The 230,686-nt window shown below is 37.3% G+C and carries 173 protein-coding genes and 1 other RNA gene (1 of these 174 cut by a window edge); 75 read left to right on the top strand and 99 right to left on the bottom strand.

The window, feature by feature from the left end; translation table 11 throughout:
- From E1750_RS04080 to E1750_RS04020, 13 genes are all read left to right on the top strand, one after another.
- Positions 1 to 138 carry the 3' end of a sulfite exporter TauE/SafE family protein gene (locus E1750_RS04080; protein WP_133275545.1) on the top strand. It extends 594 nt beyond the left edge of the window, so only the last 138 of its 732 coding nucleotides appear in the window; its start codon lies off the left edge, out of view; the stop codon is at positions 136 to 138.
- Complete coding sequence (locus tag E1750_RS04075) at positions 138 to 728, top strand: molybdenum cofactor guanylyltransferase (protein ID WP_133275544.1); 591 nt, start codon at positions 138 to 140, stop codon at positions 726 to 728. The genes E1750_RS04080 and E1750_RS04075 overlap by 1 nt, the downstream gene beginning before the upstream one ends.
- Position 729: 1 nt before the next feature.
- Positions 730 to 963: a MoaD/ThiS family protein gene (locus E1750_RS04070; protein ID WP_133275543.1), complete on the top strand. Its 234-nt coding sequence runs from the start codon at positions 730 to 732 to the stop codon at positions 961 to 963.
- Between the two features lie 81 nt (positions 964 to 1,044).
- A complete protein-coding gene (moeB, locus tag E1750_RS04065) occupies positions 1,045 to 2,160 on the top strand; it encodes a molybdopterin-synthase adenylyltransferase MoeB (protein ID WP_133275542.1) in 1,116 nt (371 codons plus the stop codon).
- 3 nt (positions 2,161 to 2,163) lie between these two features.
- Positions 2,164 to 2,610 carry a molybdenum cofactor biosynthesis protein MoaE gene (locus E1750_RS04060; RefSeq protein WP_133275541.1) on the top strand — a complete coding sequence of 149 codons (447 nt, stop codon included), beginning with the start codon at positions 2,164 to 2,166 and terminating at the stop codon, positions 2,608 to 2,610.
- Positions 2,611 to 2,764: 154 nt separating this feature from the next.
- Positions 2,765 to 3,676, top strand: coding sequence for a bifunctional molybdenum cofactor biosynthesis protein MoaC/MoaB (gene moaCB, locus E1750_RS04055; RefSeq protein WP_133275540.1), 912 nt, complete (start codon positions 2,765 to 2,767; stop codon positions 3,674 to 3,676).
- Positions 3,677 to 3,996: 320 nt separating this feature from the next.
- On the top strand, positions 3,997 to 5,346 hold the full coding sequence (locus E1750_RS04050; RefSeq protein ID WP_133275539.1) for an ammonia-forming cytochrome c nitrite reductase subunit c552: 1,350 nt from the start codon (positions 3,997 to 3,999) through the stop codon (positions 5,344 to 5,346).
- Between the two features lie 303 nt (positions 5,347 to 5,649).
- Entirely contained in the window at positions 5,650 to 5,988 is a 339-nt protein-coding gene (locus E1750_RS04045; RefSeq protein ID WP_133275538.1) for a hypothetical protein, read from the top strand.
- A 16-nt stretch (positions 5,989 to 6,004) separates the two neighbouring features.
- Positions 6,005 to 6,868, top strand: a complete 864-nt coding sequence (locus tag E1750_RS04040) for a DUF5777 family beta-barrel protein (protein ID WP_227873956.1) — start codon at positions 6,005 to 6,007, stop codon at positions 6,866 to 6,868.
- Positions 6,869 to 7,185: 317 nt separating this feature from the next.
- Positions 7,186 to 8,121, top strand: a complete 936-nt coding sequence (locus E1750_RS04035; RefSeq protein WP_133275537.1) for a 4Fe-4S dicluster domain-containing protein — start codon at positions 7,186 to 7,188, stop codon at positions 8,119 to 8,121.
- Positions 8,122 to 8,142: 21 nt separating this feature from the next.
- On the top strand, positions 8,143 to 9,504 hold the full coding sequence (gene nrfD / locus E1750_RS04030) for an NrfD/PsrC family molybdoenzyme membrane anchor subunit (RefSeq protein ID WP_133275536.1): 1,362 nt from the start codon (positions 8,143 to 8,145) through the stop codon (positions 9,502 to 9,504).
- A gap of 7 nt (positions 9,505 to 9,511) precedes the next feature.
- The gene (locus tag E1750_RS04025) at positions 9,512 to 10,069 is read left to right on the top strand and encodes a hypothetical protein (protein ID WP_133275535.1); all 558 of its coding nucleotides are present in this window, start codon (positions 9,512 to 9,514) and stop codon (positions 10,067 to 10,069) included.
- A 38-nt stretch (positions 10,070 to 10,107) separates the two neighbouring features.
- Positions 10,108 to 10,503 (top strand): c-type cytochrome, encoded by a 396-nt coding sequence (locus E1750_RS04020; protein WP_133275534.1) that lies wholly within the window; start codon positions 10,108 to 10,110, stop codon positions 10,501 to 10,503.
- Positions 10,504 to 10,651: 148 nt separating this feature from the next.
- Here E1750_RS04020 and E1750_RS04015 read toward each other — a convergent pair whose 3' ends face one another.
- From E1750_RS04015 to E1750_RS04000, 4 genes are all read right to left on the bottom strand, one after another.
- Positions 10,652 to 11,494 (bottom strand): DUF2911 domain-containing protein, encoded by an 843-nt coding sequence (locus tag E1750_RS04015; protein ID WP_133275533.1) that lies wholly within the window; start codon positions 11,492 to 11,494, stop codon positions 10,652 to 10,654.
- Positions 11,495 to 11,560: 66 nt separating this feature from the next.
- Positions 11,561 to 12,214, bottom strand: a complete 654-nt coding sequence (locus tag E1750_RS04010) for an HAD family hydrolase (protein WP_133275532.1) — start codon at positions 12,212 to 12,214, stop codon at positions 11,561 to 11,563.
- Positions 12,215 to 12,309: 95 nt separating this feature from the next.
- The gene (locus E1750_RS04005; RefSeq protein WP_133275531.1) at positions 12,310 to 12,837 is read right to left on the bottom strand and encodes a KdsC family phosphatase; all 528 of its coding nucleotides are present in this window, start codon (positions 12,835 to 12,837) and stop codon (positions 12,310 to 12,312) included.
- Positions 12,821 to 13,582, bottom strand: a complete 762-nt coding sequence (locus tag E1750_RS04000) for a Rossmann-like and DUF2520 domain-containing protein (protein ID WP_133275530.1) — start codon at positions 13,580 to 13,582, stop codon at positions 12,821 to 12,823. The genes E1750_RS04005 and E1750_RS04000 overlap by 17 nt, the downstream gene beginning before the upstream one ends.
- Before the next feature lie 196 nt (positions 13,583 to 13,778).
- Here E1750_RS04000 and ccsA point away from each other — a divergent pair, with 196 nt between their 5' ends.
- A complete protein-coding gene (ccsA, locus tag E1750_RS03995; RefSeq protein ID WP_133275529.1) occupies positions 13,779 to 16,922 on the top strand; it encodes a cytochrome c biogenesis protein in 3,144 nt (1,047 codons plus the stop codon).
- 99 nt (positions 16,923 to 17,021) lie between these two features.
- Here ccsA and E1750_RS03990 read toward each other — a convergent pair whose 3' ends face one another.
- Positions 17,022 to 17,810, bottom strand: a complete 789-nt coding sequence (locus E1750_RS03990) for an anti-sigma factor (protein WP_133275528.1) — start codon at positions 17,808 to 17,810, stop codon at positions 17,022 to 17,024.
- Positions 17,810 to 18,340 (bottom strand): RNA polymerase sigma factor, encoded by a 531-nt coding sequence (locus tag E1750_RS03985; RefSeq protein WP_133275527.1) that lies wholly within the window; start codon positions 18,338 to 18,340, stop codon positions 17,810 to 17,812. The genes E1750_RS03990 and E1750_RS03985 overlap by 1 nt, the downstream gene beginning before the upstream one ends.
- A gap of 240 nt (positions 18,341 to 18,580) precedes the next feature.
- Here E1750_RS03985 and E1750_RS18000 point away from each other — a divergent pair, with 240 nt between their 5' ends.
- The 4 genes from E1750_RS18000 to E1750_RS03960 all read left to right on the top strand — a co-directional run bounded on the left by E1750_RS18000 (position 18,581) and on the right by E1750_RS03960 (position 22,171).
- Positions 18,581 to 19,228, top strand: coding sequence for a DUF4331 family protein (locus E1750_RS18000; protein WP_133275526.1), 648 nt, complete (start codon positions 18,581 to 18,583; stop codon positions 19,226 to 19,228).
- A 27-nt stretch (positions 19,229 to 19,255) separates the two neighbouring features.
- On the top strand, positions 19,256 to 19,804 hold the full coding sequence (locus E1750_RS17995) for a DUF4331 family protein (RefSeq protein WP_133275525.1): 549 nt from the start codon (positions 19,256 to 19,258) through the stop codon (positions 19,802 to 19,804).
- A 70-nt stretch (positions 19,805 to 19,874) separates the two neighbouring features.
- Complete coding sequence (locus E1750_RS03970) at positions 19,875 to 21,170, top strand: tetratricopeptide repeat protein (RefSeq protein WP_133275524.1); 1,296 nt, start codon at positions 19,875 to 19,877, stop codon at positions 21,168 to 21,170.
- 419 nt (positions 21,171 to 21,589) lie between these two features.
- Positions 21,590 to 22,171 (top strand): glutathione peroxidase, encoded by a 582-nt coding sequence (locus tag E1750_RS03960; protein ID WP_133275522.1) that lies wholly within the window; start codon positions 21,590 to 21,592, stop codon positions 22,169 to 22,171.
- A gap of 50 nt (positions 22,172 to 22,221) precedes the next feature.
- Here E1750_RS03960 and E1750_RS03955 read toward each other — a convergent pair whose 3' ends face one another.
- Entirely contained in the window at positions 22,222 to 22,716 is a 495-nt protein-coding gene (locus E1750_RS03955) for a GNAT family N-acetyltransferase (RefSeq protein WP_133275521.1), read from the bottom strand.
- A 173-nt stretch (positions 22,717 to 22,889) separates the two neighbouring features.
- On the opposite strand from E1750_RS03955, the gene menD reads away from it, so the two are divergent.
- Positions 22,890 to 24,551 (top strand): 2-succinyl-5-enolpyruvyl-6-hydroxy-3-cyclohexene-1-carboxylic-acid synthase, encoded by a 1,662-nt coding sequence (menD, locus tag E1750_RS03950; protein WP_133275520.1) that lies wholly within the window; start codon positions 22,890 to 22,892, stop codon positions 24,549 to 24,551.
- Positions 24,552 to 24,630: 79 nt separating this feature from the next.
- On the opposite strand, the gene ssrA is transcribed toward menD, so the two are convergent.
- Positions 24,631 to 25,027: a transfer-messenger RNA gene (gene ssrA / locus E1750_RS03945) on the bottom strand.
- Positions 25,028 to 25,214: 187 nt separating this feature from the next.
- The gene (locus tag E1750_RS03940; RefSeq protein ID WP_133275519.1) at positions 25,215 to 26,420 is read right to left on the bottom strand and encodes a serine hydrolase domain-containing protein; all 1,206 of its coding nucleotides are present in this window, start codon (positions 26,418 to 26,420) and stop codon (positions 25,215 to 25,217) included.
- 234 nt (positions 26,421 to 26,654) lie between these two features.
- Here E1750_RS03940 and E1750_RS03935 point away from each other — a divergent pair, with 234 nt between their 5' ends.
- From E1750_RS03935 to E1750_RS03925, 3 genes are all read left to right on the top strand, one after another.
- Positions 26,655 to 27,857 carry an NAD(P)-dependent oxidoreductase gene (locus tag E1750_RS03935; RefSeq protein WP_133275518.1) on the top strand — a complete coding sequence of 401 codons (1,203 nt, stop codon included), beginning with the start codon at positions 26,655 to 26,657 and terminating at the stop codon, positions 27,855 to 27,857.
- 132 nt (positions 27,858 to 27,989) lie between these two features.
- Positions 27,990 to 30,089: a glycoside hydrolase family 97 protein gene (locus tag E1750_RS03930; RefSeq protein WP_133275517.1), complete on the top strand. Its 2,100-nt coding sequence runs from the start codon at positions 27,990 to 27,992 to the stop codon at positions 30,087 to 30,089.
- Positions 30,090 to 30,229: 140 nt separating this feature from the next.
- Positions 30,230 to 31,615: a M28 family peptidase gene (locus E1750_RS03925; protein WP_133275516.1), complete on the top strand. Its 1,386-nt coding sequence runs from the start codon at positions 30,230 to 30,232 to the stop codon at positions 31,613 to 31,615.
- 157 nt (positions 31,616 to 31,772) lie between these two features.
- Here the strand turns inward: E1750_RS03925 and E1750_RS03920 are convergent, their stop codons facing one another.
- From E1750_RS03920 to E1750_RS03855, 14 genes are all read right to left on the bottom strand, one after another.
- Complete coding sequence (locus E1750_RS03920; protein ID WP_133275515.1) at positions 31,773 to 33,095, bottom strand: amidohydrolase; 1,323 nt, start codon at positions 33,093 to 33,095, stop codon at positions 31,773 to 31,775.
- A gap of 53 nt (positions 33,096 to 33,148) precedes the next feature.
- Complete coding sequence (locus E1750_RS03915) at positions 33,149 to 34,612, bottom strand: amidohydrolase (RefSeq protein WP_133275514.1); 1,464 nt, start codon at positions 34,610 to 34,612, stop codon at positions 33,149 to 33,151.
- Between the two features lie 208 nt (positions 34,613 to 34,820).
- The gene (locus E1750_RS03910) at positions 34,821 to 35,342 is read right to left on the bottom strand and encodes a GNAT family N-acetyltransferase (protein WP_133275513.1); all 522 of its coding nucleotides are present in this window, start codon (positions 35,340 to 35,342) and stop codon (positions 34,821 to 34,823) included.
- A 31-nt stretch (positions 35,343 to 35,373) separates the two neighbouring features.
- Complete coding sequence (locus E1750_RS03905) at positions 35,374 to 36,567, bottom strand: DUF1624 domain-containing protein (protein WP_133275512.1); 1,194 nt, start codon at positions 36,565 to 36,567, stop codon at positions 35,374 to 35,376.
- A gap of 80 nt (positions 36,568 to 36,647) precedes the next feature.
- Positions 36,648 to 37,583: a nuclear transport factor 2 family protein gene (locus E1750_RS03900; protein ID WP_133275511.1), complete on the bottom strand. Its 936-nt coding sequence runs from the start codon at positions 37,581 to 37,583 to the stop codon at positions 36,648 to 36,650.
- A gap of 84 nt (positions 37,584 to 37,667) precedes the next feature.
- Positions 37,668 to 38,117: a VOC family protein gene (locus tag E1750_RS03895; RefSeq protein WP_133275510.1), complete on the bottom strand. Its 450-nt coding sequence runs from the start codon at positions 38,115 to 38,117 to the stop codon at positions 37,668 to 37,670.
- A gap of 110 nt (positions 38,118 to 38,227) precedes the next feature.
- Positions 38,228 to 38,530, bottom strand: a complete 303-nt coding sequence (locus E1750_RS03890; protein ID WP_133275509.1) for an EthD family reductase — start codon at positions 38,528 to 38,530, stop codon at positions 38,228 to 38,230.
- Complete coding sequence (locus tag E1750_RS03885) at positions 38,527 to 39,483, bottom strand: NAD-dependent epimerase/dehydratase family protein (RefSeq protein ID WP_133275508.1); 957 nt, start codon at positions 39,481 to 39,483, stop codon at positions 38,527 to 38,529. Before E1750_RS03885 ends, E1750_RS03890 begins: the two co-directional genes overlap by 4 nt.
- A gap of 61 nt (positions 39,484 to 39,544) precedes the next feature.
- A complete protein-coding gene (locus E1750_RS03880) occupies positions 39,545 to 40,303 on the bottom strand; it encodes a hypothetical protein (protein WP_133275507.1) in 759 nt (252 codons plus the stop codon).
- A 27-nt stretch (positions 40,304 to 40,330) separates the two neighbouring features.
- On the bottom strand, positions 40,331 to 41,068 hold the full coding sequence (locus E1750_RS03875) for a hypothetical protein (protein ID WP_133275506.1): 738 nt from the start codon (positions 41,066 to 41,068) through the stop codon (positions 40,331 to 40,333).
- A 165-nt stretch (positions 41,069 to 41,233) separates the two neighbouring features.
- A complete protein-coding gene (locus E1750_RS03870) occupies positions 41,234 to 43,183 on the bottom strand; it encodes a histidine kinase dimerization/phosphoacceptor domain -containing protein (protein WP_133275505.1) in 1,950 nt (649 codons plus the stop codon).
- Between the two features lie 17 nt (positions 43,184 to 43,200).
- Positions 43,201 to 43,944, bottom strand: a complete 744-nt coding sequence (locus tag E1750_RS03865; RefSeq protein ID WP_133275504.1) for a response regulator — start codon at positions 43,942 to 43,944, stop codon at positions 43,201 to 43,203.
- Positions 43,945 to 44,127: 183 nt separating this feature from the next.
- Positions 44,128 to 45,297 carry a dipeptidase gene (locus E1750_RS03860; protein ID WP_133275503.1) on the bottom strand — a complete coding sequence of 390 codons (1,170 nt, stop codon included), beginning with the start codon at positions 45,295 to 45,297 and terminating at the stop codon, positions 44,128 to 44,130.
- A gap of 174 nt (positions 45,298 to 45,471) precedes the next feature.
- Positions 45,472 to 46,056, bottom strand: coding sequence for a hypothetical protein (locus E1750_RS03855; protein WP_133275502.1), 585 nt, complete (start codon positions 46,054 to 46,056; stop codon positions 45,472 to 45,474).
- A 342-nt stretch (positions 46,057 to 46,398) separates the two neighbouring features.
- Between E1750_RS03855 and nadC the strand changes: the two genes are divergently transcribed.
- The 4 genes from nadC to priA all read left to right on the top strand — a co-directional run bounded on the left by nadC (position 46,399) and on the right by priA (position 51,183).
- Positions 46,399 to 47,256: a carboxylating nicotinate-nucleotide diphosphorylase gene (nadC, locus tag E1750_RS03850; protein WP_133275501.1), complete on the top strand. Its 858-nt coding sequence runs from the start codon at positions 46,399 to 46,401 to the stop codon at positions 47,254 to 47,256.
- Positions 47,257 to 47,345: 89 nt separating this feature from the next.
- Positions 47,346 to 47,705 carry a four helix bundle protein gene (locus E1750_RS03845; RefSeq protein WP_133275500.1) on the top strand — a complete coding sequence of 120 codons (360 nt, stop codon included), beginning with the start codon at positions 47,346 to 47,348 and terminating at the stop codon, positions 47,703 to 47,705.
- 58 nt (positions 47,706 to 47,763) lie between these two features.
- On the top strand, positions 47,764 to 48,732 hold the full coding sequence (locus E1750_RS03840) for a YihY/virulence factor BrkB family protein (protein ID WP_133275499.1): 969 nt from the start codon (positions 47,764 to 47,766) through the stop codon (positions 48,730 to 48,732).
- Entirely contained in the window at positions 48,733 to 51,183 is a 2,451-nt protein-coding gene (gene priA / locus E1750_RS03835) for a replication restart helicase PriA (RefSeq protein ID WP_133275498.1), read from the top strand. It abuts the gene before it with no gap.
- On the opposite strand, the gene E1750_RS03830 is transcribed toward priA, so the two are convergent.
- Entirely contained in the window at positions 51,180 to 51,875 is a 696-nt protein-coding gene (locus E1750_RS03830) for a LytR/AlgR family response regulator transcription factor (RefSeq protein WP_133275497.1), read from the bottom strand. The two genes, priA and E1750_RS03830, sit on opposite strands and share 4 nt — an antisense overlap.
- 166 nt (positions 51,876 to 52,041) lie before the next feature.
- Between E1750_RS03830 and rpsF the strand changes: the two genes are divergently transcribed.
- From rpsF to E1750_RS03795, 7 genes are all read left to right on the top strand, one after another.
- A complete protein-coding gene (gene rpsF / locus E1750_RS03825; protein WP_116761249.1) occupies positions 52,042 to 52,383 on the top strand; it encodes a 30S ribosomal protein S6 in 342 nt (113 codons plus the stop codon).
- A gap of 5 nt (positions 52,384 to 52,388) precedes the next feature.
- Positions 52,389 to 52,685, top strand: coding sequence for a 30S ribosomal protein S18 (gene rpsR / locus E1750_RS03820; protein ID WP_007138295.1), 297 nt, complete (start codon positions 52,389 to 52,391; stop codon positions 52,683 to 52,685).
- Between the two features lie 64 nt (positions 52,686 to 52,749).
- Entirely contained in the window at positions 52,750 to 53,193 is a 444-nt protein-coding gene (rplI, locus tag E1750_RS03815; RefSeq protein WP_133275496.1) for a 50S ribosomal protein L9, read from the top strand.
- A gap of 99 nt (positions 53,194 to 53,292) precedes the next feature.
- The gene (locus E1750_RS03810) at positions 53,293 to 53,766 is read left to right on the top strand and encodes a DUF6495 family protein (RefSeq protein WP_133275495.1); all 474 of its coding nucleotides are present in this window, start codon (positions 53,293 to 53,295) and stop codon (positions 53,764 to 53,766) included.
- A gap of 74 nt (positions 53,767 to 53,840) precedes the next feature.
- The gene (ligA, locus tag E1750_RS03805) at positions 53,841 to 55,844 is read left to right on the top strand and encodes an NAD-dependent DNA ligase LigA (protein ID WP_133275494.1); all 2,004 of its coding nucleotides are present in this window, start codon (positions 53,841 to 53,843) and stop codon (positions 55,842 to 55,844) included.
- Positions 55,834 to 56,538 (top strand): lysoplasmalogenase family protein, encoded by a 705-nt coding sequence (locus E1750_RS03800; RefSeq protein ID WP_133275493.1) that lies wholly within the window; start codon positions 55,834 to 55,836, stop codon positions 56,536 to 56,538. Before ligA ends, E1750_RS03800 begins: the two co-directional genes overlap by 11 nt.
- A 472-nt stretch (positions 56,539 to 57,010) precedes the next feature.
- Positions 57,011 to 57,217, top strand: a complete 207-nt coding sequence (locus E1750_RS03795; RefSeq protein WP_133275492.1) for a hypothetical protein — start codon at positions 57,011 to 57,013, stop codon at positions 57,215 to 57,217.
- Here E1750_RS03795 and E1750_RS03790 read toward each other — a convergent pair.
- Positions 57,203 to 58,144 (bottom strand): bifunctional metallophosphatase/5'-nucleotidase, encoded by a 942-nt coding sequence (locus E1750_RS03790; protein ID WP_133275491.1) that lies wholly within the window; start codon positions 58,142 to 58,144, stop codon positions 57,203 to 57,205. The genes E1750_RS03795 and E1750_RS03790 overlap by 15 nt on opposite strands.
- 22 nt (positions 58,145 to 58,166) lie before the next feature.
- Positions 58,167 to 58,946 (bottom strand): 5'-nucleotidase C-terminal domain-containing protein, encoded by a 780-nt coding sequence (locus E1750_RS03785; protein WP_133275490.1) that lies wholly within the window; start codon positions 58,944 to 58,946, stop codon positions 58,167 to 58,169.
- A 47-nt stretch (positions 58,947 to 58,993) separates the two neighbouring features.
- Here E1750_RS03785 and E1750_RS03780 point away from each other — a divergent pair, with 47 nt between their 5' ends.
- The 12 genes from E1750_RS03780 to E1750_RS03725 all read left to right on the top strand — a co-directional run bounded on the left by E1750_RS03780 (position 58,994) and on the right by E1750_RS03725 (position 70,960).
- Positions 58,994 to 59,512, top strand: coding sequence for a DUF6913 domain-containing protein (locus E1750_RS03780; protein WP_133275489.1), 519 nt, complete (start codon positions 58,994 to 58,996; stop codon positions 59,510 to 59,512).
- Positions 59,513 to 59,520: 8 nt separating this feature from the next.
- Positions 59,521 to 60,408 (top strand): 4-hydroxy-tetrahydrodipicolinate synthase, encoded by an 888-nt coding sequence (dapA, locus tag E1750_RS03775; protein ID WP_133275488.1) that lies wholly within the window; start codon positions 59,521 to 59,523, stop codon positions 60,406 to 60,408.
- 207 nt (positions 60,409 to 60,615) lie between these two features.
- Positions 60,616 to 61,413: an outer membrane protein assembly factor BamD gene (locus E1750_RS03770; protein WP_133275487.1), complete on the top strand. Its 798-nt coding sequence runs from the start codon at positions 60,616 to 60,618 to the stop codon at positions 61,411 to 61,413.
- Between the two features lie 11 nt (positions 61,414 to 61,424).
- Positions 61,425 to 61,742: a DNA-directed RNA polymerase subunit omega gene (locus E1750_RS03765; protein ID WP_133275486.1), complete on the top strand. Its 318-nt coding sequence runs from the start codon at positions 61,425 to 61,427 to the stop codon at positions 61,740 to 61,742.
- Between the two features lie 9 nt (positions 61,743 to 61,751).
- Positions 61,752 to 62,963, top strand: coding sequence for a bifunctional phosphopantothenoylcysteine decarboxylase/phosphopantothenate--cysteine ligase CoaBC (gene coaBC, locus E1750_RS03760; RefSeq protein ID WP_133275485.1), 1,212 nt, complete (start codon positions 61,752 to 61,754; stop codon positions 62,961 to 62,963).
- A complete protein-coding gene (gene porD, locus E1750_RS03755) occupies positions 62,956 to 63,840 on the top strand; it encodes a type IX secretion system protein PorD (protein ID WP_133275484.1) in 885 nt (294 codons plus the stop codon). The genes coaBC and porD overlap by 8 nt, the downstream gene beginning before the upstream one ends.
- 50 nt (positions 63,841 to 63,890) lie before the next feature.
- Positions 63,891 to 65,543 (top strand): DNA repair protein RecN, encoded by a 1,653-nt coding sequence (gene recN, locus E1750_RS03750; protein WP_133275483.1) that lies wholly within the window; start codon positions 63,891 to 63,893, stop codon positions 65,541 to 65,543.
- 58 nt (positions 65,544 to 65,601) lie between these two features.
- The gene (gene fabV, locus E1750_RS03745) at positions 65,602 to 66,792 is read left to right on the top strand and encodes an enoyl-ACP reductase FabV (RefSeq protein WP_133275482.1); all 1,191 of its coding nucleotides are present in this window, start codon (positions 65,602 to 65,604) and stop codon (positions 66,790 to 66,792) included.
- A 125-nt stretch (positions 66,793 to 66,917) separates the two neighbouring features.
- Positions 66,918 to 67,916, top strand: coding sequence for a glycosyltransferase (locus E1750_RS03740; RefSeq protein WP_133275481.1), 999 nt, complete (start codon positions 66,918 to 66,920; stop codon positions 67,914 to 67,916).
- Positions 67,917 to 68,012: 96 nt separating this feature from the next.
- Positions 68,013 to 68,597 (top strand): dephospho-CoA kinase, encoded by a 585-nt coding sequence (coaE, locus tag E1750_RS03735; protein ID WP_133275480.1) that lies wholly within the window; start codon positions 68,013 to 68,015, stop codon positions 68,595 to 68,597.
- Positions 68,598 to 68,668: 71 nt separating this feature from the next.
- Complete coding sequence (locus E1750_RS03730) at positions 68,669 to 70,252, top strand: sensor histidine kinase (protein WP_133275479.1); 1,584 nt, start codon at positions 68,669 to 68,671, stop codon at positions 70,250 to 70,252.
- A gap of 3 nt (positions 70,253 to 70,255) precedes the next feature.
- Positions 70,256 to 70,960 (top strand): response regulator transcription factor, encoded by a 705-nt coding sequence (locus E1750_RS03725; RefSeq protein WP_133275478.1) that lies wholly within the window; start codon positions 70,256 to 70,258, stop codon positions 70,958 to 70,960.
- Between the two features lie 65 nt (positions 70,961 to 71,025).
- On the opposite strand, the gene E1750_RS03720 is transcribed toward E1750_RS03725, so the two are convergent.
- Together E1750_RS03720 and E1750_RS03715 are read right to left on the bottom strand one after the other, a co-directional pair.
- Positions 71,026 to 71,766, bottom strand: a complete 741-nt coding sequence (locus E1750_RS03720) for an acyl-[acyl-carrier-protein] thioesterase (RefSeq protein ID WP_133275477.1) — start codon at positions 71,764 to 71,766, stop codon at positions 71,026 to 71,028.
- 24 nt (positions 71,767 to 71,790) lie between these two features.
- Positions 71,791 to 72,741, bottom strand: coding sequence for an isopenicillin N synthase family dioxygenase (locus E1750_RS03715; protein WP_133275476.1), 951 nt, complete (start codon positions 72,739 to 72,741; stop codon positions 71,791 to 71,793).
- A 333-nt stretch (positions 72,742 to 73,074) separates the two neighbouring features.
- Here E1750_RS03715 and E1750_RS03710 point away from each other — a divergent pair, with 333 nt between their 5' ends.
- A complete protein-coding gene (locus E1750_RS03710; protein WP_133275475.1) occupies positions 73,075 to 73,380 on the top strand; it encodes a hypothetical protein in 306 nt (101 codons plus the stop codon).
- A 223-nt stretch (positions 73,381 to 73,603) separates the two neighbouring features.
- Here the strand turns inward: E1750_RS03710 and E1750_RS03705 are convergent, their stop codons facing one another.
- The 6 genes from E1750_RS03705 to truA form a co-directional block, all read right to left on the bottom strand.
- Entirely contained in the window at positions 73,604 to 74,044 is a 441-nt protein-coding gene (locus E1750_RS03705; RefSeq protein ID WP_227873955.1) for a pyridoxamine 5'-phosphate oxidase family protein, read from the bottom strand.
- A 154-nt stretch (positions 74,045 to 74,198) separates the two neighbouring features.
- Positions 74,199 to 75,155, bottom strand: coding sequence for an APC family permease (locus tag E1750_RS03700; RefSeq protein WP_133275474.1), 957 nt, complete (start codon positions 75,153 to 75,155; stop codon positions 74,199 to 74,201).
- A gap of 254 nt (positions 75,156 to 75,409) precedes the next feature.
- Positions 75,410 to 76,798: a dihydrolipoyl dehydrogenase gene (gene lpdA, locus E1750_RS03695; protein ID WP_133275473.1), complete on the bottom strand. Its 1,389-nt coding sequence runs from the start codon at positions 76,796 to 76,798 to the stop codon at positions 75,410 to 75,412.
- 216 nt (positions 76,799 to 77,014) lie between these two features.
- Positions 77,015 to 77,656: a DUF2238 domain-containing protein gene (locus tag E1750_RS03690; RefSeq protein ID WP_133275472.1), complete on the bottom strand. Its 642-nt coding sequence runs from the start codon at positions 77,654 to 77,656 to the stop codon at positions 77,015 to 77,017.
- Between the two features lie 15 nt (positions 77,657 to 77,671).
- A complete protein-coding gene (locus tag E1750_RS03685) occupies positions 77,672 to 79,444 on the bottom strand; it encodes an ABC transporter ATP-binding protein (RefSeq protein ID WP_133275471.1) in 1,773 nt (590 codons plus the stop codon).
- Between the two features lie 193 nt (positions 79,445 to 79,637).
- A complete protein-coding gene (gene truA, locus E1750_RS03680) occupies positions 79,638 to 80,372 on the bottom strand; it encodes a tRNA pseudouridine(38-40) synthase TruA (RefSeq protein WP_133275470.1) in 735 nt (244 codons plus the stop codon).
- Positions 80,373 to 80,559: 187 nt separating this feature from the next.
- Here truA and E1750_RS03675 point away from each other — a divergent pair, with 187 nt between their 5' ends.
- Entirely contained in the window at positions 80,560 to 81,054 is a 495-nt protein-coding gene (locus tag E1750_RS03675) for a metallophosphoesterase family protein (RefSeq protein WP_133275469.1), read from the top strand.
- A 188-nt stretch (positions 81,055 to 81,242) separates the two neighbouring features.
- On the opposite strand, the gene E1750_RS03670 is transcribed toward E1750_RS03675, so the two are convergent.
- Positions 81,243 to 81,656: a DUF4293 domain-containing protein gene (locus E1750_RS03670; protein ID WP_133275468.1), complete on the bottom strand. Its 414-nt coding sequence runs from the start codon at positions 81,654 to 81,656 to the stop codon at positions 81,243 to 81,245.
- Positions 81,657 to 81,836: 180 nt separating this feature from the next.
- On the opposite strand from E1750_RS03670, the gene rho reads away from it, so the two are divergent.
- Positions 81,837 to 83,624 (top strand): transcription termination factor Rho, encoded by a 1,788-nt coding sequence (gene rho / locus E1750_RS03665; protein WP_133275467.1) that lies wholly within the window; start codon positions 81,837 to 81,839, stop codon positions 83,622 to 83,624.
- Positions 83,625 to 83,752: 128 nt separating this feature from the next.
- Here rho and E1750_RS03660 read toward each other — a convergent pair whose 3' ends face one another.
- From E1750_RS03660 to E1750_RS03630, 7 genes are all read right to left on the bottom strand, one after another.
- Positions 83,753 to 84,967, bottom strand: coding sequence for an RsmB/NOP family class I SAM-dependent RNA methyltransferase (locus E1750_RS03660; protein ID WP_133275466.1), 1,215 nt, complete (start codon positions 84,965 to 84,967; stop codon positions 83,753 to 83,755).
- A 220-nt stretch (positions 84,968 to 85,187) separates the two neighbouring features.
- Entirely contained in the window at positions 85,188 to 87,149 is a 1,962-nt protein-coding gene (locus E1750_RS03655; RefSeq protein ID WP_133275465.1) for a KUP/HAK/KT family potassium transporter, read from the bottom strand.
- Between the two features lie 121 nt (positions 87,150 to 87,270).
- Entirely contained in the window at positions 87,271 to 88,557 is a 1,287-nt protein-coding gene (locus tag E1750_RS03650) for a hypothetical protein (RefSeq protein WP_133275464.1), read from the bottom strand.
- 191 nt (positions 88,558 to 88,748) lie between these two features.
- Entirely contained in the window at positions 88,749 to 89,201 is a 453-nt protein-coding gene (locus E1750_RS03645) for a sensor of ECF-type sigma factor (RefSeq protein ID WP_133275463.1), read from the bottom strand.
- Between the two features lie 6 nt (positions 89,202 to 89,207).
- Positions 89,208 to 89,621, bottom strand: a complete 414-nt coding sequence (locus E1750_RS03640; protein WP_133275462.1) for a hypothetical protein — start codon at positions 89,619 to 89,621, stop codon at positions 89,208 to 89,210.
- A gap of 33 nt (positions 89,622 to 89,654) precedes the next feature.
- Positions 89,655 to 90,197, bottom strand: a complete 543-nt coding sequence (locus tag E1750_RS03635) for an RNA polymerase sigma factor (protein ID WP_133275461.1) — start codon at positions 90,195 to 90,197, stop codon at positions 89,655 to 89,657.
- 63 nt (positions 90,198 to 90,260) lie between these two features.
- Entirely contained in the window at positions 90,261 to 91,370 is a 1,110-nt protein-coding gene (locus E1750_RS03630) for a GyrI-like domain-containing protein (RefSeq protein WP_133275460.1), read from the bottom strand.
- A 243-nt stretch (positions 91,371 to 91,613) separates the two neighbouring features.
- Here E1750_RS03630 and E1750_RS03625 point away from each other — a divergent pair, with 243 nt between their 5' ends.
- The 4 genes from E1750_RS03625 (at position 91,614) to E1750_RS03605 (ending at position 95,500) form a co-directional block, all read left to right on the top strand.
- On the top strand, positions 91,614 to 93,650 hold the full coding sequence (locus E1750_RS03625) for a dipeptidyl-peptidase 3 family protein (RefSeq protein WP_133275459.1): 2,037 nt from the start codon (positions 91,614 to 91,616) through the stop codon (positions 93,648 to 93,650).
- Between the two features lie 229 nt (positions 93,651 to 93,879).
- Positions 93,880 to 94,263 (top strand): hypothetical protein, encoded by a 384-nt coding sequence (locus E1750_RS03620; RefSeq protein ID WP_133275458.1) that lies wholly within the window; start codon positions 93,880 to 93,882, stop codon positions 94,261 to 94,263.
- A gap of 18 nt (positions 94,264 to 94,281) precedes the next feature.
- A complete protein-coding gene (locus E1750_RS03615; RefSeq protein ID WP_133275457.1) occupies positions 94,282 to 94,752 on the top strand; it encodes a PEGA domain-containing protein in 471 nt (156 codons plus the stop codon).
- A gap of 358 nt (positions 94,753 to 95,110) precedes the next feature.
- Entirely contained in the window at positions 95,111 to 95,500 is a 390-nt protein-coding gene (locus tag E1750_RS03605) for a pyrophosphohydrolase domain-containing protein (RefSeq protein WP_133275455.1), read from the top strand.
- Positions 95,501 to 95,735: 235 nt separating this feature from the next.
- Here E1750_RS03605 and E1750_RS03600 read toward each other — a convergent pair whose 3' ends face one another.
- Positions 95,736 to 96,803 (bottom strand): branched-chain amino acid aminotransferase, encoded by a 1,068-nt coding sequence (locus E1750_RS03600; RefSeq protein WP_133275454.1) that lies wholly within the window; start codon positions 96,801 to 96,803, stop codon positions 95,736 to 95,738.
- A gap of 275 nt (positions 96,804 to 97,078) precedes the next feature.
- On the opposite strand from E1750_RS03600, the gene mnmD reads away from it, so the two are divergent.
- Together mnmD and E1750_RS03590 are read left to right on the top strand one after the other, a co-directional pair.
- A complete protein-coding gene (gene mnmD / locus E1750_RS03595) occupies positions 97,079 to 97,750 on the top strand; it encodes a tRNA (5-methylaminomethyl-2-thiouridine)(34)-methyltransferase MnmD (protein ID WP_133275453.1) in 672 nt (223 codons plus the stop codon).
- A 129-nt stretch (positions 97,751 to 97,879) separates the two neighbouring features.
- Entirely contained in the window at positions 97,880 to 98,077 is a 198-nt protein-coding gene (locus E1750_RS03590; protein WP_133275452.1) for a hypothetical protein, read from the top strand.
- Positions 98,078 to 98,113: 36 nt separating this feature from the next.
- Here E1750_RS03590 and E1750_RS03585 read toward each other — a convergent pair whose 3' ends face one another.
- Positions 98,114 to 99,055: a LysR substrate-binding domain-containing protein gene (locus E1750_RS03585; RefSeq protein WP_133275451.1), complete on the bottom strand. Its 942-nt coding sequence runs from the start codon at positions 99,053 to 99,055 to the stop codon at positions 98,114 to 98,116.
- 104 nt (positions 99,056 to 99,159) lie between these two features.
- Between E1750_RS03585 and E1750_RS03580 the strand changes: the two genes are divergently transcribed.
- Positions 99,160 to 99,633 carry a Dps family protein gene (locus E1750_RS03580; RefSeq protein ID WP_133275450.1) on the top strand — a complete coding sequence of 158 codons (474 nt, stop codon included), beginning with the start codon at positions 99,160 to 99,162 and terminating at the stop codon, positions 99,631 to 99,633.
- Positions 99,634 to 99,713: 80 nt separating this feature from the next.
- On the top strand, positions 99,714 to 100,349 hold the full coding sequence (gene can, locus E1750_RS03575) for a carbonate dehydratase (RefSeq protein WP_133275449.1): 636 nt from the start codon (positions 99,714 to 99,716) through the stop codon (positions 100,347 to 100,349).
- Positions 100,350 to 100,430: 81 nt separating this feature from the next.
- On the opposite strand, the gene E1750_RS03570 is transcribed toward can, so the two are convergent.
- The 5 genes from E1750_RS03570 to E1750_RS03550 form a co-directional block, all read right to left on the bottom strand.
- Complete coding sequence (locus tag E1750_RS03570) at positions 100,431 to 101,645, bottom strand: LETM1-related biofilm-associated protein (protein WP_133275448.1); 1,215 nt, start codon at positions 101,643 to 101,645, stop codon at positions 100,431 to 100,433.
- A gap of 51 nt (positions 101,646 to 101,696) precedes the next feature.
- The gene (locus E1750_RS03565) at positions 101,697 to 102,266 is read right to left on the bottom strand and encodes a YdeI/OmpD-associated family protein (protein ID WP_133275447.1); all 570 of its coding nucleotides are present in this window, start codon (positions 102,264 to 102,266) and stop codon (positions 101,697 to 101,699) included.
- Positions 102,267 to 102,386: 120 nt separating this feature from the next.
- Complete coding sequence (locus tag E1750_RS03560; RefSeq protein WP_133275446.1) at positions 102,387 to 102,911, bottom strand: superoxide dismutase family protein; 525 nt, start codon at positions 102,909 to 102,911, stop codon at positions 102,387 to 102,389.
- 334 nt (positions 102,912 to 103,245) lie between these two features.
- The gene (locus tag E1750_RS03555) at positions 103,246 to 104,010 is read right to left on the bottom strand and encodes a hypothetical protein (protein WP_133275445.1); all 765 of its coding nucleotides are present in this window, start codon (positions 104,008 to 104,010) and stop codon (positions 103,246 to 103,248) included.
- A gap of 5 nt (positions 104,011 to 104,015) precedes the next feature.
- Entirely contained in the window at positions 104,016 to 107,798 is a 3,783-nt protein-coding gene (locus E1750_RS03550; protein WP_165698006.1) for a type ISP restriction/modification enzyme, read from the bottom strand.
- A 306-nt stretch (positions 107,799 to 108,104) separates the two neighbouring features.
- Here E1750_RS03550 and E1750_RS03545 point away from each other — a divergent pair, with 306 nt between their 5' ends.
- The 3 genes from E1750_RS03545 (at position 108,105) to E1750_RS03535 (ending at position 113,348) form a co-directional block, all read left to right on the top strand.
- A complete protein-coding gene (locus tag E1750_RS03545; RefSeq protein WP_133275444.1) occupies positions 108,105 to 110,495 on the top strand; it encodes an arylsulfatase in 2,391 nt (796 codons plus the stop codon).
- A gap of 221 nt (positions 110,496 to 110,716) precedes the next feature.
- Complete coding sequence (locus E1750_RS03540; RefSeq protein WP_165698005.1) at positions 110,717 to 111,457, top strand: DUF2490 domain-containing protein; 741 nt, start codon at positions 110,717 to 110,719, stop codon at positions 111,455 to 111,457.
- Between the two features lie 250 nt (positions 111,458 to 111,707).
- Positions 111,708 to 113,348 carry an NAD-dependent malic enzyme gene (locus E1750_RS03535; protein WP_133275442.1) on the top strand — a complete coding sequence of 547 codons (1,641 nt, stop codon included), beginning with the start codon at positions 111,708 to 111,710 and terminating at the stop codon, positions 113,346 to 113,348.
- Between the two features lie 740 nt (positions 113,349 to 114,088).
- Here E1750_RS03535 and E1750_RS03530 read toward each other — a convergent pair.
- From E1750_RS03530 to E1750_RS03520, 3 genes are all read right to left on the bottom strand, one after another.
- Positions 114,089 to 115,237, bottom strand: coding sequence for an efflux RND transporter periplasmic adaptor subunit (locus E1750_RS03530; protein WP_133275441.1), 1,149 nt, complete (start codon positions 115,235 to 115,237; stop codon positions 114,089 to 114,091).
- Positions 115,238 to 115,247: 10 nt separating this feature from the next.
- A complete protein-coding gene (locus tag E1750_RS03525) occupies positions 115,248 to 119,549 on the bottom strand; it encodes a CusA/CzcA family heavy metal efflux RND transporter (protein WP_133275440.1) in 4,302 nt (1,433 codons plus the stop codon).
- Positions 119,550 to 119,643: 94 nt separating this feature from the next.
- A complete protein-coding gene (locus E1750_RS03520) occupies positions 119,644 to 119,970 on the bottom strand; it encodes a DUF6660 family protein (protein WP_133275439.1) in 327 nt (108 codons plus the stop codon).
- A gap of 271 nt (positions 119,971 to 120,241) precedes the next feature.
- On the opposite strand from E1750_RS03520, the gene E1750_RS03515 reads away from it, so the two are divergent.
- Both E1750_RS03515 and E1750_RS03510 read left to right on the top strand, forming a co-directional pair.
- Positions 120,242 to 120,916, top strand: a complete 675-nt coding sequence (locus E1750_RS03515; protein ID WP_133275438.1) for a DUF481 domain-containing protein — start codon at positions 120,242 to 120,244, stop codon at positions 120,914 to 120,916.
- Positions 120,917 to 120,925: 9 nt separating this feature from the next.
- Positions 120,926 to 121,264, top strand: coding sequence for a DUF481 domain-containing protein (locus E1750_RS03510; RefSeq protein ID WP_317126141.1), 339 nt, complete (start codon positions 120,926 to 120,928; stop codon positions 121,262 to 121,264).
- A gap of 202 nt (positions 121,265 to 121,466) precedes the next feature.
- Here the strand turns inward: E1750_RS03510 and E1750_RS03505 are convergent, their stop codons facing one another.
- From E1750_RS03505 to E1750_RS03470, 8 genes are all read right to left on the bottom strand, one after another.
- Complete coding sequence (locus tag E1750_RS03505) at positions 121,467 to 123,062, bottom strand: sulfatase-like hydrolase/transferase (protein ID WP_133275436.1); 1,596 nt, start codon at positions 123,060 to 123,062, stop codon at positions 121,467 to 121,469.
- Between the two features lie 213 nt (positions 123,063 to 123,275).
- The gene (locus tag E1750_RS03500; RefSeq protein WP_133275435.1) at positions 123,276 to 125,900 is read right to left on the bottom strand and encodes a T9SS type A sorting domain-containing protein; all 2,625 of its coding nucleotides are present in this window, start codon (positions 125,898 to 125,900) and stop codon (positions 123,276 to 123,278) included.
- A gap of 10 nt (positions 125,901 to 125,910) precedes the next feature.
- On the bottom strand, positions 125,911 to 127,800 hold the full coding sequence (locus E1750_RS03495) for a sulfatase-like hydrolase/transferase (RefSeq protein WP_133275434.1): 1,890 nt from the start codon (positions 127,798 to 127,800) through the stop codon (positions 125,911 to 125,913).
- A 32-nt stretch (positions 127,801 to 127,832) separates the two neighbouring features.
- Positions 127,833 to 129,233: a sulfatase-like hydrolase/transferase gene (locus tag E1750_RS03490; RefSeq protein ID WP_133275433.1), complete on the bottom strand. Its 1,401-nt coding sequence runs from the start codon at positions 129,231 to 129,233 to the stop codon at positions 127,833 to 127,835.
- 788 nt (positions 129,234 to 130,021) lie between these two features.
- Positions 130,022 to 131,611, bottom strand: coding sequence for a sulfatase family protein (locus tag E1750_RS03485; RefSeq protein ID WP_133275432.1), 1,590 nt, complete (start codon positions 131,609 to 131,611; stop codon positions 130,022 to 130,024).
- A gap of 8 nt (positions 131,612 to 131,619) precedes the next feature.
- Positions 131,620 to 132,945: a sulfatase gene (locus E1750_RS03480; RefSeq protein WP_165698004.1), complete on the bottom strand. Its 1,326-nt coding sequence runs from the start codon at positions 132,943 to 132,945 to the stop codon at positions 131,620 to 131,622.
- Positions 132,946 to 132,990: 45 nt separating this feature from the next.
- Positions 132,991 to 134,604, bottom strand: a complete 1,614-nt coding sequence (locus E1750_RS03475) for a sulfatase family protein (protein ID WP_133275430.1) — start codon at positions 134,602 to 134,604, stop codon at positions 132,991 to 132,993.
- A 23-nt stretch (positions 134,605 to 134,627) separates the two neighbouring features.
- On the bottom strand, positions 134,628 to 135,560 hold the full coding sequence (locus E1750_RS03470; RefSeq protein ID WP_133275429.1) for a family 43 glycosylhydrolase: 933 nt from the start codon (positions 135,558 to 135,560) through the stop codon (positions 134,628 to 134,630).
- A 168-nt stretch (positions 135,561 to 135,728) separates the two neighbouring features.
- Between E1750_RS03470 and E1750_RS03465 the strand changes: the two genes are divergently transcribed.
- Positions 135,729 to 135,947 carry a hypothetical protein gene (locus E1750_RS03465; RefSeq protein WP_133275428.1) on the top strand — a complete coding sequence of 73 codons (219 nt, stop codon included), beginning with the start codon at positions 135,729 to 135,731 and terminating at the stop codon, positions 135,945 to 135,947.
- 110 nt (positions 135,948 to 136,057) lie between these two features.
- Here E1750_RS03465 and E1750_RS03460 read toward each other — a convergent pair whose 3' ends face one another.
- The 25 genes from E1750_RS03460 to E1750_RS03340 all read right to left on the bottom strand — a co-directional run bounded on the left by E1750_RS03460 (position 136,058) and on the right by E1750_RS03340 (position 182,577).
- Positions 136,058 to 138,307: a GH92 family glycosyl hydrolase gene (locus tag E1750_RS03460; RefSeq protein WP_133275427.1), complete on the bottom strand. Its 2,250-nt coding sequence runs from the start codon at positions 138,305 to 138,307 to the stop codon at positions 136,058 to 136,060.
- A 32-nt stretch (positions 138,308 to 138,339) separates the two neighbouring features.
- Entirely contained in the window at positions 138,340 to 139,227 is an 888-nt protein-coding gene (locus E1750_RS03455) for a sugar phosphate isomerase/epimerase family protein (RefSeq protein ID WP_133275426.1), read from the bottom strand.
- Between the two features lie 12 nt (positions 139,228 to 139,239).
- Complete coding sequence (locus E1750_RS03450; RefSeq protein ID WP_133275425.1) at positions 139,240 to 140,121, bottom strand: SMP-30/gluconolactonase/LRE family protein; 882 nt, start codon at positions 140,119 to 140,121, stop codon at positions 139,240 to 139,242.
- Positions 140,122 to 140,155: 34 nt separating this feature from the next.
- Positions 140,156 to 141,328, bottom strand: a complete 1,173-nt coding sequence (locus tag E1750_RS03445; protein ID WP_133275424.1) for an alkaline phosphatase — start codon at positions 141,326 to 141,328, stop codon at positions 140,156 to 140,158.
- 13 nt (positions 141,329 to 141,341) lie between these two features.
- Entirely contained in the window at positions 141,342 to 144,962 is a 3,621-nt protein-coding gene (locus tag E1750_RS03440; RefSeq protein WP_133275423.1) for a glycoside hydrolase family 2 protein, read from the bottom strand.
- A gap of 70 nt (positions 144,963 to 145,032) precedes the next feature.
- On the bottom strand, positions 145,033 to 146,496 hold the full coding sequence (locus E1750_RS03435) for a sialate O-acetylesterase (protein WP_227873953.1): 1,464 nt from the start codon (positions 146,494 to 146,496) through the stop codon (positions 145,033 to 145,035).
- A 94-nt stretch (positions 146,497 to 146,590) separates the two neighbouring features.
- Complete coding sequence (locus E1750_RS03430) at positions 146,591 to 147,703, bottom strand: ROK family protein (protein ID WP_227873952.1); 1,113 nt, start codon at positions 147,701 to 147,703, stop codon at positions 146,591 to 146,593.
- A gap of 61 nt (positions 147,704 to 147,764) precedes the next feature.
- The gene (locus E1750_RS03425; protein ID WP_165698003.1) at positions 147,765 to 150,230 is read right to left on the bottom strand and encodes an Ig-like domain-containing protein; all 2,466 of its coding nucleotides are present in this window, start codon (positions 150,228 to 150,230) and stop codon (positions 147,765 to 147,767) included.
- Between the two features lie 22 nt (positions 150,231 to 150,252).
- Positions 150,253 to 152,718, bottom strand: a complete 2,466-nt coding sequence (locus E1750_RS03420) for an Ig-like domain-containing protein (RefSeq protein ID WP_133275421.1) — start codon at positions 152,716 to 152,718, stop codon at positions 150,253 to 150,255.
- 31 nt (positions 152,719 to 152,749) lie between these two features.
- Positions 152,750 to 155,161 (bottom strand): Ig-like domain-containing protein, encoded by a 2,412-nt coding sequence (locus tag E1750_RS03415; RefSeq protein WP_165698002.1) that lies wholly within the window; start codon positions 155,159 to 155,161, stop codon positions 152,750 to 152,752.
- A gap of 700 nt (positions 155,162 to 155,861) precedes the next feature.
- A complete protein-coding gene (locus E1750_RS03410) occupies positions 155,862 to 157,271 on the bottom strand; it encodes a sulfatase family protein (RefSeq protein ID WP_133275419.1) in 1,410 nt (469 codons plus the stop codon).
- A gap of 35 nt (positions 157,272 to 157,306) precedes the next feature.
- Entirely contained in the window at positions 157,307 to 159,694 is a 2,388-nt protein-coding gene (locus tag E1750_RS03405) for a glycoside hydrolase family 95 protein (protein ID WP_165698001.1), read from the bottom strand.
- 145 nt (positions 159,695 to 159,839) lie between these two features.
- Positions 159,840 to 162,152 (bottom strand): glycoside hydrolase family 31 protein, encoded by a 2,313-nt coding sequence (locus E1750_RS03400; RefSeq protein WP_133275417.1) that lies wholly within the window; start codon positions 162,150 to 162,152, stop codon positions 159,840 to 159,842.
- A 22-nt stretch (positions 162,153 to 162,174) separates the two neighbouring features.
- Positions 162,175 to 163,182 (bottom strand): hypothetical protein, encoded by a 1,008-nt coding sequence (locus tag E1750_RS03395; protein WP_133275416.1) that lies wholly within the window; start codon positions 163,180 to 163,182, stop codon positions 162,175 to 162,177.
- A gap of 36 nt (positions 163,183 to 163,218) precedes the next feature.
- Complete coding sequence (locus tag E1750_RS03390; protein WP_165698000.1) at positions 163,219 to 164,616, bottom strand: alpha-L-fucosidase; 1,398 nt, start codon at positions 164,614 to 164,616, stop codon at positions 163,219 to 163,221.
- Position 164,617: 1 nt separating this feature from the next.
- The gene (locus E1750_RS03385; protein WP_133275414.1) at positions 164,618 to 166,204 is read right to left on the bottom strand and encodes a GH39 family glycosyl hydrolase; all 1,587 of its coding nucleotides are present in this window, start codon (positions 166,202 to 166,204) and stop codon (positions 164,618 to 164,620) included.
- Positions 166,205 to 166,215: 11 nt separating this feature from the next.
- Positions 166,216 to 168,075 carry a heparinase II/III domain-containing protein gene (locus tag E1750_RS03380; RefSeq protein ID WP_133275413.1) on the bottom strand — a complete coding sequence of 620 codons (1,860 nt, stop codon included), beginning with the start codon at positions 168,073 to 168,075 and terminating at the stop codon, positions 166,216 to 166,218.
- Between the two features lie 84 nt (positions 168,076 to 168,159).
- A complete protein-coding gene (locus E1750_RS03375) occupies positions 168,160 to 168,951 on the bottom strand; it encodes a gluconate 5-dehydrogenase (RefSeq protein WP_133275412.1) in 792 nt (263 codons plus the stop codon).
- Between the two features lie 25 nt (positions 168,952 to 168,976).
- On the bottom strand, positions 168,977 to 170,107 hold the full coding sequence (locus E1750_RS03370; protein WP_133275411.1) for a DUF4861 family protein: 1,131 nt from the start codon (positions 170,105 to 170,107) through the stop codon (positions 168,977 to 168,979).
- Between the two features lie 89 nt (positions 170,108 to 170,196).
- Positions 170,197 to 171,663: a sialate O-acetylesterase gene (locus E1750_RS03365; protein ID WP_133275410.1), complete on the bottom strand. Its 1,467-nt coding sequence runs from the start codon at positions 171,661 to 171,663 to the stop codon at positions 170,197 to 170,199.
- Between the two features lie 64 nt (positions 171,664 to 171,727).
- The gene (locus E1750_RS03360) at positions 171,728 to 173,287 is read right to left on the bottom strand and encodes a sulfatase family protein (protein WP_133278069.1); all 1,560 of its coding nucleotides are present in this window, start codon (positions 173,285 to 173,287) and stop codon (positions 171,728 to 171,730) included.
- 161 nt (positions 173,288 to 173,448) lie between these two features.
- Positions 173,449 to 176,025, bottom strand: coding sequence for a heparinase II/III domain-containing protein (locus tag E1750_RS03355; RefSeq protein WP_133275409.1), 2,577 nt, complete (start codon positions 176,023 to 176,025; stop codon positions 173,449 to 173,451).
- A 29-nt stretch (positions 176,026 to 176,054) separates the two neighbouring features.
- Positions 176,055 to 177,749 carry a RagB/SusD family nutrient uptake outer membrane protein gene (locus tag E1750_RS03350; RefSeq protein ID WP_133275408.1) on the bottom strand — a complete coding sequence of 565 codons (1,695 nt, stop codon included), beginning with the start codon at positions 177,747 to 177,749 and terminating at the stop codon, positions 176,055 to 176,057.
- A 31-nt stretch (positions 177,750 to 177,780) separates the two neighbouring features.
- The gene (locus tag E1750_RS03345; protein WP_133275407.1) at positions 177,781 to 180,948 is read right to left on the bottom strand and encodes a SusC/RagA family TonB-linked outer membrane protein; all 3,168 of its coding nucleotides are present in this window, start codon (positions 180,946 to 180,948) and stop codon (positions 177,781 to 177,783) included.
- Positions 180,949 to 181,005: 57 nt separating this feature from the next.
- Entirely contained in the window at positions 181,006 to 182,577 is a 1,572-nt protein-coding gene (locus E1750_RS03340; RefSeq protein WP_133275406.1) for a hypothetical protein, read from the bottom strand.
- Positions 182,578 to 182,935: 358 nt separating this feature from the next.
- Between E1750_RS03340 and E1750_RS03335 the strand changes: the two genes are divergently transcribed.
- From E1750_RS03335 to E1750_RS03275, 13 genes are all read left to right on the top strand, one after another.
- On the top strand, positions 182,936 to 185,260 hold the full coding sequence (locus E1750_RS03335; RefSeq protein ID WP_133275405.1) for a T9SS sorting signal type C domain-containing protein: 2,325 nt from the start codon (positions 182,936 to 182,938) through the stop codon (positions 185,258 to 185,260).
- A 31-nt stretch (positions 185,261 to 185,291) separates the two neighbouring features.
- The gene (locus E1750_RS03330; protein WP_133275404.1) at positions 185,292 to 185,534 is read left to right on the top strand and encodes a hypothetical protein; all 243 of its coding nucleotides are present in this window, start codon (positions 185,292 to 185,294) and stop codon (positions 185,532 to 185,534) included.
- A 130-nt stretch (positions 185,535 to 185,664) separates the two neighbouring features.
- Complete coding sequence (locus tag E1750_RS03325) at positions 185,665 to 186,177, top strand: hypothetical protein (protein ID WP_133275403.1); 513 nt, start codon at positions 185,665 to 185,667, stop codon at positions 186,175 to 186,177.
- Between the two features lie 624 nt (positions 186,178 to 186,801).
- Entirely contained in the window at positions 186,802 to 188,466 is a 1,665-nt protein-coding gene (locus tag E1750_RS03320) for a hypothetical protein (RefSeq protein WP_133275402.1), read from the top strand.
- 34 nt (positions 188,467 to 188,500) lie between these two features.
- Complete coding sequence (locus E1750_RS03315) at positions 188,501 to 188,686, top strand: OmpH family outer membrane protein (protein ID WP_133275401.1); 186 nt, start codon at positions 188,501 to 188,503, stop codon at positions 188,684 to 188,686.
- A 130-nt stretch (positions 188,687 to 188,816) separates the two neighbouring features.
- Positions 188,817 to 190,679 (top strand): T9SS type A sorting domain-containing protein, encoded by a 1,863-nt coding sequence (locus E1750_RS03310; protein WP_133275400.1) that lies wholly within the window; start codon positions 188,817 to 188,819, stop codon positions 190,677 to 190,679.
- A 235-nt stretch (positions 190,680 to 190,914) separates the two neighbouring features.
- Positions 190,915 to 195,747, top strand: a complete 4,833-nt coding sequence (locus tag E1750_RS03305) for a heparinase II/III family protein (RefSeq protein ID WP_133275399.1) — start codon at positions 190,915 to 190,917, stop codon at positions 195,745 to 195,747.
- Between the two features lie 299 nt (positions 195,748 to 196,046).
- Positions 196,047 to 199,559 carry a T9SS type A sorting domain-containing protein gene (locus E1750_RS03300; RefSeq protein ID WP_133275398.1) on the top strand — a complete coding sequence of 1,171 codons (3,513 nt, stop codon included), beginning with the start codon at positions 196,047 to 196,049 and terminating at the stop codon, positions 199,557 to 199,559.
- Positions 199,560 to 199,585: 26 nt separating this feature from the next.
- A complete protein-coding gene (locus E1750_RS03295) occupies positions 199,586 to 201,337 on the top strand; it encodes a T9SS type A sorting domain-containing protein (RefSeq protein WP_133275397.1) in 1,752 nt (583 codons plus the stop codon).
- Positions 201,338 to 201,475: 138 nt separating this feature from the next.
- A complete protein-coding gene (locus E1750_RS03290) occupies positions 201,476 to 202,660 on the top strand; it encodes a glycoside hydrolase family 88 protein (RefSeq protein WP_133275396.1) in 1,185 nt (394 codons plus the stop codon).
- Between the two features lie 23 nt (positions 202,661 to 202,683).
- The gene (locus E1750_RS03285) at positions 202,684 to 203,823 is read left to right on the top strand and encodes an aldose epimerase family protein (RefSeq protein WP_133275395.1); all 1,140 of its coding nucleotides are present in this window, start codon (positions 202,684 to 202,686) and stop codon (positions 203,821 to 203,823) included.
- A 271-nt stretch (positions 203,824 to 204,094) separates the two neighbouring features.
- Positions 204,095 to 208,198 (top strand): hybrid sensor histidine kinase/response regulator transcription factor, encoded by a 4,104-nt coding sequence (locus E1750_RS03280; protein ID WP_133275394.1) that lies wholly within the window; start codon positions 204,095 to 204,097, stop codon positions 208,196 to 208,198.
- Positions 208,199 to 208,262: 64 nt separating this feature from the next.
- The gene (locus E1750_RS03275; RefSeq protein ID WP_133275393.1) at positions 208,263 to 210,230 is read left to right on the top strand and encodes a sulfatase-like hydrolase/transferase; all 1,968 of its coding nucleotides are present in this window, start codon (positions 208,263 to 208,265) and stop codon (positions 210,228 to 210,230) included.
- A 24-nt stretch (positions 210,231 to 210,254) separates the two neighbouring features.
- Here the strand turns inward: E1750_RS03275 and E1750_RS03270 are convergent, their stop codons facing one another.
- From E1750_RS03270 to E1750_RS03205, 14 genes are all read right to left on the bottom strand, one after another.
- Positions 210,255 to 211,352 carry a type I phosphomannose isomerase catalytic subunit gene (locus tag E1750_RS03270; RefSeq protein ID WP_133275392.1) on the bottom strand — a complete coding sequence of 366 codons (1,098 nt, stop codon included), beginning with the start codon at positions 211,350 to 211,352 and terminating at the stop codon, positions 210,255 to 210,257.
- Positions 211,342 to 212,691, bottom strand: coding sequence for an MFS transporter (locus tag E1750_RS03265; RefSeq protein WP_133275391.1), 1,350 nt, complete (start codon positions 212,689 to 212,691; stop codon positions 211,342 to 211,344). Before E1750_RS03265 ends, E1750_RS03270 begins: the two co-directional genes overlap by 11 nt.
- 328 nt (positions 212,692 to 213,019) lie before the next feature.
- Complete coding sequence (locus E1750_RS03260) at positions 213,020 to 214,372, bottom strand: 3-keto-disaccharide hydrolase (protein ID WP_133275390.1); 1,353 nt, start codon at positions 214,370 to 214,372, stop codon at positions 213,020 to 213,022.
- Between the two features lie 35 nt (positions 214,373 to 214,407).
- Entirely contained in the window at positions 214,408 to 215,211 is an 804-nt protein-coding gene (locus E1750_RS03255; protein ID WP_133275389.1) for an FAD:protein FMN transferase, read from the bottom strand.
- Positions 215,212 to 215,249: 38 nt separating this feature from the next.
- On the bottom strand, positions 215,250 to 215,510 hold the full coding sequence (locus tag E1750_RS03250; RefSeq protein WP_176582351.1) for a hypothetical protein: 261 nt from the start codon (positions 215,508 to 215,510) through the stop codon (positions 215,250 to 215,252).
- Between the two features lies 1 nt (position 215,511).
- Complete coding sequence (locus E1750_RS03245; protein ID WP_133275388.1) at positions 215,512 to 216,783, bottom strand: Gfo/Idh/MocA family protein; 1,272 nt, start codon at positions 216,781 to 216,783, stop codon at positions 215,512 to 215,514.
- Positions 216,784 to 216,836: 53 nt separating this feature from the next.
- The gene (locus tag E1750_RS03240; protein ID WP_133275387.1) at positions 216,837 to 218,276 is read right to left on the bottom strand and encodes a Gfo/Idh/MocA family oxidoreductase; all 1,440 of its coding nucleotides are present in this window, start codon (positions 218,274 to 218,276) and stop codon (positions 216,837 to 216,839) included.
- Between the two features lie 229 nt (positions 218,277 to 218,505).
- Entirely contained in the window at positions 218,506 to 219,420 is a 915-nt protein-coding gene (locus E1750_RS03235; RefSeq protein WP_133275386.1) for a glycyl-radical enzyme activating protein, read from the bottom strand.
- 212 nt (positions 219,421 to 219,632) lie between these two features.
- Positions 219,633 to 221,894: a pyruvate formate lyase family protein gene (locus E1750_RS03230; RefSeq protein WP_133275385.1), complete on the bottom strand. Its 2,262-nt coding sequence runs from the start codon at positions 221,892 to 221,894 to the stop codon at positions 219,633 to 219,635.
- A gap of 19 nt (positions 221,895 to 221,913) precedes the next feature.
- A complete protein-coding gene (locus E1750_RS03225; RefSeq protein WP_133275384.1) occupies positions 221,914 to 223,848 on the bottom strand; it encodes a sulfatase family protein in 1,935 nt (644 codons plus the stop codon).
- Between the two features lie 30 nt (positions 223,849 to 223,878).
- Positions 223,879 to 224,892 carry a glycoside hydrolase family 130 protein gene (locus E1750_RS03220; protein ID WP_133275383.1) on the bottom strand — a complete coding sequence of 338 codons (1,014 nt, stop codon included), beginning with the start codon at positions 224,890 to 224,892 and terminating at the stop codon, positions 223,879 to 223,881.
- A gap of 376 nt (positions 224,893 to 225,268) precedes the next feature.
- Positions 225,269 to 226,216, bottom strand: coding sequence for a family 43 glycosylhydrolase (locus tag E1750_RS03215; protein WP_133275382.1), 948 nt, complete (start codon positions 226,214 to 226,216; stop codon positions 225,269 to 225,271).
- A 217-nt stretch (positions 226,217 to 226,433) separates the two neighbouring features.
- Positions 226,434 to 228,635 carry a sodium:solute symporter family protein gene (locus tag E1750_RS03210; RefSeq protein WP_133275381.1) on the bottom strand — a complete coding sequence of 734 codons (2,202 nt, stop codon included), beginning with the start codon at positions 228,633 to 228,635 and terminating at the stop codon, positions 226,434 to 226,436.
- 13 nt (positions 228,636 to 228,648) lie between these two features.
- Positions 228,649 to 230,682, bottom strand: coding sequence for a T9SS type A sorting domain-containing protein (locus E1750_RS03205; protein WP_133275380.1), 2,034 nt, complete (start codon positions 230,680 to 230,682; stop codon positions 228,649 to 228,651).
- Positions 230,683 to 230,686 lie beyond the last annotated feature (4 nt).

Raw genomic sequence — 230,686 nt, 5'->3', positions numbered from 1 at the left:
GGATGGATGGTGGTCCTGGCATTAATAGGCGGAATTACGGGTTCTTATTTTGGTGCCAATAGATTTAAAAATGCCTTTTTGAATAAAATATTGGCAATGGTATTGCTGCTCGCTTCCATAAAATTAATTTTCACCTGATGATGAAAACCAATCTAAAAGACATAACCGGCTATATTCTGGCTGGTGGCAAAAGCTCCCGAATGGGAACCGATAAAGGCTTACTGCTCTTTGAAGGAAAACCAATGATTCAATATGTCATCGAGCAAATGCAGCCTATTTTTAGTAAAGTAGTTATTGTTTCTAATAATCCTGAATACGAAAAATTTGGATTCGAAGTGATTCCAGATTTGATAAAAGATAGTGGCCCGGCAGGCGGAATTTATACAGCTTTGAATCATTCTGATACGAAATTGAATTTTATGGTGAGTTGCGATATGCCTTTTGTAACTGCAGCAGCGATAGAATTTGTAATTAAAAATAGCGAAGAATCACAAATTGTTTTGCTTGAAAATAAAGCTAGAATCGAACCTTTATTTGGAATTTATGCCAAAGATTGTGAGCCAATTTGGTTGGAACTTATGGAACAAAAAGTGATTAAATTGCAGGAAATGGTGTTGCGCTTCCAGTTGAAGACCATTCCGGTTGAAAACAATGAGATTTTTGCAACCTCTTTTTTTAAAAACATCAATACAAAAGAGGATTTAAACAACGCATTAAACCGAATTTAAAATGGAAATAAACCTACTTGCCTTTGGACAAATTGCCGAGATTACAGGCAAATCGACCTGGAAAATTTCAGAAGTGGAGGATACAAATGCTTTGATACAAAAATTAGAGGAAGAGTTTCCCGCTTTGGTCAAAATGAAATATTCAATAGCGGTAAATAAAAAAGTAGTTCAAACGAATACTATAATCAGTGATAAAGATACGATAGCTTTACTTCCGCCATTTTCAGGAGGGTAAAAATTTCTTATTAACCATTAAGGAAAATAAGGTTTATTAAGCAAAAAACTTAATTTTCTTAATGGTTTAAAAATAAATAAAATGAACAAAGCAAGCAGTCATAACAGATACCAAAGACAAATTCAACTCAAGGAAATTGGGCAAGCAGGTCAGGACAAAATTACTAAGGCAAAAGTACTGGTAATTGGCGCAGGCGGTTTGGGTTGCCCTGCCTTGCAATACCTTGCTGCCGCTGGTGTGGGAACGATTGGTATTGTCGATTTTGATGTGGTCGAAATGTCAAACCTGCAACGTCAAATTCTGTACACAGTGGTTGATATTGGTCAATCAAAAGCAAGTACAGCGGCGAAAAAAATTGAAGCGCTCAATCCGCAAATTAAAATTGAAACTTATACTGTACAAATTACCAATAAAAATGCACTTGAAATTTTACAAAACTATGATATTATAATCGATGGTTCCGATAATTTTGCCACTAGATATCTTGTCAATGACGCTTGTATACTTCTCGAAAAACCTTTAGTTTACGGAGCTGTTTTGCGTTTTGAAGGGCAAATTGGGGTTTTTAATTTTTTGGATAATGAAGGTAATTGTAAAACCAATTACCGTGATTTATTTCCAAAACCTCCCGATTCGGCAACAGCCATTTCTTGTAACGAAGTAGGGGTTTTGGGCGTGATTCCCGGCATTATTGGAACAATGCAAGCCGCTGAAGCGCTGAAAATCATTACTGGTGTTGGCAAACCATTGACCAATAAAATAATTTCATACAACGCTTTGGAAAATTCTTTTTACGATTTTGAAATTGCCGCAAATTCAAACCCATCTATTGATTTTCCAAAAAGCAAAGACCATTTTTTAGCCTTTAATTATGAATGGTTTTGCAACTCCAATTCCGATGTTGAAAGTCTTTCTGTCGAAGAATTTGATATTCTTAGGAAAAACGAAAGAATCACCATAATCGATGTTCGTGAAAAAGGAGAACTTCCTGAAGTGGACGAATTTCCTTTTACCTTAATTCCATTGAGTGCATTTGAAAATTTAATAGCAACAATTCCAATCGAAAATAAAATAGTAGTCTTTTGTAAATCAGGCCAACGAAGTGCAAAAGCGATTAAAATAATGAAAGAAAAATATCCAAATTGTCAAGCCTTTAATTTAAAAGGAGGTATCGATGAATGGAAAATTAAAAATTAAAAAATGAAAGAGAAAAAAAAACACAACGTATTCATCAATGGACCCATAACACCGGAGTTTATTGCCAATAGCATTTCCAAACACAGCACAAAAACCGACATTGGAGCCCACGATATCTTTTTAGGACAAGTCCGAAGCGATGTAATTGAGGATAAAACAGTGGTTGCTATCCACTATGAAGCCTATCAGGAAATGGCCGATGAACTTATGCACGAAATCAGAGAGGCTGCGTTTGCCAAATACAATTTAGTGTGTATGCATATTTATCACAGCCTTGGTGTGGTAAAAGCGGGTGAAATTTGCCTGTTTGTATTTGTTTCATCCAAACACCGCAAAGTAGCCTTCGAAGCCTGTCAGGATATTGTAGAGCAAATAAAAGCGATGACACCCATCTGGGGAAAAGAAATTTTCGAAGATGATTCTTTTGTTTGGAAAGAAAATCAGCTTTAATTGATTTTTAACAACCAACCAACCAATCAACCAACGGTTGAAACCGTTGGCTATGGCTTAATCTTCTAACTTTCAATTACTAACGTAAACATAAACATAAACTTAACCACAAACCACAAACCACAAACCACAAACCACAAACTACAAAGTTCCTATGGTCAATATAACATTCAAATCAAGCACGCTTCGCGTTGCAAAGGCGCAAGCCATTCTAAAAGTCAGTAAAAAAGAAACCATTGATGCCATTGTCAATAAAACGGTTCCCAAAGGAGATGTTCTGGAAATGGCTAAAACCGCCGGACTCTTTGCTGTAAAACGCACTAGTGATATGATTCCGGATTGTCATCCCATTCCTGTTGAATTTACGGCTGTAAATTACACGATTGCGGACTTAGAAATTACAATCGAAGTCGAAGTGCATACTATATATAAGACAGGAGTAGAAGTAGAGGCAATGCACGGCGCATCGGTGGTGGCGCTCACAATGTACGATATGTTGAAACCTATCGATAAAGGCATCGAAATTCACGCCATTAAATTATTGGAGAAAAAAGGGGGCAAATCCGATTTTACCGATAAATACCGCACCGATTTGATGGCGGCAGTGATTGTTTGTTCCGATAGTATTTCAGCCGGAAAAAAATTCGATCGAGCCGGTAAAGCCATCATTCAAAAATTAGAATCCTGCAATGTTGGTATTAGCGATTATTCGATCATTTCGGATGATACAGAAGGGATTCAGAACAAAGTTTTGGATTTATACGCTCAAAAAGTAGACCTTATAATATTGACAGGAGGAACAGGGCTTTCGCCAAGAGATAATTCGCCTGAGGCCATAAAACCGCTTTTAGATCGAGAAATTCCGGGAATTATGGAAGCCGCACGCAATTATGGTCAAGATCGCACTCCTTTTTCGATGTTATCCAGAGGTGTTGCCGGAATGAAAGGTAAAACACTGATTTTGACTTTGCCTGGTTCGACCAAGGGCGCTCAGGAATCTATGGACGCTTTATTTCCGTCCTTACTGCACATTTTTAGAGTAGCTGATGGAAAACAACACGATTAGTAGGTATTGCTGCATAGTTCAAAAAAACTGCCTTTTACGGCAGTTTTTTTTTGTTTAAATGTTTTAACATTTTATTTTGAATGTGGTTTTTTAAAAGCGAGTTTAACTACTATTTTTCTAAATCGTTTTCGTTTTTGATATATTTTAATTTAACTAATTGTTTTTCAATCAGTTATTGAAAATAGATAAAATTGTATTTTTTATTGAAATATGATAAATATCATTTTTTTACAAGTATTTAACTGATAAATTTACTTCATCAAATATCTTAATATTATGTTAAGTTTAAGAAAAATGAATTAAATTAAACAATCAAAATTATGAAAACAGTTACACAAACTTGGTTAGTTGTTTTAGGGCTTCTTTTTTTCGCCTTACAAGGATGTTCCCACGATGACTACATTCCTGTTCCGGGACAAGATGGTGCCGATGGTGCGCCTGGAGTTTCTGGTACCGCTTCTTGTGAAGCATGCCACTCGGTAGAGCACAAACAACCTATTGTTGATGCTTATAATTTGTCCGTTCATGGTCGGGGAATTCAAAATGCGGATGGTTCATTTACAAAACATATTTATGGCACCAATACAGTCCTTCCAGATGGCTCACTAAACAGTGATAGGGCTTTTTGTGCAGAATGTCACTCTCAAGAGGGATATATCGACGTGAAAAAATATGGCAAACCGAATCCAACTGGATATGCTAATTTTGGTTCTATTTCCTGCGAAGGTTGCCACGGTGTAACTCACCGTTCCTTTAATTTTGCAAAAGATGGTAATGATTACGGTTTAAGAAACATTGCCGCGGTACCACAAAAAATCAATCCAGCCTTTACTTTGAATGCTTCCCCTACTGGTGGTGTAAGTTCAGCTAATACTTGTATCGGATGTCACCAAACAAGACCTGATTCTAATGGGTATTACAAAAGACCTGTTATAGAAAGTGGTGAAAAAGATGCTTCTGGAGTTGTGGTGATAACTAACGACCCAGTTAAAGGACCTTTGTACAGATTCTGGTCTCAAAGGAAATTGGCCGATGCAGTTAAAGGTTATCCAGCAGGAACAACTTATTACAAAAATTACTCTAATTCATTAGATCGAGCCGTACACGTTTCAGAACAAGGTGATTTATGGATGGGAATTACGGGTATTGATATCGAAGGCACCGCAACACGATTACCAGCTGCCAAAACTGCTAAACATTATACAAATGCTTCTTGTGTTCAATGTCATATGGACAAACCTAAAGCAGGAACAGTAGATAACGGTTCGCATACTATGAAACTTTCTTATCAAACTTGCGTTTCTTGTCACCCGGCGCCAGAAACTTTATTGACTAGTTTCCACGCAAAATTCGATACTGAGGTAGCAAAATTAATAGCTGCATTTGAAGCAAAACCAACATATTTTACTGTAACTGTAAGCAGTACGACAGGAGTTAAAAGTGTAACTATTAAAACTTTTGATAGCACCACAGGTACACCGTTCCCAACAAGTCCAGCTTCTGGAACAAATACTCCAACAACTTGGTACCAATCAAGAACTGATTTCCCTCTAAAATATGTACAAGCCTATTGGAATTATAAATTAATTGTTGGTGATGAAGGTAAAGGAGTGCACAACCCACCGTACACAATGGCTTTGATTCAAAACTCAATTGAAGCATTAAAATAATAGTGAATTACCTCTGGGATTCGGTCTCAGAGGTAATCATTTTAATGACCTAAAGAAATGAAATTTAGTTTTTCATTCTTTAGCAATTGCTCACAGCATTTTAAATCCTTTGGCAATGAAAATTGTTGCCTAAGACTTTATAGCAATTATTCAATTAAAAAATAAAAGATGAAATGAGCATAACCAATACTTGGTTGCTAAAACCAAATAGGATTTGCAAATTACATATGACCATTAAAAAACAATAAATAGGAACATATGAAAAAAATATTTCAATACGTATTGATGCTAACAGCGAGTTTAATGGCTACATCCTGTTACTATGACGAAATGCCTGTAGAGGCGGAGATTCCGATTCCAGATGTAGTGTCTTACTCTAAAGATATTCAGCCCTTATGGGATCAAGATTGTATTAGTTGTCATAAACCAACTGCGACATCACCTGATTTAACCGCTGCTAACTCATATCTAGCGTTAACCAAAAACAATAAATATGTAATTCCAGGAAATGCTGCTGCTAGTAGTCTTCATAAATCACTTCTAGGTGAAGGTGCTGCATTAATGCCACCTGCTCAAAAATGGAGTGATTCCAAAATTGCATTGGTCGACAAGTGGATAAACGCTGGCGCGCCTAATAACTAACTATAAATTGAAAATCATGAAATTATTAAAAACATTATTTATAGTTGTATTTGCTTTACCAACATTGATGTTGGCACAAGAGCAAAAAGATACTGCTGCTGTTGCAAAAACAGATAGTATTGCACCTGAAGTGGAAGTGGAATACGAGCGTGCAGCTTTCGAAAGTACTTCATTGATCGAAAACCAAACCGATCGTGTCTATTCAAAAGGGACTATCGAGATGATTATGAATCACCGTTTTGGTCTGGTTACTGGAACCAATGATTTGATTGGAATTTGGGCTCCCGCCAATATTCGTTTAGCGGTTACCTATTCTATCACAGATCGAATTGCTGTAGGATACGGAACCACGAAAGATTTTAGATTGCAAGATTTCAATCTTAAAGGAGCTATCTTAAAACAAACGGTCAATGGCAAAATGCCTGTCAGTGTTACCTATTACGGAAACGCTTCGCTCAGTGCATTACCTAAAGAAAATTTCTATCACACTTCCGATCGATGGTCCTTTTTCAACCAAATTATTATTGCTAAGCGTTTGAACAAAATGTTCTCATTACAAATTGCACCAAGTTATTCGCACTACAATGTTGTCGAAGCACCGATGAGTAATGATTTATTTGCTATCGAATTTGGAGGTCGTGCCAAAGTTACTTCTGGAATTTCGATTGTATTAGATGTGAATCAACCCATTAGTTCTCAGGAAGTTCTACCTAAATCCGGTTTTGCTGTGGGAACAGAATTCTCGACCGTTGGACACACCTTTCAGATATTCATTAGTAATTACAGAGGAATCATAAATCAAACCAGCAATATGTTCAATCAAAATAATTTCTTTGAAGGTGACTTCGCCATCGGATTTAATATTGGAAGAACTTGGTAATTGTTTAATAAACTGATTGTGTAAATAACTACAATTGGTATCAATTAAATTTGAAAAAGAGGATGCTTTTTTCCATTAGGACGAGTTATCCTCTTTTTTGTAATCTAAAAAAGAGATTTTGGTCTTGTTTTGAATTTATTATGATATTTAATTGGTATTGAGCGCTTTATATTAGATTGTTAAAATTTAAAACTATGATAATTATCATTAAAAATTTGATGAAATAGGTGGAAATTTACATAAGAATTCAAATGTGAATGCTACGCATAACGATAGTTTATTGTTCAATGAATTTCTAAAAAGTAATATACAATAATATGGAAAATGAAAATAACAATTCATCCAGAAGGAATTTTCTAAAGCTAGGCGCTTTAGGAGGAATTGCACTAGCAGGTACTGCTATTGCTAGCGCTGTTACTGATGAAACGCCAAAAGCCACAGGAAAAAAAGTAAAAGTGCTTACTGCCGATGGAAAATTAGTAGAAATTGATAGTTCTCTAGTAGATCACCACGCCGCCAATGATGATTTTTCCAAGGCGGAACTTCGTCAAGGAGTGGCTGGAAAGAAATTCATTCGAGTTATCGATTTGGGCAAATGTGCCAATGAGCGAAAATGTATTACCGGATGTCAAAAAGCGCATAATGTTTTGGCTCCCATTGAGTATATAAAGGTGAAAAAGATGCAAAATTCACCGCTAGAATCTCCGTATTGGTTTCCGACGATGTGTTACCATTGCGATAACCCTCCGTGCACAAAAGTGTGTCCTGTTGATGCTACTTTCAAACGTTCCGATGGAATTGTGGCTATGGATTATGAACGCTGTATCGGTTGTAAATTCTGTATGGCGGCTTGTCCTTATTCAGCTAGGACCTTTAATTTTGGTAGACCTGAACAAGTAAAATATAGCGAAGAGCATAAAAACGATACTTCCGATCCCAATCATTGTACAACGCCTTACGCTCAGGAGGGTACGGTTGCGAAATGTGATTTTTGTACGGATCGTTCCGAGCAAGGATTATTGCCTGCTTGTGTAATTGAATGCCCTAATGGAGCCATTTATCACGGTGACGAACTGGAAGATGTGGTCACAAATGGAGAAGATACGGTTAGGCTAAAAAAATTATTGCAAGACCGAGCTGGATATCGCCAATTTGAAGAATTAGGCACAAAACCAAGGGTGTATTATTTACCGCCTGTGAAACGTGATTTCCCATTTGAAGATGCCACCGAAGTTCAAAACACCAAGGAATAATCATTTTAAAAAGTATATAAAATGTCAGCAAATATAAATAAACACGAAACCTTTACACAAGCGGAGTACATGGTGATGAAGAATGATCTGCTTCGACCCATTGAAAAGATTGGGAAAGCGGGCAAATTATGGATTGCATTTTTGGTCGCTGTTTTCATGGCAGGAGTTGTAGCCTATATCATTCAGGAAACCAAAAGTAAATATGTTACCACCAGTTTAAGAGACTACACGATGTGGGGAATTTACATTTCCAATTTTCTCTTTATGGTTGCCATTGGATTGGTAGGTGTGCTAATGTCAGCGATATTGAAACTTACCAATTTTGAATGGTACCGACCCCTTTCCAGAATTGCCGAAGTTATTGCTATTGGTGCCATAATGTTTGGCGGAATAAGTATTGTCGTAGCAATGGGACGACCGGATCGATTAATCAATTTACTCCTGTATGGTCGCATTCAGTCGCCAATTATTTGGGATGTAATCGGTATCACAACCGATTTGACTGCCTGCATAATTTTACTTTTTATACCCCTAATTCCTTCATTGGTCACCTGTAAAAACCATTTGGAGAACTTGCCAAAATGGCAATTAAAAATGTACAATATGCTCTCATTCGGTTGGCAAGGCACTCCAGAACAATGGGCCATTTTGAAAAAAACTATGAAAACTTTGACTGCTTTGGTTATTCCGTTAGGAGTTATTATTTGTACTATAACCGCTTGGCTGTTTGCTACCACGCTAAGGGCAGAATGGGATAGTACTAATTTTGGTGCCTATTTTGTATCCAATGCTTTTTTGCTAAGTGTTGCCGTAATGACTTTGGCTACTTTTATTTTTAGGAAAGCCTATAAATTAGAAAAATATTTAACCGAAATGCATTTCGATAAATTAGGTCAAGCAATGGTTTTAATGGCTTTGATTCACGGCTACTTCAATGTAAACGAATATTTGATTCCAGCCTATAAAATGTCAGGCTTGCACGAGAACACCCTTTTAAACCTATTTGTTGGAAAAGAAGCTGGATTTTATTGGTCAGTGGTATTTTTTGGAATTATTATTCCGTTCTTATTGCCTTTATTTCCAAAAATGAGAAAGCCAATTCCGTTGACTATAATTTCCTTAGCGGTATTGATCGCTGGCTGGTTCAGACTTTATTTGATTGTGATTCCGGGCTTATTGCATCCTTATTTGCCGATTCAAGATGTTCCTAAGTCTTGGACACATTATTTCCCGAGTGCAGTTGAAATGACTGTAGTTGCAGCAACATTTGCCGGACTGCTTCTTGTGGTGACTTTGTTTTCTAGATTTTTCCCTATCATTTCAGTTTGGGAAGTAGCCGAAGGAGAATTAGAAGGAAAAGAAGAAATATTTAATTATAAATAATGTACAGATGAAAAAGTATAACTATTTCTTAGCAGTCATTTTGATGATTTTGTTTTCGATAACAACTTCATTCGCTCAAGATAAGGAAGCAAAAATTACTTTGACTTTTGAAAAGGTGGATTCACTGCTTGTGTGCAAAGCATCGGTTATTTCAGAAGGTCAGCCGGTCGTCGATGTGCCTGTGGTATTATCTGTAAAAAGATTGTATTCTAAGTTACCTATTGGCGATGCAGTTGCAACAGATTCTACCGGGGTTGCCAGCTTCGAATTTCCTGCTGATATACCGTCAACTAACGGAAAATTAACTATATTTGCTAGTATAGTCGATGACGAAAACTATAAGAATACGGAGACTAGCGGACTAGTAAATTGGGGGGTTATTGTAAGTAGTGACAACTCTAATATCGAAGAGCGTTCCTTTTCAGCCGGAAGAGATAAGGCTCCAATTTATTTTATAGCGATTTCACTTTTAATTATTGGTTTGATTTGGGGGACTTTATTATATGCTGTTCTGCAAGTTTTCAAAATAAAACGATTGGGAAAAATTCAAGAAATAAAAGAGTAACATTTAAAAACTAGTATTAACATTAAAATTGAAAAAACATGAAAAAAATCTTTTTTGGCTTGGCACTAATTGCAGCCTTTATGTTCACACAAACGTCTAACGCTCAAGCAAAACCAAAAGGTAAAGAGTGGAAAGTTCCTGCCGCCGATGCTGGCAAAAAAATGCCCTCGGGTACAGATTCTGCCGCTGGTAAAGGTTTATGGGGCACAAATTGTAAATCTTGTCACGGGGTGAAAGGTTTAGGAGATGGTCCTAAAGCTGAAAAAATTGATATATCTTGTGGTGATTTTTCTTCTAAAGAATTTCAATCTAAATCAGATGGTGAATTGTTTTATTACACTAAAGTTGGTAGAAAACCTATGCCATCTTACAAAGAAAAATTAAGTGATGCCGAAATATGGCAATTAGTCGCTTATATGAGAACGATGAAATAGTCGTTTATTTGTTTTACAATAAAAATAGGGTTTGAGTAATCGAACCCTTTTTTATGACCGTATTTGAGCAAATGTTGCCAGATTTCAAATTATAAAAAACCCTGTTTGGTCTTTCCAAACAGGGTTTATAACAGAGTTTTAAAGATAATTATTTACTCCATTCGGCAATACTGTCCTTGTTCATTTTTACATAATCTTGATTCTTGGCAGCTTCTGCGGAAGCGAGTGAAATTTTAGCGGTTTCGATAGCTCCTTTTTTATCCCCAAGTTTGGCTTGAATCAACGATTTCAATCGGGTGTACCAAAAAGGTTTATCGGTGTTCATTTCTAACGCTTTGTTGATGTAAGCAAGGGCTTTTGTCATATCGCCGTTAGACTGCTGCAAATACTGCGCCGATGAAAAATAGTCTCCAGCGGTTGGCCCGGCCAAAGTCTTGTCAATACTTGCCATTGCTGCTTTTGCCGTTGGAACTTCGAATTTTACGGCAACAATTGTTTTTTCCCAAGAGATTTCTAAATGTGCAAAATTGTTGTCTAAATTATTAATCCCTATGGTAAAACTCTCGACCATTCTATCGATATGTTCCGATTTCACGCTCGTTTTCAGGGCTACTTTTGTTTCGTCCCAATTTTCTGGATTTCCCCAATTGTCTGTTTTTGTATAGAAAATGATTTCCCAGTTGTCCGCTCTTGGAGTAGTATAAAGTGCATATTTTCCTTTGGGTAGGGTTTTGCCATCAATAACAACATCTTCACTAAAGGATATAGTTGTGTTTTCGTTGGCTCCTGTTCTCCATAATTTTCCGAAAGGAACTAAATTATTGAAAACATCTCTGCCTTTGGCACTCGGCCTTGAATATACAATTTCAACATTTGTTAAACCTACAACCTGATTCAAAGTACACTTTGGGCTGGGTTGAGGTGTTTTTATCTGGGCTTCAGATACATAATTGGCAATAATCATTGCTAAAACAAAAATAATTTTTTTCATACTGTTTAATTTAGATTTATTCAAAATTACAAATTCAATCTACTAAAATTGTTAATTATTTCATAATTAGTAATTCGAGATTGTTTCAAAACTCAATTCGCTTAAACTTTGTACGACTACATCGGCAAGAGACAAATCTTGAAGTTTTGAGTTTTCGCTATCGTAGCCCACACAAAAAAGTTCCGCTGCTTTGGCTGCTCGAATGCCATTGGTGCTGTCTTCAATGACGATACAATTTTCTTTTTCAGCGGTTGACAAACTTGCGGCATATTCAAAAATGGCGGGATGCGGTTTAGAATGCGGAAAATCTTCACCACTGACAATATGTGCGAAATATTGATGCAAATCAAAACGCTTAAAAACACGGTCTATGGTCACTTTTGCAGCCGATGAGGCTAAAATTAACTGCATGCCGTTTTGGTGTAAATCTCGAATTAACTTTTCGACTCCTTCTATCAAATACAAATCTTCTTTGTTATCGAAGGCGTCATTAAAAAGGGTCCGTTTTCGTTGAATTAGCTCTTCTACTTCGCCATCAATAGGGAATAATTCTTTCAGTTTCTGAAACGTATTTCGAGTTGAGTTCCCCATAAAGGAGGTAAACATATCCTTGGAAACATCGATATTTAATTCGGCAAAGTGCTGAAAATAAGCGTAGCTATGAACGGGTTCCGTGTCGACGATTACGCCGTCCATATCGAAAATTACTGTTTTTATCATATAAAGTTAGAAGTTAGAGCCTGCCCCTGGATTAGCTCAGGGTGGCATTTAGAAGTTTAAGATTTATTGCTAATTCCCCTTTTGGGGCTAGCAGCTTAATCCAGTTTTCCGTCAAAATATAAGGTCCATTTATCCTGAACTTTCATCACTTGTTCGATGACTTCACGCGCCGCACCTTTTCCACCTTTTTTATGTGAAATATACTTTGAAATGGCTTTAATTTCTGGACTTGCATCTTGCGGGCAAACAGGCAGTCCAACCAATTGCATTACGTGATAATCAGGAATATCATCACCCATATACATCACTTGTTCGGGTTGGATATTGTACAGTTCGATATATTCTTTATAGGTTTCTACCTTATCTGGTGTGCCAAGGTGTATGTCGGTGATGCCTAAATTTCGCAATCGCACACGCACGCCTTCGTTGCTGCCACCAGAAATGACGCATACATTGTAACCGCTTTCTACAGCAGCTTTTAAGGCATATCCATCTCTAATGTTCATCGTTCTTAGAATTTCACCTTCATTGGTAACAAATACAGAACCGTCAGTAAGGACACCATCGATATCAAAGATGAAAGTGGTGATGTCGTTCATTATTTCTTTATAACTTCGTGCCATTATTTTGTATAGATTGGGTTAGTATTGTATAAATTTTTTTTTGATTCTCGTCAGTGAGAGCAGCCAGATGCGCTTGAATAGTTTGATTATCATTGCGTTTTGCAGGACCAGTTTGTGCCTCTTCAGGTGAAAGACTCATCACCTTGTTGGCTGTTTCCAAAATCAAGGGTTTTAAAATAGCAAAGGGAAGATCGTTTTCGATACAAATTTCTTGCCCTTTTTGGTACAGATGATTGACAAAATTATTGACAAAAACTGCCGAAATATGCAATGATTTTCGCTGTATAGAATTGATTTTGTATACCTTATCCGAAACGTTTTTCGCCAATTTTTCTAAGATTTCGTAATCGGTTTGAATTTCACTTTCAATACAAATCGGAATTTGACTAAAATCCACCGCTTTGTTTTTCGAAAAAGTCTGTAAAGGATAAAAAATCCCTTTTCTGTTTTTAGGGTCTAGTGCATCTAGTGAAACCGTTCCTGAGGTATGTACAACGAGTCGATTTTCAAAAGGCAATTGAGCCGAAACTTTGGCAATCGCATCGTCTGAAACTGCAATAATGTACACATCTGCTCGAGCCAAATCAGCCAAATTGTCTGTAACTTTATTAGAATCAAAAGGTGCAGTGATAGTTTCTTTTTGTCGAGCAAAGACTTGAATTATGGATGCTTTTTTACTTTTGGCGAAAGCCGCAATCAAATGATGAGCCACATTTCCAGAACCAATTAGTACAATTTTAATCATTTGCCAAAATTAAGGAAAAAAAATAAAATGCGACACAAACTCTCTCAATTGATTTTTTAATAAAAGCTGTTAAATATCATATTTAGTAAAGGAACTATAGCGTAAATTTGGATTAAATTAACAAATGCTCAACGGGATAAGTTCAACTATTATTACTACTTTTGACACGGTTTTATAATAACATAATTTCTTACAGATGGATAAAAAAATAATTTCATTTTTGTTTTCAACTCGATTAATGGCGGTCCTTTTTTTAGGTTTTGCTATTGCGATGGGAGTAGGAACTTTTATCGAAAGCAAATACAATACCGACACCGCTAGAATTTGGGTTTATAACGCTTGGTGGTTCGAAGGAATTATGTTGGTTTTTATGATTAATTTCATCGGAAATATCAAAAGATATAATTTGTTGCGAAAGGAAAAATGGGCCACTTTGATGCTCCATTTGGCTTTTATTTTTATCATAGCAGGCGCATTTATCACGCGCTACATAAGTTACGAAGGGATGATGCCGATTCGTGAAGGGGCCACCGAAAATATTTTTTATTCGGATAAAATGTACCTCACGCTTTTCGTTGATGGCGAGTACCAAGGCGGAATGAAACGCAGAGTATTCGAAAAACCATTGTTGCTTTCGCCCGTTACCAATAATAATTTTTCGATTTCGGACCAATTTGCAGAAACTGAATTTGAGGTTCAATACGAAAACTTTTTGCTTGGAGCCAAAGAAGTAATTAAACCCGATCCGAAAGGCAATTTGTATTTCAAACTTGTTGAAGCGGGCGAAGGCGGTCGTGAAGAACATTTCTTGAAAGAAGGCGAAGTTCAAAACATTCACAATACACTATTTTCGTTAAATAAACCTACCAAAGGCGCTATTAATATTGTTGTCAATGACAGTATTTCTACGATTCAAACTCCATTTGAAGGACAGTTTATGCGAATGGCCGACAAACTGCAAGGGAATGTGGCCAAGGATATCGTGCAACCGCTTATGATGCGTTCGCTATATTCTATAGGAGATATGAGAATTGTTTTCCCAGAACCTGCAACCAAAGGCAGCATTGGTTACGAAGCAGATAATGATTATAAGGCCAAACAACACAACGATGCGTTGATGGTAAAACTTAAAGCTGAGGGTCAGGAAAAAGTTATTACATTGATTGGTACCAAAGGGCTTGTAGGCCAACCACAAACGGTAAAAATTGGCAAATTAGATTATACTTTTACCTACGGAAACAAAGTCAATCATTTGCCTTTTAGTATTAAATTGAATGATTTTATAGCTCAAAAATATCCCGGAACGGAAAAGAGTTTTTCCTCTTTCGAAAGTCAGGTTACTGTTCGCAATAAAGCGGAAGTTTTTGATGCAAGAATATTTATGAATAATATCCTGGATTATGAAGGCTATCGCTTCTTTCAATCCTCATTCGATCCTGATGAAATGGGAACAGTATTGTCTGTAAGCCACGATTATTGGGGATCGATGATTACGTACTTCGGTTATTTTATGCTCTATTTTGCTCTGATGGCGATTATGTTTACCAAACATTCCCGTTTTGCCGATTTAAAAAGAAAACTAGAAGTAGTGAAAACTAAAAAAGCCAAAATTTTAACTTTTATTGTGCTTCTTTTTAGTTTTGGAGCTTTTGCCCAAGATCATAATAATGCTCGATTTTTATCCGAAAAACAATTGGACTCCATTATCCAAAAGCGAAAAGTGACTGAGGACCATGCTGCTAAATTCGGCCGACTGATTATTCAAGATGCTGGTGGTAGAATGAAACCAATCAATACTTTTTCTTCGGAATTACTGCGAAAAGTAAGTCATAGCGATACCTACAACGGAATGAATTCTGACCAAGTATTTTTGTCGATGACACAAGGAGGAAACATTTGGATTCAAGTGCCACTGATTTATATGAAGGCGGGCAATGATAGTATTCGTAAGATTATTGGCATTGATGCTGACAAGAAATATGCTTCTTTTATTGACTTTTTTGACAATAAAGGGAATTATAAACTGATGCCTTATTTGGAAGAGGCATACAAAACTGCAAATCCAAATCAGTTTGAAAAAGATTTTATCGAAACCGATAAGAAAGTAAATCTGATGGAATCGGCATTAAGCGGCAGTATTCTCAAAATTTTCCCAATTCCGAATGATCCGAATAACAAATGGGTTTCTTTTCCTGAATTGGCTAATTCGGGTATCAAAGGTATGGCTGCCACCTATACTCAAAACATACTTCAAATGTATTTTAATGAATTGGAAACAGCGGCCGTTTCTACTGACTACAGTAAAGCAAATGGATTATTAGAAAGTATCAATGGATTTCAGCACAAATACGGTGGTAAAGTATTGCCAACCGATCAAAAAGTTACATCTGAAATCCTGTATAATAAATACGACATATTCCAGAAATTGCCTTATTGGTATTTGTATGCTTCTATTTTGATGCTTTTATTTACCATTTTAAAAATATTTAAAGAACGAAAATTTCTCAATTATGCAGTCAATACAATGCATGTTGTGATTGGTTTACTTTTTGGTTTGCATACTGTGGCTTTGATTGCGCGTTGGTATATTTCGGGGCACGCACCTTGGAGTAATGCCTATGAATCTATTATTTATGTAGCTTGGGCGACAATGTTTTTTGGATTGGCTTTCGATCGAAAATCGAAACTTACAGTAGCATCCTCTGCCTTTGTGGCAGCAATGATTTTGACCGCTGCTTATATGAACTGGATTGATCCAGAAATTGGCAATTTACAACCCGTACTGAATTCGTATTGGTTGATGATTCACGTAGCTATCATCGTGGCAAGTTACGGACCATTTGCCTTGGGAATGATTTTAGGAGTAGTTTCTTTGATTCTGATTTTGTTTACCACTGAAAAAAATAAGGAAAAAATGAAACTCAATATCAAAGAAATCACCTATATCAACGAAATGGCTTTGACTATTGGCTTGATAATGCTTACTATTGGAAACTTCCTAGGTGGACAATGGGCCAACGAAAGTTGGGGACGTTATTGGGGATGGGACCCCAAAGAAACCTGGGCATTGATTAGTATTATGGTATATGCTTTTGTGATTCACGCGCGATTTGTTCCTGCATTACGAGGAAAATGGATATTCAACTTGATGAGTGTATTCGCTTTCTTGTCTATTTTATTTACGTATTTCGGAGTCAATTTCCATCTAGTAGGATTGCATTCCTACGCCAGTGGTGAAGCGAAATCTTTAAGTTGGATTTGGCAATCTTTGACGGCTATTGCGATTTTAGGCGCAATTACCTATCCAAAAGCTAGAAAGTATTATAGGACTGGTAAATAGAATTTAAATTAATAAAAAAAGCTTCCAGCCTTCAACAAGCTGGAAGCTTTACTTTTATATAATACCGTTTTAATGCTAGAAGCTTCTATTAAATACTATTTACACTTTCCCTAAAGTATACAATTGCTCCATTGTAGGCGATTTGCTGCCGCCAGCCGGTTCGAGTGTGATTCCAAAAGCTTCGGCATCGCCTGTTTTTTCTACAGCAAATATTTTTTCTTCGTTTCCAGAAAAATCAGATAATAATCCAATGCTTGTTGGGGTCAATTGCGGTGCTAATTTTAAAGACCAAATTTGATACACCATTCCCTTTGGCGGTTCTGGTAATCCTGAAGCATCTACATAAACCACTTCCGTTTCTTTGTTCCAATAAATTTTGGCATACGATTTAGGAGAAACCGCTTGACCGCCGAGATTAATAACGGTGTTTTTAGTGTCACGAATGACTGCCAAAGCCGTCAGTGTTTGTTGGTTTTTTAGTTTTAAATTTACTAAGGTGTCTTGCAAATTCGTTTTTTCTTTTTCGATAGTTGCCACTTGATTTTGCGTTTCATTCCATTGTGTGTATTGGTATCCAACACCAAGAAAAAGCACAACAGCCGCTGCCCAACCTACATATTGCGACCAATTATTCCGCGGTTTGATTTCAATCACTTTTGAATATTTCAAATCCAATTTGGCTTTGATTTTCTCAAAATTATCGGCAGATAAAAACGGAGAAAAACTTGTAGATAAATTCACAATTGCTTTTTCAATTGAAATGATTTCGGCCTCGATTTCCTGATGTTCTTTCGCCATTTGGGCCACTTCCATATTTTCGGATTCAGAGAGCAAACCATAAACATAGAGTTCTAAAATTCCGCTTTCGATATATTCTTTTGTATCCATTATACTTTTAAATAAGTTCTTAAATCATTGATGCAATTTCTATTTTGTGTTTTGACAGTTCCAAGCGGTATCGCCAGTTCGTCCGAAGCTTCTTGTTGGGTGTAACCTTGAAAGAACAGCAATTCGATAATTTGAATACACTTGGGTTTTAACTTCTTTACAAATTCTTGAATCCCAATGGTATCGATTCTACTGGTCAGTTTATTGCTGTCGTCTAATAGATGTACGAAATTATCGGCTGATAGGTTTTTTTGACTGTTGTTAAATCCTTTCGATCGCAATTTGTCTATTGCTGTGTTTCTAGCAATGTTTAACATCCAAGTGTACAATCGCCCCTTACTATCGGAATAGCTATCGATGCTTTTCCAGATTTTTACAAATACTTCCTGTAAAGTGTCTTCTGCATCTTCCGTTTCTTTCAAAAGATTTGAAATAACCGAAAATAAACTTTTCGAATACATATCATACATAATCGTAAACGCTCGCTCATCCTTCTTAAGGATTAACGGAATTAATTCTTCTTGTGTCATTGTTTTTTTGTTTTTGTTATGAACATATACGATAGAATTCAATGTTTGGTTTTATAAAAGTAATTTATTTTTCAAACGGTTTTATCTACTCTTTTCAAATTAAAAAAAAGAAAAATAATTATTTTTTAAATTATTACTAATCAATGTTTTAAAAATTATTTTCATTTTTTTTAACCTTTTTTAAATCCAAAACAAATCCATTCTCGTAAATCTATTTTTAACCAATTAAAATTAATAACAATGAAAAAAACAAAAATTGTATTAGGTCTGTCGCTGGTAGCGATTGCAGGTCTAGTTTTTATGGCAGCGGATCACGCAGATGCTCCAGCTGTAACAGGTAATGCTAATGACATTACAGATGTGTATGCTTTTCAAGGGCAAGATACAAACAATATGGTATTTGTAGTAAATACGCAAGGTTTGTTATCGCCAACTGCAACGGCAGCGGCGACGTTCAATGAAAATGTAATGGTAGAAATCAATATCGACAACACTGGCGACAATGTCGAAGATTTGGTAATCCAAGCCATTAAAAGAGGCAACAAAATGTATTTCTTTGGCCCAGTTGCTCCAGGAAATACAGGAGCTAGCAGTATGGTAAAAACAGCTGCAATGGCTGGAAGTGTCAACATTACACCTTATGGAAGTGCCCCTATAATGGCAACGGCAAACGGAATGAAATTTTTTGCTGGTCCAAGAGACGACCCATTTTTCTTTGATTTAGGACAATTCAAAGCGATTTTAGGAGGTACTGCAACAGGTTTTAATAATCCAGGAACAGACACTTTTGCTGGTACAAACGTACTTGCTACTATAATTGAAGTTCCAAAATCTTTGTTAGGTTCTTCTTCTACAATAAATGTTTGGGCAGAAACCAAGAAAAAATAATAATTTAATTTTTAAAATAAAAATAATATGAAAACAACTAAATATAAAATAGTAACAATGTCACTAATTTTTGCAGCGACATTTTTGGTAAGCTGTGATAATGATGGAGATTCTCCAGCAGCAAGCCTTGACTTTTCTGGGACTTATGTAATGCAAGACCAAATGGCAAGACCAGCAATAAATACCGTTTTTATTGCAGCTGGCGCACCAAAAGATGCATTCAACACTACAATTCCATCCGCAATGGGAGCTGCGTATCAATCGGTTTTTCAATCTAGATTATTGGCTTTAAACGCAGGATATACAACAAATGCTTTAGGTCAAACGGCGTCTCAATTAACAGGATTGTTGGCAACCGATGTTTTGGGAGTAGATAAAACAAAGAAAACTACTTTTTTTGACGGAACTAATGTTTTGACAGGTCGTGCACTTGCCGATGATGTTATTGATGTAGAATTGTTGCTCATTTTCGGCGGGCCAACAGGCGCTTCAAACCCTGGTTTGACAAAAGATAATGTGGGTGCCAATGACAAAGCGTTCGGGACTTCATTCCCGTACTTGGCTGCAGCTTGGTAGTATAAATGTAGAATTCAGGGTGCGTTATTTTATGCGCCCTGATTTTTAACCAACAAAAAAAAACAAAAAAATGAGAACTATACAAAAACTATCAATTTTACTACTGAGCGCTTTGGTGTTGCTGAGTTGTAATCAAAAATCAAATACAATTACTTCGCAAAAGGAGTACAATAAATATTTGGAGATTAAAGACAATAAGTCGAAAGCATTTGTGGAAGACGAAATTGTATTTTGGCAAAAAAAATTTGATGCTGCGCCCAATCAAATCAGCTATTTAAGTATTCTCGCATCTAATTATTCTAAACTATTTGAAAATACTGGAAACGTAAAATACTTATATAAAGCCGAGGATTTACTATTGCAATCTAATGAAGCATACAATTATAGTGCAGTAGGAACGATTCGTTCGTTGGCGCGAAATTATATTTCCCAACATCGTTTTAAGGAAGCTTTAGTATTGGCAAATAAAGCAGCTGTCATTGGCGAAGGAGGAAAAGAAACTCAAAAATTGCTTTTTGATGTGAACATGGAATTAGGGAATTACACTCAAGCGGAGCAAAATTTAAAAGCGATAAATAACAGCTCTGATTTTGATTATCTCGTTCGTATTTCGAAATGGAATGACCATCTGGGAGATTTGAAAACAGCAATTTCTTTAATGGAAAAGGCCAAGAATATTGCGATTTTAAACGAAAATAAATACTTACAAGTTTGGACTTATTCTAATCTGGGCGACTTGAATGGTCACGCTGGAGATATTCAAAAATCGTATGATTATTATTTAAAAGCTTTAGAACTAGAACCTAATCATTCTTACTCGTTGAAAGGAATTGCTTGGATTGCATTTTCGCACGAGAGAAACACTGTTGAGGCAAAAAGAATTATTGATGCTATTTCGAAAAAGCATAATACACCTGATTTTTATTTGCTTAAAGCGCAAATTGCAGAATTTGAAAATAATACGATGGCTAAAAATGAAAATCTAAACGCTTATTTTCAAATGCTGAACACGATTAATTATGGTGAGATGTACAACAAATACAATGCTTTAATTTATGCTGACGATAAAAATACGGCTGTAAAAGCATTAGAAATTGCCAAAATTGAAGTTCAACATCGTCCAACTCCAGATTCTTATGATTTGTTGGCATGGTCGTACTATAATTTGGGCGATGCTGAAAAAGCATTAGAAATCGCAGAAAAATATGTGGTTGGAAAATCATTTGAACCTAAGTTGAATTATCACCTAGCAACAATTTACAAAGCCAACAAAGAAACAGTAAAAATAGCCCCAATCAAAGCTGAATTGTTAAATAGTATTTATGAATTAGGTCCAAATTTGGAACAGAAAATTAGCAATTTGTAATGAAAAATACCCACATTATTTGCATTTAATGGATTGCGTTTTATGGATAATTTATGACTATGAAAACAAATGGTATAGCACCCGAAAATATTTTAATTTAGAATGCAACAAAACCCGATTTGCCACCGAATCGAGATTGCAAAACTTAACAAATAGCGTCAAAGAAATTCATTTCACATCCGGAACTTCTATCTTTTTAATGGAAAGTCGAGTTATAAGTATTGATTTATTTAGTTGGTTTTTTGTTTGATAGTAGCCAGACTTTTTGATAGTTGAGCTAGCTATTGTTTTTGTTGGAAAGCCCGATATAGTATTGTCGGGCTTCTTTTTTGGTGACTGCTTAATATTAATAAAACTTTAGGAATTGTATTAGCCGAGTAAAAATCATTTTTACTAATTTTAACAAAAATTAATTTATTATGAAAAATTTATTTATTGTTGCCTTAGGCCTTTTCTTTTTTACGAGTTGTCAGGGACAAAACAAACCAATCACACCCAACAAACCCGAAGTTGCTATGGAAAAACAAACAATTTATCAATTCAAGGTAAAAGATTTATCTGGAAAACCATTTGATTTTGCTTCTTTGAAAGGAAAAAAAATAATGATTGTCAACACGGCATCCAAATGTGGATTAACGCCGCAATACAAAGAATTAGAAGCGTTGTATAAAGAATATTCCGCAAAGGGTTTTGTGATTGTGGGCTTTCCAGCCAATAATTTTGCAGGTCAAGAACCGGGAACCAATGAAGAAATTGCGACTTTCTGTCAACTGAATTATGGTGTTACGTTCCCGATGATGGACAAAGTTTCAGTAAAAGGAAGTGATATGTGTGCGGTGTATCAGTTTCTAACTCAAAAATCAAAAAATGGATTAGAGGATTCTGAAGTGGGCTGGAATTTCCAAAAATACCTTTTGAATGAAAAAGGAGAATTGGTTAAAGTAATTTCTCCAAGAACCGTTCCGACCGATCCTGAAATTGTAAATTGGGTGAAGGGGTAGTTTTAATGAAGCCCACGGTTTCAACCGTGGGATTTTTGTATAAAACCTATTTAAAGAATAAGCTGCATAAAGACGGAATCCAACCAGCGGTCAAATTTGTAACCGGATTCTTTGATGATTCCTACGGTTTTGAAACCAAAGTTTTCGTGAAATTCCACACTAGCTTGATTTTCGGAATCGATGACCGCAATCATAGTGTGGAGTTTTTGGTTTTTTGCCAATGAAATCAATTCTTGCAGAAGTAGTTTGCCAATGCCTTGACCGTGAAAATCTTCGTTGACATAAACCGAATGTTCCACTGTAAATTTGTACGCTTCTCTGAAACGAAATTCGCTGTACATACCGAAACCCGTTACTAGGCCATTGTATTCGGCAACAATAACTGGGAAGTTTTTGTTTATTTTTTCTTCTAAAATGGTTTTTTGCTGTTCGTAATTTCGAATTTTGTAATCGTATAATGCAGTCGAATGTAAAATATTATGGTTGATAATATCCAAAATTGCTTGAGTATCATCTGTTTTATAAGGTCTAATCTGAATTTTCATTGCAATAACTATTTCTCATCAAAAGTATGAAAAACTTATTCCAATTGAAGGAATTCGGTTGTCAAGTTTGTAACTTTGCTTTTTATGTTACGGTTTTAAAACCTGAACTTTCAAATTTATAACAACTAACTGTCACCCTGAGCCTGCCGAAGGGTAACTTCTAACTTTCAACAATGGTTTATCCAAAAATACCTTTAGCACAGAGCATCATTCAGATTTGTCTTGCCAAAGGAATTAAAAACATAATTATTTCACCAGGTTCAAGAAATGCACCTTTGACGATAGGTTTTGTCAACAATCCTGCCTTCAATTGTTATAGTGTTGTCGATGAGCGCTGCGCAGCATTTTTTGCATTGGGAATTGCACAACAAACCAAATTGCCCACTGTTGTAGTGTGCACTTCGGGTTCAGCCTTACTCAATTATTATCCCGCTGTGGCCGAGGCTTTTTACAGCCAAATACCATTGATTGTAATTTCGGCGGATAGACCGCAATCCAAGATCGATATTGGTGACGGACAAACCATTCGACAAGAAAAAGTTTTTAAAAACCATTCCTTGTACAATGCCAATTTATCCGAGGAGACTTCCGTTGAAAATGATGTAAAAATCAATCACGCCATCAATAAGGCCTTTGCCAAAAAAGGACCAGTGCACATCAATGCGCCGTTTGAAGAGCCTTTATACCAGACGGTTAGCAAGCAGTTAGTCGATTCTACTATTTTAGCTTTGGCCAGGAAACATAAAAAGTTATCGATAGGTGAAATTATCGAATTTACCAATATTTGGAATAAATCTAAAAAGAAATTAATCCTCATTGGTGAGCTGAAGCCTAACGAAATCGAGACTGAATTTATTGATTTTTTTGCCAAAGATGCATCGGTTGTAGTGATGACAGAAACCACTTCCAATGTGCATCACCCCAATTTTTTGAACACGATTGACACCATCATTACGCCTTTTTCTAAAAGGGAATTCAATCAACTGCAACCTGATATCTTAATCACATTTGGTGGTATGGTGGTGTCAAAAAGAGTTAAAACTTTTTTGCGGAATTACAAGCCCAAGCACCATTGGCATATCGATCATTTGAGAGCTTACGATACCTACGGCGGTTTGACTCAACATTTCAAGGTGAGTCCAAACCAGTTTTTCAAACAGTTTTTGCCTTTCACCATTCCGCTTAAAAGCACGTATTTTTCGACTTTTGATAGGATCGCAAAATTAAGGGCACAAAAACATCAAGACTATTTATCCAAAATTCCTTTTTCTGATTTCAAAGCTTTCGAAAAAATAATTCCTTCTTTGCCTTTGAATTCTATGTTGCAAATCAGTAATAGTTCTGCCATTCGATACGCACAGTTATTTCAGTTAGATGCCTCAATTCAGGTGTTTTGCAATCGAGGCACTAGTGGTATCGACGGTAGCACATCGACGGCAATAGGAGCGGCTGTTGCCAATGAAAAACAAACGGTTTTGATAGCTGGCGATATAGGTTTTTTCTATGATAGCAACGCTTTGTGGAATAATTACGTACCGAAAAACTTCAAGATTATTCTAATCAACAATGGAGGAGGAGGGATTTTTAGGATTTTACCAGGACACGAAGAAACGGCTGTTTTTAATCAATTTTTTGAAACATTTCATTGTTTGACAGCTGAACAATTGGCAAAAATGTACGGTTTTCAGTACTCTATTGCCAGTGATGAAGAAAGTTTGGAACGAAGTTTGTCGCAATTATTTGCACAAAACGACCAACCTAGTATTTTGGAAGTTTTCACCCCCACATTGCAAAATGATAAAATTTTACTCCAATATTTTCGGGAGTTGAAGTAAATTTATAAAAAACTATCGTACATAAAAACGCCCATAAATCCTAAGATTTACGGGCGTTTACTTCTATTTGATAATAGATTTGTGGAGTCGGGGAGAGTCGAACTCCCGTCCAAACAAGCAACTAAAAAACTTTCTACACGCTTATTTCCTGATTGAATTTTCGACTTTGTGCTAGGCCAGAAACAGCCACACATCGCTTAGCTTCTTTAGTTTCGAAATCCACCCGAAGCTTATGGAAATCTAGGTTTAAATTTACGATTCATCTTTATCGACCGCTATAAACCAGAGCTTTCGAGATGAATCCTGCTTTCCCACCTTGTGGGACGAGGCTAATCTTACTATGATTCAGATTATGCAGCAAGAGCGTAGTTTCCTTCGCCGTGTAAAGTGTTTGAGACCTTTTATTTACGAGAATTATCCCAGTTCTCGACGTGCTTACTTTTCAATTCGACTTGCTGTCAAAACCAGTCGACCCCTTTTTTATTTCAGATTTCAGATTTCAGATTTCAGATTTCAGATTGCAAAGATACAATAATACAGAATCATTTGCAATGAAAATGGCAATATCAATTTTTATGCCAAGACCATTAACTATTACTGAAGTGAATAATCTATAGAATAAAAACTTCCCACTTCGTACTTCCCACTTCGTATATCGTTCTTTTACTCGTCTTCTACCTTGAAAGGATAATCTCCGAATAGTGGGGCTATTTTTCGGACTGCGTAGGTACTTTTAGTGAATTTGTTAGAGAGTGCGATTATGGTTGTATTTTCATCTTTTAAGGGAATATAAGACGAGGTGAACCCGTGCCACCAACCATTGTGAAAGTAAAAATTCTTGCCATTTGGCCAATTCACCATTCGAATGCCCAAGCCATAATTTTTAGTGCCGGGATGCTCGTTACTGTAGCCAACATAAACTTGTTTTAGCAGCTCTGGCTCTAAAAAATTTGGAGAATTTCGAGCACGATCAAATTTCAATAAATCTCGGGGTGTAGAATAAATGTTTTTATCTCCATAGATTTTGTCTAGATAATCAATGCCAATTTCCACACGATTACCTTTATAAGACGGAGCCACCTTCTTTTTGTCTTTGTCAAAATCTAAAACAAAAGTGTTCGTCATTGCCAATGGTTTGAAAATCATTTCGCTCATCGCTTTGCCAAACGACATTTTGGTTACTTTCTCAACAATCAAAGCCAACATAGCATAATTGGTATTGCAGTAAGCAAATCGAGTCCCCGTTCTTTGCTCTAGCCCTATGTTTTTAGTTGCCATGATGGTTAAGATATCCTGATTGGTGAGCGTATTGTGTCGGTCCCAAACGCTTTTGTCTCGGTCCGTAAAATAGGCGTAACTGCGCATTCCGCTGCGGTGACTCAATAGCATTCGAACGGTAACTTTCGGATATGGAAACTCTTTTAAATAAACCGTTACGAGATCGTCTAAACCTATTCTTTTAGCATTAACTAGTTTTAAAACTGCCGTGGCGGTCAGAACTTTACTCACCGAGGCAATGTGGATGGGCGTGTTGCTGGTAATATAGGTTTTATCTCTAAAATTGGCGTATCCTTCGTATTTTTCATAAATAATTTGACCATTTTTAGCCACCAAAAATCCCCCATTCATAGAGTTACTAGGCCAGTTTCTCCTATAAAAGACATCTATTTCTGCTTTTTTAGAATTGATATAATCTGCAGTAAGTTTTGGAGTCTCATTGGTAAGAGGTCGCATTTTTGGCAATGAGTCTTTTGGAAGTTCCGCATCTTTAATTGCTGTAATCGGTATGTTTTTCTCTTTAGTACAAGAGCTTAAAACGAAAAGTAAAAGGAGGAATTGTAGTATATTTGTGCGTTTGATGTACTTCATAAGGGATTTGCTAGAACCGCAAATATATAGAATCAATCTAATTAGGCACCTAGTGCACTTAAAAGTTAACACTTTTTTTATTAACATATTTTGAAATTTGTTAGTGTATTAAAAATCAGTGCTTACCATTTTTATTCAGAAAACAGTTTCCTTAAAATCTTGCGCATTCAATATTATTGTTATTTTTGTAACAATACTGCTCTATAAAGTTATATTAATTACAATCTAAAATATATGAAATTCGGAATTATCAGAGAAAGAAAAAATACACCCGACAGAAGAGTGGTTTTTACACCCGATGAATTGGCTAGATTGAAGCAACAGCATCAAGGGATTGTCGTAAAAGTAGAAAGTTCCGATATTAGAGCTTTTTCAGATGAAGAATATCGAAATATGAATATTCAGGTTACCGAGGATATCGGCGATTGCGATCTTTTTTTTGGTGTAAAAGAGGTACCTGTTGACTATTTAATTCCCAACAAATCATATTTCTTTTTTTCTCACACCATCAAAAAGCAACCCCATAACCGCAAATTACTTCAAGCGTTATTGGCAAAGAATATCGATTTTTATGACCACGAAACGATTGTCGATGCACATAATCATCGGCTTATTGGTTTCGGAAAATATGCCGGATTCGTAGGGGCGTACAATAGTTTTCGTGCTTTTGGCATCAAATTCGAATTGTTCAAACTGCCCAAAGCAGCCACACTTTCCGGAAAGCAAGATATGATTGCTCATTTGAAACGCTTGGTTTTGCCTCCGATTAAGATTGTAAATACTGGAACCGGAAAAGTAGGCACCGGCGTCAAAGAAATTTTGGATGCGATGAAAATCAAAGAAGTTTCGGTCGAAAATTATTTGACAAAAAACTATACTCAAGCGGTTTATGTGCAGATTGATGTTTTGGATTATAATGTTCGAAAGGATGGAAAAGTGATAGATTTTAACGATTTTTTTCAGCATCCGCAAGAATATGTTTCTAATTTTGAACGGTTTACCAAGGTTTCTGATATTTACATCACGGGACATTTTCATTCCAATGAAGCTCCCGATATTCTCACTGCTGAGATGTTGAAATCCAAAGATTGCAAAATAAAAGTGGTTGGAGATATTTCCTGCGATGTCAATAGTTCGATTGCTTGTACGCTCAGAGCCTCGACCATCGAAGAGCCTATTTACGGCTATCTTCCTATCGAAAATAAAGAAGTCGATGTTTTTCATCCAGCAGCAATTGTGGTGATGGCGGTCGATAATTTACCCTGCGAGATGCCAAGAGACGCTAGTGAAGGTTTTGGCGAAATGTTTATGGAACATGTGATTCCTGCGTTTTTCAACGGCGATAAAGACGGAGTTTTGCAGCGAGCCAAAGTCACGGAAAACGGAAAACTGACAGCACGATTTAGTTATTTGCAAGAGTATGTCGATGGAAAATAATGCAAACGTCCCTTTTTTGGGACGTTTTTTTTTGATGCAAATTCGAGGAGTAAGCCATCATAAATTTTTTGCCAATCTCCTTTAATTATAAGGCTACAGTTGCTATATTTGACGGTTCTAAAATGAACTAAAATGAAATATTTCTTATCAACTATTCTATTTCTCCTCTTGAATATGCTGTATGCTCAAAACACCAAATCGCCATCAGGTACAATCGCCCTAGATTTCAAACTGACTCCTTCTGGACAGCCTTCTTATGTCGTCAAGTACAAAAACAAAGTTATAATTTCCGAAAGTACTTTGGGCATTAAACTAAAGGACAAACCTGCCTTGAATGTTAACTTTGAAATAGATAACCTCAAAAATTCCAGTTTTAATGAGTCTTGGCAACCCGTTTTAGGCGAACAAGCAACTATTACAAATCATTACAATGAACTTGTTGTCGCGCTTTCGCAAAAGGATACTCATATAAAAATGAATATCATTTTCAGAGTTTTCGATGAGGGCGTTGCCTTTAGATATGATTTTCCAAAGCAAAAAGACTTGAATTATTTCATCATTTCGGATGAGGTTTCTCAGTTTAATTTGACTGAAGACCACAAGACTTTCTGGATTCCAGGCGATTTTGATAGTCAGGAATATGTGTACAACGAAACGCTGTTTTCAGCTATCGACACCCAAAAAATAGATTTAAATAATGGAATAGGAGTGAAGTCTATTTCCGGAAAAACCACGATTCAATCCCCATTGATGATGAAGTCGCCCTCGGGTTTGTACCTCAATATTTTTGAAGCTGCTGTGGTCAATTATCCGATCATGCACCTCGATGCCGATGTGAAAAATTATAAATTAACTTCACATTTAGTTCCCAATGCCATTGGCGACAAAGCTTATTTACAAGCGCCTTGTGTTTCCCCTTGGAGAACTGTTATGATGAGCGACGACGCCAGAGATATTGTGGGTTCTAAGATGATTTTGAATCTGAACGAACCTTGTAAAATTGATGATACCTCTTATATTAAACCAATGAAATACGTGGGAATTTGGTGGGAAATGCACGTCGGGAAATCGACTTGGGATTATGCCGGTTCGCAAAATGCACAAAATGCCGCCGATGGACAATTAAAACCCACTGGAAAGCACGGAGCAACGACCGAAAACACCAAAAGGTATATTGATTTTGCTGCTAAAAATGGTTTCGATGGCGTTCTAGTCGAAGGTTGGAATGTTGGTTGGGAAGATTGGTTTGGCAATTGGAAAGAAGATGTTTTCGACTTTGTAACTCCTTATCCGGACTTTAATCTTGATGAAGTTAGGGCTTACGCCAAAGCCAAAAATATCAAAATGATTATGCATCACGAAACTTCGGCTTCGGTTGCCAATTACGAAAGACATTTGGATCGTGCTTTCGATTTGATGAAAAAATACGATTATCCTGCTGTTAAATCAGGTTATGTGGGCAAAATTATTCCGCGTGGCGAATTTCACGACGGACAAACGATGGTCAACCATTTTAATTTTGTAGCCCGTCGCGCCGCCGATTATAAATTGATGTTGAATTCACACGAAAGTTCACGGCCCACAGGCTACAGCCGAACTTATCCCAATTATATCGCTGCCGAAGCGGCTCGTGGCAATGAATTCAATGCTTGGAGTAACGGAAATCCTCCGATGCACGAAACGATTTTGCCTTTTACAAGATTGCTTGGAGGCCCGATGGATTATACCCCGGGAATTTTCGAAATCAAAATGAGTTATTACGACAAATCGAAAACCGAACAGGTTCATACAACTTTGGTCAAACAATTAGCATTGTATGTAACCATGTATTCGCCTTTGCAAATGGCCGCTGATTTGCCAGAAAATTACGAAAAATATCCCGATGCTTTTCAGTTTATCAAAGATGTGGCGCTAGATTGGCAAGATTCTAAATATTTAGAAGCAGAACCCGGAGATTATTTGACCGTGGTTCGGAAAGCTAAAAATTCGGAGCAATGGTTTCTAGGCGCCATCACTGATGAAAATGCACGACAATCTGAAATTAAATTGGATTTCCTAACCAAAGGAAAAAAATACAAAGCCATTATTTATGAAGATGCCAAAGATGCCGATTGGAAAAAAAATCCAATTGCCTATAAAATAAGCACCGTCGAAGTTACTTCTAACTCAAAAATCAAATTGAATTTGGCTCCGGGTGGCGGAACAGCGATTAGTTTTGAACCAATTAAATAAAGACTTTTTAATTTAATCAAGACCTCAAAGGTTGTAAAAACCTTTGAGGTCTGTTCTATATAAATTAAATGTTGATAAAGTTCAACTTTAAATCCAAATCAAAGATTAAAAAAATCAAATTAATTACGAGTAACTTATACATGAAAAAATCAGCTTTATTAATTGTTCTATTTCTAAATGGAATTCTGTTATTTTCCCAAACTAAAGAAGAACAAACCATCAAAGAAATTTACAAATCATCCTTAACCAATTCTAAATGTTATTCTTGGTTGGACTATTTGTCTAATTCAATTGGTGCTCGCTTATCAGGTTCAGCCAATGCCGAAAAAGCCGTTCAATATACCAAATCGCAACTAGAAACTTTGGGTTTTGATCGTGTCTATCTTCAGGAGATGATGGTTCCCAAGTGGGTTCGAGGCGAAAAAGAATCGGCTTATATTTTAGACAATAAATCTAAAATTAATGTCCCAGTTTGTGCGCTTGGTGGTTCCATTGCTACTCCCAAAAATGGTCTTACTGCGGAAGTAATCGAGGTGAAAAGCATTAAAGAATTAGAAACTTTGGGCGGCAAATTAAAAGGGAAAATAGTTTTTTATAATCGGCCAATGGAACCCGAAAATATAGAAACATTTTTGTCCTACAGAGGTTGTGTTGATCAAAGATCTTCTGGTGCAAAAGAGGCCGCTAAATATGGAGCAGTGGCTACTATTGTACGCTCGATGAATTTGCGTTTAGACGATTTTCCGCATACAGGTAATCAAAATTACGGTGATCTTCCAAAGTCGCAATACATTCCTGCAGCGGCGATAAGCACAAATGCGGCTGAATTATTGAGTAAAACTTTAAAAAATAATCCAAAACTAAAATTCTACTTGAAGCAATCTTGCCAGCAAATGGATGATGTGGTGTCTTATAATGTTGTTGGGGAACTCAAAGGCAGCGAACATCCTGAAAATATAATGGTTGTGGGCGGGCATCTCGATTCTTGGGATCTTGCCGATGGCTCACACGATGATGGAGCAGGCGTAGTGCAAAGTATGGAAGTGATGAATATCTTCAAAAACATTGGCTATAAGCCAAAAAATACGCTTCGGGTGGTACTTTTTATGAATGAAGAAAATGGGGGAAGAGGCGGAAAAAAATACGAAGAATTGGCTCAAGCCAACAAGGAAAAGCACATTTTTGCCTTAGAAAGTGACTCGGGTGGTTTTTCGCCAAGAGGTTTTTCGATTGAAAGTAGCGATGCGGTTTTCGATAAAATACTGACTTGGAAACCTGTATTCGAACCGTATTTAATTCATAGTTTTGTAAAGGGACATGGTGGCTCAGATATTGAACCATTAACCTCGAAATCCATTATAAAAGCAGGATTGAAACCCGATTCACAGCGTTATTTCGATTATCATCACGCGGCAAACGACAAATTTGGTGCCATCAACAAAAGAGAACTGGAATTAGGCGCGGCAACTATGGCGGCGATGCTGTATTTGATGGATCAAAATTATTCTTTATTCGAACCAAAATGATTTTCCAATCGGTTCGAGTTTGATTTTTTTTTAGATTACCAGTATCAGACCTCAAAGGTTTTTAAAACCTTTGAGGTCTATTCGAAGTACCTTAGCGCCAGATTTCAATCCTGGATTCAGCTGATTTAAACTTTTTTGATTTAATGACTGAATTGTTTTATTTCTTAGTCATTGCTGCATAATCAAAAACCAAATTACTGAGCGCAATCACTCCTAATTTGAATGAATCATCCTCAATAATAAACTCAGGGGTATGATGTGGGCCAACGGTTTTAATGTCTTTCCCCTTTGCCGTTCCTCCCAAGCGAATGTACAATCCAGGTACTTTTTGAGCGAAAAACGAAAAATCTTCTGCACCAGTAGTCGCGGGAACCAGCAGCACGTTTTCAACTCCAGCCGATTTTTGTAAAGATGGTAACATCGCTTTAGTTAAATCAACATTATTAAAAGTAACGGGGTAATGCGTTTGATAAGGCATCTCTACAACTGCGGTTGCTCCTGCGGCTTCGGCAGTTTTTTCGGCTATTTGTTTGATGCGGTTCACTATTAGCGTTTCATCTTCATTTGTAAATGTTCTGATATCTCCAATCATTTCCACTTCTTTCGGAATAATATTAGAACGATTACCGCCTTGAATAGAACCTACTGTGACTACAGCGGCGTTATCGGTAAGTTTTATATTTCTACTTACGATAGTTTGAAGGCTAGTAATAATTTGAGCAGCAACTACTATAGGATCTACGGAATTCCAAGGTTGGGAACCGTGACTTGGTTTGCCTTTTACAGTAATTTTAAAATCTTCGATACCAGCAAATGTTCCAGCTGGGCGATACGAAAGTTTATTGACTTCGAGTTGTGAATTTAAGTGTAATCCGAAAATCACATCTACTTTTGGGTTTTCCATTACGCCTTCTTTTATCATTAATGCGGCTCCTCCTTCTTCGCCTTTTGGTGCCCCTTCTTCCGCTGGTTGAAAAATAAATTTTACGGTACCGCGCAATTCTTTTTTCATACTTGCCAAAACTTCGGCAACGCCCATCAAAATGGCGGTATGTCCGTCGTGTCCGCAAGCGTGCATGACACTAGTTTCTTTTCCGTTGTACATCGTTTTCACTTTGGAAGCATAAGGCAAATTATTTACTTCTTCGACTGGCAAAGCATCCATATCCGCTCGTAAAGCGATCACTGGTCCGGGTTTATCGCCTTTCAAAATGCCTACGACTCCCGTATGAGCTACATTCGTTTTTACATCAATACCAAGCGATTGCAAATGTTTAGCTACAACAGCTGCAGTGCGTGTTTCTCGGTTACCCAATTCCGGGTTTTGATGAAAATCGTGTCGCCAAGCAATCACTTTTTGGTCAATGGCATTGGCTTTTTTTACAATGGCTTCGCTGTAGGTACTTTTTTGAGCCATTAATGGAAAATATAGTATGTTTATCAATGCGAAAAATAGGAGAGAGGATTGCTTTAATTTCATTTTATTAAATTTGTTTTTGGTGTTTTTATAATTGATTGACAGTAATGTAAAACTTAATCCCTATAATTCAGTGCTGGTTTTATGTCTCCAAGAAGAGCCTTGTATTTGTAATCGCCTTTTGTTCGAATAAATTCTTCTTTTGCGGTTTTTATTAATTCTGGGTTTGTGAATAAATCGATTGCTGTAAAAGCCATTGTTTTTGCAGCGACCATCATTCCTTTTATTCCAATATCGGTGCCGCCACAAGCAACTGCCTGCCAGCTATGTGCACTCGTTCCGGATACCCAAGTTGCAGTTTCTACGCCCACTGTTGGGACTGTATAGCTTACATCACCAACATCGGTAGAGCCTAAATTTTTATCAATGTGCAATGGTTTTACTTTTGCTGCAAAATCTATTGACTCTGATTTACCTAAAAAACTCGCTTGAATTTTTTTAGCATAAATAGTTTCATCAGCTGTGTATTGCACACCACCTACTTTTTCTAGGTTAGTTTGCATATTTTGGGCAAGTGTTTTATTGATGAGTAAGTCGTGCGTGCCACCAATTATTTCGTAATCCATTTTAGTTTCTGTTCCTAGGGCAGCGCCTTCTGCTGCTTTTGCAATTCTATCAAAAATAGAAACGGCAGTTTCTTTATCGGGGTGTCGAACATAATAATACACTTCTGCAAATTCAGGAACCACATTAGGCGCTTTGCCGCCATTGGTAATTACATAATGAATTCGAGTTTCTTGTGGGATATGTTCTCGCATCATATTAACCATTGCATCCATAGCCTCTACACCATCCAATGCCGAACGACCTTTTTCTGGCGACCCAGCCGCGTGTGATGCAATACCATAAAATCTAAACTTCGCAGATTTATTTGCCAATGCGCCAGAATACGTTACTGAATTGTCATTGCTTGGATGCCAATGAATCGCAATATCGACAGTAGTAAACAATCCTTCTCTAACCATAAACACCTTTCCGCTTCCCCCTTCCTCTGCTGGGCAACCAAAAACCTTGATTGTGCCTTTTATTTTTCCTGTTTCTAATAATTTTTTGATGGCAATACCAGCAGCTACAGAGCCAGTACCAAATAAATGATGGCCACAAGCGTGTCCGCTAGTTTTATTTGCTATAGGTGTTTTTACAGAAGAATTGTCCTGTGAAATGCCGGGCAAAGCGTCAAATTCTGCCAATATTCCAATAACAGGTGAACCGCTACCATAAGTGGCTACAAAGGCGGTTGGCATTCCAGCAACACCAGATTGAACTGTAAAACCATTATCTTTTAATGTAGTCTGCAACAAGGCGGTACTTTTATTTTCTTTGTATCCCAATTCGGCAAAATCCCAAATATTTAATGCGATTTTTTTATAGGCATCATAACCGGATTGTATGCTTGCCGCTGCTTGATTTTTCAGAGCATCATTTGCTTTGGTGTTACTTTTATTTTGCGCTAGTAGCTGAAAAGAAAATATATTTATCAATGCGATAAATAGGAGGGTGGTTTGTTTTGTCTTACACATGACTTTTTTATTGTTTTAGGGATTGGTTACGCGCAAATAACAGGCGCATTGATGCAGTAATCTTTGATTTCCATTTTACAATATCCTTTAATTTTTAAAGAATATTTAGCTTTGTATTGTGAAAGGGATTTCGGTTTTAAAAGTACAAATAATTAGTTATCATTTTTTTAAATTGTTTTAAATAGTGAACTGTTTGAATCATTGCTTTCTACAATTCAATCTCCATAAACAATAAATACTGTCTAAACTCTGCTGGAATTTCCACTTCGGGATATGCGGAAATGGGTTGAAAACCGAAACTTCGGTAGAGCGAATGTGCGGCTTCCATAAATTTTGGACTGTCCAACCGTACTTTTTTGTAACCGGTTTCTTTAGCTGCATTTAATAAAGCATTAAGAATAGCTCGTCCTGCGCCAATTTTTCTAAAAGAAGGATCTACATACATTCGTTTGATTTCGCCTATTTCATCATTGATACTTTTTAGACATCCTATTCCACAAGCATTTCCATCGATAAAAGCTAGGATAAGTCTCCCGTTTGGTGGCAGAAATTTAGCAATCATTTCAATATCTTTTTCGACCTGTGGCTTCGGATTATGCGGATGCACTCCATAATTTAGTTGCATATTGTCGTTACCCCAAGTGAGATAATCCGTCCATAATTTTTTGATATGTTCTAGGTCTTCTGGCAGAATGGCATCCCGAATTTCGATAGAAGAATTTGTATTCATTGGTATTTAATTTTATTATAATTTATTTGTTTTACAAATAACTCAACCACCATTTTTCTTTGTGCTTGGTTTTATAGGTATCATACCATTTGCAAAGCGGATACAAGCAAACAATGACAAAAATCCAAATTAGATAAACCCCAAGTAGTCCAAATCCTTCTCCCGGAACCACAAACTTCCACTTAAAAACACTTTCTCCTTCGGCTATTTTTTCTAAAGTATGGCCGTGAATATAAAAACTGATCGCAGCTAATATATGAATTAAATACAAATGTAAGATGTAGTAAAAAAATGCTGTTCGACCGAAAACGACCATTATTTTGGTAAATCGATTTTCTAATTTTTCTAAATGAGGCAAAACGACTAGGGCACAACCAATGGTTACACACATATACAACAGCGAAGGCGGGTATTTGTGGATATTCATAAAGGAAAAGAAAGTGTATAATCCGTTGCGTTGTGGTGACCAGGCTACAGGATCGCCATAAACGTTGATGCTCCGCAAAATCACAAATAAAACCAGTAATCCAATACCCATTTGGGTTAAAAGTTTTTTCCTTCGCAAAATGTCAAATTGGGGTGAAAAGAGTCGTCCCGTGCAATAGCCCACCATCATCAAACCAAGCCAAGGTAAGAATGGATAAGCAATAATCAAATTCCGATTATCCATAATTTCATACGAAGTCCATTTACTACTATGCAATAAATCCAGCCAAAAACCTCCTTGAAAACCAGTTGTGGCTTCGGGAAAATCTAATACATTGTGGCCAAAAACGATCACTAATCCCAAGCCTAAAATTAGTTTATAGGGTAATCGGATGAGAAAGCCGAGCAGGAACATACTCACTCCAATGGACCATATCACTCCAAGTGGAAATCGCTCGAAGGCAGGATTGAACGACCAGGCAAAAGCAACAATCACCAATTCAACAAAAATGAGCCACAAGCCGCGTTTTAGTAGAAAAGCGCTCAATTCTGGTGTTGTTTTTCGCAAACTTTGTAAATAGATGGATACTCCCGATAGAAAAACAAAGGTGGGTGCACAAAAATGGGTGATATATCTTGTAAAGTATAGCTCTGGAGTGGTTGTTTCCAGATTTAATGGGTCGTCTGTCCAAGCATAAATGTGAAAATAGTCTCTCACGTGGTCAAGTGCCATAATGACCATTACTATACCTCTTAGGATATCAATGGATTGAATTCGTTGTTGGATTGTTGTTGTCATAAATTGGGTGAATGGGTTCCTATTTTGCAAAAAAGGAGAAGCAACTTTTTAGGGTTGCTTCTCCATTACTAATTCAATTTTTATTTCAATGATGCCCCATTGTAATAAACAGTTTCTGAAGTGATTTTTCCATTAGCGTCAAAATCATCGGATAGATGAACAGGGAGTATAAATGCTTTTTTGTCTGATTTTCGAATTAAATTGTAACTCCACCAAGACATAACCACACGTGCATCGCCTAATTCATAATGTAAATAATCGGGATAGCCAACCATATCGATACTCGTTATCTCAAAGTTTTTCAAAAACTCTTGATCGGCTGCTTTCAGTTCGTCTAATGACATTGTTTTGTCGTCTTTCGAATTGATATCTCGAAAAGTGGCTTTTTGATCATAAAAGCTATAGCATTTTTCGAAATCTTTATTTTCAAAGGCATAAATCATTTTTCGAATCGTATTGATGTTTTCGTGGTGGTTGTAGATAGTTCCATTGGTTCTGTCGGCATAACTATCCTGAACTTCTGCACTTATGCTAGAATTTTGATAATTGATGATGGTTACAATTTTATTGTCTTTGTTTACAATAAAAAGACGGTGCATAGGCATATTTATTTTCACTCCCGTTTTTTTATGGACTCCTTTCAAATCTTCCCAAGTTTGCACCCAAACCATGTCTTTTTGATTTTCATCTTTATATTCTAAGGCATCAGGATAAGCTCCTTTTGAGCGTGAAATTGATAAATAATCGATGGCATCATGCCAACCTTTTACTTTTTTTGAAAAAGCGGTTTTGTCCATTCCTTTGTCGTTTGTTCTAGTGCTATTGCCATCATATTCTTTGAAATCAGCTGCCAAATAGCTCGATACTTTATCTGCATCACCACTCACAAAAGCTTTGGTCATAGCTTCAACAGTAGTAATTGCGGGATGTTCTACATAAATGGTTCCATTTGTTTTTTTCTGCGAAAATGCGATGAGGGAAATCATCACCATTACCATTGTTGTAATTTTTTTCATTGTGGATTTGTCAGAGTTTAGGGTGCTGACGCCGCACTTTTTTTGCTTACTCTTATCAGTTTTCGGCTACGCTGTTTGTTTTTTTTATTGCTTTACACTATTCACCTCTATCCAATATCCATTTGGATCTTGAAAATAAACCTGCTGAATGCCATCAGCTCTCATAGTTACTTTATTCATAACACCAAGCCAATCTGAATAGGGGATATGTTTTTTATCCAACTTTTTTATAAAGTCATCAAAGTCAGAAGTAGACAAAGCAAAGTGAACCGCTTTATTGATAACTACAGGTTCATTCAAAATAGAAATCAAATGCAATTCTTTTCCTTCTGATATAGAAAACCAGCGTATCCCTTTAATCTTAGTTTTATTGGTTATTTCTTTTAAGCCTAAAACTTCATTGTAAAAGTTGGCCGACGTATCCAAATTTTTTACAGATAAAGCCAAATGATTAAAGGCAAAAGAATACTTTTCTTGTGCTTGAACTATTCCTAAAAAGGAAAAACTGATAAGGAGGAAAGTAATTTTTTTCATAATTTATTTTAATAGATGTACCGTTTACATTGTTCTAGAGATAAATTTTGTTGTTGTAATCAAATTAACCGGTATTAAATTATTTTGACGATTCATTAATTAACATAGTATTACACAACTTCGCCCACTAAAAGAGTAACTCCTCCGGTGGCAAAATTGCTAAGATCTGCCGTAGTGGTTTGTCCTTCGGGAGAACCCATCGCTCGCTGCATGATTTCTATGTTGGAATACCAGAATTCTGCCATTCGATAGTATAATGGTTTTTCACCATCTGCACCATCTAAAAATTTGGTAAATTCTACTTTTTCGTGCCCTGTCATTTTTGAGGCCAGTGGTAAATGAATATTGGCATAATAACTTTCGAACGCTTCGCTATCCGTAGGTTGCCCATAGAGTACAGTTAATTTAATCATGATGGTTGTATTGAGTTGTTTGAATAATTATTCAGGGTTTCTTTTGCGGGTCTAAAGTGCATTCCCAAATCGGTTGTAGCTAAATCATTTTTATAAATGATGCGTGCATTTTCGAGTGGTTCTTTTTGATTCAACATCAAATGGATATCAGAGATTTTATAGGTTTCACTGCTCAATAAATAGTCTTTGCCGTGCAATCCTTTGGTGGTGGCTGCTTTAAAAACTGCCAATGCAACATCTTCTACATCGACTATGGCAAAAGGAACATCATTGTCATAAAGCGCTTGAATAAATGCGTCAGGAGCTATCTTATTTTTGATTAAAAACTGTAATCCCGTTGAGGTAGAATCTTCGCGATTGGACATGGCTTTTCCCATAACGGCAACCGGCGATACAGAACTAATTTCGAAAGATAGATTGGGATTGTCTTTGATGAATTTTTCAACCTCCTGATTGGCCAGAAATTTGGCTTGAGCATAAGGGTGACTTTCGGAGCTGGTAAATCGACGGTCATTTTCATCGAAAGTATCGGTAAAACTTTTACCTTCAGCGGGCATAGGAAAGTTGGTATTGTAGGCGGCAACCGAGGCAATAAAAATTACTTTTTCGATTCCGGGCGTCTGATGGATTAGTTTTAAAAAATTTTGGGTTCCCTTAATCGTAGGTTCGAACAATTGGGATTGTGCATCTTGGAAATTCAAAATAAAAGGGGTTCCACAATGAATTAAAATATCACAATCGAAAATAAAATCCTTTAGAATTGCTATATTCAAAACGTCTAATTCGCTGATGTGCAGATTGTCGGCATTGGATAAGGTTACTAAATGCTGAAATTTATCTTCTCTAGTGATGTCTGTGGCCGAAACTTTCACCAGAAAATCGTTGTCCAAAAACATTTTGGTGATATAGCTTCCAATGAAACCAGAGCCACCAATGATGCCTACTTTTTTCATGATTTTTGGAATATAAACCCTGTTTGCTGTTTAGTAAAAAACAAACAAACAGAGTTGGTTACTATTTTTTTGCGATATAGTTCAGATCAGGTTGGATATAACCGCTAACGGGTTCATATCGAGCAATGTTTTTGAATAAATCGTCCAATAATTTTTTACCTTCAGCTCCAATTAGAGTTTCATTTTCTGCCGATTGTTTAGCATAAGATTGCTCATCTTTCGCCGAGATGGCTACCAGAAAATATTCGTTTATAGTTCCAAAGTCGCTGTGATATACACGATAATATTCTTTAGATCCTTTTTTGGTGTAAAGTTCTTTGATGGCTTTCATTTTTTCGCCCACCATTTTGGCTGTCGATGGGGTGACATATAAATAATGGTATTTTCTGTAGTTTTGACCTTCCTGAGCTGCCAATGCTCCTTCTGGCATATAAGTTAGGCTTTCGATTCGAGTGAGTAGGTAATTACCGTGTCGGTCGTAGCATTTGTTGAAACGATCAAAAAGGGCTTGAAAATTTTCTTTTCCCATTTTGTCAGCCAAAGGAGCAAATGCATCAACATCCAGTGCTGCCATGTTGGGTATTGATTCGAAATACATGTAGGTTCCGTTATCCAATCGCATAGTGGTCCAACCAGTGTTTTGTAGATTGTGTTTTTTGCATTCGGCTACAAAATCTTTTGCAACGGCTACATAATCGGACTCCATCGATGGCTTTACATAATCAGCGTGAATCGAAAAGGTTTGATTTTGAGCTTGTAAGTTCAAGTTAGCAGTTAGCAATAGGGCTCCAAAAAGCAGTGTGGTTTTTATATTTTTCATGATTTTTTGTTTTAAAATAGTAAATGTTTATTTAGAACTCAAATCTGCTCGAAAAGAAATCAATTCACTCCAATTGCCATCGGTATATTCGCGAATATTATCATTGAAAATAGCCCATGAACCAGAACCAAATTTCTTTTCGTAAGTGCCTATAAATGATTTGCGAAATCCTGAAGCTCTTTCTTTTAGACCTTGTTTGTATCTTGTGGCGATGGCATATTGTGTTGGTCCAGAAGAGCTAGAAGAATATACCGCAACTGTATAACCATCTGCAGCCCAAACCTCTTTCAAGTTGTCGATCATACTGATTACTTTCGCACCGCAACCTGGTTTTGGATAGAGATGTTGTATTTGAACTTTATCTGAATAATCGCCAATAGCAACAGTACTTAACGAATCGATGTAAACAGAATAACCAGTTGATGATTTATCTGTTAAGAAAGGAGTTACACCTTTATGCCAATCGGTGTTGTGCGCCACACTAATATCGCCTCTACTATCTTCTGATTCCCAAGACTTAGGTCCTTCAACTATATGATATCCACCAGCATCTGGTCCTGATTGAATGTCGAATACACGCCATTTCACATCGCCCGTGTGATACTTTTGTGCATGATTTGCTAAAGCTTTTTCAAATTCTAGTACTTTGTCCACTTTTGGAAATACACGATTTGTGGAAATCACGTTTTTGGTTTGGCTCATCCCTACAAAGGGCATTAGCATTAGTAGTAGCATGCTCACGTTCAAATTGAAATAGTTTTTCATAATGTTACAGATTAAAATGTTAGTAGAATAATTTGTTAAATCAAGTCTAAATAACAGATAATCAATTGTAAAAAACTTTGCACTAGGACGAATGTGTCTAAATAATGTCCGAATAGTATTTTTTATTTATCGGGAGTGAAGTAGTTTTGGGATTCTAGTTGCCTTTTATAATTTAAAATCAAAACTGATGGTGGTTCCGTTTTGTATGACTTCCTTCATCCTGCCATTGAGCTGATTGGTCAGTAAAGCAATTAATTGTCCGCCAAAACCGGTGCCTTGAATCGCATCAGATTTTCCGATGCCATTATCGGCAACTTGCAGATGGAGCAGAGCATTATTTTGTCTGACAAGTTTGATAATAATTGTTCCTTTTTCTCCGGGTCGGAACGCGTATTTAAGAGCATTGGTCAATAATTCATTAATTATTAACCCTACTGGAATAGCAGTGTCAATTTCTAAATCGAATTTTTCTACTTGCAATTCTAAATTGATGAGTCCTTCTGTGCCAAAACCGCCGAGAATACTTTCGCTTAGGCTCATCACATATTCTTTCATATCGATAAAGCCTACATTGTCATACTGATATAATTTTCGGTGTACAATTCCTATCGAATTCACGCGATTTTGTCCATCCTTGATGGCTTCTTTGATCTTAGGGTCATCAATTTGTTCGGACTGCAATTCGAGCAAACTCGAAATTACCAGTAGATTATTTTTTACCCGATGATGTATTTCTTTGAGGAGCAACTCATTTTCTGCATTTTTTTTGTCCAGCAAATTATTTTTATTGGCCAGGTCATTATTGAGTGCAGCCAATTGTTGATTGCTTTTTTGTTTTAGTTGGTAATTTCTATAAAACCAGATAAGCAGTATGACAATGGTAAGTAAGGCGATGATATAAATTGTTTGTTGCTTTTGTTTTTGAATCAGTTTTTTTTCCTGCTGCAATAGATTTATTTGTAATTCATTTTCGCGCAAACCTCTTTCATTTTTCTCTTTTTGAAAAATAGAAGACAACAAATAATATTGCTTAAAATAGATCAACGCATTGGCCAAATCTCCCTTTAATTGATAGGCTTGACCAATGTATTGCGTCATCGATTCGGCTGCCGAAAGATTTTTCAATCGCAAATAGTCATTTCTACTCTTGACATAATAGCCGATAGCCAAATCGTATTGCTTGTTGTGTAAATATAGATCAGCCAAGAGTCCGTAGCCGTAGGCTGTGATGCTGCTGGTTTTAATTTTATAGTGCTCCAGAATGTTTAGCGCTTTGATGATGTTTTTTTTACCTTCATCATATTGCTTTTGGCTAATGGTTTTTTGCCCTGCAACTGGCGATGTAATGAGTTCTCTTCCCAAACAAACGTAGTACCAGGCTGGAACAATAGGATTTTTCGAGTACTTCAAAACGCGTTTCATTTTATCGAAATAGTAATAGACCGAGTCGCTATTTTTATCGGTATGATAACTTATTATTGATCTATAAATGCTAAAAAGCGCTGTTGGTTTTTTTGATTCGCCCCATTTTTGATAATACGAAAGACTTTTATAGAGATTTTCTAAAGATAATTTTTCTTCTTCTACCAATTGATATCGTTCATAATAAACCCCTTTATTCATTAAGATTTTCGCCACTAATTCAGGGCTTTTGAAATCTTCGGCTAGTCTAAGCGCGTTCGAAAAAAGCAGTAATGACTTTTTATGTTCGCCCAATTCAAGTTTAATCGATGCCCAATTGATTAAGAAGTCATATTCCAAAAGTTTATTTTGTTGGACCGGGATTTTTTTCAAATAGTACCATCCAATTCTGGACAAGGAATCCAATTGCGATAATGTATAATTGCAGGTTAGTACATCGGCTTTTTGTAAATAAATAGTAGCCAATTGCTCATAATGTGCTTCAGAATTGCTTTGGACTAATTTTGTAGCTTTTTCAAAATAATAGGCAGAACTATCTCGGTTGTACTGCGGGATTTTCAGAAAATATAAAGCTTTGTTTTGGTACTTTTTGCTCCATTGTAGGGACGAGTCGGATGTTGCCTCTTCCGAATAGTGCTGAGCGTAACCATTACAAATAATAGTAAGCAGAAGATAAACTAAAATTTTATTCATAAATGACCATCAATAGCTTATACTTTTTGAATATGCAGTAGTAATTTTTTCTTCAAATCGGCACTTAGGGGGATGGCTTTTTTGGCAATTACAACATGATTTGTAGCTATTTCGTCTATGTGCGAAAGGTTAACAATAAAGGATCTGTGAATGCGTAAAAGAGTATTCGACATCAGTTTTTCTTCAATATCCTTGAGCGTCATAACCAAAAGATGTTCTTTGTCTTTGCAATGAATTTTGCAATAATTTCGTTCGGCTTCGATGTATAAAATATTGCTGATGCAAACTTTTACCATTTTGTCGTGACTGCGAACAAAAATACAGTCACTTAATATAAATGGTTCTTCTGTAAGCAAGTTCAGGCTTTTGTCAGTATTTCGTTCGTCTTGAATTCGAACTAAGGTCAATTCTATAGCCCGTTGCAAATCTAATTTTTTGAAAGGTTTAGAAACAAAAGCATACGGATTTGTTTCCTTTGCCCGGTTGAAATGCGCCTCGTTCGAGTTTGCGGTCAAATAAATAATGGGAATTTTATATTCTTTCTGAATGAGATGCACCACTTCAATTCCGTCTAAATCTCCTTTTAGATTGATGTCCATCAGAATAATATCGGGGATTTGCTTCGAAATTTGCTGCAAAACTTCTTCGGCTCGAGGAACAATTCCTGTGACTTCATAGCCCAAATGAGTGAGCTGCAACGAAATATTAGCAGCGATTATCATTTCATCCTCTACGATCAAAATGGTATTGTTTTTAGTCATATAAGTTGGTTTAACTTACTAATAAAAAAAAAATAAAGCGATGAACAGTAGATAATTTGGGACAGTATTATTTGATTTTATGTAAATATAATAAAAACTATTTGATTGTAAATTAGAAGTTTAGATATTTTAATTTCGAGCTATTGTTATGAATTGATTTAGGACTTTGTATTTGTAATTTTTCTACTGTTTTTCGTTGGCTTTCAAAACTCTCAAAAAATTGCCGCCGAGTATTTTATGGATATCTTTTTCACTATATCCTTTTTCGACCAAGGCTTTTGTGATCAGGGGATAGGTAGATACATCGTCAAGTTGATCCGGGGTCGAATTGGTTCCGTCAAAATCAGAGCCCAAACCTACATAATCCACTCCAACTAATCGAATAATGTATTCTATATGCTCCATAAGCATAGCAAATGGTGCCCGAAAAGCATCCGTTTCTTTTTTGTATTTTAGGAAAAGTTCCGCCTCAATATCGTGTTCATTTTTGCCACTGCGAAGAAGTGCGTCAACTTCTTCTTGATGGTTTTCCATAAAAATAGTTTTATTTTTAAAAAAATTGGGGTCCACAAAACCAGAATAAAAATTTACCTGAATGACACCGCCATTTTTCGCAATAGCCTGAATTTGGTAGTCTTTTAAATTGCGTTGATGTGCGCATAGAGCATAGACACAACTATGGCTTGCGATAATTGGTTTAGTGCTCGTATTGATCACATCTTTAAACGTTTCTTCACCTACATGACTCACATCAACTAGCATTCCTAAGGCGTTCATTCGCTGAACTACTTGTTTGCCAAAATCCGTCAACCCCTTATGAGTTATTTCTTTATTGAAGGTTTCGTCGTAAGCACTTGTGGCCCAATCGGTAGAATTATTCCAAGTTAAAGTCATATATCGTGTGCCACGGCGGTAGAGATAATCGAGATTGTCTAAATTATTTTCAATCATGTGCCCACCTTCGACCCCAATCATTGCTGCCAATTTATTTTGGCGCACTGCTTTAAGTAACTCTTTACTATTGGCTACTTTCGCAATTTGATTTGGATTGCGTTGCACCACTTCGTCCAAGGAATCAATTTGTTTTTTGGCAAAAGCAAAAGGATTTTCTTGCGTACCATCACAAAAAACAGAAAATAATTGCACATCAAGTCCGCCTTCTTTCCAACGTGCCAAATCGCTTTGGGCTAGTCCTTTTAGGTTGTTGTCAAATACATAGCCTTTATCTGCGGTTAACATCAGAATATCATTGTGTGTATCGACCACAATAGCTTTTTCGTGAATTTTTTGATACGATTGCGACATCATTTGCTGACTAATTAAAAGGCTGATAAGTAGAATTTTGATTTTCATATTCATTTGAAGTTGAGTAAGAGGTACTTTCAATAGTCAAATGTAATGAAAAGCGCTTAAAAAGCAAGTTTTGTCTATTTTTGGGAAATGAATTTGTAAATGTTATGGTTTGTATTTAAGTGGAGTTCTATTGCTGGTGTTTTTATATAGGTAAAATCTTACATTTAGTAGTAGTTATTTTATAAATTTTTCGTTTATTTCGTCTACCACAACATTGAATTCATTTTCTGTAATAATATTTTCAGATTTTAACCATTTAATTTTATCTAATTCTGATTGTTTTTCATTTTCATAATCAATTTTAAAATAGTTATCTCTGTAATATTTTTTTCTGCGTTTAAATATTTCGTCAATAAACTCTTCTGCTTTTTCAATAGTCGGTTTATCATAAAGAATTCTAGTTATTTTACCATCTTCAAGTCCAACAGAATAATATTTCATTTTTGTTAGATGATAATAAATATAAGTTCCAACTCCGATAGCTAATGAAAGTGATATTACTATCAATGTTGTTTGTAAATCTGTTTTTGCAGTTAAAAAACCTCTTATTAAAGTTAATAGCGCAATTATTAACCCATATTTTAAAACATTCGTTTTTCTTTTTGTATGAATTCGAACATTTTCTCTTGGAGAAATATTATCAAAGTTTATGAAAAATGAAAAATCTCCATCTTTGTCAGTAAACTCAATTTCTAGACCTTTTTCTTTGAAAGTATATTTCTTTTTTAGTCCAAATGTTTTTTGAGTAAAAGAATTCATATTTTATTATAAAATGTTGTTATTTAGTATTTTGCGTTATAATTACTGCTAACTTGTATTAAATATATCACATCCAACGTATCCACCCAAAATAGGTTTGCTTTGTCTGACAAATGTTGCCTTTATATTAGTTATCAAATATATGTAAAATTTACTACAAACCATCGTTGCGATTTTTATTTTTCATACTAATTTGTGCTTTATCGATTTTGCAGATTTCCGCAACATAATGCAAGAAGACAAGTAAAAAACAATACTATAATTTTCTGAATTTCCAAATCCTCAAATTTTCTATTCACCAAATAAAATCATACTTTAGCATTCTGTAAATTTTATAGTAAAATGATTAGCGAAAAACAATTCAACAACGAATTACAACTTATTATTCACAACGCCATTCGTGAGGATGTAGGCGATGGCGATCACAGTTCTTTGGCTTGTATTCCGGCTTCCGCGACAGGAAAAGCAAAACTTATAGTCAAAGAAGATGGTATTATTGCTGGCGTGGCTTTCGCCAAAATGATTTTCGAATATGTCGATAGCAATCTCAAAGTAGAAACCTTCATCACCGATGGAACTCCTGTAAAAAAAGGCGATGTTGTGTTTCATGTTTCGGGAAGTTCTCAAGCGATCCTAAAATCCGAAAGACTCGTACTCAATTCGATGCAACGAATGAGTGCCATTGCTACAAAAACCAAAAGCTATGTCGATTTGCTGGAAGGAACAAAAACACAAATTTTGGATACGCGCAAAACCACACCTGGTTTCCGTGCTTGCGAAAAATGGGCAGTGAAGATTGGCGGAGGCGAAAACCACCGTTTTGCCTTGTATGATATGATTATGCTCAAGGACAACCACATCGATTTTGCAGGCGGAATAACCTTGGCAATCAACAAAACCAAAGCCTATCTCAAAGAAAATAATCTCGATTTGAAAATTATTGTCGAGGCTCGTGACCTTGACGAAATCAAGGAAATTCTTGAAAGTGAAGGCATCTACAGAATCTTAATCGACAATCTCAATTTTGAAGATACTAAAAAAGCAGTAGCCCTAATCGGTGATCAATGCCAAACAGAATCCTCCGGAAATATCAACGAAAATACCATTCGCAGTTATGCTGAATGCGGTGTTGACTTTATTTCGTCAGGTGCATTGACGCATTCCATTTATAACATGGATTTGAGCTTAAAGGCTTTTTAAATTGAGATAGCAGGTGGCAGATTTCAGTTGACAGGCAGACCGCAGTTTACAGACGCAAGATAATTAGATCAATTTTTTAATTAAAAAGTATGAGATTTCAAGATTTATTAGCCTACAAGAAATCATTTGAATTGGCAATGGATATTTTTTCTATTTCAATACATTTTCCACCTGAAGAAAAATATTCGTTAACGGATCAGATTAGACGTTCCTCTAGAAGTGTCTCTGCTAATATTGCGGAAGCAACTAGGAAAAGAAGATATGAGAAGCATTTTATTTCAAAATTAACGGATAGTGATGCAGAAAATTCTGAAACTCAGGTTTGGCTTGAATATTCGCATGCTTGTAATTACATTGATACTATTAAGTTTGAAAATTTAACTTCAAAAAGTCTTGAAGTTGGAAAGTTATTAAACTATATGATGAATAATCCAGATAAATTTTTATAAATGTTTCAACTGCAATCTGAAATCTGAAATCTGCAACCTTAAATCTGTAATCTAAACAATGAGCAAAGAAATTGAAGCAAGCATAGAAAAGATACCAGTGCTACGTAATTTAATTCGTCCCCTAAAACGGATTAAGTTGCACAGTATGGAGGGGTTGCCTTTGTATGATTTGTTAGAGTTGTATGTTATTGGTATTATCGATGGCGGTTTAAGCTATCACGCTAGTTCCATTGCATTTAGCTTTTTTATGGCTTTATTTCCTTTTGCGTTGTTTATACTCAATCTTATTCCTTTCATCCCTATTGAAGGATTTCAACTCGATTTCCTTCGATTTGTCAAGGAAGGAGTGCCGCCAAATACCTATGATGCGATTTATAAAATCATCAGCGATATTTTGAATAATAGTGATTCAGGATTGTTGTCAACAGGATTTATATTGTCCATATTTTTGATGGCAAATGGATTGAATGGTATTTTGGGTGGATTTGAATCTTCAAAACATGTTCTTGTAAAAAGGAAATTTTGGCATCAGTATTTAGTCGCCTTAGGAATGTCTTTGATATTGTCCTTTTTGTTATTGGCAACAATCGCCATTATTGTTGTTTTTGAAGTTGCAATCCAACATTCCATTATCCAAGATGTAGTTAGCGACCGAATTCCGCTCATAATTTTAGGGCGGTATGCTTTTATTATTCTAATGATATTGCTGATTACTTCCATACTTTTCAAATTCGGAACTACTCACGATCAAAAAAGAGTTTTTATTTCGGTAGGTTCTGTTTTTACAACTCTTTTGATAATAATAGATTCTTATGTATTTGGGATTTGGGTTATAAAATTTTCAAAATACAATGAACTCTACGGTTCTATCGGAACCTTATTGATTATGATGTTTTATATTTGGATCAACTGTATGATTCTACTGCTGGGCTTCGAATTGAATGCCTCTATAAATAAATTGAAACGGCAGCATGCGAAGAAAAAACTACATCAAAAAGCTGCGGATGACGCTAATAACCCAATATAAATGCATTTCGTAGAAGTAATTTTACCGCTTTCTCTCGCCAAAACGTTTACTTACAGCGTGTCTGAAGCGGAGCATAATTATATTCAAAAAGGAATGAGGGTAGCTGTGCCTTTCGGCAAAAGTAAAATCTACACCGCACTGGTTATTGAAATTCACGAAAACAAACCTAGTTTATATGAAGCCAGGGAAATCCATCAAATTCTCGACGAAAAACCCATAGTCAACGAAATTCAAATCGCTCATTGGCAGTGGATTGCTTCTTATTATATGTGCGCTATTGGTGATGTGTATCGCGGTGCCATGCCATCGGCACTTTTGCTGGAAAGCGAAACGATTATTTCTCAAAAACAAGACGGTTTTGTAGATGAAAGCTTGCTTTCGGATGATGAATTCCTTATTTATCAAGCCTTACAGCAACAAAGTTCTTTGAAAGTTCAGGATATTGTGAATATTTTGAACAAGAAGAATATTTTTCCCGTGATCCAAAAATTGATGGACAAAAATATTCTCGTTCTTCAGGAAGAAATGTTGGAAACTTATACTCCAAAACTCATTCGATACGTAAAATTGCATGCCAAATATGAAACGAATGAAGGCTTGGGTGAATTATTGGAAGTGCTTAAAAATGCCAATAAACAAAAGGAAATTGTCCTGAGTTATTTTCAATTGAGTGCTTCAGAGAAAAAGCCAATTACCGTAAAAAAGTTAATTGAATCGGCAAAATCCACATCGACAATAGTTAAAGCATTAATCGACAAAGAAATTTTCGAAGAATATTACATACAAACGGATCGTGTTCACTTTTCTGGGAAAACCAAGGAAGAACAACTGCAATTAAGCTCGGCACAACAATCGACTTTGGAGGAAATCAAACAAAGTTTTGTTCAAAAAGACGTCTGTCTTTTGCACGGAGTAACCTCGAGCGGAAAAACCGAAATCTATATTAAACTCATTGAACAATATATTAAGGAAGAAAAACAAATCCTGTATTTACTTCCCGAAATTGCGCTAACCACCCAATTAGTGGGACGATTGCGCGATTATTTTGGGAATAAAGTGGCCGTTTTTCATTCAAAGTACAGCAATAACGAAAGGGTAGAAGTCTGGAAACAAGTTTTGGAACAATCACCAAAAGCCCAAATTGTAATAGGTGCAAGATCGGCTTTGTTTTTGCCTTTTTCCAATTTAGGATTGGTAGTTGTCGATGAGGAACACGAACAAACCTTCAAGCAAGTAGATCCTTCACCACGCTATCACGCTCGTGATGCTTCAATTGTTTTGGCAAATATTCATCAAGCTAAAGTGGTTTTGGGTTCGGCTACGCCAAGTATTGAAACCTATTTTAATGCGCAATCTGGCAAATACGGTTTGGTCGAAATTACTAAAAGATACGGCAATGTCAAGATGCCCGAAATCGAATTGGTGGACTTGAAAGACAAATATTTCCGAAAGAAAATGTCGGGACATTTTAGCGATACATTGATTGAAGAAATCGCAAATGCGTTGTCTTTGGGCGAACAAGTTATTTTATTTCAAAATCGCAGAGGATATTCGCCCATCATCGAATGTTTGACTTGCGGCCACGTGCCGCAATGTCCGCAATGCGATGTGAGTTTGACCTTTCACAAACACAAGAATCAGTTGCGATGTCATTATTGTGGCTATTCGATGGCAAAACCAACGAATTGTCACGCATGTACCAGCGTTCATCTGACCACCAAAGGGTTTGGAACGGAGCAGATCCAACAGGAATTAATAGAATTATTTCCAAATGCCAAAATTGGTCGAATGGATCAGGACACCACTCGCGGGAAATTTGGTTTCGAAAAAATCATTGATAGTTTCAAGAATCGAGAAGTCGAAATTCTAGTAGGAACTCAGATGCTGGCTAAAGGTTTGGATTTTGATAATGTGAGTTTAGTGGGTATTATGAATGCCGATAATATGCTGTATCATCCCGATTTTAGAGCTTTCGAACGAAGTTACCAAATGATGACGCAAGTTTCGGGTCGGTCCGGACGTTCTGAAAAACAAGGAAAAGTAATTATTCAAACCTATAATCCAGAACATAACACGATTCAACAGGTGGTTCACAATAATTATATAGGTATGTATAAGGAGCAATTGTATGAAAGGCAAATCTATAAATATCCTCCTTATTTTAAACTGATAAAGCTAACCTTGAAGCACCGAGACTTCGACAAACTCAAAGAAGGTTCGATGTGGTTGTATCAAGTGATGCAACAAAATTTCACTATTCCGGTACTAGGCCCGGAAGAACCACCAATTTCTCGAATTCGAAATGAATACATTCGAACTATAATGGTGAAAATCCCGACCAACCAATCTTTGCAAGGCACAAAAAAAACTATCCAGAAAATACTGAATAGTTTTGATCTTGTTTCACAGTACAGAGCGATAAAGGTATCTGTGAATGTGGATTTTTATTAGTTGATCGCCAAAGCTTTCACTAAATCTTCTTTTTTATGTCTGCTTAACGGAATTTTGGTAACTCCAATTTCGGCAAATCGACTGTTGAAGCGCTCTACTTTATCAATGTTGATAATGTACGATTTGTGCACTCTGACGAATTTGTCTTTCGATAAATCTTTTTCGAATGATTTCATGGTCGAAAGTACCAAATTACTATCGTCTTCGGTAACTACCTTTACATAGTCACCAAAAGCTTCAATCCATTTAATTCTTGCAGTAAAGATTTTTAATTTTTTGAGATTGCTTTTAATAAAAATGTGCTCACCATCTTCTTCGTGAGTTTCAGATTTAAGTAAATGCAAATCCATGGCTCTTTTTACGGATGCATTAAATCGATCTACAGCTATAGGTTTTTGTAGATAATCGGTTGCATCATAATCAAATGCCTTCATAGCATATTCAGCCTTTGAAGTGATAAAAATAATTTGGGGTTTTGTTTTTAAACCATCCAAAAAATCGAAACCACTAATAACTGGCATTTCAATGTCTAAAAAGATGAGATCCACATTGTGGATGGTCATACAACCTTTTGCTTCAATTGCGTTAGAAAAATCACCAATTAAATGTAGATTTGGATGATTATTTACTAACTTTGTGATGATCATTCTTTGAATGGAACTATCATCTACTACGACACAGTTTAGTTTCATAATTGTCTATTATTTTAGATTCGGGATAGTAAAAGTAATACAATAGTTTTAATAAACCTAATTTTATCGGCTTTTTTTACCTTATGACGATAAAAAATTGTTTTTTATTGTTTATTCGAAAAAAAAGATTACTTTTGCAGCCAATTTAACAAATACATACATATTTATGAATCATTATGAAACTGTTTTCATTTTAAATCCCGTTTTATCTGAAGTTCAGGTAAAGGAAACAGTAAGCAAATTTGAAGATTTTCTTACAAGTAGAGGAGCTGAAATGGTATCGAAAGAGGATTGGGGTCTTAAAAAAATGGCCTACGAAATCCAAAACAAAAAAAGTGGCTTCTACCACTTATTTGAATTCAAAGTAGCAGGAGAAGTCCTAATTGCTTTTGAAACTGAATTTAGACGTGACGAAAGAGTGATGCGTTTTTTAACGGTAAGTCTTGACAAACACGCTATCTCTTGGGCTGAAAGAAGAAGAGCCAAACTTAAATCTACAAAAGCTTAATCATTATGGCAACATTACAACAATCTGCTTCAGGAAAAAAAGACGGAGATATCAGATATCTTACTCCTTTAAACATAGAAACAAACAAAACTAAAAAGTATTGTCGTTTCAAAAAATCAGGTATCAAATATATCGATTATAAAGATGCTGATTTCTTATTGAAATTCGTTAATGAGCAAGGAAAAATTCTTCCTCGTCGTTTGACAGGAACTTCATTGAAATACCAAAGAAAAGTGTCAGTAGCTGTAAAAAGAGCACGTCACTTAGCTTTAATGCCATACGTGGCCGATTTACTTAAATAATACTAAACTCAGTTGTTGGTTTTCATTAGCCTGAAACCTAACTTCTATAAATAAGGACAACAACATGGAATTGATTTTAAAAAAAGACGTTCAAAACTTAGGTTTTAAAGACGATGTGGTAAATGTAAAAAATGGTTACGGTCGTAACTTTTTAATTCCACAAGGTTTTGCACAATTGGCTACACCTTCTGCAAAGAAAGTTTTGGCTGAAAACTTAAAACAAAGAGCGCACAAAGAAGAGAAAATGGTGAATGATGCTAAAGCTTTGGCTGAAACATTGAAAGCCCTTGAAATTAAATTGTACGCAAAAGCGGGTGGTGAGAAACTTTTTGGTTCTATCACTAATATTGATATCGCTGAAGCTTTGGAAAAAGCAGGGCATTCAATCGACAGAAAATTTATTACAAGCGGTATCGTAAAACGTACTGGAAAATATGCTGCTAGCATCAGATTACACAGAGATGTAGTAGTAGAATTAGCCTACGAAATTATTGCTGAAAAAGCGTAATTCTAAAAGCATTTTAGAAATCCCAACTCTTAGGAGATTGGGATTTTTTTTTGATTTTTTTTAACTTCCAACTTCCAACTTCCAATTTCTCAACTTTCTATGAAATACGCAAGACTTACCAAAGAACAATTCGAAGAATTACACCAAGAATTTATTAATTTTCTCGCAGCCCAAAGCATAGACAAAGCGGAATGGGATCAATTGAAAGCTGAAAAACCAGCAGTCGCCGAGCAAGAATTGGATGTTTTCTCGGATTTGGTTTGGGAAGGTGTGCTTGGAAGAGCTGAATATTTAGAGCATTTTTCTAAAAATCATATTTTCCTTTTTCAGTGTTTTGAAACCCATGTACAATCCATAGTGATGAAATCATTAGTGCCTGAAATCAATTTTTTAACTAAAGAAGGTTTGCAATGGTTTAGTGACAATATGTTTACCGATACCATCGAAATCAAAACAGGTAAAAAAGTTTTTACACAAGAACGCAACAGTTCGATTTTCGATTTGATTCAACAAGGAGCTATTTTGAGTGATGGGCATCTCTATCAACAAATTATTTCGATTATTGAATCCTAATTGTATCGTTTTTTCTATTAAATTGGTTATTTTAGTCTTTTATTTCAAAAGCTACGATAGCCAATTTTTATTTTATGGACATTCAAAACACAATTCAGACTTTACGAGAGGAATTAAATCGGCACAATCACAATTATTATGTGCTGGACACACCTACAATTTCTGATTTTGAATTTGATCAAAAACTCAAGCAACTTCAAGACTTAGAAAATACCCATCCCGAATATTTTGATGAAAACTCTCCAACTCAACGGGTGGGAGGGGCGATCACTAAAAATTTTGAAACGGTTAAACACGAGCATAGAATGTATTCGTTGGATAATTCGTATTCAAAAGAGGATTTACTTGATTGGGAAAATAGGATTCAAAAAGTGCTCGGTGAAGTTGATTTAGAATATACTTGTGAATTGAAATACGATGGAGCATCAATTAGTATTACTTACGAAAATGGAAAACTAGTTCGGGCTGTCACCCGTGGTGATGGGGTTCAGGGTGATGATGTAACGAATAATATTAAAACGATTAAATCGGTTCCTCTACAGTTAAATGGGAATTTTCCAGCCAAATTTGATATTCGAGGGGAGATTATTTTGCCTTTTGCCGGTTTCGAGAAAATGAACCAAGAATTGATTGAAATTGGTGAAACACCTTATTCTAATCCCAGAAATACAGCTTCGGGAAGTTTGAAATTGCAGGATAGTGCGGAAGTGGCAAAACGACCACTTGATTGTTTGTTGTATTTTCTAATTGGCAACAAACTGCCTTTTCAGTCTCAATTTGAAGGTTTAGAAACGGCGAGAAATTGGGGGTTCAAAGTGCCCAAAGAATCTGGTTTGGCACGCAATATGGAAGAAGTGTTCCAGTTTATAGCCTATTGGGATGTTCACAGACATCAACTTCCTTATGAAACCGATGGTGTGGTGATCAAAGTGAATCGTTTTCAACACCAAGAAGAATTGGGATTTACGGCCAAATCGCCTCGCTGGGCAATTGCTTACAAATTCAAATCCGAACAAGTTTCAACGCGATTGAACTCGATTTCCTATCAAGTGGGAAGAACGGGAGCTATAACGCCTGTTGCCAATTTAGAACCTGTACAATTGGCTGGAACAATAGTAAAAAGGGCTTCTTTGCACAATGCAGACCAAATCGAAAAGTTGGATATTCGCATTGGCGATACCGTTTTTGTGGAAAAGGGAGGAGAGATCATTCCAAAAATCATAGCTGTTGATTTCAGTAAACGATCTGAAAATTCAGAGCAAACAAAATACATTACTCATTGTCCCGAATGCCAAACTCAATTGATTCGTGGCGAAAGTGAAGCCAATCATTATTGTCCCAATTTTTATGGTTGTCCACCCCAGATTATAGGTAGAATTCAGCATTTTATTTCTAGAAAAGCGATGGATATCGAAGGTCTTGGCGGCGAAACGGTGGCGTTATTATTCCACAACGGATTGGTTCAAAATTACGCCGATTTGTACCTATTGACGGTAGAGCAAATTTTGCCATTAGAAAGAATGGCACAAAAATCGGCTGAAAATTTAGTCCGTGGAGTCGAAAATTCAAAAAATATTCCTTTCGAACGTGTTTTGTATGCCCTTGGGATTCGTTTCGTGGGAGAAACTGTAGCCAAAAAATTGGCTAAACATTATAAAAGCATAGACTCGTTGCGTGAAGCCAGCTTGATGGATTTAGTTTTGGTTGATGAAATTGGAGAAAGAATTGCGCAAAGTGTTCTTGATTTCTTTGAAAATCAAGAAAATAGCGTTATAATAGAGCGATTAAAGCGCTACGGCATTCAATGTGAAACCGTTGAAATTATAAATCCCAATGCGACAGAGAAACTTTCAGGCAAAACCTTTGTAGTCTCTGGTGTCTTTGAAGAATTTTCGAGAGACGATTTGAAGAAAGCCATCGAAGATAATGGAGGAAAAGTAGGCAGTTCGATTTCAGCCAAGACCGATTATGTAGTGGCTGGGGCCAATATGGGGCCTGCAAAATTAGAAAAGGCAGTCAAATTAAATGTTCCAATTATTTCGGAAATCGATTTTAAAAAAATGCTTCATGAGGGCTAACAAACCATCGTTATATTTGTATTTTGCGGCTTGTTCTCTAGTGGTCATTTTTAAATTGCTGGGGATGAATTCGTCTGTTCTATATGCGAAATCGGCGATAATCCCTTTGCTATTTGTTTATTACTTCATAACCAATAATTACAAGATATCATTTGTGAAAGCGCTGATTTTTTTGTTTTGCTTTATTGGAGATATTTTCAATTTATTGCAATTCGAAACTTCGCCTTTAATTGCCCTAATGTCCTTTTTATTGGTCAATTTGCTGCTTTTGAAACTTGCTTTGGGCGATTTAAATTCCCTAAAATTTAATAAGCAAGACCGGATTCCTATTGTGTTAACCTTGCTTTTTGTGCTTTCTATATGTATTTCGGTTTTGAATCTTCAATTCGAAAATATTGTATTTGATTTTTCCTTGTACATACTTTATGGTGTAGCTTCGGCTATTTTGAATTTTGTGGCGATTAATAATTACCTCAAAAAAGCGAATTTCGCCTTTTTGAATTTAATGGTTTACGGGGTTTCCTCGATGATTTCGGATGTGTTTTTTATGATCAACAAATTTTATTTACCTTTATTTGCTTTTGAGTTTATTCAGGTTTTTGTTCAGGTTTTTTCCTATTTTTTTATGGTGACCTATTTTATATCCAATGATGAGTATAAGCTGAAAATAAAAGAAAATGAAATTAGTCAATAGAGCGATGGAATCCAGCAGGATATTGGTATGGGGCTATTTCAGTATAGCAATCCTCGAGGCTAGTATGGAATTATTTTCGTATAAACCGCTATTAATTGTTTTTAAACCCCTAGTTTCTATAATTTTAATGTTATTGTATTGGACTACCTCTCCGAAAAAAAATCCGATTTTTTTCGTAATAGTAGTTTTTTTATTGATTACCAGCTTGTTCTTTATTTATAATACAGAAATAATGTTATTTCCGGGTTTAGTTAGTTTTTTTATCCATCGATTACTGATCATTTATTATATTCTCAAACTTTTAAAACTCAAAGATTATATTCCTTTGTCCATCGCGACGATACCTTTTTTGTTTCTATTCTTTTATTTGTTATCGATTTCAGATAACATCAGTTCTAGAAGTTATGTGATAATAATTTTTCAAAATATATTAATTTCGATAATTGCCGGGATCACTTTTTCAAATTATATAATGCATTCCGATCATAAGCAGGCCACGTGGCTATTTATTTTTGGTTTATTGTCCATCGCACAGTATTTTATTGTGTTTATTGAAAAATACTATCTCTCAGAATTATCGCCAATCAGTTTTAGACCCTTGGCGATGATTTTGAACGCTGCCGTTTATTTTGCTTTTTACAAATGGGTCATTAGTGTCGAAAGATTAAACGACGATTGATTTTCCTTGGGCCGATTTAGATTTATCATTGTCAAAAAAGAAATCAATTCGCCCTAAATTGATGCCATAACAGCCCACTTGATTGACCAAAACTTCTTTGCCCTCCAGATTTTTTACAATAGTTGGTTTATCCAGAAATGTATGCGTATGACCGCCAATAATTAAGTCTATGTCCTTAGTTTGCTCGGCAAGTTTTAAATCGGATATTTTATTGGCATCATCCTTAGCATATTTGTAGCCCAGATGCGAAAGACAAATAATCAAATCACATTTATTTTCTTTTTTTAGAATGCGAACCATATCTTGTGCCGATTCCAGAGGATTGTTGTAGACCGTTTCTTTCGACATTCGTTTATCTACCAGGCCTTGCAGCTCGATTCCAAGACCAAAAACGCCAATTTTTATGCCATTTTTATTGAAAATTTTGAATGGTTTTACGAATCCATTCATCGAAGTATTCTTGAAATCATAGTTTGCCGAAACAAATTCGAAGGTGGCATGCGGCATTTGCGCAGCTAATCCATCAACGCCATTATCGAAATCGTGGTTGCCAATAGTAGATAAATCATATTGCATCATACTCATTAGTTTGAATTCGAGTTCGCCACCGTAATAATTAAAATAAGGTGTTCCCTGAAAAATATCGCCGGCGTCCAGCAACAAAACATTTGGGTTTTCTTGACGAATAGTTTCTATCAAACTTGCTCGCCTGGCCACTCCGCCCATATTCGGATTTCGGGGATCATCTATTGGAAATGGATCAATATGGCTGTGAACATCATTCGTATGGAGGATGGTTATGTGTTTGATATCGGATTTAAAACTGCTTGCTGACACCTGAGCCGCAGTCGAATAAAGCGGAGCCAAACCTAAACCTATTAGCGCGGTACTCGCTGTTGTTTTTTCTATAAATTCTCTTCTTTTCATTGCTTTTTTTTCTAAAACCTATTTATTCTACGCTAACTCTCTGGTCTTTTAGGACGGGAATCGTATCCACTTCTTTGAAATAATCGATTAATACGTTTCTTAATTTATAGTCCAAATCATATTTTTGAATTCCTTTCAAAAAGAAAGTCATATTATCTCCTCCGTTCGATAAATAATCATTCGTTGCTACATAATAAAGGCTATTGGCATTTAATGGTTTTCCTTGTATTAAAATGTTTTTTGCGGTTTTATCCTTGCCAATTGTAAATGTTATTCCCGCCAGCGGATGGGGTTTTTGTGTGGCAATAAAATAATTAACCAGCTCTAAAACCTGCTCTCCTTTGAGCGCAATAACCACCAAACTATTTTCGAAAGGCATAATTTCGAACGCAGTTCGAGCCCTAACATTTCCTTTTGGCAGAATCGCTCGGATTCCTCCACTATTTAAAATGCACAGGTCGATTTCCTTTTTTTCGCGAGTTTTGAAAACAATATTACCTCTGTTCAAGGTCGCATCAGCCATTAAATTTCCAATCGTGGACTGCCATTTTCCATCATTTTTATCCAAAGTGGCAGGGCAATACGCCAATATACTATCCAAATCTTTGTTGATATGTTCGCGATAGGGCTTTACGTAGTTTTCAATTTGTTGATTTTGTGATTCTTTATCGGTTAGAGTGAATTTTTTAGCTTCAATTTTTGTGACGTAATAGGGTTGTTTTCCACAAGAAGCAAGGATTAAAAATGTTAAGAATATAACAAAAAGTTTCAAAACACCATTATACTTTTTTAGCTTTGCCATCTGAAATGCGACTTTATTAATTAATTTTGTAACCAAGTAAAAGTACTATGTTTTTAAATTATATCAAGAATTATTTTTTATTAAAAATCATAAAGAATAATTTGAATAATGTCAAGAGCAGTAAGGAGTTAGTCGCGATTCAAACTATTGGTTTACTGATTGATGAGAGCTATTTTGGCGATAAAGAACTTTTGGTGCAAGAGCTAATTGCAAATGGAATTGCCGAAACTAACATCAAAATTATAGTTTTTCGGGACAAATGGAAAAAAAATGAGTCGTACTTGCTGCCTACATTCGGGACAAAACATCTGAATTGGAATGCACAAATCACAGAACCTCTTTTGAGAGAGTTTATGAAAGAGCGATTCGATTTGTTAATCAATTATTATGATGTCGAAAAAGCTTTTTTGCTTAAAGTTACTAATAATTCGAAAGCCAAATTTAAAGTGGGATTTTCATCCGTCGATAAACGATTAAATCATCTGATGATCAATACAAATGCCGAGAATCATACCGTTTTTGTCCACGAATTGTTTCGGTACTTAAAAATATTAAATAAAATATAAAATAAATTATGCAATCATTAATAGGAACGGGTGTGGCACTTGCAACTCCCTTTAAAAAAGATTTATCCATCGATACCGAAGCATTAATACGAATAGTAAATCTTTCTATTGATGGTGGTGTCGAATACCTTGTTATATTAGGAACCACAGCAGAAAATGCGACAATGACGCAAGCCGAAAGAGAGTTTGTGATTCAAACCGTGGTCGATACAAACAAGGGACGATTGCCGATGGTACTTGGTGTAGGAGGCAACAATACCGCAGAAGTTGTTGCAGAGTTAAAAACAAGAGATTTATCACCATTTGATGCCATTCTTTCTATTTCGCCTTATTACAATAAACCCACTCAAGAAGGCATTTACCAACATTTCAAAGCTATTGCACAAGCTTCTTCTGTTCCCGTGATTTTGTACAATGTGCCAAGTCGAACCGGAAGTAATATGTTGCCCTCAACAGTGCTGCGATTAGCCAATGATTTCGAAAATATTGTGGCAATTAAAGAAGCTGCCGGCGATATGATTCAAGCCTTGCGATTGATAAAAGACAAACCAAAAGATTTTCTGGTACTTTCTGGCGATGATATGATTGCTTTACCAATGGTATTAGCCGGTGGTTCTGGAGTCATTTCAGTGATAGCACAAGGGTTTCCAATGGAATTTTCTGAAATGATCCGATTGGGGTTGAATAGAAAAGTAGACGATGCCTTCAAATTGCAATATCAATTTTCAGATGGTATCGATATGATTTTCGAACAAGGAAATCCGGCAGGAATCAAGCAAGTTTTTCAATCCTTAGGTATCGCGGAGAACACACTGCGTTTGCCTTTAGTACCGGTTGATGAATCTCTCGCGAATCGAATTGATGGTTTTGTAAAGAATATCATTCAATTATCGTAAAATATCAACTTTTTATAACAAAAAAAATATATTTTGTAGTGGCTAAATTTATGCCTAAATTTGCCACCGAAACTTTTATACTAGTTGTAGCCTCCATTATTTTCTGATTCCAAAGAGAAAAATAGAAAGATCATCGCAATCAATACTGGTTTCATCATCATGCCCGAAAGGTATACATTTCAAATTTTTAAATAAAACATCATAATAGTGGGTAAAAAAATTGTATCGTTGGTACTTCTTGTCGTTCTTTTCGCTTCTTGTAGTGAATATCAAAAAGCTTTAAAAACGGAAGATGTGGCTGTAAAATTCGAAATGGCTACTAAATTATATGAGGCAGAAAAATATAACGATGCCATTCGTCTGATAGAACAAATTGCTCCTGCTTACAGAGGAAAACCTCAGGCCGAGAAACTGTTTTATATGTTTTCAATGTCCTATTATAAAACCAAGCAGTATTATCTTGCGGCATATCAATTTGAGAGTTTTGCTTCTGGCTATCCGAAAAGTGAAAAAATTGAAGAAGCAGCCTATTTAGGAGCAAAGTGCTTTTCGAAACTGTCTCCAGTATATAGTTTAGATCAAACAGATACGTTCAAAGCCATCGAAAAATTGCAAGGATTTATAGATACTTATCCCAATTCGACCTATATTCCCGAAGCCAATAAGTCCCTTCGAGAGTTGAATGACAAATTGGAGAAAAAAGTGTTTGAAAATGCAAAGCAATACAATACCATTATGGATTATAAATCGGCAATGGTAGCCCTTGACAATTTTGTGTCGGATTATCCCGGTACGCCCTATAAAGAAGATGCTCTTTTTTATAAATACGATTCCGCTTATAAATTGGCAATAAATAGTGTATCTGACAAAATGGTTGAAAGATTGAATGTCGCTAAAACCGCTTACGGCAATTTAATTAAATTTAAACCCGATACAAAATACAAAAAAGTGGCCGATGAAATGTTGGCTAAAATTGAAACAGATTTAAAAAATTTCACTAAATAATAAACAAAGTCATGGATTTAAGAAAGACAAATGCTCCGGTAAACACAATAACGTACAACAAAAATGTTATTGAAGAGCCTACAGGAAATGTGTACGAGGCTATAACTATTATGGCCAAAAGAGCAAATCAAATCAATTCTGAAATCAAAAAAGAATTGACCGAAAAATTGGAAGAGTTTGCTACTTACAATGACAGTCTAGAAGAAGTTTTTGAAAACAAAGAACAAATCGAAGTGTCTAAGTTTTACGAAAAATTACCTAAACCACATGCCTTAGCTGTTCAAGAATGGTTGGATGGAAAAATCTACCACAGAGACGGAAACAAATAAATATCAAAAATGTCAGTTTTAAGCGGAAAGAAAATTTTACTAGGAATTTCTGGTGGAATTGCAGCTTATAAAACAGCTACATTAGTTCGACTTTTTATAAAAGCAGGTGCACATGTCCAAGTGATAATGACACCTGCTTCTAAGGATTTTATAACGCCACTTACTTTATCCACATTATCCAAAAACCCAGTTTATTCCAGCTTTTATAATCAAGAAGAGGATAACGAGAAATGGAATAGTCATGTCGAATTGGGGCTTTGGGCCGATCTTATGATTGTGGCGCCGGCTACGGCCAATACTTTGTCTAAAATGGCCAACGGCGTTTGCGACAACCTCTTAATTGCAACCTATTTATCGGCAAAATGTCCTGTGTATTTTGCGCCTGCAATGGATTTGGATATGTATATTCATCCTTCTACATTGGAGAGTTTTCACAAACTGAAATTGTTCGGAAATACAATGATTCCTGCCGAAAAAGGAGAACTTGCTTCTGGCTTATCTGGCGAAGGAAGAATGGCGGAACCGGAACATATTGTTGCGTTTTTAGCAGCCGATTTAGAAAGTAAATTGCCTCTCAAAGGAAAAAAAATATTAATTACTGCTGGTCCAACATACGAAGCCATAGATCCTGTTCGTTTTATAGGAAATCATTCAACAGGTAAAATGGGGTATGATATCGCTCAAAGTGCGGCAAATCTTGGCGCATCCGTAATTTTGGTTTCTGGACCATCGCATCAAAAGATTGAAAATAGCTTGGTGCAAATCGTGCCTGTGGTTTCTGCTCAGGAAATGTATGACGCTTGCCATACCTATTTTTCTGATGTAGATGTGGTTATCGCAGCCGCTGCCGTAGCCGATTATAAACCGAAAAACAGTGCGTCCCACAAAATAAAAAAAGAAGTTGATGAGTTTGTTTTAGAACTCGAAAAAACAAAAGACATCTTGTCCTCTTTAGGTGAAATGAAAGAAAAACAGTTTTTGATTGGTTTTGCATTAGAAACCGAAAACGAAATTGAGAATGCCAAGTTGAAAATTCAGAAAAAAAACTTAGATTTGATTGTTCTTAATTCGTTGCAAGACGAAGGAGCAGGTTTTGGTAAACCGACCAATAAAGTTACTTTTATCGATAGGGATTTCAAAGTTGAACCTATGGAATTAAAATCGAAAGAAGCCGTTGCTGATGATATTGTAAACAAAGTAATAGCACATTTTTATGAATAAAATAATTGTTTTTTTCTTTTTACTAGTTTGCGGAATGGCTCATGCTCAAGAGTTAAACTGTACTATTAATGTCAATACCCAAAAGTTGCCAAATGCAAATCAACAGGTTTTTAGAACTTTGCAAACTTCATTGAGCGAATTTGTCAATAAAACGCAATGGACAGAAAGGGTTTTTAAACCAAGTGAGAGAATCCAATGTTCTATGGATATAGTTTTATCTTCTTATGATTCAGATCGATATACGGCTACTATTACCGTTCAATCATCAAGATTAGTCTTTAATTCCACTTATTCCACGCCAGTTTTAAACTATAATGACAAAGATTTTAGTTTCAATTATACTGAATTTCAGCAGCTGGTATTCAATCCATCTGAATTTGAATCGAATTTGGTTTCGGTTATTTCTTTTTACTGCAATCTCATTATTGGATTAGATGGCGATACATTTACCCCATCAGGAGGCACTACTTTTCTAGAAATTGCGCAAAACATTGCCAATGTAGCGCAACAAAGCGGCTATAAAGGCTGGAGCCAATCCGATGGACTTACAAGCAGGTATTTTTTGGTAAATGATTTATTAGCATCGGCTTACACAGACCTTCGGCAATCCTCATTTTTATATCATTCTGGTTTAGATATGATGTCTCAGGATCTGAAAGCGGCCAAAGAAAAAGTTAAATTGTCCTTGATGAACTTGGGTAAATTCAGTGCTACAAAACCTAACGCCTTCTTGACTCGGGTATTTTTTGATGCCAAATCCGATGAGATTGTGTCCATTTTTTCAGGTGGTCCAAGCATACCAATTGGTGATTTGGTCGATAGCTTAAATCGTTCTTCACCATTGAACTCTAGTAAATGGGTGAATATTAAAAATTAATACACTTCTCGAATTTTTAGTTTTGGGTTACTCTTTCAAAAAAACAATTCATGATAACTTCTCTATCGATAAAAAACTATGCGCTAATTGAAAAACTGTCGATCGACTTTTCGAAGGGATTTTCGATTATTACCGGAGAAACAGGCGCAGGAAAATCGATTATTTTAGGAGCTTTGGGACTGGTTTTAGGCAAAAGAGCCGATTTGACTTCACTTAAAAATAAGGAGGAAAAATGCATTATCGAAGCGCATTTTGAAATTTCGAAATACAATCTACAGCCATTTTTTGAATCCAATGATTTAGATTATGAAGCGGATACAATCATTCGTCGCGAAATTCTCCCCTCGGGAAAATCGAGGGCTTTTGTCAATGACAGTCCAGTGAATCTGCAGGAATTGCAGGAGTTGAGTTTGTTATTGATAGACATTCACTCGCAACATCAAACCCAAGAACTTTCAGAAGAAAAAGTGCAATTCGAGATTATTGATGCTATTGCCAATAATATAGACAGTATTTTGGAGTATCAATCCCTTTTGAAAAGCTATAAATCGGATAAATCAAAGTTGAATTTGCTGCTTAAAAAACAAGCTGAATCATATAAAGAACAGGAATACAATACTTTTTTGTTAAACGAATTGGTAGAATCCAATTTGAAATCGGGAGAACAAGAAGTTCTTGAATCCGATTATGAAAAGCTAAACAATGTCGAAATAATTAAAGAATCTATCGATAAATCTTTGGCTATTGCCAATGAAGAACAAATAGGAGTGATGCCTAACTTGAAAGAAATAAAAGTTTCTTTGCAAAAAATTGCTACCTATTCAACCGAATATTCTTCGTTATTAGAGCGAATTACAAGCCTTACAATTGAATTTGATGATATTTCGGACGAATTGAATCGTTGCGCAGACAAGCTTTTCAATGATCCGGAACAATTGGAATTGATTAGTCAAAAATTGCAACTAATCTATAATTTACAAAAAAAACACCAAGTTTCGACAGTAGATGAGTTGCTAGAAATTCAAACCAAATTGGAGAATTCTGTTTTAGAATTAGGAAATTTAGAACAAGAAATAGCTTCTTTGACCAATTCAATTCAGGAAAAAACGGCTACTTTAGATAATTTGTCCAAAGAGATTCATGATAAACGAGTAAAAGCAGTTCCAGTTTTATCGGATCAACTAGTTTCAATTTTAGAGACTTTAGGAATGCCAAATGTTCGTTTCAAAATGGATATCAATCCGACTATGACCTATTTCGAAAACGGAAAAGATGAACTTCAATTTTTGTTTTCTGCCAATAAAGGAACCGATTTTGGCTTGCTAAAAAAAGTAGCCTCAGGTGGCGAAATGTCAAGGATTATGCTGGCTGTCAAAGCAATATTGGCCCAATATTCAAAATTACCAACCTTGATTTTTGATGAAATTGACTCTGGCGTTTCAGGCGAAATAGCTAACGGAATGGGAGAAATTATGAAAGAAATGAGTCAGACAATGCAGATATTCGCCATTACCCATTTACCTCAAATTGCGGCAAAAGGAACAGCACATTTCAAGGTTTCAAAGGCGACCGTTGGCGAAGATACCCTGTCAGAATTGCGATTATTATCAAACGAAGAACGTGTTGTTGAAATTGCTCAAATGTTATCCGGAACTGTGGTTTCGGATTCCGCATTAAACCACGCAAAAGCCTTGTTGAATTAAAGAAATGACTTATATTTGTCCACTTAAAAATAGCGATTAATAGAATAATTTTTGCATTATGATTATAGAACCAAGAATGAGAGGATTTATTTGCGTGACTTCACACCCTGATGGTTGTGCGCAAAGCGTAAGAAATCAAATTGAATATGTCCAATCAAAAGGAGAAATTGATGGTCCCAAAAAAGTTTTAGTTATTGGAGCTTCAACCGGATTTGGTTTGGCTTCGCGGATTGCTGCTGCTTTTGGTTCAGATGCTGCAACAATTGGTGTGTTTTTCGAAAAACCCCCAGTAGAAGGAAAACCAGGTTCTCCAGGTTGGTATAATTCTGCTGCTTTTGAAGCTGAGGCTTATCAAGCAGGATTGTATGCCAAAAGCGTCAATGGGGACGCTTTTTCTAATGAAATTAAAAGACAAACTTTAGATTTGATCAAAGCAGATTTAGGTCAGGTAGATTTAGTAATTTATAGTTTGGCTTCTCCTGTTCGTTTGCATCCTGTTACAGGCGTTTTGCATCGTTCGGTTTTGAAACCAATTGGAGCCACTTACACCAATAAAACAGTTGATTTTCATACAGGAGTTGTCACTGATATTAGTATTGCTCCTTGTCAGGATGATGATATTGCTAATACCGTTGCTGTGATGGGTGGCGAGGATTGGGCTATGTGGATTGATGCGCTGAAAGCTGAAAATTTGCTTGCTCCGGGAGTTAAAACTGTTGCTTATTCCTATATTGGACCATCTTTGACCGAAGCGGTGTACAGAAAAGGAACTATTGGTCGTGCAAAAGATCATCTGGAAGCGTCTGCTTTTTCGATTTCGGATAGTTTGAAATCTATCGACGGACAAGCATTGGTATCGGTGAATAAAGCTTTGGTAACTCAAGCCAGTTCTGCTATTCCGGTGATTCCGTTGTATATTTCTTTGTTGTATAAAATAATGAAAGAGAAAGGCATTCACGAAGGTTGTATTGAGCAAATCCAGCGTTTATACCAAGACAGATTGTATACCGGCGAGGCAATTCCAACCGATGATAAAGGGAGAATTAGGATTGACGATTGGGAAATGCGTGACGATGTTCAAGAACAAGTAGCCGCTTTATGGCAACAAGCTACCACTGAAAGTTTAGCAGAAATAGGTGATTTAGAAGGTTATAGAAAAGATTTCTTGAACCTGTTTGGTTTCGATTTCGCAGGTGTGGATTATAAAGCCGATTCTGATGAAATGATTGACATTCCAAGTATTTCATAGCCATATCTATTTAGTTTTAAATACAAAAAGTCAAACCATCACAGATTATGTGGTGGTTTTTTTGTGGATAAAAGTTTATCTTTGTTAAAATTTTTAAGTCAAACGATTCACTTTATTTTTAGTTTATGTTGTTTTCTTTAATCATACCCGTTTACAATCGTCCGGAGGAAGTGGATGAACTGTTAGAAAGTTTGTCACAACAAGATTATGCGGATAATTTTGAAGTGATAATTGTCGAAGACGGTTCTAGCTTGAGATGTGATGATGTGGTGCGCAAATATGCTGGTAAACTGCACTTATCCTATTCATTTAAAGAAAATTCAGGCCCCGGCGATTCTCGAAATTACGGAATGAAAAAAGCAAATGGCGATTATTTTATCATTTTCGATTCGGATTGTATTATTCCAAAAAGCTATTTAACTGAAGTTGCTAAAGCATTAAAAGAAAATTATGTGGATTGTTTTGGAGGACCTGATGCGGCTCTAGATAGTTTTTCGGATATTCAAAAAGCCATCAATTTTGCAATGACTTCTTTCCTTACCACAGGCGGAATTCGTGGTGGTTCGGAGAAAATCGATAAATTTCAACCTCGAAGTTTCAATATGGGATTGTCCCGAAAAGCGTTTGAGGCTTCCAAGGGTTTTGGAAATATTCATCCTGGCGAAGATCCCGATTTATCCATTCGATTGTGGAATTTAGGTTTTGATACGAAACTTTTTCCAAAAGCTTACGTGTATCATAAACGAAGAATTGATTGGAATAAATTTTCAATTCAGGTGAATAAATTTGGTAAAGCCAGACCCATCCTCAATAGTTGGTATCCTCAATACAGTAAGCTCACCTTTTTCTTTCCATCGGTTTTTATAATTGGTTTATTTTTTGCTGTGATATTATTGGTTTTTACCTACGATATTTTACTGCAATTGTATTTTGTTTATTTTTTAATGATTTTCTTGGTGTCAACGTATAAAAACAAAAGTTTTAAAGTAGGTTTGTTATCCATCAAAGCGGTTTGGAAACAGTTTTTTGGCTACGGATTGGGATTTATCGAATCATTTTTGAAGGTCATCATTCTCAACCAAAAACCACAGGAAGCTTTCCCAGAGTTGTTTTTTAAAAAATAATTATTATTCAATTGTGTTTTAAAAAACGGTACAAATTGAATCCAAATAGGTTTTAAGGTTGTTTTCACACAAAATGCAGCAGAACCAAAATATAAAATGACAAAAATAATTGGTTTAACGGGAGGTATCGGAAGTGGAAAAACCACAGTAGCACATCATTTTGAGGCAGCAGGAATCCCTGTTTACATTGCCGATGATGAAGCTAGAAAGTTGATGCAATCTCCTGAAATTATTGCAGAGATAAGACATACTTTTGGTAATTCTGTTTTTGATGATGCCGTTTTAAACCGACAAAAACTTTCTCAAATTGTATTCAACAATCCCGAACAATTGCAGCGACTCAATGCTATAATTCATCCAGCGGTTCGAAACCACTTCGAGAATTGGGTTTCCCGCCAAAAAGAAATTCCATTTGTAATTTATGAAGCGGCTATTTTATTCGAAAGTGGTAATTATAAAAAATGCGATTTAATTATTGCTGTCACTGCGCCGGTCGAACTAAGGATTCAACGTGTTATTGAGCGTGATAAAACCACTCGAGAGCAGGTTTTACAGCGTATGCAAGCGCAATGGAATGATGAAAAACGCAATTCAAAAAGTGATTTTGTAATAGAAAACCTGGACCCTGCGGCTACAAAAAAACAAATAGATGGAATTCTTAAAATTTTGAAGAATTCATAGTTTGAATCTATTTTGTTAATCTTGGGTTAATTTATTATTATTTATACTGTTAAAATACTAATTTTGCTTCGATGAATAAATTATTTTTCAAAATATTGGTTTTATTGATGAGTTTATCCTTGATCGGGATCATTTTAGTACAGGTGTATTGGTTCAATACCTCCTTAGAAAATAATGACGAACAGTTTAAATTCCACGTAAAATCCGTGATCGGAAATGTCGCAGGAAAGATTCAAAAGCAAGAGGAATATACCTATTACGATAGATTCAATAAGTACAAAGACAGTACAGGAAAGCTACCTAAGAAAAATGATTTATTAGAGTTTTATTACGTTCAGAAAGATCACAAGAATAATAAAACGATAGTTTTTACCAACAGTATTTCATCTGATGATTATACTATGTCCTCTTCGTTCTTTGACAAAAAATCGGATAGCTTAAAATTGAAAAGTTTTAATTCGAAGCGGGTTACAGAGGTTTATGAAAACAATAGATTTGACAATACCAAGGTGCAAAGTGATTTGATTCCGGATGTCAAAATTGAGAAATCGGGTAACTTAGATGTTTTAGACGATGTAGCTTATGAAATAAATTATAAAGAAATAGCTTCGGCTATGCCCTTACAGGAAAGGGTTTCTAAAGAGACTATTCAGAAGCTATTAAAGAAAGAATTAGAAGAATATGGTGTCAATACCAAATTTGAATTTGGGATATTCAGCAGTGGATTGGCTACTAAAGTAAAATCGGATGGCTTTGTATATAATGCCGATAATACCTATTCTATTCCTATATTTTCGGATAATGATGGAAATAATAAATATCAATTATTAGTTTCCTTTCCAAATAAAAAGAAATTTTTATTGTCAGATCTTGTTGGAATCACGCTATTATCGATCATTTTTACGCTGATTATAATTATTGCTTATACCAGTGCTCTGAATCAGCTGATTCGTCAGCGTCATATATCTGAAATTAAATCTGATTTCATCAATAATATGACTCACGAATTCAAAACACCGATTGCCACCATAAATTTGGCTTTGGATGCGATTAAAAATCCAAAAATCATAGGTGATAAAGAGATGATTCTCAAGTATCTTCAGATGATAAAAGATGAAAATAAACGCATGCATGCTCAAGTTGAAAATGTATTGCGTATTTCTAAATTAGAAAAGAAAGAATTAGATATTAGCAAGGAATCTGTTAATATTCAGGAGGTTATTGAAGATGCTTGCGAACACGTTAATTTGATTTTAGAAGACAGAGAAGGTACAATAGTAAAAAATTTCAATGCCGAACGCAACACAGTATTATTGAATGAAGTTCATTTTATAAATGTGATTGTAAATATTCTGGAAAACGCGATAAAATATTCGCCAGAGGTTCCTAAAATTGATATTTTAACAGAAAATGTTAAAGAGTTTCTGATTATTAAAATCAAAGATAACGGAATAGGAATGAGTAAAATAGCTCAAAAAAGAGTTTTCGAAAAATTTTATCGAGAGCACACGGGCGATTTACACGATGTCAAAGGACACGGTTTGGGCTTAGCCTATGTCAAAAAAATAATTGACGAACACAACGGTCAAATTTTTGTAGAGAGTGAAAAGGGTAAAGGAAGTACCTTTATAATAAAATTACCATTAATAAATTAAGATATGGAAAATGTAAACAAAAGAATTCTTTTGGTTGAAGATGACCTCAATTTTGGGGCTGTCCTAAAAGACTATTTGATGCTAAATGATTTTGATGTCACTTTGGCCAAGAACGGAATGGAGGGTTTTGAGAAATTCAAAAAAGATAATTATGATTTATGTATTTTGGATGTTATGATGCCTTACAAAGATGGTTATACTTTAGCCAAAGAAATCAGAGAGAAAAATCAAGAAGTGCCAATCATCTTTTTAACTGCAAAATCTATGAAAGAAGATGTGTTGAAAGGCTACAAAGCCGGCGCTGACGATTACTTGAACAAACCTTTTGATTCAGAGGTTTTGCTGATGAAAATTAAAGCGATTATTCAAAGAAAATCCTCTACGACCCAATCTGAACCCGTTCAATTTGAGTTTAATGTAGGTAAATTTCATTTGAATTCGAAACTTCGTTTTTTATCCATTGGTGATGAAGAACCGGTTAAATTATCGCCTAAAGAAAATGAATTGCTAAAAATGTTGATTCTTCACGAGAATGATTTGATGCCAAGAGAATTGGCATTGACCAAAATCTGGAGAGACGATAATTATTTTACTTCTAGAAGTATGGATGTGTACATTGCTAAATTAAGAAAATATCTGAAGTTAGATCCTAATGTGGAAATCCTAAACATTCACGGAGAAGGTTTTAGATTGGTTGTAAAAAAATAAATCGTGCCTAAAATAATTCAAAGTTATATTTCTTCCAGCACTCCTATAGAGGCTGGAAGTTTTTTTTATAGGATATTAAGTCGTAAAGCAAAACAAGTTTTTTCGCTTTTGTTGATGTTAAAAATGATGGAATCGGCGGTTTTGTTTTTATAAATGCCGACTTTATCCTGGAGTGATAATTCCTTCAAGAAATTCATTTCAAAACTTTCTATTTTTTGATTTAGAATCAAATTTTCATCAACAAGATCCAAGCACCACTCCAGATATTTTACATTATTGACGTGATTGACAATATCTATGTCCGATATAGCAACAGACTTTTCAAAAATCAACTCGGAATCGTTGTTGAAATTAATTTTGGAGATTGATTTTTTTGTCGCAATTCTTTCGGGGTACAATTCAAAATGTTCGTAGGGTAAAGCCAAAGCTTCGGGCCTTCTAATTTTGGTATTAAACACCGCCCAAAAGGTAACGCATCCTACCATTTTTTTACCGTTTACATATAGTTCCAAGGCACGAACGGAGCGTGAATTTTCCAAAGTATTGATCCAAGTTCGCACCGTTACAGTATCTTTCCACTTGGGCAATTCAGTGATTTCTACTCGAATTCTGCTCAAAACCCAAGCCTGATTGAATGCCTGCATATCCGAAAAACTGATACCGCCCACTTCGGCATGAGCAGCGGCCGTCAATTGCAAAATATTACATAAATCGGTGTGTTTTAAATACCCATTGGGCAAACATTGAGTAAAATTAATTTCCCAATTTTTGATAAAAATAGAACTAAAGTTAGGTGAAATAGGCATAAAAAATAAATTATGAGGTGGGAACTATTTTTTGATTAAGCCCAGATCAACTAATCTTTCATATAGAAATTCTCCGGCTGTAATGGCATCGAATTGTTTTGGATTTTCGGCGTCGATACAATTTTCTAAACAATCTAATTTCATTTCACTGACCGGATGCATAAAAAACGGTATTGAATAGCGTGAAGTTCCCCATAATTCTCGCGGCGGATTGACCACTTGGTGAATGGTAGATTTTAATTTATTATTAGTGTGCCGGGATAACATATCGCCCACATTAATCACCAATTCGTCGGGCTGTGCAATGGCATCAATCCATTGTCCATCGTGATTTTGCACTTGCAGTCCACGACCTTGCGCACCCATCAAAAGGGTAATTAAATTGATATCACCGTGCGCTGCGGCGCGGATTGCATTTTCGGGTTCCGCCGTTATCGGTGGATAATGAATGGGACGCAAAATGGAGTTTCCTTCTTTGGCATATTCATCAAAATAAAATTCGTCCAAGCCGAGATGCAAAGCTAAAGCTCTTAATACATAAATGCCTGTTTTCTCGAGCATTTGGTAGGCTTCTTTTCCAACGATATTGAAGCGTGGCAATTCTTTAACAATTACATTTTCTGGATATTCAGAGGCGTATTTAGAGTCTTTATCCACATATTGTCCAAAGTGCCAAAATTCTTTCAAATCACCTTCTTTTCGGCCTTTGGCGTGTTCTTTACCAAAAGAAACATAGCCTCTTTGCCCCCCGATGCCTGGTATTTCGTAACTATTTTTGATTTCTATTGGCAAAGCAAAAAAGTTTCTGATTTCGCCGTACAATTCTTCGACTAATTGGTTGTCTAAAAAATGTCCTTTTAAGGCAACAAAACCAATTTCTTCAAAAGCATTTCCGATTTCATTTACAAATTTTTGTTTACGTTTCGGATCATCCGAAAGGAAATCACGCAAGTCAACACTAGGAATGTTTTGCATATAGTATAATTTAATTGTTGAATAACCCTTTGTTAATCAAGGCAAATGTAGAAAATATTTTATAGAAAATAACTTCAAACGTTGAAATTGCCCTGATTGTTTCCGCTTCTAAAATCGATTTAAACGCATTTAGAATTTGTAAAGTCAATTTTATGAAAGATTTATTAGGCTCTCGGTGCTTCATTACTAGTAAATTTACTAGCTTTGTTATAATGATAATTTATAGGTTTGTTTTTGCTAATACGGTATTAAAACGAACTAATAATTAGAATTAGGTAATTTTTTAATTCAAAAACATAAAAAATAATTTAACAACCTTTAACTTTAATATTTATGGTAGTACAATATCAAGGCAAACAGCACGGAATTCCGACCAGATTTACATTGCGAATTATTGGTAACAATCTCTCTAAAAGCAGTTCCAATTATCAAATCGATTTATTGGTAGGAGACAAACAAATTCCAACTTTCACGACTTCTATTCATCAGAGTTTGTCTAATTGTTTGAAAGAAATTTATTTGTTTCGAAAATACAACGGAATCACATTCGATGCCGATTCTGAAGCCATTGCGCCAAAATTAGTTCCTTATGATTTGGTATTGTTTAACTTTCAAAAGAAAGCCTTGTTTATGGCTTAATTCATTTTCCTGTTGAAGTTAAAAAACCGATTTGAATGTTATTCCAAATCGGTTTTTTGGTTATTCATTTTTAGGAATTAATGGTCATACAAAGAACAACAAGTTAAAATAAAATCTAATTATTCTTCTAGAATTTTCGTTTCATACCCATCAATACTTAAGGTATTTTTACTTTTCCAATAGTCTACAATCTTATCCTCACCTTGTTTTTCTGCCCAATCATTTAATGTGGTGCGTTCGGCTTTGAAATCCAAAAAAGGGACAGCATAGCACAAGAAGTTTGAACTAATTCTAAATTCATTTCGATTATTTGTTTGGCACCTGCATTAACTGGGAATAAACTGGAATAATTGTGAAAACTACTATCTCTTTTATGGTATATTTTTGCTTTTCCATATAGTCTCAAAATCATTGGCTTTCCTTCGAAGGCACAAAACATGATAGTCATTCTATTATTTTTTAATACATGGGCTGCAGTTTCATTTCCACTACCTGTTAGATTCAACCAAACAATTGTTGTACTATCAATTATTCTAAAGGAGTCAGTACCTTTTGGAGATACGTTGATTGTTCCTTCAGCGCAAGCGGTTCCAACAAAAAATACTTTTTGCTTTTCAATGAACTCTTGTAATTCTGTTGTAATTTGATCTAATTGCTTTCCCATATTTATAAAAAAAATAAATTGTTTTGGTACTAGAGCGGGTTTGAGACTAAATTAAGCCAATTTTTCGGATTTGATAAATCTTCTATAACAGAACCATTTTCAATTTAGGACTAATGCCCAAATCCGTTGTATTAGTGGCAGTTAACCACTTATTTTATTCTTCTGCCCTTTTTTTTTCAATTCTTAAAATATTATTCTGAATATCCTGCATAATGATTTTTCCCCACCAACCAGCATAAAAATTAAAGGTTGTATTCATTTTAAACTTACTGTATAAATGTAAACGATATTTGTTTTTTTCTAGTTTTTCAAGTTCGTAAGTTCCGTCTAAAACATCAAAATATTTGCCACCTATTAAAATATGCTCATCCAAAGTAGTGGATGGTATTTCATATGTGTTTGCTCTAATAGAAAACACCATTTTTTTATTTTCTTGATATTCTGTAACGGTTTCTCTAAAGATTAAGCCATTTGTAAAAATAGCCTCTCTGTAAGCGCCAATTCCTTTGAAATTTAATTCAGCTTTTAAAGGTCTTGGAAACCCTAAAAATTCTGTTAAATATCCAGTATCATCTTCTTTTTCTATAGTTTTTACTCGAGTTACATTATTCCAAATTTTGTATGCGTTAGAATTAATATCAATATATGTATATGCATCATATGTTCCCGGTATTTTTTCAATTAATTGTTCAATAGGTGATATTAATAAAGGGAGAAAAATTAATATAGAAACATTTAATCTGTCATTTATTTTATTAAGTTTCAAATAACCACCTACTAGACCTCCGATAGAAGCTGCAATCAGAAAAACAGGAAGAATCATCAACCAACAAGCCCAACCTTCAATTGCGAGTAAAAGGGTGATTGCTAAAAAAAGAAATATAGGAATCCAAGGGGCAAAAATTCTATAACTTATTTTTTTGACTTTATCTTTGTCTGATAAATAAATGGTTAACGCCCCAATTATTGAAGGAAGAAAAAACAGAAAAGTGGTCGACATTACTGAAAATATACCATTCCAATCCTTGATGCCAAATAATAATCTTAAGACTACTGCATAAATTGTTGGAATTCCAAAAGCAATTAATGTGTTTTTTAAATTTCTGTTCATTTTTTTAAAATATTACTAACTCGTTTATAATCATTACAATCTAGCTGCAATAAATCCAAAATTGGATAGATTGACAAAGTTTTGTTTCGGATATACATTTCATCAAATATATTACTTTTTTCGTACAAATCAATTGATAACCTACTATTTTGTAAATACTATTTTGTATTGCTGTAATTTGAAAATAATAAAACAAAAAAAATCCGCTTTGCTTTCACAAAACGGATTTCTATACTTCTAATCTACTTTCTAACCTACAAATGAATCACTTCACCATAAGCATCAGCAACAGCTTCCATAACCGCTTCACTCATTGTAGGGTGAGGGTGAATAGCTTTTAGGATTTCGTGACCTGTAGTTTCAAGTTTACGAGCTACAACAGCTTCGGCAATCATATCGGTAACACCAGCACCAATCATATGACAACCCAACCATTCACCGTATTTGGCATCGAATATTACTTTTACAAAACCATCTGAATTTCCAGAAGCTTGCGCTTTTCCAGAAGCCGAGAATGGGAATTTACCCACTTTAATTTCGTATCCTAATTCTAAAGCTTTCTTTTCAGTCAATCCAACAGAAGCAATTTCAGGAGTTGCATAAGTACAACCCGGAACGTTCCCATAATCGATAGGCTCCACGTGCATTCCTGCAATTTTCTCTACACAGTTAATTCCTTCAGCTGAAGCAACGTGCGCCAATGCCTGACCCGGCGTAATGTCACCAATAGCATAGTATCCAGGAATATTGGTTTGGTTGTATTCATTGACCAATACTTTATCTCTATCGGTAGCAATTCCTACTTCTTCCAATCCTATGTTTTCGATGTTGGTTTTGATTCCAACGGCAGATAATAAAATATCAGCTTCCAAGATTTCTTCTCCTTTGGCTGTTTTTACAAATGCTTTAACTCCGGCACCAGTAGTATCAATGCGCTCTACAGAAGAATTTGTCATCACTTTGATTCCTGATTTTTTCAATGATTTTTCAAATTGTTTTGAAATATCTTCGTCCTCAACAGGTACTACATTGGGCATAAATTCTACAATAGTCACTTCTGTTCCCATTGAGTTGTAGAAATGTGCAAATTCCACACCTATAGCTCCAGAACCAACAACAATCATCTTTTTAGGTTGTGTAGGTAATGTCATCGCTTGACGGTATCCAATTACTTTTACGCCATCTTGAGGCAAGTTGGGCAACTCACGAGAACGAGCACCAGTAGCAATGATAATATGGTCTGCTGAATATTCCGTAATTTTTCCCGCTTCATCAGTAACATCTATTTTTTTTCCGGCTTTTAGTTTTCCGAAACCAAAAATAACGTCGATTTTATTTTTTTTCATCAAGAAAGTGACTCCTTTGCTCATTCCTTGCGCCACATTTCGGCTACGTTGAACAACCGCTGGGAAATCTTTATCGAAGGAAGAAACAGTCAATCCATAATCGGAGGCGTGTTTTAAGTAGTCAAAAACCTGAGCCGATTTTAATAAAGCTTTCGTAGGGATACAACCCCAATTCAAGCAGATTCCGCCAAGGCTTTCTTTTTCGATTACGGCCACTTTAAAGCCTAATTGTGATGCTCTGATAGCCGTTACATATCCGCCTGGGCCACTTCCTAAAACTATAATATCGTATTTCATTTCTTGTTGTTTATTTGTTATTTGTACAAAATGCAGTCGGCCGAGCCTCGTGTCATTTTTTTTCTATTTATTTAAATTTGGTAAAAATGCAGTAGCAAAACCTCCAGTCATTTGCTCGTGATATTCAAAATAAATTCAGTTGGCAAATTTAAGAAAATATTTTATAAAAAAGTGAAGATATCAAATAGATTCTAAAGCTTTAATTCTGTTTAATGACTATCGTATATTCAACGCTTTTTTTACAAAAGATACAATTGTTGTAGCGATTATCGCGCCCATAAATGCCAAGAAAATATCTTTTTGTGCATCCCAGATATCGCCTTGCGTCCCCAAATACGCGTCTCCTTGAGCTTTGAAAAACACATCGGCAACAGCCCATTCGATCAATTCATAAAATGCACTAATTGAAAGTGTGATTTCTATGGGTAAGGTCCAAGCGACCCAAGCGGGGAATTTTAACCATTTCAAAAACATTTCACGCATTGGGTAAGCCAATAAAAATCCAAAACTAAAATGTACAATTCTGTCGTAATGATTTCGGGATAAATCGAGTGCGTCTTTTAACCAATAACCAAATGGATTTTCGGCATAAGTATATTTTGAACCATACACGTGCAGGCATAAATAAACACAAATTAACAAATAGCTCAGGTCACTAAATTGGAATTTTTTGTAGTTAAACCCTAAAAAGCCTAGGAATAAAAATACTAAGGTGTTTTCTAAGATCCAATTGGCGGTATCTGTATTTCCGATATAGGAATTCGCCCAGTTTATCAGAAAAAAAACAATGAAAATTTGAAGCCAAATGTTCTTTTTTAGTGGTGTACGATCTTTGGAAATTGCAATGGTAAATGCCATAAAGAATAAATTAAATTAATTAATGTTGTAGTCGTCAATTTCTACAGCAAACTGAGAGTCGTATAGTTTTTTGTAATATCCATTTTCCAGTAGGACTAATTCCTGATGTGTTCCTTGCTCGACAATTAAACCTTTGTCCATAACAACAATTTTACTTGCTTTTAATATGGTGGCGAGTCGGTGAGCAATTACTATTGAGGTTCTGTCTTTGGTAATGGTTTCGGTCGCTTTTTGAATCAATTCTTCGGAATAGGTATCGATTGAAGAAGTTGCTTCGTCTAGAATAAGAATACTCGGATTGCTAACATAAGCTCTTAAAAAAGCTATCAATTGACGTTGTCCCGAAGACAGCATTACACCGCGTTCCTTAACATCAAAATCATAATTATCGGGTAAACTCATAATGAATTTATGAACGCCAATTTTTTTGGCTGCAGCCAAAACTTGGTCCCGAGAAACATCCGGGTTGTTCAGGGTAATATTATTGAAAATGGTATCGGCAAAAAGGAAAACGTCTTGCAAAACCACTGCAATTTGTTTGCGCAACGAACTCAAAGTATAGTTTTCGATGTTGTGGTCATCGATGCAAATGGTTCCGCTATTGATTTCGTAAAAACGATTTAATAAATTGATAATGGTCGATTTTCCAGCACCAGTCGATCCAACAATCGCGATCGTTTTGCCAGCTTTGACATCCAAATCGATTCCTTTGATCACTTCTTCATTGGCAATGTAGCCAAAATGCACCTGTTTGAATTGTATACTTCCTTTGAAAATTGGCGCTTCAATAGTTCCGGTATCTTGAATTTGGTCTTGAGTGTCCAGAATATCGAAAACACGATTGGCAGCAATCATACCGAGTTGCATTTCGTTGAATTTATCCGCAATTTGGCGCAACGGATTGAACAACATTCCGATAAACATAGTGTAGGAAAACAAATCGCCAAAGGTGGTGAAATTGTCCCCATTTAATATTTTGATTCCACCATAAAGTACAACAAAACCAAGCGTTAAAGACGAAATTATATCGGCAATAGGAAAGAAGATGGAGTTGTACAAAATGGTTTTTATCCAAGCTTTTTTATGTTTTTCGTTGATGGATTTGAATTTTTCGAATTCAATGTCTTCCCGATGAAATAATTGAACGATTTTCATTCCCGTCACACGTTCTTGAACAAAGGAATTCAAATTGGCAATCTGTGTTCGGACTTCCTCGAAGGCAATTTGCATTTTCTTTTGAAAAATTCTGGTAAAAAACACCAAAACCGGCATCGCTACAAGCACAATCCAAGTGAGTTTCCAATTCATATAAAACATAAAAATGAGCACTACAATCATTTTCATCAAATCACTTATGATCATAAACAATCCTTGACTAAAAATGCGTGCAATGGCTTCGATATCCGAAACCGAACGGGTTACCAATTGACCTACAGGCACATTGTCGAAATACTTCATTTTGAAACTTAGAATGTGTTTGAACATTTTATTTCGAATGTCTTTCACGATATCTTGTCCGAGCCAATTGGCCCAAAAAACAAAGAAAAATTGTGAAAAAACTTCCAATAATAAAACAAAACCCATTAGACTGACGTACACTAAAAGGCCAAATTTGTCTTGTGTTTTTATGTATTCATCGACGGTCTGTTTCAATAAATAGGGACGCAAAGCTGCAAAAATCGATAACGAAATGGCAAAAACAATCACACCGTTGAACCTCATTTTGTAGGGCTTGGTGTATTGCAGTATTCTTTTGAAAAGTCGAGTGTCGAATGCTTTTGCTTTCATAATTTTAGAGGGCAGATTTCAGGTTGCAGATTTCAGATTTCAGAATCAGAATTCTAAATTTGTAAACAAATACCTTTTGCTGCTTTATATACTAATTTTTTTAATGTATTTTTTTTATAAAATTTTCAATCTCATTATCTATTTCAACCTGCTACCTGCCGTCTGCAACCTGAAATCTGAAATCTGCCACCTTTTATAAGTATTCATATTCAATTTTTGTCAAATACAAGCCGTGTGCTGGAACTGAAAATCCTGCTTCGCTGCGGTTTTTACTCGCTATAATGTTTTTGAAATCTTCCAATGTAATTTTATGCAAACCTACATAAACTAAAGTTCCCACAATAGCTCGCACCATATTTCTCAAAAATCGATTGGCCGAAATGGTAAATACCAATTTACTGTTCGCTTGTTGCCAATGGGCTTCAAAAATAGTACAATCAAATGTATTTACATCGGTATTGACTTTAGAAAAACATTGAAAATCGGTATAATTGAATAATAATTTTGAAGCTTGATTCATGAGCTCAAGGTCTAATTCTTTGTGATAATACCAACTTCCGTCTTGCGAAAAAGCGTCTTTAAAAGTACTAATATGATATTCATAGGTTCTTTTTGTGGCGTCAAATCTAGCGTGAGCCTCTTCGTGTACTGGAAAAATATCAAAAATAACGATGTCTTTTGGCAAATAGGAATTGAGTTTGTGTATTGTATTTTCTGCGTCAAAAGGACTTTCGAAATCAAAATGCGCATACATTTCTTTGGCGTGTACACCGGTGTCGGTGCGCCCAGCTCCCATAAGATTGATTTCAGAATTCATAATTACCGAAAAAGCTTTGTTCAATGTTTCTTGTACAGAAGGGGCATTGGGTTGGTATTGCCATCCGTGATAATTGCTTCCGTTGTATGCCAGTTTTATAAAATACCTCAAGGTCAGATTTCAGATTTTAGATTTCAAATTTTATTAGAAATTGAAACCAATATTAAAAACGCAAATCTACAAAGATTGTCCATCTTATTGGTTATGTTTTATTTCAAAGTTTTGCCAATTCTGAAATCTAAAATCGTTAATCTTTAATCTTAAATAATAACTTTGCAACTTTGAGTTAAAATTTTCTATGAAAAAAATCCTCCTACTTTCCGATACGCACAGTCATATTGATGATACAATTTTAAAATATGTATCTCAGGCTGACGAAGTTTGGCACGCAGGCGATATTGGTGATTTGGTTGTTACGGATGCTATTAAAAAAATAAAGCCATTACGGTGTGTTTACGGTAATATAGATAATGATAAAGCCCGAATGGAATTTCCGTTGCACAACCGATTTTTGTGTGAAAGTGTCGACGTTTGGATCACTCACATTGGCGGTTATCCCGGAAAATACAATCCTGCAATCAAAGCGGAGATGACTGCAAATCCTCCAAAATTATTTATTTGTGGACATTCACATATTTTAAAAGTGATGTTTGATAAAAAGCACAATCTCTTGCATATGAACCCTGGAGCTGCCGGAAAAAGCGGTTTTCATCTAGTGAGAACGATGCTGCGTTTTGTAATTGATGGCGACAAAATAAAAGATTTGGAAATCATAGAAATAGGGAAGAGGTAGTGTTCAGATTTCAGATTGAAGATTGCAGTTGTCATAATAATGATTTGTAGTTTTCCAATTTGGACTTCTTTTCCTTAGCCTCTCCAGTTTCGGTTCCCTCTCCTTGGTAGAGAGTTGGGGTGAGGAACAAAAAAACCCGAACTGTTACATTCGGGTTTCCTTCGCACTAATAAACTAAGTTTATAGGATTATCTCAAACGGTCCACAGATTTTACAAGATCTTCGTCCTTTTTGATGGCCTTGTTAGCTAAGACTAACAACACGATAGCAACAACAGGTAGAAACATCCCAATACCTTTCTCAGAAACCGCGGGGGTTTCTCCAGATAAATTTAGCGAACGATATACAAATAAGCCTAATAAAATTAAATTTAAAATTATATTCAATCTGCCCATCACAAATTGATTTTGTCTTTTATTATATGAAATGATACTCAAAATGGAAAGCGTAGTACTAAGTCCAAACAAAACAACATACACTTGGTTGTGCATAAACAAATAGGCCTTAGCATCTGCCATTGTCCATAATGGAATGAAAAAAGGCAAAATACCTGTCGCAGCAAAAGCTAGAAATAAATATATGGTTTGAACTCTTTGTAACATAGTCGCAATTTCTTGCACAAAAATATATTTTCTTTTTAATAAATACTATTGTAAATTAAAATTTATTCGTAATATTGCATGACAAATCCGTAAGTACTTCATTCTTCGGTCAATTCAAAATCAAAATTTTACTACACACTTTTATAGTATTCCCAAATTATTTAAATTCATAAAACATTTATGTTTGACATTTCTGTATTAAAAGAAATGAAGCTTTCTGAGCTTCAAGAAATAGCAAAAGCTGCTAAAACCATAAAATTTAACGGGGTAAAAAAAGAAACTTTAATTAGTCAAATTCTAAAGCTTCAAGAGGAAAGTATGGTTGAAAAACCTGCCGCTAAGCCAGCAGACCAAGGAGAAGCGGATAAGCCCAAAAGAGCTAGGATTATAGCACCTAAAAAAGCAGCTATTCAAAAAAACGCGCCCAACTCTTTGTTCGCTGAGGAAGAAATTGTTGCTGAACCAATTGTTGCTGAAGTAAAAAACGATCAGCCAATTGAAGAAGTTGCAACTGAAAAGAAAGTGGGTAAAGTAATTAAATTCAATAAATCGGCCTACGAGAAGAAAATGGCTTTGCAAAAGCAAAAAGAAGATGCCAAAGTAGCCAATGAAGATACTGATTCATTAGAAACAACGGACTCTAGCACGGATGTTGTTGCTGAAAAAACTGAAGTTCCAGAAAATGAAGCTGTTGCCAAGAAGTTAAATCCAAATCAATTACGGAAACAGAACCAAAACCAAAACCAAAATCAAAACCAAAACCAAAATCAAAATGGCAACGTTAACGGTAATGGAAATGTAAATCCCAATTTCAAAAACAAGAAAAACAACTTTAGAGATTCTGATTTTGAATTTGACGGTATCATAGAAAGCGAAGGCGTTCTAGAAATGATGCCTGATGGTTATGGTTTTTTGCGTTCTTCCGATTATAATTATTTGGCTTCGCCCGACGATATTTATTTATCGACTTCACAAATCAGATTGTTTGGTCTTAAAACGGGCGACACTGTAAAAGGAGTAGTTCGTCCGCCAAAAGAAGGTGAGAAATTCTTCCCTTTAGTACGAGTTCTGAAAATCAACGGACACGATCCACAAGTCGTTCGCGATAGAGTTTCATTCGAACATTTAACTCCTATTTTTCCATCTGAAAAATTCAAAATAGCCGAAAGACAAAGTACGATTTCAACCCGAATTATCGATTTGTTTTCACCAATAGGAAAAGGGCAACGTGGAATGATTGTCGCTCAACCGAAAACGGGTAAAACAATGTTGCTAAAAGACATTGCCAATGCCATTGCAGCCAATCATCCTGAAGTCTATTTGATTGTTTTATTGATTGATGAACGACCCGAGGAGGTTACGGATATGATTCGAAGTGTTCGTGGCGAAGTAATCGCTTCCACTTTCGATAGAGAGCCACAAGAGCACGTGAAAATTGCGAATATCGTTCTCGAAAAAGCAAAACGTTTGGTAGAATGTGGTCACGATGTGGTAATTCTTTTGGATTCGATTACGCGTTTAGCAAGAGCTTATAATACCGTGCAACCCGCATCTGGTAAGGTTTTGAGTGGTGGTGTGGATGCCAATGCATTACAAAAACCAAAACGATTCTTTGGTGCTGCCAGAAATGTCGAAGGAGGAGGTTCCTTAAGTATTATTGCCACAGCATTGACCGAAACGGGTTCGAAAATGGATGAAGTTATCTTTGAAGAATTTAAAGGAACCGGTAATATGGAATTGCAATTGGACAGAAAAATTGCCAACAAACGTATTTTCCCTGCGATTGATTTAACTTCTTCAAGTACCAGACGCGATGATTTATTGTTAGATGCCAAAACATTACAAAGAATGTGGATTATGAGAAAGTATCTTTCGGATATGAACCCAGTAGAAGCAATGGATTTCATCAACGATCGTTTCAAGAAAACAAAGAATAATGAAGAGTTTTTGATTTCGATGAATGATTAGTAAAAAATTCCAATTAAAAAATTCCAAATTCCAAAAAAAAACTCCAATTTCAAATTTGAAAATTGGAGTTTTTTATGAAATTTAATTATTGGAATTTGGGATTTAATTTATTGGAATTTTTTAAAAACTTACTCTTTTCTTTCCAACAAAGCCATATAAAATCCATCAAAACCAGACTCGTGAGCCAATATTTTGCGGTCTTTTATGAAGTTGAATTGTTTTCCGATATCAGTTTTCAAGAATTTTTCAACTTGTTCCTGATTTTCAGAAGGTAAAACGGAGCAAGTAGCATAGACTAATTTTCCACCTGGTTTTACAATTTTGGAATAACTTTCTAAAACTTCAGCTTGAACTTTACGAATGTTATCTATGAATTCAGGTTGTAATTTCCATTTGGCATCTGGATTTCTTTTCAAAACTCCCAAACCGCTACAAGGTGCGTCAATCAATACTCTATCGGCTTTTTCGTGTAGTTTCTTGATGACTTTAGTCGATTCAATGATGCGGTATTCGATATTGAAAGCACCGTCTCTTTTGGCTCTCAATTTCAATTGCTTCAATTTACTTTCGTACAAATCCATAGCAATCAATTGTCCTTTGTTTTCCATCAAAGCGGCGATATGCAGGGTTTTTCCACCAGCACCGGCACACGTATCCACTACGCGCATTCCCGGTTTTACATCAAGAAACTCGGCAACGAGTTGCGAGTTGGCATCCTGAACTTCAAAAAGACCTTGCTTAAAAGCATCTGTCAAGAAAACATTAGCTCTTTCTTTCAAAACCAAAGCATCGGGTTGATCTTTCAGGTAGTCAGTTTCAATATTCAAGTCCATTAAAATGGCTCTTAATTGCTCCTTGTTCGTTTTTAGCGTATTGGTTCTAAGAATTACTTTGGCAGGTTGGTTTTGAGCTGCAATTTCTTTTGCCCAAACTTTTTCGCCTAATTCTTTCACTCCCAATTCGTCCATCCAATCGGGGATAGATTCTTTGAGGGATCTAATTTTTGAAAGTTCATCAAAACGTCCTTTTATTTTTCTTTCTGGAGTTCCTTCCAATTGGCGCCAATCGGGGATAGGGTAGCCTCTCAAGACAGCCCAAACGGAGAACATTCTCCAAAGATTATCTCGGTCGAAGGGTTCTTTCACCTCGGCGATTTCAGCATATAAACGTTTCCAACGTACAATTTCATAGATGGTTTCGGCAACAAATTTTCGATCGGAGCTGCCCCAACGTTTGTCTTTTTTAAGGGATCTTGCTACAACTTTATCGGCATATTCGCCTTCGTTGAAGATGGCGTTTAGCGCGTCGATGGTGGTGTAGACTAAATTTCTGTGTAATCTCATTTTGAATAATTGAGGTGCAAAGGTACAATTTTATCCCGAAGCATCGGGAGAAGATTTCAGATTTACTTCATTTGTTCGCTATCACTGATCTAAGATTTAAGACTTTAATCTTTAGAAATTTGATTCAAAAATAGTGTTTTTGGTCAAAACCTGTCTAAGCTGTGAGCATAAAAAAAACACTGTTGGACAGTGCTTTTTTTTGGATTGAAACTCAATTTCTTTATTTTATTCGGGTTAAACCGATATTCTCCGGAGCGTGAAGCACCATCGGGAATTTCTCGACTTTTACAGATCCTATGTCTAAGTTAAAGGCACTTTCTTCGGATAAACTCATTTTTTTGATGAAGAAATACGAGTTCATAATAATTTTTTCAAAGAATGTCAAATCGCTGTCGTTCGATAAATATTTTTCAGAAAGAACAAATTTGAAATCGCCAATAATATTGTTTTTATTCAAGGATTCGTATCTACTTGTGACATCCACTTCGCCTTTTTTGACCATATCAGTGATTACTTCCTTGAACATTAAGTTGATTTTTGTCGGCTCTCTGAATCCCAAATTAAAATCGATTCTAAAAATAGTTTTGTCCGCAATTTCAGTAACTTTATATTCTGTTTTGTAGGGTTCATTTAGGATATTTACGTGTACAAACCAATATATATCGGCTCTTTTCGGCCTTTTTCGTAAAATTGAAAACATTACTTTTTCTTCGATTTCGTTGGCCGTGCCTGCGTTTGTCATGTAGATCAGGTGGGTCGTGTATTTTGGAATCGATAGATCATCACTTAATTCCAACAGTACCTTAGTATAGTCATTGATATTGACAATAGTGGTGTAACTCTTGTTGATTTTTTTGGCAAAATACCAAATGGTCATAATCGAAATCAAGACGAAAGCAATCATTAAGGTAACATAACCTCCTTCGGCAAATTTTGTAATATTAGCAATAAAGAAACCGGACTCAATAGCTAAATATATTGTAATTATGGGCACCATAAAATACAGTTTCACTCTTTTTAAAATCATATAATAATTGAGCAAAATGGTCGTCATAATCATACACAAAATAATAGCCAAACCATAGGCGTGCTCCATATTACTAGATTTTTCGAAATGCAGTACGACACCAACGCAACCCAAGAACAATAACCAGTTTATCGAAGGAATATACAATTGTCCTTTCAATTCAGATGGATATTTAATTTTTACTTTTGGCCAAAAATTCAAACGCATGGCCTCATTAATTAATGTAAATGAACCACTGATAAGGGCTTGAGAAGCTATTACTGCGGCTAGCGTTGCGATAACAATTCCAAAGGGTTGAAACCAATCGGCCATGATTAAATAAAATGGATTTCCATTTTCGCCTCCTAGGCCCATAAGCGTTTCTCCTTCGTGATGAATGAGGTAAGCCCCTTGACCAAAATAGTTTGCTATTAATGTTGTTTTGACAAAAATCCAACTGATTCTGATGTTTTTTCGCCCACAATGTCCCATATCTGAATACAATGCTTCGGCACCGGTTGTACAAAGAAAAACAAAGCCTAAAACAAAAAAACCTTCGGGATGAATACTCAATAAGTGATAAGCATAATACGGGTTAATTGCCTTTAAAACTTCAAAATGTTGAATGATTTGAAGTAAACCCAAAATGCCCAACATTCCGAACCAAATTAGCATTAATGGAGCAAAAAAGCGTCCCACTAATTTAGATCCAAATTGCTGAATGGTAAATAAAATGAACAATATTCCAATGACAATAGGGACGGTATCTATCTTTGGGTAAATGTTCTTAATTCCTTCGACAGCCGATGAAACCGAGATTGGAGGGGTGATTATTCCGTCGGCGAGAAGCGCACTTCCCCCGATGATAGCAGGAATTATCAACCATTGAATTTTAGTTTTTTTGACTAAAGCGTATAAGGCAAATATTCCACCCTCTCCGTGGTTGTCTGCGCTAAGGGTCATCAAAACGTATTTAAGGGTAGTTTGTAAGGTAAGGGTCCAAAAAACAGCCGAAATACCACCTAAAACAATATCTGCATTGATGACATGTTGCCCAATAATGGCTTTCATTACATACAAAGGAGAAGTTCCAATATCACCGTAAATGATTCCTAATGAAACTAATAGACCACCTAATGTGAGCTTACTGTGTAAGTCTTTGTGCGAAGTACTCATGAATATTTATATAAAAAAACGTCACAAATTTACTGTTTTAAAATAAATAAATTAATGATAATGAATAAAATAAAAAATCACGGCAGTTACTACCGTGATTTTTGGACCTTTTTATTAAAAATTATGCTCTTCTGTTGCCATTTCTAGAATAACCCGAACTTCCATCTGCGGATGAATTTCTTGAATTAGTATTTTCTTTTGCAGCTTCACTTCTTTGCGGAGCGGCTTGTCTTGGGGTTTCTGCTCGATTTTGAGAATAATCTCGTCGAGTTTCGATTCGCTGAGTATTATTTTCTCTAGGACTTTCTACTCTGTTTTGCGAATAATCTTTTTGCGAGGCAACTTGCCGCGGAGTTTCTACTCTGTTTTGAGAATAATCACGGCGGGTATCTATTCGTGGAGTATTATTTTCTCTCGGGGTTTCTACTCTGGTTTGAGTATAATCCCTTGGCGGACTGGCTTGTCTTGGAGTTTCAACTCTGTTTTGAGAATAATCACTTCGAGTTTCGATGGGTTGCACATTATTTTCTCTTGGCGTTTCCACTCTGTTTTGAGAATAATCACGTCGGGTATCAATTCGTTGAGTGCTATTTTCTCTTGGAGTTTCAGCTCTATTTGGGGAATAACCCACCGTATTTTTTACACTTGTATTTCTGTAATTTCGTACTTGGTCCAACTCATATCGATTACTGACCGCAGTATTTCTTCTGGAAAAAGACTGTTCAGGATAGAGTCGTTCGTATCCATTCGAATGATAATTTTTGTAAACGGATGAGGAATAACTGCTTCTGCGATGCTGCACATAGTTGTAATTATTATAGTCGTAATTGTTTAAACAAATATTTACGTTGTATCGGTATCTAAATGTCGGATAGGTATTCCAAGCATAATAATAATTTGGGTAATAATTCCAATACCAATTGGAGTAGTATGGACGGTAATTCGACATCCAAAAATCGGTATAAATTATTGGTGTGTAGCAATATACAGGTTCGTATATGTAGTTTGGTCCATAAAAATAGGAATTACCAACTACCTGAATATGAACTTTGTTGCTCCTCGTTTTTTCAAGTTCGATTGTAGCGACATCTTGATATAAATCACGATTGAGTACCGACTGAATGATGATGATGTGGGTTCTTTTTTCTACTGTTTCTATGACTCTCAAATAATCAACTTGACCATCATAATTCAAGTCTAAATTCGAAATTTGGAGTTTTGGATCATTCAATCTTCGTTCAAAATCTTGTAGATTTCTGGCATCACCAAAAACGGAGGCAACAAATCTTAAATCTAGATTATCGCTAATTTCTGAATTCATTGCATTGACAATCGTTTTGTTTTGTGCATCTGCAGCAAGTGTTAAAAGGAAGGTAAACACTGCGAATAATAGGAATGGAGTTTTCATAATGAATGATTTTTAGTTGTTATCTTTTATCATTCAATTACTGTGCCAATGCAAATTAGGTAGGGCTTTGATTATGTACTGAGGTTTGTGATATTGCTTAAAATCAATTATTTATGATATTTTTGTTTCAAAAAAAAACCAAGAAAAAGAGATTTCAATTTCTTGGTTTTTAAATAATGTGGAATAAAGTACTATCGTCTTGGGCCTTTATTTCGATATTGTTCTAGTAATTTTTTGTTGAAATCATCTTCTGCTTTTTTCAACTTGATTATTTTCACTGAAGGTAAAATTCCTTTCAGGCTTGTGACGAATTTTTTTCGAATTTGATACAATTCATCCTCGTTGCTTTCCATTTGTGCCAATAGCGCTGCAGCTTCTTTTTCGCTCATTTTGTCTAAATCAGCTTCCATTCGGCCTTTGAAAGCTTTCATTTTTTGATGTCTTAATTCAAATTGTTTGTCATCATAGGCGTTATAAAGAGGCCAAAACTTAGTAGCTTCATCAGCGGTCAATTTCAATTCATTGGTGATAAAACCCACTTTTAAGGCTCTAATTTGCTCTTTTTTTTCCTCCATTTTGGGTTGTGCAAAAGAATGAACCGAAAATATAAGGCAAAATATAAGTATAAGTTTGTTTGTTTTCATGTGCTATTAATTTAAGATGTATTGTTCTAAATTTCTATTGTGTGAAAGTTCATTTTCGAGTGTTTTATCTTCAATATTCATATCGATGTTCATATTCTGAATGTCATCGGAATCCAGTAGATTGACTAAATCAACATCGGAAACTCTGGCGTGATAGGTGAGGTAGTTTTCCATAGTTTCGTCATCAATTTCAGATGAATGTGTATTGAAAGTGAGGTACATTGGAATGGCCAATGCCAAAATTAGAATTGCAGCAGCGGCATACAACCAAGTCTTTCTTCTTGCAAAAATAGAAATTATTTTGGGTTCTTTCTCTGGCAATTGTTGCATTATTTTTGCCGAAAAATCCTCAAAGTAAGTATCGGGAGTTGTAAATCCAGATTTAATTTTTGAATCGGTGTCGAGTTTAAATGTTTTCATACTATTCATAAGACTTTTTCAAAGTCATAAGGTTTAATTGGTGGTCACAAAGGCTTCTATTTTTTTAACTGCAATATGGTAGGATGCTTTCAAAGCTCCCACCGAGGTTCCAAGAATCTCTGAGATTTCTTCGTATTTTAATTCTTCAAAATATTTCATTTTGAAAATGAGTTGTTGTTTTTCGGGTAATAATACAATCGCTTTTTGCAATTGGATTTGAATGTCGTTACCTTCAAAATAGACATCAGCTTGTAGGTTATCGATGGCTTTGTTTTGTAATGCTTCGGATGAAATGCCACTTTTTTTTGCCTTTTGCTTCAAAAAAGTTAGAGCTTCATTAGTTGCAATGCGGTACATCCACGAAAAGAGTTTACTTTCTCCCTTGAATTTTTCAAGATTTTGAAATACTTTTATAAAAGTGTTTTGCAATACATCATCGGCATCATCGTGGTTCAATACGATGTTTCGGATGTGATGGTACAAGGGCTTTTGATATTCCCTCAAGAGTTTTTCAAACGCTGTATTTCGCGTTTTGGGGTGCAATAACTCTTGAATAAAATCTTTTTCCTCTTGCAAAACCGTTGTTTATGGGTTTAGATTATATTTTTTTGAATAGGTTTAATTAGCAAGCTAAAAAAATTAAAATTCCGAAGGCATTTCTTTTTCTTCAACAGGTTTCGGAACCGTTTCTTCAATCGCAGTAGGCGTTATCACTGCGGGTTTATAAATGGGTTTTGGTCTCGTCGGGAAATAAATTTCTGTTTGCCATTTGGATGGGTTATTGCTTTCATTTTTTCCGACAGCATAGATTTCTATTCTAGAAAATTTTGTATCGGTTCTTAAATTATTGGCTTTCAAATAGTCCGATGTTTTCTTCAAGGCTTTACTAAGGTGTGTATAATCCCCTTTCAGGGTTGTTTTTACAGCATCGAACGCTTGTAAAGTGTCTGACATAATTTCGCTGCCTTCTGTAGTAAATATCGGTTCTTTGATGGGGATACAAATGGAAATTTTGGTCAATTCATTGGCGGTATCGTAAGTGTGAAAAATGACGAAGGGTTTGCCAAATACGGTGATATTATTTTTTTTGCAAAAGGTATTGATTTTAGAAAATACTATGTTTTTATTTTTATTCACTTTCGAAAATTCACTTGTAAAAGTTTGTGAAAGATAGAAAGCTTGCAGTTTTCGGACCACTCCATTGACCTTTACATCGTAGGTATTGATTTCGTAAACTAGCCTTTTATCTAGATTTGCTAAACTATTTTCGAAAATAGTGCCAAAAAAATTGGAGCCACCCCCATTGAAAACGTTCAATACTTTTGAAGTAAAACTCATTTTCCCCTTCGCTTTATAGGTCACTTTGGTTTTGCCTAAAGTGTCTTTGAAACTCAACACAAGATCGGCCGAATTTCCGTCAAGTAGCATCGTTTGCATGATACTATCATTTTCTTTCAAATTGATGGTTTTCAGTTCACCAGCCCCTTTTTTCCCGTCCCAGCTACAGAAACCACCTGTTCCGACCGTAGTATTTGAATAATTTATAGTCATGAGCGAATCTTCAACAGCAATGGAGTTCCAATCTTCCCAATTTTTCAAATCATTGGCATAGCTAAAAACGGCAGCTCTCTGAGAATTGATAATCCTACTTCTTTCCACTGTAAATGCCCCCTTTTGGGTCGCTATAAATATCGATAGTGTAACGAGACTAAGCAAAAGTAATAGAAAGAGGTATTTAATAATTCTCATAATCGTTCGGTTAAATTCAGTGGTAAAGTTAGCCATTTTATCATTAAGTTCAACGATAAAAAAAGTAATAAATACGCTCTTGAGGATTCAATTTTTTCACAAAAAGACACAATAGCTGTTACTTTTAGTCAGAAAACATTTTTAATCCTAATTGAAATGAATTTGAGGCGCTTTTTTTTATTAATTATGTAATAAAACGTACATTTGCTAATCGTTTTTTATAAATTAATTAAATTAGTACTGATGAAATTACTTAAAATTGCCTCTGTTTTGATCACGGTTGGCGCGAGTTTTGTTTGCAGTGGGCAAACGGGAAAAACTAAGGATTCAAGCACTTCTGCTGCAACTCCTTTTGAATATGTTGTCGAACAATTTGCCGACATCAAAGTGTTGCGTTACCAAATTCCGGGTTGGGAAAATCTAACCTTAAAAGAACAAAAATTAGTATATTATCTCACGCAGGCTGGATATGCTGGGCGCGATATGGGTTGGGATCAACATTATAAGCACAATTTAAAAATCAGAAAAGCGCTCGAGAATATTTATGTAAATTACAAAGGAGATAAAACCTCGAACGATTGGAAAAATTTTGAAATTTACATCAAAAGAGTTTGGTTTGCCAATGGTATTCACCATCATTATTCGAATGATAAAATCAAACCAGCATTTTCCGCAGCCTATTTTGATGGTTTACTGAAAGCCACAAAAACCAGCTTATCACCCGCAATTGTTGCCATACTTTTCAACGATACCGATGCCAAAAAAGTAAATCTGGATGAATCCAAAGGCTTATTAGAAGGTTCAGCCATCAATTTTTATGACAAAGGGATAACAGCTAAAGAGGTTGAAGCTTTTTATGCTAAAAAAACCAGCCCAGAGCCTAAAAGACCCTATTCTTTTGGTTTGAATTCAAAATTGGTGCGCAATTCGAAAGCGGAATTAGAAGAAAAAATTTGGAAAAGTGGCGGAATGTATGGTACTGCTATTGACAAAATTGTGTATTGGTTAGAGAAAGCGCAAGCTGTGGCTGAAAACAAAAAACAAGGTGACGCCATTGGATTGCTTATCAGCTATTACAAAACAGGAAGCCTAAAAACTTGGGACGATTATAACATCGCTTGGTCACAAGCAACTGAGGGAAATATAGATTACATCAACAGTTTTATCGAAGTTTATAACGATCCTTTGGGATATCGTGGTTCGTATGAAAGCATTGTCCAAATCAAGGATTTCGATATGTCTAAAAAGATGGAAGTAATTTCGAAAAATGCACAATGGTTCGAAGACAATTCGCCTTTGCTTCCTGAAAACAAAAAGAAAAATGTGGTTGGCGTATCTTATAAAACCGTTGTGGTAGCTGGCGAATCTGGCGATTCTTCTCCTGCAACGCCAATCGGTGTAAACCTTCCGAATGCTGACTGGATTCGTGCTGAACACGGTTCAAAATCGGTTTCGCTTGGAAATATTATCGATTCCTATAACAAAGCCGGTGGAAAAGGAAGATTGCAAGAATTTGCGAATGATGCCGAAGAAATTGCATTGGCTGAAAAATACGCCGAATTAGGAGATAAAATGCACACCGCTTTGCACGAAGTAATCGGTCACGCGTCAGGGCAAATCAATCCTGGAGTAGGAACACCAAAAGAAACGTTGAAAAGTTATGCATCGGCGCTTGAAGAAGGTAGAGCTGATTTAGTTGGATTGTACTATGTCTATAATTCAAAAATACAAGAATTGGGTTTGGTCGATGATTGGAAAAAACTGGGAATGGAATCCTATGACAGCTACATTCGAAACGGATTGATGACGCAGCTCATTCGATTAGAACCCGGAGCCAATATCGAAGAAGCCCATATGAGAAACCGTCAGTTTGTGAGTGCTTGGGTGTTTGAAAAAGGAAAAAAAGACAATGTAATCGAGAAGTTGACTCGCAACGGAAAAACCTATTTCAACATTACGGATTATGACAAATTACACGAATTATTTGGACAATTGTTGCGCGAAATTCAACGCATCAAATCCGAAGGCGATTACGAAGCAGGAAAAGCTTTGGTTGAAAATTATGGAGTGAAAGTAGATCAAAAACTACACGCAGAAGTTCTCGAAAGAAACAAACAATTTACCTCGGCGCCTTATAGTGGTTTTGTAAATCCAGTTTTGGTTCCAAAAATGGATGCGAAAGGTGACATTATTTCGATTGAAGTGCAACAACCAAAATCTTTTGCAGAGCAAATGTTGTATTACTCTAAAATGTATGGATTCTTGCCTTTAGAAAACTAGAAACAACAGTTGATTTATAATAAAAGGATGTCTTGATGGCATCCTTTTTTTTTGTAAATTTTCGTAATAAAATTTGCAAATCAACATAACATATTTATATATTTGTTGGATAAAGATTACAAAATATTAATACAAAGTACTGGTCTAATTTTCAATAGATTAATAATTTTCAATAAAAAGGTTTGTATTTTTTTTTTAATTAAAGTTTTAATAAACTAAATAATATTTTATGAAAAGATTATTTATTTCGATGTTGCCCTTTTTGCTTTTGAGTTGTTCGGCAAGCATTACATCAAGTTTTACTACACAAAATAAACCTTTGACAATGGAGGATAAAGTTGCTTTTTTGGACTTATTGCATCAAGTTCCCGAAGGGGCAATAAAACTCGGAGAAGCAAAATATGGCGATAGTGGCTTTTCAACCAGTTGTGATTTTAATTCCAATTTAATTAGTGCACGAAAATTAGCTAGAACAAACGGAGCTAATATTGTTAAAGTTGTACAAAAATCTACTCCAGATTTATGGAGTAGTTGTTATAGAATGACAGTAGAATTTTATTTCTATCAAGGAAATGTTTCAAAATTACCCCAATATCAATTACAAATAAATTAACCTTAATCATTTTTTAAAATGAAAAAATCTATTTTCGCTTTTTTATTATCAACATCCTTATTTTTATCTAGTTGCGCTACAATTGTTTCTGGTTCTAAACAGAATGTAAAATTTGCTAGTAATCCATCATCGGCAACCATTTTCATTGATGAAGTCGAAGTTGGAAAAACCCCGTTTGAAATAAAACTTACAAGAAACAGTGAACATGCTGTTCAAATTAAACTTGAGGGATATCAGACGTATGAAACTACTTTAACGAAAAAATTTAATGCCTGGTACTTAGGAAATATTCTCATAGGTGGAATAATTGGGCTGATAATTGACCCTATTACCGGCGCGATATATAATTTGTCCCCTGATCAAATTAATGCTCAAATGACTGCTGGAACAGTTTTTAATACTGACAAAAAAGGAGTTTATGTCGCTGTTGCATTGCAGGCAGATCCTAATTGGAATAAAGTAGGACAATTAGAAATAGTTGGTAACTAACATTTTTAAAAACGCTAACAATAATAATGGTATTTTGAAAATAATTCTATCCCCTCAGAATATACTTTGAGGGGATTTTTGTTTAAATCTACCTCTTAAAAAATATTTTAATCACAAACAAAAGCACTATAAAAAGAGCAAATCCAATCAGAATTTTGAAATTTCCTCGATAGAATAGTTTGTGCAATTTTGCATCTTTTCTGTAAGCGTAAATCATTGCGATTATAAAAATAATAACAAAAAAACCAGCAAAAAGCATTTGACCTTGACTAAACATAGTTAAAATTTTTTCTGCAAATTTAGGGTTTTGTTTAGTAAAAGTTACTATTTTGCTCCCTCAAATATTCAATTATACAATATGCAAAAACAAATCAATGCCGTTAAGGAATTTCATACTTCATTTAAACTGGGTTACAGCGAAAATCCGATAGCCGATTTAGGAGAATCCAAAAAGAAACTTCGATACAATTTGATGAAAGAAGAAAATGAAGAATATCTAGAGGCTGTTCAGAATAATGATTTAATAGAAATCGCCGATGCTTTGGGCGATATGATGTATATTCTTTGCGGAACCATTATCGAACACGGTTTACAACATAAAATTGAAGAAGTTTTCGATGAAATTCAACGCTCTAATATGAGCAAATTAGACGAAAATGGACAGCCCATTTATCGCGAAGACGGAAAAGTAATGAAAGGCCCCAATTATTTTAAACCCGATTTTTCGAAAATACTTGGAGGAAGTTAGCAAGCGGCAGATTTCAGGTAGCAGTAAAAAAGATAGCAGGTTGCAGATAAAAGAGATAGCTGTTAGCGGGTAACAGATAAAGATAGCAGGTTGCAATAAAAAAGCAGTTAAAAAATGAAATGAATCATCTTTAAACTGCTTTATATAATTTTTATTTGTTCCGAACTGCAATCTAAATTCTGCTACCTGCTACCTGAAACCTGGAATCTGGAATCTGCAACCTGCAATCTGCCATCTAAACTTTAACAGTCCAACCGAAAGTATCTTCGGCCAATTTGTGCTGTATGTTGGTCAATTTTTCTTTAAGTTGACTGGCAACTGAATTTTCTAATTTTGGCAATTCATAATACACCTCTTGATAAGAGAATCCGATGATTGGGTTCACCACAGCAGCGGTTCCTGCTCCAAAAATTTCTTTCAAGCTGCCGTTTTTAGCTCCTTCCACAAGTTCTGAAACCAAAACAGGACGAACCTCAACATTGATACCTTCGCGTTTTGCCAAATCAATAAGACTTTTTCTGGTTACACCATCCAGGATTCTTTCGCTTGTAGGAGCGGTATATAAAGTGTCGTTTATTCTGAAAAAAACATTCATCGTTCCCGCTTCTTCTAACTTGGTATGTGTAGCATCATCGGTCCAAATTACTTGTTGGAAACCTGCTTTGTTCGCTAGATTTGTTGGGTAAAACTGTGCAGCATAATTTCCTGCGGCTTTAGCAGCACCAATTCCACCATTGGCAGCTCTACTATAATGCTCAGCAATTAGCACTTTTACCTCGCCGGAATAGTATGATTTTGCGGGCGACAAAAGAATCATAAATTTATATTCATCCGATGGATTGGCAATTACTCCAGCTCCTGTTGCGATCATAAAAGGTCGGATATACATCGTATTTCCTTTACCTTTTTGAATCCAAGCTTCGTCTAATTTCAATAATTGATTCAATCCTTCCATAAAAATTTCTTCGGGAACTTCAGGCATTGCCATTCTTGTTGCCGAATGGTTGAAACGGTGGTAATTCTCATCCGGTCGGAACAACCAAATACCGTCGTTGTCATCTTTGTAAGCTTTCATACCTTCGAAAATGGCTTGTCCATAATGAAAAACTTTAGCCGAAGGATCTAATAAAAATGGAGCATAAGGTTTGATTGTTGGGTTTTGCCACTCCCCATTTTTGAAATCGCATTCAAATAAATGATCGGTAAAAACTTCTCCAAAATGTAAATTATCAAAATCTACCTCTTTAATTTTTGAAGTTGAAGCTTTGAGTACTTCTATTTTATAGGTTTGTGTTGCGCTCATAATTGGTTATTCTATTTAAACTGTTTTTATAAAAGTCAGATAATTCTATGCTACTGCACGGTTTGCAAAATTAAATAAAAAACATCAAATTAGGTATCAAAAAAATAGTATTTATGTCATTTAACTGAGATTTATTTATTTTGGAATAATGGTGGACTATGTGGAGATGAATTTGTTGAATATCTAATAAATTAGAACCATTCGTGGTAATACCTAAATCGGATTATATTAAATTTGGCTTTTTGAAGTCAAAATAATTAAACACTACTACAATTTTGAAAAGAAATATAGTTCAAACCCGCGATGGCTCAACCACAATCCATATCGAAGACTGGGACGAATGTTACCATTCTCGATTCGGGGCCATTCAGGAAGCACAGCATGTTTTTATAAAAAAAGGACTTTCCTTGTTCGAAAACCAGTCGGTTTCTATTTTAGAAATTGGATTTGGAACGGGTTTGAATGCTTTTATTACTTTTTTGGAGTATCCTAAATTCAAACAAAAAATTACTTATGTTGGAGTCGAGGGCTATCCGGTGACGGTTGAAGAAGCCCAAGCAATGAATTATGTTTCAGAATTAAATGCGGAAACAGAACGGCCCATTTTCGAGAAGTTGCACCATAGTTCTTGGAACGAACCCCATGTTTTGCAGGAAGATTTTGTATTCACCAAACGGCAACAATTTTTTACTGACATCAATGATAGTGCTAGCTTTGATCTCATCTATTTTGATGCGTTTGGATATGATGTACAGCCTGAATTATGGACGGCAGAGATTTTCAATATTATGTATAAAGCATTGAAAAATAAAGGAGTTTTAGTGACTTATGCGGCTCGCGGAGTCATCAAAAGGAATATGATTGAAGCTGGATTTACAGTCGAAAAACTGGAAGGAGCACCCGGAAAAAGAGAAATGTTTCGAGCCATTAAAGAAATTATGGAGTAAAATGCGGTGTATTTCAATACAATAAAAATTTAATATAATTCGTTGTTAAATTTATTCCTAAATGAAAATAAAATTATAAATTTACATCGTTATAGTAATCAGTTCTAACCCCTAATCTTTATTATAATTATGTCTAAAGTAATGTTTGATTACACTAAATCGGTACTTGAAAGAGTGAGTTTTGATGTTTCACTTTTTTGTAAAGAATTAGAAAAAGCGATAAAAACGTTGTTGCCCTACGAAATGGAGTTATTACGAGAATGGTTGTTAGACTTCACCATCGAAAAACCAGAATTGAAACAATGTTTAATAATTGTAAGTAAATAAATGGAAAAGGCTACTCCCAAAAAGAGTAGCCTTTTTTTATTTCTTTTGAATAGGGCTAATAATTTGCACGTTTTGAAAAGTAATTGCGCCTTTGACTACGCCAGAAATGGTGTTACGTAGTGCGTCAATAATATGTATTTTCAATTCGCTTTGCGGATAGATCAAGCTCACCTCGCGGGCCGGTTTCGGCTCTTTAAATTGCCTTAATTTCAATTTGTCTTTTTCATTCAAATCCAAGGTGTGCAGGTAGGGAAGTAGCGTGGTGCCTAAACCCTCGTTAGCTAATTTTACCAGGGTTTCAAAGCTACCGCTTTCTAATTGAAATGAGTTTTTAACTCCCGGACCCTGATTTTTGCATAAATTCAGAATGCCGTCTCTAAAGCAATGTCCGTCTTGCAAAAGCAATATTTCATCAAGATTCAAGTCAGCAATTTCTATTTCAGATTTTTTAGAAATGCTATGATTTTCAGGAATATAAGCTACGAATGGCTCGTAATACAGAACAATTTCTTTGATTTTTTCATCTTCTAGTGGGGTTGCCGCGATGGCAGCATCGAGATGACCATTCTTCAATCGAGTGATGATTTCGCTCGTATTCAACTCTTCGATAATGAGCTTTATTTTTGGATATTTTTTGATAAAATTATTCAAAAACATAGGCAAAATGGTAGGCATAATAGTGGGGATAATACCAATTCGAAATTCTCCTCCGATGAATCCTTTTTGATATTCGACAATATCTTTGATTTTCCCCGCTTCATTGACGATGTTCTTGGCTTGTTCTACAATTTTTTGACCAATGGCTGTCAGTTGAATCGGTTTTTTACTTCTGTCAAAAATCAAGATGTTTAGTTCTTCTTCGATTTTTTGGATTTGCATACTCAAGGTGGGTTGGGTTACAAAACATTTATCGGCAGCTAGAGTGAAATTTTTATGTTCGGCTACGGCCAAAACATACTGAAGTTGAGTAATCGTCATTGTATAGTATATTATGATGCAAAGATAAAAACAATCAATTTAATTTATAGAAAATATGGCCGTCTTATTTTTAACTTTACAATATTTAACTTAAAATACATCGTATGAAACTGAATAGTATTGGGTTACCAAGTGCAGAAGCTGAAGTTTTGGCAGCTGAATTGAATGTTTTACTAGCCAATTTTCAGATCTATTATCAAAATTTAAGAGGATTGCATTGGAATATTCGCGGAAAACGTTTTTTCGATTTGCATCTTAAATTTGAGGAATTGTATAACGACAGCCAATTGAAAATCGATTTGATAGCCGAGCGCATACTGACTTTAGACGGCGTTCCGTTGCATACTTTTGAAGATTACATCAATAGTAATCAGCTCGAAGTTGGAAAAAACATTCATAACGATGAAAAAGCGATCGAATTGATAGTATCATCTTTGTCTAAATTGCTCTCGATCGAAAGAGTTATCTTGAAGAAATCAGGCGAAATCGAAGACGAAGGTACAAATTCGATGATGGGCGATTTTATTGTAGAGCAGGAAAAAATGATTTGGATGTTGAAAGCTTGGCAGCAAGAATGATAATTTTATAAAATATTTAGCTAGCCACTTGGTAAATTTAGCCTATTTTTGAAAAAATAATCAATTTTTAGTTTACCAGCATGAGCGAGTTCTATGAAAAAATATTAGAAAGAAATAAAAAATGGGTAGAGGATTCACTGGCTTTGGATCCGAATTATTTCCAAGATTTAGCCAAAGGACAATCACCACCATTACTTTGGATTGGCTGTTCGGATAGTAGGGTGCCTGCCAACGAAATTATTGGCGCCAAGCCTGGCGAAACTTTTGTTCATAGAAATATTGCCAATATGGTCATTCATTCTGATATGAATATGCTTAGCGTTTTGGATTATGCGGTCAATGTTTTGAAAGTAAGACATGTTTTGGTTTGCGGTCATTATGGGTGCGGTGGTATCAAAGCGGCAATGGGAAATGATTCAGTGGGTTTGATCGACAACTGGATTCGACATATTAAGGACGTATATCGTTTTCATCAACTAGAATTGGATGCTATCGAAAACGAAACCGATCGATTCAATCGATTTGTAGAACTGAATGTAATAGAGCAAGTTTATGATTTGGCGAAAACTTCAATAGTACAATCGGCTTGGAAAAAAGGGCAAGAATTATCCCTGCACGGCTGGGTTTACGGACTGAATTCGGGTTATGTAACCGATTTGAACGTTAATTTTAGCTCTGACAAAGACCTATCAGATGTATACCAACTCAAGTTTTAAATAGACAAACATACAAGAGTAGCCGCAAATTTGCCTCGAAAAGGGTCAATTTGTGGCTTTCTTTTGGGTTTCCAGCATATATTAGTCCTCATTTTCAAGGTTCTCATTAAAAGAGGATGGTAACAAAGTAGGGATAAATTTTATAAAAATTGGCAAAAGCAAACTTCCTCCGGGTAGCAAAAATATAGCCAATGAGGGTATCGATTTGCAAATATCTAAAAGTTGTTTTCGGACTTTTTTCTTTTCTTTTTCACTCAAGTCTCGTCGGGTAGAATAGGCGAGTAGGACCATCAATTCCTTGCTTTCGAGGATTTCTTTGACCAAACGATTTTTGTTTCGACTGATGAGTTTCAGTACAGTTTGGGTAGTTTGGTCATAAAAATGTTTGACCGGATTGGAATAGTTGAAGTACGGAATTTCTTTTTGATATTTTGTAATAAATTCATTGGTAGCATAAATGCTTTCGGATACAAATTCATCTGAAACTTCTAGTAATTCGGCCAATTTATACAGAAAATAGGCTTCATTTTTTTCGATAATTCCATCACTCCACAAGGCCATTCCCGCCATATCGATCAAATATAATTGCTCTAATTCGTAGGTGAAATAATCCAATTTCAATTCGTCCATACCGAAACTTTGAGACTGCACATCGACTTTCGAAAATTTGCTGTATCGAACGGATGATTCAAATAGTTTGATTACTAAATCATCGTATTTTGATTTATTGGTTTTAATTTTTAATGCCAATGACACGATACTCACAATCGCTTCCTCTAATTTTTTCAAATATTTATCGGGTAGGGTGCCGTGAATCAAGTATTGACGAAAAGCCAAAACATCTACAAATAGTAAAGCGTTGGTAACGATATGCGAAAAATTTTTGCTGATGATATCTACATTGGTTTGCACGCGGCTGTCTATAATTTTTTCTAAACTAAGAGAAGCTGAGCTGCCAGGCAACACCATTTTGAACCAATTAAAACTTTGCGGATTCATTTCGTTATAAAATGCTCCCGCCTTCAACACAAATTTTTCAGGATTATTTTCGTTGGTGGTCAGCCGAAACATACCGTACAAATTGTTGAGCAAGGCAAGTTTTGAAATCTCAGTTTTCAGCCAACCTTTTGTGGCTATCGCAACGGGCGTATTGAAGGAAACTATATGACCATAAATAAATCCGGTTGCTCTTATGGCCTTGTAAAATGGTATGGGATTATTCTCAACCTCAGGCAAGGCAGTGTTTTGCTTTACAAAATATTTGTCTATCCAGCCGTGGGTCGAAGGGTTAATCATTGCTTTGGTTTGAATTGCAAAGCTAGGATTTTTTGGGAGTTAGTCGAAAAATTATACTCTCGATTTTTTATTTAGGGCACAAAATTTTATGATTTCGGTGATTCTAAAGTTTCGAGTTTCTTCTCTTTTGGCCTGATTGAGCCAATATAGATAGCTTTTTCTGTAGGATGGGCTAAAATTTTGATAGTTTGCAAAAGCAATTTCATTTTGTTCAAATGCTGCTTTTAAATCTGCATGAATAATCAAGTCTTCAACAGCATCCAAGGAATTCCAAGAGCCATTTTGTTTTGCCAGTTCGATTTTTTTCAGCCCACTTTCGTGAATGAGATTCTCTTTCAGGAGTTGTTCGATATAGGTTTTGTTGAGTTTGCTCCAGACACTTTTATCTTTTCTGGGCGAAAACACTTGTTTCCTTCGTGCTTCATCTATTTTTTTTACAGTCGAATCAATCCAGCCGTAGCAAATAGCGACCTGAACGGCTTCTTCCCAACGCATGCTTTCCATTTCGCTGCTTACTTTGTAGAAAATGAGACAAATACCAGTTGATGTAGCATGGTTTTCGTGCAACCATTCGCGCCATTCTTTGGCATTTTTAAAATAGTGCAGTTGTTTTTTGTCCAAATGTTTAGAAGTTATTTGACACAGATTTGCTTCAGCAGTTCACTATGGCTCGGGTCAAAGAGTAGCAAAAATTAATCTGCGAAAATTGGTAAAATCTGTGTCGATATAATCGTTGTTGAATTACTTAATTATTGCCGAACAAGCGACTCTAGCGCCCGCATTTCCGGCAGGTTGAGAAACAAAATCATCGGCGCCTTGATGTACGATTAATCCTTTTCCAATTATGTTTTTAGTAGCATCTTCGCCGCCAATAGACCACTCCTCTGTAGTTAATGTAATAGTTCCGTTTCCTTTTTCATCGGCAGTAAAGTTGCCAATATCGCCTTTGTGGTGTTCGCCAACTCCCCATTGTCCGTGTTTTTTGAAGGTGGGATTCCAATGTCCTCCAGCCGAACTTCCGTCAGCCGCGGTGCAATCGGATTTTTCGTGAATATGAATGGCGTGAATTCCGGGTTTAAGACCCGATAGTTTGGCTACAAAAGTTACTTTGCCTTTCTTTTCGGTGAATGTGGCAGTTCCTGTGACGTTGCTGTTGCTTTTGGATTCGAAAACAAGGTTCAAAAATTTAGAATCTGTTGTGTTTTTTGTTTTGCACCCAATGACTACGGCAATAACAAGTACGATAGCGATGATTATTTTTTTCATAGTATTTGAATTAAATTGTTTTACAATATTAATAATAAAAGTGATGCAAAGAATTAATCTTATCTTAAAATCGATTTGGTTTTTTAGTGCTGTAATTTCATACTGCTGCTTGTTTCAACTTTGATAACTGCAGGCCTCTATTTTTCATACACTATTCATACACTATATAGGGCTTTGATGGGGCTTTGGCTAGGCTTTGATATGGAGCAAAAAATGACCCTGACCCGTCCTATGACTCGTCCTAAAATACAGTTTTTTAGTCATTAACATAAATCAATATGAAAATAATATTACGCTCTTTTTGATTTAATATGATTTACTTCCTATGTGTTAATTATTCCGTATTTAAGAATTTTGACTTTGCTTCAAATATTGTTTTTTTTAAAAAATTTAAATTTTCTTCACATTCTTCTATAACTTGTGAAATTGAATATTCGGAACCTTCACCTAATACTAAAGTGTATTTTTTAAACTTCATGTTTTTCATATCATCTTCTGTAAGGTTCTGCTTTCTTAAAATAACTTCTTTGTGATATTCTCTAATTGCTAAATCAATCATCCCTTTTCGAATTTCATCAAGACTAGTGTCGTTTGAATTATCATACTCTAAAGTAATATCTAAATCGTTAAAGTCTATATCTGTAATTATTTCATAACTTACAATATTATCTGGAATTCTAATATCGATTTGCTTACCTACAGAAATCACACTTTCTATCCTTTTAAAGGAAAAGTCATTATTTATTTTACTATAAGTCACTAATTGAGGATAAAAATTCCCTTCTTTTTGGTTTTTATTCCTGAGATTAAGAACTATTTTGGCAAATTTATTTGATTTTAATGTTTCTTGTATTTCTTGATACCATTCATCAAATCCTTCAAATTTGTTTTTAAATACTTTTTGAATAATGAAAGTCACACTTCTACTAGAATTTACAAAAGAATTTAATTCATATCTGAAATTCATCAGATATTTTTTTTTTGTAATATATTCTTCTTCATGTCCCTCATCAAAGAGGATTCCATATTTTTTCAATCGAAAATAATGATAATTTGCTTCATTCCATTTATCAGTAATACTATCTAATCTTTTATCCATATTAATTACATTTCAATTGTATCAATTTCTTTCATTATTCTATCCGTTTCGCTTAATGCCACGATTATTTTTTGATAGTGCAAAATGTCCTCGTAACTCAATTCTCGTTCCTTGCGGTCTTTGAGCCATTTTTGAGCAGGTTGGTAACCACCTATGTAAAAGTTCCAAGCGACTTCAGGAACGTTATCAAAATACTGGGTCTCGTTGATATACACTTTTCCGAAATTCCCCTCCTTCGGAGGGGTGCCTGCAAGGCGGGGTGGTTTACTATAATTATCTTTGATAAAATCCTCTAAATCAGTAATGGCTTTCATCATATTTTGCAAAACATCAATTACAGGTATTCTGAATATTTTTAAACCTAAAGATTTCAAATAATCTTCTCTTACTTTGTCATATTCTTCTTTAGTGTCGTGGCTTGGCCCGTCAATTTCGATGACCAATCCTAGTTTTTTCACATAAAAATCGACTATATAATTGCCTATGATGCGTTGTCTGTCAAAATCAATATTGTGAAATTTACCCTTGTGTACTTGCATCCAAAATAAAACTTCCGAAAGATTTTCGGCATAGCGAAGTTCTTTGGCACGTTGTTTTAATGCTGGATTGTAGGGTAAATCTATAATGGTGTTAAAATAGATTGGGGTATTATTTACCACCCCGCCCGTTGGGCACCCCTCCGGAGGAGGGGAATTTTCGAAACGAGGTTTTCTTACCACATTATCGCCATCTTCGGGATATTGTGTGATGTACTTTTCGACGATAGGACTTTCTAATAAATGAATTTGGCGCAGTTCGCCACCTAAAGCAACTAATTTATAAAAGACATCTCTATCAGTTGGATAGGGAACACGGGGAAAATCTATTTTCAGAAACTCTTTGTATGTCGAACGGTAGGTTGGCGAATGCAATACGGCATAGATATAGTCTAAAAGGTCTATAGGTGCAAATTCCTTATGAACCACCCCGTCCTGCGGACACCCCTCCGAGGGAGGGGAATTCAAAATAGGGGTGGTTTTTTCGTTGGTGAAAGTCAAACCCAAACCTGCTGCAATTTGTTTTACAATTTCGGGATTGAGGTTGGGCGTTCTTGTATTGGTTTCTAATAAGTTTTGTTGCGAAGTGGTTTCGGGGTAGAGGTAGAGAGGAAAAGTGTTAACGCTATCTAATGATGACGCTAGGTTTTTATCTGTAATTTTATTGCTTAAAAAATAAACATGTGAATCAATTGATCTGCCTAGTTTGCACAAATTTAATCCAATATTATCTCCTTTGAGAAAATGTTGCATAACATCATTTCTTGGATAACAATGGAATCCTTTCGATTTACCTGTGAAAAAAGTCCATTTTTCATCAAAAGGACGGTATGAAAATTTAATGAAAAAACCTTTATTGGGATAATGGGTTAGTAAATCCTTTCGGGCTAAATTTACTTGCCAATCTCTTACGTCTTTTCCTAAGTTATATTTGGTTCTCGCAGTTTCATCATCTAAATTTAAAAAATCTTCAATTGTTTTTCTTACATCTTCTTTTGTATTATGTATAGTAAAAGCATCTCTTGCCGTAACTATTCCTATATTATTTAAATTAAATAATTCATTTATTTTGAATCCCTTATTATATATTTTCTCTACATCAAAATCTTTTTTTACCATAAAATACATTGGAGATTTATTGGTTAGATGCTTGTAAGGAATTTTATAAATATCATTATCCTTCAAAAAATCATACTTATATTCTCTTTTGCCATATAAATCAAAATGAAAAGTATTGCCTAATTCTTCGTTTCCCTTTTTTCCAGTTTTTACAAATAAATTGATAGAAACACCTTGCATAATATCGAATACATTTTGATCAATAGAGCCGTCGGGAGAAACTTCTTTTTTTGTTGAATTACCGTGCAAATCTATTGTGTAGATTTTATCAAATGATTTTAATAAATTCCAACGCATCCCTCTAAAAGTTGGATTGTCTAGAAATCCGTGTGGGTTAATAAATGCTAAAATACCGCTACCATTTTTATCAATAAAATGTTGACCGAAACGAATAAACTTCACGTAGTCATCATTTATCCATTTTGAATTCTTTTCTTTTAATTTTTCTTTACCGCCGGGTTCTTTTTTATAATCTTCCATCAGGTTCATAATCCATTCGCCTTTATTGCTGCTCTCACCACTATACGGCGGATTTCCCATAACCACCATTACGGGCGCATCACGTTTTATGGCGTTGGCTTGGTCTGCTTCGTCTGAGAGCCAAGAACTAAAAAGGGTTGCCGTGTCGGGGTGTGCTTCTTCGAGGGAGTTGGTCAGGAAAATTCTAAACCGTTGGTCACCACCCCGTCCTTCGGACACCCCTCCAGAGGAGGGGAATTGTTGCGGTTTATATCCTGTTTCCGTTAAAAGCATATCTATTTTGAGGTGTGCCATTGCATAACTGGCCATTAGCAACTCAAAACCGTTCAATCGAGGGATTAAATCATTGGTTACATATTTGCTCCAAATACCTTGTTGTCCTTCGAATTTTTTGTAAATATGTCTTACCACCTCGGCAAGAAATGTTCCTGTTCCTGTTGCGGGATCCAGAATTTGTACTTTGTGTACTTCCTGTTCGTGTTCTTGTTCGCCAATAACAATAGATTTGTTTTTGGACCGGTTGTCAAATTTTTGAACTTTGGTTTTTATCTTTATTTTACTAGTGTCGGCTAAACCTTGTGGTAAATCGAATTCGGTTTTCAGGATATCATCAACGGCACGAACTATAAAATTCACCACGGGTTGCGGTGTGTACCAAACGCCACGGGCTTTTCGCAAAGCGGGATTGTATTCGCCCAAAAAAGTTTCATAAAAGTGAACCACAGGGTCTTCTTGTTTGGTGCTTTTACCAAAGTTTTTCATAATCTGCGCCACATCACTTGCAAGGAATATGGTCACTAATTCCTCTACAATCCAATCCAATCGAGTGTCTAAATCGAACCCCGCAATGTCTTGAAACAGTTTGCGTAAAAAGGGGTTACTCTTTGGGATTAATTGTGAGGCTTCCATTCGGGAAAAGGTCGGCAAAGTGGGGTCGTGATACCGTGCGGCAAACATCCCGTAAGCAATGGTTTGGGAGTAAATGTCGGCAAAGGATTTATTGTCTATATCGTGAATCAGCATTTGTTGAAACGACAACATTTGCGATTTGATACTGGAACGAATGCCTTGCTGGTCGTCATAGTTCAATGACTTTTCGATTACATCGGCCATTAATTTGGCTTTTCCTGCCATCATTTGTGCCAATTTGGTGGGTGACTTGATGGTTTGGGATACCGTTAAAGCAAAGTTTTGTATTAGGTGGGTAAACTGTTCGAAATTTTCGGGAATGGGAACGATTGTTGTTAATTCCCCTCCTTTGGAGGGGTGCCCATCGGGCGGGGTGGTTTTTTCTATTCGTGCAATGGCTATTTTGGTTATGAACTCGCCATCTTTGTAAAAATGAAAATCTAAATAATCGGTAAAAATCAAATTGGTTAACCCCGATTTGTATCGGTCAAATTGTTCCTTTAGTTTTTTGTCTTTTAAATCGACTCCAATATCTTTAGCCTCGATATAACCAATTGGTACATCTTTGCGAGTTAACACGTAATCAGGTGCGCCACAATCTACTCTTGCGGGTTCGTTAGTGACTAAAATATCGGGCAAAATGGCCATTATCAAGTTTTGCAAATCGCCTCTGTAGGAGTGTTCTCTTGCGTTACCAGTAATGTAAAGGGTGTTTATTTTGGTTAAATATTGTGGTATGGTCATTGGTTTCTTTTTGAGATTTTAAATGTAAGAATAATATTTGGAAAACAAAAAAAGGTATTGCGATATTATCAATAAAAAAATGTGCGATTTTGACTTTTTATTGGAAGAAGTATAGGGTTATTGCAGCAGTAAACCTTCATCATAGCGTAGTGCTATTGATCTAATTTTCTCGCAATAAATGTTGTCTAAACCACAAAATAGAATACTTAAGTCTTTAAAAATTAAGGTTTATATAATAGTATTTTCTCGTTTATTTTAAAACATTTTGTTACTTTAGCTTTCTAAATTCCTAAAAACAAATAACATATGAAAATCAAAATCACATCTTTGCTACTTGGGATTACGGCACTACTTTGCTTTAGTAGTCAGGCACAAACACCCGCATTCAAGGGAGACATCAAACTCGATGTAAGAGATTCTAAACCGGATTGGGCTCCGTTTGTTCGTAAAAAAGCTCCGGAAGGTTCCCCCAACATTTTATTTATTCTTTACGACGATACTGGTTTAGCAGCTTGGTCGCCTTATGGTGGAAGAATCAATATGCCCACTATGGATAAGCTGGCAGCCGATGGATTGACTTATACCCAATGGCAAACAGTTGCGTTGTGTTCGCCAACCCGTTCTTGTATCAACACTGGTCGAAACCACAACCTGAATGGAATGGGGGTTATTACTGAAGGCGCCAACGGTTATCCTGGATTCAGTTGCCAGTTGCCTGCTCAAGCGGCTACCATGGCTCAAATATTAAACGATAATGGATGGAGTACTTTTTGGTTAGGTAAAAATCATAATGTTCCTGAAACTGATTTGTCAGCAGGAGCCAACAAAAGCCAATGGCCATTACAGCAAGGATATGATCGATTTTATGGATTTATCGGTGGAGAAACCAATCAGTTTTATCCTGATTTAACCGAAGATAATCACGCCATCGAAGCTCCGTATGGTCCTGAAAAAGGCTATCATTTATCCAAAGATTTGGCGGATCAAGCTATCAAGATGATTGGGGATCAAAAATCGGCTAATCCTTCGAAACCTTGGTTTATGTGGTATTGCCCTGGAGCAAATCACGCCCCTCACCAAGCACCAAAAGACTATATTGCTAAATACAAAGGCAAATTTGATGACGGTTATGATGCCTATCGGAAATGGGTATTGCCACGTATGATTGCCAAAGGCATTTTGCCAAAAGGGACGACACTTACCGAATGGAATCCGATGCCTGCAGCTTTGGCAAATCCCGCCGATGCAGTACGTCCTTGGAATTCATTAAGTGCTGACGAAAAGAAATTATTTTCACGTTTGTGCGAAGTATACGCCGCTTTTTCCGAATATACCGATGTAGAAATTGGTCGCATTGTTGATTATTTGAAAAAAACAGGACAATATGAAAACACAGTGATTATGTATGCTTCTGATAACGGTGCTTCGGGCGAAGGTACACCAAACGGTTCTGTAAATGAAAATAAATTCTTCAATGGGTTTCCTGATGATTTAGCTGAGAATATGAAATTGATCGATGAGTTGGGAGGCCCCAATACCTACGAGCATTATCCAACTGGTTGGGCAGCTGCATTATCGACACCTTTTAAAATGTTCAAACGCTATTCCAACTATGCCGGAGGCACAGATTGTCCGTTGACGATTACCTGGCCAAAAGGAATCAAAGCTCGTGGCGAAGTACGTAATCAATACCATCACGCCGTTGATATTGTTCCAACCATTTTAGAAATCTGTGGATTGGAAATGCCAAAGGTGTATAAAGGAGTCGAACAATATCCTTTATCTGGAGTTTCGATGAAATACAGTTTTGATGCAAAACCGAATGATCCTACCCAAAAACACGTTCAATATTTTTCTATGTTAGGTACTCGCGCTGTATGGCAAGACGGTTGGAAGGCCGTTGCTGTACATGCGCCTTTGACCGATAAAGGAAAATTTGATCAAGATCAATGGGAACTGTATAATGTGGAAGCCGATCGTTCTGAGTCTAAAGATTTGGCCAAACAATATCCGGACAAATTAGAAGCTTTGAAAAAATTGTGGTTGGATGAAGCCAAGAAAAATAATGCTTTGCCCTTGGATGATAGAACTACCATGCAAATCATAACCATTCCAAGGCCAACCGAAGAAGAAGCGAAAGATAGTTATACCTATTACCCGCACACAAGTCAAGTTCCCGAAGCGGTGGCGGTTAGTGTTAGAGGAAAGTCGTACAAGATTATTGCCAATGTAGAGATTAAAGCGGATGCATCGGGTGTGATTTTTGCACACGGTTCTCGTTTTGGAGGACATAGTTTGTTTATTAAAGACCAAAAATTGTATTATGTGTATAATTTCTTGGGTATCAAAGAACAGCAATTGGTTTCAACAGAGACCATAAAACCAGGAAAATATACTTTTGGTGTGGAGTTTACCAAAGAAAAAGCAGGTGAACACGGAGAATCTATAGGTACTGCCAAATTGTATATCAACGACAAAGCTGTTGCAACAGGTGCAATGACCGCTCAAGTAGGTAAGTTTACCCTTGTGGGTGATGGACTTTGTGTAGGTTTTGATAGTGGAGATCCTGTGAGCAAACAATATGCTTCGCCCGGAGAATTTGAAGGAGGCGAAATTAGCTTTGTAACTGTGAATACTGGAAAAGAGCCATATATTGATTTAGAACGAGAAGCAGCAAGAGCTTTTAGTAAGGAATAAACATTTTGAAATGGAACGTCTTTGTTCTATAGCTTTATAATTAACGGTCATCTTCCGATTTGTAATGCGGGATGACCGTTTTTTTTGTGTACTATTTTACCTAAATAGAATAAAAATAAATTATGTTTTTTGCACTTTTTACACAAGCTAAAATTTGTAGTCGCCAAATCTATAAAGTAAATTTGCAGTCGAAATTAAAAACACAACTTAAACACACTATTTTGAAAACAAATTTATTAAAAATCCTTTTGGTACTATTCCCCGCAGTACTATTAGCCCAAACCGTCAAACCAAAAGAAATCAATGAACAGTTTCAAACCTGGGTTTCCCTGAATACAGTTACTAAATTTAGTCCACATTGGGGAATTGCTGCTGATGTTCATCTTAGAACCAATGATTTTTTTCAGGACAATAATTTTTTCTTTTTAAGAGGCGGACTTGCCTATATTCCGAATTCAAAATTTTCATTTACCGCTGGATACGCCCATATGTGGTTGGCACCAAAGAATCCTACCTGGAGTACTTTTTCGGATGAAAACAGAATCTATCAACAAGTTCAGATGATTACCAAACAAGGAAATGTTGCATTGCTTCAACGGATTCGAAATGAACAGCGCTGGCAAGAAATCATAGTCAATGACCAGGAAACAGGCGAAAATAAATTTTCGAATCGTGTACGGTATTTGTTAAGTGCCACCATTCCTGTATTCAAAAATAAAAAAGCGCCTTCGTTAGTTCTTTCAGATGAACTGTTGGTTCAATTTGGGCAGGATATCGTTCTGAATACTTTTGATCAAAATCGTTTTTTTATTGGAATTAAACAATCTATCAATCCTAAATTGAGTTTCGATTTTGGGTATATGAATGTGTATCAACAAAAGTCGAATGGGTATCAGTACGATATGAATCATACTTTGCGATTGTTCTTTTATATGAGTTCCAGTATCGCTCACGCAGATTAAAGTTTTTGGATTGAACCTAAATGGTTGTAATTATTTTCGAATAGTTACAACCTTTTTTTTTTGCAACCTTTTGAAAATAGTCAATCTTCCTCTTTTTTTATTTTATTGATTGATTGTGCAGAAAATCTTTGCTAACTTTGGTTTTTCTTCGACTGTAATTCGTTGAAGCCGAGGATGATTCTGTTTTAGATTTATTTTTAAATATAGATCCAAAGGTAGAATCTGTTACTAACCCTAAAATAGTACAACTATGAAAGATAATATAGGCTATTCGTTGATGCGAGATCCCCGATTCAATAAAGGGACTGCTTTTACATTAGAAGAAAGAGAAAAATACCATTTAGAAGGTTTGCTGCCGGATCAAATTGAAAGTATCGAAACCCAAATGCTGCGGATTGATAATCAATTGGAGCAGATTGAAGCACCGATTAACAAATACATTTATTTGTCTAATTTATTAGAAACGAACCAAACCTTGTTTTTTAATTTGGTTAGTAATGATCCTGCGAAGTTTTTGCCCTTGGTGTATACGCCAACGGTGGGTGAAGCTTGTGAAAAATTTGGCCATATCACCAGAAGAGTCAGAGGTTTGCATATTTCAATTCATCAAAAGGATAAGATCGAAAAAATTCTTAGACATTGGCACGAAGAAGACATTCGTTTTACCGTTGTCACCGATGGCGGAAGAATTTTAGGATTAGGTGATTTGGGAGTCTGCGGATTGGGTATTCCCATCGGTAAATTGGCTTTATACACGGCTTGTGCAGGGGTTCCGCCAGAGCATACACTTCCTATCATTTTGGATGTAGGCACCAATAATGAAGATTTTCTAAAAGACCCGCTCTATCCTGGTTTGAAACAAAAGCGAATCACTGGGCAGGAATATGATGAATTTATCGAGGCTTTTGTAATCGCCATCAACAAAGTTTTTCCTAAGATTTGCATCCAATGGGAGGATTTCAAAGGGGTCGATGCCATTCGAATTTTGAATAAATTCAAAAATAAAGTTTGCACCTACAATGATGATATTCAAGGTACAGCGGCAATTGCGACCGCCGGATTTATTTCGATAAGCCGGTTGATGGGGAAACCCTTCAAGGATCAAAAATTCCTATTCTTTGGCGCAGGAGCTGCTGCTTTTGGTATTGCCGATTTGTTAGTTCAAAAATTCCAGAAAGACGGTTTGAGTAGGGAAGAAGCCTTAGAGCATATTTGGATGTTTGATATCAATGGACTTTTGGTGTCGTCAAGAACCGATTTGGCCGAGTATCAAATACAATTTGCACACCAGGGCGAACCTACTAATGATTTGGCCGCTGCCGTACTTCAAGTAAAACCAACAGCTATCATTGGAGTGAGCACCGTGGGAGGGGCATTCAATCAGCAAGTGATTGAAAATATGAGTTTGGTCAACGAACGACCTATTATTTTTCCGTATTCCAACCCGACTTCACATTCTGAATGTACTGCGGAACAAGCTTATGTTTGGAGCAAAGGTAAAGCCATTTTTGCCAGCGGAAGTCCATTTGCGCCTGTTATTTATGAAGGAAAAACATTTACTCCAGGACAAGGAAATAATGTGTTTATTTTTCCAGCTATGGGATTGGCACTTTTTGCCACCGAAGCGAAACGGGTTACCGATTTGATGTTCATCACTGCGGCCGAAGCGGTTGCTGAACAAGTTACCCAAAAGGATTTTGAAATGGGCTTGATTTATCCGAGTGTGAAAAACATTTTGAATGTTTCTGTCAATGTGGCCATAAAAATTGCCGAAGTTATTTTCGAAAGCGAGCTCGCAGGAGTCGATAAACCTACTGATATTGCCGCTTTTGTGAAAACTAAAATGTATGTGCCGAATTATAAAAATATCACTTTAGATAAATTTCGATAATTATACTGTTAAACATTATTTTATATTTTTAAAAAAACTAATAAAAAACTAATTTTCAAAGCGGGCTAATTTTTCAAGAGGAGCTATTTGAATAATTTTGTGATTTGCATCGTATTAGTGGATGTATCATTCTAATAATTTTTTTAAATCCGCAAAACTGAAAGTTTTGGCTTAATCAAAAGGGGTGTTTGATTTTCTTCATAACATTTCACGGCTTGAAAACACTTGTTGAACGTATTTTTCAATGCGTTTTCAGGCTATTGTTTAATTTCCAAACCAATACATTTTAGCAGTCCATTTTATGGAAAACTGCCTAAAAGAAAATTTCAGTTGTGGTTTATTGCATTTCTAATAATGGTTTTATATGGAGTCGTCCGTTCTTTTTCTGTCAAGAAATGAAAGCGGCTTGGTCGTGCCAAAAATCGAAAGCTAATTCGGGTTTGAATTCTGTACTATCAGCAACAATCCAATGGACTAAAGGAGCGTTATTTTCCAAACGTATTTTGCTCTGTCTAACCAATTTTTAAAATGTCTAAATCCCCAATAATTTTATACTATTTGTCTGGTATGGCATCAACTAAATTACTATCACCACCACCAATATCGATAATATTGGCGGTTTTGGATAGGTTTATATTTTCTAAAGAATCAATAGCTGTTTGAGGGTATTTTTGATTCCAATTGACTTGGTTTGGTTGTTTTGTTGCAAAAACATTTTCCCATATTATTTTTATAATTTATTATTCTTCTCCGCTTCCTTTGGTTAATTCTGATAAAAGATAATACGCCCCTTTGATAACTACTTTAGCATTGGCAGGGATTTTATCGATTGCTTTTACTTCTGTATAGCCCAAATCGGATGCTCCAATATTTACTTTTATTTCCTGAAAAGTATTTTTGCCAGTTGCTACAAATATAAAATGGTCGTTCCCATTATTTACAATTGCCTCCGTTGGCAGTGCCTTTGTATTAGTATTGTCGATTTTAACTCTTGCTTCTACATACATTCCGGGCAAGACGGTTTCGGTGGTTTCGTTTATTTTGGCGTGAACTATTACAGCTTGTTCGTTCGGCTCAAAAGCTTTATTGATAGCGTAAATTTTAGCTGGGTGCGAATGTGAAACATCGTTAGCATCACTAAACGTTATTTCTTGCCCGATTTTGATTTTATGGATGTCTTTTTCAAAAACCTTTAAATCCAAATGTAAAAAACGGTTGTCAATGATTTCAAATAATGTAGCGTTAGCATCGGCAAATTTGCCCATACTTAAATTGATGTGTTGAATGTAACCGCTTATCGGTGCTGAAATGGCAATATTTGAAGCGATATTTTTAGAAGATAAATTATTGGCATTAATTCCTAATTGAGCCAATTTAGATTTTAAGGTTTCCTTTTTGGCTTGCGCAATTTGCAATTCTCTTTGCGATTGTTGATAGGTTTTCCCTGCATTGATATTATCATCACGCAACTCTTTTTGGCGTTGATATTCTTTTTCTAAATAGATAAGATTGGCGTTGTTCTCTAAATAATCCTGTTGCAATTGTATCACATCAGTATTGGCGATTGTTGCCAAAGTCTTTCCTGCATTAACAAATTCGCCCTCTTGCACGAAAATGTTTTTTACAACACCTCCAGTCAAGATACTAACTTGCGCTTGATATTGTGGTGGCAATGATAGTTTTCCGTTTATCTTTAAATTTGTCGTTAGGTTTTTATTTTCAAAATCGCCCAACTGCAAATCGATGGCTTTTATTTGTGCATCGGTAAACGTTACTACTGCTGTTGTAGTTTTTTCGGCTTCGGTTTCCTTTGGTGCTTCAGCATCGCTCTTTTTACAAGAAACTACGCCCAAAAACAAAAGGATTATGATTGCTATATTATTTTTCATCTTTAGGATTTTATTTGTTTAATAAATATTGAATGTTGATTATCGTTTGATTGTAATTGTTCATTGCAATCAAATAATCGGTTTTTATTTTATTGGCATCTTTTAGGTTTTGGGTATACTCTATATAGCCAATATCTCCCGATTTATAAAGCCGTTGTGCTGAATTTACAATGGTTTCTGCCATTGGCAAACCCTCTGTTTTGTAGAAATTGAGTTGCTCGGAATATTGTTTTTGCAATTGGAATTGTTGCAAATAAATAGTTGCTAGTTCCTGTTGGGATTTTTCTAATTCCTTTTTAGCAATTTCGGTTTCTAGTTTAGCAACTTGTGTTTTGGCTTTAATTCCGTTTCTGAATAAAGGAATATTGATACCCAAACTACCATAATAAAATGGATTCTCTTTGTCTAAACTTTGAGTATTTACGCCTAAATTGAAAGATGGATTGGCTTTTGCCTTTTCAGATTTTATTGCTAATTCTTTAGCTATAATTTGCTGTTGTAAAAACTGTAAAACAGGATGGTTTTTGACCAATGTACTATCGCTTACATTAATTTCGGGTAAAGCATCGTATTTCGTTGGTGCTTGGTATGATTCATTGGTTCGTGTCCACTTTTGTAATTCGGTCAAATAAAACAGTACTTGCGAATTAGCTTCTGCCAATTGCATTTTTAATTCTTTGCGTTGCAATGAGGCGTTTATTTTTTCCAATTTACTCGTTTCTCCTACTTGAAATTTCTTATCCGCATATTTTTCATAATCGGCAAAAATGTTATCCGTTTCTAGCAATAAATTATAGTGTTGGACATTGTAAAGCCAATTGAAATAGGCATTTGACACGTTTTTTATCAACTCATTTTTTGTAACAGCTTCAAAGGATTTTGCTACTGCTACATTTTGATTTAATAGGTTTCTATCGGCTTTGTTTGATAGTTTAAAACCTTGTGCTACGCCAATATTATAATCAAACAACTTGCTGTTTATTTGTCCTAAATTACTATTGATATTGAAAGGATCGAGAACAGTTGCCGTTTTGGTTAATGCTTGTTGTTGCTGTGTTTGCAAAGTCGCTTGTTGCAACGTTGGATAATTCTTGGTTGCCAAATCCAACGCATTTTGCAAAGTGAACGTTTGTGTTTGTGCATTGGCATTGAAAGAAAAACAACTAAAAAACAGCACAACAATAGTTGCGATTTTTGGATTTACTTTTATCTTTTTTGGTGTCATAACTAGATAATATAAAACTGGTAAAACAAATAATGTTAATAGTGTAGAAGTTAGCAAACCGCCAATAACGACAGTCGCCAATGGTTTTTGTACTTCTGCCCCTGCGCTCGTGCTTAATGCCATTGGTAAAAAGCCTAAAGAAGCGACGGTTGCTGTTGCTAAAATTGGTCTTAACCTTGCACTACTGCCTTTGTAAATACGTTTTAAAAGATTGTCTTCGCCCTCTTCTTTTAGTTGGTTGTAATAACTTATTAAAACGATTCCGTTTAAAACTGCTACTCCAAACAGCGCAATAAAGCCAACTCCTGCTGATATGCTAAAATTCATTCCACGAACCCACAAAGCAATAATTCCACCAATGGATGCCAAAGGAATTGCTGAAAAAATAATGGTAGCTTCTTTAAGTGAACGGAATGACAAAAAGAGTAAAAAGAAAATAAGCAACAGCGCAACAGGAACAGCTAATTGCAATCTTCCTTTTGCCTCTTGTAGGTTTTGAAATTGTCCACCATAAGTAATAAAATAGCCTTCAGGTAATTTTAATTTGGCATCTAATTTTTGTTGAATTTCTAAAACTACACTTTCAACATCACGACCACGAACGTTGGCTTCAATCACTATTCTACGCTCTGCATTTTCACGGCTTATTTGTGATGGTGCAGTTTTAAAAGTGATTTCTGCCACTTCGTTTAATGGAATTTGATTGCCTCTCGGTGTTGGAATTAATAATGATTTTAAAGCGTCAATATCTGTGTTTTGGTTTTTAGGAATACGAACGACCAAATCAAATTTTTTCTCTCCCTCATATACAACGCCAGTTGTTCCACCTGCATAAGCCGTGTTTAAAATTCGGTTTACATCGGCAATATTTAATCCATATTGAGCAATTTTATTTCGGTTGTATTTTACCACCAATTGAGGCATCCCCGTTACTTGTTCTACTTTTATATCAGTTAACCCCTCAATCCCTTTGATGATAGGAACCGTTTTATTGGCTTCTGAAAACAATTTATCTAAATTATCGCCAAATATTTTTATAGCAATATCCGATTTTACCCCTGCAATCAACTCATTAAAACGCATTTGAATAGGTTGCTCAAATGATAAATTACAACCAGGAATTTGACTTAATTTTTCGTTCATTTTCTCGGCTAAATCTTCTTTGTTGTGTGCCGTAGTCCATTCTTTTTTGTCTTTCATTACCATAATCAAATCAGCACTTTCAATAGGCATTGGGTCGGTTGGAATTTCGCTACTTCCAATTTTACCAACTACTTCTTTAACTTCTGGAAATGTTAGTGCTAGTTTTTCTAATTGTGTACCAACCTCGATACTTTGAGGCAAACTGCTTCCTTGTCGGATAGTGTAATTCATTGCAAAATCACCCTCATCTAATTCGGGAATAAATTCTCCTCCTAATGAATTGAATATAAATAATGATGCAATAAATAAGAATATTGCAACTCCAATAACTGCAAACTTTCTCTCTAAAGCTTTAACCAAATAAGGCTGATACCAATTGTTTAGTTTATTGATAAACCTATCGGTAAAATTGGGTTTGTCGCTAACTTTCTTATCTAAAAAAAGACTACTAGCCCAAGGCACATAAGTAAGTGAGAGTATTAATGCTCCTACGATGGCGAAACTAACAGTTTGTGCCATTGGCATAAACATTTTACCCTCAACACCGCTTAAAACAAACAACGGAATGTAAACAATTAAGATAATGATTTGCCCAAATATGGCACTACTCATAATCTTTGAAGAACTTTTGATTACTTCCTTGTCCATTTGATTTTGAGAAAGGATATTGCTTTTATAATGCTTTGAGAAAATATGCAAAGTGGCTTCGACCACAATTACAGCACCGTCAACAATAAGCCCAAAATCTAATGCTCCCATACTCATTAAATTGGCACTCAATCCAAAAATATTCATTATGATTATGGCAAAAAGCATTGCCAACGGAATGACAGAAGCCACAATTAAACCTGCTCTTAAACTTCCTAGAAATAACACAAGAACTAAAATAACGATTAATGCACCCTCTAATAAATTGGTTGAAACTGTACTAACAGTTTTCTCAATTAGTTTGGTTCTATCTACAAATACATCAATTTTTACGCCTTGTGGCAAAGATTTTTCAATGGATTTCATTTTCTCCTTTACTCGCTCAATAACTCGTACTGCATTTTCTCCTTTTTGCATTAAAACTACGCCACCAACGGTTTCGCCTTTTCCGTTTCTTGTCATTGCTCCGTATCGAGGTGCAAAACCAAATTTAACTTCGGCAATGTCTTTTATTAAAATGGGAACGCCTGAATTGTTTTTGACTACAATATTATTGATGTCTTCAAGGTTTTGAATTAGTCCTTCTCCACGAATAAAATAGATATTTGGACCTTTATCAATATAGCTTCCGCCTGTGTTTTCGTTGTTGTTTTGCAAAGCATCAAACACATCAATAAGCGTTAAATTATTAGCCGAAAGGCGTTCGGGTTTTACTGAAACTTCGTATTGTTTTAGTTTACCTCCAAAACTGCTCACATCGACCACGCCCACTGTTCCTAATAATTGACGGCGCACGATCCAATCTTGGATGGTTCTTAATTCGGATAGGTTGTATTTTTTTTCATATCCTTTTTGTGGGACTAAAACATATTGAAAGATTTCGCCAAGCCCTGTTGTTGGCGGTAATAATTCGGGTGTTCCATATTGTTTTGGAATATTATCGGTAGCCGATTTTATTTTTTCATCTACTCGTTGACGAGCAATATTAACTGGAACGTTGTCTTTGAAAACAATCGTAATTACCGACAAACCCGAACGGCTTGTACTCCGCAATTCGACCATTTCGGACAATGATTTGAACTCAGTTTCTAACGGATAGGTTATAAACTGCTCCACTTCTTGGGTAGCCAAATTAGGAGTATTTGTAACTACTTGGACTTGATTATTGGTTACATCGGGCAACGCATCGACACTTAATTGTGTGAAAGAATAAATGCCAAACAAAACAAATATCGTCAAGAAAACACCAGTAATGAGTTTGTTGTTTACGGAAAACTTAATGATTTTATTTATCATCGTAATAGTATAATGAATGAGTAATTAGACACTAATGCCCATTGAATACTGTGGAAAGTCCACAACTCTATAACCCGAAATTACTCGGGCTTCATTATGCTATTTGAGGTGGTTGCCAAATACTCCCGAAGAAATTGGAAGCCAGAATTGATTTGTAGGTAGGAATTTGAGTAGTTATTTCTGTTGGGATTTTTCTAAACTCAAATGTAATTTCTTGATTGTAATTTAAAATATGTTGCCCACAACAATTACAAACACAAAAAGGGGCACATAAATCGAAACTGTTTTGGTCCGAATGATTTTCGTGGTTTGCTGCAACTGTGGATGCAGAATGTGCCAAGCTATTCACTTCCACATCTGCACACGGCAAACACGAAAGTGCCATAAGATATAAAGATAATATGAAGGTAAAAATTTTCACGGCCGTAAAAGTATGTAATTTTTTAGTATTCTTGGCAAATTTTATAACTTTTGCCCGTACGAGTGTAGTAAAAGTGACGATAAAACTAGCCTATCTATAGTATGTGGGTGGAACTCTTGTTGATGAACTTTCATTTTGTTCGAAACCTTCAAATCACTATGTTTTTAAGGTTTGCTTCAGAATTTAGATAATTATTTTGTTAATTTACATTTTAGTATTCCAATCCCAAAAGGGGAAAAAGTGAATTTTGTAAAACTCCATCTATCTTAAAATGCACAGGAATTTATTCGTTTGTCTCGCTTTCATTTGTTGCTGCTTTCTGAGCGTTCAAGCCCAGAAAAACGACACTATTTATCTGCGTAATGGCGATAGAATCACGGGCGAGTTAAAGAAATTTCAGTATGGATTACTTGATTTCAGTACTGATGCGATGAAAACTATCAGTATTGAATTTGATAAAATAAATACCATTCATACGGCAAAATATTTTGAGATTCGGATGAATTCTGGTGAGAAGTTTTTTGGTCGTTTAAAAAAATCGGAGGTGATGTCCACCGTAAATGTGATAACTGTGACCGATACTATTCCGAAACGGCTGTGGGATATTGTATTAATTATTCCCATTAAAAGCAGCTTTTTTCAAAAAATTGATGGCTCTGTTGATTTAGGTTTGACCTTTACTAAAGCTAGTAATGTGTTTCAATATAGTTTAAATACGAAGGTAACCCATCGAACTACCTTTTATTCTACACAATTTAAACTCGAAAGTTTGGAGACTGACGATGGAAGCCTGAAGTCTAAAAATAATACGATTGGGTTGACGGTGAGTCATTTTTTACCACATAAATGGCAAAGCAATATTTCGATTCAAGTCCAACAAAATACGCAACTCGATTTGGACTATCGGGCGCAGGCCGGTTATGCAATGGGGTATGATGTGTCATGAACTAATTCTATTCGCTTCAATGTAATGGGAGGGCTTTTGGCCAATCAAGAAAAAACAATTACCGCAGCAACGACGTCTGAAAATTTAGAAGCTTTTGTGAGTGCCCAATTCAAGTGGTTTAAATACCGTAGTCCAAAAATTGATATAACCTCAGGGCTTAATGTATTTCCCTCGGTTACGAATATGGGCCGCGTCAGACTTGAATATGATTTGGCAGCCAAATATGAACTTATCAAAGATTTTTTTCTGAATGTACAATTTTATGAAAACTACGATAGTCAGCCCTCAAAAAATGCCGATCCCTTGAACGATTGGGGGATTATAACCTCGGTTGGGTTTACTTTTTGAGAGATAGGGCAATATTTGATATACGATATACGAAGTACGAAAAACGAGGTTGGTAGTTAGAAGTTGGGATTTGTGATAATAAAAAAATCTGTAAGAATCTCTTGGAAAGATAAATACAGATTTTTTTGATTTGTCAGCTTCTATGTGAATGTGCAACTCCTTAAAAGGACAAAAAGAAGAAATGTAAACTGCTGCAAAAAACTTAAATTAATTTTCTCTTTTGAACTCCTTCGATATGCGAGGATTTATTTTTAATCAACCATTCGACAAGGGTTTTGCGGAGGTCTTCGGCTTTGTCGGCATATTTTTGTTTGTCTGGATTCGAACCCAAAAGATTGTTCATTTCGTGCGGGTCGGTGTTGAGGTCGTACAAAACATTGATGACTTTGGAGGTTTCAGAATAGGGAATAATCAATTTCCAGCCGTCCTTTACAATCATATAATTGGGTTCTGTATCGCCGCGATAATCCCATTCCTGTACCACATATTTGCCGTTTTGAGTATCAGTACCTTCTATTAATCCTCGAAGGCTTGTGCCGTCAGATTTTTGTTTATCGGCTTTCAAATAATCAAAAATGGTAGCAAATAAATCTACATTCGAGACATAGCCGTTGACTAGGGTATTCTTTTTTATTTGATTTGGAAAACGGATCAGCAATGGGATATGCGCCGATTCTTCATAAAAAACATTTTTTTCGCGCATTCCGTGGGCTCCGAGCATTTCGCCGTGATCACTGGTAAAAATCACCAATGTATTATCGGCCAGACCCAACGCATCGACTTTGTCTAAAATTTTACCCACCCAGTCATCGACTTCTTTAATAAGGCCATAGTAACTCGAAATCATATATTTGATTTTTTCAGGATCGGCATATTCGGTATGTTCGTGACGACCATTTGCTTTCTGGTAAGGTGTGTTTTCCATCTTGTCCGCAATGCTGAAAGGGGCTACCATTTTACTCGCGGGATACATCGTTGAATAGGGTTTGGTAGGCAGCATCGGCGCGTGCGGAAAATGAAAGGAACACGTAATACTAAAGGTGGAATCTTTGAGTCGCTCCAGGGCATCAATGGTTTGTTTGGCTTGAAAGGCCGTAACAGTATATTCTTTGTCGATCAATAATTCACCGTGCAAATCAGGTTGGATTATTTTTCTCTTGCTTTGTTTTACATCGGCATCGGTTTTGCCGTGAAATTTATCCAAAGGATCGGTTTTATAAGGTCTATTGGTGTACGTGTCGTATAATTCTCCCGTTTTTAATGGTCTATTGGGAGACTTTTCATTTAAGAAATCTTCGTAAATCAATAAGGATCCTTCTGGTCCGAAAACTGATTTTCCTGCTGCATTTGTTTTTAAAGGGTTTTTATAAATACGGGCATTCGAGCTTTGCGTATGCCATTTTCCAAAATATTCGCAATGGTAGCCTTTTTGGGTTAGGATTTCATCGAAAGTAGGCATTGTCATCAAGCCTTCTTTCTTGTAACTATAGGCATATTCATTGGTTCTCATTCCGTTATTTTCCACAGTGGTGCCTGTGAGTATCGACGTTCTTGCCGGTGCACAAACGGCGCAAGGAGTGTAGGCATTTTTGAATCGAGCACCTTGTTTGGCCAAGCGGTCTAAATTGGGCGTTTTCAATACTTTATTTCCAGCAATGCTCATCGCATCAAAACGTTGCTGATCGGTCATAATGAACAATAAGTTCGGTTTTTTGTTTTGCTGAGACCAAAGACTCGGGGCGCTAATGAAAAATAAAATGAAAAGTAGCGAAGGCCAAAGTTGATTTTTTGTTGTCATTATTTATATAAGTTGTAATTTAGAATTAATTTTAGGTCTAATGGAAATGTTGTGAATATCCATTTTTTTTAAACCATTACGAACATTAAGTCCGCTTCGTTCGTGTCATTAAGCGTACTCAAAACCTAAGTTTCTTAATCCTCTTAATGGTTCAAAATAGTTGTAATTATAGTTTATAACTGTTTTGATTTTTACACAAAACCTGGTGAAACCTTATTTTTTAATCAATTTTTGAATATACGAATTGCCATTGTAAATCACCTGCAATAGATAGATTCCGTCCGGATTGCTTGTTAAGTCGATGGTCTCCTCGCTTTGATTCGATTTTTTGTTCATCAATAGTTGTCCCAATAAATTATAAACTGCAAAAGTACATTCTTCGCCGCTAGTATTGGCCAAAACAAATGCTCCCATCGATGGATTTTGATTTATTTCGAATGGATTTTCGACCAATTTTTCGAGCGTTGTTTGTCCAAGTGTCTTGGCTTCTTCAATTAGAAAGTCATCGAAATAGGCTTCAAAATTACCCATCGCGGTTTGTTCATAATTGATTTGAATGCCTACGATGGTTTCCCCTAAAAGAACGTCTTTGCCAAAATCACAGCTGAATTTTTCCCAACCTGCACCCACGGTTCCGTGTGCTGTTGCAGCATTCATTGGATTCCCATTTTGATCGGTATAACTGTAGGCGCTTAATTTTTTTCCGGTGTTTGTAAGTAAATCAACAAAAACATAGCGACCCAAATCGTTTTCCGTCTTTTTCCAAAAAGATAGTTTCATATCTTTTGTGACAGGAATTTTCACTTCAGCGATACGTTTGTTAAAAACTGCTGCTGCATTACTGCTGATGGTACCCGACGCTTTTACCGAATAAAGACCACTTTTGACATTGAGTTGTTGGATGTCGCAATACGGATTGACCACATTGGAATTGGCCAAGACAGTCGCTTTATAAAAACAAGGATCTACATTGAAAGTACCCGTATTTTGTGCTATTCCGCCAATATAATTGTAAGCAGTGGTTCGTTGTTCAAAACTATTGCGGTAATAAACGGGACCTAAAGAGTGGGGAATAGGCATAGTAGCCGTTAATGCTCTAGTTCCTTTTAGCATTTCGATGGATGCACCCGCAACCCGAAGCTGAAAATCGGAGGAACACCAAATTCCGTCGGCACTCGAAGTCAAGAAGTATTGATCTGTGGGAATCATAGTCCAATCCGTGGCATTTTTCATTATGGCTGTGCCCTCATCGTATTCGTCGAACATAGCAAAATACATATTCGCCACGCCCAAAGTTTTGATATTATAGGCTTGTCTCCACATAAAATCACCCGCGTTTCGAGGGGCCCAATTGACCGTTCCTTCATTCCATTGCGACCAAGCAAAACCTGGGAAAATGACTGGCATATATGATATGTTTCGGGCATTGCAATAACTTTTATCGCCTATCATCGTGCTGGTAAGTATAGCATCAGAATCCGAATTGGTTCGAATGCGACCCACCATCCAGGGCGAAATCATATCATAAGCATTATAAACGGGCTCAAAATTTTCCTGATCGCCAGGTATAGTAGAGGTTTGCGCCAAGCCTTTGGAATCCCGATTACCAGTACGCCAACCTCTGGGTGAGCCACAAATAACGTAGCAACCACGCGATTGTAAAAATTGAATCAAGGCGATTGTTTCAGCTGCCGTTCCGGGGTTTTTTCCACCAGCCATGCCGGTTCCCCAAAGTTGGACAACAGGTTTGTTTCCTACTTTGGCATAAGCCGGACTAGCCGTTAGATTATTATTTTGTTCTACATTGTACACCCAGTCAAATTTAATTGTTTCATCCCAAGTCGCCTCCATTCCGCTGGAGGATGTATCGTAACAAATGTAAAAAATTCGCCCGTTGGCTTCGGCTGCTTGTTTGATTTTTGTTGCAGCAGAATTGGGAGAGTTGATGATTGCTCCTCCGATGTTGCCAATAAAGCGTTGCACAGCAGCTCCATCGATGCCATAATCTTTCATCCATTTGAAATGGGTATCAATCACGGATTTGTTGGTCGAATTGAATAAGGTCGAGGGATTGCCATTGCCTAAATTCGCCAATGCCGTTTGAGCCAAATCGGTATCGAGGTATTCGGTTACATCGGGATAGATTTCGAAATGCGCTTTGTTGGTGGCAGGAGGTGTGTTTCCACTCCAATGCGTCCAACCTGAAGTAGCGTTACCTGTTTTGAACCAAGCTTGGTAACCCGCAACTGATTTACCAGTGAATTCAGAGTAAGAGCTTGCCGATACTACTGGAATAGGTTCAATATTTGGGTTTAAGCTTCCTTTTGCAATTTCAATTTTGCTGATATAAACATTTGTACCACCACTGATTCTAAAGTCGCTTGCGTTGTTTTGGGCATTTCTGAATGAAGCATTTGGAATAGCGATGGTAACCGTTATCCAAGTATTGGACCCCGTTTTAGTAATAACACTAGATTTATAATTTTGGTTTGAAGTAGTGCCGCTGGTATCATTAGAATTGTATTGCAAATTAAAGGTATTCGTACCTTCATCATAAAAAGTAATATAAAACAATAAATTGGTATCAGTTGAAGGTATGGTGGTGTCATCTACTCTAAAATAGGCATATTTACTGCTAGGTATTTCACGGCATTGCACACCATCCTTTGTCGTTTGAATGGTGTAGGCTTCGGCAGCGGAGTTGTTATCGGTATACTGTGTCAATTTGTTTGAAACAGCTGGATTTGATAACACTACGGAGGCTACTGGAGTCGCAGCATTGCTTACATTTAACCAAAAAATAGTAAATAGCAATCCTAATTTTTTAAAATTTTTCATCGTAGGTGCATTATTTGATAATAATTTTTTGAGGGGCAAAATAACAGTCGCTTTTCGCTTTGATAAGATAAATTCCAGGTTTTAAATCGATTTCTATTTTTTTTGAACCTGTAAACGAAGTTTTTTCGGAGTACACTAATCGTCCATTGCTATCGTATATTTCAAGCCCATCAATACGTTCGGTCTTGCTATCAATAATCAGGTACTTTGAAGTCGGATTTGGAAAAACTTTTAATTCACAAGTACGCGATTGGTGACTTTCGGTGGATAGCGTGAGTGGAGTACCAGTCAAATTTCGGTTCAGGACTCCGTCGTATTTTTTCGAATTGTTTTTCTTAAGCCAGGTAAGCAAATCGGTATGCAATTCATTTATTTTTTGGGTATAATTGCTTTTATTCGGATTGCTGCCCATCAAATTATTCATTTCATAGGGATCGTCTTTTAAATTGTACAGCGCATCGATAACGGTCGAAGTAGCGGTCGACGGAATCAACATTTTCCAATCGCCTTTTACAATCATATAACTCGGCCATTTTGTAGGATCGCTATGCCATTCGGTTACCACATATTTTCCTTGGTTGGGATTCGTGCCTTCGATAAGGCCGCGCAAACTTTTACCGTCTGATGGTTGTTCTGGGATTTGTAAATAGTCATTGATGGTCGCAAACAAATCGACATTCGAAACATAGCCATCGACAACCGTATTTGGGGCAATTTTGCCAGGGAAACTGATCAAGGTGGGAACGTGTGCGGCTTCTTCGTAAAAAACATTTTTTTCACGCATTCCGTGAGCACCCAAATTTTCGCCGTGGTCACTGGTGAAAATGATTAGCGTATTATTGGTTAATCCAAGTTGGTCAACTTTGTCCAAAATTTTACCAATCCAATCATCGACTTCGGTAACAAGAGCATAATAATCGGATATTAGGTATTTTATTTTGTTGGCATCGGCATATTCTGGCAGCGTTTCTCTAGAATTCGATTTCTTATACGGGCTATTGGTCATCGGATCCGAAATACTAACGGGCGCCGTCAAGCCGCTAATGGGATACATATCGGAATAATACTTGCTCGGCAACATTGGAGCGTGTGGAATATGAAAAGAGGCTGTAATACTAAAATTAGTGTTTTTCAAACGTTCTAGCGCTTCCATAGTTTGCCTTGCTCTGAAGGCCGTTAGGGATTGCTCATCGGGAATGGTTATTACGCCGTGCAGATCGGGTTGGGCATAAACGGTACCCGAAGCATCAACTTGTGCTTGAGTTTTTCCATAGCGTTTATCTAAAATATTTGGCACATAAGGGCGTTCGGTAAAGGTGTCGTACAATTCGTTTGGTTTTAGCGATGTTATAGCCGGTTTTGGAAAAACAAGGTCTAAATAATTGTCCTTATAAAATCGAATATCTCCATTAGAACCAAAAATCGAACGGCCACTTTTTGACACTTTTATTGGATTGGTATAGCAATTGGCAGCAAATTCAGGTGCGTGCCATTTGCCATAATATTCAGCTTTGTAGCCAAATTGTTCCGTCAATATTTGGTCGAAGGTTTTTTGCGGCATTATAGTCGCCGATTGGGGTGTTGCCGAATCGGCTTCGGTATTCGTTAAAATTCCGTGGTTTTCGACAGTACGACCGGTCAAAATGGAAGCGCGAGCCGGGCCACAAACGGCACAAGGTGTATAGGCATTTTTGAAACGTGCCCCTTGTTTGGCTAGTCGATCTAGGTTGGGGGTTTTCAAAATAGTATTGCCTGCGATACTCATTGCATCGTAGCGTTGCTGATCGGTAATAATAAATAGTAGATTGGGTTTTTGCGTGGTTTGGGCATAGTTTTTTGCTACTAAAAGTAAAAAAGTAGCCAACAGCAAAGTTTTCCAATAAGTGCGTACTGATTTCATATTTCTGGGTGTTATTATCTTTTGGTTTCTGTTTATAGTTTTGGCATTGTATTTAAAAAGGCATTGTACTTCCGAATCAAATTTTCTTTAATTTCCGGAAATTTATCGATTAGATTAGTGCTTTCGAAAGGGTCTTTTTCGAGGTCAAACAAAAGCATTTCTCCTTCCATTTGAATTGGTTTTGCTCCGGGATAATCTGTTGGAGTGGCTTGTTGAAAAGGAGCAAGGATTGTCGTTCCGTCCGGTGCTCTTTTGTCGATCCATTTTTCCGAATCAATTTCCTTAAAATAATCGGGTTTTGATAAAAACAACTTCCATTTTCCATCCCGAATCGTTCTTATTTTAGTGTCTTTCATTGAGAAAATAGGCGCGTGCGAATTGGATTTTCCTGTGGCGATGTTCAGTATATTTTGACCGTCTAATTTTATAGAAGGATTGGTTTTAGTTTGGGTTAATGCCATCAAAGTCGGAAAAATATCTAGAGACGAGCAGGCTGTGCTGATCGTTTTTCCTTGCGGTAGCGCTTTTGGATATCGCGCTATAAATGGCACTCGAATTCCGCCTTCCCAATTGTTGGCTTTCATCCCTTTGAATCCTCCTGTATTGCCGCCATACCAAGGTCCATTGTCCGACATAAAGATAAGAATTGTATTTTCTAAAATACCCAATTTAGCCAATTTATTGATGATTTCGCCGGTAGACCAATCCAATTCTCGAATGACACTTTCGTACAATTCTTTTGAATTTCCGTCTGTAAAAAACGGAGCCGAAGCAGCTAAAGGTTTATGCGGCATCGCTTGAGCCAAATACAAAAAGAAAGGCGATTTTTGATTTCGGTCGATAAACTCCAATGCTTTTGAGGTGTATTTTTGCGTAAGCTGGCGCTGATCGACTGTTTTTTCGACAATTTCATTGTTTTCAATGAGTTGCACGGGGCGCATATCGTTCGAATACAGCATACCATAATACTCGTCGAAGCCGTGTTTCAAAGGGCTGAACTCTGGTTTGTGCCCCAAATGCCATTTGCCGATGCATTTGGTTTTGTAATCCGCTTCTTGAAAAGCTTCTCCCAAAGTAACTTCCGTCGAATTCAATCCGATGTCGTTGATGTTGGCATCGGGAGCTGGGTTTTCGACCATACCGTGTCGCAGCGGAAATCTGCCGGTAAGTAAACTGGCTCTCGACGGCGCGCAATACGGTGTAGGAACGTAAAAATCAGTAAATCGAACGCCTTCGTTGGCGAGACGATCAATATTGGGAGTTTGTATTTGATTTTTATTATAACAAGAGATTTCGCCATAGCCCATATCATCGGTTAGGATGATGATGACATTTGGTTTTTTATGTCCTGCTGCTATTTGAGCACGCCCATTTTGCAAGCCAACAAATGCAGCAAGAATAATGGCTATACTCAAAATTTTGGTTGACTTCATTTCGTATTCTCTTTTTTTTTAGTCGATTGTGTTTTGCTTTTCTATCGCTATATTTTTAAAATGATTTAATCAGGCTTTCGATTTGCTTCACTTAACTTTTTTCAATTTTATTTATGGACACTATTTCCATCGAAATCACAAGTTTTTATGCCCTTTCATATTGTGCCAAGATAGGTCCTTAAAAACCGCTGGGACATAGGATTGGTTTAGTATTTCGAGTCCTATTTTCTTTTTCATTATTCTAGATTTGAAAACAAAAATAATGGCGTACACATAATTTTACATTAATAATTAATTAATAAAATTAACGGATCGAAAATAATAACGATTTTAGTATCAGATTGCCATTTTTAGGCCTATAATCGAAACTTTTTATCAAGTCCGATTGCGGAAGTTCTATGTCAAAATGCTTTTGCGCCCGAGCCCAGGGTGGTACAATAATTTTCTGTGGTTTGCTCTTTTTTATCAACTCTAAAAAATCAATTATGGCCACTGCTGAACCATCAGGAACACCTTTCCAGAATTGAGACTCTGAAAAAGGAATTTGCTGTGCAGATTTTGAAATTGTCTCTATTTGAAGAGCAACTAGGAATTCATTACAACCCAATCGAGCTTTTGTTGTATGGCATATTCTGGGAACAGCAGAGCATTTGATAGCTTACTCTACTGAATGATTACCGAAGCACAGTGGAATTTTTAGAAAATGGCACAGTAGGTTTTTTAAGCAAAAGCTGTCAACGATCGCATTGCCATCAATCCAAACCAGAAATAGTATTTTATGGATGTAATTACCGAATTAACACTCTTTCTTCAATTCCTTTGACCAAAGGAGAATTGACATCTTTTAAATACCCCACTAATTTCGACCGAAGTATTTCCGCTCTTTCTTTATATTTGAATCGTTCGGGGTTTGAGCCTAAAAGGTTATTCATTTCGAATGGATCCTTTTTTAAATCGTATAAAGCTTCAATATTTTTTCCGTCTTTGCGATGCGTCGTCATCAATTTCCATTCTTCAGTTCGTATCATTATCGATGGGACATTTTCATTTTTCCATTGCCATTCCGAGACAGCAAAATCGTATTTTGGCGAGCCAGTTCCTTCCATAACAGCTTTTAGGGAATAGCCATCGGTAGGTATCGATTTTAGTCCCGCATAATCCAAAATGGTAGGGAAAATATTCAGTGTCGAAACGGGAGTGGTTATGGTTTGACCCGCTTTGATTTTATTTGGATATCGAAATAGAAAAGGCACTCGCACCGATTCTTCATAGAAATTGAATTTACCGCGCAATCCGTGGGCTCCAAGCATCTCTCCGTGATCGGAAACGAAGATGACCAATGTATTATTGGTTAAATTCAAGTCGTCTATTTTTTTTAGAATTTTGCCCACCCATTCATCGACTTCGGTGACGAAAGCATAGTAATTCGCTGTCATAAATTGCACTTTGTCTTTTTCGTTGTAGGGTGTTTCTATGGTTCCCGGATTGTAGGGGGAGTTTAATCTTTTGTCCTCGACAGAAATAGGAACCAGCATATCCTTGGCTTGATACATCGAAGCGTAAGGTTCTGACGGAGTGATGGGTACGTGCGGGCAATGAAAGGAACTTGTGAGTATAAATTGTTCGTTTTTCAGTCGTTCTAATGCTTCTATGGTTTGCTTGCCTTGAACTGCGGTTACGGTAAAATCAGCGGATAAATCCAATACGCCGTGAATGTCAGCCTGACTCAACTTTTTTTCGAGCTCTTTTTCCGGTATAATTCCAGAGGGCATATATTTATAATAGCGATCTGTTGGATCGAGTTTGTAAGGAACGGTGCCACCGTAAAAAGTGGTTTCGTACAATTCTCCGGGTTTCAAAGGTCTTTTTGTAAAGTTTTCTCTAATGTAGGATACGTAATTGGATTCCCATTTGATAATTGGTTCTGTGCCTTTCATTCCTTTTACAGGCGGATTTTTGTAAACACGCGCCATATGTTCCGGGGAATGGTATTTGCCATAAACTTGAGCGTTATAGCCTCTTTTAGACAGAATTTCGTCGAAGGTTGGAAAATAACAATCGCCTTTAGTGACATCGCTGTTTTCGCGAATGGTCGTGGTTTCGGTTAGACGCCCTGTTAAAATCGAGGTACGAGCTGGAACGCAAACCGGACAGGGAGTAACAGCTTGATTAAAATTGGTGCTTTGGCTGGCCAATTTATCCAGATTTGGTGTTTTAATTTGCTTGTTTCCCGAATATCCAACAGCATTCCACGCTTGCTGATCGGTTATAATTAGTAGGACATTAGGATACTTTTCTTTTTGACCATAAGCTGCAAAAGTGGCCGAAAGTAGCCCGGCAACAAGGAGTATCGATACTTTATGATAGAGGGATGTCATGGTGGTGGTTATTTATTTTTTTTTCTATTTTTTTTCTTAAAATCGCCCATAGGTGTTTTCATTTCAGCACGCCATTTTTCATATTTCAGTTTTAGTTCATTTGTTTTATCGGGATTTTGAGCTGCTAGGTTCCTGCTTTCGCTGATATCGTTCTGGAGATCATATAATTCTAATTTCGCGCCTTTGTCAAAAACCAGTTTCCATTGACCAGATCGAACCGCCCATCGGTTTTCAGCTCCATCCCAAAATAGGGCCTCGTGCAGCGGTTGCTTCAATTTTCCGTCGATGGCCGGAAGTATATTTTTTCCATCGAAAATTTTGTTGGTTGGAAGTTTGATATCCAAAATAGCACAAATTGTAGGCATAATATCGAGGGAGATAATGGGTTCCTTGCAAACCGACGGTTGTAGTTGGGCTGGCCAACTCACGACAAATGGAACCCGAAGCCCACCTTCATAAACACTTTGTTTATAGTCTCTAAGCGGCAGGTTGTTGGCCGATGTTGCTTTGGCACCGCCGTTGTCTGAAAAATAGAAAATTAGGGTATTTTCATAAATTCCTTCTTCTTTCAAGGTTTTAATCACTTCGCCTATTGCCAGATCCATACGATAAATCATCGCCAATTGAATATCCCTGTTTCTGTTTCCGGTATTGAATCTTTTGATATCCTCTTCCGGTGCTTGCAAGGGAGCGTGAACCGCATTGAAAGGGAGATACAAAAAGAACGGTTTCTTTTTTTCTGCATTTCCTTTAATGAAGGAACAGGCTTCTTTTGCCAGAATATCAGTCAAATAGCCGGATTCATTTACCGTTTTGAAATTTCGCTGAATACATTCGTAATTTTTTTCATCGGGGCAACTGAAATTATAATAATCGTGACCGCCGTGCCCTAGAAAGCCATAGAAATCCATAAATCCTCTCTTTAGCGGGTGGTAGGATTCTTCAATACCTAAATGCCATTTTCCGAAAATTCCTGTGCGATATCCTTCTTTTTGCAAAAGGTCGGCTAGGGTTGTCTCACTCAATGGCAGCCCGACTCTAGAATCGTTGGCCGTATAAAAACCAAACCGCTGTTGATAGCGACCTGTCAGTAAACCTGCCCTGGTTGGGGCACAAACATAGGCACTGGCGTAGGCTTGTGAAAAAATCACGCCGCTGGCCGCGAGTTTATCGATTGATGGAGTCGATAGGGTAGCAGGCGAGCGCTGAAATCCAGCATCAGCATTTCCCTGATCATCTGCCAAGATAATTATTACATTGGGTTTTTCTTGTGCTAATGTCCCTATCGAAAAAAGTACGATTAAGCACATACTGAAATGTAGTTTTAAAATCATTTTATTTAAAGCAGACATAGCTCAATCTATTTTTTTGAATATATATTATTTTTTTACCAATTTATTAATCACTTCTTGTTTACCAATATCAGGTACTTTTGCGGTAAAATCTTGGTAGTAGGCTCTTAGTTTTGCGATTTCTGTGGTAAAATCTTTGTTGTTAATTTCATTTTTAATTTCCAAGGCATCCGATTTTCGAATAAAAAACTGATCGCCGAAAGATCTAAAGTCAAATTTCTTAGCGTATTGGGTTGGGTCAATCATCATTCCCAATTTAGAATCTTTGGTAATAACTGTAGCCTGTGACCAACTTTCCGAAACAAAATAGTCGCGATGCATTGGCGTTCCTTGCGTAAGCGTTCCTTTCATCGATTTTCCTTGAAGGGGATGTTTCAGATCAGGCATTTTTAGCCCAAGCAAATCCACTAAGGTAGGATAGATATCGACTAAACTCACCAATTCAACGGAACGTTTGCCTTTTTGCTTGTTGCCAGGATAGCGAATGATTAAAGGAATATTTAGAATATCTTCATAAACGTTCTGACCTGCAGCGGCTTTTTCGACCATACCGTGGTGTCCCACAAAATCGCCGTGGTCTGCAGTATAAATCACAATCGTTTCATCGGCAATTCCAGCTTCATCAAGGGCTTTGAGTATTTCGCCAACACAATAATCTACTTCGGATACCAAGGCATAATAAGCGCCAATATGATTGCGCCAAAGCTGCTCATCCAGAATGGCTTTATCAACGTTCCAAACTTTATTTCCGCCGGTGCGGATGGATTGCATCATTGGTGGAATATTTTCTATAGGTTCAGTTAGACTGGCGGGTTTTACAATGGAACTCCCCTTCTTTTTTCCTTCTCTCCATTTCGAAACATCGTACATATCCATATATTTTTTCAGAGGAGTATACGGCTGATGCGGTCGGTAAAACGTGGCCCAGCAAAAAAACGGCGAATCGTTTTTGGCTTGTTCCTTGATCATTTCTATGGTCAGTTTGGTGGTAAAAGCTTCCATAGTCATATTCTCGGGTAATGCCGACATTCTGGTTCCTAGATCTGCAGTCGGGATTTTTTCGGAGGCTTGTTCAGAACATTCGGAACCTTTGCCAAATTCGGCGGCCCAATCTTTTGCAAATTCTTTACCAAAACCATTTTTTTGAACCCATTCCGTATAACTGTTTCCGGGGGTTTCATTGCATAAATGGCTGCGTTGTACATCCCAACCATTGTCAACGGCCAATGAAGTATGGCGTTTTCCAAAGGCAAAAGTACGGTAGTTATTTTGTTTGAAAAGTACTGCTAACGGAACCACTTCTTCCATAACCTTCGTTCTCTCGCTGTTGGAAAGCAATCCCAAGGTTCGGGGATAAATTCCCGTCATCAAGGAAGATCTCGAAGGAGCACAGATTCCAGTCGTGCAATAGGCTCTATCGAAAACAACCGACTGACTCGCCAGTTTATCCAGATTGGGAGTTAGTACATCGGGATGGCCTTCAAAACCCATCACTTTCTTGTTGTGCTGATCGGAAAATAGGATAATGACATTCGGTTTTTTCCTTGTTTTCTTATTTTGCCCATAGGCAGTCCTATTGCCCAAAAAAGCAAAAATAAGGAGCGAACAAAGCAACATTCGAAAGAGGTTCCTGAACTTCATAAAACGCACTAATTAGGGTATGACTAATTTTTTTTCGTTTGGATTACTACTGGTTTTACCCCTTCGCGAGTGGGAGTAATGGGTTTGATAGTTCCATCTTCGTTAAAATACATATATTCAATGCAGGTCGTTCGTTGGTAGGGTCCACCCGGAAACACATCGTAATGGCAAGCCAGATAGTACTGATTGTCGAATTCGAGTACGGAACCGTGGGCGGTTTTTGAAACCGTAAACGTGTCATTCCCCGTGAAAAAGTCGCCTTTGTATTCGTAAGGACCAAAAAGATCATCCGCCATCCAGTATCGGAGTGAAGTATAGCCGCCACCAATCATATATATTTTGCCTTTTCTTTCGAAAAGGAATGGGCCTTCGTGAAATTTATCCATTGGTGGAAGTTCGACTTTTGAATTGGGTTCAATTTCTACCATATTGTCTTTTAGCGTAAAAATTACTGGGTAGAAAGGAGTTTTTAGACTTTTTCTTTCAGAAATGATTAAATAGTTCTTGCCTTTATACGAAAAAACGGCAGGGTCATAAGCCTGAACATAGCCTTCTGGCATTTTGTAAATACTGCGCGGATTTAGGAATGGTCCTGTAGGCGAATCACTTTCTGCAACACCAATATTGGCACCTTCGGGGAAATAAAAGTAAAATTTTCCATTTTTTTCAGCTGCGTCAGGAGCCCAAAAAGGACCGTCCCAAGGGGTTTGTGAATTATGCAAAACGACCCCGTGATCTTTCCAATTTACTAAGTTCTCAGAAGAAAATACGTGATAATCTTCCATATTCCATCTGCCTAAAACATCTTTATCGTGTGAACCATAAATATAGAATTTACCATCACTCCATCGATGAAGCGAAGGATCGGCTGTAAAAGGATGGCGAATAACTGGGTTTTGTGAATGTGCTGCACAAAAAATAAATAGTCCAAACAGTAGGTTTAATTTTAGTTTCATTTTTTAGTAAGTTATAAACGTTGTTAATTAAAAATTTTGACTCTTTTTTTAATAAATGGCGAGGAAATCTATCCACCTATTATGTAATTATATCTAAATATAGATCGTACCTACGGCACTTTATGTGTATTCCATTTTTTAGGACGGGCTAAAGTCCATCCCTACAATATGTTACGAGCCTACGGCTCTTTCCAGAGACAAACTGAAGTCCATCCCTACAATATGTTACTAGCCAACATCAATTTGCATTATTGTTCCGCAGGAACGAAGCATATTGTTGCTCCAACTGTAGTTCATTCTTACAATATGCTACGAGCCAAAATCTCTTTGCATTTTAGTTCCGTAGGAACGATTCATATTGTAGCCCCGAACTTTAGTTCGGGATAATTAATTTAGGGAATTGGTAAAGTTCCATAGGAACGACCGATATAAATTCAATCCATAAAAACAAATATATTTGACAAATTTCGACATCAATATCTGTCAAAATTTTATAACTATTTCGTTGGTGCAACTGCCTCTTTTCCCCATACTTTATTCGGTTTCTTGCCCATTATCAATTCTAGGGTTCCTCCATTAATCAATTCGTTATGCGTGAAGAATGGAGTGTTGATTTCTTTTCCGTTGAAAAAGGCTTTTTGAATGTATTTGTTTTCTTTATTGGCGTCTTTGGCTACTACAGTAAAGTCTTTTTTGTTGGGCAAATGAATCGTTGATTTTTCAAAAACAGGACTTCCGATGGTGTAAATGGGCAATCCTGGAGTTATTGGGTAAAAACCTAGGGATGAAAACACAACAAAGGCTGACATTCCGCCACCATCTTCGTCGCCTGGTATGCCAAAAATGGTATCTTTGAACCAAACATCGAGTAAAAATCGAACGCGTTTTTGCGTTTTCCAAGGGACTCCAAAGTAGTTGTACAAATACGGAATATGGAAGGAAGGTTCATTTCCCATCGAAAACTGACCCACCATCCCTGTTGAATTAGACCCATCCACATAAAACAAACTTTTCCTTGTATCGAGGGGTTCTCTGAATAGTTGGTCCAAACGGGCTTCTGCTTTTTCCTTCCCACCGAGCAAGTTGGTCAACCCCTCGATGTCGTGTTGTACGTTCCAAGCATACGTCCATCCATTGTTTTCGTCAAAATAATTGCGGTAGCCCTTTCCACCATCTAATTTTGGATTGATATTAACCCATTCGCCAGCCGCATCTTTTGGCATAAAAAGTCTTTTTTCGGGATGCCAAAGGTTTTGATAGTTCTTCGAAATCTGCGCAAATTTTTTATAATCTGTTTCTAATTTTAGTTCTTTGGCCAATTCCGATAAAGCCCAAGCATCAAAACTCATTCCTAAAGTGACCGCTACGGGTTGTCTTTTTTCAAATTCATCTACGAGAGGTTCGGTTTCTTTTTCATCGATTTTTAGGGAAGGAAAATAACCTTTTTCGTGGTAGAAATCGTCAATGCCTACTTTTCGATTGCCTTGTCGCCAAGGAATAAGCGTTGCTTCGGTCAAATTCTTCTTTACGCCTTCAAACGCTTTCTGAATATCAAAACCTGAAATTCCTTTGCGATGCGCGTCAACGAATAATACTGATGAATGGTAACAATTCATATCGATGTTGTTGCCAATGACTTCCGGAAAAGTGGGCATCCATCCGCTTTGTTGGTACATTTGAACATACGAATTTAGAATGTCACTTTGCATTTTTGGATTCAAAATAGAATTCAGTGGATGTTTGGCGCGAAAGGTATCCCAAATCCAATCGTCTACATAAAAAGAACGGTCCGATTGATGCACTTTGGAATCATAACCACTGTAATATTGGCCATCTTCATTGATGTCAATCATTCGCTCGTAAGTGCGGTACAAGGCGGTATAGAAAGATCTTTTTTGGCCCTCCGTTCCGCCCACAACTTCTATTTGGTTGATTACTTTTTCCCAAGCTTTTTTACCATTTGCTAGCGTCTTTTCAAAATTAGATTGGGCTAGTTCGGCTTTAAAATTTTTCTTGGCTTGCTCTAAGCTGATATACGAAATGGCATATTTTAATAAAACCGTCTTCGCCTCGTTTTCGAGCAGGCTGATGGACAATCTATTTTTGGCGGCCACAATTTGGACTTTAGGTAACGGATTTCCTGAAACATCTGTGATTTCGCCATAGCAATAGGCGTTCATTTTTGGATTCGTTGGAGTGGCACCTTTTGAATTATAGGTAAATTGCTCGGTCATCGCAAAGGTATTGCCACCTAAAAACTCCGCAATCATTGCCTCCGTTCCTTCGATTAAAATATTCTTTTGGGCGGCAACAGGAAAATCATATTGGTAGATAGCACATTTTTTTGCAGGAGTAAAACTTAGCGTGATATCATCATCGATTAAATAAGTGGAGTAGTGCCAAGGTCTTATGATTTCAAGATCGTGGTCGATGGTCATTTTCCTTTTCCAAGTCTCCGATTTGATTTCTCCAAGACTGACCTTCATTTTGAGTACATTGGATTTGCGATGCATTTCTACCTGCAAAGGCCAAGCGGTAACTTGATCTTCTAAATAATCGGCTTTCACAGGAAACATTCGCAACATTTGGTTCGGCAGACTGAAAGTAGGATAGGTGGGAACCAAAAATTGAGCGACATTGCCAATAGTGGGATCCACATATTTCGTAAAATCTTCCTGTGCATTTGCGAATCCAACGGAAAACAGCGTGACAATAAATGGTATTATATTTTTTTTAAAAGTATTCATTAAAGTCTTTTTTTTGATTGGGTATTGATTTTTCAATTTTTTACTAGTCTATTCCATTCCGCCAAAGATTTTGGCAAATACACCTCAGGACTTTCGGTTATGCCAAAGTTCATAATCGTCACGGTTCCTTTATAATTCGATTTTTTTAGAGGCAAAATAAAATGAGTTAAGTCAAAATCGCCAGTTCCAACGGGTTTAATAGTACTCAAATCGCGCGTTTTCGGGTTGGTATAATCGGCGACAACATTGGTTCCGGCAAAAGTTACCGCTCCCAAACGGTGTTTTACTTTATCAAAAACCTCGGCGATTCGAGCTCCGTTTCCTGCTCTCACCTCGTGATACAAATGAATGGCCAGTTTTAGATTGGAATTATTGATTTTTTCGACAAAAGGCAGGGCTTCCTCTGCCGAAGCAATGTAGCAATCACTGTGTGGATATAGGATGACTTCTACTTTTTTTTGCTTTGCATAATTGGTGATTTCTCTTAATTTTTGGTCAATGAAATCATCGGTAATTCCTTCTGTCTTTTTGCCGAAAATAATCCAGATTTGAATGTTTCGATTCGCTATTTTATCGACTACTTTTTTCCAACGCTCTTTTCTTTCCTCGGAATCATTAAAATTATAGCGTTCAAAAACAGCATTTATTTTAAATTTCGAATTCATTTCATCCAATCGAATAAATTCCTCTAGGCTATTGAAATCTTCTATTTTTTCACTTTTTAAAACAATCCCATCGTAACCTGAATTTTCTAAAAGTTGTAGTTGTTCCTGTGGCGTTTTCTTTTCTAGTCCGCCATAATTATAACTGGCAACAGGCCAATTTTTAGTTGTATCGGATCGCTGATCGCTGTTCTTTGTTGGAGAACAAGCAATAAAACCAATTAGAAACAAAAACATACTATTTGAAATTATCTTCATCAATACAGCTTATTAGTTCTTTTGTAGGTTGATAAAAAGGACTTGATTGGTCCCGTGTTGCGGAATAGCCAACACATTCAATTCAGGAGCAAAATTGGGATCGGTAGGATTTTTTAGACCGGAAATGAAAGTGCTTACCGTTTTTTGGCGCACATCAACTTGCAACACTTTGCCAGAAAACCAATCGGTTACAAAATAAAAGTTATCTGCTTTGGTAATGCCTTCCAAGTTCCCCATTTTGCTTATTAGAACTTCGATTTTCTTTGTTTTTAAATCAATGCTCAGCAAATCACCCAAGACCGATGTTTCAAAAGTGGCTGGATTGCTCAGTTTTCCCCAAGACGCAACAATTAATTTATCTTTTTCCATATACAATCCATCGGGTGCTTTCAAAGTGGCAGTTTCAAGCCAAACCTCTGGTTTTCGATTTTCTTTGGGCAGTTTGTATATTTTATCGCCAAAAAAGTCAGAAACATATAAGTCTCCATTTTGGGCAATTACGACATCATTGATGAAGGAAGCCCCTTCAATTTTGAAGAAGTTTTTAATTTTTCTTTTGGCGATTTCAATTTCATACACGCCCTCTCGATCACACACGTAGAGGTAGTCATCGGTTGTTGTCATCCCACTTGGGGCGTGCATTCCCTCTGTTTTTCCTATCCAAAAATCCTGAATCACCTTTCCATTCTTGTCGGTTTGTGTGATCCATCCGTAATGGTCTTTTTTTAGGGAAATTCCTCCTCCTAAATTCGAAACAAACCAAGTTCTAGATTTGGCGTGCCAAACGGCTTGGTCTGGTGCGTCGTACGTGGCTGTTTTATCTTGTGCCGTTCCTAAACTAATCGCAAAAAAAGCGATTACTAGTGTGAAAAGATATTTTTTGGACTGTTTCATTGGAGTCAATTTTGCGTTTTTTTAGCCGTACTACTTATTTCAATTTTAGCAATTGCATCATTTTTTCGGCAATTTCAGTATTCTCCATAAAGCCAGTAAACTCCTCGGATCCAGGACCAAAAGCGAAAATAGGAACTGCAATTCCTGAGTGGCCTAAACTAGTATATTTTGCTACTACTTTTCCGGTTTTGTAATCGCCGTCCAATAGCGTCATTCCACCCGTTTCGTGGTCGGCGGTAACGATGATTAAAGTTTCTTTATTAGAGGCGGCAAAGGCTAAAGCAGCTCCAATCGCTTTATCAAAATCTAACATTTCGAGAACTACTCCCGGAGTATCGTTTTTATGCGCAGCAAAATCTATTTGCGAACCCTCGACCATCAGAAAGAAACCTTTCTTGTTTTGGGACAAAAGTTTCAGGGCAGTTTGCGTGGCTGGAACAAGCATCTCGCCTCTGTCAGGCATCGGTTTGTTATGATCTTCGGCGGTCAAACCGGCAAGTTTTCCCGATTTTACATTTTGGATATCTTCGATGTTGTAAAGAACCTGATAGCCTTTGTCCTTGAGTTCTTGGCTAAGGTTTTTACCGTCTTTGCGTTTTTCGAAATATTTTTTTCCGCCACCAATAAATACATCGATATCGTTGCTGATAAAATCCAAGGCAATATCATCGAAACTTTTTCGAGAATCGACGTGGGCGATAAAAGAGGCTGGCGTAGCGTGGGTGATGGCAGAGGTGGAAACCAAACCTGTGGTAAGCCCTTTTTTTTCCGCTCTTTCCAGAATGTGTACGACTGGTTTTTTGTTGGGATCTACACCAATCGCTCCGTTATAGGTTTTTACCCCTGTAGATAAAGCTGTTGCGCCAGCCGCAGAATCGGTCACATATTGATCCGATGAACTGGTTTTTGAGAACCCAATGTTTTTGAAATTTTCTAAGTTCAAATGGCCACCGTTTGCCGTCAGACCACTGTACACTTGAGCAAGTCCCATACCATCTCCAATCATTAAAATGATGTTTTTGGGTGTTTTGTTGGGCTTAGTTTGCGGATACTTTTGTACTTCATAAAAGGAACCTCCAGCAAAAACTTCTTTGGGGTCTTTGTTTTTTGGGTCTTTGTATTCTTCTTGAGCTGAACTAGTAAAAGAAAAGCAGCACCATAAGAATAGACAGAAAAAGGTTTTTACAATTGAATTGGAACAGCTCATTTTATAATTGGTCTTAATGCATCAATAAATCATTAATCATATTCGTTAAAAGCCTTCCAGCAATTGGGTCGGTAGTTGCTTTTTCGTGGCTCATAGTCGAAATGATGGCAGCTCCACCTTTGTTGATTCTCAAAATTGAAAAGCCTTTTATGGTTTTAACATATTCGGATCTGTCTTTCATTTCGCCATTGATATATCCGTGTATTTTAGTTTGATTGGCCAATTCAACCACTTCTTTGCTTCGGTTGATTTTTAAAGCAGCGTTGCAAACCGTAGGAACTTCTGTTTTGTTGTTGTTGAAATAGCGTAAGTCAAATAAACCGATTCCATCAAAAACAGGGGATTCTGGCATTTCCATATTGACGATATCCCCTTCGGTAGGTACAAGAACTCCCGTGATGTATTCAGGATATATTTTTTGAGCTGCCTCTGCTGATTTCAATACCAATGCTTTAGCTCCTTTATTAATGCTTGTTCGAATAGCCTGAATGTCTTGCTCGCTGCAGTTTTTTGAAACCTCAAGTCCTGAAAACAGATACACATCTGCCTTTGCCTGAAGCGCCGCAGCGACTGTTGGATAGGCAGTATATTTCACTTTCAAGAAATCCAAAGATTTGTTCATTCCATTAAAATCGACTACCGCAATTTTCTTGGCTGGGTTGATGACCGAAGCACTCCATTGTTTGGTAGCGACATTCAGTTTGTATTCGTTTTCCGCAATGGTAATGCCGCTTTCGATTAGTTTTAGTTTAAGCTTGGCAACTGATTTTGGTGCTGTTAAATTCTCAGGAATAATGATTTCAGGCGTGACCCATTGACGAGCAGAATGTTGCACTGCGGGCACTTTTTCTTTGCCACCCACTAATTTCTCCCCATTTTCTGCCTGTAATTCCCATTGAACCATCGATTCTTTTACGGCTGTTCCGTTTTCTCTGTCGTTTACTACAGCAAATTTCACGGGTATTTTTTCGCCACCGTATAAATTTCGTCCCCATAATTCAGCACTTACCAATACTGGAGACATTGCTCTTTGCATCGCAAAATACGTTGGATAGGGTTCGATGTTTTTATAATCGTAGGCATTTCGGAACCAAGTAAGCAGTGCAAAATGTAAAACACCTGCCATTTTATCGCCTGTACGACGAAGCGCCTCGGCTAATTCTCCGGTTATAAATGAGTTTACATTCAAAAACGCTTGCGGATTACCAAATTCATACGACTGATATCCGATTAAACTTTGCGGATTTTGATGCACTAGGTTGTAAAAACGAGTAGCGTGACCTGTTTCTGCATTAGGATAACCGGTTGATAATTCTTGGCTGATTAAAGGTCGACCGGGATTGGCCTTTTTCTGGAATTCACCCTTGAAAAATTTAAAAACGGTATAATCATACCAGTTGATGTATTTATGGTCGTCGTCGATATCGCCGTCGTCAATAGTCTTAAAATATTCTTTGCCAAATTTTTGCTCATTGCGCACATAATTGGAATCGAAACTAATAGGCCTTGTCGGGTCAATTTCTCGCATTCGTTTGACCACATCTGAGATGACTTTCATTTTGGCCTTCGTTGGTTCAAGATCTCCCGGATTATCGTAGAATTTCATTTCGTTATTCACGGTCCAAATCAAGATAGAAGGATGGTTTCTGTATTTTTTCAAAAGACCAATAAATTCATCCGACCATAATTGCAAAAGCTTTGGTTCCGGCATCGAATTTTTGATCATTAACCAAGGCCAAGTTCCTTCATAACTAATTCCGATGCCGTTTTCATCCGAGGCATCCATCCAAAGTTCGTTGTAAGGCACAGTATGTGTGCGGGTCACATCCATATTGGCAGTTTTCATCAACTGATAAAAAGTATCTGCTAAATTTCGGTCGTTGATGCCCAATGCATAAGAGGTGTGATTGGCACCACGAAGCCAGTATTGGTTGCCGTTCAGGAAGAAGAAACCATTTTTTACTTCAAATGTTCTGAAACCCGAAGTGATTGTTTTGCTGTCGATTTCTGTGGTTCCGGAAACTAATTTGAAATTAAAATGATACAAATTCGGATGATTTGGCGTCCACAATCGGGGTTTCAGGTTTGCGATGGTAAAGGTAACTTTTCGCTCTTCACCCGCTTTTAATTCTCCTTTTGTCAAAGAAGTTCCTGTGTACAATTGACTCGTAGTTTCTTTGTCTAAAATTTCGGTAGTCAAATCGTATTTAACCGATTTTGAAGCGTAGTTTTTTAAGGTGACTTCAAAGGTAGCACCTTGTAAACTAGGTTTGATGTAAACATCTTCAATCTTCAAATTGTCAGTGATGACCATTTTTACGGGCTGCCAAATACCAGCCGGATCATCTTTGAAAAACCCGTGGGCAATATCTTTCAGCATATTGTTGGTTACGGGTACCGTTACTGCAACATCTACAATTTTATCGCCATCTTCGATATTGGTTATAAAATCACGAACCACACGAACGGCAATAAGATTTTTCCCTGCTCGTAAGAATGGGGTTGCATCTATTGTGAAATCACCAAACATTCCCACGTGTGATCCCGCCAATTTTCCGTTGATGTATACTTCAGCAATTTTTGAAACCGCATCGAAATTCAAAGTGATGTGTTTTGACTGGATAGTTGTTGGCAGTTCCACATATTGACGGTACCAAGCTACCTTGGTTTTCGTATAGTCGAAAGTGTAATTTTTGCAGCGATCGGTTTCTTTTTGAAAATATACATCCGAAACGCCTTTCGGGAAACCTTCGAAGGATTCACCGTGCAACCAAACGCGTGATGGATTCCAAAAGTTAGGAACCGACATCGTGTGCCAGTTGGTATCCTGCGCATTTTCATTTGAACCATTTTTTGCATCAGCAAGTTCATTTTCGGGCATAAACAACCAATTGCCATCCAAAACTATTTCAGAACGACTGCCTTTCAAAGCGTCTACTACGATAGGTTTGTAATTGGCTCTATCGGCAATTCTTCTGTTTTCCTTGTCGTTCGGTTCAATTTTTTTGCTCCATTCGACTACAGCTTGGTTTTTTAGATAATTTTCATCCAATGCGGTGATGGACAAATCATCAAACTCCGTTTCGATCCAACTTCCGCCGAGGGTCACTTCGCCGGCTGGAGCTAAATTGGCGTTTTTGTCCACAATATCAAGGTAAGGTAGTGCTTCATTGTCCAAGAAGATACGGATGCGATTGCCCACCACTTCTATTTTGATGTCGTACCAAGTGCCGGGAACGGGTTTGAAATTTAAGACTCTTAAACCAAGAAACTCATCGGTGCCCATATAACCCATACGGCTCAGGTAAAGCGTGTTTTGCAATCCACCTCGTAGTCCTACAACGTATCTGTCATTTCTGTTAAAAGCTCTGAAACCCGCCCAAATTTGTACTTGTTCGGCACTTTTTGGTGCTCTGGCTTTGAATTTGACAGTATAATTCTTCCATTCCGGATTTCCGAACTTAGCATAGGCATCTGTAGATTTCAAAACACCATCAACGACGGTACAGCTTCCTCTTTCAACAGTTTTCAGGGTAGTTGCAGCATTCGAGAAATCATTTTTATACTCCAATTGTTGTCCAAAAACACCAAATGAAGTGGTTAAAAGGAGTAGGCAAATTCGTTTTTTTGTCATTATAAAATTTTTCATTGGTATTGAAGGGGATTGTAAGTATATAAATTAGTAAATATGGTGTTTTTGGTAACTATTGTAATGGCCAATCATCGGTTCTGAAAGGGGCTACCGGAATTCCCGTAATCCCAAAAATACTCGCTTCAGCATAATTTTTGAAAGCATAGCGAACGGCCACCGGTTTGGCTACTTTTTCGCTCGAAACGGCAAGTCGGGTAGTGGAGGTTTCGATTTCGGCATTGGCAGGATAGAAAATTTTATCTTCGCCAGCGATTTCAAATCCTTTGAGCGGGGTCCACATCGGACTGATTCCTTGGTCGGCATTTTTAAAGTCGATATAGATTTTAGCCTCCTTGATTTCCATTGATTTGAAAATTGGAGGGGCATAGCCAAAACCTTTTTTGCCGTAGGTCGCTCCCAATGCCCATAAGGCGAGACGTTCTCCAACCGTTTCTTTATTGACAGGATGAATAAATTGAGGGCTACCAATATCTAAGGTAGTTATCATTCCGGAATTGGGTATGTCGGTGATATGTTGAGTTTGCACTTCGCGCAAACGAGCCGCCGAAGTTTTGTCGGCACCATCGTAATTGTAGGGCGCGATTTGTACATAATAAAACGGAAACTCACCGATGTCCCATCTCGAACGTAAATCCTTGACAAAGGCAGGCATTAGTTTGGCATATAAATCGGCATTGTTTTTATTGCTTTCGCCTTGATACCACAAAAAACCTTTGATGGTAAAATTAGTAAATGGGTTAATTTTGGCATTGAAGTTCACACAGGCTGTGCTGTTCGGTTTTTTGATTTCGGTGTCGTTATCTAAAACAGACAAATCGACTTCTTTGAAAGCAGAAATAGCTTCCCGACTCATCCAGGATTCGACCATAGAACCGCCCAAAGACGAGACAATAATGCCAACGGGCACATCCAAAACTTCTTGCACGTATTGGGCAAAAAAGTAAGCAGTGGCACTAGCATTGGCAACGTTCTCCGAGCTGTTGTCTAACCATTGACCTTGGCAATCGGTTTGTGGTTTTTTGCTGAATTGTTTGATGAATTTCCCCTCTTTCGAGTCAGCCAAAAACATTCTAATCGGCACTTTAGGATTGGCTTTTGCAATGACCGAATTTCCGCCTTTTGTGGGTTGGCGTGGAAAACCTTTCACGGGCATTTCCATATTCGATTGGCCAGAGCAAAACCACACTTCGCCAATGAGGATGTTTTTTAATGTGAGGACTTCGCCATCTGAAATGCTTATTTGGAAAGGTCCACCAGCAGCCGGAGTATTGATTTTGAGCAACCAATTTCCGTTGGCATCAGCAGTGGTTTTATAGGTTTTTTTATTCCAAGAAGTTTTTACTTCAACTTTAGCATTGGCATTGGCCCAGCCCCATAATTTGGCTTCTGTTTTTTGTTGCAAAACCATATTGTCGGCCAGAATAGATGGCAGGCGCACCTTGGCTTGCAGCTGAAACATCGAAAGTAGCACGGCTATTGTAAAAACGGCTTTTCGGAAGGATAAATTAGTATTCATTTTATTTAAATTTTTTGGTATAAATATACCTTTTTTTATTCGCCAGAACTAGCAAAGTAATGGCTATACTTGACTTTCATGCTTTTGAAATGTATTAATTGGAGTCCAATTTATTGAGTGCAAATGCGTAAGCACCTAAAGAAATTATTTGGCAAGTGTCATTTTTGGTCACTCGCACTCCAGTTCGCAGAAAAGGATCATAGCTGATGGTTTTGTCTGTGCCAGGAATGGCTAAATCTATTTGGTTACCATCAAGCAATCTTTTCATACCCACTGGATCTTCTAGGTTGAATACACGAGGCACCAAACGGTTTAGTGGGTCGCCATTATGCAATCTAAATTTTGATTCTAATTGTTCGAACATTGCTGGGGCAAAAAGGTCGTAAGCTTCAGAAACGCCTCCTCCGAGAACAACAATCCCGTCCAGAAGGGTGATTAGGTTGGCCAATGCTTCGCCTAAAACGGTTCCGAAATCATTAAATGTTTCGATAGCGGCTTGTTGATTTCCGGTTTCGATTCCTTTGGCAATTTTGTAAATTTCAAAAGGCATTCCAACGTTTTCCACGGCAGTATTTGATTTCGCTGCATAACTTCGCCTGATTCCCTCACGGCTTAAATGTTCTTCGACGTGGCAGTCTGGACTTAAGATATCCCGCAGGAGCCAACCTTCGCCACCGTTTGAATTATCGCCTGTAATTAATTGCTTGTTGCATACTAATCCGACACCGAATCCCGTTCCAAGCGTAATACCTATGATGTTATGGAATCTTTTGGGGCTATTGGTTTCTTCTAACCGTTTATTTATTTCAGGAATAAATCCAAATAGCGCTTCGCCGTAGGCAAATAAATTACCATCATTATTGATATAAACTGGGATGTTGAAATGATTTTCTAACATTGGACCCAAAGCCACTCCACCACGAAATGCCGGTAAATTGGGTAAATCACCGATGATTCCTTTGGGGTAATCGGCTGGACCTGGGAAAGCAAAACTGATGGCTACAGGTTCACTTTTTAATTCTTTTTTTACAATCTCAAAACCTGAAATAACTGTTTCAAGACATTTTTCTAAATGGTCTGAATTGGGGTAGAGTCTTATGGATTCTACGATTTGTTTGTTGCCTTGAATGGCGGAAAATACAAAATTAGTTCCTCCAGCGTCTAAGGTCATTACGATGCGTTTGTCATCGATTATTGCATTACTCATTTTTTATATTTTAATTTAATGAACCAATGGAAGAGGACTTCCCGATCGGTCACTAATTGAATTATTGTTGGACTATTAATTTTTTTACCACTTTGGATTGATCGGATTCTACAGTAACGAAATAGATCGAATTGCTTAATTTGCCCGCTAGATTGATATCGGTATGGCAAGGATCATTTAGTTTATTTTCATAAATTTTTTGTCCATTGGCAGTCGTGATGTAAATGCGAATGTTGGTATCATCATCAAAACCATCGGTGGCTACAGTAAGAATCCCACTGGTTAATGGATTAGGTGAAACTCGAACCGATTTGTTTGATTGTCCTTTGCCGAAATTATGAACCCCAAGTGTACCTGTTACTGATAACTCGTCGAAATTTCCACCACTAGCTCCTGTTGCGGTGAGTATAATGGTATTGTTTCCTGCAACCAATGCCTGAGTTGTGGTATATACTCTCCAATTTGACCAAGAACCTGTCGCCGTAAAAGGAGTGGATGAATTTCGTATTTCATCATTGATAGTCAATCTTAAAGGGCGATTATTCGATAAAATGGCATAGCGAAAACCTAAATTGTAGTTTCCATCAGCAGGAACATTGACCGTCCATTTGATATAATCATTAGAGGCGTTGGTATAATCTAAAAAACCGTTCCCTTTATAGCCCGGTTGATTGGTGACTTCAAGTGGCCCAACATATTCGGCATCTTCTGCTTGATAGTTTACCGTATCCATAACAGTACTGACATTGATAGTTACTTTTTTACCGCCGTCTACAGTAGTTCCGGTAATGATAGCGCTGCCTTCACTTAAAGCCGTAATTTTTCCAAAAGCATTTACACTTATGGCGCTTGGATTACTACTTTCCCAAATTACGGCTTTATTGGTGGCATTCGCAGGAACGATAGTAGGCACTAAGAGGCGACTTGTATCGATATTCAAACGGATTACAGTAGGTTGAAAAAGAATATCAGTTACTAGCACCGGACAAGTACCTTCGGCTACACCGCAGCCACATAGACCTGGATCCATTTTGTTGGGGTCAAGCGGGCATAAATCTTCCTGAATTCCAGCGTGAATACTTACTATTGTGGTGCTGTTCGGCTCTAAGTTATAAGTGGCATCAACAATATGAAAATTGGTTCCGTCAAATTCTTGTTTGATCACGGCGTTTCTGACATAGTATGGGCTGCCTTTTGGTACTACAAAACGTACTCTAGCTCCCGTAATTGGAAAGCTGAATTTATTGACAATGGTTGCCGTATTGTTTCCAGTAGCCCCATCATTCAAAGCGGAATACGTCAATTTTAGTTTTGCAGTGTTGTAGCTTTTTGCAGTTTCTAGACCCTCTTGATACGCTTGTTCATTTGAAATCGTTTCATAAGTACCAGCACTAGCATCTATTTTGTATAAATTGAAAGGTACTCTTTTTAAACCATCTCTAACCGTAGTGGCAGAGTATTCAATCTTTTTGTCGTCAAGCACATACGGACTGTACGTGATGCTGTGTACGTGACCTACCAATAATAAATTCAGTGGAGCTCCTGCTGCTTTCAGCGGATTGTTAAATTCACGCGAAGGTTGCCCAGTATTGACGTGGCAATAGCCAATTCGCATAGTGCCTTTTCCAACGGTGTTGAGCCAACTGACCGCTTCGTCTGTTTGGTGGGAGAAATTAGGTGTTCCTCGGCCATCGTCTGGAAACCAAGAGTTGTTAACACCTATAAAGCGGACATCCCCGTAAGCAAAATTATGGGCTTGAAGGCCATAAAATTTATTGTAAAATAAAGATGGAATTTTTTCATAACCTGGGGTTGGATAGCCTGGTTCTAATTCATAATTTTTCTGTGGTGTATCGTGATTTCCAGGAGCAGTAAATACTGGTGCGAATGCATTATTCATACCATTTACGTAATCCGTTCCATTCATAAATCCATTCATATATTGATTGATACGATCCATTGAGCTAGCTTCATTCGCAGTGTTTTGGTAGTGATTGTCGCCTGTTTCGATAATCATTTCTGGGTCAATAATATTGGCAATATCGATGATAGTTGAAATTTCACGCAGTATGATGTTTGGCGTATCATAGCTGCCTTGCCAACGATGCGCATCTGAAAAATGCAGCACATAAAAGTTGTTTTTGAATTCTTTGAGGACTTTAACCGCAGCTAGTGATATTTCGTCACCAGTAGATGTTTTTAAAATCAAGTCATAACGGTCGCTAGGGGTGTTGGCGGGAACATTTACAGATAATTTTCGATTACAGGTATTTCCGGACCATTTATCATAAACCCAAGTATCTGTAGCTGTGTTCGTAATCGTTGCAGTAACCGTGTTGAAAGGGCCTCTCAATTCAACGGAATTGATAGTTTGTCCATCGGCAGCATTGAACCAAACTTCAAAATTTTCGCCGCTTTTTACAATGGCAGTCGTGGCGCGCCAAGGATATACAATTTTTTGAGACCAACTACTTATAGAAAATAAGAGCGTCAAGATAAAAATCGAAATTTGTACAGTTTTTTTCATTTTCATTTATTTTAAATCTTACTTATTTTACAATTAATTTTTTTACAATTTTGGTTTGATCGGATTGCACAGTAACAAAATAGATGGATTCGCTTAGTTTGCCATCGAGATTGATATCGGTATGGCACGGATCGTTTATTTTTTTTTCATGAATTTTCTGACCGATACTATTGGTTACAATAATACGAACGTTAGTGTCATCGTCGAGTCCGTCTGTTGCAACAGTAAAAATTCCATTGGCTACCGGGTTGGGATATACCCTAACGGTTTTGGTCTCATTCTCGAATGTTTTATCATTTACACCGAGGGTACTAGCGATAGTAAGTTCATCAAAATTCCCTCCACTAGAACCAATGGCAGTCAAGGTTATGGTGTTGTTTCCTGCAGTTAATAATTGACTAGTGGAAATATTTCCCCAAATGGCAAAACTACCTGTTGATGGAAACGCAAAAGAGGCACTGACGTCAACTCCGTTGATGGTTAGTTTTAAGGGTCTATTTGCGGAGGCCGCATAACGGAAATTTAAAGTATAATTGCCCGTGGTTGGTACATAAACGTTCCATTTGATAAAATCGTTTGTGGCGTTAGTATAGTCCAAGAAGCCAGTGCCGTTGTATCCGAGTTGGTTAGTAGCGATCACGGGACCAACAAATTCGGCATCTTCTGCTTGATAATTATTATTATTGGTAAGTACTGTAATGTTGCTATTAGCTATTTTAGTACCATCAACTGTTGTTGCCGTAATGGTGGCAGTACCTGTTGCATTAGCTGTAACTAAACCATTAGTATCAACTGTGGCGATTCCGGTATCATTACTAGTCCAATTTATCGATTTATTGGTTGCATTGGAAGGTTGGACTGTGGCGAATAATTGTCTATCAGTATTCGTATTCATTTTTACATTCGATGGAGAAATTAAGACACCTGTAACTGGAATTGGACAAGTGCCCTCTGGAATCCCACAACCGCAGATGCCAGGTTCCATTTTGTCAGGGTCATTGGGGCATTGGTCAACCTGAATTCCTTTGAACAAGTTCACAACAGTTGTACTAGTTGCAGCCAAATTATAGGTAGCATCAATGATGTGAAAATTGGTTCCGTCAAATTCTTGTTTGATAGTTGCGTTTGTTACATAATACGGTCCCCCTTTTGGCACGACAAAACGTACTCTTGCTCCTGCAATTGGAAAAGTAAATTTATTGACTATCGTTGCAACATTGGTTTCACTAGTACCGTCATTGGCATTGGCATAAGTCAATTTCAATTTAGGTGTGTTGTAGTTTTTTGCAGTTTCCAATCCTTGATGAGCAGACTGTGCATTACCCACTGTTTCATAAGTACCCGCTACATCGTCTACTTTGTATAAGTTGAAAGGAGCACTTTTACTTCCGTCTCTACAGGATAAAGTGGTGTAGCACAAACGGCTGTCATAGGTAAATGGACTATTTGTAATGCTGTGAACATGTCCAGCTAACATCAAACCTAGCGGATTTCCTGCGTTTTTAAAGGCGTTATAAACCGGTGGAATACTTTCTTGTGGTACGTGAAAAAAACCAATTCTAAATTTGCCACTACCGGCACTATTTAACCACGCATTAGCCGCATCTAATTGCCATTGGTAGTTGGCCACATATCCAGCTGCACCGCCACCAGTATCAGGCGTCCAAGAGTTGTTTACACCCATAAATCGAGTACTCCCGTAAGAGAAATTAAAAGCTTGAAGTCCATAAAATTTATTTTGGGTTATGGCAGCATTTTTTTCATAACCCGGGTTTGGATAACCCGGTTCTAATTCGAAATTTTTATTAGGAGTATCGTGGTTTCCGGGTACCGTAAAAACGGGTGCGAAGAAATTATTCATCCCATTTACCCAGCCTGATGTTCCTGTATATCCGTTCATGTATTGTTCGATTCGAGCAAGTGAACTCGCTTCATTTGTGGTGTTTTGATAATGATTGTCCCCCGTTTCGATGATCATTGCAGGGTCGATGATATTGGCAATATCCACAATAGTCGAAACTTCGCGTAGTATGATATTTGGCGTGTCATAAGTACCTTGCCAACGATGTACATCGGAGAAATGCAAAATATAATAATTGCTTTTGTATTCTTTAATGACTTTAACCGCTGCCAGTGATATTTCGTCGCCTGTCGATGTTTTTAAAATTAAATCGTAGCGATCCGCTGGAGTATTGGCTGGAACGCTAATGGTGTATTTGCGATTACAGGTATTTCCTGACCATTGATCATAGACCCAAGTATCTGTTTTAGTATCGGTAATCGTGACATCGGTATTGTTGAAAGGTCCTCGTAGAGAGACTTCATTTAGCGTTTGACCGGCATCGGCATTGAACCAAACTTCGAAAGTTTCGCCTGCTTTGACAATGGCGGTGGTTGAACGCCAAGGGTAAATAATTTTTTGAGACCAGCTCACAGTTGACAACAAGAAGGTCAAAAGGAAAATGATTATTGGTAGTATTTTTTTCATTTGGCTTGGGTATTTCTGGTAGTGATTAGTTCTATTTTACAATTAATTTTTTTACAATTTTGGTTTGATCGGATTGCACAGTAACAAAATAGAGCGCATTCGGTAATTTCTCGGCTAGATTTATCTCGGTCTGACAAGGATCATGGAGTTTTTTCTCGTATATTTTTTGACCGTTGGTGTTGGTAATCGTAATACGAACGTTGGTGTCATTATCAAATCCATCGGTAGAGACATAAAGACTTGATTGTGTTAGTGGATTGGGAAAAACTTTGACTGTTTTATTTTCATTTCCTTGGGGTAAATCGTTGATGCCAAGAGTATTCGAAATGGTAAGCTCATCAAAATTACCTCCACTCGAACCGATTGCTGTCAGTGTAATGGTATTGGTACCTGCTTTTAAGGCTTGACTACTGATGTAATTGCCCCAAACGGCAAAACTACCGGTTACAGGAAAAGTCAAAGAGTTTTTGTTAACACCATTAACGTTTAAGTTTAATGGTCTGCTGCCAGAGGCCAAAGCATATCGGAAGTTCAGATTGTAATTGCCATCGGTAGGCACATAGACCGACCATTTGATATAATCGTTTGATGGATTGGTGTAATCTACAAATCCGGTGCCGTGGTAGTCCGGCTGCGATGTCACAATTAGAGCACCATTAAGTTCGGCATCTTCGGCTTGGTACAGGGTATTATTTGGAATTACCGTGATGCTTGTTGTTGCTGTGATATTTCCATCTTGGGCGGTTGCCGTAATAATTGCAGTTCCTCCGCTTATTGCGGTAACTAAGCCTGCAGGACTAACAGTCGCTACAGCTGGGTCACTGCTGCTCCAAGTAATCTGTTTGTTTGTTGCATTGGCAGGAGTGATGGTAGCGACAATTTGTTTGATAACATTCAAGTGCAATTTTGCGGTGGTTGGATTTACCGTTAGACCGGTTACAGCAACGGTGCAAGTGCCCTCTGGTACTCCGCAGCCACAATTGCCGGGAGCCGTTTTGTTTGGATCATCGGGACATAAGTCGATGGGACTGCCCGAAGTAATATAGATTTCTTTTTTGCTAGCAGCATTTACATCGGTCAAGACATCGACAATATGAAATTGCGTTCCGTCATATTCCTGTTCCACAATACCATTGGTTACATTATAATTAAAACCTTTGGGAACAACAAAACGCACTTTGGCTGCCGTTAGCGGGAAGTTAAATTTATTGTCAATTGTAGCAGTGTTAATAGTTGTGCTTCCATCATTGGCCGCGGAATAAGCAAGTGTCAGATTCGATACCCAAGTAGCAGGTAGGTCTTGGTCACCGCTAAACAAGACATCTGCAAATCCATTGACACCCGTTGGGGCTGAGTAACTTCCGGTTGCGTTATTAACTTTAAAAAGGTTGAACGCAAAATGGTTGATTCCCGATGCAGCGATATAGGCAACAGCAGGACTTCCGGGAGTAAAGGAATACGGATTGGACGTATAGATATGATGTTTATCCCCCGCTAGAACTAGGCTGAGCTTTGTATCGGTGTCGATAAAACTGTGCATTTTGTTGTAACAATGTCCTGCTGTCAGAAAGAAATTCCCGCCCGAACCCGCATTGTGCAACCAAGAAATGGCATCATCTATTTGATATTGATGTTGCCCCGGATTGGTTTCCGATACCGACCAAGCATTGTTAAGATTCATAAATCGTCCATTTCCATATTTGAAACTGTGATTCTGTAACCCCCAATAATCATTGACGAAGTCAGCATTTTGTTGTGGTGTTCCTTGGGCAAAATCATTGGCAGTAAATCCTTCGTGATCACCGGGTGTTATAAATGTGGCTGCTGTACATTTCGACATTCCTTTGGTATTGATGGAAGGACTGCCAATAAAATAATACTCTTCTCTTTCGGGATGATTTCGTACGTTATACATATTGTCCCCCGTTTCGATAAGCACTTGAACATCCATAATATTGGCGATGTCTACCATAGCCGATTTTCTTTGCAAAATAACATCGGTATCATAACCAGCCTGATATAAATGGCCATCCGACATATGCATCACGTAATACTCGGGTTTGTATTCTTTTACAATTTTGACACCACCATAGGACGTAATAGGTCCAGATGAGGTGTTCAGAACAAGGTCATATCGATCGGCAACTGCGTTGGCAGGCACGCTAACCGTAATTTTCATATTGTAGGTGTTGCCAGACATCGGGTCGTATACCCAATTGCCATTGACACTGCTAATCGAAGTACTTACATTTTGAAACGCTGCTTTGAGTTCAACGGAGTTTACGGTTTGCCCATTGGCAGCATTAAACCAAACTTCAAAGCTTTCGCCTCCTTTGAGTATTGCAGTCGTGGCACGCCAAGGATAAACAATATTTTGACTCCAACTTGTCACCGAAAAACAAAGTGATAGGAGTACAAGGGCAAGAAATGTATTTTTTTTCATCATTACTTATTTTCTGTAGGTTTTTAGAATAGGGTTTTCAATTGGTTGATTGTTTTATGAAATACTTGATTTTTTTAGATTCCAAGGCAATAAAAAAACTCGCGATATTGGGTTATTTCTATTCTTGGAATGCAATTGATAAAAATCGATTTCGACACTAAATTTTAAATCTTTAATCAAAAGTATTAGCCCAAGATTAATAATTGATTAATTTACAATTAATGATTGCTGTAATTTTTTATTAATTTAATTATAATAGCAATTATTGCCAGATTGGCATAAATTTGGGAATGAAGACCTCTTATTTATTTCTTAAACTTTGGATGCGGGTCTATACCAAAAATGATTTTTACTTTTGCGAGACCGTGTAAGGATTTTTATAAATACTATTCTAATCCGAAGGCACACAATCATTTTTATTTTTCATTAATCTAAAGCGCCACATTTTCGATTATTTAGGGAAAACTAAAAACTTGAATTTATTTTCAAATTTTAAATATGATCGAAATACGCCTTGAGAAGAAAGCGGTCTGTTTTTGCCTTTTTTGAATAAAAATTGAATCGTGAAAAATGATAAAGAAAATTTTTTTTAAAGAATTCTGGTTTGCTTATGAAATAAAAAACCCACCAAATTCAAAAAATTAGTGGGTTTAGTTCTTCTTGATCGTTTAAGTGTGGATGCTATAGGACTTTTGCAATTTTATTTTTTAACATTAATCCTGCTTAAATGCTCGTCAAGTGCTTTGGCTAATTTTTGAGCTATTTCGGGATATTCATTTAATAAATTTTTTGTTTCACCAATATCGTCTTTTAGGTTGTATAAAGCGGGAGATTTGTCTGTTTGTGTATCTTTGTTTACTGAAAATATTTGTTTTTTATGGTATTTCCAATCGCCAGAGCGAACCGATTGCCCCGTGTAAATCATAAAGTAGAACTCGTGTGGGTTTTTTGCACTTGGATCACCTTTCCATAAATCCAAAACCGATGTTCCATCTATTTCCATTTCAGGCAGTTTTGCACCCGTAATACTCGCTAATGTTGGAAGTATATCAATTGTAGAAATTAATTTTTTACAAACTCCATCCGCTTTAATTTCATTAGGCCATTTTATAATAAAAGGCACTCGCAATCCTCCTTCAAAACTGGTGAATTTACCTTCGAACAGCGGGAGTGCTGAACCTCCATCAGCTCCTTTTGCCAACCAAGGTCCATTGTCGGATGAAAAAATAACGATGGTGTTTTTATCGATTTTTAATTCTTTCAATACATCGAGAATTCTTCCGGTGTTATAGTCTATTTCTTCGACTACATCGCCATAAAGTCCGCGCTTACTTTTTCCCTTAAATTGAGGCGAAACATAAAGCGGAATATGAGGCATCGAATTCGCTAAGTAAAGGAAAAAAGGTTTTTTGTCTTTGACACTTTGTTTAATGAAGGAAATGCCTTCATCCGCATATCGTTTGGTTATGGTAGTTTGATCTACTGGAAATTCGATAGTTTCTAAATTGCGCATCAACGGCACTTTGTGTTTGGCAGACTCGGGTTGTTTGTCACCCGGTTTCATATTGGCAAATGCCTCATTGATTTTATTTAAATCATAGCCTTCGTTGAACTGACAATTAGCTGCGTAAGGAATATTTTTTGAAGGATACATATCGTTGCTATACGGAATCCCAAAAAAGGAATCAAAGCCCTGATTAGTGGGCAAATGTTGCGGCTGATCGCCTAAATGCCATTTGCCAACAGCGGCTGTCGCATAACCCACACTTTTTAAAATTTCCGCTAGGGTTGTGTTTTTTGGACTCAATCCTTGATTGGCACCTGCTGAAATGACACCTGGTACCCCAACTCGTTGCGGATAGCAACCTGTTAGCAAAGCCGCTCTCGAAGCGGAACAAACAGGCGAAGCCGAATAACAGTCTGTAAATCGAACGCCTTCTTTCGCCATCTGGTCAATACGGGGTGTTTTGATGTTTGGCGAACCGTAACACCCTAAATCTTGATAGCCTAAATCGTCATTGTAAATGATAATGACATTCGGTTTTTTGGAGTTTTGTGCCATAAGGCCAAAAACATTAACTAGCACAAGGGCTACAATTAGTTTTTTCATTGTTTATAGTATTTTAATTTTTTCTATTCTAAAGTTTATAATTCAAATATATACTCTTGACCTTGAATCGTTTCAAAACTTATAAGGTTATTTTTTTCTTTCTTGAAATGCAAGACTTTTCCAGTGGTAGATTTTAGTTTCGATTTTTCGATTTTGGGATAGAAAATCCGGCATACTTCACCCGCATTCGATTTAATTTTCAATTGTGATAATTTCTTTTCTGACCATTGTGCTGCAATTTGAAAATTTCCTCGAGCCATTAGTCCTTCGTAGGATCCCGTTTTCCACGAGTCCGGCAGAGCGGCTAAGGGTTCAATATATCCCGCGTGGCTTTGTAACAGCATTTCTGCAACTCCTGCAGTACCTCCTAAATTGCCATCAATTTGAAAAGGTGGGTGGGTGTCCCAAAGGTTATTTTTGGTGTTGAATTTCAGCAGATTCTGATAAAGAGTGTATGCGTGATTTCCATCTTTGGCTCTAGCCCACATGTTCATTTTATATGCTACCGACCATCCTGTGGCTCTGTCTCCTCTTTTCGTGAGGGTTACTTTTGCCGCTTCTAGCCATTTTGGTGTTGTCTCGTTGATTATCGTACCAGGAAATAAACCAATCAACTGTGAAATATGACGGTGGGCAGGATCACCGAACTCACTGTATTCGTTTTCAGTTCTAAATTCTTTTACTTGTCCCGATGTACCGATTTGTACAGGATCCAGTAGTGGAAGTTGTTTCTCAAGCAATTGGACCATTTTCGCATCAATCCCGAGTATTTTTGCGGCTGCAATGGTGTTTAAATGACCTTGATAAATTAATTGTTGATCGTAAGCGGTTCCGGGAATATCTATGTATTTTTTGGTATTTGGACCTGAAAAATACTGACTTTCAGGAGACCAAGACGGACTGCACAATAGCAAATTTTTAAATTCAGGAATTTCGCGAACGATGCGGGATGTAAAATCACTCGACCCTTTAATAGTGGGATAAATTCTTTTTAAGACCGCTATGTCTTTTGTAAATTCATAATAATCCCAAATAGATTGACACACAAAGGGGCCAGTACCAAAACCAGATGTAGGACCAGGATTACTATTTTTATAAGGGCTATTTCCGGTGCCAATAGTCCATCCACAAGCGCCTTTCTCCTCCGAAAAATTTTTGGAATTGTATTTCTTCACAAGTTCGGAACCTCTGCTGTGACCCGAGGGCACTGAAGCTTCTATATAATCCAAGTAGGGCGTAAACGTTTCGGCTAAGTTTGTTTGAAATGCAGGCCAATAATTCATTTGATAATTGATGTTCAACCAATATCCGCCGGTCCAAGGGGCAGCGTGAAGCGCATTCCAAGTGCCTTGTAAATTTGCTGGAAGTGTTCCTTTTCGGGAAGATGAAATTAATAAATACCGACCATACTGAAAATAGAGTTCTTCCAGATAGCGGCTTTCATTTCCGTTTTTATAATCTGCTAATAGTTTATCGGTTGTGGTTTCTGCATTTTTTTCGCCTAATTCTATGGAAACTCTTGAAAAAAGTGCGCTGTAATCTTCAAGGTGATTTTTAAATAATTGTTCGTAATTCAGCGCAAAGGCAGAATCAACAATTTTTGAAATTTGAAGGTTAGGATTGGGTTGGTCTTTTAGTTTGTTTACTATCGTGAAAGTATCTTTATTATCTCCTTCCAAAACCGCAGGCGACAACACATAATTGGTGGCTAACGCCATTACAATTACTGCTGTATCGGCATTTTGAACGGTTATGATTCCGTTGGTACCATTTGTATCATTCTGTGACGAAATGGTTCCACCATAATTTTTAACTCGGTATTGGGCTTCAAAAAGAAGTTTATAGGGTTCTAAAACTCCTGACATTGTAATTCTGTCGTTTGCGGCCTTTACGGTACCTTGTCGCATTGATCCCAGAAAAATATGTTTAGGTCGGAGTGTAAAGTTTACTTTTCCTGGAGTCGAAGCGGAAATTTTTACAACCATCACCTTGTCGGGATAGCTGGTAAAGAGTTCGCGTTTGTAGTCTACGCCTTGATAAGTATAGCTTACCGTGGCTCTAGCATTTCGGATATCTAGTTTTCGCTCGTAGTGGGTTACCTCCTTTGCAGCATGTGGAAATTCAATATACGTTTCACCAAAATTGGTTAAAGCGATTGTTTTGTATGAAGAATTCGTTTGGGTGGTGTCCCGCATATACATACTCTTTTCACTGAGTTGCAGTCTTTCGGTTGCAACGCCTCCAAAGACATTCACCCCAAAATATCCATTTCCTAAAGGCAAGGACAAGTCCTCCCAACCTTCATTTGAATTGGAAGCGGGTGTTGTGTATCGGAGTTCATACTTTTTGAGAGGCATTTGTGCAAAACAACCAAGTGTAAAAAGTAAAATAACCAGTATTTTTAAAACTACTATTGATTTCATATTTTTTAGGTACATAAAAAAGTACCAGTTCATTTTAAAATTTCAATTTTTAATTTATAACCATTGTTACATAATTTATAAGCAAGTGGTTTGGGTTTGGATACTAGTTATTTTACTTTAACACTATTTAAAACTAAGATAAATACTATAATTTCACTTTTACTTCTTTCCCAGTGTATGAAACTACTTTTTCAGCTCCCGTATTGGTTTTCACAGTAAACTGACGTTTAGTCAACATTCCTTTGTATTTTCCTTTGCGTTCTCCGACAGTTAAAGTTTGCTCTTTTTCGTTCCAAGTCATCGGAATTTCAGAATACGCTCCTTTTTGGTAATTGTTGTTTTCAAATTCATCTTCGTATAAAGTAAAACTACCATCAGCACCTGGATATACTTTTAGTACCAAATTGTCCCATTTTTTCTCGGTTGCGTATTGTACTTTAGGTCCAAATGGAATAATACTTCCCGCTTTGATGTACAATGGAATCGTCACTTTGTCAACTGCACGATTGATGCTTGTTCCACCAACTACTTTTTCGTTGGTCCAATAGTCAAACCAATCGGCTCCTTTCGGAAGGTATACTTCCCAATTTTGCACATTATATTTGGTCACAGGAGCTACCATAATGGATTTACCAAACAAAAATTGAGTGCCTAAATCGTGTGTTTTTTTATCCTCAGGAAAATCCATAAACAAAGCACGCATAAAAGTGCCATCGTGTGCACTCACATCCCAAGAAGTACTATAAATATAAGGTAATAAACTGTAGCGTAAGTTGATGCATTGTTCCTGACCATCGTAACACCATTCGCCCTTTTGACCAAAATTCCATATTTCACGTGGCAATCCTGTTCCGTGGCTGCGCATCATTGTAGAAAACAATCCGAATTGCATCCAACGAAGGTATAATTCCTGATATTCTGGACTTTTTGTTCCGCCAGATTTTTTCCAGTCGAAAGCTTGGAAACCTCCAATATCCGAATTCCAATACGGAAGTCCCATCAAAGAGAAGTTTAAAGACGCTGGTACTTGTTTTTCAAGATTTTCCCAAGTGGATCGCACATCGCCACTCCAAGTAATAGAGCCATATTTTTGTTGTCCTAAAAATCCAGAACGAGTCAAAATAACTACACGATCCTGCGGATTTGTCGCCAATTGATTGGTGGCAATTCCTTTGTTATGCAAGAGTGAATACGCATTTTTAACCGTTTTATAGGGCCCCGCAAAAGTAGGGACTTCAAAATCTTCGGGTTTTACATTCATATGATCGGGTTCGGTAGAATCCAACCACCAAGCATCATTTTTCATATAAGAATAAATTCCTTTATTGAGTGATTGCCAATACATTTCAATTCCTTTTGGATTGTACACATCATAAGGTCTCGCACCACTGGTTTTAGGATAGGAATCAAAATTCAAAATCAAATTTTGTTCTTTGAAGGGCTTCCATTGTGGACTCAAAGGACCAATAGCTGGCCAAGCCACAATCATCAATTTGGTGTTCAATTTATGTACTTCATCAATCCATTTCAAAGGATCTGGAAAACGTTTGGCATCAAAACTATGCGAGTTCCAAACGCTATCGTTTACGTGTTCCGGCCAATATCTCCAATCTTGAATAATACCATCGATGGGGATTTTCAAACTGCGCAATTTTTTAACCACTTCCACACTTTCGTCCTGAGTTTTGTATCTTTCTTTACTTTGAAAAAAACCATAAGCCCATAATGGTAACATAGGCGTTTTTCCGGTCAACCAACGGATTTGCGAAACTACACCATCAGCATTTCCGCCGTACATAAAATAATAATCTACCGCTTTACCCAAACATTCAAAAGACAAGCCTTGTTTGTTGTCTTCAAAATCGGAAATAGAATAATTATCCATATACACTCCATAGCCTTTGATGGACATAAAATAGGGCGAAGTCGTGTGCATATTTTCGTTTTGCAGATGGTGTTGCGAGTCACGACGGTTGAGTTTATTGTCTAAAATTTGTCCTAAACCATAAATAGCTTCGTCCTTTTCTAACAAAAATTCGCTTCGCATTTTGTAAAAGGGTTTACCGCCCGCCAAAATATTCGAGAAATTAGTTCCATAATCTTTGTCGAGCAATAGATTGCTTCCGTTTGATTTCAGAAATTCAATGCTTCCAGTTTTCGGATTGACTTTTAGGGTCAATTGAGCAGAACTAAGATATATAAAACCTTCTTTTTTCTCGACAGCTACTTTTGTCGTTTGTTTTGGTTGGTGGATGACATAAGTCGGATTGTTGAAATTTTCGGATTGCAAGGTTTTATGTACGCGAACAATACTTGGGGTGTAAAATTCAATCCGAACATTCATTCCTAAGGTTTGCAATTGAATGCCTTGGTCGATGTTGTCAAATGTTTGCGCCAACAATAGGGCCGGAAACATAATAATGAGGCTTAGAATGCCTCTGATTTTAAATGTATTCATAGGTTAGTAATTATTTTAAAGATTAGTTTGTAAAGGTATAAGTGCTTGTCCAAGTTGTTTCTTGCTTGGGTTGTAAGTCAATTTGAATTCTTGGTTCGCCACAAAAGGACTTTTGCCACATCCAAAGGGCAAAAGATGAGGCATCTCTATCTAATTCCATCGAAACAGCCATTCCTGTTTTGTTGTTTTGTAATTTGAAATCTCCTTTTTTAACTTTCAAATCCAACATTCCAAAACAAGGGGAATAATCAGGGAATTCTTGAATAATGTCAACTTTCGTTTCTGATAGTTGCACTTTTTTAGGTGCCACTAATTGACAATTCAACGGATTGATTGCTCCTTTTAGAAAGTATAAAGAAAAATCAGGACTGAAAGCACCGTAATCGAATTGCATAAAGTTATGCGAATAGGTTTCGGTTGCAATTGGCTTTTCGCCAATATTTTTCAGTCGGTGTTTTACTACTATTTTATTGTCTAACAGTTCGTAAGTACGTTCTAAAATATAGGAATATCCTAATTTGGTGGTTAGTTCTTGCGTTAATGTCAATGTAGAAGCAGTAGATTTATAGGTGTATTTTACTGGTTCTACAATGGTATAAGGAGTTGAAAAATTGTATACTTTTTGATCTACTTTTTGTAGCACACCAACACCAATTTTTACAAATTGGCCTTGCAAATCGGCTTCATTAAATCCCAATGCTGCGGTAAATTCTTCTGCTAATCCCGTTCCTGTATTGGGAGTTAAAGGATTGTGAATTCCTAAATCACCGCGTCCGTTATAGCCATTCCATTGCTGTAAGTAGGTATGTCCATTGTACGTAATTTGTCCCACCATACTTCCCCAATCAAAACGCGAAGCTTGGTAGTAGCTTGTGCTGGTGTTTGGTAAAAAAATCAAGGCTTCCAACTTTTTATTTTTTAAGACAATTGAAGGATATTCTTGGGCGAATATCAAGGAGTTTACCATTAAAAAGTACAAACAAGGAATTAATTTTGTAGATACTATCTTATATTGATATAATTTTTTCATTTTATTCGGAGCGCAAAATGCTATTAAGGTTAAGTCTTATATTATTTTAAATCCAACAATAGGTATTTCTGGTATAGAAAATGAAGGCATATCAATTAGTAATCCTTCAGGAGTTTGTTTCCATTTTACCTTTATTTTGTAACCAATAGGTTCCACTTTTTTTATAGGCTGAAAAGCAGCCGTCGCCAAGGATTTAATCACAACTGTTTTATTTTTGTAACTGGATACAAAAGCTATCAAACTATTCCCTTTAGATAAGAATCGTACATCAGCAGTGATTAACTTTGGTGTTATATCTTTCACCCCGTCTTTCATTTCATTTTCAGTTTCTTTCACGATGCTTACCATTTCTGTAGTGGTTTTATCTAGAATTTCTCTATCTATTTTCCAAGGACGAGTTCCATAAATCCCAACACCGTTTTGTAACATCCATTTACCTATGGTCTCCAATCGTTCGCGAGCTGGTTGGGTTATTTCTCCGAGACCTGTTGGGGCAACATTTAGCAGATAATTTCCTCCTTTTGCCACAGTCTCTAGCAAATGACGTGTAATCAATTCGGGCGATTTGTAAACACTATCATATTTAACATACCCCCAATCTTTGCTTATCGTAACACACGATTCCCAAGGTGTGGTTTGAATAGTATTGCCAATTTTTTGTTCCAGTACTTTATAATCGCCAAGATTATTACCTATTCTACTGTTTATTATACAATTTGGTTGGATTGTATTAATAATGGTTAGAAGTTCTTTGCTTTCAGTCGGACTGATCATTTCAGGGGTATCAAACCATAGAATATCAATAGTTCCGTACTGTGTGAGAAGTTCTTTTATCTGTGGCTTTACTTTTCTTTCAAAGTACCTGTTAAAAACTTTTTGATCTTCATTTGGATAATCTACTAAATTACTACGTGCTCCTTTTGTTGGCCAATTTGTAGGCACATCAGGGTCTTCCCAATCCCGCCCAAGCGAGTAGTAAAAACCAAATTTAATTCCGTGTTTATGGCAAGCATCTGCCAAATCTTTTATAGGATCTTTGGCATAAGGTGTACAAACCTTAATATTGTACTTACTTGATGGAGAATTGAACATAGAAAAACCATCGTGGTGCTTTGCTGTAATAACAATATATTTCTGACCAGCATTTTTAGCCAATAAAACCCAGTTTTCGGCATCGAATTTTATGGGCTTAAAGTCCAATGCAATTTTGGAATACTCTTCCAATGGAATTTTCTCATTCAACATTAATTGACCGCCTCCTTTCGCCTTATGCCCTTTCCAATAGCCAGCGGCCTGCGAATACAACCCCCAATGAATAAACATTCCAAATTTTGCATCACTCCACCATTCCATTTTTGCAGGTATAGCCGATGTTTGAGCTTGTAGTTTCAAACCCATACAAATTGTAACTAATAAAATAAAAATATTTTTCATTTTATAATTTCTCCAGATTGACAAAATAGACGTCGTTTTCTCGCATCGGTAATTGATAATTAAAAATTTTATCTTTCTTAACTTCAACCACTTCATTGATAATTGGTGTACCCGTATTTTCGTTGCTTAACTGTTCTACTTGTTTTTTAGTCAATTGATTAGGAGACCCCATTTTCATATATGAACCATACAAGTCATTGCTTTGATAGCCTACTTTTACGATAGAAAGTTGGTATTTACCTTCTGCTACATTGTTGTATTTCAACTGAACTGTACCTTTTGGTTTAGCAGGAAGATCCCGTTTGTAATAGACCGAATTGAACACTTTGTCTTCGGGCTGCGTGATGGTAAAATCCCAAATCAGGGATTGAATATCGCCTTTATTGTTTTTACAAACCCATGTAGCATTGTCGGAACTTTTGATTTCCGTTGCTCCTAATTTATTCAAAAATTGATAGGCATAATAGGCTGGTTTTTTGATGGATTGGTAATTCAGCAAGCCGAATCCTCCGTGAAATGGAGTAGCTCTAGGACCTTTTTCTTCAAAAATATCGGTAAATGTCCAATACGACATTGAGTTGGCAAAATTCTCCGTGCCTTTAATTTTATCCAAAATAAAAGCAGCCGACTGATAGGTATCATGAATAGGATCACTAGACGAAAACGAGCTGCTCCACTCGGTATAATGCAATTCTAAATTGGGTTTTGTAGATTCTTGAATCAATTTTCTAGAATTGATAACATCTTTGGTAACCGCCATAGGATCGGGATTAAATTGAATTCCTGTTTTTCCGGTTTCATCAAAAGTCCCTTTGATAACAGAATAGGTATGTGTTGCAATAAAATCGATTGGCACATTTTGTTTGTCGCAATAGGCAATAATTTCAGAAACCCAGGCGTTACCCGCACTAGCAGGGCCACCCACTTTGTAGTCCTTGTTGACCGCCTTAATGGCTTTGGCTGTATAGTCATACATCTTGAAGTAGTCGTCTTGAGTACCTTTTAAAAAAGCGGGATGATTTGGTTCGTTCCAAACTTCGAAATACCAAGTTTTTACTTCTTCCGCTCCATAGCGTTCCGTAAAATGTTCCGTCAAGGCTTTGATTAAATTGTACCATTTATCATAATCTTTTGGCGGCGTTATATTCCCTTTCCACCAAAAAACAGTTTCTGGTCCACTAGCCAAATCTTTGGGCATAAACGACAATTCTACAAATGGTTTTACATTAATGCTAACTAAGAAATCATAGAGTTGATCAATATATTGCCAGTTGTAAGTTGGTTTGCCTTTTTTTTCCTCAAAATAAACGCCCATATCGTCGTGCAACAAACCGTGCATTCGAATGTTTTCGAAACCAATGTCCTTTTTTACTTTTTTTAATTGTTCTTGCCAATCGGCACGCAAGCCTTCGTTAGCTCGTCCAGCACCAACGCATTTACGCCAACCTGTTTTTGTAGGGCCAGAAACAGCATTCATATCGGCGGCGACTATACGAGGTGCCACCCATTTAGATTCTTTTTTTTGCGCCCAACTAGCCGTAGATACTATGACTAATGCACAAAGAACAATTTTTTTTAAGCGGTTCATTTGTATTAAATTTAATTTTGACTAGTTAATTTTATAATTAGTTCGGATGTTGTATGGGCGGGAAGATTGGTTTCAAAACCTACTCTAAGACTTCCTGGATTTTCTTCATCAAAACTGTTTTCGGAGGTGGTTGTCTCTATTTTCATTTCAATTGCAGTGGGTGCACTCACCGTTAAGAGCATTTTTTGACCGTCTTTCGTTAGTTCAATTTGATTTGGTCCTACAATTTTAGCATCATTTGGTGTAACCATTTGCCAGGCCACCCTTGCATCTTTTTCTTTGGTTTTGATTTTATCAATAATGCTTAAATCGTTTTTAGCATCTAAACTTACTTTTCGAATAACCTGTCGAACACTATTGGCAAAAACGGGCGACAAATCCAGTTCGGCTCCTTTGCAGTCTTTAGTTTTAAAGGTTTTGGTAATTTTAGCTTCGCCGGCAACCAAATGGCGTTCCCCATTGATGGTTAGGGTCGAATGTCCTTTGGGACCAATTCGAAACACATCCCACCGTTGACCGTCTTGTTTATTGTTCCAAAGCGCCACTCCTTTGCTTTCTAAACTGCTATAGGATTGTAAACCAAGATCTAACGACCAGCGGACACCATTTTTTTCATAGACAAACGAACCCGCATCCATATGCCCGTGAGAAGCATTGGCTCTGCCACCCACTACACCTAAATAGGCGTCGTTTTTATCGTTCCACCCACTTCGGTAAATAAAAAGTGGTTTATCTCCTTTGGTACTGTAAAACTGAATTTGGGGTGTTTTTGCCTCTTTCAGTTCTATGTCTTTCGAAAAAATCAATATATTGGGTAGCAAACGACCATTAGGACCGGTATTGCATTTGGTCATAGTAGCTAAATACTGTTGCTCTTGATAAAGTAATGCAGGATTGTTCAGTTTCGCTGCAAACCAATACATTGCGGGCATAAACGGCGGTTTTACACCGGAATCGCCATAGTTGTAACACCAACCTGAAGGACCTACCATCATCAACATATAATTGGGCGTTTGCAAAAATCCTTTGTCTTTAGATAATTGAAAATCGGTACCCAAAGCGGTTTCAAGTGCAGTCAATAAACTAACCTGAAAACCAGTGCCATAGCCCCAGTACATATACCCCTCGGGATAAGCACCGTCTGGACCATAACTTTTTGTAGCCAATGGAATCGACTTAATGGATTTTTCCAGTATTTGCTTCGCTTTTTCGGGTTCTTCGTCGTAGATAGCGAGTGCACCAAAAACCAAACCCGTATTACATACTTGATTCCAATTGTTGGAGGCTTTGTAAAATTTAGCAATTTTTTTATCATTCGCTGGTGTAAATGCGTACTCCAAAATCGCTTGTCGCACTTTGTCCCTTGTGGCTTCTGAAAGACTGCTAAACAACCAATCATAACCAATAGCCACTGCCATCGTCATTTCGGAAACATCCAAAAAATGGGAAGGATTCCAATCTTGAAACGCACAAACCGCTAGTATTTCTTTTTCGGCTCGAACGGCATATTGGGTTTCCTTCGTCATTCGATAGGCATAGGACAAATAATAGATTCGTTTTAAGGCCTCGTTAGAAACCGTTAACAATCTTTTGCCGGTGAGTGTTCGTTCTAATGGGGCTTTGTTGAGTACTTCGTCTGCATAACTTAGAATGCACTGGTGTAACGATAGCATACTGGAATTAGTCTGAATCCGGTTTTTTATTTTTAGTTCTTCGCCTTGTTTCAGCAACAATCTGGGATGTGCTGAGATTTTTTCCTCAACTGAAAATAGATCACTATTGGTCGTGACAACCGATACGATCCTGGTAGCACCATTCATACAAATAGTAGCGCAACTGAAAAGAAATAGTAAGACGTATTTATGAAACATTAGATTTATTTAACGAGTGATGATAACAATGCCTTCGGCAGCGAAGACCTAATTGGTATGGGATTAAATTACGCAGTTCAAGAATTAATCTTCATTGGAAGGTTTACCAATAGTTGCCAGAATTCCACCATCTACATACAGAATATGTCCGTTGACAAAATCACTCGCTTTGGATGATAGAAAAATGGCAGCACCTTGCAAATCTTCAGGATCTCCCCAACGAGCAGCAGGTGTTCTACTGATGATAAATTCATTAAATGGATGTCCGTCTACTCTAATAGGAGCGGTTTGACTTGTCGCAAAATAACCTGGACCGATACCGTTGGTTTGAATATTGAATTTTGCCCATTCCGTAGCCATATTTTTAGTTAGCATTTTCAAGCCACCTTTGGCAGCAGCATAAGCACTTACAGAATCTCTTCCCAGTTCGCTCATCATCGAACAAATATTGATGATTTTTCCGCCGCCACGTTGCATCATTCCTTTGGCTACATTTTTAGAAACAATAAAAGGACTGATTAAATCAACTGTTATTACTGCTGTAAAATCTTCTATGGTCATATCTACGATAGGCGTTCTTTTGATGATTCCAGCGTTGTTGATTAAAATATCAATAGGTCCCACTTCGGCTTCTATCTTTGCAATGCTGGCTATTACAGCTTGTTCATCGCAAACATTAAAAACGTAGCCGTAAGCTTCAAGCCCAACTGATTTGTATTCGGCCACTGCTTTATCCAATGCTTCTTGCGAAAGATCGTTGACTACAATTCTGGCTCCAGCCTGACCTAATCCTTTTGCCATCGCCATTCCTAATCCGTGTACTCCTCCAGTGATTAGTGCCGTTTTTCCGGTTAAATCAAATAGATTTATTGACATAAATTTTTTATTTTATAATTATTATTTATTGTATTGTAATGATTAATGGGGCTGCAATCTGTTGCGAAAAAGTTTCTAAATAGCTGTCCCATTGTTTTGAATTGGCTATTTTTCCAGCTTTGTCCCAAGCGGCTCCACTGTAATAAATGATGGGTTCATTATTTTTCACTTCGGTTTTGGCTAATATTTGCTTGTCATTTACTAGCATTGCATTGACAGTAGAAGTTAGTATAGAACCAACTCCAGTGGTTCCGTGTTCTTTGTGCGTAGGTTCCCAATAGGACATTGTTCCTTGTTTTTCGTCTAATGAAATGATTCCAGCTTCTGGTCTTTTTATAATTCCAACTACAACGGGTAGTGGTTTGTCACCGTCGAACAAATAGACATTTTCTATGCGATTGAGTTGTGAACCAGCATCCAAGGATATGGTTTTTGTCGCTTTTACTTTTGTTCCGCCTGCGTTCCAAGTGTCATAAAACAATTGAAAAGTGGAGCGCAAAGGACCGTTATCCAAAACTTTCCATTGGTGATAATTGCCAGAATAACGAATGGTATCGTTGATATAAGGTGCCATATTGCCTGCTCCTAATGAAAAGCCAACGTGGTAATAATCCATACCATTGCCGTGATCTATGTGATAATCGCCTAGTTTATAGCGCTCATTGATAATCATTTTATCGGTGCGTTTGACCCAAACATCTAAACCATAAGCGTCTTCTTTTGTTTTTTCTATGGCTTTTCCATAAGTACGAAAAGCTATACGGTCATTTTCCCAAGCGAAATCATCTTTTCGCTCTGGAACAAAACGGGCATAGGTTTTGACAACAAAATTTTCTGGTTTTCCTTTTTGGATGCTAAGTGAGAGCGTTGATTTTGCTTTTACATCGACTTGAAGTAATAGGTTTTGTATTGTTTTAAGACCACGATGTTCCAATTGAAACGGAATTTGTTGCTTCGTTTTTGGATTAATTACGACAAAATCTGTGGTATCAATTTTGGGATAATTGGTTAAAATAGTTTCCCATTGTATGGCAATTACTGCTTCTTTTCGATCTAAATTGGAATTGTTTAGAATGTTTATCGTTTTTTTAGATTGTGCTGTACTAAAAATTGGCAGCATCAAAACGATTAGTAAAATTAATTTAAGAAATTTCATTTGCTTTATTTTTTAGGGATTCATCGGGGTGTCAGATTGTGTGTGACAGACTTTAAGATACTTTTAATGGTGTTTTATTTGCTCTTTTGTTAATTTGCATTGTCTTTATATCTTGTGGCATCAGTCCAATTATCGGTTCTAAACGAGGAAGCGGGCAGGAGGTTGGTGTTGTATAAAGTACCCATAACCCAATTGTCCCAAGCATATCGAACGGCTACCGGATTAGGTACTTTGTCGCTAGAAACCAATACCGTTTTACGGTCTACAATTTTAGCATTGGCTGGATAAAATACCTTATCACTTCCCGCGATTTCAAAACCTTCTAGGCCATTGTAGGCATAAACTCCATTGTAAGTGTTTTTGAATTTAAGATTCAAACCACCCTCTTTGATTTCCATAGCATCAAATATGGGACCTGCAAAATCTATCGTTTTATAATTGTAGGTTTGGTTCAGTGCATTGAACAACAATCTATCGGCTACTTCTTTCTTTTTTGGTGGATGAATGCCATCTCTCGTACCAATATCCATCGTAATGGCAATTCCCGAATTCGGAATCAAATCCAAACATCGTAATTGTGCTTCGCGGATAAAAGCCGAATTTTTTTTATCCACTGTTTGATTGTTTCCATCATAAATATAAGGTGCAATTTGGGCGTAATAGATCGGGAAATCACCAATGTTCCAGCGTTTTCTCCAATCAGCGACCATAGCCGGGAAAAGTTTGGTGTACTTTTCAGCTTCACCACGATTCGACTCTCCTTGATACCATAACACTCCTTTGATGGTATAAGGAATCAATGGATTGATCATCGAATTGAATAGTACAGTTGGGGTACCTTTGGCATTCGTTGCGATTTGTTCGTCTTTGATTTCAACTTTTTCAATGCTAGACATCACTTCATTGCTGATCCAAGCCTCAACTGCGCTTCCTCCCCAAGAAGTTTGAATGATCCCAACCGGAACATCTAAAATCTGTTGCAATTGACTTCCATAAAAATAGGCTACAGCGCTAAAGTTTTTGACATTTTCAGGCGATGCTTGCTGCCAAGGGAAAAATTTTTCAATATCTTTCAAAGGTGTTTTAGAACCTTTAAATTTAGTCACATTGAATAGTCGCAAATTAGGATTATTAGAGTCGGCGATGGCATTAGCAGATCCAAAAGTAGGTTGTCCCATAAATCCTTTCATCGGCATTTCCATATTGGATTGGCCTGAACAGAGCCAAACTTCACCAAAAAGGATGTTTTCTAATTTGATATCCGATGTGTTGCTTTTTAAGGTTAGTTTTTGTGGCGCTTTGCTGTTGGTAGTGGCAATAGTAACGAGCCAATTCCCTTCGGCATCGGCAACCGCAGTATACGATTCTTTTGTCCAAGATGTTTTGATGGTAATTTTCTCTTTGGCATCGGCCCAACCCCAAATTTTTATGTTGGTATTTCTTTGCAAAACCATATTGGATGATACAATGGCAGGCAGTTTAATTTTTGCGAATGCGTTGGGTAGCAAGCAACATAGTGCTATAATGGTTAGTAGTGCTTGTGTTGTATTTTTCATTTTTAACTTATTTTTTTAAGGAAATTTAATGTTGGTGTATTTATTTTATATTTTCCAAATCCAATTACTTTAGCTGTAAAGACTCGATATTTTTATAATCTTTACCTCGTATTTTTTCAAAAGTTGCAATCATTTCTTTCAATTTTTGGGGCATTGTGGAAGCTAAATTGATTTTTTGTCCGTGATCTTCTTTAATGTTATACAGTGAAAAATCGTTAGAGTTTCCGAGTTCGATGTTCACTTCTTTATTAATCTCAGGTCCTTGGTAGGGAGGAATCATAATCCAATCACCTTCTCGAAAAGCGGTTCTAGTTGATGCCTCAAGGATCAAATTCTCCCGACCTGTTTTGCTGGTTCCTAAAAATGAACTTAAGATGTTTTGGCTATCGTTTTCAGTGGTCTTTGCGTTGACTAAAGAGGCAATTGATGACAGTAAATCCAGTTGACAGACCAAAGCATCGGAAACCTTTGGTGTAATTTTTCCTTTCCAATAGGTAATAAAAGGGACTCTGGTTCCGCCTTCGAATAGGCTGTATTTTCCGCCTCTTAATCCGCCAGTAGGAGAGTGGGCGCCATTTTTTTCTACCGCTTTATCATAATATCCATCGTTCAAAACGGGACCGTTGTCACTGGTTAGCACTATTAAAGTGTTTTCCAGAACCCCTTCTTTTTCTAGTGTTTTTATAAATTCTCCAATTGTCCAATCCGCTTCGACTATCACATCACCACGAGGGCCAAGTTTTGAAGTTCCTACAAATCTTGGGTTCGGTGTACGTGGAACGTGAGGTTGTTGCATTGCGTAATACAAGAAAAAGGGTTTGTCTTTGTGTTCTTTCACATAATTCTGTGCTTTTGCCAAAAAATGATCCGACATTTCGAGGTCATTCCATTTTGCTTTTTCTCCTCCTTTCATATATCCAATACGCGGAATTCCGTTTACGATGCTGCTGTTGTGGCCGTGGTGCCATTTCATAGTCAACAATTCAGGATTATCTTTCCCTGTTTTTTGTCCTGGAAAATTTTGATCATAATTCACCTCGATGGGGTCATTAGGGTCAAGACCCACCACCGAACCATTGTCAATATAAACGGTTGGCACGCGATCTTGGGTGGCTGCCATAATATAGGAATAATCAAAACCTACTTGGTTAGGACCTGGAGTAATTGGTTTGTTCCAATCGACTTCGCCGTTTCCTAAACCTAGATGCCACTTACCTACGATTCCTGTATGATAGCCTTTTTCTTTTAACATTTTTGGAATCGTGACTTGGTTTTCTGCTATTAACAGAGGAGCGCTTCCGGGTAAAATTTTTGCATCTTTATTTCTCCACGGATACACTCCAGTCATCAAAGCATATCGACTTGGGGTGCAAGTTGCCGAGGTGGCGTATCCATTGGTAAATTTCACTCCACCCGATGCCAGTTTATCGATGTTAGGTGTTGATAAACCTTTAGCACCATAAGAACTGAGATCGCCATAACCCAAATCATCTAAGTATATAAAAACGATATTGGGAGCCATTGTGATTTCTGATGTCTTATCAATTTTGGAGGTTTTACAACTCGAAACCAGCACCAATAAAACTAGCATCAAAAAATATATAATGCGTTTTGAATGATTCATTTTCGTGGTGAAAATTTTACTATTGTTGGCTACGGTGTTTGTTGAAATCATAGTAGATTTTGACTTTATTTGCGTTTTCAGTTGGCAGAAAATATTCAATAGTTGCCTAAGCACAATTGATTTTGAGTGCTGCTGAATAGTTGTAATCGTATTGGAACGGTTTATTTTACTTCAAATTCAAAACCTGATATTCTGAAAGTACTTTTCTCATCGCCTGTATTGAAAAGAGATAAGAAATCCTGATGATTCAGTCCGCCATTTAGTGTAATACCCAAACTTGAAACGTCAACCAATTTTATTTGACGGTCTGCAGTTAGTTTGACATCCTGAACTAAATCAGTGTCGCTCCCTTTATAAACCAACATTTTATTTTGTGATTTACGATTGTTTATTACACAAGATTCAGTGGCATCAAAAAGAGTAAATCCAATTTTGGTCAGTTTAAAAGTGGTAGCCGAATCAAATTCGCTCAGGTCTAAACCCAATAGCAAGCCTTCGTTTTTTTCAATACCGTTATTTCCTCCACCTCGAATGCCTAATTGACCATTATTCGATCGATCGATACCTGCCTCAGCAATTCCGGTTGAAGTAATTGCTTTGGCATCGATTCTAAATTTGAAGGTTTTCCCTAAGGCTTTTGCAACCGTAATTTTTCCGTAAGGATTCCAGTCCGGAGTTTCTGTTGGTGCTACATCGCCTGAATCGGTGATCTGAATTGGCGAAACATCAAAATATTTTGCATCTCCCTCAGAAGCTGTGTTGGGATCAGTAGCGTCGAGAACAATTACATTAGGTTTTAACTTAAGTTCTTGTTTTTGTTCTGTAAAAGTAACCGTGAAATTGGCTTTGGTATTGGCAGGAATTTGGCAATCAAATCCTAACATTGAAGTTCCTTTGTTTATTTGGTTGTAATCGCCATAATTACCCTCTTTAAATTCCGCCTTGATTTTACTTGGGTCTTCTGAAGGACGCAAAACTAAGGTAAAAGGAATATTAGCAGTAAACTTTAATACCATTACTTTGCCTTTTTGAGAAAGTTTTATCGTGTTTTTGTCCACAATTTTAGCAGTCGCAGCAGTAGCCATATTCCATCGTAAATCTACTGGATTAAGGTTAGCTTCTACAACATCTTCAATTTTCAAATAGGATTCATCCACAATAACCGCTTTTCTAGTGGCCATTTTTACTTCATTATTAAAATTAAGCACTGGAGCTAAATCTACTTTTGCGCCTAATTCTTTTCCTTTTTCAAAAGATTCAATAATGGTGGCTTTTCCCGCTACATTATGCTTTTTGTTGTTGATTGATAAGGTGTTGTGATTAAAATTATTGTATTTGAAAACATCCCATCGTTCCGCTGCTTGCCATTTTTCCGCTCCTTTCTCTTCTATTGAACCCCAGATGTCCACCCCTTTGCTTTCCAGAGTGATATAACTTTGCAAGCCAAAATCCATAGCCCAACGCAGACCATTAACATCATAAACGAACGAACCTTGATCTAAATGGGAATGTCCAGCATCGGCACCTCCGCCTTTAATTCCTAAATATTGGCCATTTGTCCCATTCCAATCGGTTCTTACTATTGCAACTGGGATTTTTCCGTGTCCCACGAATATTTTTTGTGTGGGCAAAATAGTTTTAGAAAAATTTAAGTTTTTACCAAAAATAAGTGCGTTTGGCAAAATTCGCTCAGAATCGGAGTTCTCAGCAACTGTGTAATAGCCTGCATTGATCAACTCCATTTCTTTTGAAATTAAAGAAGTGTTTTTAGTTTTATCGGCAAACCAAAATAGAGTAGCTGAGGCCACTTGTCTTTCCCCACAATCGGAGTAATTGAATAGACTTCCAGAATTTCCGGCTGCAAACTGCATATAATTGCCAGTTTTCATAAAACCCGGCGATTTAGACAATCCATTATCTGAACCTAAAGCACTTTCAAGAGCTGCAATTAACATCACTTGAAACGAGGTTCCATAATTCCAATAGCCTGGGCCTTCCGGATAATTTCCGTCCGGAGCATAAGCGGCTAAAGGCAGAAGATTGGATTTCATTGCTCTTTCGATAATTGGAACACATTCGTTTTTCTCATCTTCCATTATGGCTAAAGCGCCAAAAACCAAACCGGCATTACAAACCGAATTCCAGTTCCCTGATGATTCAACAAAAAAGTTATTTTCTTTAAGATAGGAGGGTTTAAAGGCTTTTTCAACGATAGCTTTTCGAACGATTTGTTTGGTGCTTTCCTTTAAATCAGCATACATCCAATCATAGGCAATTGCAAGTCCCAAACACATTTCGCCCGTATCAAGAAAGTGCGAAGGATTCCAACTTTCAAATGCGCACAGTGCCAACATTTCTTTTTCGGCTCTATCGAGGTATTTTTTATCTTTAGTAAGACGGTACGAATAAGACCAATAGTAGAGTCTAGTAAATGCTTTTCGGGATACTGCCAGTAATCTTTTGCCTTTTTTTTCAAAAACTAGAGGTTCTTGCAAAATAAATTTGTCGGCAGATTCTTTGATGAACGCATCGATTTTTTTGAATTCTGGGACCGCGCCAATTGCTTTTGCCATTGCTTTTTCATCCTCATTATTGAGTAATAAGCGGGGATGACTTGCTATTTTTGCGTAATTATACGTCTCTGTCGCTGGGGCATTTTGCGCTTGAATTGCAAAAGACATCAGGACCATACCAATCAACAGAGAGACTGTGGCACGATAATTTTTTATATGTAACATTTATGGTTTGTATAAAGTTTTAAGGAATATTATCTTGGAATAAGAGCCGTATTCAATTGTGTTTCTTGTATCGGATAGGGCAATAATAAATGTTTCGTTTTATCAAAGTTTTTACCAGCAGCCAAATAGGTTTGATGGAATACATTGCTATCACTGTAAGTTGCGCTTGCTTTGATAGCCAAATTATTTTCGGCTAATTTCTTTTCCAGCAAGTTCCATCGAATTAGATCTTGTTTGCGTAATCCTTCAAAACAAAGTTCACGTAGTCTTTCGTCCACAATTTCATCAAAAAAGTCTTTGTGAGCCAAACTGCCAGAGTATTCATCTAGTCCTGCTCTTAGTCTAACCAAGTTTAAGCTATTGATAGCCTTGTCGCTAGCGTCAAGAGTTCCCTCTTTTCCGCCAATACAAGCCTCAGCGTGCATTAAGAGAATGTCAGAATAGCGAAGTATTGGGAAATTGATACTGGTAAAGTTAGGGTCGGTGGCTGAGCCGGTAGTATTATTGAGAATAACATATTCTGCGTTAGTTAGTCTGGTTGCAACGATTAATTCATCCAGATTTTTGGGTTCCCATCGTCTGAATTTTCCTGGAGCATAATATTGATTTAAAGGATTGTCGAAGAAATAGGTCATGGTATAACTTGAAGTGGAAGTAGTATAATTATTGGCAAAACCTGCAATATTCCAAGTTCTTCTTAGGTCTTCAGAAGGATATTTGTTATACAGCATTTGGCTTGCATTAATTTTACAAAAACCACGAGGTATATCGGCAGTGCCAAAGAAACGAACGCCATTTATATTTCCAAGTCGACCGCTGACATGCAGACCGGTAGCTTCTAGGTTGCCAAAAGAAATTTCGAACAAAGATTCTTTTAAGTCATATTTGTCTTGCAAGTATGTCAAAAAGTGTGCTCTATAACTGGGGTTTAATTGATGCCAACCATCATTTATTACGATTTCACACTGATCTTGCGCTTTTTTGAAATATTGTTGATTGTTTGGTAAATAACAATTGGCTTCTACCGGAGATAAATACGGTTGGTAACCACCCATTTTTAAATACAATCGCGCTAACATGCCGTGTGCAGCCATTTTGTTCGGTTCACCGGGTAAATATTTAGCATTATTGGCGTGAACTAGATGTTCAGCTGCAAACAAGAAATCTTTTTCCACCTGCTGGTACACTTCTAGTACCGGCGATGCCGCTAGGATGTTGTCTTTTTGAGAGGTAACAGGCGTCAATCTCAAAGGTACTGGTCCAAACCAATTGGCTAGGTTAAAATAGCAAAAAGCACGCATAAAATAGGCTTTTGCCAATACCGAATTGTATTCTTCAACGGTAGAATAAATAGAGGGTTTTAAATTTTTCTCGAATTGATTGACCAAATGGATACAGCTGTAAAAATTAAGCCAAGCGTTTTTAATGGGCACAGAGGAAGAATTAAAATTATATTTCGCTTCGTCCCAGGTTGGACCACCGTCGCTGGTATAGGTTTCATCTGTGCCACCTTCGATCAGAACATTGAACGAGTTTCCATAAAGTTGATCGTTCGAGAGCTGACTGTAAATCCCCGCAATGGCGATGTTGGCTTGCTGCTTGTTAGAGTAGAAATTTTCTTCTTTCCAGGCTGATTTGGATTCAGATTCAAGGTAATCAGAGCAACCAGAAAGAGCTAGTATTGAAATGAAAACTATGGTGAGTTTTGTTATATTATTTTTCATTGTAAATTGTTTTTAGATAATACTATTACTTTTAAAAAGTGACTTCAAGGCCTCCTGTGATTGTTGCACTTTGTGGATAGGCGGAATAGTCCAGTCCTGGTGTCAATGCACCATAGCGTCCTACAGAAACATCAGGATCATATCCTTTGTAACTGGTCCATCGGTACAAGTTTTGAGCCGCAAATGTTATTCTAAAATTAGTAAGATTAAGGTCTTTTAATACGCTTTTGGGTAGGTTATACCCCAAAACAATAGTTTTAAGTTTTAAATACGAACCGTCATCAACAAAACGGGAATCTAATTTGTAACCAAAAGAGGCTGTTGTATTAATACCATCATAGCGCATTCCGCCAATTTCAGTATCGGTATTGGTCGGTGTCCAAATATCTCTAAGACTAGTAAATCCGTTTCTAGTTTGGTTGTAAATGGTTCCAAATTGAGCATCGTTTCCGTTTAGGATATCAAAATCATAGGCCCATTGTAATAAAATCTGTAAATCGAATGATTTATATTTAAAATTATTGATAAGTCCACCGGTGTGTTTTGGTTGTGGATTTCCAATAATTTTTCGGTCGAATTCGTTGATGATACCATCACCAGCATCGGCTACGCCATCTCCGTTAGTATCCACGGTCAATTGATCTTTGTATTTGTTCATACCCGGTTTCATTTGAGTTCTGTAGGATGGCACTCCAGGCTTCAATGAGCTTATTCCTCCGTTGACTAAAACGAAATCATCCAATTGATAGATTCCATCAAATTCCAATCCATAAATCATTCCTACGGGGTTGTTTACCTTTGTGATGTATTGGTATTCGTTTTGCATAAACTGAGTATCCCATTCTGGATCAGTCAAAATTGCAGTCTGACCATTGTTTAGTTTAACTGTATTGGTTTTATTGAACGAAATATTGAAATTGGTATCCCATTGAAAATTTTTGTTTTTAATATTGATGGTATTTAGGGTGAATTCAAATCCTTGATTGGTTACCTCTCCCACGTTTTGTTGTACCTTATCGAATCCTGTACTTGGTGAAGTTTCAGCATCCAATAATAGGTCGTGGGTTCTTTTGAAGTAATAATCCGCTGTGATATCAATTCGTTTGAATACACCAAAATCCAATCCAATATTGGTTTGATCGGTAGTTTCCCAACGCAAATCAGGCACGGCCAAATTGCTTTGGTAAGCTCCTGGATAAAATGTTTGATTTGAACCTAGTATGTATCCACTTGAGGCATCAACTGAGAATAGATTGTAGGCATCATAATCGCCAATACGGTCATTTCCTGTTCTTCCCCAGCCACCTCGAAATTTGAATTCACTGATGGCGTCAATGGATTTGATAAAGGATTCTTCCGAAACTTTCCAAGCAAGAGAAAAAGAGGGAAAATAACCCACTCTGTTCTCTTCTGTGAATTTTGAGGAGGCATCAGACCTGAAATTCACTGTAGCCAAATAGCGGTTTTTGTACTCGTAATTTAGCCTTCCGAAATAAGAAAAAATAGAGTTCTCGGTGTAATTGGTGGTAGCAATAGTCGCTCCCGTGGCAATTCCTAAATTATCAATTCCAAATTCGTCTGTTGGCAAATTTGTATTTTGTAATCTTGACCCAGTAGAATTTCTGGACTGCGCTTCAAGACCAATTAAAGCATCGTATTTGTGCTTTCCTTTGACATCCTTAAACTTCAAAGTGTTGGAGGTAGATAAAGTGTTAAATCTGGCGTTCGTAACGATACCATTAATACCGCGATTGGTTCTGTCTGCTTCCTGAGTTCCTTGTTTGTAAAATAAGGTGGTTTTGTTGAATTTTGTCCAGTAATTACCATTTAAAGTTAAGGTAAACTTTTTCTGGAAAGTATAATTTAGCCCTAAAGTAGTAGCAAATTCGTCGTTATTATTCGTTCTTTCCGTGTTTCTCAATGATTTTTCAGGATCATAAAGGTATTGATCTTGAAATTGAAAATCTTCTTCTTCTTCAACACTATCATCATATCGCAATGGATTAACAGGGCGGAACGATACCGCATCTTTGATGACGCTTGTGGCTTTGTTGCCAGCTACTTGCAAGCCTTCTTGCATGGCTCTGCTATAGGTTAATTGTCCATTGAATTTTAAATTTTCATTTACTTCACTATTGAATTTTAATCTGTTAGTGAATTTTTTGAATCCAGTCGTAATCAAGGTTCCTTCTTGGTCCACATAACCACCGCTATAGTAAAATGAGCCCTTTTTACTTCCTCCGCTGATGGCAATATTATTATCTCTGAAAATCCCTGTTCTAAAAATTTCATCTTGTCGGTCAATTCCTTTTACATTTCGGTAATTTTCAGGATCTCCCCAATTTCGTAAAAAAGTAGCAACATTTGTACCCGCAACAAAACTATCGTTGGCATAAGCCAAAGTTTCTTGGTATTTCACATAATCGTAGGGTCCCATCACTTCTAAACGGTTCGGTATGTATTGAACCCCTACAGCAGTAGATAATCGCACCTCAAATTTCCCGTCAGTTCGCCCTCCTTTGGTATTGATGATGATTACCCCATTGGCTCCTCTAGAACCATAGATTGCTGTGGCAGAAGCATCTTTCAGAATGTCGAAATTTTTGATATCGTTCGTATTGATACTTGAGGGGTCAAAATTTTCAAAGGGGATTCCATCTACTACGTACAAGGGAGCATTAGAGCCTGTGATAGAATTTCCTCCTCTGATGACAATATCAAGGGAATTTCCTGGAGTTCCATCGTTTGATGAAACTTTAACTCCAGCAGCTCTTCCGGCCAAAGCTTGGTCAAAATTGGCTGTGGCGGTCTTGCTAAGATCTTCGGCTTTAATTTTAGAAACGGAGCCGGTAAGATCTTTTTTCTTTACAGCATCATATCCTATCAGAACAATTTCATCGAGTTGAGTCGCATCATTGGATAAGGTCACATTGATAACCTGTTTGTCAAGAACTTTTACTTCTTTATTTTGATATCCAATGAAGGAAAAAACCAAAATGGTTGTGGGTTTCACGTTAGCCAGTTTGTACGAGCCATCAATATCGGTCACAGTGCCTGCTTTTGCTCCTTTGACCATTACATTTGCTCCGGGAATTGGAATACCTTCGCTATCTATAACCTTACCTTTGATCGATTTTTGACCTAGAACAGTAGCTGTAGATAGGATAAAAAGTATTAGTGTTAATTGTATAAGTTTCATTTGAATATTGGTTTTATTAAATCATAATTTGGTTTCATTAAAAATCGGAAGCATAATTTATTCTGAAGCTTTAAAATACAAGTCCGAGAAATAAAAAGAACCTCCTCGACCCGGAACAGTGGTATTATTGAGTAAAGATCCTTGGAAATAGCTGGCTACTTTGAAGGCTACAGTAAAGTTTTTTGATATTTGTGATGTAGGAATATCATAGGTACAGCGTACCCATTTGTTGTAGAAAGTGGTATTTGGGTTTTTTCTACCATCAGGGTCTAATCCTTTTTGGTCACCAGGATAAGGTGTTCCTATAAATTCAGTTCCCCAAGGCGCTCCGGTTGATGTGGTTCCGCTTACGCCTTCACTTCGTCGGCACTTCATCACTTTGTTGACTTGAGTCCAAGTACCATTCAACCATTTTCCATTGGCATCCTGAATGTTTCCGCCCTTATAGTTGGTAGAAACATAGACTTCGATATCTACAGGCGTTCTACCGTCTGCCATATACAATTGGAAAGCCGGCATATAATGATAAGTGAACGAAAGTTTAAACCCATATTGAAAAGGTGTTAAATCTTGCGTAGTGGCTACCATCCAAGAAGTGGTTGGATCTGTTATTGTGGTTCTGTTGGTTTGTACTTCTAAAATCGTTTGGGCTGTGTTTCCGATGGGTCTTTCCGTTGGCGCTACAAGCCCTCTTCCGGTTGAGTTGTCTAGTTCGCCCCAAATGTCTTCTCCATTTCCTGCCACGACAGTTTGTACGGCAAAACCTTCGCCTCCTGCTGGATAGGAACCGGTAGTTTTAAGTGTAGGATAGAAAAACAAAATTGAATCAATCGGAACTGCTACAGGTGTATTCGAAACCACGATGTTGATAGGATTTACAAATGGTACAACTTCATTACTGATGGTACTTATTACTCTAACAATTGGTTTGAGTGTTTCTTGTGCTGTATATTGGTAAGTAGGTGACAAACTAATCACCCCAGTTGCGCCATCAATCACCAATTTATCGGTAAGACTTCCCAATTCAAATTTGATGGCTGGGTTGGTATTTGGTACTATAGGAACGGTTGTTTTGTTGTTGGTTCCAACCACTAAATTTTGATTTTTAGGCGAGTAGATTAAAACGGAAGGTAGCAGTGGTCCTACATTAAGGTGAAACGCTTTTGCAAAAACAGTTGATTTTACCACACCTTTCACTTCGGTACTTACTTTTATCGTAAAATAGTAATCTCCTACGACAAATTTGTTACCTTCTGCAATTGTGATAATACCGTTTTGCGAAGTATCGTAAACAACTTGACTAGAAACAATGTTACCGGCAGGATCGAGCACGTTAAGTGTTTTTGAAGCAGTTTGACCAATAGTTACGAATTCTGCATACGACTCGTCCAGAACGGTTCCGTCAGCCTTGGATATACTTACCAATTCGAAAACTGGAATGGCATCGCCTGTATCTACTGTTGGGGCATTTGTTTTGACACTTTTGCCTTCTCTTGCTCCTGTAATATCCATGTACCTGAGTTCTGCTGGTAGATTGGATTTGGCAACATCATCTGCGAAAGAAGAATTTTCACAAGAGACCAAAGCCAGAAAAAAAAGGAAAGCTGCTAATAGCCTTTTATTTTTCATAATTTATAAAGTTTATGGTTAATTAAAATTTAAGTTGATTCGTTATTTAAAAAAACAAATATCCCATTAAATAAAATTTCTCACAAGGTGTAAAGCGACTAAATATAGGGGGTATTTTATTTTGATTCGTATTTTTTTTTGAGGCTTTTCAGTGCTTTATAATCGTAAATTACAACGCATTACCCCTTTTAATAAGACAATAATTCCCTTATGAGTATGTAGCGATCTGCCTATCTTGCCAGAAATTAAGTAGCTGAAAGCTGCGTTATTTTTTCAAGTATCGACATCGATATTGTACCTTCTACAATTGGAATTTTGTAACAATAATAAACTTTAACAACCATTTAAAACAATAATTATGAAAAGAATTACATTAAAAAAAGGAATAACAATGGCTATCCTGCTTCTGGCGGGAAGTATTTATAGTCAGACACCCGTGAATAATCTGATAAGGTTAACATCATTAAATCCAGCATCAGGAGGAACAACTTCAAGTCCTTCAATTATTTCGCAAGACGATAGCAGTATTACTATAGATGCGGCTGGTGCTGTTACAATCGCGTCGGATTATACCCCAATCGCTGCCGCAGGGAATACTACAGGTACAATACTTATAGGTGGCGCTCGGAACAAAACGATTTCTGTGCAATTGAACGCGGGTTCAGTTGTAGACCAGACTGTGGGAGCTACCTTAGGAGCAATTACTACTACAGCTGGTATACAAAGGGCTAGCGATGGCGGTATTGGTGTAACGACTGTTGCAGGAGCATCATCTGGAATTGACAACGGAGAAGGTATAACCTTTGGGTTGGATTTGTCCAGTCTTCCTTCTACAGTAGCGGTACAGATTTCTAGAGTGTATTTTTCAACTTTTGGCACTGCTGAATCGTGTACTGTGGTCAACAGACAAGATACTAGTCAAAATACAACAGTAGTAGGTTTTAGCGGTAATGCTGGTAATAGAGATATTTCTACTTTAGGTATTTCAATACCAGGTGGTACTATTGATTTAGATGCGGTGTCGTTTTTTAACTCTTCTGCCACAGCACAGAATTTTAGAATAACTGGTATAGAAATTAGAATAGTAGCACTAAGTACAGTATGGAACGGAACTTCTTGGTCTAATGCTGCTCCTGGTCCTGCGGTAGATGCTTTTATCGAAGGAAATTATTCTGCTTCCGCTACAGGTGGTTTCAGTGCTAATAATTTGACTATCAATTCTGGTTCTTTGACTATTGAAGCTACCAAAAATTTAAAAATTGAAAGAAGTGTGGTCAATAATGCAGGTCCTAACGGAATTATTGTTGAAGAAGGTGGTACACTGCAGCAGGTTTTATCAACTGGACTCAATTCAGGTGCTATAACGGTGAAGAAAAATAGTAATCTTTTGTTCCGCAACGATTATACAATGTGGTCTTCGCCTGTCGCTGGGTCAACTACTTTAGAGCAATTTTCACCTTTAACTGCTCAAACGCCTAACAATCGATTCTATGTATACAATCCAACTAGCAATTTGTACGAAAACGTTGCTCCAAGCAGTTCCTTCAATATAGCTAAAGGCTATTTAATTCGTATGCCAAATGAAAACCCAGCAGATTTGGGAACTTCTTCTGCCTATTATACCGGTGCTTCAGCTATCAATTTTTCTGGAACTGTAGTTGGAGTTCCCAACAATGGAACATTAACTCTAACAGGTTTAGCGACAGATTCATTTCACGCCACTGGAAATCCGTATCCATCCAATTTAGATGCTGATTTGTTTCTTGGTGGCAACACAACAGGAGGTACGCTTTATTTTTGGAGAAAAACCAATGGTGCAGTTGGTACTGCCTATGCAACTTATACATTAGCAGGTGGTGTTGCAAATGGAGGTTTTCCAGCACCCACAAAAATTATTGCACCTTGTCAAGGGTTTATTGTAAAAACAGGTGTAGGAATCTCTTCATTGACTTTCACCAATGCGATGCGTCCAAATAATGCGGTTGCAGGTCAATTCTTAAAAACAAAACAAACAGGCACTAAAGACCGCGTTTGGTTGAAGTTGTCCAATGCAAGTGGTACTTTCAATCAAGCTTTGATAGCTTATATGGATGGCGCTACAACGGGTGTTGATAACGGTATTGATGGTGAATATATCAATGATAGTAAAGTAGCTTTGACCTCTCGCATCAATGCTTCGGAATACGTAATTCAAGGTCGTCCTGCATTTGATGCTACTGATGTAGTAGCTTTGAATTTCAAAACCGATGTGGCTGGCGATTTTTCAATCTCGTTAGACCAATTTGATGGTGTATTTGCCACTGGTCAAGCCGTGTATTTAGTAGACAGTACGACAGGAACTGAAACTGATTTGAAATCAGGAGCCTATAACTTTAATGCAGCAGCGGGTGTAGATAATTCAAGATTTACATTGAAATACCAAAAAACATTGAAAGTAATAAATGCTGAATTTAATGATAACAGCATCACTGTTTATGGCCAAAATGGTACTTTATTGGTAAAATCAGGAGCGAAACTGATTCATACTGTGAAAGTTTTTGATATTCAAGGTCGATTGCTAGCCGAGCAAAAAAATGTAAAATCTACCGCTGCCACTATTTCCAATTTGAAAACAAATCAAGCCTTGATTGTTCAAGTTAGCTCAGAAGACAACCAAGTGGTGATTAAAAAAGTACTTAACTAATTCGAAATCAATAATTTAAAAAATATCAAAAATGAAAAATAATGTATTAAAATATTATATCGCCACGCTTTGCTTTTGTTGCACTTTTATAGCATTTGCTCAGCCGGGAGACGGAAATGGTGGTACTGGTGATGGCGCTTTGGAGGGTGGTGGAGATACTACACCAACTGCTCCAATAAGCGATTATTTGTGGGTTCTTGCACTGGTGGGACTAGTTTTTGCCGTTCTAAAGTTACGAACTTTGTACAAGAATGATTTTCAATCGAAAGATTAAATAACAAACTCTTAGAGGTTATATAGAAGCCCTGTTTCCTTATGGGACAGGGTTTTTTTGCCTTTTTTGAAGTAATTTTTCAAATAATTTATTTTATTAAAGTCTATATTAACTACTAAATAATCAAAAAATGAACACGATATTCGAGCCGCAACATACCAAAAGAATAAAAAAAATAGATTGCCTAAGCTGCAATAAGAATGGGCTAATAGTAGTTCAAAACAGCATAGAAATGTCCTCTATCTCGTATTCAGATATAGTAAAAGTGTATATCAAAAAACAAAAGTTGGAACCGAAAATAAAATTCGGAATACTATTGGTTTTGTTGTTAGCACTTGCCACTTCAATGGTATACTTGCCTATGGAAATGGTTTTGATTTCCTTATTCCTTTATTTGCCTATATTCGCCTGGATGTACGATTTTAAATCCTACCGCTTGCAGCTGATAGATAAATCACAGACATTGTACTTTAAAAAATTCTCCAGCATCAATAAACAAGAGCATATTGATTTGGTCAATACCATTCGAAAAGAAATCTTCGAAAAAAGAACCAATCATTCTCCGGATCCATTCCAAGCTAAATCCAAAGTGCATCAATCTATCGATGACATTTATGTGCTGCAATCGTTGCGTATTGTGTAGCGAAATCGCACTTTAGGGTATTTATTAAAAGGATGATTAGATGTGTTCAATCCATTTATTAATAGGTTTTTAATTAATATAGTTACCCTCTAATTTAGTTTTATTTGACACATTTTATTCACCAATTTTTAGGGACACAAGTCTTATAGGTAGCGGTAAATTACGTCATATTACCCCCTAAAATAAGACGATAATTCCCTTTTATTGCAATGCAATTGTTTTAGCTTGCGATAGAATAATACCGACGTTTTTTACCTTAATTTTAAAATAAACCTACTATGAAATATCAGATGGATTTCATCTACTATTTTGTGTTGCATCCTTGAAGATAATTTCTGATTGTGCGTGAATTGCAAGCGCATTGACAGGAGGTTCCGCAAGGATTTTTTTTGATACAACACATTTATTGTATTTCGGCTGATGTTGCAACCTACTGCAACTGCACTAGTACAGTCCAAAGTGCTACAGCGTCAACGTAGACGCAATCTGGAGTTTGCAGTAAAAATATTTATTTTCAAACTACTACTGCTTAGGGCGGTAGATCAAATTCTAACGATTAAGATAGTAACGATAAAATTTTTAATGACACCTACTGTATAATTATCAAAAAACGAACTTTTAATAATGTATAACCCCAAATCTATACTCGTGAAAAAGCACTTTTTCCTATTGACCTTATTTTATTCCTTAGCCAATGCCCAAGTAGGAATAGGTACTACAAGCCCAAATGCCCAACTTGACATCGAATCGACAACAAACGGAATACTGATACCTCGAGTAGCGCTTACTAGCAAAGCCACAAGCGGACCAATAGTCAACCCTAACGGAGGAGGAGCGCCCGCCGATGCCACTTTAGTTTACAATACTGCAACAGCCGGTTCAGGTACCGATGCGGTAACCCCTGGGTTTTATTACTACAATGCTGCTAGTTCAAGATGGGTTCAATCAAATAACCTTATTCCTTCTTCAACCAACAATATTGTCACTAGTGCAACTGGTATCGAAGTACGACGTACTGCTCTCGCTGGAGATATTACTGCTGGAGCGAATTCGAATACGACTACTATATCTCCTGATGCAGTAACTTCACCAAAAATTTTGGACAATACCATTGTCAATGCCGACCTCATTGATGGTACAGGAGGAATTTATAAAGGCGATGGGACATTACCCGCTGCCACTACTGTAAATGCTAGAATTCCTGTCGATAGTAAGATGGCTTTTACTCCAATTGGAGGAGCAGCCAATCAATTTTCAGTAGACGGTTCTACTTTTAGCATCGATACAGATAAAAATTTTGTTGGAATTGGCACACAAACGCCATCCTATAAATTGCATGTAAGAGGGGATACCAACATTAAGGGAGAGCTTCGTTTAGAAAGTAGTGCTAGTGGTTCATATGCTGGATTTATTACTGGAGTTGAAGAAGTTAGTGGCTTTACAAGTCTAGTTATTCAATCAGCTGATGCAGCTCCGGGAGCAGGTATTGTTTTTAATACCAATAGTGGTGGTGGTGGTATTATTGAAGCGGCTCGATTCACAAATGTAGGTCGCTTGGGTCTTGGAACGCCAAGTCCTACCGCACAATTACATACCACAGGCACAGTTCGTTTGGAAACCTTAACAGGAACTGGTAACCGAATGGTAATAGCTGATGCGAATGGGAATTTAGCTGCACAAGATATAACAGTGGGTACTGTAACCAATGTGACAGGCACGGCTCCAATTGCTTCTACTGGAGGAGCAACACCTGTGATTTCACTAGACGATGCTGGGGTGACAAACACAAAGTTAGCTGGTGGTGCAGGCGGTATCTACAAAGGTAGTGGTACCACCCCAGCGAGTGCGGTGGTCGCTTCTATTCCTACTGGAGGTACTTTGGCATTTACCCCTTCAGGAACGCAAGTAGCCAATCAATTTTCGGTAGATGGTACTACTTTTAGTGTAGATGCGTTGAACAATCGAGTGGGGGTAGGAATCGCTGCACCAACAAGTACCTTTCATAATAATGGAACTACTTCATACACTATTGGTACATCAGGAACAACTAATACCGTTCTGCTGATGAATGCGAATTTTACGATACCAGATCCTTCAACTTGTACTGGTAGAATGTACATTATTAGAAATACTAGATCTCCTATAAATACTATAACTGTTTCAGTTTCGGGAACTCCAAGTGTTTTTTTAGCTCTCGGTTCTTTGACTACAGCTACTTCTTTAACCATTGCTAATGCCGGTACAATATCTTTAATCTCTAACGGAACCAATTGGTATCAAATTAATTAGGCAAATGCTATTTGGGTAATTAATTTGATCCCAATTGGAGCTCCAAACGATATACGAACAAAAAGTACAACCCTTACTTGACAAATTAAACAATATCCTTGCGAACTATGCCAAAGCCCACGATATCAAAATGATTTATACTTTCGAAAAGATAGCGCCTTCACTTGCCTATCTCGACAAAAACTTGGATATAACGCCAGAAATACTAGAGCTCTTGTAGTACTCCAAAAAATGTCAAAACATAGACAAAAAGTGTAAAAATGAAGCAAAAAATAGCCATTGGAACCCTTACTTATTTTTTAAATCCTAACACATTCCAGTATTGATTTTTTGTATTATTCCGATTTTTTATGAAAAAAGTAATTATTCTTGGAAGTTTATTAATATCTGCTACTATTTTTGGGCAGCTGTATATCGGTGGTTCGAGTTATATCTTCAACAAAGGCAGTATGATTTATACCAAAGGAAATTTAGAATTAAATGGCAGTTCCAGTAATTTTTATTTAAGAAACGAAGGCCATTTTCTACAAGGAGCTAGCGGAACATCTACTAATCGTGGCAGTGGAAAATTGTCTGTTTTTCAGGAAGGGACCGTCAATAATTTTGCCTATAACTATTGGTGTTCTCCCGTTGGAATTGCCTCAAGTAGCGCAGGTAATGAGCCCTTTGGAATTAGCCTCTTGTACAGACCCACAACCAATATAGCGAGTACAGCTAGCACGGCAACATCTTCTCTAAACGGCAGTACTTCCTCATCTACATTGGATATTTCGTCCTATTGGATTCATCGTTTTGTGGTAAAAGACACCTATGCGGAATGGGATCGCTGCGCAGCAGGTACCATTCTAAATCCCGGAGAAGGATTTACAATGAAAGGGACGAGCGGCACCGATGCGACCAATGTTGGTGAAACCGCCACCAATAATCCGGGAAGCAGACAACGATATGATTTTAGAGGCAAGCCCAATGATGGCAACATCAGCATTTTGGTCGCTCCAGACCAATTCACTTTGACGGGGAATCCCTATCCATCAGCATTAGATTTATCGCTATTTTTATCCAATGAAACTAATAGTACCGGCATAGCTTATTTTTGGGAACAGGACAAAAGCGTAAACTCCCATTATCTTGCTGATTACAAAGGCGGATACGGTGCGTTTTCTCCCGTAGGACAGCTCGACCCAGTGACAGGATTTCCGTTGACAGCTGGGGTATATGTTCCTGCAGTTTTTTACTCCTATGACGGCGCTGGTAACGAAGGTAATGTATTCAGTAATCCAAATGTAAACTATCAAAGACGCTATTGTCCCGTTGGGCAGGGTTTTATGATATCAGGAAGCGGTAGTAGTCCTTCTACAGTGACGATGCGTAATAGTTATAGAATTTCGGTCAAAGAGGGCACACTAGGTGATACGGGAAGTTCCTATTTCGAGAAAAAAGGCCCAGCAAGCATTGGTAGAATTCCATCCCCAATAGCTATTGAGAAAATTTACTCTGTGGCCGGTAATGATTACGCTAAAGTGAGTGCCAAACAAGTTCCACAAATCCGATTCAATGCCCTATTAAATAATAGGGGCATCAGACAATTGGCTCTCGTCTTTGTTGACCACGCAACAGACGGAGTAGACCACGCTATGGATGCTGCCTCGCCTAATGACGCGCCTGAAGAAGTTTATTTTGTGCTGAATGATTCCAGTTTCGTCATCGATGCAAGACCCTTTAGTAGAGATAAAAAAATTCCAATAGGGTTCAGTAATGAGCAAAAAGCCAACTTCAAAATTACTGTGAAAGAAATGATGAATTTTGACCAAGTGGATGATGTGTATCTACACGATAAAATTTCGAATGAATACCACGACATCAAAAATAGTTTCTTCGAACTGAATTTGCCTGCGGGAAAAAACAATACGCAGTACGAAATTGTTTTCCAATCCGCAACAACTTTAGGGCTTGAAAAATCATTTGCTTCTGATCTGGTGGTACTTCAAGACAATGCTTCTAAAAATTTAATAATTGAAAATCCCAAGCAAAAAGAACTGAATTCTTATATTATATATGATGTTGTCGGAAAAAGAATAACGACAAACACCCAATTGGGCAATAAACTGAAATATATGCATTCTACCGCAAACCTACCGGATGGCATCTATATCCTAAAAGTGATGACGGCCGATCGCAGAGAACAAGGTGTTAAATTCATTGTTAAAAACTAAATGCAAACTTTAGGATAAGTATTTCAATCCGGGCATATACGGGTAGTTAAGGATGACTTGCTACAGCTACGATTGGTTATAATGCATTTGCTAGTCTACAAGATACTGATGCACCCCATCAATTTACCCCCTACATTAAGATGATAATTCCCTTTCCGTCCAATGGAGTTATTGTAAATTGCATCAAATATAGTAACCAAAATCAACGTCATAAAATTTTAAAATTAAACCTACTATGAAAAAAATCAAACTATTCTATTTGCTAATTTGTTCGCTATTCTTGACAACAATATCTGGCTATGCTCAAAATAATATTATTACCCTTACCGCTTTGCCGGGTGGCTCTGAAGGAAGTGGTCTGTTTTCAGATACGTCTACCCTAAGTGTAAGCGCAGCAGGAGTTGTATCCTACAGTAACAGTACTGCCGCCGACGATTGGAGTGTAACGGCCTCAACTATAACCCAGTCTGGTGCTTTGAGTAAAACCTTTGGAGTAACTATCGGGGGGATGGCTACTGTAAACACAACCACAGGAGGTACTTACGGCCAAAAATTAACAAATGGCGGGATAGACCGCGCTTCTGGAGGGGAATTAGGAGTTGTTGGTGGAGCTGGAGGAGGAATTGAGATCAATGAAGGGCTCAATTTTGGATTAGATTTGTCAACTTTAGGGACATCGGCGGGAATACAAATCACGAAAATTTATGTAAAATTTGCGGGTGCGACTAACGAAAGAGGTGTAATTGTTAATAGAATGGCTACATCCAAACAAATTGTATTCGGAAAAACTGGAACGCCAGGTGTTACCTTGCCCATTGCCGATACCGAAGTCGCCATTGATGTTACTGAGCTCAATTTGTTTTTGACAGGTGGGAAGCTCAATACTGATATGGTAGCGATTTTTAATACTTCTACTGCTACAAATAACTTCAGAGTTTCAAAAATTGAATTGAAGGTACTCACCAACAATTTAAATATGGCGAATATTTCCAATGTGTCTCACCCGAGATTGTTTCTGAAAGCTGGAGAAGAAGCCCAGATACAATCGCTTATCAACTCTTCAACTGAACACAAAAAATCACATGATTACATCATCAAAACGGCAGACGAATTTTTAACTGCGCCTACAATCGTAAAACCTGCTAATGCTACACGAGTTTTAGCCGAAGCACGAAAAGCCGTTGAGGAAATTTTCTATTTGTCGTATGCGTACAGAATGACGGGGCAAACTAAGTATCTTACCCAAGGCGAAAAAGTGATCAACGATGTCTGCAATTGGGATAACTGGATTACCTATTCGCTAGACACCTCCGAAATGACTTTTGCCGTGGCTCTTGGTTATGATTGGTTATACAATGACCTCTCAGCCGCAACCAAACAAAAAGCAAGAGAAAAAATATTAAACTATGGTTTTTTAACCCAAAAAACAAAACCTTTTTGGGATTATACCTCCAATTGGAATCAGGTTTGTATAGGGGCCTTGTCCTGTTCGGCTATTGCCATTTATGGAGATGGAACGACTCAAATGGACACTGAAGCTGCCTACATTATGAATAGAATTTTGGTAAAGAACCCCAATTCTATGAACACCTACAACGATGGTAACTATCCTGAAGGACCGATGTACTGGAGTTATGGAACTACTTATGAAGTGGTTATGTTATCCGCATTAGAAGGGATTTATGGTCAAAATCACGAAGGAATCAATCGATTGATTGCCTCTCCGGGCTTTTTAGAATCGGCTGAATTCATGCAATATGTTACCGGTCCTACTTCGTATTACTTCAATTATAGTGACAGTACTGCCGAAAGAATACCACTTCCTGCTACCTTATGGATGGCCAAGAAAGCCAATAGACCGGAATGGTTAACCGAAGAGAAAAAATTGATGGAAAACGGTGTGTATGCCAGTAATATTGGAAGCAGAGGGTTTTTGCCTATGGCGTTAATTTTTGGTAAAGATATTTCACTGGACAATTTGACCAATCCTCAAAAGAAGATTTGGACTGGAAATGGTGTAAATCCTGTGGCTTTAGTACGAACCGAATGGCAAGGTTCTCAAGGAAAGTATATGGGTGTCAAAGGAGGAACACCTACTTACAGCCATGGTCAAATGGATGGTGGATTTTTTGTATACGACTCTCAAGGCATTCGTTGGGGGATGGATTTTGGTAAATACGACTATGACGCACAGGGAACCCTTGATGATAGTGACAATTCTCAATTTGGCGACCGTTGGAAGATTTTCAGAGTGGCAGGCACGAGTCAAAATACCATTTCTATCAAAAAAGCTAGTGAAACAAGTTGGCAAAATCACAAAGTTGATGGCAATGCCACCATTGATGAGTTATATGATACAACTGCCAAAAGAGGTGCTAAAGTAAACATGAAAAGTTTGTTAGGACTCAATAATGAACTATTGGCTGCTACTAGAAGTGCTTATATCGTGGACGAATCTTATTTTGAGGTAAAAGATTATATTAACAATGGTGCTTCGGACATCAATTTGTATTGGAATATGGTAACCCGCTCTACCATAGAATCGATTAGTCCATCTAAATTGCGTTTGTCGCAAGGAGGCAAAAGAGTGATTCTTGAAGTAGTGAGTTCCAATCCTGCCGTTACTTTTACGATGGCTACTAATCGTTCTACTGATCCTGTATTTTACAATCCTGCAGCTACTGCCGATACTAAAAATCCAGGCACCGTGATGATTGGATTTGAAGCCAATATTCCTGCCAATAACGAAGTTACTTTTACCATAACTATAAAAGATGATACACCACTTCCACCTTCAACTGTGGAACCTATAAACAATATCGTGTTAGACATCCCGAATCCTAATACAGGACGTGAGGGAAGTACGCTTTTCTTTGATGCCTCCGAGTTGCATATTGATGCCAATGGTGCGGCTAGCATCGGTGGTAATTATGAAGAATATGCTTGGGTAGTCAATGGTTCAACCGATATCAACACAGCAGATAATACCAAATTCTTTTTTGGATGGGGTGGAATGGGTACTACCGATACTACTCCTGGAGCCAACTATGGCGCTATGCTAACTCAAGCGGGAATAGACAGAGCCAGTGATGGAAAAATAGGAGTACGCGGCGGCGGGGGTGGTGGAATAGATGCTAATGAGGGATTCTCTTTAGGATTTGATGCTTCCTTTTTGCCCTCTACAGTACAAGTACAAATTGTTAAAATTAGAGTAGATGCGGTTTCGGGGGCCAGAATGGGTGAAATAGTGAACCGAAAAGACACTTCCAAAAAAATTAGTTTTGGAGGAAGTACTTCTACAGCTACTATAAAATTACCCTCTGGTGCAGCAGATCTTGATGTTGAGAGTCTAGGACTTGTTGTCAAAGGTGGAACCACAGATTATGATATCGCCTCCTTATTCAATACCGGAACGGTGGCATCAGGCGGATTTAGAATGATCAAATTTGTACTTAAATTAGTTGATATTTCTACTACGGTTTGGAATGGCAGTAGTTGGTCTTACGGCACTCCCGGTCCTGCCATCAATGCTGTTATCGAAGGCAATTATTCAGCCGTGGCCAAAGGTGGCTTTAGCGCAAAATCCTTAACTGTAAATTCGGGTTCTTTAGTTATTGGAGCTACAAAAAATCTTAAAATAGAAGAAGGTATCATCAACAATGCAGGACCCAACGGTATTATAGTTGAGGATGGTGGCACCCTACAACAAGTACAATCCAGCGGCATCAATTCTGGAGCCATAACTGTGAAGAAAAACAGCAACTTATTGAAACGTTTGGATTACACGATGTGGTCTTCGCCAGTAAGTGGTACACAAACATTACAAGATTTTTCGCCTTTGACCTCACAATCACCAAGTCGTTTTTACATTTATAATTCAAGTACAAATTTATATGCCAGTGTTTTGCCAACAACACAATTTACGACGGGTAGAGGTTATTTGATCCGTATGCCCAATGAAGATCCAGACAATCTCGGGACTACATCACCGTATTATTTGGGAACCGCAAGTATTCAATTCAAGGGTACTTTTGTTGGAGTGCCCAATAATGGGACATTAACCACTTCGGGATTGATTGGAAATACAATGTACGATATTGGAAATCCGTATCCCTCGAATATCGATGCCGATTTGTTTTTGGCGAACAATGCAACAGATGGCACACTTTATTTTTGGAGAAAAACCAATGGTGCATCAGGTACGGCTTATGCTACATATACCTTGGCAGGAGGTGTAGCCAATGGAGGTTTTCCCGCACCAAATGGCATCATAGCTCCCGCACAAGGATTTATTGTAAAAACGGGAGCAGCAGCAACGAGTTTAACTTTCACCAATGCGATGCGAGTGAACAATGCTACTTATGGGCAATTTCTGAAAACCAAGCAACCGGCCAGCAAAGATCGTGTTTGGTTGAATTTATCGAATGCTTCGGGTTCGTTCAATCAGGTTTTGATAGCTTATATGGATAATGCAACAATAGGTGTAGATCAAGGTATTGACGGCGCTTACATTAATGACAGTAAAGTGGCCTTGACTTCCAATATCAACAACCAAGACTATGTCATTCAAGGTCGTCCAGCATTCAATGCAACCGATGTTGTCGCCTTAAATTTTAAAACAGATGTCGCAGGAGATTTTACCATCAAGCTTGACCAATTTGAAGGTGTATTCGCCACTGGGCAAGCCATTTATTTAGTAGATAGTAAAACTGGATCTGAAACTAATTTGCAATCTAGTAATTACACATTTACAGCAACTGCGGGCATTGACAACACCAGATTTTCATTGAAATACCAAAAATCTTTAAAAGTGGTTGATTCTGAATTTAACGATAGTACTGTACTCGTATTTGAAAACAGCGGAACTTTATTTGTAAAATCGGCGGTAAGTGCCATCAAGAACATCAAGGTTTTTGATATTCAAGGTCGTTTGGTAGCCGAATTAAAAAACGTAAAATCAAATACGGCATCCATCGTTAACCTGAAAACACAACAAACGTTCATTGTTCAGATACAGTCAGAGGACAACCAATTGGTAAACAAAAAAGTACTTATTGGCAAACCTTAACTAAACGATAACAAAAGGATTCATTGTAAAACCGCCGTATGTCATTACTGATTTCATACGGCGGTTTCTGCTTTTGAACGCAAAACTTTCGACAACCAATAACTAGCACAGTAAAAGGTGTTTAAAGGCATAATCTGGTTATATTATTCAGTGTTTCACCTCTTTTTTTGGGCGATTTAAGCGCATTACCCCTTTTAATAAGACGATAAATCCCCTATTTCGCATTTTCAATAGTGATAAATTGCATCAAAATTAATCGACCTGTTGGTTTGGTTCAAATGGTCCATACTTTAAAATTTATGAAAAATACAAGTTGGAGTTTCCGCTTTTTGAGCATTGTCTTTTGGATGACAAGTTTACTTCATGCGCAAAGTAACACTATTACGCTACGAGCTTTGCCCGGAGGTACAGAAGGCTCGACTGTTTTTACAGACACTGCTACTTTAACGATTAGTGCCGCAGGTACGGTTAGTTATAGTGCAAGCACCTCCGCCGATGATTGGAGCATAACTGCGGGTACCGTAACTCAATCGGGTGCTTTGAACAAAATTTTCAGTGTTGTTTTAAATGGTTTTTCGAGCGTCGAACGTACGGAAGGCAAAGACTATGGTAAGAAAGTTGCTGATGGCGGCATTGATCGGGCTACTGACGGAGCAATGGGAATTCGAGGTGGTGCAGATGACGGAATTAATGTGAATGAAGGGATAAATTTTGGTCTCAATTTGAGCAGTTTTACTGCCTCCGCAGCCTTGCAAATTTCTAAAGTATACGTCAGTTTTGCAGGAAACGCTAACGAAAGTGGTGTAATAGTGAGTAGAACTAATCCATCCAAAAGAATTGTTTTTGGTAATAGTATGGCGCCAGGAGTTACTCAATCGGTAACCGACAATGAGACAGCCATTGATATTTCAACATTTAATATTCTAATTAACGGCGGTACGACTAATACCGATATGGTAACAGTATTTAATAATTCCCCGTTTGCAAACAGTTTTAGAATTACAAAGATAGAATTAAAAGTGCTGACAAATAATTTCAATTTGACAACAATTACCAATACGTCACATCCGAGATTATTTTTAAAAGCGGGAGAAGAAGCTCTAATTCAAACGCTAATCAATAGCTCTAAAGAACATCTGAAATCGCATGAATACATTATTGCTACTGCAAACTCTTTTCTTCAGGCTGCACCAATTGTTAAACCGACCGGAACTAGGATTTTGGCGGAATCGCAGGATGCCATCGAGCAAATATTTTATTTGTCGTATGCCTACCGAATGACTGGGCAATCGCAATATTTAACCAAAGCCGAAACTGTTATGAACAATGTTTGTGATTGGGATAACTGGATTACTTATTCACTTGACACTTCCGAAATGACTTATGCGGTAGCCATTGGATACGATTGGTTATTTAATGGATTGTCCGCTGCAACCAAGCAAAAGGCAAGAGAAAAAATATTGAATTATGGATTTTTAACTCAAAAAAACAAATCATTTTGGAACTCTACTTCCAATTGGAATCAAGTATGTATTGGCTCTTTGGCGTCTGCTGCTTTGGCTATTTATGGAGATGGTACTACGCAAATGAATACTGAAGCCGCTTTTGTATTGAACAATGTTTTGGTAAAAAACCCACTCGCTCTCAATACTTATGGGAGCGGAAGTTATGCTGAAGGACCAATGTATTGGTCGTATGGCACAAGTTACCAAGTATTGTTGCTTGCAGCTCTAGAAGGTGTTTATGGAAAAAATCACGAGGGAATTAATCGTTTAACTCAAACACCAGGCTTTTTAGAATCGGCAAAGTTTATGCAGTATGTAACCGGTCCAACCTCTTTGTATTTTAATTACAGTGACAGTACGGCCAAACGAAGTCCACTTCCAGTGGCATTTTGGATGGCCGAAAAAGCCAACAATCCTTCTTTGTTAACCGAGGAGAAAAAGTTGATGGAAAACGGAAGTTATAGCAAAGATTTTGACAATAGACGATTTTTGCCCTTTTCATTAATTTATGGCCGAAATATCAATTTAGACAATGTAGTACAGCCAGAGGCGAAATTATGGAATGGATACGGAACCCAACCTGTTTTGATGGTTCGTACGGCTTGGCAAGGGGCAACGGGTAAATATTTTGGTCTCAAAGGAGGAACTCCTACTTATAGTCACGCCCATATGGACGGTGGTTTTTTTGTGTATGATTCTCAAGGATTGCGTTGGGCTATGGATTTTGGAAAGTACGATTATGATGCTCAAGGTGACGTCAATGACAACGACTTTTCGCAAACCTCGCAACGGTGGGATATTTTCAGAGTAAGCAATTTGAACCAAAACACTATTTCGATCAAAAAAGCATCTGAAATCAGTTGGCAACACCACAAAGTGAATGGCGCGGCCACCATCGACGAAATATATGACACTGACGCCAAAAGAGGTGGTATGGTCAATATGAAGAGCTTATTGGGCCTCAATAATGAACTACTTGCCGCTACCCGAAGTGCGTATTTAGTAGATGGGGATTATCTTGAGGTTAAAGATTACTTGAGCAATGGAGCAGAACCTATCAATTTGTATTGGAATATGGTAACCAAAGCAATTGTAGAAACCATTAGTCCATCGAAAATCAGACTAACTCAAGGAGGTAAAACTGTAATCATGGAAATTGTGTGCTCCAACCCTTCGGTGAATTTTACCCTCGTGACCAATCGTTCTACAGATCCTGTTTTTTACAATCCTACCGCTACAGCAGATTCTAAAAATCCCGGCACGGTGATGATTGGATTCGAAGCAGATATCCCTGCTAATAATGAGGTCACTTTTACTGTAACTATAAAGGATGATGCAGCATCACCGCCTTCATCGGTAGAGCCAATCAATAATATCGTTTTAGACCTTCCTAATCCTACGACAGGTTTAGAAGGCAACTCGCTTTTTTCTGACACTTCCGAACTACATATTGATGCCAATGGATCAGCTTCTGTAGGAGGAGATGCGATAAATTACGCTTGGCGAGTCAACGGAGGAACAAATGTAGACAATGCCGATAACACAAAATTCTTTTTTAGATGGAAAGGGATGGGTACAACAGATGTCAACCAAGGAGCAAATTATGGTGCTTTATTAACCCAAGCAGGAATGGACAGGGCTAGCACAGGTGAATTGGGTGTTCGCGGTGGAGCGGGTGCAGGAATCGATCCAAATGAGGGATTCAATTTGGGATTTGATTTATCCTATTTGCCTAATACTGTGCAACTGCAACTGGTAAAAGTTGGAGTTACCGAGATTACAGGCTCTGAACTAGGAGTTATTGTCAACCGAAATGATACCTCAAAAAGAATCACTTTTGGCGGAAGTTCCTCTACGGCAACTGTAAAATTTCCTTCGGGAAAAGGAGATGTAAATGTTGAAAACTTAGGAATAGTATTAACTGGTGGGGAAATAAATTATGATTTGGCTTCCGTGTTTAATGCGTCTCTGGCAAGTTCGTTTAGAATGAACAAATTTGTTTTTAAAGTGCTTAAAAATGCTGGTTTAAGCTCGGCATCTTTTGAAATAAACGCCCAAAATCAACTGATTATTTACCCAAATCCTTTTAAAGATAGTATTCGGTTCGTAAATAGCAAAAGAAGCAACACGACAAGTTTAAAAATATATACTATCAATGGTGCAGAAGTTTTCAGCAAAAGCTATGATACGATCGCTGAAAATCAAGAAATAATCGTTGACTTAAAATCTTTACCTATGGGCATATATTTAGTAAAAATAGTTAACGATCAAGTAATTACAACAAAAAAAATAATAAAAAACAATTAATTAATAATCAATTAAAAATTAATATTATGAAAAAAAATATTTTAAAAATGGGTTTCGTTATGGCTATGTTCGCTCTAGCGGGAACAGCCTATAGTCAGACTACCACACCGGTTAACAATCTTGTTCGATTGATTTCATTGAGTCCCGCAGCAGGAGCAACCACTTCAGTTGCTGGACCTCCAGCTTCAATATTCACTGAGGATGATAGTACAATAACTGTGGATGCAGCAGGAGTTGTAACTATTGGAACAGATTATACACCGACTGCCGCGCTACCGAGTTCTGGAACTGTAAATACAACAGGTCCTGTAACAATAGCATCTGCAAAAGATAAAACTTTTATTGTCCGCTTGAGTGCGGGTTTAGTAGTCGATCAAACAGTAGGTCCTGCTTTTGGAGCGATAACCACTACAGGAGGAATTCAAAGAGCGAGTGATGGTGGAATTGGAGTTACTCCTACTGGCGCATCATCAGGAATTGATAACGGCGAGGGAATCAATTTTGGATTGGATTTGACAAATTTACCTTCGACATTAGCTGTAGAAATTTCTGCGGTATATTTTTCAACTTTCGGTACTGCTGAAACTTGTACGGCTGTCAACAGACAAGATACCAGCAAATTTACAAATCTTGTTGGTTTTAGTGGCAATTCAGGCCGCAAAGATATTGCTACACTGGGCATATCAATTCCCGGTGGGACGGTGGATTATGACGCAGTTGCTTTTTTCAGTCCAAATGCAACATCTTCATTTAGAATTACAAGTATCGAAATTAAAATTGTAGAGATTCCACAAGGGACTGTCGTTCCTGTTGACAATCTGATACGATTGAATTCATTAACAGGGAATCAAACTATTACGCCTAATGGGACTACGTCTATACAATCTCCTCTTAGCATCGTTACGCAAGATGATAGTAATATTTCTGTTGATGCGTCAGGTGTAGTTACAGTTGCATCAGATTATAATCCTACAGCTGCTCAACCTATTTCTGGCACAACAAATTCTACAGGAATAGTACAAATAGCAGAGGCTAGAAGTAAAACTTTTTCTATACGAATGAGTGCAGGTTCGGTTATTGATCAAACCGCGGGTGCTTCTTTCGGAGCTATAACCACTACAGCGGGTATTCAAAGAGCTAATGACGGTGGAATTGGAGTAACTACAACTGGAGCTTCATCAGGAATTGATAACGGTGAGGGCATCAATTTTGGATTAGATTTGTCCAACTTACCCACAAAACTAGCTGTAGAAATTACGGCGGTATATCTTTCCACTTTTGGTACTATCGAATCTTGTAAGGTGGTCAACAGACAAGATACCAGTAAAAATACAACTGTCGTAGGTTTTGAAACTAATTCAGGTCGAAGTGATATTTCTTCACTCGGTATCTCAATTCCAGGTGGGACTGCAGATTTGGATGCAGTGTCGTTTTTCAGTCCTGATACATCATCTAATTTTAGGATTACAGGTTTAGAATTTAAAATAATTGACACCACTCTTGGTGTTAAAGATGCAGCAGCCAATTTTTCAAGTCAATTTATGGTGAGCCAAAATCCGGTTACCGAGGCAATTTCAGTACATTATGACGCCACGGCTTTCCAAAATATTTCGGCAAGTTTGATAGACATCAACGGTAGAATAATTGAAAGTAAATCTGCTAAAAACACAGTGGATAACAAGATAGTATTTGAAGGAAGTACATTAAAATCAGGTGTTTATTTGATTCAAATTACAGATAATAAAAGTTCAGTTACCAAAAAAATTATTAAAAAATAAGCAGTTAAAAAGAAACACTATTTGAGCAATTGCTTAGATAGAAATGTTTTTGTAATAAAAAAAGATGCATTATCTTGCTTATTGCCAAGATTTTAAGCAAGGTAGATGCACTTTAGCAAAAAGTTAAATATTATTTATATGAAAGTTACAATTAGTAAGGCGGTAATTCTATCACTAGTTTTGATTCTATCTGCTTGTAAAACTGCCGAGTTTAGTGAGAAAACATTAAAAGAAAGCGAAGAACAGTTGACTCCTTTACGCACCATCTCGGTCAAAGAAAATAAAATACCCAGAACCATAGAAAAAGATGGTAAAATACGCTGGGTGTTAGAAGGCTATGATTGGACCAAAGGTTTTTGGCCTGGCGTTTGCTGGATGCAATATGAAAATACTTTGGACCCCAAATGGAAAGAAGCAGCTGAATTAAACCAAAAAATATTTTTAGCCGATAAAGATCTTACCAATGATCATGATTTGGGTTTCCTATTCAATAATTCATACGGCAAAGCTTATAAAATTACCAATGACCCAAAGTACAGACAAGTGCTGATTGACGCATCCAACTCATTGATTACACGTTTTAACAAAAATGTAGGCTGTATTCAAAGTTGGGACCTCAAAGACAACTGGCAAAGTAAGAAAGGTTGGAGTTTTCCAGTAATTATCGACAATATGATGAACCTTGAAATGTTGTTTGAAGTATCGATTCTAACCGGTGACGATAAATACAAGAACATAGCAATCACTCACGCCAATACTACCATGAAAAATCATTTTAGACCTGATGGTAGTTCCTATCACGTAGTAGATTACAATCCACAAACAGGAAGCGTAAATAGTAAAATTACTGCTCAGGGATATGCCGACGAAAGTGCTTGGGCTAGGGGTCAAGCTTGGGGTCTGTATGCTTACACGATGTGCTACCGCTATACTAAAGATAAAAAATACCTAGATTTTGCAGAGAAAATTGCTAAATTTATTTTGACCAATCCGAACTACCCACAAGATGGCGTTCCGTATTGGGATTTTAATGCTCCCAATATTCCGAACGCTCCCAGAGACGCCTCATCGGGTGCTATTCTAGCTTCCGGTTTAATTGAGCTAAGTACCTACACCAATGACAAATATTTGAAACAAGCGACACATATTTTAAAGTCTTTGGCCTCGGATAATTATACCGCAAAATTGGGCGAAAATGGTCATTTTGTTTTGAAAAATAGTGTGGGTAGTCTGCCTATGGGCAATGAAGTTAGCGTTCCACTCAACTATGCCGATTACTACTATATTGAAGCGCTGATGGAGTTAAAAAAACGAGGTATTTAATTTAATGATAAAAGAGAATCAAAATGATGAAGTATAAAATAGTGTTTTTGGTAGTGCTAGTATATTTTAATGTACAGGGTCAAAAAACGAATACAATTATAGAATTAAAGGCCAAAAATTTTGAAACACAACTGGACGGCAAAATGACTGGTCTCTATACCTTAAAAAATAAAAAAGGGATGATCGTGCAAATTACCAATTATGGTGCACGTGTAGTTTCGTTATGGGTTCCTGACCGAAAAGGCAATTTTCAGGATGTGGTTTGGGGATTTGAGTCCATTGGTGAATATTTGACTGCATCTGATATCTACTGCGGTCCTATTGTGGGACGTTTTGGGAACAGAATCGACAAAGGCAAATTTGTATTGAATGATAAAAAGTATGAATTGACACTGAACAATAATGGCAATCATCTGCACGGAGGAACCAATGGTTTTTATGCTAAAGTTTGGGACGCGAAGCTAGTGACAATAGAGGGTAACGAAGCTTTAGAATTGACCTATTTTTCAAAAGATGGAGAGGAAGGATATCCAGGAAATCTAACGATTAAGGTGACTTATATCGTTACTGCTGACAACAGTTTAAAGCTGCAATATTCGGCTACAACAGATAAAACGACCATTATAAATCCAACAAGTCATTGCTATTTTAATTTATCGGGAACGTCTAAAAATACTATTTTGAAACACGTCCTGTCCATCAATGCGCAGCAATTTACTCCTACCAATGCGGAATTGATTCCAACAGGCGAATTGCGAAATCTAAAAGGAACTCCATTAGATTTTAATACTCCTACTGCCATTGGCGATAGAATTGACAATAAATACGAACAATTGGTTTTTGGAAAAGGATATGATCATAATTTTGTGATTAATAAACCGCTGGGTCGTTACGGTAAAATAGCTGAGATTTATTCTCCCGAATCAGGAGTATTGATGACGGTGCATTCAGATCAGCCAGGTGTTCAATTTTATAGTGGTAATTTTATGAAGGGTAATTTGATTGGAAAAAGGGGCGATGATCACAATTATAGAACCGGTTTTGCATTAGAAACGCAAAATTTTCCAGATGCTCCAAATCATCCTAATTTTCCATCAGCTACATTAGAACCGAAACAAAACTACACACAAACAACTAGTTATACTTTTGGTATTATCAAATAAATCATCTCGATCACATAGAATGCAACAAATTTTTCATATTTTAAATTAATTGTAATTTTGCGTACTCTTAAATGCTTATAATGCAAACTAAAACATCGCATTTTGATAAAAGAATACATGCTAATCATGCAAACCTTATGTTTAGCAATAGATCTGTGTCAATGATTTTTCTTCGAAAAGAAATGCGATGTTTTTATGCACTTTTTAGCAGTAGAATTTTGGTGTTCCGTACCGGAATTCATCAGATCAAATTTAGATTTATTTTATAATTATGAAGAATTACTACTTTTTTGGTTTACTACTTTTTTTCGGAGCGACTTTATCCCTGCAAGCGCAAGGGATTGATGACAAACAATATACTTTAAAATTTCAACATTTCACTTCGTCAAGAGGACTTTCTCAAAGGTCTGTCATGGCAATTTTACAAGATAAAAAAGGCTATGTTTGGTTTGGAACCAGAGACGGACTGAATAAATTTGACGGAAATAAATTTGTTATTTACAGACACCGTTCCGATGACAAAAATAGTTTAAGCAACAATTATATTCAAACCTTATACCAAGATGCGAAAGGGAATTTGTGGATAGGCACTCAAAACGGATTGAATAAGTACAATCCAGAATTAAATAATTTTGTTCAATATCAATATTCCAATGCGAAGAGCTCCATTCAATCCAATATCATCTGGGATATCATTCAGCTGGACGCATACACGCTATGGATTGCTACAAGTGAAGGAATTAGTCAGGTAGATACTAGGACAAAAATAATTACTAAGTTAAAAAAATCAACCTCAACCTCTCGATTTTTAAAGGATAATACCCGTGATTTCTTGAAAACTAAAGATGGGAATTTGTGGATTTGCAGTACCCAAGACATAGTAGTTTATGATCCCCGTAAAGGATTTGTAAAGAAATATGATTTTCCGATAAACAAAAGTTTAGGCAAATATTCGCAAGATCGCCCGACACTATTTCAAGACAGTAAAAACAACATTTGGTTAGGATATGAAAAAGGCTTAGCTAAATTCAACCCAAAAACTAAACTTTTTATAGATTATGAGTTTCAAGGAAAAAAAGCAATAGCTACCGCCATTCGAAGCATTACTGAAGATCTTTCAGGAAATTTATGGGTTGGATCTTATTCGGGAATCTATATTATCAATGCCGAAAATACAGTCATTAGGAATATTGTTCACGATGAAAAGGACGATGCCAGCCTAAGTCAAAATTCAATCTATAAAATAATTTGCGACTCCAGAGGCGATATGTGGATAGGAACCTGGGGCGACGGCGTGGATTATTTTAATAAAGATAACGACGTTTTCAAAGAAATTTCTTTTGGCGATACCAATACCAAGCTCAACTACAAAATTGTAAGCGGTATGACCGAAGACAAAAATGGCAATTTATGGATTGGTACCGAGGGCGGCGGATTGAATTTTTACGATAGAAAGTCCAAAAAATTCAGCTACTTTAAGCACAACTCAAATGCTAAAAATAGCATCAGTGCCAATAATATAAAATCAGTCATAACTGCCACAGATGGCACTATTTGGGTAGGAATTCACGATGGTGGAGTCAATTATTTCAATCCAAATCAACTTCCGCCTCAATTCAACAAAATTGATTTTCCAAATGCCATTGAAACTTCACTCCAATCCTATAAGGTGTTAACTCTTTTAGAGGATGTTGAGGGGAAAATTTGGATTGGGACTTTAACCGGTGGGCTATTGGTATATGATAAGCAAAGTAAAATACTCTCGCGTATCGATCGCGATTCGCGTACGGTAATGAGTATCGTTCAAACCAGAAAGCCTGGATTTTTATTAGTTGGAGGTAGTAATGGGGTTCAAAAAATAAATATCTACACTAAAGAACGTACACTTATTCCTATTGAGAAAAAAGACAATGACAAAAATCCATTTTTGTATGTCAACAGTATTTATATCGATAATTTCAATCACTATTGGATTGGTACCGAAGGTCAAGGTTTGTTTTTGTACAACCCACAAAGGCGCGAAACCAAAAATTTCGGAATTAAGGAAGGTTTGCCCAATGATATCATCTATGGCGTTTTGTCGGACAACAACGGGAATATGTGGATCAGCACCAATTATGGCATCAGTCGATTAAATGTATTATCCAATCAAATCAAAAATTATAATCAATGGGATGGTCTTCAAGGTAATGAATTCAATTATGGTTCCTTTTTAAAAACCAGAAATAATGAATTGTTTTTTGGGGGTACAAATGGAATTACCTACTTCAACCCAAGTGATATTCGAAAAAACACCTTCGTTCCCACGATCGACATCAATAACATCGATGTCAACAACGAACCGCATCTAAAAATTACAGATGCAACCTCCGAAATCACTCTTAAATACGATGAAAATAATTTCAGTATTGACTTCACAGCATTAAATTACAGACAACCTGAAAAAAATGAGTTTGCTTACATTTTAGAGGGTAACGATTCAAAATGGAATTATGTGGGCAATCAGCGACAAGCTGTATATACCAATATCGCGGAAGGGAATTATGTATTTAAAGTTAGAGGTTCTAATAATGATGGAGTTTGGAATGAAGAAGGAGATTTAATAAAAATAAAGATTTTACCCGCTCCCTGGAAAACCTGGTGGGCTTATATTATTTATTTATCCATTGCTTTTGTAGTCTTGTCCTACATCAGAAAAATACTGTTGCTTCGAATCAAAGAAAAAAATGAATTGAAGAAAGAGCGCTTAGAAAAAGAAAAACTAGAAGAAATCAACGAATTGAAATTGCGATTGTTTACGAATGTATCGCACGATTTTCGAACACCGTTGACTTTGATTATTGCTCCCCTAGAAAAAATGATCGAAGAAAAAATGGGCAATAGTTATATTCGTCAGCAACACGATATTATGTATCGCAACTCTAGAATGCTGCTTCAACTCATCAATCAGATACTCGATTTTAGAAAAAGTGATTCCGGTAAATTGTCTTTGTTAGCATCCAAAAATGATATCGTCCCGTTTATTGAAGACATCAAAAAATCCTTCGAAGGATTGGCCAAAGAGAAACATATTAATTTTCAATTTAATACCTCTCATAAAAGTATCGAACTTTGGTTTGACAGAGACAAAATGAAAAAGATTTTATTCAATTTATTATCCAATGCCTTCAAATTTACCGCCGATAATAATGATATCATCATCAATGTTACGAAAAATATTAAAAAAGACGACGATGTAAATGTAAAATATGTAAAGATTGATGTCATCAACTTCGTCAATGTAATTCCGGCTGAGCATATTAAACAAATTTTTGAGCGTTTCTACCAACTCGACCAAAAGAAGATGGAATTAGGGTCTGGAATAGGATTGTCATTAACCAAAAGCCTCGTCAATCTGCACAAAGGCGACATCGTGGTCAACAGTTCAGAAACAGATGGAACTTGTTTTAGTGTCTATTTAAAACAAGGAAAAAAACATTTGTTAGAAAGTGAATGTATCAACGAGATGGAAGCCGCTGAAGGCAGTGATTTTTTCATCGATTTAAATGTAAAGCCGCGAAAACAAGTTATCGAAGATTTTAAAGCCGACACCATCGAAAAGAAACAGTCCGAAACCTTATTGATAGTTGAGGATAATCTCGATTTACAAACCTTTATCAAAGAATTATTTGCCTCCAAGTACAATGTTTTTACGGCAGAAAACGGAGAACAAGCCATCGCTATCGCACATAAAAACGCGATCGATTTGATAATCAGTGATATTCAAATGCCAATTATGGACGGATTTGAATTGTGTAAAAACATCAAAACCACTTTAATAACGAGTCATATTCCAGTGCTGTTGCTAACGGCCAAAACCTCGCCAACCAACCAAGAGGAGGGATATGCTATTGGCGCAGATTCCTATATTACAAAACCTTTCAAGTCGAGTATTTTAATCACTAGAGTGGATAATTTATTAAAAACGAGAGCCAACTTGATTAACAAATTTAAAAAAGACATTCTTTTAGAACCTAAAAATTTGACCGTGACCTCGGCCGATGAGGTTTTTCTGGAAACAGCGATCGCTATTGTTGAGAAAAACATTACCAACCAAGATTTTGACACCAAAATCTTCATCGAAGAGATGAATATGAGTCGTACTGTCTTATATACCAAATTGAAAGCGCTAACCGGGCAAAATCTATCGGAATTTATTCGAATGATTCGACTTAAAAAAGCGGGACAATTACTGGTGCAAACACAAATGAATATTTCTCAAATCGCATTCGAAGTCGGATTTAATGACTTAAAATATTTTAGAGAATGTTTTAAAGAATTGTACGAACTGACCCCAACAGAATATAAAAGAAAAATGAGTAGTGAAAATGAATAATTTTTCAGCAACTCAAACACCAAATAATATTGAATAATCCACATTGTAATAGATTTTTTTTCAAATGAATAGAAGTATTAGTAGAATTATATCCACTTTAATGGCGCTCCAATTGAGTTTTTTTTTCACAGGATTTGTAACGATTGACCCTCCCAAGAATCCCAATGTAATATTCATTTTGGTAGACGATCTGGGCTATTCGGAGCTTAATTGTTATGGAAATAAATTCAATGAAACGCCCAGCATTGATAAAATGGCAAGTGGTGGTTTGCGTTTTACCAATGCTTATGAATCAGCGCCCGTTTGTTCACCATCAAGGGCGAGTTTAATGACCGGTCAGCATCCCGCCCGAATAGGAATAACCGATTATTTGCGTCCGCACGGTGACCAGCATTTATCCGAAGATCTAGTGACACTAGCCGAAGTTTTTAAAACAAAAGGATACCAAACGGGTATGATTGGGAAATGGCATCTTTCTGGCTATGCCAAAAATGGAGCTAAAGAATCAGGACCAGAAAAACACGGTTTTAACGAAGTTATTTTGAATGAAAATAGGGGGATTTCTGGGGGGAGTTATTTTTTTCCGTACCATTTTAATCAGGAAGTGAAACAGAAAATATTTCCAATCGAACATCTTACCGATAGGCAAAATTTAGAAGCAGTGGAGTTTATTGACAGAAACAACCCTCAAAAAACCGGAAAACCATTTTTTCTGTATTTGAGTCATTATGCTGTACATACCAATCTAAATGGAAAACCTGAATATGTTGATTATTTTTCGAAGAAAACCGGTGCAGGTTTGTCACCGATTTCAAATCGAAATAATGTGCACTTGGCGGCACAATTAAAATCTGTCGATGATGGAGTCGAGATGATTATGAAAAAGCTCCAAGAGACCAACCAGCTCGACAATACAATTGTGATTTTTATGTCAGATAACGGAGGCGAGACCAATGTGACATCTAATGCGCCACTCCGAGCAGGTAAAAGTTCGGTCTACGAAGGGGGAATTAGAGTTCCACTTATCGTTTGGTGGAAAGAGGGAATCAAAATCAGCTCGGATGTAAATCAAATGGTTACGAATATGGATTTCTTCTCCACTTTTTGCGAAATGATAGGTTACGATATTTCAAAATTGCAAGTCCAAGATGGAAAGTCGATGCTCGCGTTATGGAAAAATCCAAAATCCAAAAATGAAGTTCACCAATCTTTATTTTGGCATTATCCGCTTCAAGCACCGCACTTTTTGGGAGGTTTCAGCGGGGGGGCAATTCGCAAAGGGAGTTTTAAATTGGTAGAAGATTATACATCGAAAAAAACAGCTCTTTATAATTTATCAACCGATATTGGCGAAAGCAAAGATCTCGCAGCTGAAATGCCCGGCAAACAAAAGGAATTGTATGCCGATTTGGTGCAGTGGCGCAACAGTCTTAGTTTGACTGCTTCGGGTCACATCAAGGACCGCAAACCCGAGACCGCATTCCCAGAACCTTATGGGCCTGAAATAAGCCTCAATATCAACAATAAAATTGTTCCTTGGATGAATTATGGGGTTACCAAAACATCCGATGGAAAGCTGGTTTTCAATGGAAATCGTAATTTTCTGAATTTATTGCATCTCTACATTCCAGATGTAACCGCAAAATCGGTTGTGATGAGTGCCACAGTTGAAAGTAGTTGTCAAAATGGTGTCATCATTGCGCACGGAGAGGAAGTGTTCGGACTTTCGGTTTATCTCAAAGAAGGAAAACTTTGGTATAGCGTTCGAAAATACGGTGTGTTGACGACATTAAAAACACCAGAAAAAATTCCATCAAATTTCAGTTTTAAAGCCGAATTACTCAAAAATGGTCAGATGTCACTTTATGTTAATGGTAAATTAATAGACTCCGAAAACATAGGAGAATCTCTGCCTATACCACCTGATGACCCGATAAGCATTGGTACCGATTTCAGGAGATTAATTGGTGAATATGAAGCAGAGAATTATTTTAAAGGTAGTATTTCTGAACTGAAATTTATGGTGAATTGAAAATGAAGAATTGAAAACTCTATTTTAATTTGGAGGATAACATAGTAAAATTTTGGATGGTTTCGAAGTCTTCCAAATCACTTTTTCGATAGCGGCCGAAAAGAATAGTTCATCGCCTTGCGAAAAGGAATAGCTTTTGCCGCCGCAAAAAATTTCTCCTTCTCCAAAGTAAATTACCGCGACAAAAAAACTTCCATTTCCTTTTAATTCAAATGAACCATCCAAGTCCAGTTCGTTGAGCCCAAAACAATCCGTATGGCTTTCGTTGAAAATGGTTTTAAGTGAATGATGGTCAGAGGACTCAAGGGTTTGCGGTGTTATTTTCCATCTTGTGGAAGCTTCTTCAAAAGAGCAGCCGTCATAATGAAAACAGTCTAACATATTTTTTTCTCCAACGCCCTGATGAATTAGTTCGTCGCTAATCGTAAGTCCGCCCGGAGTTATTTTTTCAACCCGCATTGTGTAATCCGTGGGTTCTTGGACTTCTAATAAAAAGCAGCCACTACCGATGGCGTGCGGAACGCCTCCATAAATCATAAAAGCGTCGCCCGGCTGTATTTCAAATTGATGCAAGCAATCGAGCATACCCTCAATATTCTGAGTTCTGAAAAGTTCGCTCCAGATTTCAGGAGTTACACCTTCTTTAAAACCGAGATAAATCGTGCTTTTTTTTCCGTCGATTTCTCGACCTCCCAAAATATACCAAGATTCAGTTTTGCCAAAAGGTGAGTTGAGCATCGTTTGCGCATACTGCTTATCGGGATGAACTTGTATGGTTAGGCGTTCTTTGGAGTCCAACATTTTGATGAGAACCCCAGTTGTACCGTATTTTTCAGCAATTTTTTTACCTAGAAAAAGTTCTTTATTCAAAGCAATCAATTCTTTCAATTCCAATTTGCCGTATGGCGTATTCAAAATAGTTAACCCTTCGTTTGCAGGTCTATTTTTGCCGCGGGCAGCGATGGCAGACATAATCCATTCTTCTGGAAAACTGCCATCGAATTCTTCAGAGACTAATTTCCAATGATCTATCAAGGCACCACCGGAATAGGTGCGCCAAACGCGGTTGTCTTTTTGTTTTAAAGGGGTTTGAGCCAGTTGGGCTAACTGATTAGTAGTCATTATTTGTGATTTTATTTTTATTTTTTGGACTAAATACGAAAATGGAACTGATCGAAAGCGGAATGAGTAAAAGTCCCATAGCAAAGAATGGAATCCAGCTTCCGCTTTGGGTTAAGATGGGCACAAGATAAGTGGAAATGACGATGCCAAGCACAGCCGCAGCTCCGCCTAATCCTGCCAATGTTCCGACAGTTTTTCCGGAATGAAAGTCGCTCGGCAAGGTTTGAATATTAGTCATCGCAAACTGAAAACCGCCCAATATCAGCATCAACATTATTGAAGCGGATAAGCCAGTGGGAGCGAAGGCTGCCCCAATCATTCCGGGAACGATTAACGCTCCACCTATCGCAATGGTTGTTTTTCGGGCTTTCAAGGCCGGCATTCCCTTGCTTATCAATTTTCCTGCCCACCATCCGCCAGTCAGACTTCCTATGGCAGCACCCACAAACGGAATCCAAGCTACGGCAGCAACATCTTGCAGATTCAATTGATAGACTTCTTGCAAATAAATAGGCAACCAAGTCATAAACATCCACCAAATGGGGTCTAGGAAAAAACGACTTAGGATCACAGAATAGCTTTTTTTGTCTCGAACTAAAGCACTGATGCCAATGTGTTTACTCTCGGCACTGGGCTGCTCTGTTTGACCATTTAGAATGTATTCTTTTTCAGTTTCAGTAACCCAAGGATGATTTTGCATCGAAGCTTTATTCACCAGCATCCAAAGCGGAATCCAAAGCAAACAAATCACTCCTAAAATCACAAAAGTAGCGCGCCAGCCATAAGAAAGAAATAGAAGCGGAATAATTACGGGAACCAAAATATTTCCCAAAGAGGAAGCTGCTCCAAAAAATCCTTGCGCTATGGCTCTTTCTTTGATAGGAAACCATTCCGCGTTCGACTTGGTGGTTCCCGGCCAAGGACCCGCTTCGCCCAAACCAAGCATTACTCTAAAAAAGGCCAATTGTTTTACTCCTGTAACTATCGAAGTCAGTGCAATCGCACCGCCCCAAATTAAAGCAGAAATCGTAAAACCTTTGCGGGTGCCCACACGGTCATACATCGCTCCCGATACCAGCTGACTCACGCCATATGCCAACATAAAAGTGATGTTGATCCAAGCAAATGCTTCTTTTGATTTTTGTTGCTGTTCCTCTGCCGACATACCATCGTTGATAATGTGCAATTCCGAAGCAATACCTCGTTGTATGACAAGCCCAGTGGTTTTGTCTTTGCCATCCTGCCACATATAATTTAAAGTCCCACGATCTAAAATGTTGATGATGGTAACCAAAACAATTAAGCTCAGTATAAGCCAGCGCATTCCTTGTATTTTCATTTGTTTGGGGATTTTATCTTAAATTTAATTTGTACTTAAAAGTGTTTGGGTCTATTGCCTATTAAGTTTTAAAACAGACCTATGAGGTTTTTGAAACCTCATAGGTCTTGATGTGTTGCAGGGCATTCGCGATTAATACCAAACATATCTATATTTTATTCAACCTGACGAGTCTGTTTGTCACGCTGTAAAGCGTCCCTAATCTCGCGTGTAGCGTCTCCTACGGACTGACAAATAGCGTGGCATTTTGGACTGTGTTCTATAGTTTTTTTGAAATATAACTCGTTGAAACAAAGTAGTGTCCTGGCGTTCTATGATTTCTAGCGTTTTACAACTCCTTTATTTTAATGTTTTTGAACCAGACTTCATTACCGTGATCTTGCAATAAAATATTACCCGTTTCGGCATTACCAAAGTTAGGCCAAACGCTGTATTTGCTGTAATTGACCAATGCTTGCCAGATTTGGGTATTGCGTTCGTATTCCACCACCAGTTTGTCGTTTAGGAAATGTTGCACCTTATTTCCTTGGACTACAATTCGAGCGGTATTGAAATCCGATTTTCTGAAAATTTTGTTTTCAGGAGCTGCAATCAGGTCATAAAGCGAACCCAAAGTGCGATTTCCTTTGACACCTAATTTGGCATCGGGATGTTTCTGATCGTCGAGAATTTGGAACTCACAACCTATCGAGGAGCCTTCGCCTTTGTTGAGTTCGGTATCTACAAAATATTTGATACCGCTGTTGGCACCGTCCGTGATTTTGAAATCAACACTCAATTCGAAGTTTTTATATTTTTGCACGCTCACGATATCGCCACCATTGGTCGATTCGCCACCGTTAGAGTTTAAGACTTTCAAAATTCCGTTTTCCATTTTCCAACCTCCTGTTGGGAAAGTAGTTAGTTTCGCTCCTCTCCAGCCATTGGTGGTTTTTCCATCCCAAAGGAGTTGCCAACCTGCAGACTTTTCTTCGTCAGAGACGGTGTTGTCGATACAATTGGCTTGGTAGATTTCTTTTTTGTAAGGCGTTTTTACTTTGTCTAGGTTTTGAGTACAGATGCGTATTTTTCTCCACTGCACCGTTTTTCCAACTTGTTCGTCTTTTTCGATTTGGTGTACTTGCAAGGCAATAAATCCTGTGGCAGTCATATTGTCTAATACATTGGCGCAAGGCATACCGTTCAGCCAAGTTCGGAGGCTGTTGCCAATGGCTTCGATGCGTACTTTATTCCATTGGTTGGCTTTGAAAGCGGTTTTAGATTTCGGATTTTTCTCCATTGGATACAACCAACCGCGTCTTCCTTCGTCATAAATTCCAGCGCTCCAGGCTCGTGGCGAAGGATCTATTTCGCATTGGTAACCGTGTACTCGACCGTCTTTGAAATCTTTGAAACTATTACTTCTAAACTGGATTCCGGAGTTTAAGCCATCGTCTACTTTAAATTCCAATTCCAAAATAAAGTCGCTGTACATTTTATCATAAACCAAAAAAGTATTGGGAGTTTTCAGTTTGGAATTCCCTACAATGGCATCGTCTTTTATTTCATATTCGGCGGTCCCATTCAACACCTTCCAGCCGTTAAGGTCTTTTCCATTAAAAAGTGTTTCCCATTTGGCTTGTGAGAACAGTGTAAACGTGCTTAGTAGCAGGGCAAACAGTAGTAAATTGCATTTTTTCATTTTCGATTTTATAAATTAGTGATTAGTTGATTTTTTTAAAGTATGCGGGCATTATAATTTTTAAGAATAGCTTTCGCATCCGATTTTGAAGCTAAATAAGCCACTTTCGAAAGCACTTCGCCCTCGTCGGGAAATTTCGAAAGCACTGAAATTGGTTTTTTAGTCCCGGCCGTTTTTGATGTCAACGGATTGACGATTTTCCATTGGCTTTTATCGGTGTTTCCTGAAGTGGTCAAACATTCATTATTAAGGACACACTCTTTTTGGGTATCTGGTATTTTTATTTTCCAGCCTTCGCCAAAAGGATGATTCCCCTTGGCATAAATCGAACTGTTTCCAACATTGATCAAGATATCCTCGATGTTTTTGGTTTCCACAATAGAAATCAATTTATTCAAAACATAGCCTTTCAGAAAACCGGACAAATCCAATAAAACTCCGGTCTGCGAAAAGGTAACGGTTTGATTATTTGTATTCAGAATATAGCTTTTTGAGCCATTTTCGGCTGCAATTGTCGAATAAACAGAAACATCAAAATAGCCTAAAGTGTTTGTGTTATGCAACTCACAATCTGCTAGCAAATCGTACAACTCAGGCGAAATTCGAACTGCTTTTACCGAAGCATTTTTATTCACCAAACTGATTTCGCTTTTGGGGTCAAATCGATTCGCAATACGTTCATATTTCTGAACTATTTGCTCAATTTCAGAAGCAATTGTAACCAAATCATTGCGCAAAATAGGGGCCGAAACAGCAATATCTATTCGGGTATGCATCGCTTCGAACCAAGCATAAAAAATTTTATGAGTTGCGGAATAATTTTGTTGTTTGAATTGCACCGTTTTGTATTTTATAAATTTTAGGGATGAATAAGGGTTTAGACCGTCTTGGTTTTCGGTTTTTGAAAAATTCTTTTAAACAATAGCAATAGGAATCGAATGCCGCTCCAAATTGCATAAAGAAATAATCCGAATACAATCACATAATGCAAGGAGGTGAATAGTTCCGACCAATTAGAGCCATACCAACTGATCGCAATAAAGTTGATTACAAACCCAATCAAAAAACAAACCAAAAAAAGGATGAGTTCTCCTTTTATTTGTTTTGCGGTAATAGTTATATCTTTTATTTGTAGCATTTTATACCGATTTATGATTTAAATAATCAATTTTGAACTGGTCCGGAAATAGTAGCATTTGCTCTTTTACCATTGCTTCGTGACCGAGTAAACTCAGTTGGGTGGCATAGTAACCTTCTTCCGCAATCAGCGGAGGTTGTTTATTTGTGATTACAGATTCTGCAAACGCCTCCAGCATTAAAGAGGTGCCATCTCCAACACTTTTTGTGTCCATTAAATAATGACCTTCATTAGTATTTGCTGTTTCAGGAACCCAGCTGGTACCGGCAAAAGGTAAACTTCCAAAAAGGGCATTTTCGGTATCATTTATCAATTGTAAAAAAGCGGGAGCAGGCGAGATTTCTTCGTAATAATACTTGTATTTTTCGGGTTCAATGGTGCCCTTAGAACCTAGAATTTGTTCTTCTAAACCGTAAAATTTATTCGAAAGCACCGAGTCGAAATTCATTTTTACTCCGTTTTCAAACATATATATGCAACTAGCATTGTCGTACACTTCTCTTTTTTCTTTCCAAAAAGTGATCGCACCGTGACCCATTACTTTATTTGGAATTTCGCGCATAGCCCAAGTTCCAATTTGCAATTGATGACAGGCCAATTCGGTCATTATTCCTTTGGAACAGTCACTATACAAACGCCAATTGATTTGTTTATCGCTTGCATTTGCGGGTATTTCTCGACGCCAATCATTATTGCGATGCCAAAAATTACGGATTCCGCCTATTTCACCTATTTCACCCGTATGCACCAACTCCATAGCCCGAATGTACTTCGGATCGAAAAGGCGTTGTTGTCCCACAAAAAAGACTTTGTTGGAGGATTTGTATTGCTGATAAATGGTATGCGTTTCCTCCATAGAATACGCTATGGATTTTTCGCAAAACACGTGTTTACCGGCATCAAAAGCATCCAAAACCATCTGATAATGGATGTGTAATGGGGTGGTAATCACTACGGCATCAATGTTTTTATCTTCTAATAGTTTTTTATAATCGGCATATACTTTGGCTTTTGGTGCCATTTTCAAGGCTTCGTCGATCGAGAGTTGAAAGGTGTCGCAAAGGGCTACGATTTCGACTTTGGGATTTTGAACCAAAAAACTCATCAAATGTTGCCCTCTCGAACCGGGACCGATAACTCCAATTCGTGCCCGCTCTCCTATGGTCTCTTTTTGCTCCGCAAAGGCGGCTAACCAGGGACTCGTTGCCAGTAAAACGCCTCCGCTCAGTAGCCCGGTATTTTTTATAAATTGTCTTCGATTTATGTTTGTCATTCTGTATTGAAATTTTGCTACATTCAGCTGAAAGTCGTCAGTCTCAGCCTGATTTACAATTTATAATATTTCTTCCATTCTCTTCGCGGTGCGGTACCTACCAATAGTTTGTTGGCCAAATCATTATTAACGAATTTCTTAGCCGCAGGATCGAATTTTAACTTCGCATTCAATTGCTGCGCAATGACACCCAAACAAAAAACTTGGCTCAAGGGACCCGCAATTTCAAAAGGGGATCTTGTTTTTTCTTGCCCTTTGCAAGCGAGTAAAAAGTTTTCGAAATGATTCGATGGACTCGCAGGGACTTCGGGCAATTTTGAAGCCATAGCTTTGGCTTTTTCTTCGGGAATAATACTCAAAGTACTGCCGTGAGAGCCGCCTTTGAAGGTGAGTTCTTTCGAATAAATAATTTTTCCGGGGTTCAATTTAGAGGGTGCAATAGTACCATTACTTGGTGGTGGAATGTTGGGATCCAATTCGACTGTGCCATAACCTGCCGGAACCGTTGGTAAATTATCTAAACCGTCGTACCAAGTAATCACACAAGGTGGCATATTTTTGCGTTCCGGAAACTTAAATTCGATGGTCGAAGAATAAGGGAAAAAGAAAGGATTATGCTCTTTGGCATACAACATATTAATTTCTGTTGGTAATCCGAGTTCCAAAAATTGATGCGCCGTGTCGATGATGTGTGCTCCCCAGTCGCCTAAAGCGCCCATCCCGAAATCGTACCAACATCTCCATTGTCCGTTGATGTAATCCTTATTGTAATCGTGAAATTGCTCCGTGCCTAACCAAGTATCCCAGTCTAATGAAGCGGGAACTGGCTCTGCGGCGGGCAAACTTTTTATTTTTGGATCGAATTTGTGCCAACGACGTGGATTGTTCATATGGGCGGTAATTGCGGTTACATCTTTGATGATGCCGGCCTCGGTCCAAGCTTTAAATTGGAAATAATTAGGATCCGAATGCCCTTGATTCCCCATTTGCGTGACAACTCCATATTTTTTTGCAGCGCGCATCATCAATTCCACTTCATTGAAGGTGTGTGCCATTGGTTTTTCGACATAAACGTGTTTGCCAAGAGACATCGCCAGCATTGTCGCTGGGAAATGGCTAAAATCGGGAGTGCCGATGACCACCGCATCAATTTTGTCGGACATTTTTTCAAACATTTCGCGGAAATCTTGGAATTGGGGAACGCCCGGAAATTTAGTAATGATTTTTTGAGTTGGTGGCGCTCCCATATCGGTGTCGCATAAGGCTACGATAGTACAATGTCCAGTTTTGAAAAGGTCATTGATAATTTCACCTCCTCGGTTTCCGATACCGATACAAGCCAAATTTACTTTTTCGGCGGTGCGAATTTTACGCGGATACATTTGTTGAGCCGATACTTCCGACAGTACAATCGGAGCCAAAGCGGTGGAAGCTGTCAGCAGTGAAATTTGTTTCAGGAAATTGCGCCGAGAGGCAGCTGATTTTTTATTCATAGTCTGGAAATGGTTATTTTTTGGTTTTATTTCTATTGTGAACATAAAAATAGTGATGTCTTATTAAAATCGACTTAATTTTTCATTAAAACAGCAATTGGGATACTTAATTTTTGAATTTTAAAATTAAGTATCCCAATTTACAGGCTAAAGCTTAGATTTTTAGCACAGAAAAAATTTTAGTGTTTTTTTTCGAAATTCCGAAAACGGTTAGTATTTTTTTCTACAACTAGCCCATTTTTGCTTTGTTGCAGCCCATCGTGCGGAGCCGCTCCAGCCACTGATTCGAGATTTCCGGCAATACGGTTTTGAGTTGAACCAAGGTTTCCAGTCTGCCGATACTCGTCCGTTTGTTGTTGCCCATATCGTGATAAGGTAAAATTTCTATCCCTTTCAGGTTGGGATATTTTTCGCTCAGTTTCGCAATGGCTTCGAAATGAAAATCAGTATCATTTACCTCAGGAATAATCGGGCAACGCAAAATAATTGGTGTCCCAAATTCATAAGCGGCGTTCAGGTTTTCCTGTATGGCTCTGTTGGAAACGCCAGTGTATTTGAGGTGTTCATCGGCAGCCGTAATTTTGTAATCGAAGAGGAAAACATCAATTAAGGGTAGTATTTCTTTAAATTTATAGGTCGAGACAAAGCCCGAAGTTTCGACGCAAGTATGGATTCCTTCGTCTTTGCAACGCTTCAAAAGTGATTTGGCAAAAGAAAATTGCAGTAAAGGTTCACCGCCACTGAGGGTTATTCCACCGCCTGAATTTTGATAAAAATCGAAATCGGCCCGCACTTCTTTCATTACTTCTTCGACCGTCATTTCTTGGCCTATAATTTTCAAGGCATTGTTGTTGCAGGCATCGACACATTTACCACAGAGTTTGCATTTATCATAGTCAATCGAGTGTACACCTTCGGCTAATTGATGCACATTTTCGGGACAAACCGTGACACAATCGCCACATTGTTTGCATTTATCGAAATGAAAAAACAATTGCGGTTTGGATGAGGTCGCTTCCGGGTTATGACACCAAAGACAATCCAAGGGGCAGCCTTTCAGAAAGACCGTGGTACGAATACCCGGACCATCGTGCAAGGCCGACCGCTGAATGTCAAAAACTAAGGCTTTTTCGCTTTCGCTCATTTATTTTTATTTCTATTCATTGGCATTCACTTTTAAAAAATTTTAGCCACGAATTGCACTAATTAGCACAAATTCAAAGTGAATGAAAACAAATTTGCACTAATTTTCCTTTTTTAAAGTGAATTTGTGAAATTTTAGGATGTCAAAATTCGTGTTTATTCGTGCAATTCGTGGCGTTTTTTTTTGTTTTATAAAAGTGATTACACTGATTATTAATACGTAACGCGACTTAAAATTTCCAATTGTACATCACGTGGTAAATCGATATAGCGTGCGCTGAAACCACCAATTCTGACGAACAAGTCTTGGTGTTTTTCAGGTTCAACCAAAGCACTTTCCAAATCCCCACGGTTGATCACGGTAATCATCGCTTGAGCACCGCCTTTTTTGAAATAAGTATCCAATAAAAATTCGAATCTTGGTCGGTCGGTGGTGAAGAAATCTCTTCCAAAACGCATATTCTGAACCGTTCCTGCGTGGATTTTGTGACTTGGTTTTACCAATGAATTGATCAAAGCGGTTACGCCCTTTTTGTCATTTCCGCCCGAAGGAGTGTTGGCATTGGCCATTTCGCGCCCTGCTTTTCGCCCGTCGGCTGAGGCACCAACCCAGCGACCCAAAATGGTGTTTTGTTTGTTGTTGATTAATACATTTAAATACCAATCTAAGTTAGTTCGCTCTCGCTGGTCGCGAATGGTGTTGCACATAAAATCGTGCAATTCTATCATAATAGCATCGGCATAATCATCGTCGTTTCCGTATTTAGGGGCTTCCTTCAATAATTTGTGTTCTCTTTCGTAGCCAACAAAATTATGGTTCAAAGCGGCCATCAATTGCTCTGCCGAAATCAACTTTTCATCGAAGACCATTTTTTTAATCGCGGTCAAACTATCGGCTGAGTTGACACTGCCAAATGATTCCAACGAGCCTCCTAAATAGCGGATTCCACCATCGAAAATCGCTTTTCCGCGAGCAATGCAATCATCGTATAACATACTCAAATACAAGTAGGGAGCGTGTTTTGCCGATTCTACATATTCTAAATCCTCGTGATCGGCCAAAATTTCGATAAAGAAGGCCAATTGTTTTTTGAAAGCATCAAAGAAATCGTCGAAGGTTTTAAAATCTGTGAGTTCGCCTGTTGCCAATCCTAATTGTTTGCCCGTAATATGATCGACTCCATTGCGAAGCGTGACATCCAAGGCTTTCAATACATTCAAAGAACCGCTTGGTGTGCCAAATCCCATATGGTCGATGGTGATTTCTCCACATCCCAGAGGCATATACTGCTCCGCATCTTCCAGTGGGACATCGTGCGCCGCAGCTACGCCAGGAACGAGCACATCATCATTGTACAATAATGGAAATGTATGTCCGTCGCCAATGAGTGTGATGGATTTTTCCATTAATTCGGGGTTCATTCCTTCATAAAAACGGAGCGTGGTTTGCGGAAGAATGGCTCGTCCGTAGGTTCTCATCGTTTCTAAAACCAATAAGGCAAATCGGTCTGCATTTTTTTCGTTTCGTCTGCCTCTCCCACCAATAATTACGCGGCCATCCACATCGCGGAAGAGGTCGTTGATTAATTTCCAGTAGGAATGCATCAAGGACAAAGCTTCGGCTTCGGTGATCACGCCATTATCGATGTCATTGGCATAAAAATCGCCCAAATAAATATCCACTCGTCCTAATTCTAAGGAACCGCAAATTAGGGTGTACAACCACGATAATTGCAAAGCTTCATAAAAAGATTCCGGTTTTCTTAAAGTATTTTTTTTAAGAACATCGGCCAATTGAAGCAATTCTTTTTCACGTTTTGGGTCGGTTGTAGCTTTTGCTTTTTCGATGGCTTGCAATTCGTAATGATGACAAGAGTAGTTAAAAACATCCAGGGCCATCAACATTCCTTCAAAAAGTTCGTGATCACCATTTGCAGCTTTGGCTTTATCGCGACATTCGGCAATTTCATCAATTAGGCCGGGAATACCCAAACGCAATAATTTTTCGTAATCGACAAAAACACCTGCCATTCGGTAAATCGGATTGGCAATCAGTGGTTTGAAATTGTAGGGAAGCGAAACAATTTCGTCCCGAAAAAGAACCGGAAGCATTTTGTCTGTAAAAGCGGCTTCTACCTTAGCTTTCGAGGTTTCGGTTTTCCAAAAATGGAGCATTTCGTGCACCCCGTCACGTTGTTCCATCGGAATGTTTCCGCGTTCGAGTGCTTCGATTATTTTTTGTTCGTGACAAAAATAACCATAAGCAGCACCGCCGGGAGCATTGTGGGGACTGAATCCTACCCAACCCCAAAAGGTACGACCTGCCAGTCGATCGTTATCCTGAATTTCTGAAAGCACCGCTGGGAATTGAGCGGCCTGGCATTTTGCTTCGCGTATGGCAATGTGTTCGTCACTATTTTTTCTGTAGGCTTCGGTGAAGTTGAGCTCCATCGAAAAATCATCTATTTTTTGCATAACTATTTTGTTTGAATTTTTATTTTAGGTCCACCATCGATGCATTGGCAGCTTTAATACTTTTTTTGTCGACATCATCAGCTGCGATTTCATAGATTACCTGACCTTTTAGGTTTTTGATTCGGATATTGTCTAAATACACGGTGGTTTTGCCCGCTTTTTTGAATTTGTAGGTGAGTGCAAAATCGCCAAACTTCAAGGGAGAATAACTGCTTAATCCCACGGCAACGTGCTTCCAATTTCCGTCAAAGGCTGTGGGTGATTGTAACAGTTTGCCATCCAAATCTACTCCCATTTTTTCATTGAAAATTCCGCTCGTTCCTCTGATGGGGGAGAAATAACAAAATGACAAATCCGATTGCGCATCCACTTTCACATCGTATTCGAGGTAATAATCGGCAAGAATGGCAAACTCCTTTTTGATTATTTTGATGGACTGCTTTTTCAAATCATTTTCCGAACTAAGGTCAATGGCTAAAACCTTTCCTTCTGGTTTTGCTTGGGTTGGTTTAATGTTTAAGGGTTGATGAATAGAGGCTACACCATATTTCTTCGATTCGATTGCAATTTGCTGCAGCATTTTTTTAACTACTTCTGGATTTTCTTTAGAAACCTCTTTGGATTCGGCTACGTCATTTTGTACATCATATAATTCCACTTTATCAACATAGCGAAATAGTTTCCATTGGTCAGATCGCAATACATCGTGATCGCGCCAAGCCCAATACAAATACCGTGGTGCCTTAGAACTGGATTTGCCTTTCATTAGATTCACCATACTTATTCCATCCAAGTTGGCTGGCAATTTTTGTTTGGCTTTACTCAGTTCCGCTATGGTTGGAAATACATCAAGAGCAGCACACATTTGGCTAATGTTTTTTTTCGGCGAGGCTAGCACCGTTTGAGGAATCATCATACCGGCAGCGGAATGAATGCCACCTTCGTACAAAGAATGTTTAAAACCTCGGAAAGGAGCATTGTTTCCTGCATATTCTGTTCCTCCATTGTCGGAAAGGAAAAGTACAATGGTGTTTTCTAAAAGGTTATTTTTTTTGAGATAATCCATAATCAGTCCCACATTATCATCCAACGAAATGATCACGGCGGAGTAGAGCATTGCTTTTTCCTCTGGGCTGATATCGGGTAATTTAGCATTCCAGGAATCATCATTATACTTTTGTGCATTGTATTTTTTCCATTCGGGTATATTGATTACCGTCCTGCGGTATTCTTCAAATGTTTTCGGATTTTTAACTTTATTCAAAATATCGGCCGGAACTCTTTTTAACAGTTCTTCTTTCACTACGTGCGGACCGTGAACAGCGTTAAAAGGAACGTAACATAAAAAGGGTTTGTTTTCATTCTTACTTTTATCCATAAATTCGATGGCATATTTAGAAATCAAATCGGTGGAATAATCCAATTCGTTTTCTATCAATTTATCGTCGTGAAACCAACCGGTTGAGGCTTTGGAAAAATAATCAACCGCTCCGGCATAAAACCCGACAAACCGATTAAAACCGTACTGATTGATGGTATTGGAACCTGGCACTTCATTAGGCGAAGGGCTATTGTGCCATTTCCCAAACAAGCCTGTATTGTACCCTTCTTTTTGAAAATAATTGCCAAAGTTTACAATTTTCGGATCTAAGTTACCCCCGGTTTCTGGACCGGCACCAATCCGCAACGGATGTTGGCCTGTTAGTAAAGCGCCCCTCGTAGGAGAACAAACGGGATTGGTCATGAAATTGGTAAAACGAACTCCTTGGTCTAGTATGTTGTCAATATTGGGCGTAGGAGTTTTGCCTCCCGTAATGCTCAGATCGCCATGTCCCATATCGTCGGCCATTATGATCACGATATTAGGGTGTTTTGAAGTCTGTGCAATTGATGATAAAGATCCGGTGACCAATAAAACCATTATCAAGGGTGTAAAAAATTTTGTTATTTTCATTTATAGAGTATTAAAACATTAAAAACGGAATTATTTCCAAGCGTGTTCTTTGACGTAAGCAATAATTTCATCGATATGGGCATAAACTACCGCCGTGTAGGTATCGGCAGCACCGTAATATACGGCCAATCGACCTGTGTCTCCATCGGCTATTACACCCGTTGGAAAGACCACATTCCCCACGTATCCCGCTGTTTCGTATATTTTTTCGGGAGTCATCAGCGGAAACTGACAACGATACAGCACTTTTGATGGTTCGTTAAGGTCTAATAGGGCTGCTCCCATACTATACACAAAACTATCGCAGGTGTCCGTTACTCCGTGGTAAAGCAAAAGCCAGCCCTCAGTCGTTTCGATGGGAATAGGACCAGGGCCAATTTTTACGCGTTCCCATTTTCCGGGGCCACGGGTAAATACGATGCGATGTTTACCCCAATAGGTCAAATCTGGGCTTTCGCTAAAGAAAATATCGCCATAGTTTACGGCCATTCCCAAACCCATTGGGCGACTGAGCATGGCAAATTTCCCATTGATTTTTTTGGGGAATAAAACACCGTTGCGGTTGAAAGGCAAAAAGGCATTTTCCATCTGGTGAAAAGTTTTGAAATCGGTGGTCCATGCTTGACCGATGGTGGCTCCGTAATAGGAATTACACCAAGTAATATAATATTTGTCATCGATTTTGCACAGTCGAGGGTCGTAAGCATTTGTAACTTTTCCTAGAGCGGGATCGGGTGAAATAAAAGTAATGGGTTCCTCTTCAATGCTCCAATCGAGACCGTCAGGACTAGTTCCTAAATGCAGCATGGGATCCATTGAAAGCGAATCCACTCTAAAAACACCAAGAAAATGATCTTTCCACGGGATTACACAGCTGTTGAATACACTTCGTGCTTTGGGCATTGGATGCAAATCGATGATTGGATTTTTACTGTGGCGCCAAACTACTTCTTTGCAATCGGCTGGTTTTGGTTCCCAAGGCATATTGGGAACGGCATCGGCTATTAATGCGGTTTTTACTATCGCATCCATTTCGTTTTTCATTGTATAAAGTTATAATTATTATGTTGTATTTTCTTTAGTTTGAGGGTTATTTTTCTGTTTAATCGAGGGTTTTTTATTAAAAATTATGTGCCGTTTTTGTAATTTGTATCTGTAATTTCTGTATTGAACTGTATTCTTAAACTTTGTATCAGTCATTTAAGTATAGTCCCTACGGGACAAATTTACTATTCGTAATCCTCTCGCTACCAATATTTAACCTCTACGAGGTATGTTCCGTTAGGAGCAAAATGTTGGTAGTCAAAAAACAAGTCATTCGCCCTCTAATGCCCCGTAGGGACTATATTTGTTCGAGATTTTAGTTTCATTACAATTTTAATCGGACAACATTGATTTATTATTATTATTCATCAAGCGCTTATTTCATAATTCTTTTCATTCCGGTTTGTACTACAGCGTTTATTGTTCCATCTTCGTTAAATGTAACTTCGTCGAAGCAAATTGTTCGCAAATTTCCTCGCCCAGAAATTGCATCGTTGTGATAAAACAGATACCATTTCCCTTTATATTCGACAACAGAACCGTGACTTGTATCGGAACCAACACCTTCCAGCAAAATACCTTTATGCTCCCACGGTCCCAAAGGATTATTACTAATAGCATAGAGTAATTTATTTTGGTTTTTTGTTCTGTCCGAATGAACCATATAATAAATTCCTTTACGCTTAAACACCCATGCTGCTTCGTGAAAATCGTTCAGCCCGACCATATCTTTCATTTCACCATCTATTTCTACCATGTTCTCTTTCAGTTTCCCACCTTGGCATTTTCTACCTCCACCATAATAGATGTAGGCTTGTTGGTTATCGTCAATAAAAACGCTTGGGTCTATCATGGCAAAACCACCAAGCCCCTTTATATATCCAACCTCTTTAAACCCTTTGGCGGGTTTTTTGCTCACTGCAATCCCTATTTTCCATGTCTGGTTCCAATCGGTTCCACTCGGATGCGGAAAATAAAAGTAGTATTTCTTGCTTTTATACGCACAATCGGGCGCCCACATAAAACCACCTTCGGGTCGTCCCCAACTTACTTGTTTTGCTTCTAAAATTTGTCCATGGTCTTTCCAATTCACCATATCATTGGTCGAAAAAACATGATACTTATCCATTTTATCGCATCCCTTTGGCGGTTCAATATCATGCGATGGGTAGACATAAAGGCGGTTATCTTTCCATACGTGGGCAGAAGGGTCGGCGGTGAATATATGACGGATAAAGGGATTTTCGGCTCTTTTCTGAGCTGAAACAGTTGGATGTGCAATAGCTAAAAGCATTGAAAGACTAAAGAAAATTATTTTTTTCATACATTAAGTTACTCAAGAAATTCATTATTTTTTTAAATTATTTACTAAATCGTTATGCAATAAAAATAATAGAAACGAAATAGAATTATTGATATCGTCGTTGATTAATAACTTTGTGCAAAACCCTTTGACTTACTAGGTTCGCAGTTGGCAAATTGCGAACTTCGAATTTGCGTGTCTATATTCAATCGTTTTTATTAATAATCAATGTTCGGTTCTATGCTCCTCCCAAGCTGACTATAAAGACCAGCAAAGCCACCACGCTTGCTACTGCAAAGCAAGAAACGATGACTCCAGTCCAGTCTTCTCGATTCCAGATTCGAAATTCCCAATTCGATTTCGGGAAAATTTTCAAGTGATTGAATCGGGTAGGATTGGTTCGTGTGAGCAACATTTCGCGATCATCATCCTCGTGTGTTCCTACAACAGGTGTGAGCATTTTTCCATAAAACTGATCCAGTATTGCTTTTTTCTGCGGTTTGGTAAAAAAAGCTACAAGGGTCAAAATCAAGAAAGGAATAATAATTCGAAACAGAAAAGTAAGCGTTTCGTTCAGCGAATAGGAGTTTTTGGATAAATCCCATCCCATTAAATCTAAAGCGATTAATTCCACTTTCAAATAGCCTTTACCTGTTGGTCTTTCAGTAGCATAATCTAGTCCTTCGCTCCAAAAAATGGATTTCTTAGGCAGCAATACTTTTTTTTCAAATTTTTGCCCTGTTTGGATAACCAAAGGTTTTTCGCCTTCTGCTTTGCCAATGGCCTTCAAATTATTCCAGGAAGCAATCGCAAGATTTCGGTCCTTAACATCCATTTCTCGGGCAGTATAACTCCTGGTTACGGGAATCGCCTGCGTTGTTTTGCATAAATATTCTGAACTTCGAACACCGGGAAAGACGGGGATTCCAAAAGGCAAAATGAGAGTGGCAATGAACATAAACACCATCGAGACCCAGGCACTAATCGGATTGGATCTTCGCCACAGCATTCCGAGCCAAAAAGCAGCAGCGAGTATGCTGTTGAACATCATTGTCATTTTGAAAAGTTCGAATATCCCATTGGATTGCATCGCGATGTAGGCAGAAACGATCATATACAAAGCACTAAAAATTCGTCCCGCCCAGATGTAGTGATTCTCAGTACAATTCGGGCGAAATGGGCGATAGAGATTGTTGGTTACAAGCGCAGCCGCAGTGAGCATAAATGCCGATTTCGCAGCCATTAAAGCGGCAATCAAACAAGCAATCATCAAGCCTACTAGTCCCAAATGGAGCGGACCTAATAAATCGCGAGTGGCGTGTCCCCAGACATAATCAGGATCGGATATGGTGCCTCCATAAAGTACTACAGTCATCAAAGCTACAATGCCCCACATCACACTCGAATAGCGTTTGAGCAGCATACCCGAAACAAAGCCATATCGAGCCGTATAATCGTCTTTAGCCGAACCGCAAGCGGTCATTTGATTGGCTTGTACTGCCGTCGTTAAAATAATCATAATCGAAAAACCAGCAATCCAATACCATGAAAATTCTATGAGACTGGGCGAACCCCAAATTTCCATAAACGAAGCGGGTAAAACCTTGTGCATCGTCTCGAAGGAGCCTAAAATGCCGTGACTGCCAAACTGAACATTGATTTTGGCCATCGCAAAAGGAATGAGCATAATCGACAGTAGAATGATAAAAATGCCTTGTATCAAATCGACCATAAACGCTGCTGCTAGTCCGCCAATACTGGCATACAATAAGGTGACAAAAGCCACAATGACGATAAGCCAATTTTCATCGATATAGGAATATTCTTTTTTGGGGTCAAGCAATTGCAATTCGACTAGTTTCGTTTTTTGATTGGCTGTAAGCAAAGCAAAATCTGCGGCCTCTAATTTTTCGCGTTCAATGGCTTTGTAGTAAGACACTTTTTCAACAGGATTTAGCTCTTCAACTGGTTTCGCAGCTATCGCCGATACTGTTTTTGACATCGCTACTAAACCTATGGCCGCAATGAGTACGAAGAATATGGTTTGGCAAAGCGCATAAAATGCAGCCATTTTTTTTGAGCTGTACCGTTCTTCGAAAAAATCGCCTAAAGTGAGTAAACGCAGCCGTCGGTACCAAATAGAGGTCATCCAAAAAACCGGCAAATTGATCAACCCTCCCGCCAACATAGCCCAAATGCCCGAAGCACCATTAGAGTTGACCATCGTTGTAGTAGTAGTGACATTTTCTACCGATGTTGCCTGTCCGAAGGCCGCAAAAGTCTGAATTAATTTCCCGAAACGCCTGCCTGCCATAAAATAATCTTCGCGATTATTTACTAATCTTGCCGCTCGGAAAGCGATGATGATAATGACAATAAAATAGATAAGAATAATAACAAGGTCTAATGATGATAGGCCCCAAAGGCTTGCAGGTTTCATTTTAAATTAATTTTTAATTCACAATCAGTTTTTTAATTATTTGCGACTTATTCGACTCGATGGCAATAAGGTAAATCGATTTGGGTAATTTGCCTGATAAGTCTATTTCGTTATTTGTAGTGTTGAAAAGAGGTTGTTCGTACAGGATTTGTCCGAGGAGATTCCTAATTTTAATGGTAGTATTGTCAAATTGTTCAAAACCAATTAAATTAATCGATAAAATCCCATTGGTATAAGGGTTTGGATAAAGATGAATTGTTTTGCTTTTTTGGGTAGTACCCAAATCCGAAATACTTAGGTTCTGCCAACTATTTTTCGTCAAGGTGGTGGCAAAGGTAGAAGACGCATTGTTTTGATAGGGAACAATACCAATGGTCATTTTGGCCACCGTATTGGTAGTGAAAATTCCAGAACCAGTCGAACCGGACTTGATTAGAAAGCCATAAGTCCCGGGATTGTTGATGCTGTTGCTTGTAAATGTGGCGGTGCAAGTCTGCACATCGATTCCTATAGCGCCAGAATCATTGATGGTATTATTTTCGACAGTGGCTATCGCTCCATCGGCTACACAAATACCTCCTTGACCGTAAAGGGGTCTTAATCCGCAACCTCGCAGAATGGTATTTCCTGAAACTAAAACTGATTCACAAGGATTTCCAGTGGTTCCAAATTTACCAATTCGGATGCCATTGGATGAGGTAGGATCCGTGATAAGATTGTCTTGCAAGATGGTATTTCTTCCGCCCGCAATTCGCATTCCGTTGGCCCACATCGTACCTATGGAGGTATTATTTAGAATTTTAACATCAACCATATTATTAGCAGTTCCGCCGCCATTTTGGGCATTTAAGGCAATTCCGTCATCTCCCGAACCGATTAGAAAGTTGTTTTGTGCCGTCATTCGAATACCAGCATAATTCGCTTGGATAGAAGCGCTATTGTTCAGATTAATTCCATCGGCCCAACTTTCGGTCGAAATGCAATCTTTGATCAATGCATCTGTGCCGCTGAGCCAAAAACTCGCTCCACCGTGATTGACCCAAACTCGTTGTATAGTGTAACCCAAAGCGCCCTGACAAGTCATTCCATAATCGTGCCCTTCTGCTGCAAGTCGTGCCGTTTCGGGGTTGAAGATATACAAATCTTGAATGTTGCAATTGGTCAAATTCCATTTGTGCCTTGTAGCAGTAGTAGTAAATGTACGTGTGTTTCGTGTGTACCACATTCCAGCACCATAAATACTGATTCCAGTAGCATTTATAATTCCAGTGGAGTGAAATTCTCCCACCGGTAACCACATTCCTTTGCCTTGCGATTGGCAGGCCGCGATGCAATTTTTTATGGCCGTAGAATCATCATTTCCATCATCGGGGATGGCACCATAACTAGTGATAGAAAGTGTATTGGCGGGTTGGCTGAGAGCAGCTCCCACATTTTCTAGTGCGATCAAATCTATTTTGTAATAGTTGGCGCTGTTGTCACTGTCTTTTTTGAGTGTGATAACGCTTCCTGCCGCTACGGCTGCGCCACTTATAAAAGCCCTGCTGGATTCATAAAATCGTTTTGGAGTGCCAGAAGCGGGATCATTATCTTCCATTCCGCCACCGGTATTGCCGTAAATCCAACTGTATTTTGAAGTGGTATTTATAGTTTGGCGAAAAATGCCATCAACATACAGGTTTAATGTCGCATCGATTCCACCGCCATTTGGGGCATCGGGAATACAAAGCCGAACAACAATGGCGTTAGCAGTAGCAGTAGTGGTCCAAGAAACGGATTCATTATTAGCGTTTAACTGCACACATTTTCGACCTGAAGATTCAAATTCAACAGTGGGAGCAGAAGGTATGCCCATTTGCGAAAGAATGCTCGCTCCGTCTGCCAAGGCTCCGTTTTCCGCTTCATAAATGGTAAAGGGTAGGGAAGCTCCAACCTGAGCTATAAGACTTGAAGGGGATAATACCAAAATAGAGAGGACGCAAAAGGCTTTAAAAAATCGTAGCGATTTACTATTGTTACTGCTATTGTTTGGTTTTGGTCTGTTCATTGAT

It is taken from the genome of Flavobacterium nackdongense, from assembly GCF_004355225.1.
Classification (GTDB): Bacteria; Bacteroidota; Bacteroidia; order Flavobacteriales; family Flavobacteriaceae; genus Flavobacterium; species Flavobacterium nackdongense.
Note: the sequence above shows the minus strand (reverse complement) of the source record. Positions and strands in the feature narration are given on the sequence as shown.

Bases quoted from the DNA above. Each gene is read 5' to 3' on its own strand.
- E1750_RS03335 (WP_133275405.1), top strand. From the start codon at position 182,936: ATGAAAAGAATTACATTAAAAAAAGGAATAACAATGGCTATCCTGCTT.
- E1750_RS03705 (WP_227873955.1), bottom strand. From the start codon at position 74,044: ATGGGAAAGCAATTAGATCAAATTACAACAGAATTACAAGAGTTCATT.
- E1750_RS03895 (WP_133275510.1), bottom strand. From the start codon at position 38,117: ATGAAAAAAATTACTTTCCTCCTTATCAGTTTTTCCTTTTTAGGAATA.
- coaBC (WP_133275485.1), top strand. From the start codon at position 61,752: ATGTCAGTTTTAAGCGGAAAGAAAATTTTACTAGGAATTTCTGGTGGA.
- E1750_RS03235 (WP_133275386.1), bottom strand. From the start codon at position 219,420: ATGAGCGAAAGCGAAAAAGCCTTAGTTTTTGACATTCAGCGGTCGGCC.
- ligA (WP_133275494.1), top strand. From the start codon at position 53,841: ATGGACATTCAAAACACAATTCAGACTTTACGAGAGGAATTAAATCGG.
- priA (WP_133275498.1), top strand. From the start codon at position 48,733: ATGCATTTCGTAGAAGTAATTTTACCGCTTTCTCTCGCCAAAACGTTT.
- E1750_RS03410 (WP_133275419.1), bottom strand. From the start codon at position 157,271: ATGAAAAAACTAATTGTAGCCCTTGTGCTAGTTAATGTTTTTGGCCTT.
- E1750_RS03300 (WP_133275398.1), top strand. From the start codon at position 196,047: ATGAAAAATACAAGTTGGAGTTTCCGCTTTTTGAGCATTGTCTTTTGG.
- E1750_RS04045 (WP_133275538.1), top strand. From the start codon at position 5,650: ATGGCTACATCCTGTTACTATGACGAAATGCCTGTAGAGGCGGAGATT.
- E1750_RS03700 (WP_133275474.1), bottom strand. From the start codon at position 75,155: ATGAACAGAAATTTAAAAAACACATTAATTGCTTTTGGAATTCCAACA.
- E1750_RS03730 (WP_133275479.1), top strand. From the start codon at position 68,669: ATGAATAAATTATTTTTCAAAATATTGGTTTTATTGATGAGTTTATCC.
- E1750_RS17995 (WP_133275525.1), top strand. From the start codon at position 19,256: ATGAAAACAACTAAATATAAAATAGTAACAATGTCACTAATTTTTGCA.
- E1750_RS03225 (WP_133275384.1), bottom strand. From the start codon at position 223,848: ATGAAAATAACAAAATTTTTTACACCCTTGATAATGGTTTTATTGGTC.
- ccsA (WP_133275529.1), top strand. From the start codon at position 13,779: ATGGATAAAAAAATAATTTCATTTTTGTTTTCAACTCGATTAATGGCG.
- E1750_RS03320 (WP_133275402.1), top strand. From the start codon at position 186,802: ATGTATAACCCCAAATCTATACTCGTGAAAAAGCACTTTTTCCTATTG.
- E1750_RS03905 (WP_133275512.1), bottom strand. From the start codon at position 36,567: ATGACAACAACAATCCAACAACGAATTCAATCCATTGATATCCTAAGA.
- E1750_RS03440 (WP_133275423.1), bottom strand. From the start codon at position 144,962: ATGACAAAAAAACGAATTTGCCTACTCCTTTTAACCACTTCATTTGGT.
- E1750_RS03360 (WP_133278069.1), bottom strand. From the start codon at position 173,287: ATGAATCATTCAAAACGCATTATATATTTTTTGATGCTAGTTTTATTG.
- E1750_RS03265 (WP_133275391.1), bottom strand. From the start codon at position 212,691: ATGAAAATACAAGGAATGCGCTGGCTTATACTGAGCTTAATTGTTTTG.
- E1750_RS03985 (WP_133275527.1), bottom strand. From the start codon at position 18,340: ATGACACAAGAAGAATTAATTCCGTTAATCCTTAAGAAGGATGAGCGA.
- E1750_RS03830 (WP_133275497.1), bottom strand. From the start codon at position 51,875: ATGAAACTAAACTGTGTCGTAGTAGATGATAGTTCCATTCAAAGAATG.
- E1750_RS03890 (WP_133275509.1), bottom strand. From the start codon at position 38,530: ATGATTAAATTAACTGTACTCTATGGGCAACCTACGGATAGCGAAGCG.
- E1750_RS03400 (WP_133275417.1), bottom strand. From the start codon at position 162,152: ATGAATACATTTAAAATCAGAGGCATTCTAAGCCTCATTATTATGTTT.
- E1750_RS03795 (WP_133275492.1), top strand. From the start codon at position 57,011: ATGCATTCCGATCATAAGCAGGCCACGTGGCTATTTATTTTTGGTTTA.
- rho (WP_133275467.1), top strand. From the start codon at position 81,837: ATGTTTGACATTTCTGTATTAAAAGAAATGAAGCTTTCTGAGCTTCAA.
- E1750_RS03545 (WP_133275444.1), top strand. From the start codon at position 108,105: ATGAAAATCAAAATCACATCTTTGCTACTTGGGATTACGGCACTACTT.
- E1750_RS03940 (WP_133275519.1), bottom strand. From the start codon at position 26,420: ATGAAGTACATCAAACGCACAAATATACTACAATTCCTCCTTTTACTT.
- E1750_RS03435 (WP_227873953.1), bottom strand. From the start codon at position 146,496: ATGAATACTAATTTATCCTTCCGAAAAGCCGTTTTTACAATAGCCGTG.
- E1750_RS03990 (WP_133275528.1), bottom strand. From the start codon at position 17,810: ATGGATACAAAAGAATATATCGAAAGCGGAATTTTAGAACTCTATGTT.
- E1750_RS03625 (WP_133275459.1), top strand. From the start codon at position 91,614: ATGAAATTACTTAAAATTGCCTCTGTTTTGATCACGGTTGGCGCGAGT.
- E1750_RS03500 (WP_133275435.1), bottom strand. From the start codon at position 125,900: ATGAAAAATTTTAAAAAATTAGGATTGCTATTTACTATTTTTTGGTTA.
- E1750_RS03780 (WP_133275489.1), top strand. From the start codon at position 58,994: ATGTTTTTAAATTATATCAAGAATTATTTTTTATTAAAAATCATAAAG.
- porD (WP_133275484.1), top strand. From the start codon at position 62,956: ATGAATAAAATAATTGTTTTTTTCTTTTTACTAGTTTGCGGAATGGCT.
- E1750_RS03455 (WP_133275426.1), bottom strand. From the start codon at position 139,227: ATGAAGATAATTTCAAATAGTATGTTTTTGTTTCTAATTGGTTTTATT.
- rplI (WP_133275496.1), top strand. From the start codon at position 52,750: ATGGAATTGATTTTAAAAAAAGACGTTCAAAACTTAGGTTTTAAAGAC.
- E1750_RS03285 (WP_133275395.1), top strand. From the start codon at position 202,684: ATGATGAAGTATAAAATAGTGTTTTTGGTAGTGCTAGTATATTTTAAT.
- E1750_RS03450 (WP_133275425.1), bottom strand. From the start codon at position 140,121: ATGAAACAGTCCAAAAAATATCTTTTCACACTAGTAATCGCTTTTTTT.
- E1750_RS03395 (WP_133275416.1), bottom strand. From the start codon at position 163,182: ATGAAAAAATTATATCAATATAAGATAGTATCTACAAAATTAATTCCT.
- E1750_RS03470 (WP_133275429.1), bottom strand. From the start codon at position 135,560: ATGAAACTAAAATTAAACCTACTGTTTGGACTATTTATTTTTTGTGCA.
- E1750_RS03420 (WP_133275421.1), bottom strand. From the start codon at position 152,718: ATGAAAAAAATACTACCAATAATCATTTTCCTTTTGACCTTCTTGTTG.
- E1750_RS03330 (WP_133275404.1), top strand. From the start codon at position 185,292: ATGAAAAATAATGTATTAAAATATTATATCGCCACGCTTTGCTTTTGT.
- E1750_RS03570 (WP_133275448.1), bottom strand. From the start codon at position 101,645: ATGATTAACCCTTCGACCCACGGCTGGATAGACAAATATTTTGTAAAG.
- E1750_RS03615 (WP_133275457.1), top strand. From the start codon at position 94,282: ATGAAAAAATCTATTTTCGCTTTTTTATTATCAACATCCTTATTTTTA.
- E1750_RS18000 (WP_133275526.1), top strand. From the start codon at position 18,581: ATGAAAAAAACAAAAATTGTATTAGGTCTGTCGCTGGTAGCGATTGCA.
- E1750_RS04035 (WP_133275537.1), top strand. From the start codon at position 7,186: ATGGAAAATGAAAATAACAATTCATCCAGAAGGAATTTTCTAAAGCTA.
- E1750_RS03710 (WP_133275475.1), top strand. From the start codon at position 73,075: ATGGTAGTACAATATCAAGGCAAACAGCACGGAATTCCGACCAGATTT.
- E1750_RS03425 (WP_165698003.1), bottom strand. From the start codon at position 150,230: ATGAAAAAAACTGTACAAATTTCGATTTTTATCTTGACGCTCTTATTT.
- E1750_RS03875 (WP_133275506.1), bottom strand. From the start codon at position 41,068: ATGAAAAACTATTTCAATTTGAACGTGAGCATGCTACTACTAATGCTA.
- E1750_RS04025 (WP_133275535.1), top strand. From the start codon at position 9,512: ATGAAAAAGTATAACTATTTCTTAGCAGTCATTTTGATGATTTTGTTT.
- E1750_RS04005 (WP_133275531.1), bottom strand. From the start codon at position 12,837: ATGGCACGAAGTTATAAAGAAATAATGAACGACATCACCACTTTCATC.
- E1750_RS03310 (WP_133275400.1), top strand. From the start codon at position 188,817: ATGAAAAAAGTAATTATTCTTGGAAGTTTATTAATATCTGCTACTATT.
- E1750_RS03865 (WP_133275504.1), bottom strand. From the start codon at position 43,944: ATGACTAAAAACAATACCATTTTGATCGTAGAGGATGAAATGATAATC.
- E1750_RS03275 (WP_133275393.1), top strand. From the start codon at position 208,263: ATGAATAGAAGTATTAGTAGAATTATATCCACTTTAATGGCGCTCCAA.
- E1750_RS03430 (WP_227873952.1), bottom strand. From the start codon at position 147,703: ATGAGTAATGCAATAATCGATGACAAACGCATCGTAATGACCTTAGAC.
- E1750_RS03765 (WP_133275486.1), top strand. From the start codon at position 61,425: ATGGATTTAAGAAAGACAAATGCTCCGGTAAACACAATAACGTACAAC.
- can (WP_133275449.1), top strand. From the start codon at position 99,714: ATGAGCGAGTTCTATGAAAAAATATTAGAAAGAAATAAAAAATGGGTA.
- E1750_RS03515 (WP_133275438.1), top strand. From the start codon at position 120,242: ATGCACAGGAATTTATTCGTTTGTCTCGCTTTCATTTGTTGCTGCTTT.
- E1750_RS03345 (WP_133275407.1), bottom strand. From the start codon at position 180,948: ATGAAACTTATACAATTAACACTAATACTTTTTATCCTATCTACAGCT.
- E1750_RS03465 (WP_133275428.1), top strand. From the start codon at position 135,729: ATGTTACGAGCCTACGGCTCTTTCCAGAGACAAACTGAAGTCCATCCC.
- E1750_RS04010 (WP_133275532.1), bottom strand. From the start codon at position 12,214: ATGATAAAAACAGTAATTTTCGATATGGACGGCGTAATCGTCGACACG.
- E1750_RS03880 (WP_133275507.1), bottom strand. From the start codon at position 40,303: ATGAAAAATATAAAAACCACACTGCTTTTTGGAGCCCTATTGCTAACT.
- E1750_RS03355 (WP_133275409.1), bottom strand. From the start codon at position 176,025: ATGTTACATATAAAAAATTATCGTGCCACAGTCTCTCTGTTGATTGGT.
- E1750_RS03840 (WP_133275499.1), top strand. From the start codon at position 47,764: ATGAGCAAAGAAATTGAAGCAAGCATAGAAAAGATACCAGTGCTACGT.
- E1750_RS03640 (WP_133275462.1), bottom strand. From the start codon at position 89,621: ATGAAAACATTTAAACTCGACACCGATTCAAAAATTAAATCTGGATTT.
- menD (WP_133275520.1), top strand. From the start codon at position 22,890: ATGGTTTATCCAAAAATACCTTTAGCACAGAGCATCATTCAGATTTGT.
- E1750_RS03270 (WP_133275392.1), bottom strand. From the start codon at position 211,352: ATGACTACTAATCAGTTAGCCCAACTGGCTCAAACCCCTTTAAAACAA.
- E1750_RS03915 (WP_133275514.1), bottom strand. From the start codon at position 34,612: ATGTGTAAGACAAAACAAACCACCCTCCTATTTATCGCATTGATAAAT.
- E1750_RS04060 (WP_133275541.1), top strand. From the start codon at position 2,164: ATGAAAGAGAAAAAAAAACACAACGTATTCATCAATGGACCCATAACA.
- E1750_RS03385 (WP_133275414.1), bottom strand. From the start codon at position 166,204: ATGAACCGCTTAAAAAAAATTGTTCTTTGTGCATTAGTCATAGTATCT.
- moaCB (WP_133275540.1), top strand. From the start codon at position 2,765: ATGGTCAATATAACATTCAAATCAAGCACGCTTCGCGTTGCAAAGGCG.
- E1750_RS03380 (WP_133275413.1), bottom strand. From the start codon at position 168,075: ATGTTTCATAAATACGTCTTACTATTTCTTTTCAGTTGCGCTACTATT.
- moeB (WP_133275542.1), top strand. From the start codon at position 1,045: ATGAACAAAGCAAGCAGTCATAACAGATACCAAAGACAAATTCAACTC.
- E1750_RS03800 (WP_133275493.1), top strand. From the start codon at position 55,834: ATGAGGGCTAACAAACCATCGTTATATTTGTATTTTGCGGCTTGTTCT.
- E1750_RS03485 (WP_133275432.1), bottom strand. From the start codon at position 131,611: ATGACATCCCTCTATCATAAAGTATCGATACTCCTTGTTGCCGGGCTA.
- E1750_RS03325 (WP_133275403.1), top strand. From the start codon at position 185,665: ATGAACACGATATTCGAGCCGCAACATACCAAAAGAATAAAAAAAATA.
- E1750_RS03550 (WP_165698006.1), bottom strand. From the start codon at position 107,798: ATGACCATACCACAATATTTAACCAAAATAAACACCCTTTACATTACT.
- E1750_RS03230 (WP_133275385.1), bottom strand. From the start codon at position 221,894: ATGCAAAAAATAGATGATTTTTCGATGGAGCTCAACTTCACCGAAGCC.
- rpsF (WP_116761249.1), top strand. From the start codon at position 52,042: ATGAATCATTATGAAACTGTTTTCATTTTAAATCCCGTTTTATCTGAA.
- E1750_RS03885 (WP_133275508.1), bottom strand. From the start codon at position 39,483: ATGAAAAAAGTAGGCATCATTGGTGGCTCTGGTTTCATTGGAAGCTAT.
- dapA (WP_133275488.1), top strand. From the start codon at position 59,521: ATGCAATCATTAATAGGAACGGGTGTGGCACTTGCAACTCCCTTTAAA.
- E1750_RS03220 (WP_133275383.1), bottom strand. From the start codon at position 224,892: ATGAAAAACGAAATGGATGCGATAGTAAAAACCGCATTAATAGCCGAT.
- E1750_RS03495 (WP_133275434.1), bottom strand. From the start codon at position 127,800: ATGAAATCAGTACGCACTTATTGGAAAACTTTGCTGTTGGCTACTTTT.
- nadC (WP_133275501.1), top strand. From the start codon at position 46,399: ATGATTAGCGAAAAACAATTCAACAACGAATTACAACTTATTATTCAC.
- E1750_RS03725 (WP_133275478.1), top strand. From the start codon at position 70,256: ATGGAAAATGTAAACAAAAGAATTCTTTTGGTTGAAGATGACCTCAAT.
- E1750_RS04075 (WP_133275544.1), top strand. From the start codon at position 138: ATGATGAAAACCAATCTAAAAGACATAACCGGCTATATTCTGGCTGGT.
- E1750_RS03390 (WP_165698000.1), bottom strand. From the start codon at position 164,616: ATGAAAAATATTTTTATTTTATTAGTTACAATTTGTATGGGTTTGAAA.
- E1750_RS04000 (WP_133275530.1), bottom strand. From the start codon at position 13,582: ATGATTAAAATTGTACTAATTGGTTCTGGAAATGTGGCTCATCATTTG.
- E1750_RS03620 (WP_133275458.1), top strand. From the start codon at position 93,880: ATGAAAAGATTATTTATTTCGATGTTGCCCTTTTTGCTTTTGAGTTGT.
- E1750_RS03375 (WP_133275412.1), bottom strand. From the start codon at position 168,951: ATGTCAATAAATCTATTTGATTTAACCGGAAAAACGGCACTAATCACT.
- E1750_RS03690 (WP_133275472.1), bottom strand. From the start codon at position 77,656: ATGGCATTTACCATTGCAATTTCCAAAGATCGTACACCACTAAAAAAG.
- E1750_RS03290 (WP_133275396.1), top strand. From the start codon at position 201,476: ATGAAAGTTACAATTAGTAAGGCGGTAATTCTATCACTAGTTTTGATT.
- E1750_RS04040 (WP_227873956.1), top strand. From the start codon at position 6,005: ATGAAATTATTAAAAACATTATTTATAGTTGTATTTGCTTTACCAACA.
- E1750_RS03490 (WP_133275433.1), bottom strand. From the start codon at position 129,233: ATGAAGTCAACCAAAATTTTGAGTATAGCCATTATTCTTGCTGCATTT.
- rpsR (WP_007138295.1), top strand. From the start codon at position 52,389: ATGGCAACATTACAACAATCTGCTTCAGGAAAAAAAGACGGAGATATC.
- lpdA (WP_133275473.1), bottom strand. From the start codon at position 76,798: ATGAAATACGATATTATAGTTTTAGGAAGTGGCCCAGGCGGATATGTA.
- E1750_RS03845 (WP_133275500.1), top strand. From the start codon at position 47,346: ATGAGATTTCAAGATTTATTAGCCTACAAGAAATCATTTGAATTGGCA.
- E1750_RS04070 (WP_133275543.1), top strand. From the start codon at position 730: ATGGAAATAAACCTACTTGCCTTTGGACAAATTGCCGAGATTACAGGC.
- E1750_RS03240 (WP_133275387.1), bottom strand. From the start codon at position 218,276: ATGAATAAAAAATCAGCTGCCTCTCGGCGCAATTTCCTGAAACAAATT.
- E1750_RS03645 (WP_133275463.1), bottom strand. From the start codon at position 89,201: ATGAAAACAAACAAACTTATACTTATATTTTGCCTTATATTTTCGGTT.
- E1750_RS03250 (WP_176582351.1), bottom strand. From the start codon at position 215,510: ATGCTACAAATAAAAGATATAACTATTACCGCAAAACAAATAAAAGGA.
- E1750_RS03305 (WP_133275399.1), top strand. From the start codon at position 190,915: ATGAAAAAAATCAAACTATTCTATTTGCTAATTTGTTCGCTATTCTTG.
- recN (WP_133275483.1), top strand. From the start codon at position 63,891: ATGATAACTTCTCTATCGATAAAAAACTATGCGCTAATTGAAAAACTG.
- E1750_RS03585 (WP_133275451.1), bottom strand. From the start codon at position 99,055: ATGACGATTACTCAACTTCAGTATGTTTTGGCCGTAGCCGAACATAAA.
- E1750_RS03810 (WP_133275495.1), top strand. From the start codon at position 53,293: ATGAAATACGCAAGACTTACCAAAGAACAATTCGAAGAATTACACCAA.
- E1750_RS03530 (WP_133275441.1), bottom strand. From the start codon at position 115,237: ATGAAAAATAATATAGCAATCATAATCCTTTTGTTTTTGGGCGTAGTT.
- E1750_RS03525 (WP_133275440.1), bottom strand. From the start codon at position 119,549: ATGATAAATAAAATCATTAAGTTTTCCGTAAACAACAAACTCATTACT.
- E1750_RS03280 (WP_133275394.1), top strand. From the start codon at position 204,095: ATGAAGAATTACTACTTTTTTGGTTTACTACTTTTTTTCGGAGCGACT.
- E1750_RS03480 (WP_165698004.1), bottom strand. From the start codon at position 132,945: ATGATTTTAAAACTACATTTCAGTATGTGCTTAATCGTACTTTTTTCG.
- E1750_RS04020 (WP_133275534.1), top strand. From the start codon at position 10,108: ATGAAAAAAATCTTTTTTGGCTTGGCACTAATTGCAGCCTTTATGTTC.
- E1750_RS03340 (WP_133275406.1), bottom strand. From the start codon at position 182,577: ATGAAAAATAAAAGGCTATTAGCAGCTTTCCTTTTTTTTCTGGCTTTG.
- coaE (WP_133275480.1), top strand. From the start codon at position 68,013: ATGACAAAAATAATTGGTTTAACGGGAGGTATCGGAAGTGGAAAAACC.
- E1750_RS03260 (WP_133275390.1), bottom strand. From the start codon at position 214,372: ATGAAAAAATGCAATTTACTACTGTTTGCCCTGCTACTAAGCACGTTT.
- E1750_RS03210 (WP_133275381.1), bottom strand. From the start codon at position 228,635: ATGAAACCTGCAAGCCTTTGGGGCCTATCATCATTAGACCTTGTTATT.
- E1750_RS03445 (WP_133275424.1), bottom strand. From the start codon at position 141,328: ATGAGCTGTTCCAATTCAATTGTAAAAACCTTTTTCTGTCTATTCTTA.
- E1750_RS03370 (WP_133275411.1), bottom strand. From the start codon at position 170,107: ATGAAATTTCTTAAATTAATTTTACTAATCGTTTTGATGCTGCCAATT.
- E1750_RS03475 (WP_133275430.1), bottom strand. From the start codon at position 134,604: ATGAAGTTCAGGAACCTCTTTCGAATGTTGCTTTGTTCGCTCCTTATT.
- E1750_RS03560 (WP_133275446.1), bottom strand. From the start codon at position 102,911: ATGAAAAAAATAATCATCGCTATCGTACTTGTTATTGCCGTAGTCATT.
- E1750_RS03580 (WP_133275450.1), top strand. From the start codon at position 99,160: ATGAAACTGAATAGTATTGGGTTACCAAGTGCAGAAGCTGAAGTTTTG.
- E1750_RS03935 (WP_133275518.1), top strand. From the start codon at position 26,655: ATGAAATTCGGAATTATCAGAGAAAGAAAAAATACACCCGACAGAAGA.
- E1750_RS03350 (WP_133275408.1), bottom strand. From the start codon at position 177,749: ATGAAAAATAATATAACAAAACTCACCATAGTTTTCATTTCAATACTA.
- E1750_RS03675 (WP_133275469.1), top strand. From the start codon at position 80,560: ATGAAAAAAATCCTCCTACTTTCCGATACGCACAGTCATATTGATGAT.
- E1750_RS03740 (WP_133275481.1), top strand. From the start codon at position 66,918: ATGTTGTTTTCTTTAATCATACCCGTTTACAATCGTCCGGAGGAAGTG.
- nrfD (WP_133275536.1), top strand. From the start codon at position 8,143: ATGTCAGCAAATATAAATAAACACGAAACCTTTACACAAGCGGAGTAC.
- E1750_RS03930 (WP_133275517.1), top strand. From the start codon at position 27,990: ATGAAATATTTCTTATCAACTATTCTATTTCTCCTCTTGAATATGCTG.
- E1750_RS03855 (WP_133275502.1), bottom strand. From the start codon at position 46,056: ATGAATTCTTTTACTCAAAAAACATTTGGACTAAAAAAGAAATATACT.
- E1750_RS03785 (WP_133275490.1), bottom strand. From the start codon at position 58,946: ATGGCAAAGCTAAAAAAGTATAATGGTGTTTTGAAACTTTTTGTTATA.
- E1750_RS04015 (WP_133275533.1), bottom strand. From the start codon at position 11,494: ATGAAAAAAATTATTTTTGTTTTAGCAATGATTATTGCCAATTATGTA.
- E1750_RS03920 (WP_133275515.1), bottom strand. From the start codon at position 33,095: ATGAAATTAAAGCAATCCTCTCTCCTATTTTTCGCATTGATAAACATA.
- E1750_RS03415 (WP_165698002.1), bottom strand. From the start codon at position 155,161: ATGAAAAAAAATACATTTCTTGCCCTTGTACTCCTATCACTTTGTTTT.
- E1750_RS03685 (WP_133275471.1), bottom strand. From the start codon at position 79,444: ATGAAAGCAAAAGCATTCGACACTCGACTTTTCAAAAGAATACTGCAA.
- E1750_RS03650 (WP_133275464.1), bottom strand. From the start codon at position 88,557: ATGAAAACTCCATTCCTATTATTCGCAGTGTTTACCTTCCTTTTAACA.
- E1750_RS03970 (WP_133275524.1), top strand. From the start codon at position 19,875: ATGAGAACTATACAAAAACTATCAATTTTACTACTGAGCGCTTTGGTG.
- E1750_RS03870 (WP_133275505.1), bottom strand. From the start codon at position 43,183: ATGAATAAAATTTTAGTTTATCTTCTGCTTACTATTATTTGTAATGGT.
- fabV (WP_133275482.1), top strand. From the start codon at position 65,602: ATGATTATAGAACCAAGAATGAGAGGATTTATTTGCGTGACTTCACAC.
- E1750_RS03860 (WP_133275503.1), bottom strand. From the start codon at position 45,297: ATGAAAATCAAAATTCTACTTATCAGCCTTTTAATTAGTCAGCAAATG.
- E1750_RS03295 (WP_133275397.1), top strand. From the start codon at position 199,586: ATGAAAAAAAATATTTTAAAAATGGGTTTCGTTATGGCTATGTTCGCT.
- E1750_RS03955 (WP_133275521.1), bottom strand. From the start codon at position 22,716: ATGAAAATTCAGATTAGACCTTATAAAACAGATGATACTCAAGCAATT.
- E1750_RS03790 (WP_133275491.1), bottom strand. From the start codon at position 58,144: ATGAAAAGAAGAGAATTTATAGAAAAAACAACAGCGAGTACCGCGCTA.
- E1750_RS03205 (WP_133275380.1), bottom strand. From the start codon at position 230,682: ATGAACAGACCAAAACCAAACAATAGCAGTAACAATAGTAAATCGCTA.
- E1750_RS03660 (WP_133275466.1), bottom strand. From the start codon at position 84,967: ATGAGATTACACAGAAATTTAGTCTACACCACCATCGACGCGCTAAAC.
- E1750_RS03960 (WP_133275522.1), top strand. From the start codon at position 21,590: ATGAAAAATTTATTTATTGTTGCCTTAGGCCTTTTCTTTTTTACGAGT.
- E1750_RS03925 (WP_133275516.1), top strand. From the start codon at position 30,230: ATGAAAAAATCAGCTTTATTAATTGTTCTATTTCTAAATGGAATTCTG.
- E1750_RS03605 (WP_133275455.1), top strand. From the start codon at position 95,111: ATGCAAAAACAAATCAATGCCGTTAAGGAATTTCATACTTCATTTAAA.
- E1750_RS03910 (WP_133275513.1), bottom strand. From the start codon at position 35,342: ATGAATACAAATTCTTCTATCGAAATTCGGGATGCCATTCTGCCAGAA.
- E1750_RS03535 (WP_133275442.1), top strand. From the start codon at position 111,708: ATGAAAGATAATATAGGCTATTCGTTGATGCGAGATCCCCGATTCAAT.
- E1750_RS03670 (WP_133275468.1), bottom strand. From the start codon at position 81,656: ATGTTACAAAGAGTTCAAACCATATATTTATTTCTAGCTTTTGCTGCG.
- E1750_RS03365 (WP_133275410.1), bottom strand. From the start codon at position 171,663: ATGAAAAATACAACACAAGCACTACTAACCATTATAGCACTATGTTGC.
- E1750_RS03505 (WP_133275436.1), bottom strand. From the start codon at position 123,062: ATGACAACAAAAAATCAACTTTGGCCTTCGCTACTTTTCATTTTATTT.
- E1750_RS03655 (WP_133275465.1), bottom strand. From the start codon at position 87,149: ATGAGTACTTCGCACAAAGACTTACACAGTAAGCTCACATTAGGTGGT.
- E1750_RS04050 (WP_133275539.1), top strand. From the start codon at position 3,997: ATGAAAACAGTTACACAAACTTGGTTAGTTGTTTTAGGGCTTCTTTTT.
- E1750_RS03460 (WP_133275427.1), bottom strand. From the start codon at position 138,307: ATGAATACTTTTAAAAAAAATATAATACCATTTATTGTCACGCTGTTT.
- E1750_RS03630 (WP_133275460.1), bottom strand. From the start codon at position 91,370: ATGAGAATTATTAAATACCTCTTTCTATTACTTTTGCTTAGTCTCGTT.
- E1750_RS03245 (WP_133275388.1), bottom strand. From the start codon at position 216,783: ATGACAAACATAAATCGAAGACAATTTATAAAAAATACCGGGCTACTG.
- E1750_RS03215 (WP_133275382.1), bottom strand. From the start codon at position 226,216: ATGAAAAAAATAATTTTCTTTAGTCTTTCAATGCTTTTAGCTATTGCA.
- E1750_RS03405 (WP_165698001.1), bottom strand. From the start codon at position 159,694: ATGAAATCAATAGTAGTTTTAAAAATACTGGTTATTTTACTTTTTACA.
- E1750_RS03555 (WP_133275445.1), bottom strand. From the start codon at position 104,010: ATGGATAAAAGATTAGATAGTATTACTGATAAATGGAATGAAGCAAAT.
- E1750_RS03900 (WP_133275511.1), bottom strand. From the start codon at position 37,583: ATGAAAAAAATTACAACAATGGTAATGGTGATGATTTCCCTCATCGCA.
- E1750_RS03715 (WP_133275476.1), bottom strand. From the start codon at position 72,741: ATGCAAAACATTCCTAGTGTTGACTTGCGTGATTTCCTTTCGGATGAT.
- E1750_RS03590 (WP_133275452.1), top strand. From the start codon at position 97,880: ATGTCTAAAGTAATGTTTGATTACACTAAATCGGTACTTGAAAGAGTG.
- E1750_RS03720 (WP_133275477.1), bottom strand. From the start codon at position 71,766: ATGCCTATTTCACCTAACTTTAGTTCTATTTTTATCAAAAATTGGGAA.
- E1750_RS03600 (WP_133275454.1), bottom strand. From the start codon at position 96,803: ATGAGCGCAACACAAACCTATAAAATAGAAGTACTCAAAGCTTCAACT.